The sequence below is a fragment of the Lysobacterales bacterium genome, from assembly GCA_014946745.1.
Taxonomy (GTDB): Bacteria; Pseudomonadota; Gammaproteobacteria; order Xanthomonadales; family Xanthomonadaceae; genus Aquimonas.
Window position 1 is genome coordinate 230687 of record JADCRD010000003.1, and the last position, 230686, is coordinate 461372.

The following is a 230686-nucleotide window of genomic DNA, read 5'->3' on the forward strand; positions in this document are numbered from 1 at the left end:
ACGCTGTGGGTGGCGCTGTGCATCGTCGCAGGCATCGGTCTTGGCGAACTGTTCCCGTCCGCGTTCGTGGCGCTGGCGGCGATGGAAGTGGAGCACGTCAACCTGCCGGTGGCCCTGCTGATCTGGCTGATGATCATCCCGATGCTCATGAAGATCGATTTCGCGCGTATGCGCGAGGTCGGCCAGCAGGCGCGGGCGATCGGCGTGACGCTCGCGGTGAACTGGCTGATCAAGCCCTTCACGATGGCGGCGCTCGGCGCTCTGTTCATCTACGGCCTGTTCGCGGATTGGCTGCCTGCCGATCAACACGACAGCTACGTCGCCGGGTTGATCCTGCTGGGCGCCGCGCCTTGCACCGCGATGGTGTTCGTATGGTCCAACCTCGTCGACGGCGAGCCCAACTTCACACTGAGCCAGGTCGCGCTCAACGACGCGGTGATGGTGTTCGCCTTCGCGCCCATCGTTGCCCTGCTGCTGGGCGTGTCGGCGATCAGCGTGCCCTGGGCGACCCTGCTGCTGTCGGTCGGCCTCTACATCCTGGTGCCCCTCGTCATCGCGCAAGCCTTGCGCGCCTGGCTGCTCGCGCGCGATGCCGAAGCCTTCGAGCGCGTGCTCGCGAAGCTCGGGCCCGCTTCCATGCTCGCCCTGCTGTTGACCCTGGTGCTCCTGTTCGGATTCCAGGGGCCGCAGATCCTCGCCCAGCCCCTGATCATCCTGCTGCTGGCGGTGCCGATCGTCATCCAGGCCTATCTGATTGCCGCGATTGCGCTCGGACTGAACCAATGGTTGAAGGTGCCGCACTGTGTGGCGGGTCCTTCCGCGCTGATCGGCACCAGCAACTTCTTCGAGCTGGCGGTGGCGGTAGCGATCAGCCTGTTCGGACTGAGCTCGGGCGCGGCGCTGGCCACGGTCGTCGGCGTGCTCGTCGAAGTGCCCGTGATGCTGTCGCTGGTCGCATGGATCCGTCGCCGCGCCCCGGCGGGCGTTTCCGCCTGAGCCAAAGCACAGCGGGCACGACTGCACCCGCGTGGTGCGCTATGGCCAAGTGCTGCACCATTTCTGTGCGGCGGGTGTTCGGAGCGACAGGAATATGCAGACGAATCAGTGCCTTGAAGCTCTGTCGCAGCTGGCACGATGATTGCTGCAACTGCAGCAGTCCCCACCACCCGCGGAGCGTTTCATGTCGTTCGAACAGGTTCAGAAGCTGGCCCAGGACAACGAGATCGAGTGGATCGATCTGCGATTCACCGACGTCCGCGGTGTCCAGCACCACGTCACCTTCCCGGCCCGCGTGCTCGAACCCAGCCTGTTCGAGGACGGCAAGATGTTCGACGGAAGCTCCATCGCGGGCTGGCGCGGCATCAACGAGTCCGACATGGTGCTGCTGCCGGACGCGAGCACGGCCTTCATCGATCCCTTCACCGCCGATCCGACCCTGGTGCTGATCTGCGACATTCTCGACCCCAAGACCATGCAGGGCTACACCCGCGACCCGCGCGGCGTGGCCAAGCGCGCCGAGGCCTATCTGAAGTCGACCGGCATCGCCGACACCGCGTTCTTCGGCCCCGAGCCCGAGTTCTTCATCTTCGATTCCGTCCGCTACAAGAACGAGATGAGCGGCGCCTCTTTCGAGGTCGACTCCGAAGAAGCGCCTTGGAACACCAACCGCAAGTACGAAGGCGGCAACAGCGGCCACCGTCCGACCGTCAAGGGCGGCTACTTCCCGGTGGCGCCGGTGGATTCGCTGCACGACATCCGCGCCGAGATGTGCCGCCTGCTGGAGCAGATCGGCATCGAGATCGAAGTGCACCACCATGAGGTGGCCGGCCCCGGTCAGTGTGAGATCGGCGCGAAGTTCAATACCCTCGTCAAGAAGGCCGACGAGCTGACGATGCTGAAGTACGTGGTCAAGAACGTTGCCCATCGCAACGGCAAGACCGCCACCTTCATGCCCAAGCCGATCGTCGGTGACAACGGCAGCGGCATGCACGTGCACCAGTCGCTGGCCAAGGGCGGCACCAACCTGTTCAGCGGCGACGGCTACGCCGGCCTCTCGCAGCTGGCGCTGTGGTACATCGGCGGCGTCTTCAAGCACGCGCGCGCCATCAACGCCTTCGCCAACTCCACCACCAACAGCTACAAGCGTCTGGTGCCGGGCTTCGAAGCGCCGGTGATGCTCGCCTACTCCGCCAGCAACCGTTCGGCCAGCTGCCGCATCCCCTTCGTCAGCAACCCTAAGGCGCGCCGCATCGAAATGCGCTTCCCCGACCCGATGAACTCGGGCTACCTGACCTTCACCGCGCTGATGATGGCGGGCATCGACGGCATCCTGAACAAGATCGACCCGGGCGCACCCAGCGACAAGGACCTCTACGACCTGCCGCCGGAAGAAGAGAAGAACTTCCCGACCGTCTGCCACAGCCTGGACCAGGCGCTGGATGCCCTCGACAAGGATCGCGAGTTCCTGAAGGCCGGTGGCGTCATGACCGACGACTTCATCGACGGCTACATCGCGCTGAAGATGCAGGAAGTGACCAAGTTCCGCGCCGCCACGCATCCGCTGGAATACCAGCTGTACTACAGCCTGTAACTGGCCGGACGCCAGCACCCTCATCGGAGACAAAGCACACGGGGCCTGCGCAAGCAGGCCCCGTGTGCTTTTGCACCTGAACGTGCTCCGCGCATCGCGTCCGAAAGATGAGCATCGGTTCCCGCGACATGACGATGGGGGGCTTTCAATACGCGCTGGCCGCCCGCCTCGATTGATCCGGTGCCTGCTCCGAGTTGCGGGCTTGGCGCGCAGGATTCCGCGGATGCGAATGGCTGCTGCCGGCTGCCAAGCTTGGACAGCGCCCAGTCAGCGCTTGCATCCTGCGACCAAAGACCGCCCATGCTTGCCGGTGTGCGCGCGTTTTCGGCGCGCGATCGATCGCGGGATCACCGAGCACCCTGGTCGCAGGCGCAGCCTGATCGGGGCGAGCGGCGCGATACCGAAGGAGCTCGAGGCGCGTCGGTATCGTCCTCCGCGACCCAGGCTCGGTCTTCCTGACTCAGGTCGGCACCCTCGGTGCGCGCTACTGCGTCAACCGCGCTCAGGCGCTGGCCAGCGCCGCCACCCCCAGACTGCGCGCGATCGACTTGGCGGCCTCGCGGCCTTCGTACACCGCCGTCACCACCAGATCCGCGCCGCGCACCATGTCGCCGCCGGCGAAGATCTTGGCGTTGGCGGTCTGGAAGGGCAGGGCGCCGCCTTCTGCCACGCGCACGCGGCCGTTGGTCTGCAGGCTGACGCCGTGCTTGCCCAGCCACTCGGGCGGGCTCGGCGTGAAGCCGAAGGCCACCATCACCTGATCGGCCGCCAGCTCGCGCTCGCTGCCCGCGATTTCCTCGAACTGGCGGCGACCCTTGGCATCGGGCGGGCCGAGACGCGTCTCAACCACCTGCACCGCGCGCACTCGATTCTCGTCGTCGCCAAGAATCGCCTTGGGCTGCAGGCGGAACAGGAAGTTGACGCCTTCCTCCTTGGCTTTGCCCACCTCGCGGCGACTGCCGGGCATGTCGTCCTCGTCGCGGCGGTAAACGCAGGAGACCGTCGCCGCGCCCTGGCGGATCGCCGTGCGGTTGCAGTCCATGGCGGTGTCGCCGCCGCCGAGCACGACGACGTGCTTGCCCCACAGGCGCGGCGGTTCGGGATCAATGCCCAGCGCATACCGGCCATTGCTGATCAGATAGGGCAGGGCGGGCACGACTCCGTCGAGGTCCAGCCCCGGCAGGCCGCCGTCGACGGCGGTGTAGGTGCCAAGGCCGAGGAAGACCGCGTCGAATTCATTCACCAGCTGATCGAAGCTGACATCGCGGCCGACGTCCACGCCCAGCCGGAACTCGATGCCCATGCCCTCCAGCACCTGCCGGCGGGTGCGCACGACTTCCTTGTCCAGCTTGAAGGGCGGGATGCCGAAGCTCAGCAGGCCGCCGATCTCGGGGTGGCGATCGAACACCACGGCGGCGATGCCCTGCCGCGCCAGCACGTCGGCGCAGGCGAGGCCCGCGGGGCCCGCACCAATCACGGCGACGCGCTTGCCTGAAGGCACCACGCCCGACAGATCCGGGCGCCAGCCCTGGGCGAGCGCGGTGTCGGTGATGTACTTCTCGATGCTGCCGATGGTGACCGCACCGAAGTCCTCATTCAGCGTGCAGGCGCCTTCGCAGAGGCGGTCCTGCGGGCAGACGCGGCCACAGATCTCGGGCAGCGGGTTGGTCGAGTGCGAAAGCTCGGCGGCCTCGAACAGCCGGCCCTCGCGGATCAGCTCCAGCCAGTTCGGAATGTAGTTGTGGACCGGACACTTCCACTCGCAATAGGGGTTGCCGCAGTCGAGGCAGCGCGCGGCCTGGTCGGCGGCGTCGCTGGCTTCGTACTGGCCGTAGATTTCGCGACCGTCGAGGATGCGCAGCTTGACCGGCACTTCGACCGGCATGCGCCGGCCCGAACTCAGGAAATGCATGGGATCGCGCTTCATCACGCCGCCCTCCGCAGTGCGTTGATGAGCGAATCGAGACCCGCCGCCTTGGGCTTGACCAGCCAGAAGCGCGGCAAAAAGCCGCGGAAGTCATCGAGGATTTCGCCCGCCAGCGTGCTGCCGGTGAGCACGCGGTGGCGCTCGATCAGGCCGCGCAGATGCTGCAAATGTGCCTCCAGACCTTCCAGGGTGATGCGGTTCAAGTCGATCAGCTCGTGGTTGTAGCGGTCGACGAAGCTGCGGTCGAGGTCGAGCACGTAGGCGAAGCCGCCGGTCATGCCCGCGCCGAAGTTCAGACCCGTGCTGCCCAGCACCGCGACGACGCCGCCGGTCATGTACTCGCAGCAGTGGTCGCCCGCGCCCTCCACCACCGCGGTGGCGCCGGAGTTGCGCACGGCGAAGCGCTGCCCTGCTGTTCCGGCCGCGAACAGATCGCCGCCGGTCGCGCCGTACAGGCAGGTGTTGCCTAGGATGGCCGACTTGCGCGCCACGTAGCGCGCATCGTCCGGCGGCCGCACCGTGATCAGGCCGCCGGCCATGCCCTTGCCGACGTAGTCGTTGGCCTCGCCGGTCAGGTGCAGCTCCAGGCCCCCCGCGTTGAAGGCGCCGAAGCTCTGGCCAACGCTGCCGGAGAGATCCAGTCGAACCGGTTTGGCCGCCATCGCGGTATTGCCGTGACGGCGCGCGATGATTCCCGACAGCGCGGTGCCGACCGAGCGATGCACGTTGCGCACCGGATAGCTGAAGCGGCCGCCCCGGCCCGCTTCGATGGCCGGGCCGACCTCGGCCAGGAGACGCGCGTGGAAGTCATCGGGCTCTTTGGTCGGACGCCCCGGCGCGCAGGCGGCCGCGGGCGGACTCGGCGGCGGCGCCAGGATCGGCCGCAGATCGATGCGCTGGCGGCGGGCGTCGACGTGCGCGCGTGGACGCAGCAGCTCGCTGCGGCCGGTCAGCTCCTTGAGCGTGCGGATGCCGAGCTGCGCCATGTAGCCGCGCAGCTCTTCGACCACGCCAATGAAGTAGGCCATCACCTGCTCCGGCATGCCCTTGAAGTGCTTGGCGCGCAGCACGTGGTGCTGGGTGGCCACGCCGGTGGCGCAGTTGTTCAAGTGACAGATGCGCAGGTACTTGCAGCCCAGCGCGATCATCGGTGCGGTGCCGAAGCCGAAGCTGTCGGCGCCCAGCAGCGCCGCCTTCAGCACATCGAGGCCGGTCTTCAGGCCGCCGTCGGTCTGCAGGATGATGCGATCGCGCAGCCCGTTCGCACGCAGCGCATGATGCGCTTCGGTCAGGCCCAGCTCCCAGGGGCCGCCGGCGTACTTGATCGAGGTCAGTGGGCTGGCGCCGGTACCGCCGTCGTAGCCGCTAACGGTGATCAGATCGGCGCCTGCCTTGGCCACGCCCGCGGCGATTGTGCCGACGCCGGCATGGCTGACCAGCTTCACCGACACCAGCGCGGTCGGGTTGATCTGCTTCAGGTCGTAGATCAGCTGCGCCAGGTCTTCGATCGAGTAGATGTCGTGGTGCGGCGGCGGGCTGATCAGGCCGATGCCCGGCTTGGCATAGCGCAGGCGCGCGATCAGATCGTTGACCTTGTGGCCGGGCAGCTGGCCGCCCTCGCCGGGCTTCGCACCCTGCGCCACCTTGATCTGCAGCACCTCGGCATTGACCAGGTACTCGGGGGTGACGCCGAAGCGGCCGGAGGCGACCTGCTTGATGCGCGAGGTTTTCTCGGTGCCGTAGCGGGCGGGGTCCTCGCCGCCCTCGCCCGAGTTGCTGCGCCCGCCCAGGCGGTTCATCGCGATCGCCAGCGCTTCATGCGCCTCTGGCGAAAGCGCGCCTAGGCTCATGCCGGCCGAGTCGAAGGACTTGAACATCGCCGAGGCCGGCTCGACCTCGTCCAGCGGAATCGGCGTGGCGTGCTCGAAATCGGGCTCCAGCAGATCGCGCAGCATGGAGGGCTCGCGATCGTTCACCAGCTTCGCGTACTTGAGCCAGTCCGCGTGCTCGCCGGTGAGCGTGGCGACCTGCAGGGCGCCGACCACGTCGGGATTGAACGCGTGGTACTCGCCGCCGTGGATGTACTTGAACAGGCCGCCGGCCTCCACGCCGAAGCCGGTGTTCCAGGCGCGCTCGGCCAGCTGCTGCTGGTCGGCTTCGATGTCGGCGAAGCCTGGGCCGCCCACGCGGCTGGGCGTGCCGGCGAAGCAGCGCTCCACCACCTCGTGGGCGAGGCCGACGATCTCGAACAGGGCGGCGCCGCGGTAGCTCGCCACCGTGCTGATGCCCATCTTCGAGAGGATCTTGAGCAGGCCGTTGCGGATGCCGCGGCGGTAGCTGCGGCCCAGCTCGCGGTGCTGGGCCAGACGCGATTGGGAATCGCCGCTGCGGGCGAGGTCGAAGATGGTCTGGTAGGCGAGGTAGGGGTAGACGGCCGTCGCGCCATAGCCGATCAGGCAGGCGAAGTGGTGCGGGTCGCGCGCGGTGGCGGTCTCAATCAGCAGGTTGCAGTCCGAGCGCAGGCCGCAGGCGACCAGGTGCTGATGCACCGCGCCCACCGCCAGCAGCGCATGGATGGGCAGATGCCCCTCGCGGATCGCGCGGTCGGACAGCACCACCAGCAGCTTGCCCTTGCGCACGGCGTCCTCGGCGATGCGGCAGCAGCGCGCCAGAGCGGCGTCGAGGCCCTCGGACTCGGCGTAGTTCAGATCGATGACGACCGAGCCGACGCCTTCCTCGCGCAGCGCGAGGATCTGCAGATACTTGCGCTGGCTGAGGATCGGCGAATTGATCATCACCTGCCGCGCGTAGGCCGGGTTCAGCTCGAACAGGTTGCTCTCGCGTGCGATCTGCGTGTGCAGGCTCATCACCAGCTTTTCGCGATAGCTGTCGATGGGCGGGTTGGTGACCTGGGCGAAAGCCTGCCGGAAGGCGTCGTAGAGCGAGCGCACGCGGGTCGACAGCAGCGGCAGCGGGGTGTCGTCGCCCATCGAGCCGATCGCTTCGGCCTCGGTTTCGGCCAGCACCTTGAGCACGGTATCGCGCTCCTCGGCCGAGAGATTGAACATCTTCTGGTGGCGCAGCAGCTCTTCGCGCGGCATCGGCTCGGCGGCAAGGCTGGGGTCGATCAGATCCGTTTCGAGATAGCGCACGCCCTGCTTCAGCCAGCGCTTGAAGGGCGCGCGCTCGCGGTTGATCTGGTCGATACGCGCGGTGTCGAGGAACTCGCCGCGGTGCAGGTCCACCGCCAGCATCTCGCCCGGCCCCAAGCGCCCCTTGGCGACGATGTCGCGGGCCGGCCAGTCGACCACGCCGGCCTCGGAGGCGACCACCAGCATGCGGTCCTTGGACAGCGCCCAGCGCGCCGGGCGCAGGCCGTTGCGATCGAGCGCGCAGGCGGCGTAGCGGCTGTCGGCGACGACGATGCCGGCCGGGCCGTCCCAGGGCTCCATGTGCAGGGCGAAGTATTCGTAGAAGGCGCGCAGGTCCGGGTCCATGCCGTCGACGTTCTGCCAGGCCGGCGGGATCAGAATCCGCATGGCCTGCAGCAGGTCCATGCCGCCGGTCAGCAGCACTTCCAGCATGTTGTCCAGGCTCGCCGAGTCCGAGCTGTCCTGGCTGACCAGCGGCTTGAACTCGCGGAAATCGACGAAGGGCGAGCGCATGCGCGCGCCGCGGGCGCGTGCCCAGAAGCGGTTGCCGCGGATGGTGTTGATCTCGCCGTTGTGGGCGAGGAAGCGGAAGGGCTGGGCCAGCGCCCAGCGCGGCATGGTGTTGGTGGAGAAGCGCTGGTGGAACACCACCGCCGAGCTGGCGAGACGCGGATGCGAGAGGTCGGGATAGAACTCGCGCAGACGCTCGGGCATCACCATGCCCTTGTAGCCGAGGCTGTGCTCGGCCAGGGTCACCACGTGGAAATCGCTGACATCGACCAGCGCCATCTCGGCGCGCCGGCGCGCCGTGTACAGCCCGCGCTGGAAACCGGCGGCGTCCTCGCCGCGATCGGCGTTGACGAATACCTGCTCGATCCGCGGCAGGCGTTCTCTGGCGAGCGGGCCTGCGGCCTGCGGGTTCACCGGCACCTGCCGCCAGCCGGCGATGCGCGAACCGACTTTCTCCAGCTGCGCCTGCAGCTCGGCGCGGCAGCGCGCGGCGAGCGTTTCGTCGATGGGCAGGAACACCAGACCCGCGGTGGCCAGCGGCGCCAGCGAGAAGCCGTGGTCTTCGGCCAACGCGCGGATGAAGGCCTCGGGACGGCGAATCAGCAGGCCGCAGCCGTCGCCGGATTCACCGTCCGCCGCTACGGCGCCACGGTGGGTCATGCGCGACAGCGCGCTCAGGCCGAGATCGACGATCTCGCGACTCGGCGCATCGTCGAGATGCGCGATCAGGCCGAAGCCGCAGCCGTCGTGTTCCAGCCGTGGGTCGAACAGACCCTGCGGCGCCTGATGCTCGATTCCGCTCATACGCTTGCTGCCCCCGGGGGATGGTGCTGGCGCGGTCCACGGCGCCCACCACGGGCCGCCGGACCCCCACACAATCACACCCTTGTGCGACGCGTCAAACTACCAAGGGGCATATTCCGGCCGGCCATGTGCGGGCGCTCGCGCCTCGCCTCGCCGGCACTGCACAGGCTGGCGTCAAGCGCGCTGCGGCAAGGCCTTCAACAGCTGCGCCACGGCCCTGCCGCGGTGGCTGATGCGGTGCTTGTGCGCGGGCTCGAGTTCGGCCGCGGCGAGGCCCGAGTCCGGGTCGAGGAAGACCGGGTCGTAGCCGAAGCCGCCGCTGCCGCGCGGGGCGTGCAGGATGTGGCCGTGCCAGCGGCCTTCGGCGATCAGTGGGGCGGGGTCGAGCGGATGGCGGATCAGCGCGATCACGCTGATGAAAAACGCGCTGCGTTGACTGTCGTCGCGGTCTGCCAGCTCAGCGAGCAGCTTGGCGATGTTGGCGGGGTGGTCGCCGTGCGCTCCGGCATAGCGCGCGGAGTACAGGCCGGGCGCGCCGCCGAGCGCATCGACGCAGAGGCCGGAATCGTCGGCCAGCGCGGGCAGGCCCGAGCGCTCGCTCGCATGCCGCGCTTTCAGCAGGGCGTTCTCGACAAAGCTGAGTCCCGTCTCTTCAGGGTCGGGGATGCCAAGCTCGCCCTGCGCGATCAGCTCTAAACCCTGCGGCGCGAGGATCTCGCGGAACTCGCGCAGCTTGCCGGCGTTGCCGCTGGCCAGAACGAGCCTGGGCATGGGCCTCAGGCCGCGTCGAGCGCAGCGCGCTGGAAGCCGATCAGGCCTTCGATGCCGACTGCCGCCAGATCGAGCAGGCCATCGAGCTCCGAGCGGCGGAAGGCATGGCCCTCGGCCGTGCCCTGCACTTCGATGAAGCCGCCGCCGTCGTTCATCACCACGTTCATGTCGGTATCGCAGTCGCTGTCCTCGGCGTAGTCGAGGTCCAGCACCGGCGCGCCGCGATAGACGCCGACAGAGACCGCGGCGATGGCACCGTGGATCGGGCTGCGCGTGATCTCGCCGCGCTTCTCCAGCCGGCGACAGGCCAGAGAGAGCGCGACATAGGCCCCGGTAATCGCCGCGCAGCGGGTGCCGCCATCGGCCTGAAGCACGTCGCAGTCCAGGGTGATGGTGCGCTCGCCCAGCGCCGCGCGATCAACGCAGGCGCGCAGGCTGCGGCCGATCAGGCGCTGGATCTCATGGGTGCGGCCGCCGATCCTTCCGGCGCTGGCTTCGCGCTGGGTGCGCTCCTTGGTGGCGCGCGGCAGCATCGAGTACTCGGCCGTGACCCAGCCTTCGCCCTTGCCGCGCAGGAAGCCCGGCACCCGGTTCTCGACCGTGGCGTTGCAGAGCACGCGGGTGTCGCCGACGCTGATCAGCACCGAGCCCTCGGCGTGCCGGGTGAAGCCGGTTTCGATGCGGATGTCGCGGAGGGCGTCGAAACGGCGGCCGGAGGGCCGGACAACATCGCTCATGGGGGCGGCTTCTTAACGGCGGCCGCGCAGTTTACCATCGCCCTCCCCGCGCCCCGGCGGCTGCCGCGGTGCCGATCCTTCCGCGAAGCGCGCGTCTCAGTCCGTGAGTCGCACCCCTTCGCCACGAACTCCAAGAGTTGCCCATGAGCGCACGCTCCGCCGCTTCGATCCGCAGCATGACGGCCTATGCCTCCGGCGAGCGCAGTACGGCGTTCGGCACGCTGGCCTGCGAGGTCCGTGCGGTCAATCACCGCTTTCTTGAGCCGGGCTTTCGCCTCTCGGAAGAGCTGCGCGGGCTGGAGCCGGCGCTGCGCGAGAAGCTATCCCAGCGCATCGCCCGCGGCAAGGTCGATGTCGGCTTCCGCCTGCGCGCCACCGCCAGCAGCGAGGGCCTCAAGCTCAACCCGCAGGTGCTGGACCAGCTGAGCGCACTGGCGCTGGAGATGTCCGGCCGTTTCCCCGGCTTCAAGGTCGAATTCACTGAGCTGCTGCGCCAGCCCGGCCTGATCGAGCAGGCGGAAGTGGATGCCGACGGCCTGCAGGCCGAATGCCTGTCGCTGATGGACGCGGTGCTCGATGACTTCGTCGCCGCGCGCGAACGTGAGGGTGCCGCTCTCGCCGCCGCCATGCGCGAGCGCCTGGATGGCATCGAGCGCATCGTCGCCGACGTGAAGACCGCGCTGCCCGAGATCCGCACCGCACTCCGCGCGCGTCTCGATGCGCGCATCGCCGATCTCAAGCAGCCGCTGGATCCGGGCCGGCTGGAACAGGAGCTGGTGCTGCAGCTGCAGAAGATCGACGTCGATGAAGAGCTTGACCGGCTCGGCGCGCACATCGCCGAGATGCGCCGCACGCTCGCCAGTCGCGAAGCCGTCGGTCGCCGCCTCGACTTCCTGCTGCAGGAGTTCAACCGCGAGGCGAACACGCTGGGCTCGAAGTCCATCGACGCGCGCTCCAGCGCGGCCTCGGTCGAGCTGAAGGTGCTGATCGAACAGTTGCGCGAACAGGTGCAGAACATCGAATGAGCGGCTCGCTATTCATCGTCGCGGCGCCGTCGGGCGCCGGCAAGTCCAGCCTGGTCAACGCCCTGCTCGAACGCGAGCCGGACATCCAGCTGTCGATCTCCTACACCTCGCGCGGCCCGCGCCCCGGCGAGACCGAAGGCGCGCACTACCACTTCGTCAGTCGCGAGACTTTCGAGGGCATGGTCGCCCGCGGCGAGTTCTTCGAGCACGCGGTGGTGCATGGCGACTTGAAGGGCACTGCCCGTCACACGGTCGAAGAGCCGCTGAAGCAGGGCCGCGATGTGCTGCTGGAGATCGACTACCAGGGCGCGCGCCAGGTGCGTTCGCTGGTGCCCGACTGCGTCAGCGTGTTCATCCTGCCGCCCTCGCGTGAGGAGCTGGAGCGACGCCTGCGCGGCCGCGCCCAGGACAGCGAAGAGACGATCCTCAAGCGGCTTGAGAACTCGCGCGAAGAGATCGCCCACTTGGACGACTTCGACTACTTGATCGTCAACGACCGCTTCGAGCGCGCGCTGGAAGACCTTTGCGCCATCGTCCGCGCCCACCGCCTGCGCCGCAGCGAGCAGGCGCGCCGGCAGGCCGGGCTGATCCGCGCGCTGCTGGCCTGAGCTTGCCTGCCGGCGCCCAGCAGGGCTATCCTTCCGCTCTTGTTTGAATTCCCGGAGCCGGTCCGCCATGGCCCGTATCACCGTTGAAGATTGCCTCGCCGTCGTGAACAACCGCTTTGAGCTGGTGGTGATGGCTTCGCGCCGCGCCCGTCAGCTGGCCAACGGTGCCGACAACCAGCTGGGCCTGCAGGACCCGGAAGACAAGCCGACGGTGCTGGCCCTGCGCGAAATCGCCGCCCGCCGCATCGACATCGCCACGATCGAGGCGGTGGAGAAGGCCGAGCGCGAGCGCGCCGAGCGTGAAGCCCTCGCCTGGGCGGCCGCTGAAGTCGACGACGACCTGTCCAAGGGCGGCGACGACCTCTAAGCCGACCCGGCACCGAAGTACCGCAACGGCCCCCGCGTGGGGCCGTTGGTGTTTTCGACAGTCGCGTTCGACGGGATCCACTCGCTCGGGGCGGCCGATGGGCGCGCATTCCAGCCCGAACCGGCCCCAAACGCTTGTTTCAGCGCGCTTGCCGCCGGGTCGGTCGCTGTTTAGGCTCGCGACATGCCCCCTTTTGCCCTAGCCAGCGCTGACGCGCCCTTCGATCCGTGTCCGGAGGCCATCGAGGCCCTCCTGGTCAAGCTGCGCCCCTACCTGCCGGCCGAGCAGATTCCCACCGTCAAGCACGCCTACCATGTGGGCGCCGTGGCCCACGATGGCCAGACCCGCAAGAGCGGCGAGCCCTACATCACCCATCCGCTGGCGGTGGCGGGCATCCTCGCCGAACTCGGCATGGACGTCGAAACGCTGTGCGCGGCGATCCTGCACGACGCGCTCGAGGACACCCAGCTCGGCCGTGAGGCGATCTCGGGCGAATTCGGCGAGGCCGTGGCCGAACTGGTCGACGGCGTCACCAAGCTCGACAAGCTGAGCTTTCGCGATCGCAACGAGGCGATGGCCGAGAGCTTCCGCAAGATGCTGCTGGCGATGGCCCGCGATCTGCGGGTGATCCTGATCAAGCTCGCCGACCGCCTGCACAACATGCGCACGATTGGCTCGATGTCGGCGGACTCGCGCCGGCGCATCGCTCGCGAGACGCTCGACATCTACGCGCCTATTGCCCAGCGTCTGGGCATGAACCGCATCAAGTCCGAGCTGCAGGATCTCGGCTTTCGTGCCATGCATCCGTGGCGGCACGCGGTGATCGCGCGGCGCATCGCGCAGCAGCCGGTGATGCGCCGAGAGGCGATGGCCACCATCGAGGGGGCGCTGTCGCAGAAGCTCAAGCAGGAAGGCCTGAAGCATCGACTGGTGAGCCGGGTGAAGACGCCGCACAGCGTCTACAGCAAGATGCGCAACGAGTTCAAACCGCGCGCCGGTGAAGTGCGCGCCAAGCGCTTCGAGCGGGTCATGGACGTGTTCGGCTTTCGCGTGGTGGTCGAGCAGACCATGCAGTGCTATCACGCGCTGGGCGCGGTGCATGCGCTGTACAAACCCGTGGAGGCGCGCTTCCGCGATTTCATTGCGATCCCAAAGGCCAACGGCTACCAGAGCCTGCACACGGTGCTGTTCAGCCCCTACGGCTCGCACGTCGAGGTGCAGATCCGCACCGAAGACATGGACCTGCTCGCTGAGCGCGGTATCGCCGCGCACTGGCTGTACAAGACGGACGCACCGCAGAGCAGCAACAACAACGCCCAGAACCGCGCCCGCGCCTGGCTCTCGGAGCTGCTGGAGTCGCAGCAGGACGCCGGCAGCTCGCTGGAGTTCCTGGAGAACGTCAAGGTCGATCTGTTCCCCGACGAGGTCTACATCTTCTCGCCCAAGGGCCGCATTTTCGCCCTGCCGCGCGGTGCCACCGTGCTCGATTTCGCCTATGCGGTGCATACCGACGTCGGCAACCGCGCGGTGGCCTCGCGCATCGACAAGAAGCTGGCCCCGCTGCGCACGCGCCTGACCAGCGGCCAGACCGTCGAAGTCATCACCGCGCCCTCGGCGGTGCCGAACCCGCAGTGGCTGGAGTTCGTGGTGTCCTCGCGGGCGCGCACGGCGATCCGCCACCACCTGAAACGCCTGCAGCACGAGGATGCGGTCGAGCTGGGTCACCGCATGCTCGAAGCCGCGCTCGACGCGATCGAAGCCTCACTGGAGCGCGTGCCGCCAGCGGTGCTCGATCACTACCTTGAGGACAGTCGCCTGCGCCGGCTGGAGGATCTGCTGGCTGACATCGCGCTCGGCAACCGCATGCCTCAGCAGGTGGCGCTGGCGCTCACCGAAGGCCGCCGCCCGGGCGAGCGGCGCACGACGCCGCGGCTGGAAAAGATCCACATCAGCGGTGCCGGCCACGGCCTGCTCAGCTTTGCCGCCTGCTGTCGACCGCTGCCGGGCGACGAGATCATGGGCTATCTGTCCTCGGGTAAGGGCGTGGTGGTGCACCGCATGGAGTGCCCCAATCTGCCTGAGCTGCAGAAAAGTCCGGAGCGCTGGGTGCCGGTCGACTGGGACCGCGAGGTCGAGGGTGATTTCCGCGCCGGCCTGCGCGTTGAAGTGCTCAACAAGCCCGGCGTGCTGGCGCAGGTTGCAGCGGCCATTGCCGACGCCGAATCGAACATCGACAACGTCGAGTACCAGGAGCGCGACCTGCGCATGGCGGTGATGCACTTCGGCATCGAGGTGAAGCACCGCAAGCACCTGGCCGATGTGATGCGGCGCGTGCGCAAGCTCGATGTGGTGCTGGGCATCCAGCGCCTGTAGCGCGCCCGCGTCCCAACCTCCACCCCTGAACTCTGCAACGCAAGGAGCGCCCATGCCCCGCACTGCTATCCACTCCGACAAAGCGCCCGCCGCCATCGGCCCCTACTCGCAGGCGGTGCGCTGCGGCAACCTCGTCTTCCTGTCGGGCCAGATCCCGCTGTCGGCCAATACCGGTGAACTGGTCTTGGGCGACATCGCTTTCCAGACCCGCCGCGTATTCGACAACCTGAAGGCCGTCTGCGAGGCCGCCGGCGGCTCGCTGGCCGATGTCGCGCGCATCGGTATCTATCTCACCGACCTCGGCCATTTCGCCACCGTCAACGCGGTGATGGCCGAGTACTTCGACGCGCCCTATCCGGCGCGCTCGACCATCGGCGTTTCGGCCCTGCCGCGCGGTGCGTCGGTCGAAGTCGATGCGGTGATGGTGCTCGGCTGAGCCCGGGCCTCCCGCTCAAGCCATGAACAGCCTCGCCGCGCGGCCGGGCATCGCGCACGCCGGTGAGGCGAGCGTGCGCGGCCTGCCGGGCGTCGGCCCGCAGGTCGCGCAGAAGCTCGCCGCCGCCGGCATCGAGCGCCTGCAGGACCTGTGGTTCTGGCTGCCGCGCAGCTACGAGGACCGCACCCGCGTCGCGCCGATCGCCAGCCTCGCCCACGGCGAGAAGGCCATGGTCGAGGGCCGCGTCGACGCGGTGGAGAAGGGTTTCCGTTTCCGTCCGCAGCTGAAGGTGGCGATCAGCGACGACAGCGGCGACACTCTCGTGCTGCGCTTCTTCCATTTCCACGCCGGCCAGGTGGCGCAGTTCAGCCAGGGCGCCTGGGTGCGCTGCTACGGCGAGGCGCGCAATGCCGGCCTGTCGATGGAGATGGTGCATCCCAGCTACCGGCGGATCGCCGAGTCCGAGCGCGGCGAGGTGTCGGAGCGGCTGGATCCGGTCTATTCGGCAGTCGAGGGCATCGGTCCGGCGCGCTTGGCCCAGCTGGTGCAGACCGCGATCGAGAAGCTGCCGCCGTCGGAAGAGTTCGAGCTGCTGCCGGCCCCGCTGCGCGCCGAGCTCAAGCTGCCGGACCTGGGCCGCGCCCTGCGCTTCGTGCATGCGCCTACAGTCGGCACCGATCTCGCCGCGCTCAGCGACGGTCGCCATCCGGCGCGGCGGCGGCTGGCGCTTGAGGAGCTGCTGGCGCATCACCTGAGCCTGCGGCGCCAGCGCGTCGACCTGCGGCAGCAGGGCGCGCCGCCGCTGCGTGCGAGCGGTCGCTTGGCCCGCGGCCTGCGCGCAAATCTGCCCTTCGCACTCACCGATGCGCAGGAGCGTGTGCTCGGCGAAGTGCTGCAGGATCTCGGCGCCAGCGAGCCCATGCTGCGCCTGGTGCAGGGCGACGTTGGCTCGGGCAAGACCGTGGTTGCGGCGATGGCGGCCCTGCATGCGGTCGAGGCCGGCGCCCAGGTCGCGCTGATGGCGCCCACCGAGCTGCTGGCCGAGCAGCACTTCAACAACTTCCGCAGCTGGCTCGAACCGCTGGACATCGAAGTCGTCTGGCTGGCCGGCAAGGTCAAGGGCCGCGCCCGCGCGGCCGCGCTCGCACGCATCGCTGCCGGCGCCGGCGTGGTCGTCGGTACGCACGCGTTGATGCAGGAGGGCGTGGCCTTCGCCGGTCTCGGGCTCGCCATCATCGACGAGCAGCACCGCTTCGGCGTGCACCAGCGCCTCGCCCTGCGCGACAAGGGTCTGGTCGGCAGCCGGATTCCGCATCAGCTGGTGATGACCGCAACGCCCATTCCGCGCACGCTGGCGATGACCGCTTACGCCGATCTCGATGTGTCGGTCATCGACGCCCTGCCGCCCGGGCGCACACCGGTGCAGACGGTGGCGCTGGGCGTGGAGCGCCGGCCCGAGCTGGTCGAGCGCATCCGCGCGGCCTGCGCCGAAGGGCGCCAGGTCTACTGGGTCTGCACCCTGATCGAGGACAGCGACGAGGTGCAGGCGCAGGCCGCGCAGACCACCTACGAGCAGCTGCTGGCGCAGCTGCCCGAGGTGCGGGTCGCACTGGTGCACGGGCGCATGAAGCCGGCCGAGAAGCAGACCGTGATGCAGGCCTTCAAGGCCGGCGCGCTGCAGCTGCTGGTGGCGACCACGGTGATCGAGGTCGGCGTCGATGTGCCGAACGCCAGCCTGATGGTCATCGAAAATGCCGAGCGCCTCGGCCTGGCGCAGCTGCATCAGCTGCGCGGCCGGGTCGGCCGTGGGGCGGCCAAGTCGAGCTGCGTGCTGCTGTACCAGTCGCCGCTGTCGCGGCTCGCGCGCGAGCGCCTCGACACCCTGCGCCAGACCAACGATGGCTTCGTCATCGCCGAGAAGGATCTCGAACTTCGTGGCCCCGGTGAACTGCTGGGCACGCGCCAGACCGGCCTGGTCGGTTTCCGCATCGCCGATCTCGGCCGTGACGCCGACCTGCTGCCTGCCGCGCAGCGCCTCGCCGACGCCTTGCTGGCCGAGAGCCCCGAGCGCGCCGATCGCGTCATCGCCCGCTGGATCGGCGCTGCCGTCCGCTACGCGGGGGCTTAGGGTGGGTCTTGACCCACCGGGCCTCGACGCTCGCCCCGGTCAGATCTGCGCCAGTCGCCAAGCAACGCCCATCGCCACCACCCCATCGCCGACGCCAACGACCTCAAACAGCACACAACGAGACTCAAGTGACCAAGAAACAGAAGCTCCTGATCGATACCGACCCCGGCGTGGATGACGCCCTCGCCCTGCTGATGGCCCTGCGCCATCCGCGCGCCGAGGTGGTGGGCATCACCGTCACCGCCGGCAACGTCGGCCTTGCCCACACCACCCGCAACGCCTTGACCCTGGTCGAGCGCTGCGGACTGGACGTGCCGGTATTCGTCGGCGCCGATCGCCCACTGGTGTGGCCATCCGTGGACGCGGCCTTTGTGCACGGCAGCGATGGCTTCGGTGATGCCGGCCTGCCCGCACCCGAGCGCAAGGCCGAGCGCGAGCACGCGGTGCAGGCCATCCTGCGTCTGTCGTGCGAGCATGCAGGAGAGCTGACCCTGGTCACGCTGGGTCCGCTGACCAATCTGGCGCTGGCGCTGCGTCTGGATCCTTCGCTGCCCGAACGGATTCCGCGACTGGTGGTGATGGGCGCAGCGGTGACCGGGTTGGGCAACATCACGGCCAGCGCCGAGTTCAACATCTACTTTGATCCCGAGGCCGCCAAGGTGGTGTTCGACGCCTGGCCGAGCTTCGAGCTGGTCGACTGGGAAGCGACCCTGGCGCACGCCCTGCCTGACGCCGAGTTCGGCCGCTGGCTCACCGAGGGCGGCGAGCTTGCGCGCTTCTACGACGCGATCTCGACGCAGACGCGTGCCTTCATCCGCCAGCACCATGCCGACACCTTCCACAGCGCCGACGCGCTGGCGATGGCGGTCGTGCTGGAGCCGTCGATTGGCGGTGAGATCCGCCGCCACCGCGTCGAGATCGAAGTCGCGCAGGGCCTCTATCGTGGCGCCACGCGCGTCGACTGGGACAGCCGCGACTCGCGCGGGCCGAACGCGGCGATCGTCGGTCGGATCGACGCGCCGCGTTTCCACGTCCTGCTGCGCATGGCCCTGGGGCTCGGCTGAGCGAGGGCGTGGAGTGCTGTCGCCGTGCGCTTCAGCGCGCGCGGGTGGCGGCCTCGGGTTCGTCTTCCGCGGCGGGCGGTCGGCGCGGCAGATCGCGCACGTTCAGGTCCATCTGCGGGAAGGCGATTTCGACCCCGTGGTGCTCCAGCAGCACGGCAATACGACCGTTGAGATCGTTCTGCGCCAGCAGGCGCTGATCGATGGCCGGCACGAACACGCGCAGCTCGAAGTCGAGCGAGCTGGGGCCGAAGGCCAGCAGCCAGGTACGCGCGGGTGGATCGCGGGTGACATACGGGCAGGCGTCAGCGGCCTGCATCAGCAGGGCATGCACCTTGTCGATGTCGCTGCCGTAGGACACGCCAACCTTGACGATCAGCCGCGTCATCTGGTCGGTGAGCGTCCAGTTGGTCAGGCGGTCGGTGATGAAGGCCTTGTTCGGGATCACCACTTCCTTGTTGTCGAAATCGAGGATGGTGGTGGCGCGGGTGCGGATGCGGGTGACCCGACCGGTGAACTCGCCGATGGTGATGATGTCGCCGACGCGGAACGGGCGCTCGAACAGCAGGATCAGGCCGGACACGAAGTTGGCGAAGATCTCCTGAAGGCCGAAGCCCAGACCGACGGTGAGCGCGGCCGCCATCCACTGCAGCTGCGACCAGCGCATGCCGAGGAAGCCGAGGCCAACGATCACGCCGAGAATGACAATCGCGTAGCGAGCCACGCTGGTGATCGCATAGCGCGTCGGCGCGTCAATCTGCACCCGCGTCAGCAGGCCGATTTCGAGCAGGCCGGGCAGATTGCGCGCGGCGATCACGGTGAGCATCAGCACGGCCGCGCCCAGCAGGGCAGCGCGCAGGCTCACCTGGCCGATGATGGTGCTGCCGTCGGCGGCCTTGTCGCTGAAGCTCCACAGCGCGATCTCATCGAGCCGCTGCAGCGCCGGCAGGATGTCGGCCCAGACCCAGAACAGCAGCAGCACGAGCGCCGATGCGCTGACCGCCCGCAGCAGCCGCTTGGTCTGCGCCGAGATGCTCTGGATGTCGAGACGGTCGGCATCGACCTCGGACTGCAGTTCGCCATCGCTGGCGCCCTCGGCCAGCTCTGCGGCGCGGCGCTCTTCCGCACGCTGCAGGGCGATCCTGCGCTCGCCGAGCAGGAACCAGCGGCCGAGCAGGCCGTGCAGGAGCGACACCAGCAGCAGGGCGCCACCGGTCTGCCACAGACAGAGCACCAGCACGCTGGCGGTGAAGACGTAGCCGGCGAGTGTCAGCGCAACGGTCAAGCCCAGCAGCGCCGGCAGACCGATGCGGAGCGCCTGCCGCAGGCGCACCGGCTCGATCACACCGCCGCGCGGGCTCCACAGCTGGCCTGGGGCGAGCAGCCGCAGGAACAGCAGAGCGCTGGCGATCGCGAACACGATCAGCAGGCTGCGTCCCGCGGTGTCGATCGCGAGGTCCTGACCGCGGACGAGCGCGAGCGTGCTGAGGTACTGCGCGGGCAGCAGGATCAGTGCAGCCCGCGGCACGATCCGCGCCAGAGATTCGCGGCGGGCGCGGGTCCAGCGGAAGTGGGCGTGCGCGAGCCCGTTGTCGATGACCAGCCAGCGCAGGAAGGTGAATAGCGCGATGCTGCCGGCGAGCGCCGACAGCGCGGTCCCGATGGAATGCGTATAGCGCCCAGGATCACCCGCAAGCTGCAGCAGGCGCCCACCCAGCCAAGCCAGGGTGGCCCAGGGCAGGGCTGCCAGCAGGGTCCAGCCCAGGGCCTGCCAGGTGTAGCGGTAGCTGTCTTCGCGGATCGTGCGGGTGGGCCGCGCCAGTTCGGGCAATTCCTGGCGTGCGCGCCGCTGCAGCATGAACAGTGCGATCACCAGCAGACCGCCGGCGAGCACGCTCCAGGGCCTCGCCAAGACGGCCTGCAGCGCGCGTGCGCTGCTCTCGGCCAGGCGCCCCGGCGCGAGCAGATCCACCCAGCCGGCAGGCTGCGCGCGCAGCCATTCGAGATCGACGCTGCGGTGGCTGGGAATCCAGAAAAGCTGGCGATCAAGCAGGGCCTTGAGCTGCATGCTGGCGGCAAGCTGACCGTCCAGCGCCACCTCGGCCTGCTCAATGCGCTCAAGCAGTCGGCGCAGGCTGGTCTCCAGGCGTCGCAGCAGCTCGGCCCGCATCTGCAGCAGCGCGTCCAGCCGCGCGCCTGCCTCGGCGTCGCGCGCGTCGGCGTCGGACAGCGCCTTGATGCGTTCACTGCGATGGGCCTCGTGCGCGCTTTCGGCATCGGCAAGATCGAAGAGCCGGAGCCGGATTTGCACGGCCTCTTCGCGCAGCGTGCTGACCTCCCGCTGCAGGCTCTGGGGCTGCGGCAGTCGCTGACGCTCGCGCAGCAGAACCGCACCCACGGCCTCGGTATCCGCGCCCAGTGCGAGCCGCGAGGCGGCGTCGCGCAGGGCGCGCTCGATGCGCTCACGTTCGTGCTGCACGCGCGAGGCGCCGATCCGCATCGCCGTCAGGCGCGCATTGGCAGCGCTGAACTCGCGGCCGAGTTCGAGATTTGCGGCGGCTTCCTCGCGCAGCGGGCCGGCGGCGTCGACAAGCGCGCTGGCGTCGGTCTCAAGCTGCTGAAGCAGCTGGGCAAGCTCCGATTCCGAGCGCTCGCCTAGGCGCGCCTGCACCACGCCGGCCAGCGCCTCGGCTTCGCCGAGCTGCTGGCGCAGCCGACGCAGCTTCAGGTCGAGCACATGTCGTCGCAACTCGGCCGTGCCCTCATCGACCTCCGCACGTTGGAGTTCCGCGCGCCGCAGCTGCAGCTCTGCCTGCTGACGCGCGCGCTCGACCTGTGACGTGATCTCCGCGTCCTGCGCGCCGGCCAGCTGTTGTTCGAGCGTGCCGATCGTCTCGCGAAGGCGCGCCAGCGAGCCGCCGTTGCCGGCATCCAGGGCATCCAGGCCAGCCGCGAGCGTCTGCTGTTCACGTCGCAGCGGCTCGATGCGCGCATCCAGCGTGCGCAGTTCCTCTTCAAGCGCTTCCGGCGTATCGAGCCTTTGCACGCGCGCACGCTCGGCCTCAAGCGCGCCCGCGTCGCTGCGCGCCAGCTCGCGCTCGACGCTGCGCGCCTCGGCTTCCGCGCGGGCTGCATCGGCTTCGATGCGTGCGGTATCGGCGAGCACCTGCACGGCACTCGCGCGGTCGCTCTGCGCCGCGTCGAGCTTTGCCGTCAGTTCGGCGCGCTGGGCTTCCTCAAGACTGGCCGCCGTGACGCGCTCACGCAGCGCGTCCAGCGCTGCAGCGTCGGCTTCAGCGGTCGCGGCTTGGCTGGATGTGTGACTGAAGGAGGCGCTCGCCAGCGCGGCGATCAGGAGGAAGTACAGGGAGACGCCGCGCATGGTCGGGATAAGGCTTGCAGGATCAGGGCGCGAACGTTACCATGCCGCTCTTGTCTCGCCGAATTCCGGGCCGATCCATGAAAGCCGACATCCACCCGAAGTACCAGCCGGTCGTGTTCCAGGACGTGTCCTGTGACTTCTCGTTCCTGACCCGCTCCACGCTGACCAGCAAGGAGACGATCAAATGGGAAGACGGCCAGGAGTATCCGCTGATCAAGGTGGAAATCTCCGCTGAATCCCACCCGTTCTACACGGGCAAGCAGAAGATCGTCGATACCGGCGGACGCATCGACAAGTTCCGTCGTCGCTACGCGCCGAAGTAATCCCCCCACAGGGTTTCGTCTTCAGGCCTGGCAGCCTCTCGGCTGCCGGGCCTGTTGCCGTTTCCGTCAGTGGCGTTTCGACTTCACCAAAGTTGGACTGACCGCTGAACGGCCGCGTGGCATACTCCGGCGCCTTCCAGGTGGCCCCCTCCGGACGCCCGACTGAAGCCCCGCTACCGGCATGACAGTCGCCCGGGCCCAGGTCTTGCTTCCCGGGCCGCCGGAAGCCGCGCGAGGGCGAAGAACCCTCCGCTCCGCGTACACGGCCTGGCGGCCGGGTGCGCCCCTCCCCAGAAAGCACGCAACAAGGAGTTAGCCGTGTCCGAGAGCCAGAGCCTCACGCTCACCGATTCCGCTGCCGGCAAGAGCGCCGAGTTCCCCCTGCTGCGCGGCACGCTCGGTGCCCCGTGCGTGGACATCGGCAAGCTGCCGAAGGAAACCGGCTACTTCACCTACGACCCGGGTTTTGTTGCCACCGCAAGCTGTCGCAGTGCGATCACCTACATCGACGGTGATCAGGGCGTGCTGCTGTACCGCGGCTACCCGATCGAGCAGCTGGCCAAGCATTCAAGCTTCCTTGAAGTCGCCTATCTGCTGATGCAGGGCGAACTGCCCAACGCTGCCGAGTTCAAGACGTTCGAGCATGAGGTCACGCATCACACGATGATGCACGAGGCCCTCAAGAACTTCCTCGGCGGCTTCCGCCACGACGCGCATCCGATGGCCATGCTGTGCGGAATGATCGGCTCGCTGGCGGCCTTCTACCACGACAGCCTCGACATGGAAGATCCGGCCCAGCGTCGTCTGGCCGCGATCCGCCTGATCGCCAAGGTGCCGACGATTGCCGCGGCCTGCTACCGCTACTCGATCGGCTGGCCGAACCGCTACCCGCGCAACAACCTCGAATACGTCAACCGCTTCCTGCACATGATGTTCGAGGTGCCCTCGGGCCCGCTGGAGCTGCCGCCGGTGGCCGCGAAGGCACTGGATCTGCTGTTCATTCTGCATGCCGACCACGAGCAGAACGCCTCGACCTCGACCGTGCGATTGGTCGGCTCGACCGGCGCCAACCCGTATGCCTGCGTGGCGGCCGGTATCGCTGCGCTGTGGGGCCCGGCACACGGTGGCGCCAACGAGGCGGTGCTGAAGATGCTGGAAGAGATTGGTCGCCCTGAGGACGTCGCCAAGGCGGTCGAGAAGGCCAAGGACAAGAACTCCGGCTTCCGCCTGATGGGCTTCGGCCATCGCGTCTACAAGAACTACGATCCGCGTGCCTCGATCATCCGCGAGATGACCCACAAGGTGCTGGCCGACCTCGGTGTTAACGATCCGCTGCTCGAAGTCGCGATGAAGCTGGAAGAGGCGGCGCTGAAGGACGACTACTTTGTCGCCCGCAAGCTCTATCCGAACGTGGACTTCTACTCGGGCCTGATCTACAAGGCGCTGAACATTCCGACCGAGATGTTCACGGTGATGTTCGCCATTGCCCGCACCGCCGGCTGGGTCAGCCACTGGCTGGAGCAGCAGAACGACCCGGAAGCCAAGATCGGCCGTCCGCGACAGATCTACACCGGAGCTGGCGTTCGCGACTACACGCCGATCGCCTCGCGCTGAGTTCCGCTTGCATGGAAACGAGAACGCCCGCCGCCCGGCGGGCGTTTGCGTTGGCGGCACGAGGAGGGCCGGCAACGGGAGCGGCTTGCCCGCCGCGGCGCAGGCCGCGAGGGCGCCGCCGGAGCGCCAGCGCCGTCTCTGCTTGAGCCGGTGTGTGTGAACGGGCTCGCCCGGTCGCTACGTCAGCCTTCCGCGTGAGCCAGCAGCTCGCGCAGCGTCGACAGTGAGCCCCGCTTCATGGGGCGGTCGTCGATGCGATCCAGAGGCGCCTGGCGCAGCGCGTCGTGTGGCAACACGGTCAGGTCGAAGGGCGTACCGTCGGCACTGAAGACGTACACCGGAAAGACCGCACTGCGCTCGCGATCAAGACGCAGCCTTCGGCTCTGCTGCTCGACCGGAATGCCGTGCTCCGCGAGGAAGTGAGCGACGCTCTCGGGCTCGTCGGTGTAGAGGTGGAGGCAGACCGCGGAATGCTGATCCGCCGAGCCATCGAGCACCGCACCGACAAGGCGGGGTTCGAAGCGCTCGAAAAAGCGCAGCGCTTCCAGCGCGGCCTCGCGCAGCGCGCGCAGCACCTGCGGCTGCGCTTCTGCGCGAAACAGCCGCTGGTACTCGCGCAGCGCCTCTTCGATCTCCGCGTTGCGGGGGAGGGCGTTCTCATCCAGCACGCCGAGCTTGGCGGCAGCGCGCAGCTTGGCAACGTGGAAATCGCGGATTCCGCCGTCGGCCATCAGACGCGCGGCCTCACGGGCCAATCGCTGGCGGGTTTCGCGAGTGCGGGTGCGGGCGTGCTCGGCGGCGTGTCGCATGGCGTTCCCCAGGGGCAGGCACGGAGACCCGAGCATAGCGGACCCGCATGACCGCCCCGCATGCCCGCGCGCGTCCGCGAGCCGCGCCTGCAACGCGCCTGCGCGGCAGACGCCATGGAGTCGAAAGCGCGAAGCGCGAGAGCGGTTTCCAGGCGAGTCGCGGGCCTGTCGTGGTCGTACAGGCCAAGAGTCGGCGGAAAACCCCACCACGAGGGCGCCTGCGCAGCCCGGGCGCCTTCTGCCGCGCAGCCTCCTGGGTGGGGCTTCAGAAAATGTCGAAGCTCTCGCGCGTGTCGAGCGCGCGCTGGTTCGACGGCTCAGTGCGCTGGAGGCGGGCGATGTCTTCGACCCGGATCAGTTCGGGCAGCGCACCGGGTGTGCCTGGCGGCACCAGCGCACCGGTGACGGGGTCGATGGTGACGGTGGCGATGCCGGACGGCAGCGGGAGCTGAGACTCCGGCACGCCTTCGAGAGCTCCGCGCATGTACTCGATCCAGATCGGCAGCGCAGCGCGCGCGCCGAACTCGCCGCGACCCAGTGAGGCGAAGTCATCCATCCCCACCCATGCGGCCACCGCCTGGCCGCCGCCCACGCCGACGAACCAGGCATCGCGGTGGTCGTTGGTGCTGCCGGTCTTGCCGCCTATGTCGCTGCGGTTCAGCACCAGCGCATTGCGGCCCGTGCCGCGGCGCACGACATCACGCAGCAGCGAATTGACGAGGTAGGCGGTGCGTGGATCGATCCGGCGCGGCGCGAGGACGACTCCGTCGGCCTCCGGGGCTTCTGAAGACCCGGCAGTCGCTGCGGCCGTTTCGTCAGCCGGCGCTGGCGTTTCGATGGCGGGCGCTGCGTGCGCGGGGCCAAGATCGAAGCCGGTATCGCTGCCGCTTGCGAGCTGCTCCTGCAGGCGCTCCGGGCACTCCCGGCAGGCGCGCGGGGGATTCGCCTGGAACACGACCTCGCCGTTGCGGTCTTCGATGCGTTCGACGAAGTAGGGATCCACCAGATAGCCGCCGTTCTCGAACAGCGTGTAGCCGCGGGCCATCGCCAAGGGCGGCACGGAGCTCGTGCCAAGCGCGAGCGAAAGGTTCTCAGGCAGGCTCTCGGCGCTGAAGCCGAAGCCCTGGATGTAGCGCCGCGCAAAGCTCGCGCCGATGGCATCGAGCAGACGCACGGACACCAGGTTGCGCGAGGTCACCATGGCCTCTCGCAGCCGCATGGGGCCGGCGAACGTGGCGTTGTCGTTCTGTGGTCGCCAGCTGGTGCCGTCGTGCTGACGGAACACCACCGGCGCATCCAGCACGATTGAACCGGGCCCATAGCCGCGCTCGAACGAGGCTGCATAGACGAAGGGCTTGAAGCTGGAGCCCGGTTGCCGCTGCGCCTGGGTGGCACGGTTGAACTTGTTTAGCGCAAAGCTGAAGCCCCCGGCCAGCGCGCGCACGGCGCCCGTCTCGGCGTCCACCGCAGCCAAGGCGGCCTGCGCCTTGGGCAGCTGCGAGAGCTGGTAGGCGCCTTCGGCATCGAGCTCCAGACGCACGATGTCGCCGGCTGCCAGCACGGTGTCCACAGCGCGCGGTGCGGGGCCACGCCGGTCCTCGTCAAGGAATGGCCGAGCCCACTCGACCTGCGCCAGGGCGAGTTCCACCAGCTGACCGTCGCGCAGAATCAGCTGCGCGCGCTCGGCGCTGCTCTCCAGCACCAAGCCGGCGACCAGTCCCGAAATGCTCGGGAAGTCCTTCAGGAGGCGCTGCAGCTGCTGCGGCGTGGCGTCCTCGGGAAGCTCGACCCGCGACTCGGCGCCTCGCCAGCCGTGCCGACGGTCATAGTCGAGCAGCGCCCGCCGCAGGCCGCGTGTGGCGGCGGACTGGCCGGCGCTGTGCAGGGTTGTGAACACGCGGTGGCCGTCGGACATGGCGTCAGCGCCGAAGCGTGCGATCGCGTCGACGCGCGCGATCTCTGCCACGTAGGGCGCTTCCAGCTCGATCGCTGGCTCGTTCGGGTGGGCCGTGTCGGGCGCGGCCTGTGCCTCGCTCAGCTCGGTCTCGCTGATGAAGCCGACCTCGTGCATGCGCTGCAGGATGTAGTCGCGCCGCACCCGCGCGCGTTCGGGGTTGGCCAGAGGGTTGCCGCTCGACGGAAACTTCGGGATGCCCGCCAGCATCGCGGCTTCATGCAGGGCCAGATCCTCCAGCGACTTGCCGTAGTAGAACTCTGCGGCCGCCGCGATGCCGTAGGCGCGGTTGCCGAAGAAACTCTTGTTCAAGTACAGCTCGAGGATCTCGTCCTTGCTGAGCTCGCGCTCCATCTTCAGGGCCAGGAAGATCTCGGTGAGCTTGCGGGTGTAGCTGTACTCCGGGCTCAGAAAGAACATCTTGGCGACCTGCTGGGTGATCGTGCTGCCCCCCGGAACGCGCTCCATGTCGCTGGTGGCCAGCAGCCAGACGGCGCGCGAGATGCCGCGCCAGTCGATACCGGGATGCTCGTAGAAGCGCGCGTCCTCGATCGCGATCACCGCCTGCTTGACGCGATCCGGAATGTCCGCGACCGCGACCGGCTTCCGCCGGGCCTCGCCGAACACGGCCATCAGCTTGCCGTCGGCGGAATAGACGGAAAGCGGCACCTGCATGCGCACCTCGCGCAGCACCTGCACGTCCGGCAAGGTCGGGGCGATCAGCCACCACGCCACGCCCAGGGCGCCAAGGCCGATGGCACCGAAAAGAAGCCCGGCCACGAGGGCCCAGCGCAACAGGCGACGGAAAAGGCGCATCCGCGGGATCCGGCTGATCGGGAAGGGGCGCCGAGTATACGGGCCGGCCGTGGTGCATCCCCGGAGGCTCCGCAGGGGTCGGAAGCCCCCTCCAGCAGCGGCGAATGCACGAAAACTTGACCGCGGTCGCGCTTGTTGGAGGCTGAACCACGGCTATCTGTTGCCAGACTGCAAATAATCGTTATTTAATGTAGTCGTGGAGTTATTGCCTGTAAGGGCTTGTGGGAAGGGGAGAAACCGTGGGGCTGTTCGCAAACAAGAAGGTGCCCTTGATCGGCGTGGACATCAGTTCCACGGCCGTCAAGCTGCTCCAGCTGAGCCAAAGCGGCGGTCGCTATCGCGTCGAGCACTACGCGGTGGAGCCGCTTCCTCCCAATGCCGTGGTCGAGAAGAACATCGTCGAGGTCGAGGCGGTGGGCGAAGCGATCAAGCGCGCCCTGAACCGCAGCGGCGCCAAAAGCCGCTTTGCGGCGGCTGCAGTCGCGGGCTCGGCGGTGATCACCAAGATCATCCCGATGCAGGCGGATCTGTCCGAGGACGAGCTCGAAGACCAGATCCAGGTCGAGGCCGGGCAGTACATCCCGTACCCGATCGAGGAAGTCAGTCTCGATTTCGAGGTGCTCGGGCCGGTCAAGGACAACCCTGAAATGGTTCAGGTGCTCCTGGCCGCCTCGCGCACCGAGAACGTCGAGGTGCGCACCGCAGCACTCGATCTTGGCGGACTCAGCGCCAAGGTGATCGACGTGGAAGCCTTCGTGATGGAGAACGCTTTCCGGCTGATCGCCGACCAGCTCTCGGTCACACGCGATGGCCTGGTCGCACTGGTCGATGTGGGCGCCACCATGACCACGCTCAACGTGCTGCGCAACCAGCGCAGCATCTACACGCGTGAACAGGTGTTCGGTGGCAAGCAGCTCACCGACGAGGTCATGCGTCGCTATGGGCTGTCGTATGAAGAGGCCGGACTCGCCAAGCGTCAGGGTGGGCTGCCGGAAAGCTACGAGATCGAGGTCTTGGAGCCGTTCAAGGAAGCGATGGTCCAGCAGGTCAGCCGCCTCCTCCAGTTCTTTTACGCTGGCAGCGAATTCAATCGAGTCGACCAGATCGTGCTGGCGGGCGGCTGCGCCTCGATCGCCGGGGTTGCCGAGATGGTCGAAGAGCAGCTCGGCGTCAGTACCGTCGTCGCCAACCCCTTGGCCAATATGTCTTTGGCCTCGAGGGTCCAGGCCCAGGCGCTGGCACAGGACGCGCCGTCGCTGATGATCGCCGCCGGGCTCGCGCTGAGGAGCTTCGACTAAATGGCCAAGATCAACCTACTGCCCTGGCGCGCCGAGCGCCGCAAGCAGCGCCAGAACGAGTTCTTCGGTCTGCTCGGTCTATGCGCGGGCCTCGCCGTGGCGGTCAGCTTCGGCGCGGTCACCTACTTCGACGGCCTCATCAGCAATCAGCAGCAGCGCAACGATTTCCTCACGAGGGAGATCACCGCGCTCAAAGCGAAGACCGCTGAGATCGAGATCCTGGAGAAGAAAAAGTCCGACCTTCTCGCCCGCAAGGCGGTGATCGAACAGCTCCAGGCCAACCGTTCGCAGATGGTCCATCTGTTCGACGACCTGGTGAGGACGATCCCCGATGGCGTGCGTCTCAGTTCGGTCAAGCAGGCCGGCGACCAGCTGACCCTTGAAGGCATGACTCAGTCGAACGCCCGCGTGTCGTCGTACATGCGCAACATCGAAGCCGCCGAGTGGCTGACCAGCGCCGATCTCGGCGTCATCGAGATCAAGGGCGACGACAAAGCCATGCCGTACTTCTTCCGCATGAACGCGACCGCTACCAAGCCGGTCGGCGAGGGCGAAGGCGAGGAAGGCGCTGAAGGCGACGCTGCCGAGGGCGCCGAAGAAGCGCCACAAGCCGCGCCAGGGGGACAGTCGTGAAGAACTTCGACCTGAACAATCTGGATTTCAACAACGCAGGAGCCTGGCCGCCGCCGGTCAAGGCGTTCTTCTGCGGCATCCTGGTGGTGGTGATCCTGTTTTTCGGCTGGTATCTGTTCGTCAGCGAACAGCAGGACCAGCTCGAGGTGCTGCGGCGAACCGAACTGACGCTGCGTCAGGATTTCGAGAACGAGCAGGCCAAGGCGGTCAACCTCGAACCGTTGAAGGAGCAGCTCGCCGAAATGGAGGCCATGCTCCAGCAGATGCTGCGCCAGCTCCCATCGCGAACGGAAATGCCGGACCTGATCGTCGATATCTCTCAGACCGCGCTGGCGTCCGGCATCACCAACGAGCTGTTCCAGCCCCAGCCTGAGATTCGCAAGGAGTTCTACGCGGAGAAGCCGATCTCGCTGCGGATGGTCGGCAGCTATCACCAGTTCGGTGATTTCGTGAGTGGCGTCGCCTCGCTGCCGCGCGTCGTGATCATGACGATGCATGACATCTCGCTCAAGCCGCGGGATGAGCAGGCGGGGCCTGCGGGCGGCCTGGTGCTTGAGGGCACGGTAAAGACGTACCGTTACCTCGACGAGGAGGAACAGGCCGAAGTCGCCCAGGCCCAGGCCCAAGCAGAACAAGGGGCCGCGCAATGAGAAGCCTGCCAACTATTCCACGCATCGCCGCACTGGTCCTCGCGGCGGGCATGCTTGCCGGTTGCGATCCAGGCATGCGCGACCTCGAGAACTACGTCGCTGATGTCAAGCAGCGCCCCGCTCCGCCGCTGGAGCCGCTGCCGGTCATGAAGCAGTTCGAGACCTTCGTCTATGCCGCGCAAGACCTGCGCGACCCGTTCTCCATGCCGCAGCGTCGAGACGATGAGTCGCGTAGTGACGGCCCGCGACCTGACCCCAATCGCCGCAAAGAGCTGTTGGAGGGCTTTCCCTTGGACGGGCTCGACATGGTCGGCTTGATCGGTGAAGGCGAAGCTCAGGTGGGTCTGGTGATGGACCCGCAGCGCGTCGTGCATCGCGTGCGTGTGGGCAACTACCTCGGGCAGAGCGATGGTCGCATCGTCGCGGTCCGTGAGGATGGCCTGGAACTGGTCGAACTCATTCCCGATGGCTCGGGTGGCTGGCTTGAACGCCCGGCGCGTCTCGCGCTCGACAACGAATAAGTAGTGGGGAATCGCATGAAGCGCACATCCAAGTCCAACACGAGCATCCTGCGGGGCCGCATGCTGAGGCTCACGGTGCTTGCCGCCCTTCTCGGAGCGGGCAATGCCGCGTTCGCTGCTGGCAGCCTGGAGAACATCAGTTTCTCCGCGGGTCCGGGCGGCCAGGTCGACATCACTCTCAGCTTGAGTGAGCCGCCTGCGGAGCTACCGGTGTTCACCACCGACGATCCGCCGCGGATCATCGTGGATCTTCCGGACACCCGGAACGCACTTGCACAGCGTCGAATCCCTGTCGGTATCGGCGCAACCAGCGCGATTTCGACAGCAGAAGCTGCAGGCCGGACCCGCGTGTCGATCGACCTGTTCCGCTCCAGTGCCTACGAGACCCGCACCGAGGGCAGCAAAGTCATTCTGAGCGTGGGTGGTGCCAGCACGGCCGCTCAGGAAGTGACCGCTTATGCGGCCGACCCTGCCAAGCGCACGCCTCCTGCCTCTGAGGTGTCGAACATCGACTTCCGCCGCACGCCCCAAGGGACAGGACGCGTCATCCTGACCCTTGCAGGAGACGGCGCTGCCTCAGAGATGCGCGTGGACGGCCAGCGCGTTCAGGTCGATCTGGCGGGAGTGTTCCTGCCCGAAAAGATGGCCGAGCGCCTTGATGTATCCGACTTCGCTACCCCAGTGGAGTCGGTGCAGCTCAGTCGCAGCGCAAGCGGCACCCGACTGGACATTGCGGTCAATGGTCGTTTCGAGCCTTTGGCTTACCAGACGGGGAACGAGTTCGTCGTCGAAATTGACCCCGTCGAGCCCGCCATTAGCGCCGACGGTGTAGTCGCGGAGGGTGCTGAGCCAGGCTACATTGGCCGGCCCGTTACGTTCACTTTCCAGGATATCCCCGTCCGCACCCTGCTGCAGCTGATCGCAGAAGAGTCGGGACTCAACATCGTCGCGGCCGACAGCGTCACTGGAAACATGACCCTGCGTCTGATCAATGTGCCTTGGGACCAGGCGCTTGACCTGATTCTTCGCGCCAAGTCGCTTGATAAGCGTCAGGATCGCAACGTGATTTGGGTAGCTCCTCAGGCTGAGATCGCGACCTACGAGAAGGCGGTGGCAGACGCTCGTATCGAACAGGAACTGCGCGCCGAACTCGTCAGCGAGTACATCGCGATCAACTACGGCAGCGCCGAGGAGATCGCCAAGCTTCTGACGGATGGCAGCAAAGGAAACACAAGCGCTGGGGAGCAGGGGGGCAGCTCTGAGCGCGGCTTCCTCTCCTCGAGAGGATCGGTGACCTTTGACCAGCGTACCAACACACTTTTGATCAATGACTTGCCGGACAAGATCGAAGAAGTCAAAGAGCTGATCGCGCTTCTCGACCGGCCGGTGGATCAGGTCCTGATTGAGGCACGAATCGTGATCGCTGACGAGAACTTCGCCCGCGAGCTTGGCGCGAAGTTCGGGGTCAGCGGAGCCCATCAGGACAGCAGTGATCGCGTGCTTGCCGTGTCCGGCACGCAAGCGGCTACCGGGGCGATGGTCAACCGTGCAATTCAGAACAGGCAGGCTGGGCGAGCGGGAATTGCTGGGATCGGTAATGCTCTGACGGATCCAAGCTCACGTTTGGGCGTGAACCTGCCAGTGGCGACGCCCGCAGGGTCGATCGGCTTTGCGATTCTCGGAGCGGACTATCTGTTGGATCTGGAACTCTCGGCCCTGCAGCAGGAACAGCGCGGCGAAGTGGTCTCAAGCCCGCGTGTCATCACCGCCAACCAGACTGAGGCGAACATCAAGCAGGGCGATGAGATCGCCTACATCACCATCACAGGTACCGGCGATGACGCTCAGGCTACGGTGCAGTTCAAAGAGGTCGTGCTGGAGCTGGTGGTGACTCCAACCATTACCCAGGATGGACGCGTCTATCTCAGCCTCAAGGTCAAGAAGGATGAAGTGACGGGCTTCAGTTCCAGCCCGCTCGGAGACGTTCCGCTCATCGCAAAGAGAGAAATCAACACTGCGGTGCTTGTCGACGATGGACAAACTGTCGTTGTCGGTGGTGTCTACGAATTCCAGAGTCGAGAGGATCTCCGGAAGGTGCCTTTCCTGGCTGACGTGCCCGTACTGGGCAACCTCTTCAAGAACAACCGTCGTCAGTCGTCGAAGGCGGAACTTCTGATCTTCGTGACGCCCAGGGTGCTTGCCGTGGCTGGAAAGCAGGACCCGTGAGCCACCTTTCATTCATTCGCGAGCGACAACCGGACCAGTCTAGTGGGAGAGTTTCAATGAATTTCAAAGTCGTAAAGGGGCTTGTAGTTGTCCTGCTTGCCTCGATCCTCTCCGCTTGCGGCGGCGGAGGGGGCGGGTCGGATGGAACGTTTACCCCGCCCAGTCAAGCGCGTATCAGCGCATCCAGCGCCAGCGCCTCCGTGCCTGCGGGTGGTACGCTTGCGGTGACGGTAAATGTCACGACAGCCAGTGGTGGTCCAATCGCGGATGGCACCCTTGTCAGCGCCTCTGCGAGCCCCAGCAACCTCGGCGGTGTGTTTGGCGTTGCCAACGGCCAGCCAGGGGCTGCAAGCACCGCATCTACAGTCGCCGGACGCGCCGAGTTCGTTTTCGTCGCCGGCAACCAGCAGGGCCCGGTCACGCTGAACTTCAGCACTCAGCCGGCAGGACAGGCAACCGCAGTGACGACGTCGTTGGCGCTGTCGGTGAGCGCCCCGTCCGCTACGGGAAACATCACTATTCAGGCTGTCACCAACCAGTTGCCTGTCAACCTGTTCGGTGTGCGCCCCTTCTTGGGGTCGCCCTACATCACCGAGTTGGTGATCACCGCTAGAAGCGCAAGCGGGCAGCCGATCAGCATCCCCCGCGGCAATGCGGGCGGGCTTGGGGTCAGCATCAATCCCGTCACGATCGCGGCGTTCTCTACTCTGGATGACCCCGAAACCACCGATCGCAACGAATTCGTCGTTCTGCTTGGACAGGGCCCCGTCAACATCGTTGCCGGTCGAGCCACCGTTTTTGTCCACTCCTTTACGACCGTTGGCGCCGCCGTCGTTACTGCGACCATCCAGGATCCGGACACCGGCCGCACGATGACGACAACGCAGACAATCAATGTCGTCTCGACTGCACCATCACTGCCGGCTACCGTCCAGCTCTTCCCTGGATTCTCGGGTCTGTACGCGCAGGGCTCGGGTGGCGCCTCTTCGGGTGTGTTCGAAGTCAACGTGAGCGACGGTATCGGGCAGCCGGTTCCGAACCCGGCTGTCGGCAACGCCGCCTTCAACAATGTGCGCGTCGAAGTGATCGGCGATGCACCCGCGGCGGCCAACGAGCGTGTCAACGGCGTGAACGCCGCTGGCCAGAATGTAAGCGGCCAGACCATCGCTGTGCGCACCACCAGCGGCAGTGCGACCTTCAACTTCGTGGCCGGAAGCCGAATCGGCCAGACCACCGTGCGGGTCACGGCCGATCGTGCCGACAACAACGTAGACAACGGCATCAGCGATCCTGTGGTGGCTGAGCGCACGGTCGTGATCTCCGATGGTCGACTCTTTGCGCTGCAGATCACGTCCCCGATTACCGATGCGATCTCCGCGAATCTCGTGGTGCCCACGCCTGAGGGCGGTCAGCGTCAGCTTGACGGCACCTACAGCCTGACCGTGAGTGCGCTGGCCACCGATCGCCAGGGCAATCCGGTCCTGCCCGGCACGCCTGTGGAGTTCGGTCTGGTCGACGCGCCGCTCGTGGGCTTCCCCGGCCAGGGTTCGGGGGCGTTCGCCATCAGCGGCGGTGACGGCAACCCACAGGAGAGTGGCTTCCTGTTCTCGGCCCCGGGCGCAGAGTTCCAGACCGCAGGCGGCGGTGCTGGACCGGGGGATACCCTGCTGGTGCTTGGGCAGTCGGTCCCCGGCAACCGCGATCTCGAGAGTGCGCGCACCGTCTCCCAGATCAACAGCCGCTCCAGCCTGAGCACGCTGCAGCGCTTCAACCCCAATGACGACACGGGCACCAGCGTCGATAGCGGCGATGTCTTGCCGTACATCATCGGCCGCGCGCAGCACGGCAACATCGTCGGCACGGGGTTCACTGACGCGAACGGCGTGGCGACGGTTCGGATGAACTATCCAGTCTCCCGGCTCGGCCAGAGCGTCGCGGTGTGGGCGCGCGGAACCGCGACGGCGCCCGGCGGATCAAGGCTGATCTCGGACATTGAGGGCTATGTCTATCCTGGAATCGCGAGGCTGAACATCATCGTCAGCCCGACGAGCATCCCGGGCAACACCACCGCAAGTGTCACCGTGTGCCTCAGAGACGACCTGAACTCGCCAATCCAGGGTGCCTTCGTGGACTTCAGCTTCTCTCTTGCCAGCGGTACGGGCACCATCGGCGGCCGCAGCAGCGGCCCCCTGCCCAGCCCGACGGGATCGAACGGCTGCGTGTTTGTGCCGGTCGTTACCAGCGGCATGAGTCAGGACGGGGACAACACCCTCACCTTCAGCCTGGGTGATGCCGAGCCGGTCGACGTCGAGATCAAAGTCGCGGCTGACTTGGTCTTGCAGGCCTTCCCGTCGGCGTTCATCGGCAACGGAAACTTCGAGGTGAACCTGCGCTTGATCGACGGTGCTGGAAATCCAGTGGCGGGTCGCGCAATTGCGGTCGCCTGTACGGCGGATGGCGACACGGCGACGGTCAGCGTGGTGCAGCCGCCGTCGGTGACCGATGCCTCGGGCGACAGCCGTGCCACGATCAGCGCGACGGACATGGATCAGCCCGGCGGCGGCGGTCAGGGTGAATGCGTCTTCAGCCTGGGCGGTGGCCAGCCGTCGGCGACGGTGCTGTTCCGCGGGCGCAACAGCTGCGCCGGCGGCGGTGGCTTCAGCCCGCCGCCACCCGCGAATGCCTGCAATACCGGCACGACCCAGAACCAAACGCTCACGCTCAATCTGTCGGGTGGCGCCGGAGGGACGGTTACCGGAACGGATGGCTTTACGTGCAGCGCCCCATCGGCGTCTCAGGTCGCGTGTGCGCGTCCGTTCCCGGCGAACACCGTGGTCTCACTGACCGTGACTCCCAACGGAGCAGCGCCACGCCCGGTTCCGCAGGTCAGCGGCGGTTGCCAGCTGTCGCCTCTGAACCAGACCCCAGGTACGACCTTCACCGTCAACACCAGCGCGCTGGCGGCGGCGACCACCTGCGCCATCACGTTCCAGTAAAGGCTGGAGCGGTCTAGAAGCACGCCGAAGGCCGCGCAAGCGGCCTTCGGTCGTTATGGAGCCCGATCTCCCAGGCAGTCATCAGGAAGAATTCGCCGCGGCTTGGGCGGCTCGGCCAGCGCGGTGTGGGGATGTTTCGGGCACGAAGGCCGCATTCAATCGATTCGTGACTCACTCGAAGGCATAGACTCCGAGGGGCGCGACAGCGAGCGGTGGCCCCTGGGCACTGACCCGATCCATGCGGCGACCTGTTCGACCCCGCAGCGTCGCGAATGTGTTTGGCGCATCTGACCCGTAGATCTGAGACTCTGTCCGTGGCCCAGCACCGCATCGAACTAGGCGCAGGAGACGTGCTGTTCCGCGAGGGGGATGCGCCGGATTGCGCCTATCTTGTCGAGGCGGGCGTCCTCAGCATCACCACCGGACCGGAGCAGCGCCGCCTTGCAGAGGTGCGTGCCGGTGAACTGCTTGGGGAAATGGCGGTGATCGATCGATCGCCGCGGACGGCGACGGCCACTGCGATGATGACCTGCGTGCTGGTCCCTATCACCCCCGAACAGATCGCCGAACGTCTGCTCAACACCGACCCGGTCGTGCGTGCCCTCCTCGAAGGCCAACTGCGCCGATATCGCGCGACGCTCGCCAGTCTGCAGGGACACGTCCAAGAGGAGACCGAGGCTGCGCAGGAACCGGCGGACGGGATCGGCAAGATTCGACTCGAGGCCGAACTCCGTGAAGCGCTGGCGAGCGGTGGGCTGGAAGTGCGCTTTCAGCCTCTGCTCGACATCTCGCGCGGCGAGATTGCGGGCTACGAAGCTCTGGTGCGCTGGAATCATGGCCAGCGGGGCCAGATCTCGCCCGCTGAATTCATTGCGCTCGCCGAGGAGACTTCGCTGATCGTTCCGGTGGGCGAGTACGTGCTTGAGGCCAGCCTTGACGCGCTGTGTCTGCTGGGCGAAAGCCGCGGCAAGCCCCCCTTCGTGGCGATCAACGTTTCCGCGCGTCAACTGGTCGAGGACGCGCTGCTGCCGCAGCTGCTGGAGCGCGTGGCGGCGCGCGGCCTCAAGCCGTCGCAGATCAAGATCGAGATTACCGAGAGTCGTCAGCTCGACTACACGCGCGTCGCGGCGATGATGCAGCAAGCCCGCGAAACCGGCGTGCGAGTCGCCCTGGATGACTTCGGCACCGGCTACTCGAACCTGCAGCACATGCATCTCTTGAGCTTCGATACGCTCAAGGTCGATCAGGCCTTCGCTCGCAGCATGCTTGAGAACCCGCGCGCGCGGCGCATCGTCGAGGCGATCGTCAGCATGGCCCACGGACTGGGGGCAGACGTGGTCGTCGAAGGCATCGAGACGGAAGACCAGCTGGCGGTCCTGCGAGAACTCGGATGCCGATACGCCCAGGGATGGCTGGTGGGGCGTCCACTGAGCCTTGAAGAACTCCTCGCCCAGCACGCCCAGCGCAACAGCTGAAAGGCACCACCGCGGGCTCGAGGCTTGCCAAGCGGCGTCGAATAGGCGCCGCGAACCCGACGATCCGCATAGGTCAGCGCCTGCGAGGCGCGCCATACTGCGCGCCTCGCCAAGCATCGACACGCACCGCGAACCTTTGCGCGCGTCGGTGGTCGTATGCCGCCGCCCTGAGACTCCCCAGCATGCACTCGATGGATTCCGCCTCCGCTGCCCTTGCACCCGACCCTTTGGCCTCCCGGTTCGCCGGCCTGCGCGACGCCTTGGCCGCCGAAGTGGTCGGCCAGCCCGAGTTGGTCGAACGCCTGTTGATCGCGCTCCTCGCCGATGGTCATCTCCTGGTCGAAGGCGCGCCGGGCCTCGCCAAGACCACGGCGATCAAGGCGCTGGCGGCGCGCATCGAGGCGGATTTCCACCGCGTGCAGTTCACGCCTGACCTCTTGCCGGCGGATCTGACCGGCACCGAGATCTACCGTCCGCAGGACGCGCGCTTCGAGTTCCAGCCCGGCCCACTGTTCCACAACCTGCTGCTCGCCGACGAGATCAACCGCGCGCCCGCCAAGGTCCAGTCGGCCCTGCTCGAAGCCATGGGCGAACGCCAGATCACCGTGGGTCGAATCACGTATCGCCTGCCAGATCTGTTTCTGGTGATGGCTACGCAGAACCCGATCGAGCAGGAGGGCACCTATCCTCTGCCGGAAGCCCAGCTCGACCGTTTCCTCATGCACGTCCGCATCGGCTATCCGAGAGCCGAAACCGAGGCGGAGATCCTGCGTCTCGCCCGCGAGCGCGCCCAGCGCGAACTCGATCCGAGTGGCGTCGTGACCCAAGCTCCGCGCGCCGCCAAGATCAGCGCCGAGGAAATCCGCGAGGCGCGCAGGCGCATTCTCGACCTGCATTTCGCGCCGAGGCTTGAGCGCTACCTTGTCGAGCTGGTGCTGGCGACCCGCGATGCGGCGCCCTATGGGGCTGAACTTAAGCGCCAGATCGCCTTCGGCGCCAGCCCGCGCGGCTCGATCGCACTGGAGCGCTGCGCGCGCGCGCACGCCTGGCTGGCGGGCCGTGACTTCGTCGCGCCTGAGGACATCCGCGCGGTAGTGCTGGATGTGCTGCGCCATCGCGTGCTGCTGAGCTTCGAGGCCGAGGCGGAAGGCGTCAACAGCGATGCCGTGGTGCGCGCGCTGCTGGAGCGAGTGCCGCTGCCCTGAGGCACGACGGTTCACAGCCCATGAGCAGTCCGGTCCATGCCGCAGTTCAGCCCGAGCTCGCCGAGCTGGTGGCCCTGCGCGCGCGCGCCGCGCAGCTGGCTGCGGGCGCGCGCAGGCGTTCGGCCGACCGTGCGGCGGGCACGCGCCACAGCCCCTTCCGCGGGCGCGGCATGGATTACGCGGAATCCCGTGCCTACGCCGCGGGCGACGATGTGCGCCATATCGACTGGCGGCTCACTGCGCGTGCGGGCGAACTGCACACCAAACTGTTCGCGGCCGAGCGCGAGCGCACCTCGGCCCTGCTGCTCGACACCTCGCTGGCGCTGCAGTTCGGCACGAGGGTCTGCTTCAAGTCGGTGCAGGCCGCGCGGCTGGGTGCGCTGTTCGCCTGGTTCGCGCAGTCGGAGGGCGATCGCGTCTGCGCCGCTGCGTTCGGACGACGCGCCGCCCAGCTGCCGGCACACGGCACCCAGCGCGGCGTGCTGCGCGTGCTGAAGGCGCTGTGCGAATGGTCACTGCCCGCGGCGACACCCGCCCTGCAGCCGCTCGCCAAGGCGGCCGATGCGCTCGACCGCACCCTGCGCGCCGGCGCGCATGTGCTGCTGCTGTTGGACGCATCGAGCCTCGACGAGGATGGCCTGCGCAGCCTGCTGCGCCTGCGCCGGCATCACGATGTGATCGCCGCCGTGCTGGTCGATCCGCTCGAGCGCGAGGCGCTGCCGCCGGGCCGCTACCGGGTGCAGACCGCCGTCGGCGAGCGCCTGCTGGAGGTGCCGCGCAGCGGTCGCCCGGACTGGCAGCTGGCCCTGCGTGAACGTCACGCCCTCACGCTTCAGGCTCTGCAGCGTGCAGGCGTCGGCGCGCGTCTGGTCAGCACCCGCGAGGATCCCGTGCCCGCACTGCGTGACCTGCTGCGCGGCGCGCCGCCGCGGGAGGACGCATGAGCCCGGGCCCCCAGCTGCGCGATATCCAGCTGCCGCCCGAGCCCGGCCTGTGGCCTTGGCCGCCTGGCATCTGGCTCGCGCTGCTGGCACTCCTGCTGCTGGCCACGTGGCTGATCCTGCGCGCGCGGCGCGCGGCACGGCGTCGTCGCGCGCTGCAGCGCTGGCGCAGCGCGATGCGCGCCATTCTTGAGAACGAAGCTGCGCCGGGCGTCGAGCGCGTGGCCGCTGCTTCCGAGCTGCTGCGTCGCGCCGTGCGGCAGCGCAATCCGGGCGCGGCGGCGCTGGAGGGCGCGCGCTGGCGAGCGCATCTCGCTGCGCTGGGTGCGCTGCCTGCGGAGGATCGCGGCCTCGATCTGCTGGTTCAAGGCCCTTGGCTGCCGCGCCTTGAAGATGCGGACGCCGAGCTCGCGCTCGACCGCGCGAACGAGCGTCTGCAGCGCCTGCTGGAGACCGTGTCGTGAGTGGCCTGCTGACCAGCCTGCAGGCGCTGGAGCTGGCGCGGCCCTGGGCGCTGTGGCTGTTGCCGCTGCCCGTGCTTGCCCTGCTGCTGCCCGCCGCGCGCGTGCAAATCGGCAGCGCGCTGCGCCTGCCTTTCGAACTGCCCGACGCGTCCGCCGCCAGCGCGCGCTCGCGCCTGTTCGCGCCGCGTCTGCTGCTGGCGCTGCCACTGTGGGGGCTGCTCTGCCTCGCCGCCGCTCAGCCGCAGCGCCTGGGCGAGATCGAAGCCCCGCCGAGCAGCGGTCGCGACCTGATGCTGGCGGTCGATGTCTCCGGCTCGATGGCCGCGGAAGACATGCAGATCGCCGGCCGGCGCGTCGATCGCCTCACCGCAGTCAAGCGGGTGCTCGGCGACTTCCTGGATCGCCGCGCCGGCGACCGCGTGGGCCTGATCCTGTTCGGCCAGAGCGCCTACCTGCTGACGCCGCTCACCTTCGATCGCGCGCACGTGCGCTACCAGCTGGAAACCAGCGTGATCGGCATGGCCGGGCGCGAGACCGCGATCGGCGATGCGATCGGGCTGGGCGTGAAGCGTCTGCGCGAGCGCGGCGAGGGCGAGCGTGTGCTGATTCTGCTGACCGATGGCGTGCACAACGCCGGCGCGCTGGACCCGGACCGCGCCACCCAGCTCGCCGTCGCCGAGAACGTGCGCGTGCACACCATCGGCATGGGCGGCGAGGGCGGTAGCGCCAGCGTGTTCGGCCTGCAGGTCGCCACGCCCGGCGCCGAGATTGACGAAGCCAGCCTGCGGCGCATCGCCGACAGCACCGGCGGCCGCTACTTCCGCGCCCGCGACACCCGCGAGCTGGCCGGCATTTACGCCGAGCTGGACCGCCTGGAGCCCGTCGAGCAGGAGGCCGAGCCGCTGCGGCCGCGGCACGAGCTGTTCCACTGGCCGCTGGGGCTGGCCCTGCTGCTGGGCCTCGCGCTCGTGCTTGCCGATAGCGGCCGTCGCCGCGAGGTGCTTCGATGAGCGCGCTGGGCCTCGACGACTTCCACTTCCTGCGGCCGCTGTGGCTGCTCGCCCTGTTTGCTCTGCCTCTGCTGCTGTGGCTCCGCCGGCGTGCGCAGGTCAGCGCGGATCCGTGGCGCGCCGTGGTCGATGCGCCGCTTCTGGCCGCGCAGTCCGCAGCGCGCGCACGCGCGCCGCGCCTGCCTGAAGCCCTGCTGCTGCTGGGTGTCGCGCTCGCCGTGCTGGCGCTCGCCGGGCCGGCCTGGCGCGAGCTGCCGCAGCCGCTGCTGAAGCGGCAGGCGCCGCTGATCGTGCTGCTCGATCTCTCGGCAAGCATGCGCGCGGCCGATCTCAAGCCAGATCGCTTGAGCCGCGCGCGGCTCAAGCTGGCCGAGCTGATCCGCCGCCGCAGCGATGGCCAGACGGCGCTGGTCGCTTTCGCTGGCGAGGCCTTCACCGTCGCGCCGCTGACCGATGACGCGACCACGCTCGATGGACTGCTCTCCGCGCTGGATCCGTCGATCCTGCCGGTGCCGGGCCAGCGCCCCGAGCGCGCGATCCGCATGGCCCAGCGCCTGTTCGCGGAAAGTGGCGCCCGCCGCGGCGACGCGCTGCTGCTGACCGATCGTGTCGGCACGGCCGCCATCGAGGCCGCGCGCGAAGTGGCAGCGCAGGGCCTGCGCGTGTCTGCGCTGGGCCTCGGTACACCGGAGGGCGCGCCGGTGGCGGTGGGCGGTGGCGGCTTCATGCGCGACGAGGCCGGCAACATCCGTCTGCCGCGACTGGACGAATCGAGCCTGCGCGCGCTGGTCGAAGCCGGGCAGGGCAGGTACACACGCTTCGCCGCCGACGGCAGCGACCTGCGCGCGCTGGGCTTCGACGACGCGGCCGACGCCGCTGAAGTCGAACAGGCTGAAAGCGCCGGCCGCGAATCGCGCGAGACCCTGCGCTACCAGGACGAAGGCCCGCTGCTGGCCCTGCTGCTGCTGCCACTGGCGGCACTCGCCGCGAGGCGCGGCTGGCTGCTGGTGCTGCCACTTCTGCTGCTGCCGCTGGCGCCGCTGCGCACGGCGCAGGCGCAACCCGCGACAGCGACGCCGTCGCCGCCTGCCGCGACCGCAGAAGCCGCCGAGGCCACTGCCGCGGAGTCGTCGCCCGGCGCGCTCGCGCAGTTCTGGAACGATCTGTGGACGAATCGCGATCGCCAGGCCTGGGACGCCCTGCAGGGCGATGCGCCACAGCGCGCGGCGGCACTGGCCGAGGACCCGGCCCTGCGCGGCAGCGCGGCCTACCGCGCCGGTGACATGGAATCCGCGCTCACCGACTTCGCCAGCGGCGATGACGCCCGCAGCCACTACAACCGCGGCAATGCGCTGGCCAAGCTGCAGCGCTACGAAGAGGCGCTGGCGGCGTACACGGCCGCACTCGAACGCGAGCCGCAGCATGCGGATGCGGCCGCCAACCGTCAGGCGATTGAAGACTGGCTCAAGCAGCAGGAGCAGCAGCAACAGCAACAGCAGCAGGGCCAGAACGGCGAGCAGGGTGAGCAGGGCAAGGACAGCCAAGACGGGCAATCCGGCGACTCCGGCGAGTCACCGTCTGAGGGTGAGCAGAAGCAAGACGCGGGCAGCGAGTCCGAGTCCGCCGAAGGCGAACCCCCGCCGTCCTCCGAGAGCCCGCAGAACGAAGCTGCCCACGGCGAACAGGAGGGCGAGTCCGGCGCGCAGCAGGCCGAAGCCGAGCGCGATGCGGCCGAGTCCGAGCAGGCGCAGCAGGACTACAACGAGGCCATGCAGCAGGCGCTGGAGCAGTCGCAGGAGCAGGATGCGCAGCCCCAGGCCGAGCCGCTGAGCGCAGAGGCCATGGCGGAAGCGGAAAAACAGCAAGCGCTGGAGCAGCTGATGCGGCGCGTTCCCGACGATCCCGGCGGCCTGTTGCGCCGCAAGTTCCTGCTCGAATACCAGCGCCGTCAGCGCGAGGGCGATTCCCCATGAACCTTCATTTGCGCCTGTGCTGCGCGCTGCTGCTGAGCCTGCTGTCGACGCTGTCGATGGCGCAGGGCACGCGCGCCTTCCTCGACCGTGAGGAGATCGTGCTGGGCGAGTCGGTCACTCTGAACATCGAGACCGATCAGCCCGGCGGCGGTGAACCCGATCTGTCCGCGCTGGGCAGCGATGTGCGCGTGCTCGGCAGCTCCAGCAGCACCCAGATCAGCGTGGTCAACGGCCAGCAGAGCATGCGCACGCTCTGGGGCGTGGTGCTGGAGCCGCTGTCGGCGGGCGTGATCGGCATTCCGGCGCTGGAGGTGCGCGGCCAGCGCACCGAACCGCTGCGGCTCTCCGTGCTGCCGGCCAGCGCGCGTCCTCGCGATGTCGATGCCGACGTGCTGCTCGAAGTCGAAGCCGCGCCCGAGAACCCCTACGTGCAGCAGCAGGTGATCTACACCGTGCGCCTGCTGTACGCCGTCACCCTGCTCGACGGCCAACTCGATGAGCCGCGCGCCGAAGGTGCCGACGTACGCCGACTGGGCGGCGATGCGACCTTCAGTCGTGACGTGGGCGGTCGCCGCTACAACGTGGTCGAGCGTCGCTACGCGCTGACCCCGCTGGCGTCCGGGGCCTTGACCATCGAGGCCCCGCGCTTCCGTGGTCGCGCGCTGGTCGGCCGCGCCAACCGCATGTTTGATCCTGGCACCCCGGTGAGCGCGGCGGGGGATCCGGTCACCCTGCAGGTGCGCCCGCGTCCGCCCAGCGCCGGCGAGCCTTGGCTGCCTGCAGAGTCGCTGGACTATGTCGCCCAGACCGGCGCGGCCGGTGCGCTCAAGGTCGGCGACCCGGTGACGCTTTCGCTGCGGCTGTCGGCGCGCGGGCTCTCCGCCGAGCAGCTGCCCGAGCTGGTGCTGCCGGCGATCGACGGCGCCGAGATCTATCCCGATCAGGAGGCCAGCCAAAGCCGGGAAGGGCCGCGCGGTATCGAAGGCGAGCGCATCCGCAGCTTCGCGGTGGTGCCCACCCGTGCCGGCACGCTGGAACTGCCGCGCTTGGTCATCCGCTGGTGGGATGTTGCCGCCGATGAGATGCGCGAGGCCGTGATTGAGGCGCAGCGCTTCGAGGTCGAGCCGGGGGCCGCCACTGCAAGCGGGCTTGCCCCGCGCGCGGACGCCGCCCCGGCCTTGACTGAGGACGGCGATGCGTCTGCCCAGCCCCCGGGTTCACCGGGCGTGCATCCCTACTGGCGGCTCGCCGCCCTGCTGCAGCTGCCCGTGCTGCTGGCCCTGCTGGCGTTGGCGTGGCGCGGCCGCCGGCCGCCGCTGCGTGTTTCGCCGACGCCGACGCCGACCCTGCCTCAAGCCGGCCCCGCGTTGGCCGAGGCCCTGCGGCGCGGCGATCTTGACGACATCGCCGCCGCCCTGCGCGCGGTCGCCCTCGCACGCGGCCTCAGCCCCGATCTCAGCGGCCTCGCTCAGGCGCTGAGCGATGCCGAGCAGCGCTCAGCGGTCGAAGCCCTGCAGCGCAGCCTGTATGCCGGCGCTGCCGGTGCTACTGCGCTCGACGGCTTGCGCAGCGCCTTCGCGCGCGCACCGTCCTTCCGTGGCGATGACGCTGCACAGGCCGCTGCCGACGTCCTGCCGCCGCTGTATCCGCCGCGTCACGGGGGCTGAAGCGCGCGCCGTCGAAGCCCGTGGATCGTTTCGCCCGGCTCGCCCTCACTCGCCCCGCTGTTGTACGGTTGCACGGCACTGGCGATCAGACGCGCACACCCGGCGCCCACGACGGCCTGATGTACCATCCGCCGGCCGTGCGAGGTGCTAAGGACAGCCCATCGCACGCGCAGCCGCGGCGCCGCCGCTGCGGCGGCTTGCCGGCAGCGCGCTGTGGGCTCTCCGCGCGCGCCTTTCCTGTTCAGTCCTTTGGGGGACGCCTGATGATCCAACGTATCGCGCTGGCCTTGCTGCTGGCTGTCAGTTTCCCTGCGCTCGCGCAGGACACCGCACCTCTGCAGGCCCAGGGCTTTGAGTCTTCCGAGGCCCCTGCCGCCGAAGCGGCGCCCGCGCCTGCCCAGGCGGAGGCGGTCGGCACGCCCGCGGCGGCGGCGGACGCGGCACCGCCGAGCCTGGACCAGCGCATCGAAGCCTTCATCCGCCCGATTGCCGATGATGTCTCCGGCTTCATCTTCCACGCGGTGCGGGTGGGCGGAACGGACGAAGCGCCGGTGATGTTCCCGCTAATCGTCGGCTGGCTGATCCTCGCCGGCGTGGTGTTCACGCTGTACTTCGGCTTCATCAACGTGCGCGGCTTCGCCCACGGCTTCCGCCTGCTGCGCGGCGACTACAGCAGCAAGCGCGACGCCGGCCCCGGCGAGGTCAGCCATTTCCAGGCCCTGACCTCGGCAGTCTCCGGCACGGTCGGCCTCGGCAACATCGCGGGCGTGGCTGTGGCGATCACCATCGGTGGCCCCGGTGCGACCTTCTGGATGGTGCTCGCTGGCCTGCTGGCGATGTCGACCAAGTTCGTCGAGTGCACGCTGGGCGTGAAGTACCGCCTGGAGAAGCCCGACGGCACCGTCTCGGGCGGCCCGATGTACTACCTCTCCCGCGGCATCGCCGAGAACTATCCGAGCCTGAAGTGGTTCGGCTGGAAGCTGGCGATCATCTTCGCGGTCTGCTCAATGCTGGGCGCGATCGGCGCCGGCGCCATGTTCCAGGCCAACCAGGCCTATGCACAGTTGCTCAACGTCACCGGCGGTGCCGAGGGCCCGCTGGCGGGCAATGGCCTGTGGTTCGGCCTCGTCTACGCCGCGCTGGCGGGCGCGGTGGTGATCGGCGGCATCACCCGCATAGGCAGCGTGACCTCGAAGCTGGTGCCCGGCATGGCGGCGCTCTACATCTTTGGCTGCGTGTTCGTCATTGCCGCCAACGCGGGCCAGCTGCCCGCGGCGATCGCTGCAATCTTCGAAGGCGCGTTCACCGGTGAAGGCGCGGTCGGCGGCATCATCGGCGCTCTGATCGTGGGTTTCCGACGCGCGGCCTTCTCCAACGAGGCGGGCCTCGGCTCCGCGGCGATCGCGCATTCGGCGGTCAAGACGCGTGATCCGGTGACCGAAGGCTTCGTCGCCCTGTGGGAGCCCTTCATCGACACCGTGGTGATCTGCACCATGACCGCGCTGGTGATCATCATCACCGGCCAGCACCTGGTCGAGGGCAGCGGCGACGGCGTGCAGCTCACCTCCAACGCCTTCGGCAGCGTGGTCAGCTGGTTCCCCTACGTGCTCACCTTCGCGGTGTTCCTGTTCGCCTTCTCCACCACCATCACCTGGGGCTACTACGGCGCCAAGGCCGCGGCCTTTCTCGCGCGCGAAAGCAAGGGCGTGCTGTACGGCTTCAAGTTCTTCTACCTGGTCGCCGCGGTGGTCGGCTGCACCCTGCAGCTGTCCAGCCTCGTCGACATCGCCGATGCCCTGCTGTTCATCATGGCCATCCCCAACCTCATCGGCGTGTACCTGCTGATGCCGGTGGTCAAGCGCGAACTGAATGCCTACTGGGCGCGGCTCAAGGCCGGAGAGCTGCGCAACTACCGCGAACAGCCGGAGACCTGAGCCATGAACAGCGCCCGCGGTCTCTCTCTGCACACCCAGATGGCCATCGGCTTCGCGGTGGGCATCACCGCAGGCGTGCTGGCCAATGCTTTCGCCGGCGATTCCAGCTGGCTGGACCCGGCGATCGACTACGTCACCAACCCGGTCGGCAAGATCTTCTTGAACTTGCTGTTCATGCTGGTGGTGCCGCTGGTGTTCTCGGCCCTGGTTCTGGGCGTGGTCGAGATCGGCGATCCGCGCTCGCTGGGGCGCATCGGCGGCCGCACCTTGATCTTCATCCTGGTGGTGACGGCGATCGCGGTCAGCATCGGGATGATCATCGTCAACCTTGTTCAGCCAGGCCAGGGATTGTCTCCCGAGTTGGCCGAGGAGCTGATCGCTGGCTCCGGCGAGCGCGCAGCCGACATTGCTACCAAGGGCGCTGCCGTATCGGGCATCGACCTTCTCATCAACATCGTGCCCCGCAACCCGATCGCGTCGGCGGTCAATGGTGATTTGATCGGTGTGATGTTCTTCGCCCTGATGTTCGGCATCGGCGCCACCGTGGTCGCCTCGGCCGGCACCCGCAGCTTCGTCGGTGCCGTGCAGGGTGTCTACGACATCTGCCTGAAGCTGATCGGCTGGATCATCCAGCTCGCGCCCTACGCCGTGGCATGCCTGCTGTTCAGCATCACCGCCAAGCTCGGCTTCGACGTGCTGGTGCAGCTGGCGCGCTATGTCGGCACCGTCGTGCTGGCGCTGGCGATCCACTTCTTCGTGGTGTTTCCGATCCTGGTGCGGGTGTTCGGCGGCATGTCGCCGCTGAAGTTCTTCAAGGGCGCGGAGCCGGCGCTGCTGACCGCATTCTCGACCAGCTCGTCGAGCGCGACCCTGCCGACCACGCTGGAATGCGCCGAGCACCGGCTGGGCGTACCGCGGCCCGTGGCCCGCTTCGTCTGCACGCTGGGCGCCACCGCCAACATGAACGGCACGGCGTTGTTCGAGGGCATCACCGTGCTCTTCCTAGCGCAGTTCTTTGGCGTCGAGCTGAGCTTCGTGCAGCAGATGAGCATTCTGGTGCTGTGCATCTTCGGTGCGATCGGCGCCGCCGGTGTGCCGGGCGGCTCACTGCCGGTGATTGCGATGATCCTCGCCATGTTCGGCATTCCGCCCGAAGGCATCGGCCTGATCCTCGGCGTCGACCGCTTCCTCGACATGTGCCGCACCACGGTCAATGTCGGCGGCGATCTGGTGGGATCGGTGGTGGTGGCGCGTACCGGCTTGCAGCCGCCGGACGCGGCGCCGCAGGACGACGGAGGCGCGGAGCGGCGGGATGTCTGAGGTGCGGCAGGACACCGACCTCACCGGCCTGCTGCAGGCCTGGCGCGGCGGCGACCGCGCCGCGCTCGACCAGCTGCTGCCGGAGGTCTACGACCTGCTGAAGCGGATGGCGGCCGGACGCGTCGGCAGCGTCGACCGCACGCCGACGCTGGAGCCCACCGCGCTGGTGCACGAGGCCGTGCTGCGCCTGCTCGGCCACAGTCCGGACTGGCAGAACCGCAGCCACTTTCTCGCCGTCGCCGCCCTGCAGATGCGCGCCGTGCTGGTCGATCATGCGCGCGCGCGCGTGGCCGCTAAGCGCGGCGGCGGGGCGGCGCTGGTGACCCTGCGCGCCGCCGAGTTCGAGGCCGCGGGCGACAGCGTCGAGATCGATCTGCTGGCCCTGGATCAGGCCCTGCGGCTGCTCGCCGACACCGATGCGCGCGCCGCGCGCGTCGTCGAGATGAGCTACTTCAGCGGCATGCAGCGCGAAGAGATCGCCGAGGTGCTGGCGGTGAGCCCGGCCACCGTCGACCGCGACCTGCGCTTCGCCCGCGCCTTCCTGAACCGTCAGCTCGGCGGCTGAGGCCCGCAACGCGCTCTGCCGGGCGCGACGCCCGGGATGGCCTGCCGCAGTGCAGCAGCCGCAGCCCGCACCATCGCGTATGTTCCTGCCTTCGATGAGGGGATCTCGCATGGCGACGCGCGGGGAGTCGGAGGTGCTGGTGATCGGCGGCGGCTTGGCCGGCATGGTCAGCGCGCTCGAGTGCCTGCGCGCCGGCCGCTCGGTGACGATCGTCGACCGCGATACCCCCGAGCGCTTCGGCGGGCTCGCGCGCTGGGCGTTCGGCGGCATGGCGCTGGTCGGCACGCCGCTGCAGGCGCGGATGAAGATCGGCGATACGCCCGAGATCGCCCTGCGCGACTGGCTGAGCTTTGGCGAGCTGGACCCCGCCGACACCGCGTCCCTGGCCTGGGCGAAGCGCTACGTCGAGCGCTCGCGGGCCGAGGTCTACGACTGGCTGCTGGGCGAGGGCCTGCGCTTCCTGCCGGCGGTCAACTGGGTCGAGCGTGGCCGTCACGGCGAGGGCAATTCCGTGCCGCGCTACCACATCGTCTGGGGCACGGCGCGCCAGCTGGTGCTGTGTCTGCACGCGGCGCTGCAACGCGCGGACAGCGGCGGCCGCCTGGGCCTCATGCATCGGCACCGCGTCACCGCGCTGGAGTCGCAGAACGGCCGCGTCTGCGGAGCGCTCGCGGTCGACGATCGCAGCGGCGCTGAAGTCCGGCTCAAGGCCGATGCGGTGGTGCTGGCGATGGGCGGCATCAACGGCAGCCATGCCGCCTGTCGCGCGCACTGGCCCAAGGAGCGTCCGCTGCCGGCGAGGATGCTCAACGGCGCGCACCCCGACGCGGATGGCCGCCTGCACACCGAGGTGGCCGAGGGCTTGGGAGGCCAGATCGTCAATGCCGGCGAGATGTGGAACTACGCCGGCGGTATCGCGCATCCGTTTCCGCATTTCGAAGGCCATGGGCTGTCGATCATTCCCTGCAAGTCGGCGCTGTGGCTGGACCACCGCGGCGAGCGCATCGGCCCGGAGCCGCTGGTCACCGGTTTCGACACCCACTGGCTGTGTCAGCGCGTGGCCGCGCAGGCCAAGCCCTGGACCTGGCAGCTGCTCAACCGCCGCATCGCGCTCAAAGAGTTCGCCATCTCCGGCGCCGAGCACAACCCGCGTATCCGCGACCGCCAGATGCTGCGCTTTCTGCTGGAGACTCTGTTCGGCAATGCGCGCCTGGTCGAGCAGATGCAGCGCGAGAGCGAGGACTTCCTGGTCGATGATTCGCTGCCAAGTCTCGCCGCCAAGATGAACGCGCTGACCTGCTCGCACGATATCGACGCCGCGCGACTCGGCGCTACGGTCGCTGCCTTCGATGCCCACTTCGCGCCCGGCCGCGACCCGGCCGACGACGCGCAGATCCGCCGCATCGAGCAGGCGCGGCAGTGGCGACCCGACCGCCTGCGCACCTGTGCGCCGGCACCGCTGTCGAAGCCCGGCGCGGGGCCGTGGATCGCGATCCGCCTGCAGCTGATCACCCGCAAGAGCCTGGGCGGCCTGCGCACCGACCTGCAGTCGCGGGTGCTGGGCGTCGACGAGGCGCCGATTCCCGGCCTGTACTGCGTCGGCGAGGCGGCCGGCTTCGGCGGCGGCGGCGCCCACGGCAAGCGCTCGCTGGAGGGCACCTTCCTCCCGGGCTGCATCCTCACCGCCCGCGCTGCGGCGCGGCATCTCACGAAGGGCTGAGGCGCATGTTCGGCCGCTATCCGGTCACCGCTGGCGACTACCGCGAGCGCGCGCGATCGCGCCTGCCGCGCTTCCTGTTCGACTACGTGGATGGCGGCGCCGGCGCGGAGCAGACCCTCGCCGCCAATGCCGAGGACTGGGCGCGCCTTACGCTGCGCCAGCGCGTGCTGGTCGATGTCGCGGGTGTCGAGACCACGAGCGAGCTGCTGGGCCAGCGCTGCGCCCTGCCGCTGGCGCTGGCGCCGGTGGGCTTCGCCGGCATGATGGCGCGTCGCGGCGAAGCCCAGGCGGCGCGCGCTGCGCGCTCCCTGCAGGTGCCCTTCACCCTGTCGACCGTGGGCATCTGCAGCTACGAGGAAGTGCTTGCCGCGAGCGGCGTGCCGCCCTGGTTCCAGCTCTACATGCTGCGCGACCGCGGGCTGGTCGCGGCCCTGCTCGATCAGGTCTGGGCCCAGGGCTGTCGCACGCTGGTGTTCACCATCGATCTGCCGGTGCTCGGCCCGCGCCATCGCGACCCGCGCCACGGCATCGGCCGGCCCGGCCTGCGACCGAAGCTGATCAAGCTGGCGCAGCTGCTGTCGCGGCCGCAGTGGCTGCGCGCCGTTGGCATCGGCGGCAAGCCGCACAGCTTCGGCAGCCTCGGCGCGCACGTGCCGGCCGCGAACGATTTCGAAACCTTCCGCCACTGGGTCGACGCGCAGTTCGATCCCACGGTCACCTGGAAGGACATCGCCTGGCTGCGCGCGCGCTGGCAGGGCCGGCTGGCGCTCAAGGGTCTGCTCGATGCCGACGACATCGCACCGGCGCTCGACACCGGCGCCGAGGCGCTGATCGTCTCCAACCACGGTGGCCGCCAGCTCGATGGCGCAGCGTCCACCGCGCGCAGGCTGCCCGCGCTGGCGAAGCAGGTGAACGGGCGCTGCGCGGTGCTGGTCGACGGCGGCATCCGCAGCGGCATCGACGTGTTCCGCGCGCTGGCGCGGGGCGCGGACGGCGTGCTGATCGGCCGGCCCTGGGTATGGGCGCTGGCCAGCGCCGGCGAGGCTGGCGTGCGTGCGCTGATCGAAGCCTGGCAGAACGAACTGCGCACCACCATGGCGCTCGCAGGGGTGACCCGCGTCGCCGACATCGGCCCGCAGCATCTCGAGCCCGGCTAGCCGCCAAGCGACCGCCGGGCACACTGCCTGACGCGATCGTGCTGTCGTTCCCGCTCACGCCGCCCACTGACTTTCCCCAGCCCCGGAACCCGCCATGCCCAACGGCGCCCAAGCCCTGATGAAGACCCTCGCCGATGCCGGCGTGAGCGTCTGCTTCACCAACCCCGGCACCAGCGAGATGCACTTCGTCGCCGCGCTCGACTCCGAGCCCCGCATGCGCGCGGTGCTGTGCCTGTTCGAGGGCGTGGCCACCGGCGCCGCCGACGGCTACGCGCGCATGGCTGGGCAACCCGCGGCGACCCTGCTGCACCTCGGCTGCGGCCTCGGCAACGGGCTGGCCAACCTGCACAACGCCCGCAAGGGCAGGGTGCCGGTGGTCAACATCGTCGGCGACCACGCCACCTATCACATGCCGCTCGACGCCCAGCTGCAGAGCGATATCGAAACCGTGGCGCGCAATGTCTCACCCGGCTTTGTGCGCACCTCGATGCGCACCGAGGACCTCAGCCGCGATGCGGTGGATGCGATCGTCGCCGCACGTCGCCTGCCGGAGCAGGTCGCCACCCTGATCCTGCCGGCGGATGTCAGCTGGGGCGAGGGCGGCGCGCCCTGTTCGCCGCCTGAACTTTCGCCGCCGCCCGCGGCCGCTGCGGATGCCGTCGCGAAGATCGCCGAGGTGATCCGCAGCGGCGGCAAGGTCGCCCTGCTGCTGGGCCGCCACGCCCTGCGCGAGCCCGCGCTGCTGGCGGCCGCGCGCATCGCAGCGCACAGCGGGGTCAAGCTGCTGGCCGAGGTGTTCCCGACGCGGCTTGAGCGCGGGGCGGGCCTGCCGCCGGTCGAGCGCATCGCCTATCTGGCCGAGCTGGCCGGCGTGCAGCTGGCCGAGTTCCAGCACCTGGTGCTGGTCGATGCCAAGGCGCCGGTGAGCTTTTTCGCCTATCCCGGCAAGCCCAGCGAGCTGGTGCCCGCGGGCTGCGCCGTGCATACGCTCAGTACGCCCGCAGAGGACGCTGCGGCGAGTCTCCAGGCGCTGGCGACAGCGCTGGGGGCAGGCGATGCGGCGCCCGTGCTGCAGCCCGCTGCGCGCCCCGGTCGGCCGCGCGGACGCCTCACCGCGGAGAAGGTCTGCAAGGCTGTGGGTCATCTGCTGCCCGAGCGTGCGATCGTGGTCGACGAGGCGATCACCTCGGGCCTGATGCTGCCGCTGATGACCGCCGGCGGCCCGCGCCACGACCTCATCACGCTGACCGGCGGCGCCATCGGCCAAGGCCTGCCGAACGCCATTGGTGCGGCGATCGCCTGCCCGGACCGGCCGGTGCTGGCGCTGATCGGCGACGGCACCGCGATGTATACGATCCAGGCCCTGTGGACGCTGGCGCGCGAGAACCTCGCCGTCACCGCGATCATCTTCAACAACGCCAGCTACTCCGTGCTCAACGTCGAGCTGGAACGCGTCGGCGCCGAACGCATCGGCGCCAAGGCGCGCGCGCAGCTCGATCTGAAAGGCCCGCGCCTCGACTTCTGCCGTCTCGCCCAGGGCATGGGCGTACACGCCGCCCGCGCCGACACCGCAGAAGACTTCTGCCGCGCGCTGGAATACGCGCTGAGCCATTCCGGTCCGCATCTCATCGAAGCCGTGGTGCCCGAAAGCCTGAGCGGTGTGAAGCGCAAGGCACTGCCTTGGGTGCTCAAGGCCCTGCCGAAACTGCCGGCGCCGCTGGCGCGGATGCTGAAGAAGAGGCTGGCGCCATAAGCCAGACGCGCCGCGCCGATGCCGCGCCTCGATCGGCGACTGCGCGCGCAAGCGCGCGCCGTCCTTGCCTCGCGGAGGGCCGGCTGCGGGTGCGCTGCTTTCCCACGAGCCCCGGACAGTCTGCGGCGCGATCCGGCCGTGTGGAGAAACCCGAACGCCGCCGCGAAGAATTCGAGCGGCGGCCACGGTAGCCGCAGGTTCCTCGCAGGCTGCCAAAGGCTGTCCGAGCCACTGCGTTCGCAATGGGCCTGACGAGCACCCTCTTGAACATTCCGGCGAAGAGCGTAGGCTTCCTCTCACGCCGCCGGACTGACCAGCGGTACCCACCCTGAGGGATCCTCATGGACTTTGACTACGTGGTCTTCATTGGCCGCTTTGAGCCGTTTCACAACGGCCACCTCGCCGTCGCCCGCCACGCCCTGCGTGTGCTCCGGGGCACTGCCGACGGCAGCACACGCCCAACCAGCACACCCGCGAGGCCCGGCAAGCTCATCCTGCTGATCGGCTCGGCCGACGCCCCGCGCACGCCACGCAACCCTTGGACTGCGGCCGAACGCCGGGTGATGGTGCAGGCCGCGCTGGAAGATGCCGCCGATCAGATCCTCGTGCGGCCGCTGCGCGACCACCTGTACAACGAGGCGCAGTGGATCGCCGCCGTACAGCGCACGGTGGCCGAGGCCATCCGCGCCGATGGCGGCCCGGCAGATGCCCGCATCGGTCTGATCGGTCAGCGCAAGGACGCCAGCAGCTACTACCTCGAAGAGTTCCCGCAGTGGCGGCTCATCGATGTCGCCCACACCGAAACCTTGTCGGCGACGGATCTTCGCCGTCATCTGTTCGAGACCGGCCCCGGCGACTACGGCAGCCTGATGCTTGTACGCGCCAACGTGCCCGAGCCGACCTTCGCGATGCTCGATGCCTTCCGCAAGCATGACCCGGCGCACGCCGAGCTGGTCGAGGAATACCGCTTCCTGCGCGACTACCGCGCGGCCTGGGACCAGGCACCGTATGCGCCGACCTTCGTCACCACCGACGCGGTGGTGGTGCATTCGGGCCACGTGCTGCTGATCCGCCGCCGCAGCGCGCCCGGCAAGGGTCTGTGGGCGCTGCCCGGCGGCTTCATCCGTCAGGACGAAACCCTGCTGGACGGCTGCCTGCGCGAGCTGCGCGAAGAGACCCGCCTCAAGCTGCCGGCGCCGGTGCTGCGCGGCTCGCTCAAGGGCAGCCATGTTTTCGACCACCCGGAGCGCTCGCTGCGCGGCCGCACGATCACCCATGCCTTCCACTTCGAGTTCCCGCAGGGCGAGCTGCCGGGCGTACGCGGCAGCGACGACGCCGACAAGGCGCGCTGGTTCCCGGTGGCCGAGGCGTTGGAGATGGGTCCGCGATTGTTCGAGGACCACCTGCACATCCTTGAGTACTTCATCGGCCGCGGGTGAGCGTGCCGCGCCGACCCGACCCCATAGGGTGGGTCTTGACCCACCGGAGCTCGACGCTTGCCTCGGTCCCTTCGAAGCACCTCGCGAAACCCGATCTCCGCGAACACATCGACGAACGCAGAGCCGGTGGGTCAAGACCCACCCTATGGAATCGCGAGTCATGGGATGGGTCTTGACCCACGCGAGCTCGACGCCACGCCGGAATCGCTCAACAGCCACGCATCATTTCCCCCACCGCCGGCGGACAGACCACCGGCTTACGACGCGAAGGAGTTTCACGTCATGAACATCCGCCACCCGTTCGACAATCTGATCCTCAACACCGACAGCTACAAGGCCAGCCATTGGCTGCAGTACCCGTCGGGCACCGACGCCAGCTTCTTCTACGTCGAAAGCCGCGGCGGCACGCATGAACACGTGCTGTTCTTCGGCCTGCAGGCGATCCTCAAGGCCTACTTCAGCACGCCGATCACCCATGCCGATGTCGATGAGGCGCGCGATGTCTTCGCCGCCCACGGCGAGCCCTTCAACGAAGCTGGCTGGCGGCGCATCGTCGATGTGCACGGCGGCCGTCTGCCGCTGCGCATCCGCGCCGTGCCTGAAGGTCATGTGGTGCCGATCCACCAGGCGCTGGTGACCATCGAGTCGACCGACCCGGAAGCCTTCTGGCTACCGAGCTACATGGAAACCCTGCTGCTGCGTCTGTGGTATCCGGTCACCGTCGCCACGATCAGCTGGCAGGCCAAGCAGACGATCCGCGACTACCTGCAGCGCACCAGCGACGACCCCGAAGGTCAGCTGCCCTTCAAGCTGCACGACTTCGGTGCGCGCGGCGTGTCGAGCACCGAGAGCGCGGGTCTCGGTGGACTCGCTCATCTGGTCAACTTCCTCGGCACCGACACCGTGTCGGCGCTGATGGCGGCGCGCGCCTGGTACGGCGCCGACATGGCCGGCTTCAGCATCCCCGCCGCCGAGCACAGCACCATCACCAGCTGGGGCCGCGAGCGCGAGGTCGACGCCTACCGCAACATGCTGAAGCAGTTCGCCAAGCCCGGCAGCCTCGTCGCCGTGGTCTCGGACAGCTACGACATCCACCGCGCGATCCGCGAACACTGGGGTCAGACCCTGCGCCAGGCGGTCATCGACAGCGGCGCCACGGTGGTGATCCGCCCCGACTCGGGCGACCCGGTCGAGATGGTGCTGAGCTGCCTGCAGGCGCTGGACGAGGCCTTCGGCCACACCGTCAACAGCAAGGGCTACAGAGTGCTGAACACGGTGCGGGTGATCCAGGGTGACGGCATCGACCCGGTCAGCCTGAAGCAGATCCTGCAGCGTTTCACCGACGCCGGCTACAGCGCCGACAACGTCGCTTTCGGCATGGGCGGCGGCCTCTTGCAGAAGCTCAACCGCGACACCCAGAAGTTCGCCCTCAAATGCTCGGCCGCGCGCATCGACGGTGAGTGGATCGACGTCTACAAGGACCCGATCACCGACCCCGGCAAGCAGTCGAAGCGCGGCCGTCTCACCCTGATTCGTCATGCCGAGTTCGGCAGCTGGAAGACCGTGCCGGTGCCGAACGAGATCGAGCGCATCGAAGACATGACCCTACCGGCCGGCTGGGCGCATGCGATGGAGACAGTGTGGGAGGACGGTGCGCTCACCCGCGAGTGGACGCTGGACGAGGTGCGGGCGCGGGCGGGGCGGGGGTTGTGAGGTCAAGATGCGGCGTCCTGAGGGTGGGCGCCGACAATGAAGTGACCAGGACGGGGCCCGCTCGACTGGGCGCGCGTGGAGCGGTTCAACACAGGAGGCCCAATCGATGACCCAACTCAGCCCACGCTTCAGCGCTGCCGTGGAGTACGCCCGCGTGGCCCACGCTGGCCAGACCCGCAAGGGCACAACCATTCCCTACCTGTATCACCTGTTGGGTGTGGCCAGCCTGGTGCTTGAACACGGCGGCGATGAGCACCAGGCCATCGCCGGACTGCTGCACGACGTGGTCGAAGACTGCGGCTCAGGCCACACCCAGCGGATTCGCGAGCAGTTCGGCGACGCGGTGGCGCGCATCGTTGCCGATTGCACCGACGGCAGCGCCGAGTCCAAGCAGTCGGCCGTGACGCCCGAAGCCCGGCGGGCGGATTGGCTGCAGCGCAAGCGCAGCTACCTCGCGCATCTCACGCAGGTGGACGCGTACTCCCTGCTGGTCAGTGGCTGCGACAAGCTGCACAACGCCCGCGCCATCCTTGCCGACATCGAGGGCGATGCGGGCCTGGCCGTGTTCGAGCGCTTTACGGGTGGCATGGACGGCAGCCTGGCCTACTACGCTTCGATTGCCGAGCTGCTGAGCGACAGAGCTGCACCGATGCATGCAGCCTTCGAGCGTGTGGTGGCTCGCATGCATGTGCTGGCTGGACAGGAGCGGCGAGGGCTGCCAATCCGTTGAACGCGCGCGCCGCTCGCGTGAGCGCATTCAGCGCGGCGCGACGGTCCGCCAGCGCGTCACCTCACTGCAGCGGCCGCAGCGCCACCAGCGCCAGGTCAATGGCGCGCTCATCGAACAGCCGGGCCTTGCGCTCGGCGTGGCCTCCGCAGGGAATCACGTAAGGAAGTCATCGCGAAGCGATGGCGCGCCTGGAGGGGTGAGCCGCCGCGCTTGCGCGCCACTGGCGCGCGCGGCGAGCGAACGCCCGTGCGCATGAGCGCGCGGGCCGGGAATCCTGGAAGGAAGTCATCGCGAAGCGATGGCGCGCCTGGAGGGATTCGAACCCCCGACCAATGGCTTCGGAAGCCACTACTCTATCCGGCTGAGCTACAGGCGCGTTGTGTGTCGCTGTTGTCCGCGGCGTGGCGAGCCTGCCGTCGCGGGGCGCGCAGGATACCACGCGCTTCGCGCTCGCTGCGCTGGCCAGTGCAGGCAGGCGCGTACAGCGAGAGACGCGTGCGCGCCCTAGACGCGGATGTCCAGCCCGCGACCGAGGCTCTCGCCAGCCAGGCTGAGTCGCAGGTTGCGGCCGCTCTTGAGATAGCTCAGCACGCTGCCCTCCACGGCTTCCGGCGCAGCACTGCCGCCGCCCCCGGGGCGTGTGGTGTCGGTGGTGCGCGCGGGTTCGGCCACGGCTTCGGCGCGGTTGCCGGCATAGCTGCGCAGGACGGCCTGCTGCTGGCTGGCGCGGCTGCCGTAGTCGGGGCGAGTGGAGAGCGCGAGGCTCGACACGTGGGGCGTCACCGTGGAAGACAGGGCTGAGCATGCCGGATTGCCGCGGCGCTGTCAGTCGGGAGACGCCGCACAGTTCGACCGACCGGCCATCCCCGCGGTCGCTCACCCGCAGCCTGGGGGCTGGACTGGGCGGGCGGATGGGGGCCGCTGTCTGTGCAGCGCCTGACAGGCACGAACCCTGCTGTTGCCCCGGCGGCAGCGGAGAGTTCTAGGCTACTGCCCGCTCTCGCGAACCGCGATCGCATCGATACCGCTGGTGGCCAGGGCCTGTTTGGCGGCTTCGGCCTCGCTGGGGCTGCTGTAGGGGCCGAGACGCACGCGGTGCCAGACGCCGCCGTTGATGGTGTCGGTCTGCACGCGGGCGAATTGGCCGATCAGGGCGAGGCGCGCCTTGAGCGCCTCGGCATCCGCTGCGTCGCGGAAGGCGCCGGCTTGCAGCTGATAGCGCTCGCTGGGCGCGCTTGCGGTCTGCTCCGTCGGCGGCTGGGCCTGCTGTTCCTGCTGCTGTTTGGCCGCAGCCTCGGCTTCAGCGCGCGCGCGTTCGGCCAGCTCGCGGTCGGACACTGCGGTCTCCTGCTCGCGCAGGATCGTGTAGAAATCGTAGCGCGGCTTCTTCGGCGCTTCCGCTGCCGGCAGGGCCACAGCCGGCTCGCTGCTGGCGGCAGGAGGCGTGGCTTCGGGGTTGGGCGTGGGGCCGCCGGGTTTGCCGCTGAAGCCTTCGCGGTACAGCACGAACACCGCAATCGCGAGGCCCAGCAGCACGCCGGCCAGCAGCCAGGCCCAGCCGGGCATGCGGTTGTCGTCACCGCGTCGCGCCTGCGATTTCGGCTTGCCGCGTCGGCCCGCCATTACATGCGCTCCGGTGCCGACACGCCGAGCAGGCGCAGGCCGTTGGCCAGCACCTGGCGCACTGCGATGCAGAGGCCCAGACGCGCCTGCCGCAGCTCTTCTTCGGGCACCAGGATGGCGACCGCGTTGTAGTAGCTGTGGAAGCTGGCGGCCAGCTCGCGCAGGTAGTTGGCGATGACCTGCGGGGCGCGGCCGAGTGCGGCGGCTTCGACCACCTCGGGGTAACGCATCAATTCACCCAGCAGCTCGTCCTCGCGCGGGTCGATCAGCTTGGCGCGGGCGGCGTCGCAGGCGGTGCGGTTGAAGCTCCAGTGCTTCTCGGCGGCCTGCCGCAGCAGGGCGTGCACGCGGGCGTGGGCGTACTGGATGTAGTACACCGGGTTTTCGTTGGACTGGCTCTTGGCGAGATCCAGATCGAAGTCGAGGTGCTGGTCGTTGCCGCGCATCACGTAGAAGAAGCGGGCGGCATCGGAGCCCACATCCTCGCGCAGTTCGGACAGGGTCACGAACTGGCCGGAACGCGTGCTCATCTGCACCTTCTCGCCGCCGCGGAACAGCACCGCGAACTGCACCAGCTGGATTTCGATCTTCGCGGGATCGAGCCCCAGGCCCTGCGCGGCGGCCTTGAGTCGCGCGATGTAGCCGTGGTGGTCGGCGCCGAAGATGTACAGAGCGCGCTCGAAGCCGCGCTCGAACTTGCTGAGCAGGTAGCCCAGGTCGGAGGCGAAATAGGTGGTGACGCCGTTCTCGCGGCGGACCACGCGGTCCTTGTCGTCGCCGAAGGCGGTGGCACGGAACCAGAGCGCGCCGTCCTGCTCATACAGATGGCCGGCCTTGTCGAGCGTCTCGATGGCGCGCTGCACGTAGCCGCCGGTCATCAGAGAGCGTTCGCTGAACCAGTTGTCGTGGACCACCCCGAACTCGACCAGATCCTCGCGGATCAGCTTGAGGCACCAGTGCAGGCCTTTGTCGAACAGCTTGCGGTAGTTCGCCTCGCTGCCGAGCAGCTGCTTGCAGCGCTCGATCAGGGCATCGATGTGGGCCTCTTTGTCGCCGCTCTGGCTCTCGTCGGCGGGAAGCTTGGCCTCGACCTCGGAGGCGCGGTGCCGGAAGCCATCGCCGACTTCGCTGCGCAGCTCGCGCGCGATGCCGACCACGTAGTCGCCCTTGTAGCCGTTGTCGGGGAAGCGCGGCTGCTCGCCGCACAGCTCCAGATAGCGCAGCCAGACGCTGACCGCAAGGATGTCCATCTGGCGGCCGGCGTCGTTGACGTAGTACTCCCGCTGCACGCTGTGGCCATAGGCTTCCAGCAGGCTGGCCACCGAGGCGCCATAGGCCGCGCCGCGGCCGTGGCCGACGTGCAGGGGGCCGTTCGGGTTGGCCGAGACGAATTCGACCGTCACTGACTCGCGCGAGTCTTCAGGCTGGCAGCCGTAGCGCTCGCCTTGCTCCAGCACGCGGCGCAGGGTGCCGATGCGGCAGGCCTGGTTCAGGCGGAAGTTGATGAAGCCAGGGCCCGCCACCTCGACGCCCTCGATGTGCTGCGACTTCGGCACCGTGCGAGCGATGGCCTCGGCCAGCTCGCGCGGCTTGCGGCCGGCCGCTTTCGACAGCAGCAGGGCGACGTTGCTGGCGTAGTCGCCGTGCTCGCGGTTCTTGCTGCGCTCGATGACGAAGTCGGGCTCGCTCTCGAAGGACAGCTCGCCGGCCCGCTTCATGTCGAGCAGGGCCTGCAGAACGAGTTCGCGCAAATGGTCTTTCACGGCGGCACACGGGGCGTAGAGCGGACCGCGCACTATAGCAGTTCGCATCCTGCTGCAAGCGCCGGGCGCGCCGGGGCAGGCCCGCCAAGTACCTGCAGCCAAAGGATTTCGCCCGTGCCGGTTGGGCTCGGTCGGGCGCAGGCGCCTAGGGCAACACTGATCGAATCCCTCCTGGCCTTGATCAGTGGTCGCGAGTCCGGCACATGTCCGGGCTCGTTCGGCCGCTACGCGGCGACGCCTTCGCTTCGCTCGGTCACGCTGGATCAGGCGCGTGCGTGCTCGATCCGCGGGCGCGCCCTCCATGGCGCGCGGCAAGGCTGAATTCTTCAGCGTTGCCTCAGGCGCCCACGCACAGCCCGGCGGCGGCCTCGAAGGCGCGCAGCACCTCGGCGCCGCTGGCGGCGCGCTGGAAGGCGCAGCCGGGGCGCGCGAGCTCGCTCACCAGCCCGCGCATGCAGACCGCGTTCTCGCGCTTGCCGGCACCCAGCCAGGACTCGCCCTCGGTCGACGCGAAGCGGTGCAGCTCTTCGAGATAGCGGGTCTGGGCGTGCAGGAGGAATTCGCGGCAGGGCTGGGCCGAGTTCGCCGCGCCCAGGCGACGACCGGCGCGCATCTCGCGTTCCTCGGCCAGTTCACGCGCGCTGCGCAGCAGCGAACCGAAGGGTTCGCCAACGTTAGCGGTATCGAGATCGGCGGCAATGCAGGCCAGATGCAGGCCACGCCGCGCGCAGGCCCGGGCGCCAAGTGCGGGATCGCGCAGCGTCAGCCACTGCGGCAGCCGCGGCGCCAAGGCGCCACCGCCGGCCACCAGCTCGGCGCTGTTCTCGGACCCCTCGGGATCGGGCTCGCTGGGTGCGGGGCGGGCATCGAAGGTGCTGCCGGCGATCATCAGCTCCAGCGCCTGGTACAGGTGCGGTTCGCGCTCCGCGCTGAAGCCGCAGACCGCGAGAATGCGGAAGGCCTCGGCGATGCTGGCGATTTCGTTGGCACCGACCGGCGCTTCGTGGTGGCCGTGCTCACGCTGGCGCAGATCATGGGTGGCGGCGAACAGCTCAAGCGCGAGCCAGTCCTCGTGGCCCAGCTCGGCAGCGGCCCGATGCGCGTACAGCGCGTCGATGCGCGGCAGCAGCACATCCAGCGCGTGGCCTTCGTTGTGGTAAGCGTGGAAATCGTCGCCAAAGCGGCCGTGGCGCAGACCGAGGCGGGCGACGCCCAAGGCGATGGCGGCTTCGATGCCTGCAATGCGGCCGTCGCCGGCCGGGCCGAAGCGTCGCGCCCACTCGGCGTGCCGACGGCGCAGGCGCGGCAGAAGTTCTGGCAGTTCGCGTTCGATCAGGGCAAACGCCGAGGCCGCGTCCGGCAGCTGCCGCTCGGTCTCGTCGACGGGATAGGCATCGCCCAGGTCCAGGATCATTGGCGCCGCGGCTGCAAAGTTCGGCCGGAGTATAGGCGCGAAAACGGCCGGAGCGCGTTGGCACTCCGGCCGTCAGGTTCGCCGCTGTCGGTGGGGCTCAGCCGCGTCGCGGCTCGTACACCGCGGCGTGGATGCAGGCCAGCAGGTTGGCGATCCAGCCGCCGAGGGTGAAGGTCACCAGCCACAGGATGCCGGCCAGCACCAACCAGAACAGGGCCCACAGCACCCGGCCCTGCACCAGCTGGCCCAGGCCCGGGATGAACAGGCTGCACAGCGCGGCGATGACATTGCCGCCGGATCCGCGTCCACTCATCGATCGCTCTCCTTGGTTTCGATGGGTCCGGCCGTCGAGCCTGTGAGACACCAGACGCTTCCCGGCCGGGCCCGCCCCGACGCAGCCGGCCCGCTTCGCGTGACCGGCCGCGTTCAGCGTGGGGCAGGCTTCAGTTGCCGACCGGCTTGTTCTTCAGGTGCTGGTCGAGGAAGGTCAGCATCGCGCCGTAGCCGCGGATCTGGTTGGCTTTCTTCGAGAAGCCGTGGCCCTCGTCCTCGAACAGCACGTATTCGACCGGCACGCCGTTCTTGCGCACGGCTTCAACGATGTCGTCGCTCTCGGCCTGGATCACCCGCGGGTCGTTGGCGCCCTGCAGCACCATCAGCGGCTTCTTGATCTTGTCGGCATGGAACAGGGGCGAGGTCTCGATCAGGAAGTCGCGCTGCGTGGTCGGGTTGCCGATCTCCTGGTAGAGCGCCTCGCGCGCACTTTCCCAGTAGGGCGGGATGCTCTCCAGCGTGCGCAGCCAGTTCGACACGCCGAAGATGTTGACGCCGACGTCGAACTCGTCCGGGTGGAAGGCAAGGGCCGCGAGCGTCATGTAGCCACCGTAGCTGCCGCCGGCGATGCCGATGCGCTCGGGGTCGACGTAGGGCAGGCTGGCCAGGTACTTCTTGGCCTCGATGCAGTCCCACAGCGGCTCGCGGCCGTGCTTGCCGTCGTCGGCGGTGAAGAAGGTCTTGCCGTAGCCCGAACTGCCGCGGTTGTTTATGCCCAGCACCACATAGCCGTGGTTGGCCAGGAACTGCAGCACCGCGCTGTAGGCGCGGGTGGTCTGGCCGCCGGGGCCGCCGTGCACCCAGACGATCGCCGGCGCGCGGTTCTCGGCCGTGGCCTGGTGCGGTTTCCACAGGATGTTTGGAATCTCCATCCCGTCGAAGCTCTTGAAGCGCACCACTTCGGTCTGCACCAGGTCTTCAGGCTGGATCTTCGGGTTCAGCGAAGTGGTGAGCCGCACCGGTTCGCTGGCCGCGAAGTCCAGCACGTAGAGGTCGCTGGGCTGGCGGTCGCCGTTGACGTAGAAGGCCATGCGGTCTTCGCTGCGGGCGATGGTGATGCCGCGGATCTCGCCCGAGGGCAGCTCGGGCAGGGCCTTGGCGGCGCCGGTGGCGGCGTCGTACAGCTCGACCTGGGTGCTGCCGTCGACGTTGACCGCAGTCACGCGGTACTTGCCGTCGTGGCTGAAGTAGCTGGCGACGATGTCCCAGTCGGCGGCCTGCACTTCCTCGTGCGTGCCGTCGGTGAGGCTCATGCGGCGCAGGCGCATGAACTCGGTGCCCTCATTGGTCGTGTAGTACAGCCAGCCCGAGTCGCGGCTGAAATCCTGGGCCGCGACCTGGGCGCGCTGGTCGGGGTTGGACACCTCGCGCATCTCGCCGCTGGCGACGTTGCGCACCCACAGCTGGTTCTCGCTGGTGGTGAGCGACTTCGACAGCGCCATCCAGCGCTGGTCGGGCGAGATGACGCCGGGCTCGTAGCCCTCGTCGTTCTGGAACAGCAGCTCGGCGCTGTAGTCCTTGGCCGAATAGCGGTAGACGTCGAAGAAGCGCGGGTCGCGGCCGTTGTGGATGACGAAGAAGCTCTCGCCATCGTGGCTGAAGCCGCCGAACTCGGCGCGCAGGTTCTCGCCCGGGGTGAGGTCGCGCTCGCTGCCGTCGGCCTCGATCACGTAAAGATGGTTGAGTTCGTTGCCGTCCTGGTCGCGGGTGATCAGGCGGCGGTCGTCCTTCGGGAAGAAGGCCACGCCATAGCTGTTGTCGGTGGTGCTCGTCGTGACGGCCTTCCACTCACCGCCGCCGACCGGCATCTCGTAGACGTTCCAGACGCCGCTGCGGTTGGACGAGAACAGGATGCGCGACTCGTCAGAAGAGAACGAGGCGCCGGCTACCGACACGGTGTCGACGAAATCCTCGATGCTGTACTGCTGGGTCGGTCGCGCGACGGCGGGCGCGGCGGCCGGCGCCGGGCTCGCGGCGGGTGCGCTGGCCGCGGGCGGCGCCTCGCGGCTGCCACAAGCGGCAAGCGCGAGCACGGCGGCGAGCGCCAGTGCGCTGCGTCCAACGAGCACGGCGGCGAGCGCCAGTGCGCTGCGTCCAAGCGTGGAGAACGACGTGGGGTTCTGCGTGGACCTTGGCATGGCGCGACTCCCTTCGACGGTGGGGGCCGCACTGTAGCAAGGCAGGACAGCGCATCCAGTGCCGGAAGCGGTACGGCTGCTAACGTAGTGCACCCGTCTGCTGCGACTGGCCATGAACCCGCGCCCTCCGAAACCTGCCCCGCGCCCGCTGCCGCCGCGTCCGGGCGAGCGTCCGCGACCCAAGCCGCCGGGCCCACCCGGCCGTGCGCCTGCGCCGGCAGCGCCCATCGAGCGCTACAGCAGCGCCTGGTGGCGCGAGCGCCTGCCGCATTGGTGGACGCTGGTGCGCGCGGATCGCCCGATCGGCTGGCTGCTGCTGCTGTGGCCGACCCTGTGGGGGCTGTGGCTGGCGGCCGAGGGCGTTCCGCCGCTGGGAACGCTGCTGATCTTTGCTGCGGGCGTCTGGCTGACGCGCTCGGCCGGCTGCGTGATCAACGACTACCACGATCGTTGGCTGGATGGTGCAGTCGCACGCACCCGCGAGCGGCCGATCGTCAGCGGCGCGGTGCCCCCGCGCGAGGCGCTGGGGGTGTTCGCGGTGCTGATGGCGGTGGCCTTCGTGCTCGTGCTGTTCACCAATGCGCTGACCATCGGGCTGGCGTGCATCGCTGCGGTACTGGCCGCGACCTACCCGCTGCTGAAGCGCTACACCTTCTTTCCGCAGGTCTATCTGGGCATCGCCTTCGGCTGGTCGATCCCGATGGGCTTTGCCGCAGTCACCGGCGAAGTGCCGCCGCTGGCCTGGCTGCTGTTCCTGGCCAATGTGCTGTGGAGCACCGCCTACGACACCTGGTACGCCATGGTCGACCGCGAGGACGATCGCCGCGTGGGCGCGAAGTCGACGGCGATTCTGCTCGGCGACGCGGACCTGATCGGCATCGGCGTGCTGCAGGCGAGCTTCCTGCTCACCCTGATGCTGGTGGGCCAGCGCGCCGAGTTGGGCCTGTACTGGAACCTCGGCCTCGCCGTGGCGGCGGCACTGATCGCCTGGCAGTTCTGGCAGGCCCGCAGCCGCGCGCGCGAGGCCTGCTTCAAGGCCTTTTTGCACAACAACTGGGTCGGCCTAGTGGTGTTCGCCGGCGCGGTCATCGATCTGGGGCTCGGCAAGTCCTAGCGTGGCCGCTTGGCGGGGCGACCGAGGCAAGGGTCCAGCGCCGGTGGGTCAAGACCCACCCTATGGGGTCACGGGTGTCTCAAGCGGTGGGTCAAGTCCCACCCCATCGGGTTCGAGGGTGTCGCGATTGGTGGTGCGAACCCAACCCGAGGGATAGGGGAACCATAGGGTGGGTCTTGACCCACCGTGGCGGTGATTCTTACCCCGGTCATCCCGTGTCGCATCGTCCTAGACGCCTTCGTGGACGCCTGATTGCCGGGGCGACCCGAGCACCCCGGTTCGGCTGCGCGGCGTGCCTTCGGCTTTGAAGCCCGGTTCGGCAACAGCCCGGGGCCGTGCGTGTGTTGGACCGAGGCGAGCGTCCAGCGCCGGTGGGTCAAGACCCACCCTATGGGTTCGCACGCTCTTCCATCGCGGGGCACGACCCACCCCGGGTGCCGTTGCGCACGCGGACGTTCGCGACGGTCAGCGCCTGCCGCCCAAGGGCGCCCGCGCCACCGCCAGCACCCGCACCTCGATCGCACCGGCGCGCCGGCAGGCGCGGCTGGCTTCGAGCATCGAGCTGCCGGTGGTGATCACGTCGTCGATCAGCAGCACCCGCTGGCCGCGCATTGCGGCGCTGGCGGCAAAGGCCCCGCGCAGGTTGCGCCGACGCGCGCGCGCATCCAGGCCGGTCTGCGGTGCGGTGGCGCGAACCCGCTGCAGCCAGTCCTGCCGCAGCGGCAGATCGAACGCGCGCGCCAGCGGCCGCGCCAGCTCCAGCGCCTGGTTGTAGCCGCGTTCGGCCAGCCGCGTTCGATGCAGGGGCAGCGGCACCAGGGCGTCGACGCCTGCGGTCAGCGCAGGCAGTCGCGGGTCTTCGAGCAGCAGATCCGCCAGCACGCGACCGGCCGCCAGATCGCGGGCGAACTTGAAGCGCGGCAGCCAGCGGTCGAGCGGATCGTCATACACGAAGGGCGCCAGCGCCGCGCTCGCCGGCGGCGGGCGCTTGAGGCAGCGCCCACAGGCCGGCGCCGGCTGCGCGATCGGCAGCGCGCAGCGCGGGCAGGCGCAGGCGTTGTGGGGCAGTGAATCGCGGCAGTCGGCGCAGAGGTCGCGGCTGTCTGCGCCCGGCGCCCCACAGTGCAGGCAGCGCGGCGGCAGCAGCAGCCGAGTCAAGGCCTGCAGCGGGCGACGCCAGCTCCATACGCCGGCGTTCACTGCAGAACGCCCGGAAGCGCCGAGTTGACAGGCACAGCAGGGGTTTCCAGACTTCCGCCTCTTTGTCCGCGCTGTCCGCGGGGAGTTTCACGCATGGCTTCCGCCCTCCGTCACGACTGGACCCGCGAAGAAGTGGTCGCGCTGTTCGCGCTGCCCTTCCACGAGCTTCTGTTCCGCGCTGCAACCGTCCACCGCGCGCATTTCAACCCGGATGAGGTGCAGATCTCCACTCTGCTGAGCGTCAAGACTGGCGGCTGTCCCGAGGACTGCAGCTACTGCCCGCAGGCCGCGCGCTATGCCACCGGCCTGAACGCGCACAAGCTGATGGAGCTCGACGCCGTGCTGGAGAAGGCGAAGGCCGCGAAGGCGGCCGGTGCGACCCGCTTCTGCATGGGCGCGGCCTGGCGCTCGCCGAAGGACCGCGATGTCGAGAAGGTCGCCGCCATGATCGAAGGCGTCAATGCGCTGGGCCTTGAGACCTGTGCCACGCTCGGCATGCTGACGCCCGAACAGGCCGAGCGCCTGAAGACCGCGGGGCTCGCCTACTACAACCACAACCTCGACACCGCGCCGGAGTTCTACGACAGCGTGATCCGCACCCGCGAGTACCAGGATCGCCTGGACACGCTGGAGCAGGTGCGCCGGGTCGGCATGAAGACCTGCTGCGGCGGCATCGTCGGCATGGGCGAGACCCGCGAGCACCGCGCCGGCCTGCTGCAGACCCTGGCCAACATGGCCGAACATCCGGACTCGGTGCCGATCAACCGTCTGGTGCAAGTGCCCGGCACGCCGCTGCACGGCACCGATCCCATCGACCCGCTGGAGTTCGTGCGCACGATTGCGGTGGCCCGCATCCTGATGCCGGCTTCGATGGTGCGCCTCTCGGCCGGCCGCGAAGACATGAGCGACGAGCTGCAGGCGCTGTGTTTCATGGCCGGCGCCAACTCGATCTTCTACGGCGAGAAGCTGCTCACCACCGGCAACCCGGACACGCAGAAAGACCAGGCCCTGTTCGCACGTCTGGGCTTGAAGCCGATGCCCGCGCCCGCCCACGGCGAGCACGTGCATGTCGATCTGAACGCCGTCGACTCGGCGGCCTGATCGCCATGGCCCGGCCGTCGCTACTCACCGCGCTGGCCGAGGCCCGCGGCGTGCGCGCCGCCCAGAAGCGCTCGCGCACCCGGCGCACGATCGAGCGCGCCGAGGGTACGCGGGTCTGGATCGACGGCCGCGAGCTGATCAACTTCTGCAGCAACGACTATCTGGGCTTGGCCCGCAGCCTCGACGCCACCGCCGCGCTGCAGGAATCGACTGCCTGGCACGGCGTTGGCAGCACGGCTTCGCACCTGGTCTGCGGCCACCACGCCGAGCATGCCGCGCTGGAGGCCGAGCTGGCGGCCTTCGTCGGCTATCCCAAAGCCCTGCTGTTCGGCTCCGGCTATCTGGCCAATCTCGCTGTGCTGCAGACCCTGCTGGGTCGCGATGACCTCTGCGTGCAGGACCGGCTCAACCATGCCTGCCTGCTGGATGGGGCCAAGCTCGCCGGCTGTGAACTGAAGCGCTACCCGCACGCCGATGCCGAAGCCGCCCTGCGCCAGCTGCGCTCGCGCCCCGAAGCGGCCGCCCTGCTGGCGACCGACGGCGTGTTCAGCATGGACGGCGATCTCGCCCCGCTGAAGGACCTGGCGCTCATCGCCCGCGCCGAGAACGCCCTGCTGTTCGTGGACGACGCCCACGGCCTCGGCGTGGTCGGCCCCGGCGGGCGCGGCTCGGTGGCCGCTGCCGGGCTCGGCGTGAAGCAGGTGCCCTTGCTGATGCTGACGCTCGGCAAAGCGCTGGGCAGCTACGGCGCGGCCGTCTGCGGTCCGGCTGAGGTGATCGATGCGCTCGCCGAAAGCGCGCGGCCCTATCTGTTCACCACGGCCCTGCCGCCCGCGGTTGCCGCCGCCACCCGCGCCAATCTGCGCGCGCTGCAGAACGAACCCTGGCGGCGCTACCACCTGGCGGCGCTGATCTCGCGCTTCAGCCGCGGCGCCCGCCGCCTGCGGCTGCCGATGATCGAATCCAGCACGCCCATCCAGCCGCTCCTGCTCGGCGACGAAGCGCGCGCCCTGCATGCCGCCCGGGAACTGGAAGCCCGCGGCCTCCTGGTCAGCGCGATCCGTCCGCCGACCGTGCCGGAGGGCAGCGCACGCCTGCGCATCACCCTGTCGGCGGCGCACAGCGATGCGGATGTGGATCTCCTGCTGGCGGCGCTGGCCGAGCTGGGATTGGAGAAGCGCGAACCGCAGACCGGGGATTCGGGATCGGCTGGTGCGCGCGGTGAACGTTTGGCCGAGGCTGCGCCGGAAGCCTGAGCTTCGGCCTGTGTGGCTCCGCGAGCCACCTGCAGGTTGCAGGTCCGCGCCTTGGACAGCCCCTCATCCGGCGCTGCGCGCCACCTTCTCCCGTGGGGAGAAGGGCAGCGGGCGTCGACCCTTTGCGCGATCGCGCGGACCATTCCCGCACGCCGGTGGTCGGCCTACTGGCGTCGCCCAGTCCAGAATCTGCGCCAATCTGAAACGCTCGATCCCGAATCCCGAATCCCGAATCCCGAATCCCGAATCCCGGCTCTCCATGCACATCGAACTACAGGGCCACGGCCCACCGCTCGTCCTCCTCCACGGCTGGGCCATGCACAGCGGCGTGTTCGCGCCGCTGATCGAGCGCCTGTCCGAACACCATGAACTGCACCTGGTCGATCTGCCCGGTCATGGCTACAGCACCGAGCGCGACGACCTCGATCTCGCCAATGCCGCCGCGCGCATCGCCCAGGTTGTGCCACCCGCGCCCTGGCTGGGCTGGTCCCTGGGCGGGCAGATCGCGCTGCAGGCGGCGATCGAGCAGCCGGGCCGCGTGCTGGGCCTGATCGCCATCGCCAGCTCGCCGCGCTTCGTGCGCGGACCGGATTGGCCGCAGGCGGTCTCGCCGGAAATCTTCGAGCAGTTCGCCGACGAGCTGGGGCGCGACTACCGCGGCACGCTGGAGCGTTTTCTGAGTCTGGAGGCGATCGGCAGCGAGCACGGTCGCGAGGTGCTGAAGATCCTGCGCGCCTGCGTGTTCGAACGCAGCGAGCCGGCGCAGGCCGCGCTGCTGCAGGGCCTGGCCATGCTCGGCCACGTCGACCTGCGCGAAGAGCTGCGCACGCTCGACGTGCCCAGCCTGTGGATCGCCGGCCGCCGCGATCGCCTGGTCCCGCCCGCCGCCATGCGTGCCGCCGCCGAGCTGCAGCCCGGCGCGCGCTACCTGTGCATCGAGGGCGCGGGGCATGCGCCCTTCGTCAGCCACACGGACGACTGCCTGAGAGCCATCCTCGAGTTTGTGGATGGGATGGCTTGATGTCCGAGCTGCTGCTCGCACGTCCTTGCACGGCATGTAGGTAGAGGCGTGAGCGCCGACCGGAGTGAGGAGCACCCTGTCTGATTTGACAGGTGGCTCTGTTCCTGAGGGGGGGCTAGGCTGCTGGCGCGGCCGAAGGCACGGCCGCGTTCGAGATAATCATGGAGATGTTCAGATGAAAAATTCACAGCATGGACTTTGTTTGGCGCTCTTGCTCGGGCTGTCTGCGCCGGCAGCGTTTGCGACGGATCAAGCCTTGGATGGCGCCACCGCGGCGGTCGAAGAGCGCGGTGAAATCAGGTTGATTGGAGGTCCGAAATCTGCCGCCTACCGGTACGTGCTTCCCTATACCGGCCCGAACACCCATATCGCTGAAGAAGTGTCGATCTCGGTAGCGTTTCCCAAAGGCGTCGAAATCGAGAGCATCGGTGCGGTGGTGCCGTCACGGCCGGTCGTCCACAGGCCCCGCGAGCAGACGCCGAAGAACTCTCCCATTCCGGGCGGTCCGGATCCGATTGGTTCCGGCATCAGTCTGGGCGACAGGACCAACACTCACATTCTTGGCCACTGCTTCGATGTCGGCCATAGGCCAATGCCTGGAAACATTCAGTATGAGTGGACCTGGCAGAATCGAGTCGACACCGACGGCGATAACAAGCCTGACAGTGATCCGGGCTGGGTGCTCACCGGCGTCAAAATAGAGTTCCCCGTGGTGAATTCCGAGATCTGCTGAGTCTCGGAACGCGTCACGCGAAACGGCATGACCTCGACCGCCTTCTGGGCGGTCGAGGTGTTTGATGAGTCGCGAAGCGGCTCTACTCCTCCACCCCCGCCGGCCCGCGCTCCGCATACGTCGGCGGCTTGCGCCACTGCGTGGCCTGTTCAAACGCATACGCATAGCCGATCAGCTTGGCCTCGCTGAACTTCGCGCCGAACAGGGTCAGGCCCACCGGCAGGCCGTGCACTTGGCCCATCGGCACGCTGATGCTGGGATAGCCCGAAATCGCCGCCATGCCCGAGCTGCCGCCGCTGGGGCTGTCACCGTTGACCCAGTCGACGCGCCAGGCCGGCCCGGTGCTGGGGCCGATCAGCGCATCGAGATCGTGTTCGGCCATCGCCGCATCGATGCCCTCCGGCCCCGCGAGTCGACGCGCGTCGTCGCGCGCGCGCAGGTAGGCGGGCGCCTGCGTGCCGCCGCTGGCTGCGGCCTGCTCCATCCACTGCTGGCCGAACCAGCGCAGCACCGTGTCGGCGCGCGCGCTGTTGAAGGCGATGACCTCGTCAATGGTCTTCACCGGCACGCCGCTGCGGGTGGCGAGGTAGGCGTTCAGATCGTCGCGGAACTCATGCACCAGCACGGTCAGCTCGTTGCCCGAAGCCTCGGCGCGGGTCGGCAGGCTCACCTGGTCGACGATCTCCGCACCGGCCGCGCGCAGGGCCTCGATGGCCGCCTCGAAGCGCGCGTCGACGCCGCGGTGGAACCCGGCCAGCTCGCGCACCACGCCGATGCGCGCGCCTTTCAGCGCGCCCGCATCCAGCGCCGCGAGGTAGTCGACGTCAGGCGCGCCGCTGTCCACCGTCGATGCATCACGCGGATCACTGCCCGCAATGGCCTGCAGCAGCAGGGCCGCATCGCGCACGCTGCGCGCCATCGGCCCGGCGGTGTCCTGGCTGCTGCTGATCGGCACGATGCCGGCGCGGCTGACGAGGCCGATGCTCGGCTTGATCCCGACAAGTCCATTGACCGAACTCGGACAGAGGATGCTGCCGTCGGTCTCGGTGCCGATCGTCGCTGCGGCCAGACTGGCTGCCGCTGCCGCGCCGCTGCCCGAGGACGAGCCGCAGGGCGAGCGCTCCAGCGCATACGGATTCTTCGTCTGCCCACCGCGGCTGCTCCAGCCGCTGCTGCTGCGGCGACCGCGGAAGTTGGCCCACTCGCTGAGGTTGGTCTTGCCGAGGATCACCGCGCCGGCCTCGCGCAGGCGCGCGGCGACGGTGGCGTCCTGCGCGGCGGGCTCGCCCACCAGGGCGATCGAGCCGGCCGAGGTCTGCATCGCGTCGCCGGTGTCGATGTTGTCCTTCAGCAGGATCGGTATCCCGTGCAGAGGCCCGCGCAGCGTGCCCGCAGCGCGTTCGGCGTCGAGTGCTTCGGCGATCTTCAGCGCGTCCGGGTTCAGTTCGATGACGGCGTTGATCCGCGGCCCCGCACGGTCGATGCGCTCGATGCGCTCAAGGTAGGCGCGCACCAGGTCCTGTGAACTGACCGTGCCGGCGGCCTGCGCTGCCGCCAGTTCCGCAAGGCTGCGTTCTTCCACGGCGAACTCGGCGCGCGCCGCGGCCGGCAGTGCAAGGCAAGCGATCCACAGCAGGCAGGTGAGCTTGGGCATGGCGGTGCTCCAACGGGGCCGGCGCAGTGTGCGCGCAGGCGCGCCGGCTGACGCGTGACGGAGGGCAGGGGCGCTGCGCCTGGCAACCCGGCGGGCTGTTTACGCAACGTTTACGCCATCGCACCGGTTTTGCCATCGAAGCGCTACGCCGGCTGCGCGGATGCTGGCGGCGCCAGATCGCGGCGCCACAGCGGAGACTTCGATGACGCTGAACCTTTGGGCTTTGAGTCCGGCGCCGTGCCTGCGCCCGGGCGCCCGGCTCACGATCAGGGGCAGGGCGCGGGCATGAGCGCGATCCTGCTCGTCTACGCGCTTGCGATTCTGTTCGCCCTGCCCTTGGGCTACTGGCTTTCGCGCGTGCTGCGCACCGCGCCCATGCCCGGCGATCGCGTCTTCGGCCTCATCGAAAAGCCGATCTACGCCGCGCTCGGGGTCGATCCAGCGCGCGGCATGCGCTGGCAGGGCTACGCCCGCGCCTTCGTGCTCAGCAACCTGGCGCTGGGCGCGCTGGTGCTGGCGATCCTTCTCCTGCAGCACCGTTTGCCGCTGAACCCGGACGGGGTCGGGCCGCTGTCCTGGGACCTCGCCCTGCACACGCTGGTGAGTTTCCTCACCAACACCAATCAGCAGCACTACGCGGGCCAGGCGCAGCTGTCGTACCTGTCGCAGCTGGCGGGCATCGTGACGCTGCAGGTGGTGACGCCGATGATGGGCCTCGCCATCGCCGCGGCCATGCTGCGCGGCTTGCTTGGCGGCCGCAACGCAGCCACCGCCAAGGAAGGTGACGCGCGCGACGTCGGCAACTACTACACCGACGTCGTGCGTGTGACGGTGCGGGCCTTCCTGCCGGTGGCGCTCGGCGTGTCGCTGCTGCTGACCTGGCAGGGCGTGCCCTCCACGTTCGCGGCTGCGGTCAAGGTCACGCCGATCGACGCCACCGCCGGTCGTGCGGATCAGGTGATTCCGCTCGGCCCGGTCGCGCCGATGGTGGCGGTCAAGCAGCTCGGCACCAACGGTGGCGGCTGGTATGGGCCGAATTCGGCGCTGCCGCTGGAGAACCCGACGCCGCTGTCGAACCTCGTGCAGACCGTGTCGATCCTGGTGTTCCCGATGGCCGCGGTGTTCATGATCGGCGGGCTCAGCGGGCGGCGGCGGCTGGCGCTCATGGCCTTCGGCAGCATGCTGCTGATGTCGGCAGGGCTGACCGGTCTGAGCGTCTGGGCCGAGCAGGCGCCCAACGCCGCGGCGGCGGGGCTGGCCGCGGCTGCACCGAACCTCGAGGGCAAGGAGCTGCGCTTCGGCAGCGAGGCCTCGGCGCTGTGGACGGCCGTGACCACGCAAACCTCGAACGGCTCGGTCAACGCCATGCACGATTCGCTCAACCCGCTGGCCGGCCTCGCCGCCATGGCAGGCATGCTAGTCAACTCGGTCTGGGGCGGCATCGGCTGCGGGCTGGTCAACTTCTTCGTCTACGTGCTGCTGGCGGTGTTCCTTTCCGGCCTGATGATCGGCCGCACGCCGGAGCTGTTCGGCCGCAAGCTTGAGGTGCGCGAGATGCGGCTCTTGTCGGTGCTGATCGTGCTGCAGCCCCTACTGGTGCTGGGCTTCACCGCGGTGACGCTGGCCGTGCCCGCGCTCAGCGGCCACAGCCACCCCGGCTCGCATGGCCTCTCGCAGGTGTTCTACGAGTACACCTCGGCGTTCGCCAACAACGGCTCCGGCTTCGAGGGCTTAAGCGACGCCACGCCCTGGTGGAACCTGAGCTGCGTCGTCCTGCTGCTGGCCGGTCGCTACGCCGGCTTGCTGATCCCGCTGGCGATTGCCGGTTCGCTCGCCACGAAGCGCGTCGCGCCCGCGAGTCCGGCATCGCTGGATATCGAGGGCCCGGTGTTCGCGGCCACCCTGCTCGCAGTCATCGTGCTGCTCACCCTGCTGTGCTTTCTGCCTGTGCTCGCGCTGGGCCCGATCGCCGAGCACCTGGCGCTGGGCGCCTGAGGACTTGCCATGACCACGGATGTGATCAAACGCGCCCGCCATCCGCTCGGCGCCGTGCCGCTGGGCGCGACCCTGCGGGATGCCTTCATCAAGCTCGATCCGCGCGTGCAGGCGCGCAACCCGGTGATGCTGGTGGTGCTGCTCGGCACCCTGCTGACCTTCGCCATCGCCCTGATCGGCGGTACCGATGACCCACGCTTCGGCTTCACCCTGGCGGTGGCGGCGATCCTGCTTGCCACCGTGCTGTTCGCCAACTTCGCCGAGTCGGTGGCCGAGGCCCGCGGACGCGGCCAGGCCGCCAGCCTGCGCGCCACGCGCAGCGAGCTGATCGCCCGCCGTGTGGTCGACGGCCGCGAGGAGCGCGTGCCGGCGACGGCCTTGAAGCGCGGCGAGCGGGTGCGGGTGTCGGCGGGCGAGTTGATCCCCGCCGATGGCGAGATCCTGGAAGGCCTCGCCAGCATCAACGAGGCCGCGGTCACCGGTGAGTCGGCGCCGGTGCTGCGCGAGGCGGGCACCGACAAGAGCAGCGTCATTGCCGGCACCAAGGTGCTCACCGATACGATTCTGGTCGAGGTCAGCGCCGATGCTGGCGACAGTTTTCTCGACCGCATGATCCGCCTGGTGGAGGGCGCGCAGCGGCAGAAGACACCCAACGAACAGGCGCTCGGGGTGCTGCTGTCGGCGATGACCGTGATCTTTCTGGTGGTCTGCCTGAGCCTGCCGCCGATGGCGCGCTTTCTCGGGTTCCAGCTCGACACCGTGATGCTGGTGGCGCTGCTGGTCTGCCTGATCCCGACCACGATTGGCGGCCTGCTGCCGGCCATCGGCATCGCCGGCATGGACCGCGCGCTGCGCGCCAACGTCATCGCCAAGAGCGGCAAGGCGGTGGAGCTGGCGGGCGATATCGACACCCTGCTGCTCGACAAGACCGGCACGATCACCCACGGCGACCGTCAGGCCACGGCTTTTCACCCGCTGTCCGGCATTGCCCCGGAGCGCCTCGCCCGCGCGGCCCAGATCGCGTCGCTGGCCGACCCGACGCCGGAGGGCAAGTCGATTGTTCGTCTCGCCGAGCGCGGCGTTGGCGCGGCCGCGCTCGGCGCCGACGCGCGCGTGGTCGAGTTCAGCGCCCGCCTGCGCATGTCCGGCGTCGATCGGCCCGGCCAGCCGCCGCTGCGCAAGGGCGCCAGCGATGCGATCGCGCGCTTCGTCAGCGAGCAGGGTGGCCGCGTGCCTGCGGGCCTGCAGGCGATCGTGGATCAGGTCGCGCGCGGTGGAGCGACGCCGCTGGTGGTCGCCGAAGGTGCCAGCGTGCTCGGCGTGATCGCCCTGTCCGACGTCATCAAGAGCGGCGTGCGCGAGCGCTTCGCCCGCCTGCGTGCGCTGGGCGTCCGCACGGTGATGATTACCGGCGACAACCCGCTGACCGCCGCTGCGATCGCGGCCCAGGCCGGCGTCGACGACTTCATGGCCGAGGCCACGCCCGAGGACAAGCTGGCGCGCATTCGCGCCGAGCAGGCGGGCGGCCGGCTGGTGGCGATGGTCGGCGACGGCACCAACGACGCGCCGGCGCTGGCGCAGGCCGATATCGGCCTGGCGATGAACGCCGGCACGCAGGCCGCCAAGGAGGCCGCCAACATGGTCGACCTCGACAGCGATCCCTCGAAGCTGCTCGACGTCGTCGAGATCGGCAAGCAGCTGCTGGTCACCCGCGGCGCGCTGACCACCTTCTCGCTGGCGAACGACGTCGCCAAGTACTTCGCCATCCTGCCGGCGGTGTTCGCGGCCGGTGTCCCCTCGCTGGCGGCCCTTGACCTGATGCACCTGTCGAGCCCGAGCAACGCCGTGCTGGCTGCACTCATCTTCAATGCCCTGATCATCCCGGCGCTGATTCCACTGGCGCTGCGCGGGGTCAAGGTGAGCGCCACCCGCGGCGATGCTCTGCTGGCGCGCAACCTGCTGGTGTTCGGGCTCGGCGGCGTGCTGGTGCCCTTTCCCGCCATCAAGCTCATCGACCTCGCGCTGGTCGCGAGCATCGGCGTGTAGTCGAAACGAATCCGGAGTCCCGAATGTCCGCTACCTGCGTCTCAGCGTCCCCTGACCTCGATACCCGCGGCGGCGGTTGGCGCCCCGCGATCGTGGGCGCCGCGCTGGCCGTGACGCTCTGCGGCCTCGCCTATCCGACCCTCGGCAGCGTGCTCGGCGCCGCCCTGTTTCCGGCCCAGGCCGCCGGCAGCCTGGTCTGGCGCGAGGGTGCGGCGGTGGGTTCGGCGCTGGTCGCGCAGCCTTTCGCCGACGCGCGCTATCTGCAGCCGCGGCCCTCGGCGGTGGGCTTCGACCCGCGCGCTGCGGCCGGCAGCAACCAGGCGCCGAGCCACCCGGCGCTGCGCCAGCGCATGCAGGCCGAGGCGCAGGCCGTGGCGGCGCGCGAGGGCATCGCGCTGGCCGAGGTGCCGGTCGAGCTGATCAGCGCCAGCGGCTCCGGCCTCGATCCGCATCTGTCGCCCGCCGCCGCCGAGCTGCAGGTGCCCCGCATCGCGCGGGCCCGCGGTCTCGATCCCGCCGCGGTGCGTGCGCTGATCGCGGCGCACACCGACGGGCCGTGGCTTGGCGTGTTCGGCGAGCCGCGGGTTAACGTGCTTGCCGTGAACCTCGCCCTCGACGACGCCACGCCGTGATGCCCGACGCCCGCAGCGCCCAAGCCGACGCCCTGCTCGGGGGCCTGCAGCGCGAGCGCCAGCGCGCCGCGCTGAAGGTGTTTCTTGGTGCCGCGCCGGGCGTCGGCAAGACCTACGCGATGCTGTCGGCCGCCCGCGAACTGATGCGTCGCGGTGTGGATGTGGTGGTGGGCGTGGTGGAAACCCACGGCCGCAGCGAAACCGCGGCCCTGATCGACGGCCTCGAGGTGCTGCCGCGGCGGCGTATCGAGTACCGCGAGCGCGTCATCGACGAGCTGGACCTCGATGCGCTGCTGGCGCGCCGGCCCGCCGTTGCGCTGATCGATGAACTCGCGCACAGCAATGCCCCGGGCAGCCGGCATCCGTTCCGCTACCAGGATGTGGCCGAGCTGCTCGATGCCGGCATCGACGTCTACACCACGGTCAACATCCAGCACCTCGAAAGCCTCAACGACATCGTCGAGCGCCTGACCGGCGTGCGCGTGCGCGAGACCGTCCCGGATGCCTTTCTCGACCGCGCCCGCGACATCGTGCTGGTTGACCTGCCGCCGCGCGAACTGGTCGAGCGCCTGCAGCAGGGCAAGGTCTATGCGCCTGAGCTGGCGGGCTCGGCGCTGCAGCGCTTCTTCACTCCATCGAACCTCACCGCGCTGCGTGAACTCGCGGTGCAGCAGGTGGCCGACCGGGTGGACGCCGATCTGCGCGAGACCCTGACCGCCGCGGGGCAGCAGGTGGTTCCGATCCGTCGCCGCCTGCTGGTCGCGATCGACGGCAGCGACAACAGCGAGTACCTGGTGCGCGTGTCGCGCAGAATCGCCGAGCGACGCGGCGCGCCCTGGACAGTGGCGTTTGTCGACAGCGGCGAGGTCAGCGCCGAGCGTCGGCGCGCCCTGGAATCGGTGTTCGCCCTGGCGCGTCGGCTCGGCGCCGAGACCGAGTGGCTGCGCGGCAGCGACGTCGCCCATGCGCTGCTCGACTACGCCAGCCAGCAGGCGGTCTCCGGTCTGGTGCTTGGCCGCACCCACGAACGTCCATTCGCGCGCATGGTCAACCGCACGCTCACCCAGCGGCTGCTGCAGCACGGCGCGCATCTGGAGCTGACCATCGTCGCCACCCCCGAACAGCGACGGCGGGCGCGGCGCAGCGCCGGGCGCTGGGCGATCTGGCGCTGGAGCGATCTGGCAGTGGCGCTGGTCGGCGTCGCCTGCGCCTTGGCGGTGGCCTGGGCCGTCGAGCAGCTGTCCGCGCTCAGCGATCTGTCCTCGATCTTCCTGGTGACCGTGCTGCTGGTGGCGGTGCGCACGCGCGGCAGCGTGGCTGCGCTGACCGCAGTGCTGTGCTTTCTCGGCTGGAACTTCCTGTTCACCGAGCCGCGCTACACCCTGCACGTGGTCGAAAGCAGCGACGTGGTCAACCTGCTGGTGTTCCTCGCCGCCGCCCTGCTGGTCGGGCGCCTGGCCAGCCGTCTGCGCCGGCAGGTCGTGCAGCTGCGCGAGGCCAATGCCAGCGTGCAGGCCCTGCGTGGGCTGGGCCGCCAGCTGGCGGCGGCCGCCGACGAGGAGTCGGTGCTGGCCGCGGCGCGGCGCGGGCTGACGCGGGTCGCCCCCGGCGAGGTCCGCCTGCTGCCGCGTCTTGGCGAACGCATCGAGGCCGCACCGGCGGCTGCCGACTTCACCGTGACCGATCGCGCGGCGGCCGACTGGTGCAGCGCGCACGGCCGACCGGCTGGGCGCGGCACCGATACCCTGCAGGCCTCGCCCTGGTGGTTCCTGCCGCTCAAGGCCGGCGAGCGCAGCCTTGGCGTTGCCGGCTTCCGCTTCGACCCCTCGGTGCCGGCCAAGGCCGAACAGGTGGCGCTGATCGAAGCGATGGTGGACGACATCGCCGAAGCGCTGGCGCGCGTGCGCATGGGCAGCGCGCTGGAGGCCGCGCGACTGAAGTCCGAGACCGAAACCCTGCGCGCCGCCCTGCTGTCCTCGGTGTCGCACGATCTGCGCTCGCCGCTGGCCTCGATCAACGGCTCGGCCGAAAGCCTGATGGCCTACGGCGACCGCATGCCCGGCGAAGACCGGCGCGCGCTGGAGGCCTCGATCCTCAGCGAGGGCCAGCGACTGGATCGCTACATCCAGAACCTGCTCGACATGACCCGCCTGGGCCACGGCGAACTCAAGATCGAGCGCGACTGGATCGCACCGGGCGACCTGCTGGGCGCGGCCGTGCGCCGGCTGCGCAAGCAGTATCCGGAGGTGCCGGTCAGCCTGCACGCGGCCGAGGAGCTGCCCCTGCTGCACGTGCATCCGGCGCTGCTGGAACAGGCAGTGTTCAACATCCTGGAGAACGCCGCGCGGTTTTCGCCTGCAGGCGAAGCGGTGGAGGTGTCGGCGCGGGTCATCGACAACGATGCCGAGCTGCGGCCGGCCCTGCGCATTGAAGTGCTCGATCGCGGCCCCGGCATTCCGGAAGACGAGCGCGCGCGCATCTTCGACATGTTCTATTCGGTCGCCCGCGGCGATCGCGGCAAGGGCGGCACCGGGCTGGGGCTGTCGATCTGCCAGGGCATGGTCGGCGCCCACGGTGGACGGGTCGAGGCCTTGCCCGGGCCTGCCGGGGTCGGCACCCTGATCGCGGTGACCCTGCCGATCGCAGCGCCTCCCGAACCGACCGAATGAGCGACGCCAAGCCCCGCATCCTGGTGATCGATGACGAACCGCAGATCCGGCGCTTGCTGGAGATCAGCCTGCGGGCCCAGGGCTATGCGGTCGAAGAGGCCAGCAGCGGAGCCGCAGGCCTGGCCGCGCTCGCCACCCACGGCGCGGACCTGGTGGTGCTCGACATCGGCCTGCCGGACCGCGAGGGACACGAGGTGCTGCGCGACATCCGCAGCTGGACCGAGGTGCCGGTGATCATGCTGTCGGTGCGCGCGTCGGAGAGCGAGAAGGTCAAGGCGCTGGATCTCGGCGCCAACGACTACGTCACCAAGCCCTTCGGCGTGCAGGAGCTGTCGGCGCGGGTGCGGGCGCTGCTGCGCACCCGGCCCGCCGCGACCGACGCGCCGGGCTTCGATGATGGTCACCTGCAGGTCGATGCGCTGCGGCGCACGGTGGCGCTGGATGGCGCTGCGCTCAAGCTCACGCCCAAGGAATGGGCCCTGCTGGTGCTGCTGCTGCGCCATCGCGGCAAAGTGCTGACCCAAGGCCAGCTGCTGCGCGAGCTGTGGGGGCCCGACCACGACGGCGACAGCCACTATCTGCGGGTGCTGGTCGGCAAGCTGCGGCGCAAGCTCGGCGATGATTCCGCCGCCCCGCGCTACATCGAGACCGAGCCCGGCGTGGGCCTGCGCTTCGGCGCCTGAGAGCGTGCGGCGCAATCGCTTGGCGCCCTGAACACTCGTCTGCCGGGCACACTCCGCGCTCAGCCTTCGCGAACCCCGCCCATGAAGAATGCCGCCCGCCTCCTGCTCGTGCTCGCACTCGCCGCCCTGTTCGCCTGGGCCTGGCGCAGCGGGCTGATCGCCGAACTCGACTTCGCCACGCTCAAGGCCCGGCAGGCGGAGCTGTCCACTTGGGTGGGCGCGCATTGGCTGCTGGCCTTCGCCGCCTTCTTCGGCGTCTACGTGCTGGTGACGGCCGCTTCGATCCCAGGCGCGGTGGTGCTGACGCTCGCCGCCGGGGCGCTGTTCGGGCTCGGCTGGGGCGTGCTGCTGGTGTCCTTTGCCAGCACGCTCGGCGCCTCGCTGGCTTTTCTGTCGGCGCGCTTCCTGTTCCGTGAGGCGATTGAAAAGCGCTTCGGCGAGCGTCTGCGCGGCATCGATGAGGGCGTGCGCCGCGAGGGCGGGTTCTACCTGTTCACCCTGCGCGTGGTGCCGCTGTTTCCCTTCTTCGTGGTCAACCTGGTCAGCGGCCTGACCTCGCTCAAGCTCTGGACCTACTACTGGGTCAGCCAGCTCGGCATGCTGCCTGCCACCGTGGTCTACGTGTACGCCGGCACCCAGCTCGCCAGCATCGAGTCACCCGGCGACATCGCCTCGCCCGGCCTGCTGCTGGCCTTCGTCGCGATTGGCCTGCTGCCGCTGCTGCTGAAAGGCGCGCTGGGCTGGCTGAAGGCGCGCCGCGTCTACGCCGGGTTCAAGCGCCCTCGCCGTTTCGACTACAACCTGGTCGCGATCGGCGCGGGCTCGGCAGGGCTGGTCACGACGTACATCGGTGCGGCGGTGAAGGCCAAGGTCGCGCTGATCGAGAAGCACCGCATGGGCGGCGACTGCCTGAACACCGGCTGCGTGCCCAGCAAGGCGCTGATCCGCAGCGCGCGCCTGCTGGCCGAGGCGCGCGACAGCGAGCAGCTCGGCATCCGCCGCCTGCGCGCCGAGTTCGACTTCGCCGAAGTGATGGAGCGCGTGCAGCGGGTGATCCAGAAGATCGAGCCGCACGACTCGGTGGAGCGCTACACCGGCCTGGGCGTCGAGGTGATCGAGGGCGAGGCCAAGCTGGTCAGCCCCTGGGAGGTCGAAGTCGGCGGCCGCCGCATCAGCGCGCGCTCGATCGTGATCGCCACCGGCGCGCGGCCGACGGTGCCGCCGATTCCGGGCCTGAACGATCTCGACTACCTCACCAGCGACACGCTGTGGGGGCTGCGCGAACTGCCGAAACGGCTGCTGGTGCTGGGCGGCGGGCCGATTGGCTGCGAGCTGGCGCAGAGCTTCGCGCGCTTCGGCGCGCAGGTGCGCATCGTCGAGATGGCCGAACGCCTGCTGCCGCGCGAGGACGCCGAGGCCGGCGCCGAGCTGGCGGCGCGGCTTGTGCGTGAGGGTGTCGAACTCGCGCTGGCCACGCGTGCGCTGCGCTTCGAGCGCCTGTCCGATGGCAGCGGACGCCTGCACGCGCAGGGCCCGCAGGGCGAGCAGAGCTTCGACTTCGACCGCGTGCTGCTGGCGCTGGGGCGCACACCGAACACGCAGGGCTTCGGGCTGCAGGAGCTGGGCGTCGAGCTCGGCCCGCGCGGCCATGTCGCGGTGGACGCGCTGATGCGCACAAACTTCCCGAACATCCTGGTCGCCGGCGATGTTGCCGGGCCCTACCAGTTCACCCACGTGGCCGCACACCAGGCCTGGTATGCCGCGGTCAACGGCCTGCTGGCGCCGTTCTGGAGCTACACCGTCGACTACCGGGTGATCCCCTGGGTCACCTTCACCGATCCGGAAGTCGCACGCGTGGGCCTGAGCGAAGACGAAGCCCGCGAGCGCGGCATCGAAGTCGAGGTCACCCGCTACGGCATCGACGATCTTGATCGTGCGATCGCCGACGGCAACGACCACGGCTTCGTCAAGGTGCTGACCGCACCGGGCAAGGATCGCATCCTCGGCGCGCTGATCGTCGGCGCGCATGCGGGTGAGCTGCTGCCGGAGTTCGTGCTGGCGATGAAGCACGGGATCGGTCTGAACAAACTGCTCGGCACCATCCACGTCTACCCGACCATGAGCGAGGCGAACAAATACGCGGCCGGCGTCTGGAAGCGCGCCAATGCCCCGCAGGCCGCCTTGCGCTGGGCCGAGCGCTTCTTCGCCTGGCGAAGATCATAGGGTGGGTCTTGACCCACGGTCGCTCGACCTTCGGCGGATCACCAGAGATCCCGCCGCAACGCATCGCTATCGCATAGGGTGGGTCTTGACCCACCAAAGCTAGACGCTTGCCGCATGCTTCTGCGCTTCCGGCGAAGTGGGTTGTCGCTCGAAAGCGGTGGGTCAAGACCCACCCTATGTGGGGGGCTTGACGCTTGGCGCATCCTCCTGCGCGTGCGGCGAAGTGGGTCATCGCTCGAAGGCGGTGGGTCAAGACCCACCCTATGCGTGGAGGGTCGCGATCGGCAACGAGGGTCGCGATCGCGCATCGACAGCGCCGATCTGCATCGACGCTCGCGGCCCGCGGTGCTTCACGCTCGTCGAATCTCCAAGGCGTTCGCCGCAACGCATCGCCATCGCATAGGGTGGGTCTTGACCCACCGTTGCTCGACGCTTGCCGCATCCTGCTGCGCGTGCAGCGAAGTGCGTCATCGCTCGAAAGCGGTGGGTCAAGACCCACCCTATGTGGGGGGCTTGACGCTTGCCGCATCCTGCTGCGCTTGCGGCGAAGTGGGTTGTCGCTCGAAAGCGGTGGGTCAAGACCCACCCTATGTGGGGGGCTTGACGCTTGCCGCATCCTGCTGCGCTTGCGGCGAAGTGCGTTGTCGCTCGAAAGCGGTGGGTCAAGACCCACCCTATGCGCGGAGGGCCGCGACAGGCACCGAGGGCGGTGATCCGCACCGACGAACACGGGTGGCGGCGCTTGACGCCGCGTCAAGCGCGGCGCTGGACGCTTTCAGGATTCCGGCAGCACCGGCCGCCGCCGACACTGCGCCTCGCGTCGAATCCATCGACGCGCAGCGCAGGCCGGCGCTCTCCGGCGCAAGGAATCGAAATGCAGCAGTGGATCGATGTCGAAGGCGACACGCATCGCCTGATCGTGGTCAGCTCGGAAGCGGTCTACGCTGAGGACTACAGCGCCGCCACCGTGCGCGCCCAGCTGCAGCGGCTGGAGGCCGGCGAGTCGCCCGCCCAGGTGTTCGGCAGCAAGGCCACCCATGTGGTGCTGCGCGCGGTCAAGCGCGTGCTGCAGAGCAGCGTCGACAGCGATATCGATTTCGAAATCGGCGAGGACAAAGAAGCCAAGACCGAATCGCTGACGATCGAGGACGCCGGCATCCGCGACGCGGTGTTCGGTGCAGTCGAGCAGGCCACCTACGGCCGTCTGCGCCGCTACGAGGACAGCTACAGCAAGCCGCGCGCGGCCTTCGCGTCGGCGCTGACGTTCAGCGTTCTGGCAATCGGCACGGCCATCGCCACCCAGGCGGCGGCGGCCATCCGCGCTGCCGAAGAGGTCGAGATCACCGGCCGCAAGAAGGGCCTGAAGCAGATGCTGGTGTGGGTGCTCGACACGCTCGGCCCTTGGGGCTGCAGCATCCTCGGCGGGCTGCTGTGCGCGTTCGCGCTGTTCGTGCTGATCCAGCGCGTGCAGGCGCCGCCCCATCTGCAGATCCTGCAGGCCAGGCCCTACACCCCGCAGCATGGCATCGTGACCGGCTTCAAATACGCGCTGCTGGCTGGGCTCTGGGTGCTGATGGGGCCAGGGTTGTTGGGTTGAGCGCTGGCAATCGAGAAGCGAGAAAAGAGAAACGAGAAACGAGAAACGAGAGTGGGGAATCGATGATCGCGTTCGCGGCTGGGGCGCCTCGGCCGCGTTGCCGCGTTGCCGCGAGCTTCGCTGATTCCTGGCAGTTGACTGCAGAGTCTCTATTCCCGACGGCCGGCATCAAGGCTACCTTTCCGACCCCCACGCCAGCGACCGCCCCGTCCATGCCGCCTTCCGAGTTTCCCCAGCTGCTCGCCCAGTACATGCGTCGTATCCGCGCGAGCGCGGCGGGGGTGGCGGCGGAGATCGGGCTCAGTCGCGAGGCGGTCAACAACTGGCGCAATGGCGATGCGCTGCCGGGGCGCAAGCACCGCGACCGGGTGCTGGCCTGCGCGCGCTACCTGCGCCTGAGCGAGGTCGAAACCAATCGGCTGCTGGCAGCGGCCAGCTTCGAGCCCGAGTTTCCGCAGGAGCGCCCGGGCGCGGTGCCGGCGCCGGCGGAAGCGCGCGTGGAGCCGCCTTCCGCGCAGGTCGTGCAGGTGTTCGACCGCCTGCAGGCGACCCGGCCCTATCCGATCCTGATGCTGCTCTGCCCCGCGCATCTCGGCCAGCCGCCGCAGCGCGAAGCCATGCTGGACGAAGCGGTGCGGCGCTACGGTAGCGGTCGCGTGCTGCATCTGCAGCCGCCTTTCAGCCTGAGCGCGGACGCGCCCGAGTACTTCGCCGCGCTGGCGGCGCAGTGCGGGCTTGAGGGCGTGGAGTCCGACTTCGCCTTCGAGGCCGCGCTGGACGCGCGGCTGCAGCGCGATGGCCAGCTGTTCTGTCTGGTCAGCCGCTTCGAGCAGGGCGATCCGGCCCTGCGCGAGCTGCTGGCCGGCATTCTGCGCAGCCTGAGCGAGATGCACAGCGGTCGCCTGCACCTGCTGATCTGCGGCGGGGCTGCACTCGCCGAGCTGAAGTACCTGGGCGGGGATCTGTCCCTGCTCAACATCGCCCACAGCGAGCGCTGGCCCGAGCCCGAGGCCGCTGCGTTCGCGCAGGCGCGCGGCCTCGACCTGGCCACCGCGCAGCAGGCGCTGGCGGTCAGCGGTGCGCATCCGCTGCTGCTGGAACAGGCCGTCGAAGCGCTGCGGCACGCGCCGCGGCCCGAGAGCGAGTCGCTTGAGCGCGAGCTGGCCGCCAGCGACCTGCTGTGGCCGGCCTTTCTGCCGCATCTGGCGGAACCCGCCGCGCGTGCGCGGTTGGCGCAGTGGCTGGTGGCGCCGCGACTGGGGCCGGCCCGGCCCTGGCTGCTGGACCCGCAGCTGCGCGCGCTGTACTGGGCCAACCTGCTGATCGAGCGCAGCGCTGACGACGGCCGCTGGCTGGAGTGGCGCTGTGAGGCCGTGCGCCGCGCCGGACGTGCCGCGCTGGCGGCGGCCGGCGAATGAAGGGATCGCGCCTGCGCTTCGCGCGGCCCGCCGCGTGGCGGCTTGTGCTTGTCGGCGTGCTGACCTGGCTGCTCGCCAGCGCGGTCTTTGCGCCCTGGCTCAATCCCTTCATGGGCCGTGACCTGCTGCGTCAGGCCGAGACCGGGTCAATGCTCGGCCTGGTGCGACTGCAGACCGGCGTCGCCCTGCAGGGGGCGGTCGACTACTACGCGCATGAGGGGCGCTGGCCGCAGCATCAGCAGGATGTCGTCCTGCAGATCAATCCGGGCATGTATACCTTCGACATGCCGCGGCCGCTGCAGCTGCGCCTGACCTACGGCAGGAGCTTCGAGCCCGACAGCGGCCTGCGCGACAGCGTGCTGCTGTTCGACTACGCGCCGGAAAGCGGGCGCTGGCACTGTCGCGCGGGCGACCCGCCGCCGCCGAACCAGTGGCTGCCCGCCGAGTGTCGCGCGCTGCCGAGCGGTCCGGGCCTGCTGCAATGGGCGCTGCTGCTGGCTGCCCTGACCTTGCTGGGCCTGCTGCTGTGGCTGCTGCTGTTCGACCCGCGCCTGCGCGCGCTGCAGCGTGCGCCGCGCCGACTGCGCCGGCAGCCTTTGTCCGACCTGCCTGCGCTCGACTGGCGCCTGCGGCTGCTGCTGCGCCGCCGCGGCGCGCTGGCCGCCGCCGAGATCCATCCGCAGGACTGGGCCGCGGCGCTGCGCTGGTTGCAGCATCCGGCCGCCGAGCGCGCGCTGCGCTTGGCCCACCGCATTGGTGCCGACAGCGTGCCGCTGACCGACTGGTCGCTGCCGGGCGATGCGTTCGAGTGGCGTCTGCCGCAGACCTTGCCGCTGGCGCTGGAGCGCGTGCTGGTCTATCTGCCGCCCGTGGGACTGCCCAGCCGCGAGCTGGTGCGCCGACTGCAGTCGCAGAGCACCGGCCAGGACGTGCTGCTGGTGCTGTCGGCCGAGCGTCGCGACGATGCCGCCCTGCTGGCCTGGGGCAGCGACCCCGGCCACCTCGGCGTGGCTGTGGATGCGTCGAGCCAGAGCGAATGGCTGCTGCACCCGCAGCCGGTCGAGGTGCTGCTGGCCCTGCTCGCCCGGCAGCTGCGCGTGACCCGTATCTCGCCCTACCAGACGCGCGGCGGCGTGACCCGTCCGGCGGGCTTCTTCGGCCGCAGCGAACTGCTGGCCCGCGTGCTGGGCCGCGAGCCCGGCAACTACCTGCTGGTCGGCGGTCGTCAGCTCGGCAAGACCAGTCTGATGAAGGCGATCGAGCGTCGCTTCGAGGGCCATCCGCAGGTCGCCTGCCACTATCTTTCGCTGCGCGATCATCGCCTGCTGCCGCGCCTGGCCCAGCTGGCGCGACAGCCGGTCGACGCCCCGCTGGATTCGGTGCTGCAGGCGCTCAAGCAGGCCAGCGGCGACCGCCGCCTGCTGCTGCTGCTGATCGACGAGTGCGATCTGTTCCTCCGCGAAGAGGCGCGCAGCGGCTATGCCCAGCTCGCCGCCCTGCGCGCGCAGAGCGAAGAAGGCCGCTGCCACTTTCTGCTGGCCGGCTTCTGGGACCTCTACGAAGCGGTGGCGCTCGATTTCGCTTCGCCGATCCGCAACTTCGGCGAGGTGATCCGGCTCGGCGCGCTGGAGCGCGAGGCCTGTCTTGAGCTGGCCGTACTGCCGATGCAGCGGCTCGGGCTGGGCTATGCCGAGCCGGGTCTGCCGGCGCGCATCGTCGACGCCTGCGGCCAGCGCGCCAACCTGGTCGCCATCGTCTGCCAGCAGCTGCTGGAGCAGCTGGGCCGCGGCGAGCGCAGCTTCAACGCCGCGGCCGTCGATGCCGCGCTCGCCGCCGATGCGGTGCAGGACGCGCTCGCCGGCTGGTCGCGCTTGAGCCCCGAGCCGCAGGCCTGCGCGCTTGATCGCGCCCTGGTCTACCGGATCGCGCGCAGCGCGCTGGCCGGCGGCGCGGGCCTGCGCATGGCCGAGTGGCTGGCCGAGCTCGATGCCGCCGGCGCGGTGGTCGAGCCCGAAGCGGTGCGCCGCAGCTTCGCCCGACTGCAGCTGGCCTATGTGCTGCTGCGCGAGCAGGCGGGGCCTGAAGAAGACAGTTCAAGCGCCGACCGATCCGCGCACGATCCCGGCAGCTACCGTTTCGCCGTACCGCTGCAGGCGCGCCAGTTCCAGGCCGATGAGGTCGACGCCCTGCTCAGCCGCGAGCTGCGCGCGCTGGCGTCATAGGGTGGGTCTTGACCCACCGGAGCGCTGATCGCACAGGCCCGCGCGCGAACGCAGGGGCGGGGGTGTTCGGGTCCGCTAGCGAATGCAGGGGCGGGGCGAGCGTTGAGGCCATGGTGGGTCAAGACCCACCCTATGCGGGTGGTGGGGCCATACGGTGGGTCAAGACCCACCCGATGCGGGTGGTGGGGCCATAGGAGGGTCTTCATCCGTGCTGCCTCAGGTTGTGCTACTCAGACCTCCCTTGCGCCTCCGTCCGGAACTCTGATGCCGATCCTCCTTGCTCGCTGGATCTCCAGCCTTTGGCATCCCCTGCTCTCGATCACGGTGTCGGTGCTGTGGGCGGCACTGCGCTCTGGCGACCTTGCGGCGGGGCGCAGCAGCCTCTTGGGCGCGCTGGCCTTGCTGGCCGTCGTGCTCGGCTTCCTGGTCTGGCAGACCCGCCGCGGCGGCTGGAGCCACATCGATGCCAGCCAGCCCAAGGAACGACGCAGCCTCAATCGCTTTCTGCTGATCGGCCTCGCCGTCGGCAGCGTCGCGGCAGGGCTTTCGGGTGCCCCGGAGTTGGCTTCGGCCCTGGGCGTCGTCGCTGCCTGCCTGGCCGTCGTCCTGGTCAGCGCGCGCTGGCTGAAGATTTCGCACCACTGCCTGTTCGCGGTGCTGCCCTTGGCCTGGCTGTGGCCCTCCGCACTGGCCACAGCGGTGTTCACGGCGATGGCCCTGCTGGTCGCGGCCTCACGTCTCCGCCTGCGCAGACACACCCGGGCGGAAGTGGCCTGCGGGCTCGTGCTGGGCGCGGTGGCGGCGCTCGTTCTGATTCTGGTTTCGCCCGCTCTGACGACGCTCAAGCCCTTGAGCTGAGCTGCGGTGCAGGCGCGTCGCGCAACCACGGTGCACGGCCTGCGCCACTGCCGGTAGCGGTCTCGACGTCTCGCTGGCGGGTCCTCAAGCTGCTGTTCAAGGCGGGCACTTGCCCGCTTGTGCTGCTCGCTGAACAGAGCTGCGCCAAGCGGCTCTTCGGTGTCAGCCTGCGATCTGGGGGTCATTGCCCTGCAATCTCGCGCAGGCAGGCTGCACAAAGCTTTGCGCCAGCCCGACCCCGATGACCGCCGACCCGCTTGTTCGCATCGTTCTCTCCTGTACGGCTGCCCGCGCAGCGTTCACACAGCGTGCTCGCACCCGCGCACTGCTGGCCGTGGTGCTCTCCCTGCTGTCAGCTTTGGCGCAGGCTCAGCCGCTGCGCATCCATGGTTCCAACACGGTCGGCGAGCGGCTCATGCCCGCTCTGGTCGAGGCGTGGCTGAGCGAGCAGGGCCACAGCGGTCTGCGGCGCGAGCCGCAGGCGCTGGACGAGCTGCTGATCCATGCCGGCGACGGCGTCAGCGTGCAGCTGCACTCGCACGGCAGCTCCACGGGATTTGCCGATCTCGCCGGCATGCGCGCCGATCTGGCGATGTCCTCGCGGCCGATCACCGAGGCCGAGCGCGCGCAGCTGGGCGAGGTGCGCGAGGTGGTGATCGCGCTCGATGGCCTCGCCGTCATCGTGCATCCCAGCAGTCCGCTGCGGCAGATCGAGCTGCGCGACCTGCGCCGGGTGTTCGCCGGCGAGTTCAGCGACTGGTCGCAGCTCGGCCGCAGCGCGGGCCGCATCGCCCTGCATGCGCGCGATGACCGCTCCGGCACCTACGACACCTTCCGCAGCCTGGTGCTGGGCAGCGCGCCGCTGTCGCTGCGGGCGCTGCGCTACGAAAGCACCGAGGCGCTCGCGGCCGCGGTGGCGCGCGATCCGAACGCGATCGGCTTTGTCGGCCTGGCGGGGGTGAAAGGGGTGCGTGCGCTGGCGGTGGCCGATGGCGCGCTGCCGCGCGAGCCCAGTGCGCGCGAAGTGGCGGTGGAAGACTACGCATTGGCGCGGCGGCTGTTTCTGTACGCGCCGGCGCGTGAGGACGGGCGTCTGGAGTCGCTGCTGGCCTTCGTGCTCTCGGATGCGGGTCAGCGCATCGTCGAGGGCACCGGCTTCGTCTCGCAGCGCGTGCAGGCGTTTGCGCCGGAGCTGGCCGCGGATGCGCCTGCCAACTATCGCCAGCTGGTGCAGGGCGCGCGCCGGCTCTCGCTCAATCTGCGTTTCGACGAAGGCAGCATCGCGCCCGACAGCAAGGCGCTGGCGGATCTTGAGCGCCTGGCCGAGTTCATGCGGCAGCCCGCGCAGCAGGGACGCTTCCTGCTGCTGGTCGGCTTCGCCGATGCCGGCGAAGTGACTCCGCTGCAGGCTGAGGTTCTGAGCAACGATCGCGCCGATCAAGTCGCCGATCGCATGGAGGCGCTCGGCCTGCGCCCGCGCAGCGTTCGCGGCCTCGGCGGCCAGCTGCTGCTCTCCGCCGACGACAGCCCGCGCGGCCGCGCGCGCAATCGGCGCGTGGAAGTGTGGTTGCGTTAGCAGGCTGTTGAAAAACAGCCTGCTGGCCCGGCCAGGGATGGCCGGGACGACGAAGCAGGCGCGTCAGCGATGGATGCGTCCTGAGGCGGTACGGACCTGCGCCGGACCGCCGACTTGGAAAACTCCCCGGAAGGGAGTTTTTCAACAAGCTGCCAGGGCAAGGCGTAAGAGTTCAGCGTTGTCGCGCGACAGGAGTGCGCGCTGGCGGCGGGCGTCTCCGCGATCAGGTCGCGGCGGTCGGCGATCGGCCGCAAGTGCCCGACAGGAACGGCCTGCCGCCTCGCGCTGCGGCGCGCGCACCCGTTCAGCGCGCGGTGTCCTCGGCGAAATCCGAGACGTGTTCGTCCACCGCCTTCCATTGGCCCGCCTCGCGGCGCAGCACCAGAGTGAGGTACTCGCCGCCGGTCTCGTCGCCCTTTGTCCAGTGGATCCGCCCGACGGCGACTGCGAGATCGCCGGCGACATGAATGCGTTCGAGCCGGGTCGACATGGCGGTGATCGCGGCATGGTCCATGGCCGCGAATTCAGCCAGCGCCGCGGCGCGATCCTTCACCGCGCCCTCGACCACCCCCCGATAGTCAGCGGCGAGCAGGGTCTCGACGGCCTGGGTGTCGCCCGTCTGGTAGGCGCGGTCGTAGGTGGCGACGAAGGCACGGATGGCGGTGTCGTCGTTGGCGTGAACGTTGACCCCGGCACACAGCAGGCCGGCGAACAGCAGCGGAATCCTCTTCATGCTGCGTCTCCTCGGTGGGTGCCGCGAGTGGCACCCTTGAGACAACGCAGGAACGCGCATCCCGGGATCACGAGGCGCCGGCTTCGCGCACCGCCCGCCAGTGTTCGACGCACTGATCGGCTTGCTGGGCAACCGCTGTGCTGACCCCGAGCGTGGCGAGAACCGCGGTGACGGGGTCCGTGCCGATGCGCCGCGGGATCGTCGAGACAGCCTGTGCTCCGCTGCTGCAGACGCATATCGATCCGTGACCGTTTGGCATCCACCCACACCCGGCCGCCGCGCGCTGCCCGGGCCTGCAGGAAATCATCGCCGATCGCGCGGCTCACCCCTCGCGGCCCGACTCCGGAAGCCCTGCAGGGCCAGTCCAGAAGGCGCTGGTCCGGACGCACTCGCGCTGGATCAAGCACGTGCGTGCTCGATCGGCGAGCGCCCTCGGTGGCGGGCGGCAGCGCTGAGCGCGCGAAAGAACCAGCCGCCCACTGCGGCCACCTCTGGACGTTCGTGCCTGCGGCGCGCGACGCGAGTTCTACGTTCATTTGATTCACCAAACTCGCTTGTCCTCGCGTAGTCCGCTTTGCCACGAACGCTCTGACTCGCCCTCGCTACGGTGTCCGGGTCATCCCACAGGTCTGGGAACGGGCGCTATCCGCGACTGCAGCGCAGCGGTCGAGGGCATTCCGCCCTTCGCAGGGGTGAAGAGCGGCCGCCGGACTGTTCGGCAACCGTCGCACGGAATCTCGACGTCGCGACAAGGTCGCTGCACACTCCCGTCCATCGCGCTGCGGGAGGGAATGCGGGTGGACGCCGAGATCACCGAGCTGCTGCGTCAGCACCACGCCGGCGACCGCGCCGCCTTCGATCGACTGCTGCCGCAGGTCTACGCCCAGCTGCGCCAGATCGCTCGCCGGCAGCTGCAGCGCTTCGGCGCCACGCCCACCCTGCAGGCCACGGAACTGGTGCAGGAGGCCTACCTGCAGCTGGTCGAGGAATCCGGCGTGGCCTGGCAGGACCGCGGCCACTTTTTCGCGGTCTGCGCGCGCGCGATGCGGCGGATCCTGGTCGATGCCGCGCGTCGCCGCGGCGCGCTGAAGCGCGGCGGCGATCAGCAGTTAGAGGAACTGTTGCCCGACAGTGGCTCGGTGGAGGCCATCAGCACCCATGTGCTGGCGCTCGACAGCGCGCTGGGCCAGCTGCAGCAGATCAACCCGCGGCTGGTTGCCCTGATCGAATGCCGCTACTTCGCCGGCATGAGCGAGCCCGAAGCCGCGCTCGCCCTGAACGTGCCCCTGCGCACCCTCCAGCGCGACTGGCTGCGGGCGCGGGTGTGGCTGCAGCGGGCGCTGGGATGAACGCCGAGGCGGGCTTCGAGGAGGACGATCGCGCGCGTCTGGATGCCAAGTTCGACGCCCTGCTGGCGCTGGACCCGCCGGCCCGCGCCGCAGCCCTGCAGGTGGAGCGTCAGCGCGATCCGCGCATGGCGGATGCGCTCGACGCGCTGCTCGCCGAAGCCGCTGCCCTGGGGTCCGACTCGTTCGCGCTGCCCCCTTCCTCGCAGCTGTGGCGGGTGCTGCTGGATGACGTCGCCGACGCCGAGCCGGATCCGCTGGGTGGGTCTCTGTCCGGCGAAGCCGCGTTGCAGCAGGTCGGCTGCTGGCGCCTGCTGCGCGAGCTGGGCCGCGGCGGCATGGGCAGCGTCCATCTGGGCGAGCGCCGCAGCCACGGTTTCGTCCAGCGCGCCGCGGTCAAGCGGCTGCATGCCGGCATCGACTCGCAGGAGTTCCTGCGCCGCTTCGAGCTTGAGCGGCGCATTCTCGCGGAACTCTCGCATCCCGGCATCGCCCGGCTGATCGACGGTGGCGAAGACGCGCAGGGCCGGCCTTACCTGGTCATGGACTACGTGGACGGGCAGGCGATCGACCGCCACTGCGACGCGGACCGACTCGGCATCGAGGCGCGGGTGGCGCTGTTCCTGCAGGCGCTGGAAGCGCTGGCGCACGCGCATCAGCAGGGCGTTCTGCACCGGGATATCAAGCCTTCCAACCTGATGGTGGACAGCGCAGGGCGGGTGCGTCTGCTCGACTTCGGCATCGCCAAGCCGCTGCAGGCAGCGGCTGCCAATGATCTGGCAACGGCGACCGGCCTGCGCCTGCTGACGCCGCAGTACGCCAGCCCGGAGCAGCTGCTTGGCCAGCCCATGGGTGTGGCGTCCGACCTGTATCAGCTCGGCCTGCTGCTGTACCAGCTGCTGTGCGGTTGCCCGGCCCAGCAGCCGGTGGATCCCAGCCCTGCCGCCCTGCAGCGCGCGGTCTGCGAGCAGCTGGCGCTGCCCCCCAGTCGACGCTTTCGGGAGGGCGAGGATGTACTGGCGCGGGCGCTGGCACGCGCGAGCAGCCCGCGCGCACTTGAGCGACGGCTGCGCGGCGATCTCGACCGGATAGTACTGATGTGCCTGCGCAAGGAGCCCTCGGCCCGCTACCCCGACGTGCCAACACTGGCCGAAGACCTGCGGCGCTGGCAGCACGGGCTGCCGGTGCTGGCGCGCGCACCCGGCCGGCTTTACCGCGCACGCCGCTTCCTGGCCCGGCATCCGATCGAGTCAAGCGCGCTGCTTCTGCTGGTTCTGCTGCTGATCGGATACGGAGTGCAGCTGCGCGATCAGGCCCGCGCGCTGGCGGCGGAGCGTGATGCGGCGGATGCCCAAGCGCTGCGCGCCGAGCGCGTCAAATCGATGTTGCTGCAGCTGTTCGCCCAGGCCGACCCCGAGCGCAGCGGGCTGGCCGATCTGAGTGTGCGTGAGGTGCTCGCGCAGGGCCTCGCGCCCCTGCAGGCCGAGCTGGAAGCTGACCCCGGACTCTCTTTCGACCTGCGCCTGACCGTGGCAGAAGCCCAGCTCAGTCTCGGGCTGCCGGACGAGGCCTGGGCCGAGATCGAACGGGCCGGCGTGGCGGTGCCGGAGAACGTGCGCAGCCCGACGCAGCGGCTCCTGTGGTGGCTGCTGGCCGGGCGTGCCCAGTACGAACTGGGCGCCTATGCGAAGGCGCGCACCTTGCTCGAACAGGCTGCCGCTGCCACCGGGGGCGACTCCGCACCCACGCTGCGCGCCTTGCAGTGGGAGGCACGCAAGGCTTTGGGATGGGTCGAACTGTCGGACGGGCGGATCGAGCATGCCGATGCGCAGTTCACTGCGCTGCTGACAGAGATCGAAGCGCAGTCCGCGCTGCCGTCTGAGGCGCAGGCCGACACCCGTCTGGCCCTGGCCGGGATACTCAACAGTCTGGGCGCGGCGCGCCGTGCCGGCGGTCAGCTCGATTCGGCCACGCAGCTGCTGCAGCGCTCCAACGCGCTTCACGCGGAGCTGCTGCCCGCCGGCCACCCGGAGCGTATCCACGTCATCAACAACCTGGCGGTGCTGTATCGCAGCCGCGGCGACGAAGCGGCCGCTGAAGCGCTGTACCGGCAGGTGCTCGAAGACAGTCGCCAAGGCCGCGGCAGCCTGCATCCCGGAACGGCAACGATAATGAACAATCTTGCCCGACTGCTGAAATCACAGGGCAAGCTGGACGAAGCGCTGGCGCTGCTGAAGCAGGCGCTGAAGATCCGCAGCGAGCGCTTGGGCGAAGCCCACCCCCTGGTGGCGATGACCCACAGCGACATCGGCTGGGTGCAGCACGACCGCGGTGAACTCGAAGCCGCGGACCAGCACTACCGGATCGCCCTCGATCTGTACCCCGCAGACCACGCCTGGCGCGCTGCCACCGTGTTCAACCTCGGCCGCGTGTTCGAGGCGCGCGGGCAGCTTGCGCAGGCCGAGCAGCATTACCGCGAGGCGCTGCACGACCAGCAGCGCCAGTACGGACCCGACCATGAGCGAGTCGGTATCGACCATCTGCATCTCGGCATCGTGATGCGCAAGCAGGGTCGGCTGCAGGAGGCCGCGCTGGAGCTCGACTCCGCTGCACGCGTCTTCGCTGCATCCCTGCCGGACACCCACGACCGGTTCGCACAGCTTTGGCTCGCCCAGGCCGATCTGGCCGAAGCGGACGGGCGCACCGCCGAAGCGCGGGACCTGCTGCAGCGCGCGTTGAGCCAGCGCGAGCGTCAGCTGGGGCCGGACGACGCCCGCACCGTGGCGGTGCGCATGCGACTGCGACCCTGAACCGATTCAGCCGCAGGCCGGATCGAGCTGGATCTGAACGCGCCCACGGTTGTTGCCCTCGTTCGATTCCTTGACGCTGTCGTCGCTGTCGAGCTCGACCTGGACCCAGCTGCTACCGCCGGACAGCTGCACGTTCAGCTCGAAGGTCCGGGTCTCACCGGGCTCCAGCGCCGGTTGCTGCAGCACGCCGAGCGTACGGCCTGGGTGGCCTGAGGACCGCGACGGGCGCTGGCGCAGCACATGTCGCGTCGCCGCGCTGTCCTGCTGGCTGTCATTGATCACGCCGATCTGAAGCGACAGCAGGCAAGTTCCGTTCACGACGGTCGCCGAGGGAATGTGCAGCTCACCGTCCCACGCACCCGTCTGCCCACCGAGGCGCAGCAGTGGCAGCAGCGCCAGGTCAGGCTTTGGGAACGACAGCTCCAGCGACTCGACGCGTTTGAGCTGGAGCTCGCCCTGACCGGGGCCTTCGGGGTCGGTGCAATTGGAGTAGGCCACGGTACCGCCCCCGGGGCGGGGGCAGTTCCTTGCCCCTGCAGCGGTCACCTCCGGCGTTGGCGTCGAGCTTGCCGTGCGCACGGCGGGCACGACCGGTGCAGCGCTCGGCACGGTCTGGGCGGGCGCCACGGCGCTTGCCGCCGTCAGGGCGACGCCGAGTGGGAGAGACAGGAAGCGGGCGACGATGCGCATGCTGAGGTCCTCGCAGTGGATTGGCTGGCGGCTTGGAGCACGAGCCCGGACCAGCGCCGGACACGCGCCGTCTGATCAAGGCCAGGATGAAGTTGAACAGACCTTCCCTAGTCGGATTCTCCCAGCCAAACCCGCCAGGCGGACAACTCGCTCGCTGTGTGGCGGGTTGCAAGTCTGCTCTGCGACCAAGGCCAGCGCTCGGCCCAGCTGCGCACGCGTCTGCGCGGCGATCGCGGTCTGATCGCAGCGATGTGCCCGCATAGGCCGCCGAAGCCGCGTTGAGTTCGCGGTCGAGGAGGCCCTGCAGCAGGCGCCGAGCCCATTCGAAGCGGCATCGCCGGCCGGGCGCGATCCCATCGCTCAGACCTGGATCGCGATCGAGGAACTGCTTCGGGTCGAGCGTGATGCAGGTGCGCCGCGGCTGGTGTTCATCGCAGGCAGGCAGCCGCAGCGGAGCGGCACCTGCCGACGCGATCCGCTTCGCAAGCAGCGCGCGAATCCAGCCACGGGTTCCCAACGTGCTCCAAAAGCGGCGATGGCAGTCGGGCAGAACACGAGATCGAAAAAAGTTGGCGGGGTTTTTCGGGCGTCTGCGACTACAGGCTCGGAGCAGGACGCAGCCGCTGGTGGCGTCCGCCTCCACCCCACTGTCTGCACACCAATGGAGCAGCCCATGAGTACCGACAAGAGTTTCGGCGTGCGTGCGCCGATCACCCCCGAACAGCAGGCCGAGTTCAATGCACCCGTCGCAGAAGCCTTCGGCTTGGAGAGCCTGGAGCCGCGTGAGCGCGCGGAGGCCGAAGCGCTGAGCCAGCGCATCGCCGCGGTTCTGATCAAGAGCCTGCTGCATCGGCTGGACCCGGCCGCAAACCCCATCAGCGATCCCACCAGCCTGGAGGGGCGACTGGCCGCTGCGGCCCTGGCCGTACCGCCGGCAGCCATCGCGCGTATGGCGCCGGGCCTGCGTGCGCTGGCACGCAGCCCACAGAAGCTGCGCCAGGCACTGGGCGGTGCCGATCTCAAGCTGCAGGACCTGAAACCGGCTGGCCTCGATCAACGCCTTGGCTTGAAGTTGAAGCCGACCACCCTGCCGCGGCTCACCATCAAGCCGCGCCAGGCGGCGCCGGGCACCCTGCGCGGCACGCCACGCAATGCAAACACGTTCACCCGCTGCCATCTGGTGCTGCGCGCCATTCACTGTGTGCGTGAGACCCAGCCGCCCGGCACCGACGAGATGATCTTCGGGGGCTTGCGTATCGGCTCAAGCGGCAATGTCTCGGTCATCAAGTCATTCGATGCGGGCGACTTCCGCACCGGGACCTATGCAAGCTACGGTGAGCTGTTTCTGGGCCAGTACAGTCTTCGCACCACTCCCGGCTACCCGAAACACCTGTACGCGATCTTCAAGCTGGTCGAATCCGACAGCAATGATGCCGAGGTCGCCCGCCAGCTCACCGACGCTCTGACCGCTCTGGCAGGCGCCATCATGAGCGCGATTGTGGGGCCTGCCGTGGGCGCAGCGATTGCCGGTGTCATCGGGGCAATCGGCAATGTGATCGCCAACATCCTCGATGAAGACGAGATGCGGCCCTACGGCATCCGACTGACCCTGAACAACCAGAGCCAGTTTGGCAGCGACGGCGTCGGCCCCAAGGTGCACACCGGCGATATCACCGGTCACGGTGGGCGCTACCGCATCGGCTATCGCTGGGTGCTGGGCGCTTAATCAGGCGCTGGACAACGCCCGCCGGCGGAGCCGACCCGGATGACTGAAACTACCCGCCGCCGCGATCGCGGCAGGCGGGTTGTTTCCGCATGCGCTTTCGTCCTGCGGCGCCACCGGCCGCTGCCCGCGCTGCAGCAGGATGCGCACGCATCATCATCAACGCCGACACCGGGGCGGTGATGAACAGAAACAGGGTGATCAGCAGTTCGCGCAGGCTGAAAGCCTCGCTCCAGAACAGGTGGAACAGCATCGAGGCGATCAGGATGCCGCCAACGCCCAGCGTGGTCGCCTTGGTCGGCCCGTGCAGCCGCTTCTCGAAGCTGCCGAGCTTGAACAGTCCGTAGCTGCCGACGATCGCGAAGAATCCGCCCGTCAGCAGCAGCGCGGCCATCAGGTACTCAAGAACGCTGTCGATGTTCATTCGATGATGTCCCTGCGCATCGCATAGCGCGACAGTGCCAAGGTGCCGACGAAGCCGAGCATGGCGATCACCAGCACGGCTTCGAAGTAGACGTCCGAGCGCAGCTGCATGCCAAGCAGAATGAGCAGCGCGATGGTGTTGACGGACATCACCACCACCAGAAACAGGCGCAGCGCCACCCACGGACGGCGGACACCGGCCGGGCCATGACGCAGACGCTGGGCGATCTGCGGCAGCAGCATGGCCTGCAGGGTCGCCAGCAACAGGTTTCCAGGTTCTAGGCTGCCGACCCGCAGCAGCCACGCCACGATCACGCACAGGCTGAGCAGCGGCGCGCGAAACAGGGTCTTCATCACGGGGCCTCCCGGCGGCGGGCCCCAGCGGCGTGGCGGAGCGCAGGCGCGGCGCGGCGGCATCGACCGCGCACCGGTAGTCGTGGGTGGAATGCACCTGCTGCGCGACCTGCGCCGGGTATTCGCCGCCGAGTTCAGCGACTGGTCGCAGCTTGGCCGCAGCGCGGGCCGCATCGCCCTGCATGCGCTCGCTGACGGCTCCGGCACCTACGACACCTTCCGCAGCCTCGTGCTGGGCCGCTCGCGCAACCGGCGCGTGGAGGTGTGGCTGCGTTAGGCCAACGCTCAAGAAATCAGCGTGGTCGCGCGCCATGGAGGGCGCGCCCGCGGAGCGAGCACGCAGGGGATTCCTCCCGCGTGAGTGAGTCCGGCGCGAGCGCGAACGAGCGATCCGCTTGCGCAGACGGCGATGAGGGACGCACCCTGCTGCATCCCCATCCCGACTCCCAGGTCTGCCAGTGCCCCCGCTGTCGCGTCGCCCTGAACGGCCCGCCCTGCTGCCCTGGGTGCAGCGACTCTGGCTGCACGCGGCGGCCCACTCGCCCGTGGCGGCCCGCGAGCTTTGCCTGCCGTCGGCCATGACGCGACTGGTGCTGCGCCTTGAGGGGCGGGCGATGCGCAGCTTCCGCGGCGTCGAGGACCGCCGCGGCGTTCCGCATGCGCGTCTGCAGTACGCCGGCCTGCGTCATCGAAGCCTGCTGCGCAGCGCGGCCGACAGCGGCGTGAGCGTCGGCGTGGATCTCAAGCCGGGCGCAAGTCTGGCCCTGTTCGGGCAGCCGGCGGATCGCCTTGCCGGCCGCCACCTCGATCTCCTGGATCTGCTGCCGGCCCGTCTGCGCAGCGGGCTCGCCGCGCTGCAGCGCATGCCGGCCGACGCAGCCCTGCTCGACCGACTGGAAGACCTGCTGCTTGCCTGCCTTGAGGGCCGCGACACCGCACTGCTCCAGTGCGAGCGCTGGGACGAAACGCTCGCGGCGCTGACCGTGGGCACCCCGGTACTGGTCTTGGCCGCGACTTCGGGTCTCAGCCATCGCGTCTGGCTGCAGCGCTTCCGCGCCGCGTTGGGCTGCACGCCGCGCGAGTGGCGCGAACTGGCCCGCTTCTCACGCGCACTGCCCGCCCTGCGCGAGCAGCCGCACAGGCCGCTGGCCGAGCTCGCGCTCGATCTGGGCTTCCACGATCAGGCACATCTGTCGCGCCAGTTCGCGGTGCATGCGGGCATCGGCCCGGCGCGCTACCGCCGCTGGGGCGGGCCGTGGATGCAGCATCTTCCGCTCGACTGAGCGCGTGCGCGAAAACTCCCCGCCGACTGCAACCGCCGCTGGACGCTCGTGGCGGCAGCGCGCTGCGCACGCGCAGACAGGCCCGCGCTACGGCGTCTGCATTCAGCACACGCTTCAAGACTGTCGCTTTCCCAGCCCGGGTCAAGTGGATACAAGACAGGGCGAGGCTGGCGAACGCAGACTTGGCGCGCTCCGCCCACGAGAGGCCCACATGCACCGTGAACTGTTCCCCTACCTGTGCGTCGCCGATACCTCGGCCGCGCTCGCCTTCTACGCTGAAGCCTTCGGCGCGGTCGAGAAGTTCCGTCTGGTCGAACCCTCGGGCCGCATCGGCCATGCCGAGACCTGCATCGGCGAGTTCACGCTGATGCTCTGCGATCCGTTTCCCGAAGTCGACATCCGGCCACCGGCCCAGCCCGGCCAGGCGGGCGTCACCCTGCATCTGCACGTCGACGATGCCGATGCCGTGGTGGCACGCGCGGTGGCCGCGGGTGCCCAACTGCAGCGCGCGGTCAGCGACGCCTTCTACGGCGAGCGCGGTGGCGCGGTGATCGACCCTTTCGGACATCGCTGGTTGATCGGCCACAGCATCGAAGACGTGAGCCCGGAAGAAATGCAGCGTCGCTACACCGCCCTGTTCCAGTAGCCCTTGCCCGCCTGTGCGCGCTCGCGTGCTGAAGCCTCAGCGGGCTCGCAGCTTGTTGAAGAACTCCCTTCCGGGGGTGTTTCAAGTCGGCGGTCCGGCGCGGGTCCGTACCGGCTCACGACACATCCATCGCTTACGCGCTTGCTTCGTCGTCCCGGCCATCCCTGGCCGGATCAGCAGGCTGTATCTCAACAGCCTGCCAGGCGCACCTCGATGCAGCCGGCGGCGAGCAGGGCCTCGGCGCTGGCGCTGTCGCTTGGACAGGGAGCGAGCCCTGTGGCGAACAGCCCGACCACCCGGTCGCGGCCGCCGCGCTTGGCCAGGTAGAGGGCGTGATCGGCGAGGTCTATCACCTGCTGCCAGTCCAGCCAGTCCGGGCGTTTCGGGTCGAGCGGCAGGCAGGCCAGACCGATCGAGCTGGTGCAGCGGCCCTGGCGGCCGCCGCCGAGCGCGAAGCGCGCCTCCCGGATGGCGACGCGCAGCGCTTCAGCGCGCGCCAGGGCATGCGCTTCGTCGCGCACGCCGAAACGCATCAGGAACTCTTCGCCGCCCCAGCGCACGGCGAGGTCATCGCTGCGGCAGTGCAGCCTCAGCAGGTCGGCGAACGCGACCAGCAGGGCGTCGCCGCCGGCGTGGCCGTAGGCATCGTTGACCTGCTTGAAGTGGTCGATGTCGAGCATCAGCACCACCTGGCGACTGGATTCGGTGTGGCGGCGTTCGTCGGCGCTGGCCTCCAGCCGCCGGCTGGCGTCGCGGCGGTTGCCAAGGCCGGTCAGCGGGTCGGTCAGGCTGACCCGTTCGATCTCGGCGTTGGCCGCACGCAGGGCGGCGTTGGCCGCCTCGAGTTCGGCGGTGCGCTGCTGCACGGTGGCTTCGAGCTCCTGCACGTGGCGCTCGATGCGGCGGCGCATCTCGTAGGTTTCGATGGCGCGTTCGACGGTCAGCAGCAGCTGGTCGCGGTCGTAGGGCTTGACCACAAACTTGTGGATGCCGGCGCGGTTGATCGCCTCGACCACGGCGCCGACGTCGACAAAGCCGGTGACGATAATGCGGATCGCCTCCGGCAGGCGCTGTCCGAGCTGGCTGCACAGCTCGACGCCGCTCATTCCGGGCATGCGCTGGTCGCTCAGGATCACGCTCGGCAGACGCTCGCGCGGCAGCGCGTCGAGCAGTGCCAGCGCGGCGGCGCCGCCGTCGGCTTCCAGCACGCGGTAGTGCGGGGACAGCAGAGCGCGCAGCACGCTCAGATTGCCGGGCTCGTCGTCGACCACCAGCACGCTGTGGCTGGGCTCGATGGATCGCTCCTCGGGCGGCAGACGTTCCTTCTTGAACACGCTCACGCGGTGCCCCCCTGGGCTGCGCGCTGCGGCAACGCGCGCTGGACGCGATCATGCGGCAGCCGCGGCCGTCCGCCAAGCGCGCCAGGGCTGACAATGTCGGCTAGCATCGGCGCGGTCGCCTTCGAGGGTTCGACGTGCCGTCCACGATCCTGCGTCGCTCCGCGCTCGCCTGGTTCTGCGCCTGCCTGCTGTGCCTGCTGCCGCTGCCGCTGCCGGCGGCGCTCGATCCTGTTGATCTGAGTTTCCGCAGGCTCGATCAGGAGTCCGGGCTGTCGCAGGGCAGCGTGCTGGCGCTGGCGCAGGATGCGCAGGGCTTCGTCTGGCTGGGCACCCAGGATGGGCTCAACCGTTTCGACGGTTTCGAGTTCCGCGTGTTTCGGCCCGACGCGGCAAGGCCGGGCAGCCTGTCGAACAACTGGGTGAGCGCACTCGCCGTGGATGCCGAGGGCGCGCTGTGGATCGGCACGCAGGCGGGTCTCAACCGGCTGCGTCCGGACGAGGAACGCTTCGAGGTTTTCCGCCAGCGGCCCGATGATCCGCGCAGCCTGGCCGGCGACAGCGTGCTGGCCCTGCACGTGGATGAGCGGGGGCGGCTGTGGATCGGCACCGATGCAGGCCTGTCCCTGCGCGGCGCCGACGGCGGCTTCGCCAGTTTCCGCCTGCCGGGTCAGCGGACCGATCAGCGCGTGCACGCCCTGCTGATGGTCGAGGGCGTGCTGTGGGTGGGCACGGTCGATGGCCTGTGGCGCTTCGACCCGGAAACGGCGCACTTCGCGCGGGCGCCGGCCGGTGCGGCCGATGGTCGCCCGGTCCACGCGCTGGCCGTGGATGCAAGACGGCGGCTGTGGGTGGGCGGCGAACAGCTGCCCCTGTCCCTGCTCGATCTCGCCACCGGCACCTGGCAGCAGGCGCCGCAGGCGCGCAGCGACGTGCGCAGCCTGCGGGTCGACCGTAGCGGCGCGGTCTGGGCTGGCGATGAGACGGGCCTGCAGGCCTATCGCGAGGACGCCAGCGGCCGCCTGCAGGTGCTGCGCCATGCGCATCAGCGGCACCAGCGCCACAGCCTGAGCCGTGGACGGGTGATGTCGCTGCTGGAGGACCGCGCCGGCACCCTCTGGATCGGCACCTGGGAAGGCGGCGCCAGCCGACTCAGCGCCTACAACAACCGCTTCCGCAGCTACGACCCGGACTCGATCGCGACCCGCGCGCTGCGTGCGCCCGGCATCGCTGCCCTGGTCGCCGAGGGCGATGCGCTGTGGCTGGGCGGGGCCGAGGCGCTGTACCGATTCCGCCCCGAGCTCGGCGAGCTGAGCGAGGTCGCGGCAGCGCCAGGCGGCTTCGTGTACTCGATGGATCTGCAGCCGGAGGGCCTGTGGTTGGCCAGTCGCGATGGCCTGCACGTGCTCGATCGCGAGGGGCGGCTGCAGCCTGCGCCGCTGCCGCCGGCGCTGCAGAGCGTGCGCTCACGGCGCTTTCTGGTCGACGGCGAACGTGTCTGGATCGCCGCCGACACGCGCGGCCTGTTCGTCGTCGATCGCCAGCGCGGCGCGGTGCTGGCCGAACACCCGCTGCCGGCCATCGTGACCTTCATCGAAGCGCTCGATGCCGACACGGTGGTGCTCGGCGCGCATGACGGCCTGTACTGGTTCGATCGTCGCAGCGGTGCGCTGCGTCACCGCCATCCGGTGATGACGCCACCCGGCCCGGGCCAGCTGCCGGCAGGGCCCTCGGCCCTGCTGCAGGCCAGCGACGGTCGCCTGTGGCTGGCCACCTACGGCGGCGGCCTGCTCGAACTGCAGCCGGGCGCCAACCGCGATCCCGCCCGGGTCGGCCTGCGCCCGGCGCTGGCGGCAACGGCGCTGGCGGCGGGCAGCCTGAACGCGCTGCTGGAGGACACCGAGGGCCGGCTGTGGATCAGCATCAATGGGGCGATCGCGCACTTCGATCCGGCCAGCGGCGAGCTGCGCCGTTACGACGCTGCCGACGGTGTACTGGGGCGCTACTGGATCGGCGCGCGCGCGCGCACCAGCCGCGGCGTGCTGGCGTTTGCCGGCCCTGACGGCCTGACGCTGTTCGACCCGGCCGATGTCGGCCGGGCACCGCCGCCGCCCGCACCGCTGCTGACCGCGCTCGAGCTCGACAACCGCCGCATCGAAGCGGCGTCGGACCGCGAATCGAGCGTACTGCCCAGGCCGCTGCATCGACTGGACGCGCTGGTGCTGCCGCCGGCACAGGCGCGCACGCTGAGCCTGCACTTCGCTGCACCCGAATACGTTGCGCCCGAGCAGCTGCAGTTCGGCTACCGGCTCGACGGCTTCGACGACGACTGGATCGAAGCCCCGCGCGGGCGCCGGATCGCCACCTACACCAACCTGCCGCACGGCGACTACGTGTTCCGCGTGCGCGTGCGCAACGCCGAGGGCACCGAAGCCGCCGCCGAGGCGCGCCTGCCGCTGCAGGTGCAGCCGTTCTGGTGGGACACCCTGGGCGCGCGCGTGCTGTTCGTGCTGCTTGCCATCGGGTTCGCCGCCGCTGTCGTCGGCCTGCGCATGCGTCAGCTGGAAGCGCAGCGCCAGCGTCTGCAGCGTGAGGTCGAGGCGCGCACGGCGGATCTCACCGCAGCGCTCGGCAAGCTCGCCCTGAGCGAGCGACTCGCCGCGGCTGGCCAACTCACGGCCGGGCTTGCGCATGAGCTGAACAATCCGGCGAACTATGTGCAGCTGGCCAGCCGCAATGCCGATGCAGCCCTGGCCGAGTTCTACCGCTTTCTGCAGGTGCTGGGCGGCGACGATCTGGAGCCCGAGGTGGCTGCGGCGATCGCCCGTCGGGTCGAGGCGCTGGCGGCGCAGCTCGCCACGGTCGCCGAGGGCAGCCACCGCATCAGCCACATCGTCCAGGCCCTGCGCGTTTTCTCGCGGCTTGACGAATCCGAGCGCAAGTTCGCGCCTGCCGATGAGCCGCTGCGCGCCGCCCTGCAGCTGATGGATGCACGCCTGCGCGGCGGCGGTATCGAGCTTGACGCCGACATCCCACCGCTGCCGCCGCTGCTCTGCCAGCCGGCGCGCTTGTCGCAGGCTTTTCTCTCGATCCTGGAGAACGCCGCGCTGGCGATCGAAGCGCAGCGCGAGCATGCGCCCGCCGGCTGGCAGGGACAGCTCAGGATTCGCGTGCGCGTGCTCACCGAGCGCTTCGAGTTCGCGCTCTGCGACAACGGCTGCGGGATCGCACCCGAGGTGCTGCCCCACCTCTTCGAGCCCTTCTTCACCACCCGTCCGGTCGGTCAGGGCAGCGGCCTTGGCCTGTCGGTGGCCTGGGGAATCGCCGCCGATCACGGCGGCCGCATCCGCGTGGAGTCCACGGCGGGCGAGGGTTCCTGCTTCACTCTGGAGCTGCCCCGTTGAGCGCCGCGCATCCGCCCTGGCTGTTGCCCGCCGCGCAGGCGGCCCTGTTGGCGCACGAGCTCGGCAACCCGCTGGGCATCGCTCGGCTGTCCACGCAAGACATCGAGACCGAGCTCAAGGCCTTCCACAGTGAGCTGCTGACGCTGGCAGGCGAGGATCTCGACCCGGCGGTGCGCGCCCACTTCGAGCAGCGCTTCAACAGCTTCGCCGAGCGCATCGACACGCTGGCTGCCGCGCAGCAGCGCATGGCCGGCCTGGTCGAAGAGCTGCGCGCCCAGGGCCAGGGCGCGGCGGCGGCGAGCGAGGCTTTCGACCTTGCCGAGCGCCTGCGCGCGGCGATCCGGTTGGCCTCGGCGCGCAGCGGGCGAATCATCGATGTCGGCGAAGAGTCGACCGCCGTCCAGCCCTGGCACGGGCCGCTCGCGGTGCTGGACCGGGTGCTGCTCAACCTGGCCATCAACGCGGTGCAGGCCATCGCGCGGCGCGCCGAGCAGGAGGGCGCAGGCTTTCGCGGTCGCCTGCGCAGCCGCTGTCTGCGTCACGGCGGGCAGCTGGTGGTCGAGATTGACGACAACGGCATCGGCATCGCGCCGCAGGACATCGATCGCGTGTTCGAGCGCGGCTTCAGCCGACGGCGCGAGGCGGGCGGCAGCGGGCTGGGGCTCGCCTACGTCCGCGAGGCCGTTCGTGCGCTCGGCGGCGACATCGGCGTGGCCTCGCTGCCGGGGCAGGGCACGCGCTTTCGTCTGTGGCTGCCCGCGCCGGTCGGCTGAGCCGGCCGAGTGCGCCGAGCGGTGGGTCAAGACCCACCCTATGGGGTAACGGGGGTGCATAGGGTGGGTCTTGACCCACCGGGCTGCCCACACATCGCTCCCGCGGGCGGGCCATACCTTGCCCACTGGACGGCTTACTCGCTGACGGTGGGCGCCCGCGGGCGGTCCGCGCGGCGCGCCAGGTGCGCGCGCATCATCATCAGCGCCGACACCGGTGCGGTGATGAACAGGAACAGCGTGATCAGCAGTTCGCGCAGGCTGAAAGCCTCGCTCCAGAACAGGTGGAACAGCATCGAGGCGATCAGGATGCCGCCAACGCCCAGCGTGGTCGCCTTGGTCGGCCCGTGCAGCCGCTTCTCGAAGCTGCCGAGCTTGAACAGTCCGTAGCTGCCGACGATCGCGAAGAATCCGCCCGTCAACAGCAGTGCGGCCATCAGGTACTCAAGAACGCTGTCGATGTTCATTCGATGATGTCCCTGCGCATCGCATAGCGCGACAGTGCCAAGGTGCCGACGAAGCCGAGCATGGCGATCACCAGCACGGCTTCGAAGTAGACGTCCGAGCGCAGCTGCATGCCGAGCAGCATCAGCAGCGCGATGGTGTTGATGTACATCGTGTCGATGGCGAGGATGCGGTCCTCGATCGACGGCCCGCGCAGGAGGCGCCAGCCCGAGAGGCACAGGGCCACGAGCAGCATGCCCATGACGATGCCGATCACGGTGTCGATCATTCGAAGATCTCCTTCAGCGGGGCCTCGTAGCGCTGCTTGATCTGGGCGATGGTGCCGGCCTCGTCGTCGAGGCTGAAGCAGTGCACCAGCAGGTAGCGGTTGTCGGCGCTGACCTCGGCGCTCAGCGTGCCCGGGGTCATGGTGATGATGCCGGCGAGCGTGGCGATGGCGTGCGGGTTGCGCACCTCCAGCGGCAGCCACAGGAAGCCCGGGTGGATGTTGGCCTCGCGCCCCAGGATCAGCTTGGCCACCTGGATGTTGGAGACCACGATGTCCCAGAGCACCACCAGCAACAGGCGCAGCGCCACCCACGGACGGCGGATACCGGCCGGGCCATGACGCAGACGCTGGGCGATCTGCGGCAGCAGCACGGCCTGGACGCTCGCCAGCAGCAGGTGCCCGGGTTCGACGCTGCCGACCAGCAGCAGCCACACCACGAACACGCACAGGCTCAGCAGCGGCGCGGGAAACAGCGTCTTCATCACGGGGCCTCCCCGGCAGCAGGCGCCAGCGGCGTGGCGGAGCGCAGGCGCGGCGCCGCGGCCTCGACCGCGCGCCGGTAGTCCTGGGTGGAATGCACCTGCTGCGCGGTCTCGCGGCTGTAGCGCAGCAGCGGGTTGGCGAACAGGCTCATGCCGATGCCGAGCGCAACCAGCGCGCCGACGGCGATCAGCTCGGCCCGGGCGGGACGCAGCGCGCCCGCCTCGGCCTCCGAGTCGTCGTCGTCGCGCACGCCGCCGCTCTTCCAGAACAGCTGGCTGCCGGCGCGCGCCATGGCGATCAGGCAGAGCAGGCTGCAGATCAGGATCAGCGGCCACAGCCAGGCCGCCTGGGCGTTCTCCATCGACGCCAGCAGGGTGAACTTGCCGACGAAGCCCGACAGCGGCGGCAGGCCGACCAGGCTCACCGCGATCAGCAGGTAGAGCGCGCCGAACAGGCCGCGGTGCGGCACCGGCACCAGCGCCTTCAAGCTGTCGCCGGCGCTGCCGCGGCGACGGCGGATCAGATCGGCGAGCAGGAACAGTGCAGCCGCGCCGAAGGTGCTGTGCACGAGGTAGTACAGACCCGGCCCGGTGCTGGCCGAAGCGTCGAGGCCCAGCACGATGAACAGCGTCGCCGCGGAGACCACCACCAGGTAGGCCGCGAGCCCGCGCAGGCTGCTGGCGGCGAGCGCGCCAAGGCTCGCGAGCACCAGTGCGATCGCGCCTGCCGGCAGCAGCCAGTCGGCCGCCCAGCCTGCGAGCGCACCGGCGTCTTCCCCGAACAGCAGCGTGTAGACGCGCAGGATCGCGTAGATGCCGAGCTTGGTCATGATTGCGAACAGCGCCGCCACCGGCGCCGGCGAGCGCGCGTAGGTCTGCGGCAGCCACAGGTACATCGGCAAGAGCGCCGCCTTGGCGCCGAACACCACCAGCAGGATGCCGCCGGCGGCCAGGATGAGGCCGTGGTTCTCGATCGGCGCGCGGCCGATGGCCTCGCCCATCTCGTGCATGTTGAGCACGCCGAGCAGGCCGTAGAACAGGCCGAGCGCGACCAGGAACAGGGTCGAGGCGGTGACGTTGAACACCACGTACTGGAAGCCCACGCGGATGCGCGGACCGCGCCCGCCCGAGAGCAGCAGGCCGTAGCTGGCAATCAGCAGCACCTCGAAGAACACGAACAGGTTGAACAGGTCGGCGGTGAGGAAGGCGCCGTTCAAGCCGGCCAGCTGGAACTGGAACAGGGCATGGAAGTGCAGGGCGCGACTGTCCCAGCCTGAGCTGGCGTAGAGCAGGGCGGCGCTGCCGAGCACGGTGGTGGTCGCCACCATCAGCGCCGACAGGCGGTCGAGTGCCAGGCTGATGCCGATCTGCGCCGGCCAGTCGCCGAGCAGGTAGACGCTGACCTCACCCGTGCTCGCGCTCTGCAGCAGCAGCCAGGCCACACCGAGCTGCAGCAGCATGGCGACCGCCGCCAGCGCGCGCTGCGCGGTGAGGCCAGCGCGCTCGATCAACAGCAGCAGGGCGCCGGCCAGCAGCGGCAGGACGATCGGCAGGATGGGCAGGTGGTTCATGCCTCACCTCCGTCGCGCTCAGCCGCGCCGGGCTCGCGGCCATCAACGTGGTCGCTGCCGCTGTCGCCGCGGTTGCGGATCGCCGCCACCGCCATTACCGCGGTCATCGCGAAGCTGATGACGATGGCGGTCAGCACCAGCGCCTGCGGCAGCGGGTCGGTGTGGTTGGCCAGTGTTGGTGCGAGGCCTTCGCGCAGGATCGGCGGCGCTCCGACCTTGAGCCGACCCATCGAGAAGATGAGCAGATTCACTGCGTAGGAGAACAGGGTGAGGCCGAGCAGCACATCGAAGGTGCGTGCACGCAGCAGCAGGTAGATCGCCGCTGCGGTGAGCACCCCGATGGCGCTGGCCAGCGCGAGTTCCATCATGCGCCTTCTCCTTCCGTGTGGATGGCGGGGTGGGCGGGCTGCTGCGCGCGCGGACGGCGCACGTGGCCCAGGCTGGCGAGGATCAACAGCGCGCCGCCGCAGACCGCGAGCAGCACGCCGGTGTCGAAGGCCATCGCCGAGGACAGCGCGAACGTGCCGACGACGGGCAGCTCGACATAGCCGTAGGCGCTGGTCAGGAAGGGGTAGCCGAAGACCCAGGCGGCGACGCCGGTGGCGGTGCCGATCAGCACGCCCCAGCCGATGGTCATGGCGTAGTCGAAGCCGATGCGCTGCTCGACGTAGCGGCTGCCCGAGAGGATGTACTGCAGCACCATCGGCGAGACCAGCACCAGGCCGGCGATGAAGCCACCGCCCGGCTCGTTGTGGCCGCGCAGGAACAGGTAGACCGCAGCCGCCACCGCCAGCGGCAGCAGCAGGCGCGCCAAGGTGTTCGGAATCGACAGACGCTCAGGCGCGCCGCGCTGCAGTTCATCCGGGGCGACCCAGGCGCGCCGCAGCAGGGCGTGCACCACCAGGCCGGCGATACCGAACACCGTGAGTTCGCCCAGGGTATCGAAACCGCGGATGTCCACCAGGATCACGTTGACCACATTGCTGCCGCCGCCTTCGGGCAGCGAGCGCGCGAGGATCTCGCCGGCCACGGTGTCGAACGGACGGGTGATGATCGCGTACACCAGGGCCGTGACGCCGGCGCCGCAGGCGACCGCGATGCCAAGGTCGCGCCAGCGCCGCAGGGCGCTGCGTTCGCCGGCGCCCTCGGAGGGCAGATAGTTCATCGCCAGCAGCAGAAGCACCACGCTGACCGTCTCCACCAGCAGCTGGGTCAGCGCGAGGTCCGGCGCCGACAGCATGACGAAGCTCAGCGACACCAGCAGGCCGCAGCCGCCCATCACGATCAGCGCGGCCAGACGCTGCCGGTGCAGCACCGGCACCGCGATGGTGGCGGCGATCAGCAGCGCCCACAGCACCCAGCCGAACAGCGGCATCGGCTGGCCCTCGCCGAAGCCGCCGATGCCGTGGCCCATCAGGAAGGGTGCAGCGGCCAGCAGCAGCGTCGACAGCAGCATCAGCAGCAGGTAGCGCTGCAGGCTGCCGTCTTCGAGCCGCTGGGTCACGCGCCGCGCCAGGCTGACCAGGCCGTTGATCTTGGCGTGGAAGACCGCGAAACCCAGCGAGCGCCGCACGTCGCGATGCAGGGCCACGAAGCGCCGCAGTCCAAAGTACAGCGCGATGCCGCCGCCCACCGCGATGGCGCTCATCAGCAGCGGCAGGTTGAAGCCGTGCCACACCGCGAGGTAGTAGTCCGGCACGTTGCCGTGGGTGGCGCCGCGCACCGCGGTTTCCAGCACCGGCCCGATCACCCAGGCCGGGGCGATGCCGACGGCCAGGCACAGCAGCACCAGCAGTTCGACCGGCACCCGCATCATCCGCGGCGGCTCGTGCGGTGTCTTGTTGAGCACTTCGGTGCTGCCGGTGAAGAAGCAGTCGTGCACGAAGCGCAGGCTGTAGGCCATGCTGAAAATGCCGGCCAGCACCGCGGCGATCGCCAGCACCCAGCCCATCACCTCGTGACCCTCGATCTGCAGGGTTTCAGCGAAGAACATCTCCTTCGACAGGAAACCGTTCAAGAACGGAATGCCGGCCATCGCCAGCGCCGCGATGATCGCCAGCGTGCTGGTGATCGGCATGGTCTTCAGCAGGCCGTGCAGCTTGCGAATGTCGCGGGTGCCGGTCTCGTGGTCGATGATGCCGGCGGCCATGAACAGCGAGGCCTTGAACACCGCGTGGTTGAGGATGTGGAACACGCCGGCGACAACGGCCAGTTCGGTGGGCAGGCCGAACAGCAGGGTGATCAGGCCCAGGTGCGACACCGTCGAATAGGCCAGCAGGCCTTTCAGGTCGTGCTGGAAGATCGCGAGGTAGGCACCGGTCAGCAGGGTCGCCGCGCCGAAGCCGCTGACCGTGTAGAACCACAGGTCGGTGCCGGCCAGCGCCGGATGCATGCGCGCCAGCAGGAACACGCCGGCCTTCACCATGGTGGCCGAGTGCAGGTAGGCCGAGACCGGCGTGGGGGCCGCCATCGCGTGCGGCAGCCAGAAATGGAAGGGGAACTGCGCCGACTTGGTCACCACGCCGCCGAGCACCAGCAGGGTCGCAACCGGATACAGCGCATGCGCACGGATCGCATCACCTGCATCCAGCACGGCGTCCAGCTCGTAGCTGCCGACGATGTGGCCGATCACCAGCACGCCCGCCAGCAGGGCCAGCCCGCCGGCGCCGGTGATGGCGAGCGCCATACGCGCGCCTTTGCGCGCGTCCTCGCGATGGCTCCAGAAGCCGATCAGCAGGAAGGAGCTGATCGAGGTGAGCTCCCAGAAGGTGGCGAGCAGCAGCAGGTTGCCGGCGATGACCATGCCGAGCATGGCTCCCATGAACAGCATCAGATACGCGAAGAAGCGCGGCGCGCTGTCCTTGGGCGACAGGTAGTAGTGCGCGTAGACCACGATCAGGAGGCCGATGCCGAGCACCAGCCCGGCAAACATCCAGGCCAGGCCATCGATGCGCAGCGACAGGTTCAGGCCAGCCTCGGCGATCCACGGCGTGAAGCTGCGGACGACCTCGCCCTCCATCACCTGCGGGGTGATCGAAGCGAGGATGGCGAGGCCAGTGAGCGGCGCCAGCGCAGCGATCGCGGCGGCCACGCTGCGCGGTGCCCGGTGGGCAAGCGCGATCAGCAGGGCGCACACGAAGGGCGCAGCGAGCAGGATCTCGAGCATGGTGCGATTCCGTATCGAGGGAGGCGTGCGCGCGACCTGATCACGCGATGATTTCACCGCTCAACCGCAAGGGTGAAGACCGCGCGCAGCGGGGCTAGTCTAGCCCATGGATGTGAAGAGTCCGCGGGATTTTCCCATCGATTCCGCGACTTGCGCTGGCAGCGCGCGGATAAGTACGTAGAGCCTGGATTGGGGATTGGGGATTGGGGATTGGGGATTCGCCGAAGCTTGGGCGCTGGCATGCGCTTCAGTACTGGTGTTGTCGATGGGTCTTGCGCACTGCGGCCGTGACCGTTGGCCGCGGGTTCCCAGTCCGCCGCGCCCTTCCCATCCCCAATCTCCAATCCCCGCTCTTCAGAGCACCACCCAGCACACCAGGGTGATGACCACCGCGCCCAGCACGTTCAGCGCAAAACCGTAGCGCAGCATGTCGCGTGCGGGTACGAGGCCGGTGCCGAACACGATGGCATTCGGTGCGGTGCCCACCGGCAGCATGAAGCTGCAGCTGACGGCGAGCACGGCAGGCGCCATCAACACGGCAGGGTCGAGACCCAGCCCGACCGCAGCGGCCGCCAGGATGGGCATCATCAGCACCGCCGTGGCGGTGTTGCTGGTGATTTCAGAGAGCATGGCGACGCTGATCGCGATCAGCGCGATCTGCAGCGGCAGCGGTAGAGCCAAGGCTCCGCTGAGCACGCCTGCGGCGGCGTCGGAGAGCCCCGACGTCTGGAACGCAGTCGCGATGGCGATGCCGCCGCCGAACAGGATCATCACGCCCCAGGGAATCCGTTCGGCGCTCTGCCAGTCCAGCAGCTGACCGCCTTTGCCGTCGGGCATCAGGGCCATGACGATCACGCCGAGCAGGGCCACGCTGGCGTCATTGGCGTTCGGCAGATCCCACCATTCGCGCCAGCCGCCGAAGGGCTCGGTGCGGGTGATCCAGGCCAGCGCCACCAGTCCGAAGACCAGCAGCACGCGCCGCTCGGCCGCTGTCCAGGCGCCCATCTCGGGCAGCATTGCGCTGGGCGAGCCCTGCAGCCCGCGCGCCAGCCACAGTGCCATCAGCGGCAGCATCAGCAGTACGGTTGGCAAGCCGAACGCCATCCAGTCGGAGAAGCCCAGCGGTGAGCCGGTGGTCTGGCTGTAGACCTGCATGAACACCAGATTCGGCGGCGAGCCCACCGGCGTGCCGAGCCCGCCAATGCTGGCGCCATAGCAGATCGACAGCAGCAGCGGTGCGGCCAGGCGTCGATCGGGATAGGTCTGCAGAATCGCCAGCGCCACCGGCACCAGCATCAGCGTGGTGGCAGTGTTCGACAGCCACATGCTGCACAGGCCGGAGGCAGCGGCGAAGCCGAACACCAGCGCACGACCGCCGCCACCGCCGAACGCGCGGACCATGCCGACCGCCAGCCGTCGATGCGCTCCGGCCTGCTCCAGTGCCTTCGACAGCATGGCGCCTCCCACCAGCAGCAGGATCAGTTCATTGCCATACGCTTCCGCCACCTCGCGTGGACTGAGCACGCCGGCCAGAGGCAGCAGCGCCAGCGGCAGCAGCGCCGTGATGGCATGCGGCGCGGCCTCCAGTACCCACCAGGCCGCGCACCAGGCCGTCACCGCCAGAGTGAAGCTGGCGCCGTTCGACAGCCCCAGGCTTGGCCCGAATCCCCAGGCCAGGGCGGCGAGCGCGGGGCCGCTGATCCAGCGGACAAGGGATGTCTGCATATCGGCCGTGTCGGTGAGGAGATCGGCGCGCACTGTAGCGGCTGCGGTGCGCGTGCGTGCCATGCTTGCGCGATGCAGACACAGAACCTTCCACTTCGCTGGCTGGTGTTTGGCGGCAGCGGCGCGGTCGGCCGCTTCCTGCTGCCGACGCTGCGCGAGGCGGGCGCAGAGGTGCTGGCGCTCAGTCGAGAAGCGCGGACGGCCGAGCACCCGTGCCTGCGCTGGGTCTGCGGCTCGTTGCAGCACGCGCCCGCACTCGAGGCGCTGCTGGCTGACGGCGAACCGGTGGACGTGCTGTGTTCGCTCGGTCCGCTGGATGCTTTCGCGGCCTGGCTTGAGCGGCATCCGCCTCGCGCAGGCGTGCGCGTGCTCGCGCTGTCGTCTTTGAGCGCCGAGTGGAAGCAGCAGTCGCCGAATCCCGCGGAACGTGCCCTCGCGGCCTCACTGCTGGCGAACGAGCAGCGCGTTCTCCGCGTGGCCGCAACGCACGGCGCCACGGCCACCCTGCTGCGCTGTGGATTGATCCACGGCGCTGGCATCGATCGCAGCCTGACGCCGCTGCTGCGCTTCGCTCGGCGCTGGCCCTTGCCGTGGCCGCGCGCCGCGCGCGGTCTGCGCCAGCCGGTGCACGCCGCTGATCTGGCGCGAGCGGTGTTCGCTGCATCCGAGCGATCTGCATTGGCGCAGCCGGTGCTGTCTTTGCCCGGCCCCGAGGCTGTTACCTTTCGTTGCATGTTGCAGCGCAGCTTGGATGTCGAAGGGCTGCGTGGGCGTGTGATACCGGTTCCCACGCCGGGGCTGCGCGGCCTGCTCGGCGTGCTCGCGCGTGGGCACGGACGCCTGGCGGCAGGTGCTGCGACGCTGCGCAGGCTGTACCTCGACCAACTGGGCCCGCAGGACGGCTGGGCGCTGCTCGGGATTTCCCTGGACTCACTGCGGCGCGTGGCCGCGCGCGAGACGCGTGATTCCAGTACCGAAGAGGTCAGGAATTGCCAGTCGTGATGCGGCTTCGCAGAGTTTGCTGCGCTGCCGCATAGCTGCGAGCCGTAGCCATACGCCGCAGCATTGCCTTCCTTAATCGCGGCTGGCTACAGTACCGAAGCCCCATCCCCCGATAACCAGAAAGGACACGAACATGCAGGCTCGATTGACCCTGGCATTGGCGCTGTCGGCCGCGCTGCTCGCAGGCTGCAGCGGCTCCTCCAACAGTCCACGCGCGGTGCCGGTAACGCCGGCGACCAACAACAACGGCACGCCGGTCGCAGGCATCATCACCGCTCGTTTCGATCCTGCTGCAGGCGTCGTACCGACGCCCAACAACCTGCTGCTGTCGGGCACCACCGACCTCACCCTCAACATCCCCGTGGCGGGTGGCGAGGGCTCGACCAACTTCGGCGACCCGCAGGTCGCGATCAACACCCTCGACGGCTGGAGCACCACGTCGCCCTGGTCGTTCTCGTTCAGCGACGCGCCCAATGCCGCCTCGGTGGTGCCAGGGCAGAGCGTGCGCCTGTTCGAAGTGGCGCTGACGGGCCCCGGTGGCGGCGTCACCCGCGTGGTGCGCGAGCTGACCCCGGGCGTCGATTTCGCGACTGCGCCGCAGGCGAGCGACAGCACTGGCCGCAGCTGGGCCATCGTGCCGCTGAAGCCGCTGAAGCAGCTGACTTCCTACATGGCTGTGCTGACGACCGGCATCCGCGACAGCCGCGGCAATGACAGCACGCCCTCGCAGACCTACTTCCTCACCAAGCGCACTGCGCCCCTGTGCGCTGCAGGCGCGAGCACCGATCCGCTGCTTCCGACCGCCACGGCCTGCGCACTCGAGCCGCTGCGTCAGCTGACCAACTCGCATCTCGCCGCCGCCGCTTCGGCCGGCGTCAATCGCGACTCCGTGGTGCTGAGCTGGGTTGCCACCACCCAGAGCATCACTCCTGTGCTGCAGGCGGTGCGCTCGGTCACCCAGCCGGGTGCGATCACCGTGGCGCCCTCGGGCCTCAACACCTCGATTGCCGGGCTGCCGCCGGTCGCCAACATCTTCATCGGCACCCTGCGCGTGCCCTACTACCTGTCGGCGCCGAGCCAGGCGAACCCGACGGCGCCGCTCAACACCTTCTGGCGCGCGGCCCCGGGTGCCTACGTGCCGCCGTTCAACCAGGCCGGCCTGAACCCGACCTCGCGCAACATCACCTTCGCTAATCCGATCCCGGTGGCGACCGGCAACGAAACGATCCCGGTGCTGATGACGGTGCCGAACGCCAACTCCGGCCGCACCAAGCCGGCGGCGGGCTGGCCGGTGGTGATTTTCCAGCACGGCATCACCCGCAATCGCAGCGACGCGCTGGCCATCTCGGCCACGCTGGCCGCGCAGGGCTTCGTGGTTGTGGCGATCGACCTGCCGCTGCATGGCCTGCCGGCCAACAACCCGCTGGCCATCGGCAACACGCCCTTCGGCGCGGTCGCCCGCGAGCGCACCTTCGGCGTCGACTACATCAACAACACCACGGGTGCGGCGGGCCCGGACGGCGTGGCGGATGATTCCGGCGCGCACATGATCAACCTGAGCTCGCTGCTGACCTCGCGCGACAATCTGCGCCAGGGCGTGGCCGATCTGTTCGTGCTGGCGCGCACCCTGCCGAACATCGACCTCGACGCCAACGGTGCGGGCGATCTTGACGCCTCGCGCGTCGCGTTCGTCGGCCAGTCGCTGGGTTCGATCGTGGGCACCTCGTTCCTCGCGCTGGAGTCGACCGTGAATGTGGGTCTGCTGTCGGTGCCGGGCGGTGGCATCGCGCGCATGCTCGAGGCCTCGCCGACCTTCGGCCCGCGCATCCGCGCCGGTCTGGCCGCCGGTGCCGGCCTGCAGCCGGGCACGCCCTCGTACGACCAGTTCTTCGGTGCGACCCAGCAGATCATCGACTCGGCTGATCCGGTCAACTACGGCTTCGCCTCCGCCACTGATGCCATCGTCCTGCACGAAGTGGTGGGCAACGGCAGCAACGTGCTGCCCGACCAGGTCATTCCGAACCGCGTGACCGGCGCGCCGCTGTCCGGCACCGAGCCATTGATCGCCGCGCTCGGCCTGCCCACCGTCACCGCCACCACCCAGGCCGCCACTGGCGTGCGCGGAGCGGTGCGCTTCACCGCCGGTGACCACGGCTCGCTGCTGAACCCGACCGCCTCCGCGGCCGCCACCGCCGAGATGCAGGGCCAGATGGCCAGCCTGATCGTCTCCGCCGGCCAGGCTGTGCAGGTCACCAACACCTCCGTCATCCGCACGCAGTAAGCGACCACCTCAAGGGACATCACCATGACCAAGATCCACACGCATGTCCGAGCGGGCCGTCCGATGCTGCTGCGCGCGCCGATGGCGCTCGCGGTAGGCGCCGCCCTGCTGGCAGGCTCCGCGCACGCGGCCGAGTTCAGCCGCGGCGACTTCACGATGAGCATCGACACCACGCTGACCTACGGCGCCTCCTCGCGCGTCGAAGAGCGCAACAACGCTCTTGTCGGCAAGATCAATCTCGACCCCACCCTGGGGGCCCGCGTCACTGCCCTGCAGCAGCAGAACCGCTGGGCGGAAGCGCAGGCGCTGGCCGCCTCCGCGCCCGGGCGTTTTTCGGTCAACTCCGACGACGGCAACCTGAAGTACGAAAAGGGCGACCTGATCTCGAACGCGCTCGGCATCACCTCCGAGATCAGCATGAACTGGACGAACTGGGGCGCCTTCGTGCGCGCCACCGGCTTCTACGATTTCGAGGCGATGAGTCGAGATGACATTTCCGACGCGGCCAAGGAGCGCATCGGCAAGCGCGCCCGCCTGCTCGACGCCTTCGTCTACCGCGATTTCATCATCGCCAACGATTTCACCGGCAACTTCCGCTTCGGTCGCCAGGTGGTGAGCTGGGGCGAAAGCACCTTCATCCAGGGCGGCATCAACGTCATCAACCCGGTCGACGTTTCGCGTCTGCGTGTGGCGGGCGCTGAGCTGAAGGAAGCCTTCCTGCCGGTGAACTCGATCTTCGCCTCGTTCAATCTGACCGAGAACCTCGCGCTGGAGACCCTGTACCTGCTGGAGTGGTCGGAAACCGAAGTCGAACCCTCGGGCACCTACTTCGCCAACAACGATTTCGGTCTGGTCGGCGGCGAGTTCGTGATGCTGAACTTCGGTCTGGTCGACGAGCCGGCCAACTTCAACGTCTGCCGCACCACGCCTGCCGCCGATCCGCGCTGCGGCGCCGCCTTCCCGCGCTCCGCCGATCGCGAAGCCCGCGACCTCGGCCAGTTCGGCGTGGCTTTGCGCTACTTCGCCTCCGAGCTCGGCGACACCGAGTTCGGCCTGTACTACCTGCGCTACCACAGCCGCCTGCCCTTCGTGTCGGGCACCTCGATCACCAATGCCAGCCCGACCTCCGGCCGCTACTTCATCGAGTACCCGGAGGACATCAACCTCTATGGTCTCAGCTGGAACACCAACATCGGCACCATCGCCTTCCAGGGCGAGCTCAGCTATCGCGACAACGCACCGCTGCAGATCGACGACGTCGAGGTGCTGTTCGCCGGCCTGTCGCCGCTGAACCCGCTGATCCAGGAGCCCTTCCTGCGCTTCCGCAGCCGCTTGGGCCAGTTCGGTCCGGGCCAGTACCTGAAAGGCTGGGAGCGCCATGAAGTCAGCCAGCTGCAGTTCACCCTGACCAAGGCCTTCGGCCCCGGCAATTTCCTCGGCGCGGATCAGATCGCCACGGTCGGCGAGTTCGGCGCCACCAAGGTGTGGGATCTGCCGGCGGTTGAGGTTCTGCCTTACCAGGGTGATGGCACCGACACCGGCTGCGGCCCGGATTGGATCAGCGGCGGTGGCCGCAATCCGCTCAACGCCTGCGGCGGTTTCGCGACCTCGTTCTCCTGGGGCTATCGCCTCGCGGCGCGCGCCGATTACAACAGCGTTGGCGGCAGCACCTGGAACGTCTCGCCGCGCATTGCTTTCAACCACGACGTCAACGGCACCACCCCCGGTGCCGGCGGCAACTTCGTGAAGGGCCGCAAGTCCTCCACGGTCGGCGTCGAGGGCAACTACCTCAACAAGTGGGTGCTGGACCTGTCGTACACCTCGTTCTGGGGCGGCGGCATCTACAACCTCACCAGCGACCGTGACTTCGTGGCGGTCTCCGCCAAGTACCTCTTCTGATCCCCGCCAGGAGGAATCGCACCATGCGCAAGTTCACCACCACCGCCCTGGCCCTCGCCGCGCTGACCTTCAGCACCGGCGCGCTGTCCGCGGTCAGCGCCGAGCAGGCAGCCCGTCTGGGCAAGGACCTCACCCCGATGGGCGCCGAGAAGGCCGGCAATGCGGCGGGCACCATCCCGGCCTGGGAGGGCGGCCTCACCACGCCGCCCGCCGGCTACAAGGTCGGCGATCACCATCCCGATCCGTTCGCCGCCGACCGCCCGCAGTTCAGCATCACCCCGGCGAACTACAAGGAGCACGCCGACAAGCTGAGCGTCGGCCAGCAGGCGATGTTCGAGCGCTATCCGACCTTCCGGATGGACATCTATCCGACCCGTCGTTCGGCGGCGTTCCCGCAGCGCACGTACGAGTTCAGCATCAAGAACGCGACCACCGCCCAGCTGGTGGCCAACGGTGACGGCGTCGAGAACGCGGCGGAAGGCATTCCCTTCCCGATCCCGCAGAACGGCCAGGAAGTCATCTGGAATCACAAGATGAAGTACAAGGGCGTCTCCAGCGCCCGTTGGGCCAACCAGGCGGCGGTCACGACCAGCGGCCAGTTCAACCTGGTGCGCATCCGCGAGGAGTTCCTGGGCCTGTACTACAAGCCGGGCAACACCATCGCCGACATCAACAACATCCTGCTGTACTTCTACCAGGTGGTCGAAAGCCCGGCCCGTCTGGCAGGCCAGGTGCTGCTGGTGCACGAAACCCTGAACCAGCAGGCACAGATCCGCCAGGCCTGGGTGTACAACCCCGGTCAGCGTCGCGTGCGTCGCGCGCCCAACGTGGCCTACGACAACCCCGGCACGGCCTCGGACGGCCTGCGCACCAATGACATGACCGACATGTTCAACGGCGCGCTCGACCGCTACGACTGGAAGCTGGTCGGCAAGAAGGAAATGTACGTGCCGTACAACTCCTACAAGGCCCACAGCGACCAGGTGAAGGTGGCCGACCTGATCCGTCCCAACCATCTGAACCCGGACTACCTGCGCTACGAGCTGCATCGCGTGTGGGTCGTCGAAGCGACGCTCAAGGAAGGTCAGCGCCACATCAATCCGCGTCGCACCTTCTATGTCGACGAGGACAGCTGGCAGATCCTGGTGCTCGACCACTACGACAGCCAGGGCGAGATCTGGCGCTACTCGGAAGCGCCCTCGGTGACGTACTACGAGGTGCCGGTGTTCTGGACCACCCTGGAGACCCACCACGACCTGAAGTCCGGCCGCTACATCGTCAGCGGTCTGGACAACGAGGACGACATGGTCGACTTCTCGCACCAGAGCACGCCCGACAGCTACTCGCCGCAGAACCTGCGCGCGCGCGGCGTCCGCTGACGTCGAGCCGTCAGGCTCCGCGGAGCGCAACACCTGCCAGCCGCGACCTCCAAGTCGCGGCTGGCTTTGTTTTGGGCTTCCGGATAGCGTGGGCACGAAGGCACCCGCCCTGCGGGACTGCCATCATCGAAGAAGGCATGTACGCCAGGCCCGGAGTGGCCTGGCGACGAATGGGAGGCAACGATGATCTTCAAGCTCGCGGCGGCGTCCGCAGGCATTGCGATGGCGCTCGCCGGCGGCAGCGCCGCGGCCGAGACGGCTGAGCCCGCCGCCCTCACCTCCGAACTCAGGCCGCTGGTTCTGAAACAGGGCCTGTTTCTCGACTTTGCGGAAGCCGCCAATCGCGCCATCGCCGTGGGCGAACGCGGCCATGTCGCGGTGTCCGAATCACGCAGCGACTGGCGCCAGGTGGAAGGCGTGCCGACCCGCGCGACTCTGACCGGCGTCGCTGCTGTCGGCGATCGCGCCTGGGCGGTGGGGCATGACGGCCTCATTCTCGCCAGCCAGGACGGCGGCTTGACCTGGACCATCCAGCGCGAAGACCGCTGGAAGCCGTTGCCCGAGGACGATCTCGATGCCGAGTTCGATCCCACCCAGGGCGCGCCCCTGCTCGATGTGATCGCGCTGGATGCGAACCATGTGATCGCGGTCGGCGCCTACAGCCTCATGCTGGTGACCCGCGACGGCGGTCAGACCTGGACCCAGGTCGACCCCAACGCGCAGCCGGCCACCGCCGCTGCGGAAGCCACCGACGAAGCCGCGCCGGGCGCGGAGACGGCCGAGGGCGAAGAGGCCGACTGGCTGCTCGATGAGGACTCGCTGATGCTCGACGAGGAGGAGGATCCTCACTTGAACGGCATCGCCCGCACGCCTGATGGGGCGCTGATGGTCGTCGCCGAGCGCGGTGCAGCCTTCCGTTCACTGGATGGTGGGGCCAGCTGGCAGCGACTCAGCCTGCCTTACGAGGGCTCGATGTTCGGCGTGCTCGCGCTGGGTGAGGGTCACCTTCTGGCCTATGGCCTGCGCGGCAATGTGCAGGAGACCACCGACATGGGCGACACCTGGGCCGAGCTCGACACAGGCACCGAACTCAGCCTGCAGGGTGGGACGGTGCTGGCGGACGGCAGCGTTCTGCTGGTCGGCTCGAACGGCGTGCTGCTGCACCGTGCTGCCGGGGCCAGCGTCTTCACCCAGGACTTCTACATCAACGAGCGCCAGGAAACCCCGGTGCTGTCCGCCGCTCTGCCCATCGGTGCCCGCGATGTTGTCGTCGCTGGCGAGAAAGGCCTCGGCCGCACCCAGCTGAAGTGAATCCCATGGCCCACGGATCCAGTTCCAACAACGATACCTTTCTGCACCGCACGGCCGAGCGCCTGGTCTTCGGCGCCCGCCCGCTGGTGCTCGTGCTGTTTGCTGTCGTCACGGTGGTGATGCTGTATTTCGCCAGCCAGCTCAGGGTCGACGCCGGGTTCAAGAAGCAGATCCCGCTCGATCACGAGTACATGCAGACCTTCCTCGAGTACGAGCAGAACTTTGGCGGTGCGAACCGCGTCCTGGTGGCGGTCATGGCCAAGGACGGCGACATGTTCGACCAGGAGTTCTTCCAACTGATGGAGAAGGTCACGGCGGACGTGATCGCCATCGACGAGACCGACGATGCGCGCGTGCGCTCGATCTTCACCCCGAACGTCCGCTTCGTCGAAGTGGTCGAGGATGGCTTCGCCGGTGGCAACGTCATCCCGCCGGAGTTCACGCCCAATCTGGAGGGTTGGACGGCGACGCCCGAGGATTTCGCCACCGTCCGCAGCAACATCGTCAAGGCCAGCATCGTCGGCCAGCTGGTGTCGCGTGATTTTTCGGGTGCGATGGTCTGGGCCGACCTGATTCCGGAAGACTCGGGCCAGCGCCTCGACTACCAGGCGGTCGCGGCGCAGTTCGAGGATATCCGCCAGAAATACGAGAACGAGAACTACACCGTCCACATCATCGGTTTCGCCAAGATGGTGGGCGACATCGCCGACGGCGCGCGTTCGGTCATCTACTTCTTCTTCCTGACCATCGCGATGACCTGGCTGCTGCTGTTCATCTACTCCAGCTCGGTCAAGCTGGCCACGCTCACCGTGTTCGCGGCGCTGATCTCGGTGGTGTGGATGTTGGGCGCGCTCCGACTGCTCGGGTTCGGCATCGATCCGATGAACATGCTGACGCCGTTCCTTATCTTCGCGATCGCGGTCAGTCACGGCGAACAGATGATCAACCGCTTCCGCGGCGAGATCTTCTTCGGCGGGCTTGAAGAGGGCAGCGTTGACGAGCTGCGCGCGCGCGCCAAGTACGCCGTGGGACCGCTCGAGGCCGCCAAGATCTCGTTCCGCATGCTGCTGGTGCCGGGCACGGTGGCGCTGGTCGCCGGCTGTATCGGCTTCGGCGCGATCATGGTGATCCCTATCGACATGGTCCGCGAGCTGGCGATCACGGCGACGATTGGCGTCGCTCTGACCATCCTGACCGACCTCGTTCTGCTGCCGGTGATGCTGAGCTACACGCGCCTGCGCAACCTTGAGAAGAAGCGCGAGTTCCGCCTGCGCCAGTTGACCAAGTTCGACCGCATCTGGGCCTTCCTCGCCAAGGGCAGCCGCCCGCTGCCTGCCTTCATCCTCGTGACCGTGGGCGTGGTCGGCTGGTACTTCGCCGAGCGCGAGGGCGACAAGGTGATGATCGGCGACGCCCAGGCCGGTGTCGCCGAGCTGTGGCCGGAAGCGCGCTACAACCAGGACGCCGAGATGATCTCCTCGCGTTTCGCCCTGGGCGTGGACATCCTCAACGTGATCGCCGAGGCGGGTCCGTCCGCCTGCACCACCAGCTATGCGGCGATGGAGCTGCTCGACCGCTTCAGCTGGCACATGCGCAACGTCGAGGGCGTGGAGCAGGTCATCAGCCTGCCGATGGCGGCGAAGATCGTTTACGCCGGCTACAACGAAGGCAATATCCGCTGGCGCACCTTGCCGCGCGATGGCGACTCGCTGCGTCTGTCGACGCAGAGCTTCGAAACCGACACCGGCCTGCTCAACTCCGACTGCAGCGCCATGTCGATCATGATGTTCCTCAGCGACCACAAGGCGACCACCATCGACCGTATCGTCGCTGCGGTGAAGGAGTTCCGCGAGGCCAACAACGCCTATCATCTCGACTTCCGCGCCCGTCACGAAGGGCTGCTGAAGGAGGCCGAGGCCCGCGGCGAGACCTACACCACCGACGAGGTCAATCTGCGCTTGGGCACCGGCAACATCGGCGTCATGGCGGCAATCAACGACACCGTGCGCGCGTCCGAGCACACCATCCTGTACCTGCTCTACGCCGCCGTGTTCGTCATGTGCCTGATCAGTTTCCGCAGCCTGGTCGCAGCCCTGTGCATCCTGCTGCCGCTGGTGCTGGTCACCGAACTGGGCCACACCCTCATGGTGGAGCTGGGCATCGGCATGAAGGTGAACACCCTGTGCGTGGTTGCACTCGGCGTCGGCATCGGCGTGGACTACGGCATCTACATCTATGCGCGCATGGCCGAAGCGCTGAAGCAGGGCCACGACCTCACGCACTCCTACTTCATTGCGCTGAAGACCACGGGCATCGCGATCTTCTACACCGCGCTGACGCTGGCGGCAGGCGTGGGTACCTGGGTGTTCTCTGAGCTGAAGTTCCAGGCCGACATGGGGCTGATGCTGACCTTCATGTTCATCATGAACATGATCGGCGCCGTGGTCCTGATCCCAGCCCTGCTGTTCTGGCTGTCCAAGCTCAGCCCGCGCTTCGCGCGCGCCTGAGGCGGGAGTCGAAGGCCCGGGTTCGTCCTGCCAGGACGAACCCGGGCCTTCTCCATTTTCGGCTCGACGGTTCTCGCGAGTGATGCACAAAAGCCCTGACTCGATGCGCTTCCATTCCGCGCCCTCGGCAGGGCGTCCAGGCTCCTCGGGATGCTCCGATGCATCGGAGCTTCCAGCGCGCCGGGCATGGCGCATCCGCGCATCGAGCACGTCAGTGCTGGATCCGGGGTGAGCTAGCGCAGCGAAGGCGTCGCCGCGCAGCGGCCGAACGAGTCCGGACCCGCGACGTCTGGACCACTGCCGGACGGCTAGATCATCCCTCTGGCCGCAAACGAGTAAGGCTCGCCTTCGCCCACGATGAAATGATCCAGCACGCGCACGTCGATCAAGGCGAGCGCGTCCTGCAGTCGGCGGGTGATCTGGCGGTCTGCCGCCGAAGGTTCAGCGACCCCGCTGGGATGGTTGTGGCCGAAGATCACGGCGGCGGCGTTGTGGGCGAGACAGCGCCGCACCACCTCGCGCGGATGCACTTCCGAACCGTCGATGGTGCCGCGGAAGAGCTCTTCGAAGGCCAGCATGCGGTGGCGGCTGTCGAGGAACATGCAGGCGAAGACCTCGTGTGGTGCACGCTGCAGGCGCTGGCGGAACAGCAGGCCAGCGCTGCGCTCGTCGCTGATGGCGGGGCCGCGCTGAAGCTGTGCACTCAAGCAGCGCGCGCCGAGCTCGTGCGCCGCCAGCAGCAGGGCGACCCGTGCCGGGCCCAGGCCACGTTCGCGCAGCAGGGCCTCCGAGCCCAGCGAAGCCAGCGCCGCGAGGCCGCCGTGGCGGGCGATCAGGCCCCGGGCGCAGCCCACGGCATCCTCGCCAGCGGTGCCCGAGCCCAGGAACAGGGCCAGCAGCTCGGCGTCGCCCAGGGCTTGAGCGCCGCGCTTCAACAGCTTCTCGCGGGGGCGCTCGGCCTCCGGCCAATGACGGATCGACATACGGGCGTGGTCCTGCAGCGAATCAGGCCAGCGTGCCGAGAGGAGGCCTGTTCCGCCTGCCGGAGAGCCCGGCCCTTTCGGGTAATCTATCGGCCGTTTTCGGGGTAGGACTTTTCCTGTGACCGCAGCTCCCTCCGCGCGGCGCATTCTTCTGGGCGTTTCTGGCGGCATCGCCGCCTACAAGTCGGCCGAGCTGGTGCGCTTGCTGCGTGCCGGCGGCGCCGAAGTGCAGGTGGTGATGACCGCCAGCGCCCGTCACTTCATCGGCCCCTTGACCCTGCAGGCGCTGTCGGGGAACCCGGTCCGCGATTCGCTCTGGGATGCCGCCGCCGAGGCCGCGATGGGGCACATCGAGCTGGCCCGCTGGGCCGATCTGATCCTGCTGGCGCCGGCGACCGCTGACCTGCTGGCGCGCCTGGCGCAGGGGCGGGCGGACGACCTGCTGACCACGCTCTGCCTTGCGTCGGACCGCCCGCTTTGGGCGGCGCCGGCGATGAACCGACTGATGTGGGCGCACGCCGCCACACAGGCGAACATCGGGCTGCTGCGCGCACGCGGTGTGTGCGTGCTGGGTCCCGGCGTGGGTGCGCAGGCCTGCGGCGAGACGGGCGAGGGGCGGATGCTGGAGCCCGCCGACATCGCTGCCGCGGCCTTGGCGGAATTGGCGCCGCGCGTGCCCGGTCTCTCGGGCCGGCGCTTTCTCATCAATGCCGGACCCACCTACGAGGACATCGATCCCGTGCGCTTCCTGGGCAACCGCAGTTCGGGAAAGATGGGGTTCGCCCTGGCCGAAGCGGCGGCGGCCTCAGGCGCCGAGGTCACTCTGATCGCGGGCCCGGTGGTGCTGCCCACGCCCCCTGGCGTGCAGCGCATCAACGTGCGCTCTGCGGCGCAGATGCGCGAGGCCGTGCTGCAGCGGCTTGAAGGCATGGACGTGTTCATCGCGGCGGCTGCGGTCGCAGACTATCGGCCGCGCGAGTGCGCCGAGCAGAAGATCAAGAAGTCGGCCGACACCTTCAACATCGACTGCGTGCGCAATCCGGACATCGTGGCCGAAGCCGCCGCGCGTCAGAATCGGCCGCTGGTGGTCGGCTTCGCTGCCGAAACCCGCGAGGTTGAAACCTATGCGCGGGACAAACTGGAACGAAAAGGGCTGGATCTGATCGCCGCCAACGATGTGGCCGCACCGGGTTTGGGCTTCGAGAGTGAGAGCAACGCGCTGACCGTGCTCTGGAAGGGCGGCCGCGCCCGCATCGAGACCGCGCCCAAGCCAGAAGTGGCCCGTCTTTTGCTGGAGATCATCGCGGAACGCCTCGGAGGCCAGCGATGAGTGCACCGGTGCCGGTGGCGCTGCGGGTTCTGGACCCGCGCTTGGGGCGCGAGTTTCCGCTGCCGGAGTACGCGACCGCCGGCGCTGCCGGGCTGGATCTGCGCGCCATGATCGAGGCGCCGCTCCGCCTGCAGCCGGGTGAGTCGATGCTGGTGCCTTCGGGCATTGCGATACATTTGAACGATCCGGGCCTGTGCGCTGTGGTGCTGCCGCGTTCGGGGCTGGGCCACAAGCAAGGCTTGGTGCTGGGCAATCTGGTGGGTCTGATCGACTCGGACTATCAGGGCCCGCTGATGATCAGCCTGTGGAACCGCAGCGCGCAGACGTGTGAGGTCGCCCCCGGGGATCGCGTCGCGCAGCTGGTGGTAATGCCAGTGCAGCGGGTGACGCTGCAGCGCGTCGAGGCCTTCGAGGCCAGCGCGCGCGGCGAGGGCGGCTTCGGGCATACCGGGGTTCGTTGAGACGTTGGAAGCCTGGGCGAAGACGCTCACGGGCGCAGGGGAAGAACGGGGCGATGACCAAGCGCAGGAAGAAGCAGAAGGAACCGATGCAGCTGCCGCCCGAGGTGCTGGCGCTGCGGCGGCCCGCCTATCTCGTGATCGCACTGCTGGCCCTGGTCGGCGGGCTTCTGATCATCTGGCAGGGCCTTGTTGCCTGGCAGAGCGATCGCGCCGGCCCACGCCTCGAGACGCTGCGCGCCAGCCTGGCCACCACCATCAGCGATGACATCGCCGCCCGCATCCGCCGCATCGAGCGCGCCGTCAACGATCCGTACCTGCGCGCGGACCTCGCCGCAGGCGCCCTCGAATCTGCCAAGGAGCGGGCGGTGCGGGTCTGGAATGACGCGCCGAGTCTCACCGCTTACAGCGCCAAGCTGGATGAGGTCTTCGAGCAGGACATCGCGGGTTTCGGCTACAGCCGCCTGCAGCTGTTGAATCGCGCCCGCGCCGGCAGCGTCCCGGTCGTCGGCCCGATCGGCCGCGGCAGCGATGTCGTGATGGGCATCGCCGCGCCCTCGATCGAAGACGGCCGGGTGCTGGGAGTGATCCTTGCCGAGTTCCCGGTGCAGTCCTACATCGACACCGTTCGCAACGCCGACCTGCCCGGCGGCTATCTCGACCTACGCACCGACGCTGGCATCCTGGTCAGCAGCGGAAACGCGAGCCTCGCCGCGGATGCCCACGGCGTGCCGATCGAGGACAGTGGACTGCTGATGGGCATCGCCGCGCCGCCCGTGGTGACCTTGATTCCCTACGACCCGAGCATGCAGATGGGTCTCGGCATGATCGCCATCCTGCTCGGCGTGCTGCTGGTCTGGCAGCTGCGCCGCGACCCCGCGTTTCACGCCGCCCCCGTTCGCGCTGACGAGCCGACCTTTGCGCAGACCCTGGCGCAGCAGCCCAAGGTCGAGTCGAAGCCGAGCCCCGCCGCCGCCTCTGCGACCGCGCCGAAGGGGCGCGCGAACGTCAACGTCGACCGCTCGATCTTTCGCGCCTACGACATTCGGGGCGTGGTCGGAAAAAGTCTGGATGAAGGCGTTGCGCGTCTGATCGGCCAGGCCGTCGGCAGCCTCATGGCCGAGCAGGGCTTGCGCGAGATCGTGGTGGGCCGGGACGGCCGTCTGTCGGGTCCCGTTCTGTCGGAAGCCCTGATCGAAGGCCTGCGCGCAGCCGGACGCGATGTCATCGACATCGGCATGGCGCCCACCCCGGTGGTGTATTTCGGCGCCTTCCAGCTCAATACCGGCTGCTGCATCGCGCTGACGGGCAGCCACAACCCGCCGGACTACAACGGCTTCAAGATCGTCGTCGGCGGTGAGACCCTGCACGGCGGGGCCATCCAGGATCTCTACGGGCGCATCGCCGAAGGCCGCCTCAACGACGGCGGCAACGGCGGTCTGCAGCAGTTCGACATCCTCGACGACTACGTCTCGCGAATCAGCGGCGATGTCCAGCTGGAACGCCGCCTGCGCGTCGTCGTCGACTGCGGCAACGGCGTCGCCGGCGTGATAGCGCCGGCGGTGCTGGAGGCAATCGGCTGCGAGGTCGAGCCGCTCTACTGCGATGTCGACGGGCACTTTCCCAATCACCATCCGGACCCGTCGGAGCCAGAGAACCTGCGTGACCTCACGATGATGGTCAAGCGGCTCGGGTTCGATCTGGGAATCGCATTCGACGGCGACGGCGACCGCCTGGGCGTGGTCAGCGCCGACGGCGAGAACATCTTCCCCGATCGCCTGCTGATGCTGTTCGCCCAGGACGTGCTGAGCCGTAACCCGGGCGCTGCGATCATCTATGACGTCAAGTGCACGGGGCACCTCGCCGGACACGTGCTGCGCAATGGCGGCAGCCCGATCATGTGGAAGACCGGCCACTCGCTGATCAAGGCCAAGATGCGCGAGACCGAGGCCGAGCTGGCCGGCGAGATGAGCGGCCATTTCTTCTTCCGCGAACGCTGGTTCGGCTTCGACGACGGCATCTACTCGGCAGCGCGTCTTCTTGAAATCCTCGCGGCGGATGGCCGCGAACCGGCCGAGGTGTTCGCCGAGTTGCCCAAGGGCGTTTCCACGCCCGAACTCAAGGTCAAGATGGAAGAGGGCGCGCACTACGCCTACATGGAGAGGTTCGCGCAGCGCGCGCGCTTCGAGGGCGCGAAGATCGCCACCATCGACGGCATCCGCGCCGACTGGACGGACGGGTGGGGCCTGGTGCGCTGTTCCAACACCACGCCCTGCCTTGTGCTGCGCTTCGATGCCGACAACGAGTCGGCGCTCGCACGCATCAAGGAGGCCTTCCGCGAACAGCTGCTGGCCGTGGATGCCGGGCTCAAGCTGCCGTTCTGATTTCGCGATCGCCCTCGAAGGGTGATGTCTTCGGGACGGGGCCGTCGCGTCCCAGGAATCCAGTGCCGCGGCCGCCGTGCGCCCAGCGACGTCAGGGCGGGCACGGGTTCGGGTTGGGAGTTCCGGGCCCCGGTAGCGCCAGTGCCCGGGCGCTTGTGTCCGTCGACACCTTTGTCGCGCGCCGTCGCGGCTGCGCGCGCGGATCTAGCACTTGCGTGTTGGGTCCAGCGGAAGCAAGTCCTGCGACGCCGGACTCGCGACCACGGATCCAATGCTGCCTGGACTTGATCCGTGTTGCCTTGCACTCGCGACGCCCTGTCGGGGCAACAGGCAGGCCGATCGCGTGCCTGCCTGAGCGCAGCGCTGGCCCGCTGGCCTCGACGTTGGGGCCTGTCAGCGTCTCCTCCAGGCGTTTCGACTTCGATCTTGCAGACACGCGCGCGCTGCTCCGAGGCCCAAAAAACCGGGGCCGGACGATGCACGTCCGGCCCCGGTAGTGGCGCAGCAGCGGTCGCGAGCCGAGGGTGGCGGTCCGGCCCGCATCCCCTTATCGCTGGGGCGTCGCCTCGAACCCGTTCTTGAAGACATCGGGCGCCACAGCGGGAGCCGCTGGCAGCAGGCACCAGCTGACCAGCTGTCCGGTGTCTTCGCCCGCGTTGTCCGAAACCCGCAGCGACCACTGGCCCGAAAGCTCCGTGCCGGCGAAGGCGGCCAGCGGAGTGGCCGGGGTGTACTCCGCGCCAGCGGTGTAGGCCGGGGTGCTCGCCGTGCAGTTGGTCTGCACGCTGAGCGGCGCGCCATCGGCAAGGATCACATCCATGTTGTCGCCACTGCACCGGCTCGCGCCGGGCCGATTCATCAGCTCCACCGTGGTCGTGCCCTTGCTCAGCCACACGCGCAGGTCGCCGATGTAGCTGTGGTCGATCTTCAGCCCCAGCCGCAGAGCGCCGAGTGCGCCAGTGTTGGTGACGTTGAGCAGCGAAGTCGCCCCCGTGGTGTTGCTGTCCGGAATGCTGAGCGCGGGCTCACTGCAGATCATGTTGCTGGTGGTGAAGCTGCGCACCGCCGAGGCATCGCCTGCGCCGCAGCGGTTGCTGGCCGCGACGCGCCAGTAGAACTGGGTGCTTGATGCCAGCGCTGTGGTGGGTCTGTAGCTGGTGCCTGCCTGGGTGACATCGACCAAGGGACTGGTGAACTGCGGATTGTTCGCGATCTGAACGCGATAGCCGGTGGCGCCGGGGATCGCATCCCAGCTCAGGTTCGGCCGCAGCGTTAGGTTCACCGCCGCGTCTGCGGGTGAGGCCAGACCCACAGCGACGGGGGGTTCTGCGTCCACCGCCACGCTGATCGTCCGGCTCTTGCTGGCAGCGGGAAAGCCCGGGCCGCTGGTGCTGGCGGTGATGTCAAAGCTGAGGCTGCCGGCCGGCAGCGTGCCCGTATTGGTAATCGACAGCACGCTGGCCGCTGCGGGATTGGTGGGCACCACAGGGTTGACCGAGAAGCTGCCGCTCAGGCCCGCCGGCAAGCCGGAGTGGCTGAGCGTGACCGGATCATTGAAGCCTACGAACGCCCTGGCGCCGATGCTCACGCTGAGGGGATCGCCCGCGCAGATGCCAGCCGCCTGGGCGTTGGCCTGGAGAACAAAGTCGGGCTCGAACACCCCCGTCAACTTGCCGGTCGCGGTCAGCGCGAAGGGCTGGGGACCCTGTGCGACCTGGATGCCGCGCACCCGCACGATGTAGCTGCCGGTGACGGGTGTGGGCAGCTCGATGCTGTGCACGTTGTTGCGATCGTCGTAGTTGACCGTTGTGGTATCGACGACCGGGTTGGGATTGGTCAGGCCGCCGTCGGCCGGCAGCTTCTGCGTCCAGACTTGACCGTCGGGGGCTTGTACCTCCAGACGCAGCTGGTTCACCCCGTGCGGATTGGCGTTCACGAGGGCCGGCGCGTCGTGCCAGGCCAATGTCACGATCAGCGGAGCGCCCGCTTCGACCGAGAGGGTCTCGCTGAAAACGGCGTTCGTCTCAAGGCCTGCGGTGTTGTCCTCCAGCCACAGCTGGCGTGTGTCGGCATCGAAGTAGAGGCTGTTGCCGAGATTGACGCGGCCCCAGCCTTGCGACTGGCTCGGCGCGCCGCCTGTCGTGCCGGTGCCGGTGATCTCCTGCGCACCGTTGATCATGATCGCCTTGATCAGCGCCGCGGACGGTGTCGGCAGCGCGTGGTCAGGGTTCTCGACGCCAGTTGGGTAGAAGCCGCGCTGCAGATACTCGCGCACAAGGGCTGACAGGCCGGCGGCGGTGGGCGTGGCCATGGAGGTTCCACTCATGGTGGTGGTGCCACACGCGGTCACGGACGCCGAAACGATGCTTCCCCCCTGCGCCGTCATGTCGGGTTTCACTCGACGGTCCACGGTCGGTCCGCGCGAGGAGAAGTTGGACATGCTGTTGCCCGATGCGCCTCGACTGTTGCTGCCGATCGAAAACACATTCTTGGCGTTGCCGGGCGAGCCGACATCGGCGCCGGGGCCGCAGCCCGTACTGCCGCCCAGCCCGCCGCTGTTGCCGGCTGCGACCAGCAGCGCGAGCTGCGGGTGCTGCCAGACGACGGCGTCAGCGTCGCGGGTGAAGCTGTCGTACTGCACCAGGCAGTTGGCGATGCACTGATTGTTCGCGTTGCGACAGCCGCCGCCCCAGGAGTTGCTGTGCGTCCGGGCCCCGTTCTGGTAGGCCACCTGCGCCGCGTGGAAAATGGTTCCACCGAGATCGTTCAGGTACTCAAGGCTGGGGCCCAACTCCTGGGACACCAGCTTGGCGCCGGGCGCGGTGCCGTCGAGGTCGGTCAGGCCGCCCGGGCTGCTGCGAGCGCTGCAGTCGACGGCGCCGGTGGCGGGATTGTTGCCGGCGATGCTGGCGAACACATGAGTGCCGTGACCGTCGCCGTCAGCGGGGCCACCGGAGGTGCTCCCACCCCATTTGTAGTGCGCACCGATCTTTCGATGGGCGAAGTTGGCAGCGACCGGCGAGCAGTTCGTGCCGGTGGCGCACACCGAGATGACCGGCTGGCCGAAGTTCGTGTCCGCGAAGGAACAGTGGCTGGCATGCAAGCCCGTGTCGGCAGCGCCGATGATCTGGCCGCAGCCGAACAGGCCGTTCTCAAAGGCAGGCATCGAGCCGGCAAGCGGCGTCTGTCTGCCGCTCTGATGCAGCCAACCGGCCTGGGAGTTCGACAGGCGCATGGGCCAGCGCAGGCTGATGGTGGCCACGTCGGGATTCTGGGCGAGCTGGGTCACGGCTTCAGCGAGGCTGCTGCGCTCGAAGCTGAACACCACGCGCTCGTGATCGAAGGCCTTTTCGGTGCGTTGATACTCCAAGCCCGGCGCAGCACGCAGGGCGCCGCGGCTGCGGCTGGCATCCACTCCGGGCTGCAGGGCCACGCTGAGCTGTTCGATGCCGGCCTCGCCCGAGATGGAGACGCCCTTGCCGCCATGGAGCGCCAGGGCGAGGTCATTGGCGAGGTTGACGTCGACCTTCCACACCGGCAGGTAGGGGCCGGTCCAGAGCACGCCCGGCTGCCCCTTCACCCGGCCCTCGGTGGCGGCGTCCATGCGCACGAGATACGCGTAGTGCGGCGCGTAGCCCAGGATCTGTACGCCCTGGGCTTCCAGCGCGCGGCGCTGCTCGGCGCGGATCGGCGCATCGAACTTGACGATGCGGAACGTTGAGTCCTGCTCGGCGCGGCCCAGCGGGCGCAGCGCCTCATGGGCGAGCTTCAGCTCACCTGTACACACATCGAGCGTGGCGGCATCGAACGACACCTGACAGCGTTTGCCGTCCTCGGCGGCAGCGCAGGTCAGCGGAAGCAGAAGCAGGCCTGGAATCCAGAAGCGCATCGTTTTTTCATCCCCGGCCGGACGGTGCCGGCCCCTTTGGTGTCGCGGTGGCGAGTCGTGCGAACTGCACGTGCAGGCGCCAAAGTCGCGACGCCGCACGCGGCAGGCGTTGCGAAACGCAAGGAGCGTTCGATCCGACGGAGGGCCCTGCGCTGGCGCGGGCGGGCGCGTTCTACGCGCCGCCGACCGGGCTCCCCCACGGACCCCGGCTGCGAGCGGTGAGAATAGCAGCGCTCGCTTTCACTGGCACTTCACGACAGGTTGCAGGAAGCGTGGTCCGGGAGACGTAGGCTGCGGGGGTGGGCCCACTGCGGGGGCCGTGCCACCCCCTGCTATCCTGCCCCGCCTTGAAGGCGGCCCCAGCGCCAGGACCGTAGCGCCCCATGCGTCTGCTCTACACGCTTGCCATGTATCTGCTGACGCCGCTGATCTTCTATCGGCTGCTGGCGCGCGGGCTGCGCATGCCGGGCTACTACGCCCGCTGGCGCGAACGCTTCGGTCACTTCAAGTCGCCGCGCTTCGAGCGCAGCATCTGGGTGCATGCCGTCTCGGTGGGTGAGGTCAATGCCGCGGCACCGCTGGTCGAAGCCCTGCGGCGCCGCTACGCCGACCTGCCTTTCGTGCTGACCACAGTGACGCCCACGGGCTCCGATCGGGTGCGTCAGCTCTGGGGAGACGACGTCTTCCACGTCTACTTGCCGTATGACCTGCCGGGCTCGGTGCGGCGTTTCCTCGACGCCACCCAGCCGCAGCTGGCGGTGGTGATGGAGACCGAGATCTGGCCGAACCTGTTCCTGTCCTGCGAGGCAGCCGACATCCCGGTGGTGGTGGCCAATGCGCGCCTGTCCGACAAGTCGCTGCGCGGCTACGGGCCGGTGCGGCCGATCATCCGCGCGGCCATCCGCAGCGCGCGCTTCGTCGCCGCGCAGTCGCAGCAGGACGCCGACCGCTTTCTCAGCCTGGGCGCGCGGCCGGACCGCCTGCGCGTCGTCGGCAACCTGAAGTTCGATCTGCAGGTGAAGCCGGAGCTGTTCACCGAGGCGACCGAAGCGCGCGCGCGCTGGGGGGCGCAGCGGCCCGTGTGGATCGCCGCCAGCACCCACGAGGGCGAGGAGCTGGCGATCATCGAAGCGCATTCGCGGCTGTTGAACCGCTTCCCGGATGCCCTGCTGCTGGTCGCGCCGCGGCATCCCGAGCGCTTCAAGCCGATGGTGCAGCTGTGCCGCAGCTATGGCTTCGCCACCCGCACCCGCAGTGAAGACGACGAGCCCAATCCGCAAAGCCAGTGTTTCGTCATCGACACCCTGGGCGAACTGGTCAATTTCATCGCCTGCGCCGATGTCGCCTTTGTGGCGGGCTCGCTGGAAGCGATCGGCGGCCACAACGTGCTGGAGCCCGCGGCGCTGGGCGTGCCGGTGGTGGTGGGCCCGCACACCTTCAACTTCGAAGAGGTCACCGACCTGCTGCTGGAGCAGGGCGCAGCGCTGCGCGTGGTCGATTCCGAAGACCTTTCGCGGGCACTGCAGACGCTGCTGGCCGATCCCGCTCGACGCGCGCAGATGGGCGAAGCCTGCAAGCGCACGGTCGGCCATGAGCGCGGTGCGGTCGAACGCACGCTCGATGTGATCGGCCGCGTGCTGCGCGGCGAAATCGAGCCGGGCGCTGACGCCAGCGACAGCCGTCCCGGCCTGCGCGGGCGCTGAGGCTTCGACCGCTTGTCGGCGCGCTCCTGCCTGCCGCGCCCGCAGCGCGACTAGAATGCCGCTGGCTCCTTCTGCCTGCGGTCCATGCTCGACTGGCTCACCCTCGACGCTCGAACCCTGCTGCAGGTCTCCCTGCTTCTGGTGCTGTTGAACGCCGCCGCGTTCGCACTGCTGCTGCCCAGCCTGGCGGATGAGCTCAAGCCCAGTGCACGCAGCTGGGGCTTGGGGATCGCGCTGCAGTGGCTGGGCGGCGCCGTGTTCGCTCACGAAGTCGAGCTGGCCGCCTACTTGCCGGCCTCGGCGCTGACCGCTTTTGCTCATCTCGCTGCCTTGGCGGGAATGAGCCTCTACGTGCATGCATTGCGACGCTTCAACGGGCTCGGCTTCCACTGGACGCAGGCGCTGCCCGGCCTTGTCTGCGGCCTCGCCATCGTGGCCGCCACGGCGCTCGACAGCGGGCTGGCGCCGCGCATTCTGTTCACCTCGCTGGGCCTCGCCGTGCTGCTGGTGATGGGCCTGCGCCTGCTCAGCACGGACACGCCGCTGGCCCCACGGGTCAGCCGCCGCGTGCTGCGCTTCGCGCTGGCAACGCTTGCGCTGGCCGTGACGGTGCGGGCCGTCCACGTGCTGATCGAGCCGCCGCAGGTGTCCGCGCTGGTCGACATCGGACGCGGCCCCTTGGTACTGCAGCTGCTGCTGATGTGCGCCCTGCCACTGGTGGGCACCAGCGCCTTCTTCGCGATGTGCTCGGAGCGCGTGCGCCTCGGCTGGGAGTCAGCCGCCTCCACCGATTTCCTGACCGGCCTGCCGAACCGGCGCAGCCTTGTCGAAGCCGCGCAGCAGGCGATCCGCCAGACGCGAGCGCGCGGCGGCAGGCTGACGCTGGCGATCCTCGATGTCGACCACTTCAAACGCTTGAACGACCGTTTCGGCCATGCCGCCGGTGATCTCGCCCTCAAGCATCTGGGCAGCCGTTTGCGAGCGCTCTGCGGCGAGCACGAGATGCCGGCGCGCGCGGGCGGCGAGGAGTTCTGCCTGCTGTCGCGCGACAGTGCACCCGAGGCAGTGGCGCAGCTGCTGACCGGTCTGCAGCGCAGCCTGCTCGATGCGCCGTTCGAATGGGAAGGTGAGCAGGTGGTGCTCAGCTTTTCCGCGGGCATAGCCGGGCTTGAGGCTGACGACGGTGGATTCGACAGTCTGCTCGGACGCGCCGACCAGGCGCTGTACGCCGCCAAGCAGCAGGGCCGTCAGCGTGTGGTGGTCGCACGGCCGGCGGGCCTGCAGGCGGCTGCACTGGCCTGGGATCCAGCATGAGCGCTCTGCCCGAACAGCCCGGCGATAGCGCCCTGCGCGACTGGCTGCGCGGTATGCGCCGTATCGCGGTGCTCGGCATCAAGACGGCAGCGGCCTCGGCGCAGCCGGCCTACTACGTTCCCGAGTCCCTGCAGCGGGCGGGCATCGACATCGTTCCTGTGCCGGTCTACTACCCGGAGGCCACCGAAATTCTCGGCGCACCGGTGTATCGGCGTCTGCAGGACGTTCCCGGTCGCCTCGATCTGGTCTGCGTGTTTCGTCGTCCACAGGACCTCGCCGCGCATCTCGACGACATCCTCGCCGCCCGGCCGCAGGGCGTCTGGCTGCAGTCGGGCATCCGCGACGACGCCTTCGCCGCGCAGCTGCGTGCCGCAGGCATCGATGTCGTGCAGGACCGCTGTCTGATGGTCGAGCACCGGCGCTTGATCGCTGTGGGCTAGCAGCTTGCTGAAAAACTCCCTTCCGGGGAGCTTTTCAAGTCGGCCGTCCGGCGCAGGTCCGTACCGCCTCACGACAAAGCCATCGCTTACGCGCTTGCTTCGTCGTGCCGGCCATTCCTGGCCGGGCCGGCAGGCTGTTCTTCAACAGCCTGCCAGGCGCCTGCGCAACAGAAGCCATCGAAGCGGAAGCGTGAAGCTCGTTGGCGCGTGACCACGCATCGCCTGCCCGAGCCGCGAGCGCGGTCCTCAGCCCAGGCGCCGCGTCCCCAACACCGCCCCGCGCTCGCGCATCGCTGCGAGCAGGGCGGCGGCCGGCGCGATCAGCGCGTCGGCCTCCAGGCCCCAGGCGACGGCCAAGCGCTGCACCAGGGCCAGGCCGGTGTCCGGCGCGCTGCGGATCTGCTCCAGCAAGGCAAAGCCGAGAGGATCGAGACGCGCGAACCTCACGCTGTGGTCGGCCGCGCGCTGCAGCAGCAGCAGGGTCGGTTCAGCGGGCGGGGCATCCGGCTGGTGCTCGGGACGCAGGCGGTCGACTGGCCACACATAGGCCAGCGGCCAGGCCTGCGGTGACAGCACCGGCACGCCCTGCATCAGGTCGCCCTGCGGGTCGATGCTTGCGGGGTCTTCGTTCGCATCGGACAGCGCGATGCCCAGCTCGGCCCACTCGTAGTGCGCCAGCTCAGGCAGGAAGGGCGGGTCGCCGCGGCCGGCCTCAGCGCGTGCCGACAGATACGCGATGAACTCCTGGCCCACTTCCGGAAACAGCGGCGTCTGCGCGCGGTGCTCGCGAATGAAATCGTCCATCAGCGCGTTCCAGAACGCTTCGCCGCGCAGGCGGCGGATCACCGGAAACTGGCTGCTGAGCAGCCCGGCCACGGTGTTGCGGATCAACTCGCGATAGACCTGCAGCCGGCGCGGTTCGATGCCCGGTGGCGGCGTTTGGTTGGCGGGATCGCGGATCCAGTGCGCCAACGCCAGTTGCTGCTGGCGCAGGGTCTCAGGCGCGGCGGGCATGGGCAGGCTCGGTGCGCTCGCGGTATGCATGCTGGATCGCCGCAATGCGGTCGACTTCGGTCAGCAGTTCATGCATCGGCGGGAAGTTGAAGTCGCGCTCCAGCAGGGTCGGCTTCAGCCCGCAGTGCGCATAGGCCGCGTCCAGCAGGGCCCAGACGGGATCGATCACGGCGGCGCCGTGGGTGTCGATGATCAGATCCGGCGCTTCGACGTAGTGGCCGGCCACATGCAGGCTCGCCACGCGTTCGGCCGGCAGCGCGTGCAGGAAGGCGAGCGCGTCGTAGCTGTGGTTGATGCTGTTGACGTGGATATTGTTCACGTCCAGCAGCAGATCGCAGTCGGCCTCATCCAGCACGGCGCGGAGGAAGTCGATCTCGGCCATGGCCTGATAGGGCGCCGCGTAGTAGCTGATGTTCTCGATCGCGATGCGCCGACCCAGCGCGTCCTGCACCTCACCGATGCGCGCGGCGACATGACGCACCGCTTCCTCGGTGAAGGGCAGCGGCAGCAGGTCGTAGAGCTGGCCCTCGTCGCTGCAGTAGCTCAGGTGCTCGCTGTACAGCGGGCAGCCCAGCGCATCGAGAAACGCGCGCAGACGCTTGAGGTAGCCCGTGTCGAAAGGCTCGGGCCCGCCCAGCGAGAGGCTGAGGCCATGGGCCGAGATCGGGAAGCGCTCGCGCAGCGCATCCAGGGCCTCGCGCCGCTTGCCGCCCACCCCGATCCAGTTGTCCGGCGCCAGCTCAAGAAAGCCGACGCGACCCGGCGGCAGGGCCAGAAGCTCGTCCAGCAGCGGGCGGCGCAGGCCCAAGCCGCATAGCGACAGCGCATCCATGGTGTGCCTTCGATCTCGGTGAAAACAGAACGTTACCGGCAGCGATCGCGGAGGCCCGCTGCCGACCGTGCGACGCGCACCCGCGGCGGGTGCGCGTCGCAGCAGTCTCTCAAGAGCCAGAAGCCTCGCCCCGACACTGCCGTGGCTGCATCACGAAGCCCGGCTGTTTGCAGGAGCGAGCTTGCTCGCGACCGGCAGGGTGTGTGCAAGGCGCAGGCTGCGGTCGCCTTCAAGCAGGCTCCTACAAACAACGCGAGCCGGTGAACACGCGCTTCTTCGAAAACACCTGGACCGCAGCGCGGGTCTGAGAAGCTCTCAGCTCAGGCCACGCGTGCGATCAGGCGGCGCCGCCGCACTTGCCCTCGCCGCACTTGCCTTCGCCGCAGCTGCCTTCCTTGTCCTTGTCGGCCTCTTCGCCCTCTTCAGCCTCGGTGGGCTCGCCGCCGCACTTGCCTTCACCGCACTTGCCCTCGCCGCAGGCGCCTTCCTTGTCTTCCTTCGGCTCGTCTTCCTTGTGGTCGTCGACGAGCTGGTAGCCCTGCTTGAGATCCTGCACCTGGAAGGCCTGGGCGACGGGAGCGGCGATCAGGCTGGCGGCAAACGCGGCGCCCAGGGCGAGACCAAGGTTCTTGCTGTTGCTGTTCATGCGTTCAATCCTCTGTGGCATGGGCCGGGGCCCGGATGGAATCCGCCCGGCGGGCGGTGCTGGACGCGACGCGCGAGGGTGCCCCCGGCGCGGCGCGTGATTCAAGTGGGACGCAAAGCTTCCGTGTGTCCTTGCCGCGAAGAGCGCGGAAGCCAGCGCTTGATTGCCCGCTCAGCGTACGAATCTGCCGTTGCCGAGTGCCGACGGCCGGTTCACGCTGCGGCCATCGCCATCAGTACGCCGCGGTCGTGGCAGAGACTGACCTTGAGCCCGCGCGCCATCGCCGTCGCGGGCGCCGCCGCCACCTGCATATCGGGCACGCCGCGATGCCGCGCCGGATCGAAGCGCGCCTGGCAGACGCCGATGACGTCCGCACCGACGCGGTAGCGGAGCATCACCGCGGGCACCGAGGCGATCGAACAGTGGCGCGCACCGATCAGCTGGGCGCCTGCAGGGAGCTCGAAGGGGATGTCCTGCAGCAGGAAACCGACCCCGGCAAACGCTTCGCGCAGCTCGCCCAAGGAGGCGGAGGCCACGTCCAGCGGTTTGTCGTACAGATGGTTGTAGGCGATCTCGTCGGCCAGGGTCTGCAGGTTGCTGGTGTCGCGGAAGGCGCTGAGGCCGAACAGACCCCAGTAGCCGACCGCACCCGCCGCCGTGACGCTGGCAGCCAGCGCGAGGAACCGGCGGCGCTCGGGCTGTGGTACACGCGGAGGCGTGCTGCCGACGCCCGAGGCTGAGGGCGCAGCGGCATCGAGCCGCGCGCGCAGGGCGTCCAGCTGCGCGATGTCCAGCCGCTGCTCCACGAACTGTTCGCGCAGCGCCTCGCGCAGTGGCTTCTTTGCTGAAGGGTTCATGCCATGCCTCCCGCCCGCGCGCCGTCGGCGTCGCCGGCAAACTTCTTGCGCAGTCGATGCATGCGCGCCAGCAGAGTGCCGCGCGGGGCACCGGTCTGCGCGCTGATCTCATCCACGGTGTAGCCCTCGACGGCCCACAGGAACAGTACCTCGCGTTCGGCGGCGGTGAAGTCGCCCCAGACCCGCTCCAGCCAGGCCCGCTCCAGCTGCACATCTTCCAGCGCACGCAGGTCGGCCGGGATCACCGCTTCAGCGTCTTCGATCGGGCTCCAGCGCATCTGCGAGGCGCGGCGCTGGTCGGCGAGAAAGGTGTTGCGCACGATGCGCAGGAAGTAGGCCAAGGGATTCTCGACGGCGGCGGTGGCTGCGCTCAGCCACTGGGTCACGGCCGTGTGCACCACGTCGTAGGCCTGCTCGCGCTCGCCGGTCAGGGCGATCGCGTAGCGGTAGGCGCGCTGGAAATCCTCGTCGCCCAGCCGGTTCATGAACGCCGCGTCCGTGTGTGTGAGCGAATGTGCGCAAGGGTCTGCATGGGTGGGGTCTCCCGCGGCGATCCGCGTTCGAAGGCCAAGGATGCGCCAGCGGGGCGCTTGATTGCATCCGCGCCGCGGTGCTGTGCAACGCGCTCGATCGCAAGGGCGATGCAATCAAGCGCGACGCGACCGCCTCTGCGGGCGCTTCACGCCCAGCTGACCGAGGACTCTCCGCATGACCCCAATCCACACGCTTCCCGGCGCCCTGCGCGCACGACTCGATGGCCTGGCGCCCTGGCTGGCGCCGCTCGGCCTGCGCCTGATCCTCGCCTACGAGTTCGGCGAGGCAGGGCTGGAAAAGCTGCGCGGCGAAAACTGGTTTACCGGCGTCCAGTCGAAGTTTCCGTTTCCCTTCAACCACGTCGATCCGGAGCTGAGCTGGTGGCTCGCCACCTGGGCCGAACTGGGCGCGGCCGCGCTGTTGGTGGCCGGCCTGTTCACCCGCTTCGCCGCCTACAGCCTGCTGGTGCTGAGCTTCGTCGCCACCGCCGCGGTGCACTGGCCGGCGGACTGGAGCTCACTGGCCCAGCTGTGGCAGGGCTATGCGATCCGCAACAGCGGCGCCGGCAACTTCAAGCTGCCGATGCTGTTCGCGCTGATGCTGCTGCCGCTGGTGCTGGGCGGCGGGGGTCGGTTGAGTGTCGATGCGCTGATCGCGCGCGCTCTGCCGGCAGCGGGTGCTGCGCGTGTGGACCGCGTCGCCTGGGCACTGGCCGGGCTCGGCCTGGGCCTGCCGATCGCCATGCTGTTTCCGACGCTGGGTCTGGGCCTGATGGCGCTGGGCGCGGTGCTGGCCGTGCTGGCGTGTGGCGGCTTCTGGCGTGAGCTGAGGCAGGGCTGATCCGCTCGGCGCTGTGGCGCGCAAGCGAGCGCGCACGCGGATCCGGCGCGCGCCTGATCCGCGTTGTCTTCAGTCATCGCCCACGCTGAGCCGCACCGCGCGCAGACGGGTGGGCGCCGGGGCGCCTGCGGCGGCAGCGCCGTTCGGCTCGGTCCAGGCCAGCACGGCGATCTGCCCGAGTGCGGCCAGACGCGGCACGCCGATGCCGCGGCCTGCCGGCAGGGCAGCCACATCGATGCGCTGGCGCTCGCTGAGTTCAGCATCGAACAGGCCCAGCCGCAGCACGCTCTCGCCCGGTGCGCCCGCGCCGAGCCAGCTCAGCAGCACGCCGCCGTCGAAGGCCTCGGCGTCGACGCGGCCGAGCACCGCGGGCCCTTGCTCGACGCGCATGGGCGTCGCCTCTGCCCCGAGCACGCGCAACCGCACCGCCATCTCACTTGCATTCGGCATGGTCGACCAGGCGGCGAACACGCGCGCATCGTGCTGGGCCAAGGCCGGCCCGTTGACCGGGCAGGCCTGGATCTTCCAGTTGTCGGCATGGACCAGGCCGCTCACCTGCCAGCCGCTGCGATCGCGCGTGGCCAGCGCAATGTCGCGGATCTCGTGCTCGCTGCGGTCGCGCCAGGCGGCGAGATGGCTGCCGTCGGGCCGGCGCAGCAGGGCGGTCCAGCAGCAGGAGCAGGTGCGCGCGTCGAGCTCCACGCCCTCACCGATCGCACCGCGGGCGTCGAGCACGGCAGCACGCAGGCTCATCGCGCCTTCGTGGGCGCCGTGGCCCTCCTGCAGATCGGTCTCGGCCGGGTGCGAGGCCGCGGCGTGGCGTCCGTCCAGCCAGATCAGGCGCATGCGGTCAGCACCGTCCGGCGCCATCGACACGAAGCCGTGCTCGCTCAGCGTGCCGTCGTCATGCGGGGTGATCGGCGCGGACCAGGTCGCACCTTCATCCTGCGAGTGGGCAACGCGGATGCCGTAGTGGTAGGTGCCCGCGCCCTCCTTCTGCAGCCAGAACGCCCACCAGCCGCCGTTGTCGGCGACCGCGATCTGCGGGTGGTCGGCCCAGTTGACGAACCAGTCGCAGCCGCGCGCGACTTCGCGGGTTTCGCCCAGTTCGCCGGCCATCGACAGCGTTGCGACCTGCAGGCGCGCGCAGCCTTCCGGCAGACGCTCCTGCCAGCTCAGCAGGAAGCGCTGCTTGGCAGCGTCGGCGACCACATGCGGGGTCAGCGCCGAGGCTTCGATCGGCAGCTCGATCGGCGTCAGCCGGGCGGGCTCGGCGAGGGCAAGCCCCGCGCCGAACACACTCAGAAACTGCGCTGCCAGGTGAGTTCGTACCACCGCGGTTCTCCCAGCATGAATTGGCCGGCGCCGTAGGGGCGCGTGGCGTAGACGCGATCGTCGAGATTGCGCAGGCGCAGGCTGAAGCGGCCCAGCGGCGCATCGTAGCGAAGCAGGGCATCGACCGTGGCATAGCCCGGCAGATACACCGTGTTGGTGGTGTTCGCCGCGCTTTCGCCGACGCCGCGCAGGCCGAGGCCCAGCTCGAGTGTCGGGCTTGCGCTGTAGAACGCCCACAGGGTTCCAATGCGCTCCGGCACGGCGACGGGATCGTTGCCGCGGCGCGAGATGGCAACGCCGCCGACCACCTCGTCGAAGCGTTCGAACTTCGCGTCCAGCAGGGCGGCGCTGGCCTCGACGCGCAGGCGCTCGCCCAGCGGCATCCGCAGGCTGGCCTCGACGCCGCGGGCGGCCTGCTCGCCGACCTGGATCAGCCGGTTCGGGTTCTCGGGATCGCGGCTCAGCAGGTTGGTGCGGGCGATGTCGTACAGCGCCAGCGTCCAGTCGACGCGCGCGCCGCTGTGCTTCACGCCCAGCTCGATCTGCTCGCTGTCGGTGAGGTCGAAGCTCGCGTTCGCCAGCCCCAGGGTGGTGATCTGCGCCGGCGCTTCGCTGGAGGTCGCGAGCGAGCCGTACAGCGTGGTCTGCTCGCTCGGGCTGAAGGTGAGACCGAGCCGATAGCTGCCGGCGCTGTAGCGCTTGTCGAAGCGCACACCGCTGACCACGTTGAGCGAGTCGACCTCGCTGCGGTCGTGTCGCAGGCCGGTGATCAGGCGCCAGCGCGGGGCGAGATCGAGCGCGCTCTCGACGAAGGCGGAGCGCTGCGCGATGTCGGTGGCGGTGCGCGGCTGGAAGGTGTCGAGGCTGGTATAGACGCCGCGCACCGGGTTCCGCAGATCGACCGTGTCGGTGTAGCGGAACGGGCTGTCGCTGCTGCGGTCGTGATCGTTGCGATCGACCTGCAGGCCGAACACCAGCTGATGCGCGCGGCCGAACAGCGTGTGCGACCAGGCGACATCGGCGACCGCACCGCGCAGGTTCTGGTCGTGGCTGACCTCCAGGTAGTCGCTGCGGCGGATCAGGCCGGTCGCCGGCTGCCAGGTGTTGACCTCGGCATTGCGGTAGTAGCGGTCCTCGGCGTTGCCGAACAGCACCAGCGAGGCGCGCAGGCCGTCGCTGGGCTGCCACTCGGCGCGCGCGCGCAGCCAGTCGACGTCCATTCGGACGGCGTCATCGATGACGTTGTAGTTGAGGTCGCGCAGGCTGGGATCGATGCGGCCATCGATCAGCGGCGTACCGAAATAGCCTTCGCCATCGTCGAGGAAATGCTCGAAAGCGAGGCTCAGGCGCAGGGAGTCGCTGACCGGCGCAGCCAGCTCGGCATTGATGTGGCGGAACTCGAAGCTGGTGTCGCGCGCATAGCCGAAGCTGCCGCGCTCGCCCGACTGCTGATGGCTGGCATCGAGCCGCCAGGCCAGCCCGCCGCCGGCCACGCTGCCGCCGCTGCCCAGCGCCGCTGTCGTCGTGCCGTAGCGGCCGTAGCCCAGATACACGTTCGAGCCCGCGCGGCCGTCGGCGCGCCGCGGCACCAGATTGATCGCACCGGCCACCGAGCCCTGGCCCGCGGTGAGCGCTGCCGGGCCGCGCAGCACTTCGACCTGCTGGTAGTTCAGGGTCAGTCGCGGCGTCACCTGCCAGCCCGGATAGCGCACGCCGTCGAACAGGATCGGCGAGTTGAACACGCCGGAGAAACCGCGCCCGCTGAGGTTGATCACGCCAAAGCTGTAGGCCGGCACCAGCCCGGGCGCCTGCTCCAGAGCCTCGTTGAAGCTGGCGTCGCTGCGCGCGCGCAGGCTGTCGGCGTCGATCACATCGGCCGAAATGGGCTGTTGAAGAAGCGGTACATCGAGGCGCGAGGCGGCCCGCGCGGCGCGCTTCAGCGGGGTGGGCGCTGCGCCCTTCACTTCGACCTCGTCGAGCTTGGCGGCCGACGCCAGCTCCATGCCGACGGCGGCCTGGGCGCTGGCGGTAGCGGACAGCGCGAGCGCCATCAGTACGGCGCAGGACAATGAACACAGCGGGGTCGAACGGGGCCGATGAAGCATCTGTTTGCACTCAGGCGACGCGGAGCCGCGTATTGTTCGGCTCCCCCGCGACGCTGCCCATGCGACCGAATGTCGCAGTCAGCGTGCGACACCCTGTTCCGCAGAGCGTTGACTTCCCAGGTGCAGCCTCGACTTTCCATCGTCATTCCGCTCGGCCCGGGTGAGATCGCCTGGCGCAGCCTGCTGAGCGATCTGCAGACTTTGCCGGTGGATGTGGAGCTGCTGCTGGTGGGCGTGGACGCCGCCCCCGCCGAGCTGGATGCGCGCGCGGGCGCCCTGGCGGGGCGTCTGCGCTGGCTGCGTGCGCCGCGCGGGCGCGCTGTCCAGCAGAACGCGGCCGCGGCCACGGCGCGCGGCGACTGGCTGTGCTTTCTGCACGCCGACTCGCGGCTCGATGCCGGCGCCGTACGCGCGCTGGCCGCGCTGGCCCAGCGCCCGGCCGCGCTCTACTACTTCGACCTCGGCTTTTTCGATGGCCCCGCGCTGCTGCGCTTGAACGCGTTCGGCGCCAACCTGCGCTCGCGACTGTTTGGCCTGCCCTTCGGCGATCAGGGCCTGAGCCTGCCGCGCTCGGACTTCCAGCGGCTCGGTGGCTTCGACGAGCGCCTGCCGCGCGCCGAGGATCACGCCCTGGTGTGGGCGGCGCATCGCGCGAAGCTGCCGGTGCGCGCCCTGGGCGCACGGGTGCGCACCAGCGGCCGTCGCTACGCCGAGTTCGGCTGGCTGCGCACCACCCTGCGCTTTCTCGCGCTCAGCTGGACGCAGGCGCGCGCCTTCTCGAAGGACGGGCGCGCATGAGCGTCGGCGCGCTGGCCGTCTTCGTGAAGACGCCCGGACTCTCGCCGGTGAAGACCCGGCTGGCGCGTGCGATCGGCAGCGCTGCGGCCGAGCGCCTGTACCTTGCCTGCGCCGACGCGGTCTCCGAGCTGCTGCAGCGCTTTGCCCGCGAGAGCGGCCTGCGCTGCTTCTTGGCCATCGCTGAAGACGACAGCCTGGCGCCGGCTTTCTGGGCCGCGCGCGGCGGGCTCGAGTGGATGCCGCAGGGCGAGGGCGGCCTCGGTGCGCGCATGGCCCGCGTGCACCACCGGCTGGTGCGCGAGCATGGCTTCGGCATTCTGATCGGCGCCGATCTGCCCCAGCTCAGGCGCGAGCACCTGCAGCGCGCCGCCGGCTGGCTGCGCGCGTCGCCGGCGCGACAGGTCATCGGCCCAGCGGAAGACGGCGGCTTCTGGCTCTACGGCGGCAATCGAACGGCCCCCGAAGTGCTCTGGGAAAGCGTGACCTACAGCCAGCCGCGCACCGGCAGCGAGTTCCGCGCGGCGCTGGCGAACTTTGGCGACTGGCTGGACCTGCCCGCGCTCTGCGATCTCGACACGCCGGAGGATCTGCAGTGCCTCGCCCAGGCGCTGCGTGTGCTGCCCGAGCCGCTGCCCGCGCAGCGGCGCGTGCTGGATGAAATCGAACGCCTGCTGGAGTCGACGCGTCATGCCTGAGTGGGCGCACGCGCTGGTGGCGAACGAGGGCCCTCTGCGGCTCGCTGCCTTTGCTGGCGTTCTCGCCCTGCTGCTGGTGCTGCAGTGGCTGCGGCCCCTGCGCGGCGACGGCCGCGGACAGCGCCGGCAGGCCACCAATCTGCTGCTGATCGCGCTCGACACCGTGCTGCTGCGGCTGGCCTTTCCCGTGCTCGCGGTGGGCCTGGCCCTGCAGCTGGAATCGCAGCATGTCGGCCTGCTGCCGCGGCTGGGCCTGCCGTTCTGGCTCGACTGCCTGCTGGCCGTAGTGCTGTTCGATCTCGCGATCTACTGGCAGCATCGGTGGATGCACGTCGTGCCGCTGCTGTGGCGCCTGCATCGCCTGCACCACAGTGACACCGGCTTCGACGTCACCACCGGGCTGCGCTTCCACCCGTTCGAGATGGCGCTGTCGCTGGTCTACAAGCTGGCCGTGCTCACCGCCCTCGGCGCGCCGGCGCTGGCGGTGCTGGTGTTCGAGCTGCTGCTGTCGGTGGGCGCGCTGTTCACCCATGCCGATTTCGCCCTGCCGCCCGCGCTGGACCGCCGCCTGCGCTGGCTGCTGGTGACGCCGTCCATGCACCGCATCCACCATTCGACCTGGCAGCCCGAAACCGACAGCAACTACGGCTTCCATCTGTCGCTGTGGGACCGCCTGTTCGGCAGCTACCGCGCGCAGCCGCGAGCGCCGGAGGCGAGCATGCCGATCGGCCTCGAGTACTTCCGTTCGACCCGCGAACAGACGCTTTACAGCCTGCTGCTGCAGCCCTTCCGGCCGCAGTCTTCTTCGGAGCACGAACCGCATGCGTGACACCTGGCCCCTGCTGCAGGCGGTTGCTTTCCCCGCCATCGAGCGCGCCGCGCTGAAGACGCTGCAGCTCAACCTTGGCTACCTCTGCAACATCAGCTGCACGCACTGCCATGTGAACGCCGGCCCGCGGCGCACCGAGCTGATGGACCTCGACACGATGCAGCTCGCACTGCGCGTGGCCGAGCGCTTTGGCGCCGACGCGCTGGACCTGACCGGCGGCTCGCCGGAGATGAACCCGCACTTCCGCTGGCTGGTGGACGCCGCCGTCGAACGCGGCCTGCAGGTGATGGATCGACTCAACCCGACGATCATCGAGGAGCCCGGCTACGAGTGGGTGGCCGACTACCTCGCCGCGCGCCGCGTCGAGATCGTCGCCAGCCTGCCCTGCTACAGCCAGGCCAATGTCGATGCGCAGCGCGGCAAGGGGGTGTTCGAGTCGAGCATCCGCGCGCTGCAGAAGCTCAACGCCCTGGGCTACGGCCAGCCCGGCAGCGGGCTGGAGCTGCAGCTGGTCTACAACCCCGGCGGTGCCTTCCTGCCGCCGGCGCAGGACAAGCTCGAAGCCGACTACAAGCGCCTGCTCGGCGACAACTTCGGCATCGTCTTCAATCATCTCTACGCCCTGGCCAACATGCCGATCCAGCGCTTCGGCAGCATGCTCGTCTCGAAGGGCCAGTTCGACAGCTACCTCGACACCCTGCGCGGCGCGCACCGCGACGAGAACCTGGCCGCGGTGATGTGCCGCAGCCTGCTCAGCGTCGACTACCGCGGCTACATCTACGACTGCGATTTCAACCAGATGCTCGACCTGCCGGCGGAGTCCGCAGGCGCAGGCCAGCCGCATCTGCGCGATCTGCTGGAAGGCGCTTTGCCGCGCAAGATCGCGGTGGCCGGCCACTGCTACGGCTGCACCGCGGGGCAGGGCTCGAGCTGCGGTGGCGCGTTGGCCTGATCGCCTCGGTTCAGGGCCTTCCCGACTTCGCCCAAGGTCGCGAGGCCCGATGCGCCGTCGCGGGCGTAGCATGCGCGGATGCACTCGACCGCCTCGACCGACAGCGCCGTCTGGACCCGTACCGCCCTGATCGCGGTGGCCAGCGCGGCGGCCATCGTCACCCTCAGCATGGGGGTGCGCCAGAGCTTCGGCCTGATGATGCAGCCGGTCGGCAGCGAGCTTGGCATCAGCCGCGAGGCCTTCGGGTTTGCGATCGCGCTGCAGAACCTGCTGTTCGGCCTGGTCCAGCCCTTTGTCGGCGCCGCGTCCGACCGCTTCGGCACGCGGCCCACGCTGATCGGCGGCAGCCTGCTCTACATCGCCGGGCTGATCCTCGCCGCCAGCGCCAGCGGCGCGCACAGCCTGGGCCTGGCGCTGGGCGTCATGGTCGGCATGGCGCTGTCGGCGACGACCTTTGTGGTGGTGCTGTCGGCGGTCGGCCGGGTGGTGCCCGAAGCGCAGCGCAGTCTTGCCTTCGGTCTGGTCACGGCCGGCGGATCGCTGGGCCAGTTCGCCGTGGTGCCGCTGGCGCAAGGCCTGGTCGGCGCTTTCGACTGGCGCATCGCGCTGTGGATCCTGAGCGCGCTGATCGCCTTCATCGCGCTGTTGGCTTTCGGCCTGCCGGGGCGCCTGCGCCGTGGCGCGATCGCGCCGGTGGTGGAAGGGCCGGAACTCGGCGAAGCCCTGCGCTGCGCCTCTCGGCACTCGCCCTACTGGCTGTTGAACGGCGGCTTCTTCGTCTGCGGTTTCCACGTGGCCTTCGTCGGTACGCACCTGCCGGCCTATCTGGTGGACGGCGGCCTGAGCCCCGCCATCGGCGCCTGGTCGCTGGCCCTGATCGGCCTGTTCAACATCGCCGGCAGCTGGCTGTTCGGCCTGTGGGGCGGGCGCCATTCGCGCACAGGTCTTCTGGCGGCCCTGTACTTCGCGCGCGGGCTGGCCCTGGTGATCTTTCTGTGGCTGCCGCTGACCTCGGTCTCGGCGCTGGTGTTCGCCGCCGTGTTCGGCTTCCTCTGGCTGGGCACGGTGCCGCTGACCAGCGGGGCGGTGGTCAGCATGTTCGGCCTGCGCCAGCTCTCGACCCTCTACGGCATCGTCTTCCTGAGCCATCAGGTCGGCGCCTTCTTCGGCGCCTGGTGGGCAGGCCGGCTGTTCGATGCCACCGGCAGCTACGACGCGATCTGGTGGACCTCGGTGGCCCTGGCCCTGCTCGCCGCGGCGCTCAGCGCCGCCACCCGGGAGCAGCGCGCGTGGCGGCCCGCATGAGCCCGCGTGCCCTCAAACGCTGGCTGCTGATGATCGCAGCCGCAGTGATGGCGGCTGCCGGCGCGCTGTGGGCGCGCTACGGCAGCGAGATCTTTCTGCAGGGGCTGGGGCCGCTGTTCTGCGCTTGATTCGCGCCTGCTGTTGGGCCGCGCTGCGCTTGGCCCAACCTACCTCAGCGCGGCGGGCGTGTCGCTTGGGACACGCGCAGCGCAGCCCCAGCTCGCCTTGACTGAGAGAGCCCGGGTCGCCTCGAGCCAGCGCTCGGACCCAGCGCCTGAGGCCGATCGCGACCGCTGCGTCCATCGTCGACGCCCCGCAACACGTCCGCGCTGCGGATCGCCGCTGCGCGCTTCACCTATCATGCGCAACACATCCACTTCCGATCGGCCGTCCGGCCCACGTCCATGCCCATTTTCGACAGCGTCACCGACCTGATCGGCAACACCCCGATCGTGCGCGCCAAGAACCTCGACACCGGCTGCTGCGAGCTGTTCTTCAAGCTTGAGGCCATGAACCCCGGCGGCTCGATCAAGGACCGGATCGGCCTGACCATGATCGAAGCCGCCGAGAAGGCCGGGAAGATCAAGCCTGGCGACACCCTGGTCGAAGGCACCGCCGGCAACACCGGCATTGGTCTCGCGCTGGTCGCCCAGCAGAAGGGCTACAAGCTGGTCCTGGTCGTGCCTGACAAGATGAGCCGCGAGAAGATCTTCAACCTGAAGGCCATGGGCGCCGAGGTGGTGCTGACGCGTTCGGATGTGGCCAAGGGCCATCCGCAGTACTACCAGGACCTCGCCGAGCAGATCGCGCGCGAAACCCCCGGCGCCTACTTCATCAACCAGTTCGGCAACCCCGACAACCCGCGCGCCCACGAAGAGGGCACCGGCCCCGAGATCTGGGCGCAGATGGAAGGGAAGATGGACGCCATCGTGTTCGGCGTCGGCTCCTCCGGCACGGTCACCGGCCTGTCGCGCTTTTTCAGGCGCGAGGCCCCAAACGTCGAGCTGATCCTGGCCGATCCGGTGGGTTCGATCCTCACCCAGTACATCAACGAGGGCACGCTCAGCACCAAGTCGGGCAGCTGGCTGGTCGAGGGCATCGGCGAGGATTTCCTGCCGCCGATCTCCGACTTTACCCACGTCAAGAAGGCCTACGCGGTCAGCGACCGCGACAGCTTCCACGCTGGCCGCGAGCTGCTCGCCAAAGAGGGCATTCTCGGCGGCTCGTCCACCGGCACGATCCTGGCCGCGGCGCTGCGCTACTGCCGCGAGCAGACCACGCCCAAGCGCGTGGTGATGTTCGTCTGCGACACCGGCAACAAGTACCTGTCGAAGATGTACAACGACTACTGGATGCTGGACAACGGCTTCTTGGAGCGCCCGCAGCACGGCGACCTGCGCGACCTGATCCTGCGCCCGTACGCGCAGCGCGACACGGTCGTCATCGGCCCGAAGGATGCGCTCACCGTGGCCTACCAGCGCATGAAGCTCTACGACGTCAGCCAGCTGCCGGTGATGGAAGACGAGCGCCTGGTCGGCATCGTCGACGAAAGCGACGTGCTGCTGCACGTGCACTCCGACGAAGCGCGCTTCCGCGACCCGGTGTCGACCGCGATGATCACCACCCTCGACAAGCTCGACGTGCGCGCGCCGGTCGAAACCCTGCTGCCGGTGTTCCAGCGCGGTCACGTCGCCATCGTCATGGACGGCGATCGTTTTCTCGGCCTGATCACCCGCATCGATCTGCTGAACTACCTGCGGCGCAGGGTGGCTTGATCGAGCGGGGATTGGGGGTGAGGCGGCCCGCTTGCGCGGCACTGCCGCGCGGGTCGCCGAACGCCCGAGCGCTGCGCGCGAGGGCCGGCCCGGAGGCAGGCGGCCCGCTTGCGCGGCACTGCCGCGCGGGTCGCCGAACGCCCGAGCGCTGCGCGCGAGGGCCGGGCCGGAGGCAGGCGGCCCGCTTGCGCGGCACTGCCGCGCGGGTCGCCGAACGCCCGAGCGCTGTGCGCGAGGGCCGGGCTGGAGGCAGGCGGCCCGCTTGCGCGGCACTGCCGCGCGGGTCGCCGAACGCCCGAGCGCTGTGCGCGAGGGCCGGGCTGGAGGCAGGCGGCCCGCTTGCGCGGCACTGCCGCGCGGGCCGCCGAACGCCCCAGCGCTGTGCGCGAGGGCCGGGCCGGGCGAGGATTCGGGATTTGGGATTCGCTATAGCTGGGCACCTCGCTACATCGGGCGTTTCGGACCCGCCCTGCGGCGGAGACGGGCCCCCCGCTCGGGTTCGATTGCTGACGCCGCCGGCGCCGAGACCCAGCGACGCAAACGCCAGAAGCCGAATCTGCGAATCCCGAATCCCGGACCCTGCGGCCTAAACCTCACCGCGGCCCCTCAGGCGTTCAAGTGATGCGCCTGTATCGACCTCGCCGCGCCCCGCTTTTGCAAATCCCCAATCCCCAATCCCAGCTCTCAAAGCCTGAACCTCGCCACGTTCTCCGCCAGCCGCGCGGCCTGTTCTTCCATGGCGCGGGCGGCGGCGGTGGCTTCTTCGACCAGCGCGGCGTTCTGCTGGGTGGTTTCGTCCATGTGGGTAACGGTGTTGCTCACCTGCTCGATGCCGGCCGTCTGTTCGGCTGAGGCCGCGCTGATCTCGCCCATGATGTCGGTGACGCGCTTCACCGAAGCGACGATCTCGGCCATGGTCGCACCGGCCGAGTCGACCAGCTGGCTGCCCGAGCCGACCTTCTGCACGGTCTCGGAGATGAGGCCCTTGATCTCGCGGGCAGCCGCGGCCGAGCGCTGCGCCAGCGTGCGGACTTCGCCTGCGACCACCGCGAAGCCGCGGCCCTGCTCGCCGGCGCGCGCGGCTTCGACCGCGGCGTTCAAGGCGAGGATATTGGTCTGGAAGGCGATGCCGTCGATGACGCCGATGATGTCTTCGATCTTGCGCGACTGCGCATTGATCTCGCCCATGGTGGTGACGACCTGACTCACCACGTGGCCGCCGCGTTCGGCGACATCGGCCGCACCGATCGACAGCTGATTCGCGCTGCGCGCATTCTCGGCATTCTGGCGAACGGTGGAGGTCAGCTCTTCCATGCTCGCTGCCGTCTCTTCAAGAGACGCCGCCTGCTGTTCGGTGCGCGATGAGAGATCGGCATTGCCTGAGGCGATCTCGCCAGCGGCTGAGTTGATCGCCCTGACCGCGCCCTGGATCTCGCCGACGATCTCGCGCAGGCTGTCCACCGTTGCGTTGGCATCGTTCTTGATGTCGCCGAACACGCCGACCATGTCGACGCTGATGCGGTTCGACAGGTCGCCGTGTGCCAGTCCAGACAGGACGCGCCGAATCTCGCGAATGCTGGACTCCACCTGATCCAACAGCGCGTTCAGGCTGGTGGAGACAAGCGCATAAAAGCCCGTCCGGCCCTCGGTACCCATGCGCTCGGTGAGGATGCCGCGTGCCGCGGCCTGAACCACTTCGGCGATCTCATGCTCGAAGCGGACATCCACAGTGCGGTCGTGCCACTCGACAACAAAACCGATCCGATTGCCCTGCTCGTCGTTCACCGGATTGACAAACAGTTCGAAGATCGCTGCGCCCAGCTGAATGCGCGTCTGGTGCTGGTCGCGGATGCTGTCCAGCCGAGCACGCACCCGCTGGACTTGGTTGCCGTGGAAGCGATGGATGCTCTTGCCAACAATGTCCTTGGGGTCAAACTCAGGAATCTGCTTGCGGATTTCGCCGGCCTGATCGCTGAGCATTCGCGTGACGCGAGGATTGGCGAAGACGATGGTGTGATCGTTGTCGGCGATCATCACGCCCACGCTGGCTTGATCGAGCGCGAGGCGCACCCGAAGATTCACGCGGGCGATGGCCTGATCCCGCTCGATGCGTCCCTTGATCTCGCCCGCCATCCGCGACATCGAGCGATTGAGCCGGCCGAGTTCATCTTCGCGGCTCACATCGATGCGCGCATCGAAGTTGCCGCCCGCCAGCTGCTCGATCGAGGCGACGGAACCTGCCAGCGGCGCGCCGACCAAGCGGCGCAACAGCAAGACGGTGGCGGCGACCACCACGATAGACATCACCAGCGCCACCCAGAACACGGTGGTGCCAACGCGGCGCGCACCGGCCAGCAGCTCTTCCATCGGCAGCTCGACGCCGAGCACGAAGCGACCTGAGGCTTCGCCAACTTGGATCGGAACATAGACCTGAGTGCTGTTGTCGTCGGCGATCTCAATGGTCTCATCTGCCTGGATGCGCGAGAGCAGATCCGCGGCATAGCTCGAAGCGAAGGGCTTGCCGATGGCTGCGGTGTCGGCATCCACCAGCACGGTGCCCTTCGCGGACAGCAGGCGCACGCGTCCGGTCTGGCCGATCCGCACCGCCTGCAGCCGCTGCTGCAGCGAGTCCAGCGCGATGTCTGCGCAGACCACGCCCACGAACTGACCGTCGCGCCGGATCGGCACCGCATACGTGGTCATCAGCACGTCCTTGCCGTCGACCGGGTACACGTAGGGTTCGAGCATTTCCTCGCGGCCGCTGGCTTTGGCCAGCAGGTAGTAGTCACCGTCGCCGGGCACGTCGTACTTCTCCAGCACGGTGCCTTCGACGCCGCTCGGCGTATGGAAGAAGTAGGGCACGTAACGGCCGCTGGAGTCGTGCAGCGCTGTGTCGACAAATTCGGCGTCGCGCTGATCGAAGGCGTTCGGCTCCCAGCCGGTGGCCATGCCCACGAACTGAGGGTGCGGGGCGAGCGCGCTGCGGACCAGGGCGTTAGCGCGCTCTCGATCGGGAGTTTCTCTCTGAGATTCTTCCAGCAGCTGCTGCGCAAGCGAGCGATTCAGCAGTGCGGCTTCTCCCAGCAGTTCGCCTACCGCGGTGGCTTCTGCGCGCGCGACGGCGCGCAGTTCAAGCAGGGTGGCCTCGCGCGCCACTTCGGCGGCGCGTTGATAGATCAGCAGGGCAGCGATGGCAAACCCGATCACGGTGAGCAGACCCACCACCAGCGCGGCCTTAGCGGCCACGCTCCAGCGACGGAAACTCGACATGCGTGCAGTCCTCGTAGACGAACTAGACGCGAATTTGCAACCGCTGTGCCAGTGCTGCGCAAAAACTGAAACCCCCGCCCTGCGGCGCGCCGTGTGGGGTGCTGGCGGATCGAAACAGACGCGCGCACTCCGGCGTGACCCGGAACTGATTGGCGTGGCCCCCAGCTCGTCCTTCCCAGCCGCTAGAGCCTGAACCTCGCCACGTTCTCCGCCAGCCGCGCGGCCTGATCTTCCATCGCTCGTGCGGCGGCGGTGGCTTCTTCGACCAGCGCGGCGTTCTGCTGGGTGGTTTCGTCCATGTGGGTGACGGTGTTGCTCACCTGCTCGATGCCGGCGGTCTGTTGGGCCGAGGCCGCACTGATCTCGCCCATCATGTCGGTGACGCGCTTCACCGAGGCAACGATCTCGGCCATGGTGGCGCCGGCGGAGTCGACCAGCTGGCTGCCCGAGCCGACCTTCTGCACGGTCTCGGAGATGAGGCCCTTGATCTCGCGGGCAGCCGCGGCCGAGCGCTGCGCCAGCGTGCGCACTTCGCCCGCGACCACCGCGAAGCCGCGGCCCTGCTCGCCGGCGCGCGCGGCTTCGACCGCGGCGTTCAAGGCGAGGATATTGGTCTGGAAAGCGATGCCGTCGATGACGCCGATGATGTCTTCGATCTTGCGCGACTGCGCGTTGATCTGGCCCATGGTGTCGACCACCTGACGCACGACCTGGCCACCGCGCTCGGCGACATCGCCGGCGCCGATGGCGAGCTGGTTGGCGGAGCGCGCGTTCTCGGCATTGCCGCGCACGGTGGAGGTGAGTTCCTCCATGCTCGCTGCGGTCTCTTCAAGAGACGCGGCCTGCTGCTCGGTGCGCGCCGACAGATCGGCATTGCCCGCGGCGATCTCGCTGGCCGCGGAGTTGATCGCGCCAACCGCGCCCTGGATCTCGCCGACGATTTCGCGCAGTCGCTGCACGGTGGCATTGGTGGCGTCCTGCAGTTCGGCGAAGCGTCCCTGCGATTGGCCTTCGATTCTGCGGGAGAGGTCGCCCTCCGCCACCGCGACCAGCACCCGACAGGTGCGGTCGAGGCCGTCATCGGCATTGGCCATCAGCTGGTTCAGCGCATCCACCATCTCGCGGAAGGCGAACTCGAAGCGCTGCGCATCGCCGCGCAGGCTGAACTCGCCGGCGGCAGCACCGCGCGACAGACGCAGGATCTCATCGCGGATGGCCAGCAGCTTTTCGCGCACGCCCTCGACCGCTTCGGTGATGCGTCGCTTCTCGCCCGGCAGCTCCGGCATGCGCGGCGTGAGATCACCGCGCGAGTAGCTCTGCACCACGCTGACGATCTTCTGGCTGGTGGCGATGTGCTCCTCGGCCAGGCTGTTGACGCCAATCGCCATCGCGCCGAACGCGCCGGGGTAGCGATCGGCATGCATGCGATGACTGAGTTCGCCCGCGGCGTGCAGTCGGCTCATCTCGGTCTGTTCGCTCATGAAGCCCTGCAGGGCGCCGCGCATCTGCAGCAGGGCGCCGTTGAGGCGTCCGATCTCGTCCTCGCGCGATGCATCGATGCGGGTGTCGAAGCGTCCTGCGGCCAGCTGCTCGACCGCAGCGACCGCCGCTGCCAGCGGGCTGCCCACCAGACGCCGCAGCAGCATCACCGTGGCCAGGATCACCACCGCCGACATCAGCAGTGCCACCCAGAACACGGTGACGCCGATGGCGCGTGCGCCGGCCAGAAGCTCGGTGGTGGGCAGCTCGGCGCCGAGCGCGTAGCGCCCGGCGAAGGCGCCGATCTGGATGGGGTAGTACACCTTCACGGTCGCGCCAGAGACATCCGCGCCGACCTCGAATGCGCGGCCGGCCGCCATCGCTTCGCGAAGCGCCGCGGCATAGTCCGAGGCGTAGGGCTTGCCCAGCATCGAGGCTTCGCGATCAGCCAACACGTTGCCTTCCGGGCTCAGCAGCCGAAGCCCACCGGCTTCGCCCACGCGGGCTTCGCCCAGACTCTGCTGCAGCTCGCTCAAGCGGAAGTCGACCGAGACCTGGCCGACGAAGGCGCCATCTCGCAGCACCGGGGTGACGAAGGTGGTCATCAGCACATCTTGGCCATCGACCGGATACACGTAGGGCTCGAGCATGATCTCGGCCCGCGCCGCTTTCGGCACCTGGTAGTAGGCCCCGTTGACCGGGTCCTCGTAGCCCGCGGACACCGCGCCTTCGATGCCGCGCGGCGTGTGGTACCAGTAGGGGACGTAGCGGCCGCTGGCGTCGTGCATGGCATCGGCGCTTGCGTACTCCGCGTCGCGACCGTCGAAGGCGTTCGGCTCCCACAGCGTGGCGATGCCGATGAACTGCCGGTGCGGTGCCAAGGCGGCCTTCAGCTGGGCGTCGGCTTCGGCGCGGTTGGCCGCGCCGCGCCGCGAGGCGTCGTCGAGTACCGAGGCCATGGCCCGGGTCACCATCGGCGCTTCGTTGAACAGCGCCGACACCCGCTGCGACTCGGCACGCGCGGTGGAATGCAGGTTCTGCAGGGCCGTGGTGCGGGCGACCTCGGCGGCGCGCTGGTAGATCAGCAGGCCGGTGACGACAAACCCGACGACGGTCAAGACCCCGATCAAGAGCGCAGCCTTCGCGGCCACGCTCCAACGACGGAAACTCGGCATGGGTGCAGCCCTCGTTGGTATCCAGAAACCAGGCTGCAACTGCCGTGCCGGTAGTGATCCAGCGCGGCTGCCGACGACGGCAGCGCGCGCGCTTGGGGCAGCGTGCGCGCGGCGCCAGCACGCGAGCGCTGGATCCAGCGCGAGAGCGTCAGACGACGTGCCGGACGTGCGCCCCCCGCTCCACGCACGCTGGACCGCACCCGCGTTGCGCTACTGGATCAGGTCCACCTGCCTCACCGCGGTAAAGCTCAGCAGGCCGAAGTGCCCGTAGGCGTAGGTGGTGCTGCTGTTCTCGCCCCAGATCGCGCTGGAGTGCGCGCCGCCCACCGTGCACACGCCGGTGCCGCAGACGATCTGGTCGGCATAGGACTTGATCGAATGCACGCGCTCGCCGAAGCGCGCGCCGTTCAAGCCGGTGAGGAAGGGGCTGCCCACCGACAGTCCCCAGGTGCCGCAGGTGCTGGTGGGCACGTTGAAGGGGTAGCTGCCGCAGGTCCACAGGCCGCGAAAGGCCCCGGCGATGCCAACGAAGCTCTGCACATAGGGTCGCAGGCCGTTCTGCTGAATGATCCGGCCGGCCAGCGTGCCGCCCATCGAGTGGGTGATCACGTCGACCTTGCCCGTACAGGAGCCGGCGATGGCGTTGACGAAGGCCGTGAGCACCGGGGCTTCTTCGCTGCCGCTGTGGTCGTTGCAGGCGGCGCAGCTCGCGCTGCCCCAGTTCGGGCGATGGATCTGCGCATCGACGTAGCCGCGTCGCTTGAGTTCGCTGACGGTGCTGGCCCAGTCATTGGGCGAGCCGGTATTGCCGTGGACCAGCACCACGGCATCGCGACAGGTCTGTGCGGCGGCCGGCAGCGCGCACAGGGCGAACACGGCCAGGGTGGCCGCGCGGATCAGAGTCTTCATGCTGTTCCCTCCCCAGGGTGATGGCGGGCGGCCGTGGGCGGCCGTCTCGCGCCTGACCCGATGTTGCGCCGGGCGGGGCAGTGGGCGCACTCGTACCAAAGGCCGAGGCCCGATGCGTTCGCGCCTGCTGCGGCCCTTACGGCTGCGGGCGCGATCGCGAGGGCAGGTCCGACCGCACCGCCTGCGTGGCACCCGCTTTGCACAACTCCCCCCGCAGCGCCGCCGGTTCCCGGTCGCGCCCGGCGTCAACGCGGAGGAGACATGCCTAAATCATTGATAAACCTGAGCCGTCTTCTGTTCGCCCTGTGGGCGGCAGCGGCAATGTTCTGGCGCTCTGCGCGCCGCGCCGACTTTCTGGCGCTGCTGCGTTCCGAGCGAACGACGCACGCGAGCGCCCTGAAGGTCGCGTGCGCGGCGGACGAACGTTTCGCCCTCCTTCGCGCCCTCGGCCTCGCCGGGGCGTCCGCGGTTCCCGCGCTCAGCCCAAGGCTGGCCGCGGTTCACCCCCGGGCTTTGCACCCCGGGTCATGGCGCGAGCGCGGCAGCGCTCGGCTCGCGCCCGCAGCACCACGGCCTTCGGGCTGTTTGACGCCACGCGCAGGCGTGGGATGGGTCATCCAGCCGGCTAGGCGGTGCCCGTAGCAGACGGGGCACCGCAGTCGGTGCCTGTAGTTCTTTCATCTCCCCACAAGAAAGAGACTTCACCATGACTGACACACATCCCACATCGCTGCGCGGGCTACCGCCGGCACGGAGCTGGGGCAGGAGGCTGGCCTCTTCGGCTTCAGCCGGCGCGCTGGCGCTGCTGATCTCCGGATTCGCCCTTGCCACGGACAACCCGTGGCGCGAACAAGCCGAGGCACGGCCCAAGGTCGCCGCGCCCAAGGGTTCGCCCGGCATCACGATGACCCTGACGGACGACAACGGCGGCTCGCTGCAGATCGGCGAGTCGGTGACTGTGACTGCCAACGTCCCCGGGTCGCTGGGTGGCGGTGACTTTGACCTCTGGGCCTGCCCAGACCAGAGCCTGCTGCCCAGGGCCAACGGGGCGAGCGGCACCTGCATTGGCCCGAACATCCAGAGCCAGACGGGTGACTCCACCACCTTCACGCTCGACAGCCGATACAACAGTGCCTGCAACTGGTTCATCGTCGTTCACGACTACCCCAGCGGTGGCCATTCCACCTGGGTCGGGCCTTTGCTTGGCATCAGCAACTGCGGCAACTCGCTGCCGGGCACGCCCGCGCCGCCCGCGGCGCCCTCGGTGGCGCCGGCGACCGCTCAAGTGACGGTGGCGTGGACGGCGCCTGCCGACGGCGGCTCTGCGATCACCGGCTACACCGTTCAGCAGTCGACGAATTCAGGCGGGTCGTGGTCCGATTCCGTGGGCGCCTGCGCGCCGGCGACGACGGAGTCTTCCACCGCGCTGTCCTGCGTGGCGAGCCCGCTGACCGGTGGAACGAACTATGTGTTCCGCGTCAGGGCCATCAATGCAACGGGGTCTGGCGCCTACAGCCCGGCGAGCGCGACGGCCACGCCGCCCGCGATCAGCCCGCCCGATGCCCCCACCGCCGCCACCGCCACCGCCGGCAACCAGTCGGCTGCTGTGAGCTGGACGGCGCCCGGGAATGATGGCGGTGCCGCGATCAGCGGCTACACCGTGACCGGCACGCCCTCGGGCAGCTGCACGGCGACAGCGCCGGCCACGACCTGCACCGTGAATGGTCTCTCGAACGATCTCAGCTACACCTTCACCGTGGTCGCCACCAACAGCGCTGGCGACAGCCCGGCCTCCGCTGCTTCGGCCTCGGTGTCGCCGCAGCGCGCGGCCAGCACCACGGCCATCACCGGCACCACGGCCTCGCTCAACAGCGGCACGCGTGCGCGCACCAATGAGTCCTTCTCCGTCAGCTTCACCGTGAGCAGCTCGGATGCCACCGGGGTCGCCAACGGCGGCACGGTGACCGTCGAAGCGCAGACCTCCGGCGGCACGGTGGTGGGCAGCTGCAGCGCGGCCACCACGGCAGGCGCGGGCAGCTGCAGCCTGAGCGGCCTGAAGCCGAGCGACAGCGTGGCCCGCCTGGTGGCATCGCTGGCGCAGACGCCGCGTCTGCTGGCCTCACAGTCCAGCCCGTTTGCGTTTGACGTCACCCGCAGCAACACCACCAGCACGCTGACCAGCAACAGCCCCAGCGTGTTTGGCCAGGACATCGTGCTGGACGCGACCTTCAGCGCCACCGCTCCGGGCGCCAACCCGGTCACCGGCACGGCGCGCTTCGTGCGCCAGCCCGGCAACGTCACCATCGTCGAAGTGCCGATCGTTCCTGGCACCGGCGGTGCGCCGAGCACGGCCAGCACCACGATCAGCACCGATCCGGCGGTGGCGGGCTCGCCCTACACCTACAACGTCGCGATTCTCGACAACACCGATTTCATCGGCAGCAATGGCAGCCGCCAGCACACCGTGAATCGCGCCAGCACGGCGGTCACCGTCACCTCGATCGCCCCGGCTGTGGGGCCCGACATCCAGGTCAACGAGACCGTGACGGTGAGCGCGTCGGTTGCGGCAGTCGCCCCGGGCGACGGTACGCCGGGCGGCACCGTGCAGGTGCGCGGCACCGGCGGTGACGCGGCATCGACCACCGGCTGCGACATCACGCTCTCGGCCGGTGCGGGCAGCTGCGACCTGAGCTTCAGCACCAAGGGCGGGGCGACGCTGGTCTTCAGCTACGTCGAAAGCGCCAACTTCGCTGCCAGCAGCAGCAATCAGGCTGTCACGGTGCTGGGTCTGCCGGTCACTCTGAGCCTGACGCCGCCGGCCTCGTCGCCGTACTTCGGCGACAGCTACGCGGTCAACTACAGCCTGACCGGTGGCGCCGGCAGCTTCGAGGGCGCGGTCAGCCTGTCGGCCGCCGGCCCCACGGCTGCCACTGCCACCTGCGTGAGCAACAGTGCGCCGGCCAACAACACCGGCGTCTGCACCTTCGCCGGCGGCCAGGACATTGGCAGCTACACGCTGTCCGGCGACTACGCCGGCGACACCCAGGATCTCGCGGCCAACGCCACCGGCGCGGTCACGATCCAGGCGGCGACGACCGAGCTGACCGTGAGCACCTCGCCGACCAGTTCGGCGGCCGGCCAGGACGTCACCCTCGCGGTCGAGCTGACCCGCACCAACGGCAGCGGCCCGCTCGATGGCCAGATCAACATCACCGCCAGCGGGCTGACCAATGGCGGCGTTGCGAGCAGCGGCTGCACGCTCAATCTGAGCACGCAGGCCTCGCCCTTCACCGGCGACTGCACGCGCGCGTTCACCCTGTTCGGCGACAACCAGGTGGTGACCGCGGTGTTCGTGCCGAGCAGCAGCAACTTCGCCGGCGACACCGTGACCACCACGCACGACGTCACCTCGGCCTTGACCACGCCGAATATCGGTGCGGTGACTCCGTTCGCGCCGCAGGTTGGCGATCAGATCAGCTTCCCCTTCAGCATCGACGGCTGCGTCGGCGACTGCGACGGTGACGTGCGGGTCAGCGTGGGCTTTGGTGCGCCGGTGGTCTTCACTGCGCCCGTGGCCTGCACCTTCAACCGCGTCACGGGCGAGGGTGACTGCACGGCGCCGGCCAGCAGCTTCCAGGCTTTTGGCGAATACACCCTGCAGCTGGAGTTCGTGCCGGACAACGCCAGCGTCAACGACGCGGCCTCGTCCGACAGCGTGCTGGCCAATGTCGCTCGCCGTGACACCTTCGTGAGCATCGGTGCGGCGGTGGATCCGGTGCAGGCGGGACTGCCGGCGACCTTCAACGTCACGGTGTCGAACGACGGCGGCGACTTCTTCGCGCCGGCCACGATTCCTGACGGCACGGCCCGTATCTGCAGCAGCGCGGACTGCGCCGGCGGCGATCTCTGCACCAGCCCGATCGTGCTCACCGGCACTGCGGGTGACACCACGGGCAGCTGCCAGATCACGTTCAACGACGTGACCACGCGCACCCTGCACTTCGTCTACGCCGGCAACACCCACTTCGCCGGCGCATCGGACTCGACCCCGTTCCAGACCACGCCGCGCGACACCACGCTGGCGATCACCCGCGTCAGCAGCTTCACCAGCGGCACCAGCCCGGCAGCGAACGCCTTGGTGGGTGAGCGCGTCACCGTGAGTTTCGATGTGGGCGGCGGTGCCGGCAACATCGACGGCAGCGTGACCGTGACCGCCACCGGCCCCGGTGCAATCACCGAGACCTGCGGCGCGATCACGGTGAATGCGCTGAACGGCGAAGGTGCCTGCACCTTCCGCGTGAGCGACGGCAATGGCCTGGAGCAGGCCGGAGCGTGGAGCTTCAGCGCCGCGTTCGCGCCGAGCGTGGGCAGCAACGAAGCCGCGTCCAGCACCGGTGCGGGTGCCGCCAGCATCAACATCCAGCAGGCGAGCACGCAGCTGGTGCTGAGCAGCAGCCCGGCGCCGAGCGTGTTCGGCCAGCCGTTCACGCTGATCGCGACGGTGACGGCAGTGGCACCGGCCGAGGGCTACCCGACCGGTGACGTCAACTTCTTCGATGGCGAGAGCAATGCCATCGGCGTGGTGACGCTGACTCCGACGGCGACCCCCGGCGTGTCAACGGCACAGATCGCTAACCTGACGCGCAACGTCCAGCTGCCCAACGGCTGGCGCTTCGTCGCGGCGACGATCACCAACCCGAACTTCGCCGGCGCCAATGATTTCGGCTACGACCACCTGGTCAATCGCGACAGCCAGACCATCGAGATCACCGCCCCGGCCTCGCTGCCCTTCGCCCCGAGCGGAAGCTTCAACGTCTCGGCCGTGGCCCTTGCCGACTTCACCGCGGCCGCGAGCGGCCAGCCGGTGACGATCAGCGTCGGTCCGGCGAGCGTGTGCACCGGCGGTGGCACCAGCACCGCAGGCAGCTCGATCTCGATCAGCATCGTCGCCGGTGGCACCTGCGAAGTCAGCGCCAGTGTCGCGCAGTCGCAGAACTATCTGGCGGCGACGGCCAGCGCGGACGTGGTGATCACGCCGATCGACCAGTTCATCACCTTCAACTCGCTGCCCATCCGTCCGGCAGGCTCAGCGCCGTTCACGGTGAGCGCCACCTCGGACAGCGGTCTGCCGGTGAGCTTCGCCTCGGGTACGCCCACCGTCTGTACGGTTTCCGGCAATACAGTGAGCTACGTGGCGCCGGGCGTCTGCGAGGTCGTTGCGAGCCAGGCCGGCAATTCGAGCTACAACCCGGCGGACGATGAGATCCGCGACTTCGTTTACATCGCCATCGAGATCGAGGGCGACGCGATCGACGGCACGGTGGACGAGAACTATTTCGTCAGCTTCAATGCCACCAGCGATGGCTCGGCCAACCTGCCGTACACCTACTCGTTCACCGGCGATACGGTGCCGGGCGTGACGCTGAACGCCGTCACAGGCGCGTTCTCGGGCATTCCGACCACTGCCGGCACCTACACCTTCACGATCACCGCGACCGACAGCTCGGTGGCCGGTCCGGATCGCGTCGGTGCGCCGTACTCCGGCAGCCGCGAGTACACCATCACGATCGCCAAGGCACCGCAGGCCATCACCGGCTTCGCGGCGGCACCGACCAGCCTGGTCTATCTGGGCACGCCGGCGACGCTGTCGGCCACCGGCGGCGACTCGGGCAATCCAGTGGTGTTCAGCTCGCTGACGCCAACGATCTGCTCGGTTGCCACCAATCAGGTCACGCCGCTGCTGGCGGGCACCTGCACCGTGGCCGCTGATCAGGCGGGCAACGACGACTACGAAGCGGCTCCGCAGGTCACGCTGAACATCACCGTCGCCAAGGCCGAGCAGGCCGCGCTGACGGCGGCGGCAGCGCCGACAACGGTCGCCTATCTGGAAACCAGTGCGCTGAGCGTCACCGGCGGCACCACCGGCGGCACCGTGACGTATGCGGTGACGGCCGGCCCGAGCTTCTGCTCGGTCAGCGGCAGCACCCTGACCGCGAGCGCTGCCGATGGCACCTGCACGGTGACCGCGACGATGGCGGGCGACGACAACTACCTGCCGGTGTCGGATACGGTCGACGTGAGCACCATCAAGGCGCAGCAGGCGGGCTTCACGGTCGATGCCGATCCTTCGACGATCGCCTTCAACGGCACCAGCGCACTGAGCACCACCGGCGGCAACGGCAGCGGTGCGGTGAGCTATGCGATCTCGGCGGAAAGCGTGGTCAGCGGCACCAACGTCTGCAGCCTGAGCGGCAGCACCATCACCGGCACCGGCATCGGCACCTGTGACGTCACCGCGACCAAGGCGGGCGACGCCAACTACGAGCCGTCAACGGACGTGGTGGTGATCACGGTCGACAAGGCCAACCAGACCCTGACCTTCGTCACGCCGGCGCCCGGCCCGCTGACCGTCGGCGGTCCGGTGGCCAATGTGCAGGCCAGCGCCAGCAGTGGTCTGACCGTGTCCTACGGTGTGGCCGCGGGCAGCACCACCATCTGCGACGTCAACTCCAGCAACGGTGGCCTGACCTTGTTCACCGCGGGTACCTGCGTGCTGACCGCCAACCAGGCCGGCAACCCGTTCTACAACGCCGCGCCCGAAGTCACCCAGTCGGTCATCATCGAGCAGGCCCAGCCGAGCATCAGCCTGGTCGGCAGCGGCTCGCCGACCAGCCCGGGCGATTCGGTGACCTTCACGGCGACGGTCAGCGCTGGCTTCAGCCCGACCGGTACGGTCACGTTCCGCAACAACGGCGTGAACATCGCCGGCTGCATCGCGGTGCCGCTCTCGGGCCTCACCGCCCAGTGCGTCACCACGGCGCTGCCGCAGGGCAGCCACCCGATCACCGCGGTCTACAACGGCGATCTGAACAACCTGACGGCGACCAGCAACACGGTCACCCAGGTGGTGCTGACCGGCACGACCATCACTCTGAGCGGTTCCAACCTGGCGGAGGCTCGCTTCGGCCAGGTGGTGAGCGTCGGCTTCACGGTGAGCGGTGGCGTGGCACCGAACGAAGGCCTGGTGACCGTGACGGCCAGCCGTCCGGGTTCGACCGTGACCTGTACGGCGGCAGCTGCGACCGGTTCGTGCAGCCTGAGCGGGCTGGTCACCACCGGCCCGGCGCTGCTGGACGGCTACACCGTCTCGGCGGCCTATGCGGGTGATGCCAACGACGGCTCGTCGAGCACAGCGGCTTCGCAGACGCTGAACGTGCTGCGCTCCAACACCAACACCCTGCTGACCATTGCTCCGGCCACCAGCTCGCCCTTCGGCCAGGGCTTCACCCTGACCGCGACGGTGACCGCAGTGGCGCCGGGCAGCGGTGTCCCGCCGGGCACTATCGTGTTCCTGCGCGATGGCGAGTCGATCGGTGAGGTGTCGCTGAGTGGCGCGGGCGTGGCGGTGTTCAACGTGCCTGCGGGTCTGCCGGTGGGCAACTACGTGTACCGCGCCGAGTACGCGCAGACCACGAACTACCTGCAGAGCTTCGAGAACCGCAACTACGCGATCACCGCCAAGGCCACCACGACGACGATCACCGGCAGCTCGGTGAACCCGTCGGCGCTCGGAGCCAGCGTGAGCTTCAGCTATGCGGTGGCCACCAGCCCGTCCGACACCACGCCGACCGGCACGGTGGCCCTGACCGCCAGCACGGGTGAAACCTGCTCGGCGAGCGTGGCCGCCGGCAGCTGTGCGTTGACCTTCAACACGGCCGGTGCGCGCACCGTGACCGCGGTCTACGGCGGCGACTCGGTGCATGCCACCAGCACCTCGGCGGCCTTCGCGCACAGCGTCGACCGCGGCACGCAGGCGGCGCTGATCGCCAGCGCGACGCCCAGCGCCATCCAGTTCGGCGGCACCAGCACGCTGGCGACCACGGGCGGTACGGGCACGGGTGCGGTGAGCTTCGCTGTGACCACCGGCGGCAGCGTCTGCTCGGTCAGCGGCAGCACCCTGACGGGCACCGGCGTGGGCACCTGTACGGTCACCGCGACGAAGGCGGGCGATGTCAACTACGAGCCGACCTCGGCCACCGTGGAAGTCACCGTCAGCCGCGCGCCGCAGGCCGCGCTGGTGGTCACCGCGACGCCGGACAGCATCGTGTTCCAGGGCACCAGCACGCTGGCGGCCACGGGCGGCACGGGCACCGGTGCGGTGAGCTTCGCCGTCACCGGCGGCACCGGCACCTGCAGCATCGCCGGTAGCACCCTGACCGGCACGGGCGTGGGCACCTGCGTGGTGACTGCGACCAAGTCGGGTGGCGACAACTACCTGGATCAGACCGGCACCGTCACGGTGACTGTTGCCCAGGCGCCGCAGACCATCACCTTCGGCGCCAACCCGGGCCCGCTGACCTTTGCCGGCACCTCGGGCAGCGTCTCGGCGACGGCCAGCAGCGGCCTGCCGGTCAGCTTCAGCACGGCCAGCGCGGGCATCTGCTCGGTGGACAGCGGCACCGGTGCCATCACCATCCTCGGCGCGGGCAACTGCGTCGTGGCCGCCAACCAGGCCGGCAACGCCAACTACCTGGCCGCACCGGAAGTGACCCAGACCGTGGTCATCAACAAGGCCCAGCAGGCCGCGTTGAGCGCAACCGCGACGCCGCAGACGATCGTCTTCCAGGGCACCAGCACGCTGGCGGCCACGGGTGGCAGCGGCACCGGCACCGAGATCACCTTCGCGGTGACCGGCGGCACGGGCACCTGCACGATCAGCGGCAGCACGCTGACCGGCACGGGCGTGGGCACCTGCGTGGTCACGGCCACCAAGGCCGGTGATGCGAACTACGAGCCGCAGACCGGCACGGTCACGGTGACCGTCAACCAGGCGCCGCAGACCATCACCTTCGGCGCCAACCCGGGCCCGCTGACCTTTGGCGGCGCCTCCGGCACGGTGTCGGCGACGGCCAGCAGCGGTCTGCCGGTGAGCTTCGGCACCAGCTCGCCGACGGTCTGCTCGGTCAACGCCAGCAGCGGTGCGATCACCGTGCTCACCGCGGGCAACTGCGTGGTCACGGGGAACCAGGCCGGCAACGCCAACTACCTGGCGGCGCCGCAGGTCACCCAGATCGTGGTGATCAACCCGGGCACCCAGGCGGCACTGGTCGTCACCGCGACGCCGAACCCGGTGATCGCTGGCCAGACCAGCGCGCTGTCGACCACGGGCGGCAGCGGCACCGGTGCGGTGACCTACGCGGTCACGGCCGGTGGCGCCAGCTGCACGGTCTCCGGCAGCACGCTGACGGCGGTCGCCCAGGGCTCGTGCACGGTCACGGCGACCAAGGCGGGCGATGGCAACTACCTGCCGCAGACCGGCACGGTGGTGGTCACCGTCAACCCGGCCACGGTGGATCTGTCGATCGTCAAGACCGGCCGCTACATCACCAATGGCGTGGTGTGGACGCTCAATGTCGGCAACACCGGCCCGGGCGTGGCGAACGGCGCGACGGTGATCGACAACCTGCCGACCTCGGTGACGGGTGCGACCTGGACCTGCACCGGCACGGCCGGCGGCACCTGCTCGGTGGCATCGGGCAGCGGCAGCATCAACACCAATGTGAATCTGCCGGTGGGAGGCGGCGCGGTGTTCACCATCACGGCAACCCTGGTGAACCCGAACGCCGCAACGGTGGTGAACACCGCCAGCGTGGTGGCGCCGATGGGCATCACCGACACCAACGCAGCCAACAACACCAGCACGCTCGACCTCACGGTCGCGCTGTTCGGTGATGGCTTCGAGGGCAGCGGCAGCGCCTTCGGCAGCTTCGAGGCCAAGGCCAGCCTGAGCACGCTGCAGATCGACGGCGCTGCCGTCGAGCAGCAGCTGCACGGGATCGAAGCGCGGGACGTGGGCGTGTACCAGATCGACGGCAGCGAACTGCGCGTGCAGGCTCGCGAGATCAACGGTCTGGTCGAAGTCCGCCTGATCCAGCGCGAGGCCAAGGGCCTGTGGAGCAGCACCCGCTGGATGGAACTGTGGCCGGGCGACAGCGTGCGCCTTGACTACAGCAAGGCCGGCAGCGCGCTGCAGACCCGACTGGCGGTGGGCATGTAAGCCCCATCGCACGCGGTAGCGACACTCGGACGGGCCCGCGCAAGCGGGCCCGTTCGTTTTGGCGCCTGTGCAGGGCGGCCCGAGGCGCACGCCGCCCGCAGCGTCCAGGGAGGCTCTGATTCGTCGGAGCTTCCGACGCGCTACGGATGTCGCGCACGCGGATCGGGCACGTCCGTGCTTGATCTGCGGTGTCCGAGCGCAGCGAAGGCGTCGCCGCACAGCGGCCGAACGCGTGCGGACCCGCGCCGGACGCGCGATGTCTGAACAAGGCCCGGACGGAGTTGTTCAGACCTTCCCCGGGCGCGCGGCTCGCCGGAGCGGTGCGTCGGCCAACCGGGGACGGGCCGATCCCGTATCCTTGCGCGGCCTTTCCCAGCCCGGAGCCTCACCCATGAAAATGGTCACCGCCATCATCAAGCCCTTCAAGCTCGACGACGTGCGCGAGGCGCTGTCCGAAGTGGGCGTGACCGGAGTGACAGTCACTGAGGTCAAGGGATTCGGCCGGCAGAAGGGCCACACCGAGCTGTACCGCGGCGCCGAGTACGTGGTCGACTTCCTGCCCAAGGTGCGGATCGAGGTGGCGGTCGCCGCCGACCGCGTGGATCAGGTGGTGGACGCCATCCGCAATGCCGCCAACACCGGCAAGATCGGCGACGGCAAGATCTTTGTGCACACCCTCGACCAGGTCATCCGCATCCGCACCGGCGAAGTCGGCCCGGACGCGCTCTGAGAGACGGGATTGGGGGTGAGCCGGCGCGCTTGCGCGGCACTGCCGCGCGCGCCGGCGAACGCCCGAGCGCTGCGCGCGAGGGCCGGGAAGGGAGTCGGGAGTCGAAGCGACTTGCATAGGGTCGGTTTTGACCCACCGATGCTCGCGCCCTTGCGGAAATGCGTGTGGTGCCGCGCTGGCAAGCCAGTCTCCGGAGCGTTCGGAATTCGGGCAGTGGCTTTGGCGGGCGTTGGGCTCTGGTGGGGCAAGACCCACCCAATGGGCTGAGGCGAGCGTCGGGCTCCGGTGGGTCAAGACCCACCCTATGGCGCATCGAGGTTCAGTGCGGCCTGTGCCATCGCCAGTGCTTCGTCGAAGCCGGCGGCGAGGCCCAGCAGATTGGGATGCCTGCCGAAATCCATCTGTCGCAGGATCTCGCGTGGCTGGCCGTGCAGGCCGGACAGGATCACCGCTGTGCCCATCTTCTGGCAGCGATCAAGAAAGGCTTCCAGCGCGGTGACGCCCGAAGCATCGATCAGCGGCACCTGGCGCAGGCGCAGGATGAACACCTTCGGCGGTTCGCGGATCGGATCCAGCACCTGATCCAGCCGGTTGGCGACGGCAAAGAACAGCGGCCCGGAGATCCGGAACATCTCCACCCCTGCCGGCAGGCGCTGACGCGCGTCGGGTTCGTCCTCGACAGCGGCATCGTCGAGCGCGCCGACGCTCACGCTGCTGCTCATGCGGTGCATGAATACGAAGGCCGCCAGCACCACGCCCACTTCGATGGCCACAGTCAGATCGAAGGCCACCGTCAGCGCGAAGGTGACCAGCAGCACCACGCGGTCGCCCAGCGGCGCGCGCAGCAGCTGCTTGAAGCGATGGATCTCGGCCATGTTCCAGGCCACCACCAGCAGCAGAGCGGCCAGCACCGACAACGGTACGTAGACCATCAGCGGCGACAGCACCAGCATGAAGGCCAGCAGGAAGCCGGCGTGCGCCATACCGGCAATCGGTGAGCGCGCGCCGGCGCGGATGTTGGTGGCGGTGCGCGCGAGTGCACCCGTGGCCGGCAGGCCGGCGACCAGGGCCGAGGCCGCATTCGCCACGCCTTGGGCGACGAGCTCGGCGTTGGAGCGATGGCGCTGGCCGGTCATGCCGTCGGCCACCACCGCCGACAGCAGGGACTCGACGCCCGCGAGAAAGGCGATGGTGAGCGCCGCCGGCAGCAGCTCGAAGGTGCGCTCGAAGGGAATGCTCGGAATCGCGAAGTCGGGCAGGGCGGCGGGCAGCTGACCGAAGGTGCTGCCGATGGTCGGCACCGGCAGGGCGAGCGCGGCCAGGCTGCCGGCGATCACCACGATCAGGAAGGCCGGCCAGTTGGGTCGATGGCGCTTGAGCAGGGCCAGAGCTATCAGCCCGCTGGCGCACAACGCCGCGGCGGCCGGCTGCCAGCTTGGCAGGTGCGTGAAGTAGGCGGCCCAGCGCTCGAAGAACTCGCCGGGCACCTGATCCATGCGCAGGCCAAGGGCATCCTTCACCTGGCTGGCGAAGATCGACACCGCGATGCCGGCGGTGAAGCCGGTGATCACCGGCTGCGGCATGTAGCGCAGCAGCACGCCCAGTCGCAGCAGTCCGGCCGCGATCAGGATCAGCCCGGCCAGCAGGGTGCAGAGGATCAGGCCCTCGTAGCCGAAGCGCTCGATGACGTTGAACACCACCGGGATGAAGGCCGCGGTGGGGCCGCCGATCTGCACCCGCGAGCCGCCCAGCGCGGAGATCAGAAAGCCGGCGACGATGGCGGTGTGCAGCCCACGCTCGGGCGTGGTGCCCGAGGCGATCGCCAGCGCCATCGCCAGCGGTAGAGCGACGATAGCGACCGTGAGCCCGGCCACCAGATCGGCGCGCAGGTCGCGCGCGCCGTAGCCGCGGGCGAGCGTGGTGTACAGCTGCGGAACAAAGCCCCGGAAGTCGCTGGCGAGACGCCGGGGCATGCGCCTACTCCTGGGCGATGTCGGGTAGGCCGCTGGTCAGCCACCACTGCTTCGCCTCGGCGTCCCAGCGCCACTGCTCGCGCACCAGGAAGGTCCGCTCGACCTGGGTGTGGCGGTTGATCAGGCGCACCTCGACCACCTGCCGGATCTCACCCTCGCCCGCAGGCTCCTTCGCCTTGACCAGATAGCCGGTGAACTGGACCTGGGCAAAGCGTTCCCATTCGAGCTGGCTCATCGGCTTCTCGACGCGCAGCTTGGGATCGATGAACTCGTAAGCGCGCTCGATGTCGCTAAAGCGGATCGCGCCGGCGTAGCTGAACAGGGCGGCATCGAGCTTGTTGTTGTCGCCGCCCTTGGTGGCGCAGGCGCCGAGCAGGGCCATCAAGGCGAGCGAGACGAGCAGGCGCGGCAGTCCGAAGCGTGGCATCGCGGGCGGTCCGAAACGGCAGAGGGCGCCTGATTCTGCGGCATCCGCAGGTATCGAAGCGAGTTGCACGAAGGTCAAACGGCTCCGGCGCGCGCATAGGCCGGGTCTTGACCCACCGAACCCGACGCGCAGCCCATAGGGTGGGTCTCGACCCACCGCACCCGACGCGCAGCGCATAGGGTGGGTCTCGACTCACCGAACCCGACGCGCAGCCCATAGGGTGGGTCTTGACCCACCGCACCCGACGCGCAGCCCATGGGGTGGGTCTTGACCCAGCGCACCCGAAGCGCGCGCGGTCGCTGGCCCAGCCGGACGTTGGCTTTGCTGGGTTAAGGCCCACCCAATAGGCGGTCTTGGGTGAGGCGCGGTGGGTCAAGCCCACCGCATGGGCACAATTCGTTACAGTGCGGGCATGACGCCCGAACTTGCCCACCACATCGCCCTCGACGCCCGTCTGGTCGATGCCGTGGGGGCGATCCGCCTGCTGCAGGCGGTGAGCTGGCCGGTGGCCGAGCAGGAGCGCTTCCTCGAAGGCTTTCGCCGCGGCCAGCCGCGCTTGCCGGAGCCGCGCTACCGCAGCCGCGATCTGTCGGCGGCCCGGGCTGAGCTTTCGGCCATCCGCGATGCCGCCGACCCGCAGCATCCGCTGGGCCAGTACCTGCAGCGCAGCGCCGAGAGCTGGCTGCATGCGGCCTGGCTGATCGAGGCGGCCGGCAGCGAGGCGGCGAGCTGGCATTCGATCCAGCTGTTCGGTCGCCCCGGCGATGCGCTGCCGGGCTCGACCTACACCAACATCGACGCCGCCCGGCACTTCATCGAGATCGCCGACGAGGTCAGCGGCACCTTGCCGCCGGAGGACAACGAGGCCATCTACAGCGCCGAAGCCATGGCCGCCGAGCTGCAGGCCGCGCTCGACGCCTTCTTCGTCGGCCATCGCGTGCGCGTCGAAGTCGACCCCGAGCTGATCGCCAAGGCCGCGGCCGGCCCGACCCGCATCCGCCTGCGCGGCGGCGCCACCTTCAGCGAGTACGACCTGCGCCAGCTGCTGGAGCACGAAGCCTTCGTGCATTCGCTGACCGCGCTGAACGGCCGCGAGCAGCCGCACCTGAAAAGCCTGTCGCGAAGCGCACCGCGCGTCACCGCGACGCAGGAGGGTCTGGCCACCTTCGCCGAGCTGATGACCGGCGCCATCGACCTGCCGCGGCTGAAGCGCCTGTCGCTGCGCATTCTCGCCATCGACAAGGCGCTGTCGGGGGCGGACTTCATCGACGTGTTCCGTTTCTTCCTCGACTCAGGCCAGAGCGAGACCGAAAGCTTTGCCTCGGCACAGCGGGTGTTCCGCGGCTGCCCGACCGCTGGCGGTGCGGCCTTCACCAAGGACGCGGTCTACCTGCACGGCATGCTCAGCGTGCATACCTTCTTCCGCTGGACGATCCGCCACCGCCGCCCGCGTCTCGCGCATCTGCTGTTCGCCGGCAAGATGGCCCTGCATGACGTGTTCACTCTCGAACCGCTGTTCGAACAGGGCGTGATCGCCGAGCCGCTCTACCTGCCGCCCTGGGCGCAGCGCGCCAATGGCCTCGCCGGCGTGCTGGCCTTCTCGCTGTTCGCCAACCGCATCCGCATCGACCGCGTCGAGGCCGAGGACCTGACCCTCGGGCTCTAGCCCGACTCCGCTGCGCGTAGGCGCTCGCGCAGCTCGACTGTGCGGCAGTAAGCAGTGCGTGCGGCGGCCCCGGTCTTGTGGCACATGCTCCGGCTTCACGCGCGGCCGCACTGTCGCCGCGTCGCGCGGTGAGTGATCGACACCCCGCGCGCCATCCCTCCACCCCTGCGCGGAGAGCGCCATGGATAGACGCGAATTCCTCACCTACACCGGGCTCGGTGCCGCGGGCCTGCTGCTGGCCCGTCCCGGCCGCCTGATCGCCGCCGAGGCGCTCACCGATGGCCGCATCGATCTCGCCATCAAGAAGGCCCTGGCCGACCGCGCGCTCACCGCTGCCACCGAAGCGGGCGCCAGCTACTGCGATATCCGCATCGGTCGCTATCTGAACCAGTTCATCGTCACCCGCGAGGACAAGGTACAGAACGTCGCCAGCACCGAATCGATCGGCGCCGGCATCCGCGTCATCGCCAACGGCACCTGGGGTTTCGCCGCCACCAGCACGCTCACCGCCGACGCCATCGTCGCCGCCACGCTTGAAGCGGTCGCCATCGCCAAGGCCAATTCGGTTGTGCAGAGCGAGCCGGTGCGGCTCGCCCCGGTCAAGGGCGTGGGCGAGGTCAGCTGGGCCACGCCGATCAAGAAGAACGCGATGGAAGTGCCGATCAAGGACAAGGTCGAGCTGCTGCTGTCGGCCAATGCGGCGGCCATGAAGGCGGGCGCCAACTTCGTCAACTCGACGCTGTTCCAGATCAACGAGCAGAAGTACTTCGCCTCCACTGACGGCAGCTACATCGACCAGGACGTGCACCGCCTGTGGGTGCCGCTGCAGGTCACCGCGGTCGACAAGAGCAGCGGCAAGTTCCGCAACCGCGCTGGCCTGTCGACGCCGGTCGGCATGGGCTACGAGTACCTCGACGGCGATGCCGCAGAGCGCATCGAGATGCCCGGCGGCGTGATTGGCTACCGCAACAGCTACAACCTCGTCGAGGACGCTGCTGCCGCTGCGCGCCACGCGGTCGAGAAGCTGAAAGCGCCGAGCGTCAAGCCCGGCAAGTACGACCTGGTGCTCGACCCGCAGCACCTCTGGCTGACCATCCACGAGTCGGTGGGCCACCCGCTGGAGCTCGACCGCGTGCTCGGCTACGAGGCCAACTTCGCCGGCACCAGCTTCGCCACGCTGGACAAGCGCGAGGCCAAGTTCCAGTACGGCAGCGACAAGGTCACCCTGTTCGCCGACAAGACCCAGGTCGGCAGCCTGGGGGCGGTGGGCTACGACGACGAGGGCGTGCCGACCAAGCGCTGGGATCTGGTCAAGGACGGCATCCTGGTCAACTACCAGGCGATCCGCGATCAGGCCCACATCATCGGCGAGAGCGAGTCGCACGGCTGCTGCTATGCGGATTCGTGGAACGCCGTGCAGTTCCAGCGCATGCCCAATGTGTCGCTGGCGCCGGGCAAGGACGAGCTGACGCCCGAGAAGATGATCGAGGGCGTGGAGAACGGCATCTACATCGTCGGCGCCGGCAGCTTCTCGATCGACCAGCAGCGCTACAACGCGCAGTTCGGCGGCCAGCTGTTCTACGAGATCAAGGACGGCAAGATCACCCAGATGCTCGAAGACGTGGCCTACCAGATCCGCACGCCGGAGTTCTGGAACGCCTGCGACGCGGTTTGCGACGAGCGCGACTACCGCTTGGGCGGCAGCTTCTTCGACGGCAAGGGCCAGCCCTCGCAGGTCTCGGCGGTATCGCATGGATCGAGCACCGCGCGCTTCCGCGGCATCAACGTCATCAACACCGCCCGCAACATCGGCTGAGGTCCAAGGAGGACACCATGAGCATGTTCACTGAAGCCGAAGCCAAGGCCATCCTCGACAAGGTCATCGCCCTGTCGAAGGCCGACGAGTGCATCGCCACCCTGACCGGCAACCGCGAGGGCAACATCCGCTTCGCCCGCAATTCGGTCTCGACTTCGGGCGTGGTCAACGAAGTCAATCTCGCCGTGCAGGTCGCCTTCGGCAAGCGCAGCGGCATCGCCACCACCAACAGCTTCGACGACACCTCGCTGGAGCGCGTCGTGCGTCGCGCCGAGGAGCTGGCCCAGCTGGCGCCGGAGAACCCCGAGTTCATGCCGGCGGTGGAGAAGCAGACCTACACCGCCACGCCGACCTATGTGCAGGCCACCGCCGACATCGACCCGGCCTACCGCGCCAAGGTGGCGCTGGATTCGATCAAGCCCTGCAAGGACGAGAACCTGGTCGCGGCCGGCTACCTCGCCGACAACACCGGCTTCATCGCCACGGCCAACAGCCGCGGCAACTTCGGCTACCAGCCGCTCAACAACCTCGATTACACCTGCACGGTGCGCACCGCCGACGAGACGGGCTCGGGCTGGGTCGCCACCAATCTCGCGGATGCCTCGAAGTTCGATGCCTCGAAAGACATCCAGACCGCGATCCGCAAGGCCAAGGGCTCGGTCGATGCCAAGGCGCTGGAGCCCGGCAAGTACACGGTGGTGCTCGAACCGGCCGCGGTCTCGGGCCTCTTGATGTTCATGCTGATGGGCTTCGACGCCCGCCAGGCCGACGAGGGCCGCAGCTTTCTGTCGAAGAAAGGCGGCGGCAACCGCCTCGGCGAGAAGGTGTTCGACGAGCGCGTGAATGCCTTCACTGATCCCGCCCACGCGGACGTGCCCGTGCTGCCCTGGGACATGGACGGCCTGCCGCGCGGCAAGCACGCCATCATCGAGAACGGCGTCGTCAAGCACCTGAACTATTCGCGCTTCTGGTCGCAGAAGCAGGGCGTTGACCCGCTCGCCATGCCCGGCAACATCATCATGACGGGCGGCGACAAGAGCACCGAGGACATGGTCAAGTCGACCAAGCGCGGCATCCTGGTGACCCGCACCTGGTACATCCGCCTGGTCGACCCGCAGACCGTGCTGCTGACCGGCCTGACCCGCGACGGCACCTTCTACATCGAAGACGGCGAGGTGAAGCACCCGATCAAGAATTTCCGCTTCAACGAGTCGCCGATCATCATGCTCAACAACATCGAAGAGCTGGGCAAACCCGAGCGCATCAACGCCGGCGCCGGTGTCGGCGGCGGCCCGGGCATCGCGATGATGGTGCCGGCGATGAAGGTGCGGGACTTCACCTTCACTTCGCTGTCGGATGCGGTGTGAGGCCGGTGGCGTGCGCGCGAGCCCATAGGGTGGGTCTCGACCCACCCTATGCTCCGCTTCGGCCTCAGTGTTCCGATCCCATAGGGTGGGTCTTGACCCACCGTGAACTCCGCTTCGGCCTCGGTGTTCCGAGCTCATAGGGTGGGTCTTGACCCACCATGAGCTCCACACTCGCCCCGGTCTTCTTTCGTCGCTTCGTCGTTCGAAGCGGAGAGCGAGAGCTTTCGGTCCGTCCTTCCGCGCTCCCAAAGCATGGCCATCCATGGCCATTCCCGCGTGCGGCCGGCCCGAGTCACTCACTTTGAGTGGCCAAAGAAAGGTAGTCCAAAGGAAGGCCACCCCTCGTCCGCGCCCTTCGCGCATCCCTGCGCTCCGGGTTCGCGAGTCTCGGCCGGTGTTCGTGGACAGGCCATCCCTGGCCTGTCACGAACATCGCCGGCCTCCCTGCCGGCGCCCCTGCGGGCGGATCGTCCGAGCCTCGCCGCTCCCCAGGGGCCCCGTGGAAGAGCGCGGGCTCCTGCCCGCAGAAGCGGAGTGCGCTTCGTGGATGGCGTGACGCGATGGAAACCATAGAGGTTGATGCAGGTATGCGCGGCGGATGGACTCGCTGCTACCCACGCGGACTAGCGCAAGGCGGGAGCAGGCGATCTTTTGCCCTAATGCCCGATTGCTGCGCCATGTGAGACGGCGCAAAGCAACAACAGTGGGTGCTCGGCAAGGTTCGTTTTGCGCGCTTCGCCCGGCCCTCTCCCCAACCCCCGCCTTCGCTTCGCTCGGGCTCTCGGGGTCATCGGCTGCCACCGGCAGCCGATAATCGACCCCGAGCCGCTCCGTGGGGAGAGGGGCTCAATCAAGAGCAGCACCCCCCGCACCACCGCAACCCCGCTCTTACGAATCCCGAATCCCGAATCCCCAATCCCAGCTCTCAAATGCTCCGCCGCCATTTCCTCAAGCTCAGCACCGCCACGCTCGCCGCTCTTGCCGCGACCCGCGCGCGCGCCTTCCAGCCGGTCGAAGGCGAGTACGACTTCTGGTTCACCCGGCTGATGTACGCCTCGGGCAACTGGGACGTGGACCAGCGCATGCCGTCGAACCTGATCACCTCGCTGATCGACTACACCGGCCTGCGCGTCGACCCGGTCGAGCGGGTCATCCCGCTGGCCGATCCGCGCATGCTGGAGGCGCCGTTCTGCTATCTGTCGGGCCACAAGCTGGTCGAGTTCGATCCCGATGAGCGGCGCAACTTCGAGGCCTACGTCCGGCGCGGAGGTTTCGTGTTCGTGGATGACTGCAACCACGACATCGACGGCCTGTTCGCGCGCAGCTTCGAGGCGGAGATGGCTTCGATCTTCGGCCCGCGCGCACTCGCGAAGCTGCCGAACACGCATCCGATCTACTCGAGCTTCTTCAAGTTCGAGGGCCCCCCGACCACGAGCTTCGAACTGAACGGCTGGGGCGATGATCTGGTGCACGACTATCTCAAGGGCATCGAGCACGAGGGTCGGCTTGGCGTGCTCTACAGCAACAAGGACTACGGCTGCGAGTGGGACTACGACTGGCGCAACAAGCGCTGGCTCGCGGAAGACAACACCCGCTTCGGGGTCAACATCGTGATGTACGCACTCAACGGATGAGCCATGAACGCAACTGCCCTCGATGAAGCCAGCCTCGCCGCACGCCTCGAACGCCTGAATGCGCTGAAGACCACCATCGCGCGCTCGGTGATCGGCCAGGCCGAGGTGGTCGAGCAATTGCTGATCGCGCTCTTGGCCGGCGGCCACTGCCTGCTCGAAGGCGTGCCGGGCCTGGGCAAGACCCTGCTGATCCGCAGCCTCGGCCAGGCGCTCAAACTCGACTTCCACCGCATCCAGTTCACGCCGGATCTGATGCCCAGCGACATCCTCGGCACCGAGGTGCTGGAGGAAGACCACGGCACCGGCAGGCGCGTGTTCAAGTTCCAGCCCGGGCCGGTGTTCACCCACCTGCTGCTGGCCGATGAGCTGAACCGCACGCCGCCCAAGACCCAGGCCGCCCTTCTCGAAGCGATGCAGGAGCGCACCGTCAGCACCGCCGGGCAGACCTTCGAATTGCCGAAGCCCTTCTTCGTGCTGGCCACGCAGAACCCGCTGGAGCAGGCCGGCACCTATCCGCTGCCGGAAGCCCAGCTCGACCGCTTCCTCCTCTACATCCGCGTCGACTATCCGAGCCTGGACGAGGAGATCGCGATTCTCGATCTGACCACCGGCCGCAGCGGCGAGACGCCGCCGGCGGTGATGGAAGCGAACGAACTCATCGAGCTGCAGGCGCTGACCCGCGAAGTGCATATCGCGCCCGAGCTGACCCGCTGGATCGCGCGCCTGGTGCGGGCAACGCGGCCCGGTACCGATGCGCCCGAGCGCGTCAATCAGGCCCTGCGCTTCGGCGCGGGTCCGCGCGCTGGGCAGTCGCTGGTGCTGGCGGCGAAAGCGCGCGCGCTGCTGCAGGGGCGCCTCGCCGTCACCCGCGAGGACATCCGCGCGCTCGCCAAGCCGGTGCTGCGCCATCGCCTGCTGCTGTCCTTCGCGGCCGAAGCCGAAGGCCGCAGCACCGATTGGGTGGTCGAGGGCGTGCTCGATGCGGTGGCGGTGTAGGCGCGAGCGCCCGCCATGTCGCCGTACCCCATAGGGTGGGTCTTGACCCACCGAAGCCTGAACTGCGCCAAGGCCAGCACGGCCGCTAAGCCGCGCCCAAGCGAACGGCAGCACGCGTTCCCCATAGGTTGGGTCTTGACCCACCGGCTCTTGACGCTTGCCGCGGCTGTCCCGGATGTCGTTCGCGGATTCCGTAGATCCATGCGTGCCGCCAGCGTCGCGCTTTGGTGGGTCAAGACTCACCCTATGCGAGCGCTTTGGGGTAAGGCGAGTGTTGAGCTCCGGTGGGTCAAGACCCACCCTATGGGAGCGCTCTGGGGTGAGGCGAGCGTCGTGCTTCGGTGGGTCAAGACCCACCCTGTGCGAGCGCTTTGGGCTGAGGCGAGCGTTGAGCTTCGGTGGGTCCAGACCCACCCTATGCGAAGCGATGCGCTTGCGCGGTTTGCCGCGCTTTGGGTGGGGGGGCGTGCGGCTTGCAAGGGCATTCGGAATCGCCGCAGCCCCATAGGGTGGGTCTTGACCCACCGGCTCTTGACGCTTGCCGCGGCCGCGCTGGACGCCGTTCGGGGATTCCGCAGACCCGTGCGTGCCGCCAGCGTCGTGCTTTGGTGGGTCAAGACCCACCCTATGGGAGCGCGTTGGAGAGAGGCGAGTGTTGAGCGCCGGTGGGTCAAGACCCACCCTATGGGCGCGCTTCGGGGCCCGCGCGCATGAACCTCGCAGGGACCGGCCTCGATCTGCCGCCAGAGCTGCGCGCGCGCTTGCGCGATCTGCGCCTGCGCACGCCACTGCAGGCGCCGATCGGGCCGCTCGGTCGTCAGCAAAGTCGCTCGCGTGGACAGGGCCTCGAATTCGCCCAGTACCGCGGCTATGTCGCCGGCGATGCGCCGCGCCAAGTCGACTGGAAGCTGTTCGCCCGCAGCGATCGCCTGTTCGTACGCGAGTCCGAGCGCGACGCGCCGCTCAGCGTGTATCTGGTGCTCGACTGCAGCCCCTCGATGGCGCAGGACGATCTCGCCAATCCCGGCTGGACGCGGCTGCATGCTGCGCGTCGGCTGGCCGCCTGCGTGCTTGATGTGGCGCTGCGCGAAGACGAGCTGTTCGGCCTGCTGGCTTTCGAAGCGCGCGCACCGCTGTGGGCGGCGGCGAACGGCGGTCGCGGCCAGCGCGATCGTCTGCTTTCCGCACTCGCGGGACTCGCGCCGACCCAAGCCTGGCCCGAGGCCCGCGCCCTCGACGCCTTCGCAGCGCGCATGCCGCCGGGCGCCCTGGTGCTGGTGCTCAGCGACGGCTTCGACAGCGCTGCGTCCGAGTTCGCCGCACGCCTCGCCGCCGCGCAGCGCAGCGTCGCCTTCCTCCGCATCCTTACCGCCGAGGAGCGCGAGTTCCCGCTGCAGGGCGCCCTGCATCTGGTCGATCCCGAATCGAGCGCGCTGCGCGAAGTCGACGGCGCGGCCGTGCGCGCGGGCTTTCTGCAGCGCTTCGGCGCCGCGCGTAGTGAGTTCATCGCGAACCTTCAGCAGCGCGGCGTGGCGTGCGTCGAGCACTGGCTGGACCGCTCGGAAGACGTCGCACTACGGGCGCTGTTCGGCCGCGGTGGGCGCATCGACAGCGGTGGCCGCGCATGAGCCTGCTGCTGCCCTCGGCCCTGTTCGCGCTGCTGGCGCTGGCCCTGCCCCTGCTGATCCATCTGCAGCGCCGCCGCGAGACCCCACCACCGCGCCTGTTCGCCGCACTCGCCTACATCGATCCGCAGGCGCGGCCGAAGCAGCGCCTGCGCCTGCGCGATCTCGTACTTCTGCTGCTGCGCCTGCTGTTGCTGGCGCTGCTGGCCTTCGTGCTGGCACAAGCGCTGCTGCACGGACGCGCCGGTGCGCCCTGGGTGCTGCTGTGGCCGGGGCTGGATCCGGCGCAGGTGGGCCCGGTACCTGATGGCACCGAACTGCGCTGGCTGGCACCAGGCTTTCCGCGGGTCGATGTCATGCCTGCGCCCGCTGCGGAGGCGCCCTTCAGCCTGCTGCGCCAGCTCGCCTTCGAGCGCCCGCGCGAACAGGCGATCGAGGTGCGTGTTCCGCGGGAGATCGAGGGCTGGGACGGTGTATGGCTGCAGCTGGGGCGTGAGATCACGTGGACGGTGCTGCCGGTGGCGTTGCCGGCGGTGCCTCGCGAGGCGCAGGTTTTGCGCGTCGCGGTGCAGACGATGGATGAGGTCGAGAACGAACAGCGCCAGGCGCTGGCGGCGCTGCGCGCCTACTTCGAGGGCTTGGCTGAGGGCACGCCGCTGCAGCTCGTCGAGGCGGAAGAGGCGCTGCCCGCGAACGGTGTCGATGCGCTGTGGGTGATCGCATCGACGAAGACGATCCCGCAGCAACACACAGGAGAGCCCGCACACGCACAATCGCCCGAACGCGCCGAGGACGACGAAGCGCGCCGCGAGGACAGCGCGCCCGGCGCGGATGTCGGGTCCGACGCCGTGGACGCCGCGCTAGCGGGTGAGGTTAACGGTAACCGGCGCGAGGGTGCGGCTCCGGTGGGTCAAGACCCACCCGATGGAATCGCGGCGGGCGCGCTGGAGTCGCTGTCGCCGGCCTGGCGGGTGTGGCTGCGCGAGGGCGGGCGTGTGTTGATCAGCGGCTCAGGCGAGCGCGCTGCGCACGCGCCCCGGCCCGGTCCCGAAGCCGACGCGGTGCTGGCCGCTCTCGATGTCCGCGCCCACATGATCTGGCGCGGCGAGCACGCGTCGCTACGCCGCGTGCTGATCGACGGCGCCGAGCTGCGCCTGCTCGACTGCCCGCTCGACACGCGCTGCCTGCCCGAGCTGCTGGCGCCGGACTTTCCGCGTCTGCTGCAAAGCTGGCTGGCGCCGGAGCCCTCTCCCGCATCGCGTATCGACGCACAGCTGATCGCGCCCAGCGCCGACGGACTGCCGCCGCAGCCAGCGGGCAGGCCGCTGCGCGATGCGCTGATCCTCGTACTGCTGCTTGTGCTGTTGGCCGAGCGCTGGCTGGCGGCGACGCGGAGGCCCGCATGAGCACGCCGATGTCAGCGTCGAAAGCGCGCGCGTTCGCGCCCAGCGCCACAGCGCAAGCCCTGCTGCGGCGCGTGCGGCGGCTGGGTCTGATCGAGGCCGCGCTGTGGGTGCTGCCGGCGTGGGCGCTGCTGCGTTTTGCGTCCGCGCCCTGGCCGGCGCTGTGGACCGATGTCGCGGCGCTGCTGGTGCTGCTCGCCATCGCCGGCCTGCGCACTCGCCAGCGCAGCACAACGTGGCTGGCGCAGCGGCTCAACCAGCGCCTGCCGAGCTTCGAGGACAGCGCCGGCCTGCTGTTCACGCCCGGAACGGGTGCGCTGGCCGCGCTGCAGCGGCAGCGCTTGGAACGGCGTCTGCCGCGCGTCACCTTGGCCGCGCTGGACCTGCGCGCACACTCGCCGTGGATGCTGCTGCCGATCCTGCTGGCCGCGGCCGTACTGCTGCTGCCCGCGCAGCGCATGCAGGGATCGACCTTGCCCGCTGCGCGCGAGGCAGCGGCCGCGGAAGCCGATGCGCCACTCGGCCCGCCGAGTCTTCAGTCCACCGAGGTGCGCATCAGGCCGCCGCGCTACACCGGCCTGACCGAGTCCACGCAGGCCGCGCTGGACATCGAAGCCGTGGCTGGCAGCCGCATCGACTGGGCGCTGGAGATCACGCCGGCTCCCAGCTCGGCAGCGCTGGTCTTCATCGACGGCCGCCGCATCGAACTGCAGCTCGCGGACACAGCATGGCGCGGCAGCGACACGCCTGAAGCCAGCAGCCGCTACCGCGTCGAGATCGACGGCGCGGTGCTCGGTCTCGACGACGCTGCCGCACGCCTTGAACTGAAGCCCGACCAGCCGCCGCAGATCCGCGTGCGCCGTCCCGGTCAGACCCTGAACATTGTCGAGTCCGCCGCTGCCATGGAACTCGACATCGAGGCCAGCGACGACTTCGGCCTGGGCGCGGCCGAGCTGCTGCTGACGCTGGCGAAAGGTGACGGCGAGCTGGTCGAGGTCAGCGAGCAGCGTCTCGCCCTGCGCGGCGAAGGCGATGCGCGCAGCCGCCGCTACCTGCGCCGACTCGATCTCGGAGCACTCGGCTTCGAGACCGGCAATGACCTGATCCTGCGCGTCGAGGTGCTGGACAGCCTGGGCCAGCGCGCGCGCAGCCCCAGCTACATCCTGCGCTGGCCCAAGCTGCGCGACACCGAGGGCGAGGGCGTCGAGGGCTTCGTGCAGCGCACCCTGCCGGCCTACTTCCGCAGCCAGCGCCAGATCATCATCGACACCGAGGCCCTGATCGCCGAACGCGCGGCGCTGGAGCGCGAGCGCCTGCTGGCGCGCAGCGACAGCATCGGCGTCGACCAGCGCCTGCTGCGCCTGCGCTACGGCGAGTTCCTCGGCGAGGACGTCGAGACCGAAGGCCCGCTGCTGCCCGAGGGTCACAGCTTAGACGACGGCCACGGTCACGCCGACCCGGCCAGCTTTGGCGACGCCGCCTCGCTGGTCCGCGCCTACGGCCACATGCACGATCAGGAGGAGGGCACCACGCTGTTCGACCCGGTGACCCGCGAGCGTCTGCGCTCGGCCCTGCGCGAGATGTGGCAGAGCGAGCTGCACCTGCGCATGGGCGATCCGGTGGCCGCGCTGCCCTACCAGTACCGGGCCTTGGACCTGATCAAGCAGATCCAGCAGGCCAGCCGCATCTACCTCGCCCGCGTCGGCCTGGAGCTGCCGCCGATCATGTTTTCGCGGCGGCTCACCGGCGATCGTTCGACGGCCGTACGTCCGGGCGATCCGCTGCGCGCGGCCGAGCGCGGCGATGCGGCGCTGGTGGGGGTGTTTTCGGCCCTGGCGGGCCGGGGATTCGGGATTGGGGATTCGGGATTGGTCGGGGGTGAGGCTCTTGCCGACGCGGCGCCGGCTCCCGACGTCCTCGCAGCGTTCGAGTCCTGGCTCACCGGGCAGCCGATTGAATCGACGCTGGACTTGCGCGAGCGCTTCGACCGCGTGCGCCGCGATCCGGACTGCGCGGACTGCCGTGCCGCGCTGGCATCGAGCCTGTGGCAGCGGATCGCGCCACCGCCGCAGGGACCACGTTCGCGCGCCGGGCTCGATGTCGCGGGCGAGGCCTGGCTGCGCGCGCTGGAGGACGCCCGATGAGTCTGCCGGCGAACTTCATGGCCTTCGCCCTGCTCGCCATCGGCCTGTTCGCCGCCGCGCGCCTGCTGTGGAAGCGGCCGCAGCGCTGGCCCTGGCGACTGCTGCTGCAGAGCCTTGCCCTGCTGCTGCTGTTCTTCGTGTTGAACCCACCGCCGCAGCCGCTGCCGCAGGCTGGCACGCTGACCGTGCTCGGCGCCGGCTGGCGCGACGCGCTCACCCATAGGGTGGGTCTTGACCCACCGGAGCTCGACACTCGCCCCGGTGCGAAGATCTTGGGCGTCGCCGCCGACGATTCCCGCGATCTCAACGCTGTCCCGGCAAAGTCCGGAGTCTCGGGAGGCAGCGGAGACATCGAATCAGCGCCCGCAGCGGAGGCGCGGCGCGATGTCGAGGCCACGGTGGGTCAAGACCCACCCGATGCGTCGAGCGCTGCCGCAGACGTGGCGGACCGGGGCCGTGCCGGTCGTGGGTCGAATGCGAACGCCGAGCTTGGACCGCCCACAGCCGTCATTGCGCTGCCTGAAGCGGAAGACCCGCTGCCGCCCGGCGTGCAGGGCGCGCCCGACCTCGCGACGGCGCTGCGCATGCGGCCGGAGTTCGCCGCACTGCGCCTGTTCGGGCGTGGCCTGTCGCTGCGCGATCTCGCGGTGGCGCGGGAGCGTGGGCTCGCGTTTTTCCCCGCACCGCTGCCGCGCGGATTCGTTGCGATCGAGCACCCGGAGGACGTGACGCTGGGCGCAGCGATCGACGTGACCGCGCACTGGAATGGAATGGCCCCGGCGCGCGTGCAGCTGCTCGACGCCGCGGGCGAGGCGCTGGCGGAACAGGTCTTCGATGCCGGGGAATCGTCGGCATCGTCCACCGCCTCGGGCGCATTGAACGCTACGGCGGCAGACACGCCCGCCGTCGACGCCGCAATCGAACAGGATGCGATGGCAGAGGCGTCCAGCGCTGCGGCTGTGGCCGACGCGGCGGCCGGGGCGAGCACAGCGAGCGTCGCTGTCACTACAGCCACCCAGCCCGCACCCGGAGACAGCACCTCGGGCAGCGCCCTTGCGCCCGCGCCAACGGATGCAGCGTCTTCCGTGCAAACCGCATCTGCGCTGGCGCCGATGCATTCCGGCGTCGTTCGCCTGCAGACGCTTGCGCGCGCGGCAGGTCCGCTGCCGCTGCGCCTGCGCGCCCTCGACGCCAAGGAGCAGACGCTCGACGAGTTCGCCTTGCGCCTAGACGTGACGCCGCCACGCGCCCTCAAGGCGCTGCTGCTGGCCGCAGCCCCGGGCCCCGAAACGCGCGCGCTGCGCCGCTGGGCGGTGGATGCCGGACTCGACTTCGACAGCCGAATCCAGTTCGCGCCTGGACTGGTGCAGGGCGGGCGCGCGCTGGCGCCGAGCGCGGAAGAGCTTGCCGCGCTCGATCTGCTGATCCTCGAAGAGCGCGCCTGGTCGGCGCTGGGCGCGGGCGGACGCGCCGCCGTCCTGGGCAACGTGGAGAACGGCCTCGGCCTGCTGCTGCGCCTCACGGCGCTGCCGAATCCGGGCCTGCTCGCCGAGCTGCGCGAGGCCGGCTTCGCGATCGAGCGCGTGCCCGGCGAGACCAGCGCACAGGCGCGTGTCGCCGAGGCGCCCACGCGTCTGCGGCAGCTGCCGATCCGCGTCAGCGCGGCGCAGTCGGTACCTGCCGTGCTGGCGGATTCGGGCGAGCCGCTGGCGCTGTGGCGCGCGCGCGGTCTGGGTCGCCTCGGTCTTCTGTGGCTGACCGACAGCTACCGCCTGCAGGCGGCGGGCCATGCCGAGGTCTACGGCGCGCTGTGGAGTGGGCTGACGACTGCACTCGCAAGGGCGCCTGCGGCGCCCCCGCCCGCGCCGATCCTCAGGCTTCCGCGCGGGCAGATGCAGGCTTGGCTCGGCGAGCGCATCGAGCTCTGCGGCCTGCGTGCGCCGCTGGCGCTGTCGGCCCCTGACGGAGCCCAGCTCACCCTGGCGGCTCCCGATGCGCAGGGCTGTGCTGTTGCCTTGCCGAGCACGCCGGGGCGCTACCGTCTGGGTACGGCTGAGGCGACGGCGCTGAGCTTCGAGGTGCGCGATCCAGCGCGGGAGGCCGCCCTGTACGCGGCCGATCTGCGCGCGCGCACGCATGCCGCGGTGTCCTCGCGAGCGGCGGGGGCGAACAACGCGGGTCCGGCCTACGCCCCCGGCGACTTCTGGCCGTGGCTGCTGGCCCTGCTCGCCGTGTTCGCCGCGCTGTGGTGGCTGGAGCGGCCGCGCTCGCCCTGAGCGATTTGGCGACAGACAGCGAGCCGGGTGGTCTTGCCCACGCCTGCTAGCGATCCCTCGCGCGCCCTCGACGAGCCGGAGCGCTCGCGCTCTTCGTAGACACTTTCTTTCAGGCCCAGCCCTTACTGCCCGCGCTTCGTGCCCACCTTGCGGGTCGCGAGCAAGCTCGCTCCTACAAACAGCTGGGCCTCGCGCCTACAAACAGCTGGGCTTCGCTCCTACAAGCAGCTTGGCTTCGCGGGACCACCCGCGGAGCACATGGGTTCTGCTTCTTGTTCTTTTGCTGCTGGCGTTTGTAGGAGCCTGCTTGCAGGCGACCGCAGCCCACGCTTCGTGCCCACCTTGCGGGTCGCGAGCAAGCTCGCTCCTACAAACAGCTGGGCCTCGCGCCTACAAACAGCTGGGCCTCGCGCCTACAAACAGCTGGGTTTCGCGGGACGACCCGCGGAGCGCATGGGGTTCTGCTTCTTGTTCTTATGCTGCTGGCGTTTGTAGGAGCCTGCTTGCAGGCGACCGCAGCCTGCAGCCTGCACCCACCGCCGGGTCACGAGCCGCCTGTGCGCATTCATTGTGCCGGACGCGGTGGCGCGGTCAGCTCGCGGACATCGAGGAAGCCATCGCCGTCGACATCCTGCAGATCGAAACGGGCGTCGATGCGCGCGTGGTGCTCGCGCAGCGTCAGCGCCTGTCCGCGGCGGAAGCTCGTGCCGGGCGGCAGCTCCTGCGGCTGCAGCACGCCGTCGCCGTTCACGTCCATCGCGCGGAAACCGCGGCCCATCCAGGCGCGGTATTCGGCCCGGCTGACCTTGCCGTCGCCATCGGAATCCACGCGCGCCAGCTGCTCGGCCGGCGCGTTCGGAAACGCGGCGGCGAGCGCGGGCATAGACAGCAGGGCAAGGCAGAGCGCGCGCATGTCCACAGGATAGCGGCGATGCCGTCCTTGGATCGGCCGCAGGGTCATCCGCGCTGCTTACACGCGCGCCGGCTGCAGGCGATAGCCCTTCAGTCTCTGCGCGAACTCCTGCAGTGCGGCATTGCCCGACTGCTCGGCATCCGCGCACCACTGGCGCAGGGCTTCTAGGGTGGCTTCCGAGCCTTGGCTGGTGCGCTCGAACACCGCGCGCAGGCGCCGGCGGTAGTCGTAGATCGCCGCCAGCTGCGGATGCTCGGCGATCCAGCTGTCGAGCTTCTGCTGCTGCTCGGGCTTGAGCCAGCGGCCGTGATCCTTCAGCGCGCGGCGCAGCCGGCCCGGCAGCGCCTTCAGGTTGGCCTGCGCGCCGGCCATGTCGGCCTTCAGATGCGGGGCGACAACGATGCGGAAGTAGTCGGTCATCACCTGGAAGCGATGCGCCAGCACCGCGCGGACGGTGTCGCTGTCGGGCATCTGGAGGTTCGGGCGGATGTCGAGCTTCGGCGCGACGCGCAGGATCTTCGCCAGGCCCAGCGCCGACAGCATGCGCAGCGCCACCCAGCCGATGTCGAACTCGAAGCGGCGCAGGGCGAAGCGCGCCGAACTCGGGAACGCGTGGTGATTGTTGTGCAGCTCCTCGCCCGCGATGATCAGGCCCCAGGGGCTGATATTGGTCGCGCGGTCGTCGGTCTCGAAGTTGCGATAGCCCCACCAGTGGCCGAGGCCGTTGATCACGCCCGCGGCCAGCACCGGAATCACCAGCATCTGCAGCGCCCAGACGGTGATGCCGATGACGCCGAACACGCCGATGTTGAGGAACAGCAGCAGGCTGGGGCCAAGGCCCGGAAAGCGCGAGTAGACATGGCGCTCGACCCAGTCGGTCGGCGTGCCGTGGCCGAACTGGGCGTGGATCGTGCGATCCTTGCGCGCGCTCTGGTACAGGGTGACGCCGTGGAACAGCACCTTGTTGATGCCCAGCACCTGCGGGCTGTGCGGGTCTTCGGCGGTTTCGCAGCGGGCGTGGTGCTTGCGATGGATGGCGACCCAGTCCTGGGTGACCATGGCGGTGGTGAACCACAGCCAGAAGCGCATCGGATGGCTGATCAGCGGGTGCAGGTCCACCGCGCGATGGGCCTGGCAGCGGTGCAGATAGATCGTCACCGACATCAGGGTGAAATGCGCCATCACGAGGAAGGCGCCCAGCACCAGCCACCATGCGTTGCCGAACAGGCCGCCCGTGGCCCAGCTGAAGAATGCGTTGTCCATGAAGCCCTGCGTTTCCGTGTCATGAGTGAACAGATGTTAGCAGCGTACCTCGACTCTTCCTTCACGACTGTCGGCACATCCCCGACCCATGCCTGAGCTGCCCGAAGTCGAAACCACCCGCCGCGGCATCGAGCCGCATCTCGTGCAGCGGCGCATCGCGCGGGCGGTGCTGCGCCGGCCCGACCTGCGCTGGCCGATCCCGGACGAGATCCGCGACGAGCTGCCCGGGCAGCGCATCGAGGCGGTCGAGCGTCGCGCGAAGTATCTGATCCTGCGCGCCGAGACCGGCGACGCCATCCTGCATCTGGGCATGTCCGGCAGCCTGCGCGTGCTGCCGGCGGGCGTGCCGGTGCGCGCGCATGACCACGTCGACCTCGAACTCGACGACGGCCAGCTGCTGCGCTTCAACGACCCGCGCCGTTTCGGTGCGCTGCTGTGGCAGGTGCGCGGGCAGACCCATCCGCTGCTGGCCGGGCTCGGACCCGAGCCGCTGTCGGCCGAATTCTCCGGTGAACACCTGTTCCGCCTGAGCCGCGGCCGCGCGGCACCGGTCAAGACCTTTCTGATGGACCAGGCCATCGTGGTCGGGGTCGGCAACATCTACGCCGCCGAGAGCCTGTTCCGCGCCGGCATCGACCCGCGCCGCGCGGCGGGCAAGGTGAGCCTCGCGCGCTACCAGGCGCTGGCCGAGGCGGTGCGCGAGATTCTCGCCTACGCGATCGTCCGCGGCGGTACGACCCTTCGCGATTTCCTCGCGCCCGATGGCGCACCCGGCTACTTCGAGCAGGAGCTGCTCGTGTACGGGCGCGAGGGCCAGGCCTGCAAGCTCTGCGGGACAACACTCAAGCACATGGCGCTGGGCCAGCGCGCCACGGTGTGGTGTCCGCGATGTCAGCGCTGAATCTCCGCCCGCCCGGTCGCCTGCCGGCCCTGCGGGCGCCCAGCCGCGGCCTTCGCCGATCGACGCCTCCCGCCGGCCTCGCCCCAATCCCCAGCCCTGCACCGAGCCCATGCTGCGAACCTTCGCCCTGATCGGACCCTTGGCGTTTCTGCTCACTGCGATCGCCGTCCAGGCCCTGCACCCGAGCTACGACTGGCGGCAGGCACCGCTCTCGTTCTACCTGTCCGGCCCGCACGGTGCGTGGCTGCAGTGGGCCTATGCCCTGTTGGCGGCTGCGATCTCGGCGCAGGCCTGGCTCAGCTGGCGGGCGGAACGCACCGGCCTGTGGAACACCGGCGCCCTGCTGTTGTTCCTCGGCGGATCGGTCGCGCTGGTCATCACCGCGGTGTATCCGGGCGGCTCGCCGGCCGCTGCGGTACCCGAGTTCGAACATCGTCTGCATCTGTGGAGCGCGCTGCTGGCGTTCGGGCTGACCGGGCTCGGCCTGCTGCTGCGTGGCGCCTTGGACTGGACGCGCGGCGAACGTCTGTTCCTGCCCTTGGCCGTGCTTGCCGTGGGCTGTCTGCTGCTGCATGTGGGGGTGCGCGAGCTGCCGCGGGGGGCGAGCCAGAAGCTCACGATCGCGCTGTACCTGCTGTGGCTGGCGCTGCACGATTGGCGGGCGCCGACGCGGTCATTCCGCCGCCGGCGCGGCTCCGTCTGACGTCGGCGCGGCGCGGGCGACGCACCCGTGCGCCGCCCGCGGATGCGGAGGGCCGCAGACGCTCGATCGGCGCCGGTCTTCGCCGGTCTCAAGAACTGCGTGAGCTGGGTCAAGACCGCGTTGACCGATCGCTCGCGCGGCCTGCAGCGGGCAGCGATCGGGCGGGGCGTCGAGTCGGCATTCGCGCATTCGCCTTGGCACCCACGCGGGCCCGTTCGGTCACCGCCGGGTTCGCAGCACCTTCAGGGCGACGGCGGAGGCAGGGGCGGCGCCCCGCGCAGCGCCTCCAGCAGCGCAGCGCGCGGCAGTTTGCCAGTGGCATTGCGGGGCAGGGCGTTGACCCGCTTCAGCGGTCGCGGCAGATAGACCGGGTCGACCACTTCGCGCAAGGCCGCGAGTACCGAGATTTCGTCGAGTTCCGGCGCCACCACCAGCGCGGCCACGCGCTGCACGGGGCCTGCCGTCTCGGGCAGAAACACCACGCCATCCTGCACGCCCGGAATGGCCAGCAGGCGACGGGTGAGCTCGCCCAGCGAGGCGCGCTTGCCGGCGATCTCCAGCAGGTCCGCGGCGCGCCCGGCCAAGCGGAAGCGGCCCTGCGGCAGCAGTTCGATCAGGTCCTGCAGCAGTACCGGTGCCGCCAGCCAGTCGGCGTCGATCTGCGCGCCATCGGGGCGCGGCTGGATCTCCACGCCGGCATAGGTCGTCCAGGCCTGTTCTCGCGCGGTCTGCCGATGCGCGATCACGCAGGTCTCGGTGCTGCCGTAGAACTCCAGCACGCGGCCGCCGCTGGCGGCTTCCGCCGCACGCGCCAGGTCAACCGGCAGCGGTGCCGTCGCGCTGACGATGGCTGCGATGGGCGGCAGCGCGAGGCCGGATTCGATCAGCGCGCGCAGATGCACCGGCGTGGTCACCAGCACGCGCGGCGCTTCCAGTTCAGTCAGGCCGCGCACGATGTCGGCGGGGAAGAAAGGACGCCCCGGATGGATCGGAAATCCGCCGAGCAGGGGCAGCAGCACCGAGGTCTCCATGCCGTACATGTGCTGCGCCGGCACGGTGGCGAGGATCTGCGCGCCTGAGCCCGCCACCTCGCGCAGCAGCTCGGCGTTGAGCTGGGTGCTTCGGCTGAAGCTGCCCCAGCGCTTGGGTTGGGCCTTGGGTGGACCCGAGCTGCCCGAGGTGAAGCCGATCACCGCCAGCGCCTCGGCCGGCAGCAGCAGCGGCTCGATGGGCCCGGTCCACTCGGCGAGAGCCGCCGGCAGCGTGGTGTAGCGCGGCGGCTGGCGCTCAAGCCCGCAGCCGTTCAAGCCGTCGTCGCCGACGCAGTGCGCGTCGGGATAGCGCTCCAGCATTTCCAGGATCACGCTGGGCGCGCGCGAGGGCGGCAGCAAGGTCGGCTGGCCGCGCATCAGCGCCGCCGCCAAAGTCAGCATGAAACGGTAGCGGTCCTCGCACAGATTGAGGCAGTGGCTGCCGGCCGGAAGCGTCTCGGCCAGCGCGCGCGCCTGACGCAGAAAGCGCTGCAGCGACACCGGTGCGGCCCCGTCGAGCGCAAACACGCGGTCGAGCGGCCCGCAGGCGAGCGGTACTAGGGCGGTGGCGAGGCTGGGATCGCTGGGAACGGCCGACATGCAGTGAAGAACGCGTTACGAGGCCGCCAAGGCTCCATGAAAACGCGGGGGGACTCAAGAGAGCCGGGATTGGGGGTGAGGCGACGCGTTTGCGCGGCATGCCGCGCGAGTGCCCGAACGCCCGAGCGCCCAGCGCGAGGGCCGGGAGGGGATTCGGGACTCGAAGCAGCAGGGGGACGGGGCCGCCGAATACCTCGCAGCTTGCCGTCATGAGCGGCGCGGGACTCCGATTCGACAGGCCCCAAACAACGACGGGCTGCGCAAGGCAGCCCGTCGAGCAAAACCCGGTGACCTGGTCAGGGCAGAGCGCGCCTTCGAATCCAGCGACGCTCTTGCGAATCCCGAATCCCGAATCCCGAATCCCAGCTACTTATCAGCAATCGAATACGCCGGCAGCTTCTTCGGCACCCGCACGTTCTTCAGGGTGACATAGCGCGGCAGGCCGTCCTTGCCGAAGGGCGGAAAGGCCTCGCCCTGGATGAGCGGGGCCAAGTACTTCCGGCAGGCCTCGGTGATGCCGTAGCCGTCGCGGCGGATGTAGCCCTTCGGCATCTTCTTCTCGTGGTTGGCGACCTTGGACAGCGGCGCCGGCTCGATCTTCCATCGATAGGGCGCATCGCTGAGGCGCTTGATGACCGGCATCACCGCGTTCTTGCCGGCCAGCGCGTACTCGACCGCGGCGCGGCCCACGGCCTGGGCCTGTTCCCAGTCGGTCTTGGACGCCAGGTGACGCGCCGAGCGCTGCAGGTAGTCGGGCACCGCCCAGTGGTACTTGTAGCCGAGCTTGTCCTTGACCAGGGCGGCGATGGTCGGGCCGACACCGCCGAGCTGGCTGTGGCCGAACGCGTCCTTGCCGCCGGCTTCCGCAACGAAGCGGCCGTCCGGATGGCTCAGGCCCTCGCTGACGACGACCGTGCAGTATCCGATCTTCTCGACCGTGGCCTTCACCTTGGCCAGGAACTTGGCTTCGTCGAAGGCGATTTCCGGGAACAGGATGATCTGCGGCGGATCGTTCTCCTCGCGCTGGGCAAGCCCGGCGGCGGCGGCGATCCAGCCGGCGTGGCGGCCCATCACCTCCATCACGAAAACCTTGGTCGAGCTCTCGGCCATCGAGATCACGTCGAGGCTGGCTTCCATCACCGACACCGCCGTGTACTTGGCCACCGAGCCGAAGCCCGGGCAGCAGTCGGTGACGGCGAGGTCGTTGTCGACGGTCTTCGGCACGCCGATGCAGGTCATCGGGTAGTCGAAGGTCTTGGCGATCTGCGACAGCTTGTGCGCGGTGTCCGCGCTGTCATTGCCGCCGTTGTAGAGGAAATAGCGGATGTCGTGCGCGCGGAACACGTCGATCAGGCGCTCGTACTGCGCGCGGTTTTCCTCCAGCCCCTTGAGCTTGAAGCGGCAGCTGCCAAAGGCGCCGCCGGGGGTGTGGGCGAGGTCGCGCAGGGCGGCCGCGGATTCCTTGCTGGTGTCGATCAGGTCCTCGCGCAGCGCGCCGATGATGCCGTTCTTGGCAGCCAGCACCTTGACCTTGTGCTTGCGCGCGGTTTCGATCACGGCAGCGGCGGTGGCATTGATGACTGACGTCACGCCACCGGACTGTGCGTACAGCAGTTTTCCCTGGCTCATGCGGGTGAGGGCTCCGACCAAAGTGTTGAATTGACTCTACCCGGGGCAGCGGTTACGTTGCCGGCGACCGCGCGAACCGGGGCCTGTAGGGCTCGCAAGTCTAGCCGCCCCGCCGACGCCGCGCCCAAGCTTTCCACCACTTCCGGATCTCCCATGCGACTCGTACTTCTCGGTGCGCCCGGCTCAGGCAAGGGCACACAGGCCACGCGGCTCAAAGAACAACTGAGCGTGCCGCACATCTCCACGGGCGACCTGCTGCGCGCTGCCGTGGCTGCCGGTACGCCGCTGGGCCTGCAGGCCAAGGCGGTGATGGAGCGCGGCGAGCTGGTCTCCGACGAGATCGTCCTCGGCATGCTGGAAGAGCGCTTCAGCAAGCCTGACATCGCCCGCGGCTTCATTCTCGATGGCTATCCGCGCAATCTGGCCCAGGCCAGCGCGCTGGACGCCCTGCTGCACCGTTTGAACCTGCCGGTCGACGTGGCGGTGCAGCTCGATGTCAGCACCGAGCTGCTGGTCCAGCGCATCGCTGGTCGCGCCCAGGCCGAGGGCCGCGCCGATGACACCCCCGAGGCGGTGACCAATCGCCTGCGCGTGTATTCGGACCAGACCGCGCCGGTCATCGACTACTACCGCGAGCGCGGCCGCCTGGTCTGCGTGTATGGCGTCGGCGCGATGGAGGAGGTCTCCGATCGCATCCTCGGCGCCATTCGCAGCGCCACGGCCGACGAAGCCTGATCGCCTCCGGCCCGAGGCCCGGGCGAATGGCCGACAGCCCCGTCGCGCCCCGCGCCGGGGTGCTGCCTTGGACGACGAGCACGTCAGCGTGAACTCCTTCCTCGCGCGTCTGCTTGCCCTGGTTCTGCTGCGCTGCGGGCCGCAGGACCTGCCCTTCGATGCCCGACTTCTGCTGCGCTTGCTCGCGGCATGGGTGCTGCTGCAGCTGTTCGTCCAGCATGTGTGGCTGGACAGCGGCGCGGGCGCTGGGCAACTGCCGCTGGTGCTCGGCTTCCTGCTGCTGCCGATCCACGTGCTGCTGATGCTGCGCGGGCGCCGCGAGCGCTTCGTGCAAACCGCGCTCGGCTTCGTGGGCGCCAGCCTGGTGATCGGCCTGGCCTCGCTACCGGCGATGCTGGTGCTCGACAGCATCGATCCGGCACGGGTGCAGAGTGAGGGCGTTACCGCGCTGCAGACGCTCGCGTTCTGGGCCGCACTGATCCTGACGGCATGGAAGCTCGCGGTCGATGCGCACCTCTGGCGGCACGCTCTCGATGTCGCGCCGCCGCTGGCGATCGCCACCAGCCTCACCCTGTTCCTCGCCGAGATCGCCGTGCTGGGGCGACTCGCCGGAGCCTCCGAATGAAACTGCACATCCTCGGCATCTGCGGCACCTTCATGGGCGGCGTCGCCGCGCTGGCGCGCGAACTCGGCCATGCCGTCGAAGGTTCGGACCAGAACGTCTATCCGCCGATGAGCACCCAGCTCGAAGCGCTCGGCATTGCGCTCGCCAGCGGTTACCGGCCCGAACATATCGGCGCCGACGTCGACCAGGTGGTGGTCGGCAATGCGCTCTCGCGCGGCAACCCGGCGGTGGAAGCGGTGCTCGACGCCGGCCGCGACTACCGCTCCGGCGCGCAGTGGCTGGCCGAGCGCGTGCTGCGCGGCCGCCGCGTGCTGGCGGTGGCCGGCACCCACGGCAAGACCACCACCAGCTCGCTGCTGGCCTACCTGCTCGACTGCGCCGGCGCCGAACCAGGCTTCCTGATCGGCGGCGTGCCAGAGAACTTCGGCGTGTCCGCGCGCATCGGCGGGAGCCCGGCCTTCGTGGTCGAGGCCGACGAATACGACACCGCCTTCTTCGACAAGCGCTCGAAGTTCGTCCACTACCGGCCCGAGATCGCGATCCTCAACAACCTCGAGTACGACCACGCCGACATCTTTCCCGACCTGGCCGCGATCCAGCGCCAGTTCCACCACCTGGTGCGCACCGTGCCCGGGCGCGGCCGGCTGATCGTCAACGCCGAGGACGCGGCACTCGCCGAGGTGCTGGCGATGGGCTGCTGGACGCCGGTGACGCGCTTCGGCATTGACGTCGCGGCCGACTGGCAGGCGCGCCTCTTGAAGCCCGAGGGCAGCGCCTTCGAGGTGGTGCAGGGCGGCGCGGTGATCGGTGAAGTGCACTGGGACCTGCTCGGCCGGCACAACGTGATGAACGCGCTGGCCGCGCTGGCTGCCGTCGACGCTTACGGACTCGACGTGCGCCCGCTGCTGCCCAAGCTCGCGGGTTTCGTTTCCGTGAAGCGCCGCCTGCAGAAGCTCGGCAGCCCGCACGGCATCAGCGTCTACGACGACTTCGCCCACCATCCGACGGCGATCCGCACCACCCTTGCCGGCCTGCGCGCCCAGGTCGGTGCGGCGCGCATCCTGGTCGCGATCGAACCGCGCAGCAACTCCATGCGCCTGGGCGCACATGCGGCCGAAATCGCGCCGTCGCTCACTGACGCCGACGCCGTGGTCTTCCTGCACCGGCCGGAGCTCGCCTGGGATGCGGCCGCCGTGGTCGGCGCCCTGCGCGGCGAAGGCCATACGGTGCCGACGGTCGATGCCCTGCTCGACCGGCTCGCCGCACTCGCGCAGCCGGGCGACCATGTGGTGTTCATGTCGAACGGCGGCTTCGAGGGCGCGCCGCGGCGGATGGTGGAGCGGCTGCAGGGCTGAAGCGAGCGGGCGGACTATTCGCTGCCGCTGACCAGCGTGCCCTTGTCCAGATGCACGGTGCGGCGAGCGTACTCGGCGGCCTTGGGGTCGTGGGTGACCATGATGATGGTCTTGCCGAATTCGCTGTTCAGCCGCTGCAACAGGCGCAGCACCTCGTCGGCGGTCTTGCGGTCGAGGTCGCCGGTGGGTTCGTCGCAGATCAACAGGCGCGGGTCCGAGACCAGGGCGCGAGCGATCGCCACGCGCTGCTGCTGGCCGCCGGAAAGCTCGTTCGGCTTGTGCCCGCCGCGGTCGGACAAACCGACCAGCTGCAGCGCGATGCGCGCGCGCTTGGCGCGTTCGCTGGCGCCGAAATCGGTCAGCAGCAGCGGCAGTTCGACGTTTTTCTGGGCCGACAGTACCGGCATCAGGTTGTAGCTCTGGAAGATGAAGCCGACCGTGCTGGCACGCCAGGCGGCCAGCTCGTCCGCGCTGTACTCCTCGATGCGCTCGCCGCCCACCTTGAGCACACCCGAGGTCGGCGAGTCGATGCCGCCGATGAGGTTGAGCAGGGTGGTCTTGCCGGAGCCCGAAGGGCCCATCAGGGCAACGAAATCGCCCTCAGCGATGTCCAGGTGGATGCCGTGCAGCACTTCCACGCGCTGGCTGCCGCGCACATAGGCCTTGGTGAGCTCGCGAATCTCGACCAGCGGGATGGAGGCGGCCACGGGCGTCAGCGGCTCGTTTTGCGGGCCACCCGGACGCCGTCCTGCAGCGTGTCCGGCGGCGATAGCACCACGGTCTCGCCACCCTGCAAGCCCGTCAGCACGCGACGCTCACCGTTGGCGGTGTCGCCCAGCTGCAGCTCAACGCGACGCACGCTGTCGTCCTCGGCCAGCACGAAAACGTGGCCGCGATCGCTAGCGCTGGCGCCTTCGGCACCCTCTTCAGGTGTTGCGAGCACTACGGCGCGCTCGGGCACGAGGGCACCGCTGGGCGGAGCCGCGTTCGGATCGGGGCGGGCTTCGAGGAAGCTCACCCGCACGCCCATGTCGGGCACGATGCGCGGGTCGCGGCTGTCCAGGGCGATGCGCACCTTGACCGTGGCCTTGCTGCGGTCAGCCGCCGGCACGATGGCGATGACGCTGCCGGGGATCTTCCAGTCGGGGTAGGCGTTCAACACGGCATCGACCGGCATGCCGGGCTGCACGCGGCCGATGTAGGCCTCGTTGACGTCGACGTTGACCTCCAGCGAGTCCATGTCGACCACGGTGCCGATGCCGGTGCGGGTGAAGCCGCCGCCGGCCGAGAGCGGCGACACCATTTCACCGGGCTGCGCGGCTTTGGCGATGATGACGCCGCTGAACGGCGCGCGCACTTCGGTATTGGCGAGATTCAACTCCGCCACCGCGACCTGCTCGGCGGCGACTTCGGCCGCACGCTGCAGCGAGCCGAGACGAGCGGCGCGGGCATCGCGATCGCTCTGCGCCTGTTCCAGCGCGGCGTCCGACGTGAGCTTGCGGTCGGCCAGCTCCTGTTGGCGCTTCAGGGAGCTTTCGGCCAGCGCCAGCAGCGAGCGCGCTTCGGCGAGCTGCGACTGGCTGGAGGCCAGCTGCGCGCGGGCCAGCTCCAGCTGCGCGGCGGCGTCGACCGGGTCGAGCCGGGCCATGAGTTCGCCTTCAGTCACGCGCTGACCTTCCTCGATCAGCACCTCCAGCACGCGGCCGGTCACTTTCGACGAAACCGTGGCAATGCGTCGCGCGGTGACGAAGCCCGAAGCGTCCAGCAGCGAGGTCGGTCCGGCTTCGGCGGCGCTGCGCGCGCTGCCGGTCTCGACCTCGATCGGACGCATCGCGCGCAGGGCGAAAAAGCCGATCGCGAGCACGATGAGCACCGGCAGCCAGATCGGAACTCGCCGCTTGCGCGCGGCGCGGCCCCCGGCGCCGCGCGGAATGCGCAGGGCTTCCAGCAGGGCATCGGAGCGTTGGGCGTCCTGGCTCATGGGGCGGGTCCGTTCGGGCAAGAGGTGTGGTGTCGCAGCCGGCAGTCTGGCGCATCCGGGGGGCGGCGCGCAGGCTGCGCCGAGCGCTGCCAAGCCGATGTGTTCAACGCCGGTAGCGCTGTTCCAGGAAAGCCCAGGCGGCGCGCAGGCCCTGCGCTTCGCCGCCCGCCGGGCGGCCGGGGCGATCGCTGTCGTTCCAGCTGTAGACGTCGACGTGGGTCCAGGCCTGCTCGGCGGCGACGAAGCGGTCGAGGTAGAGCGCGGCGGTGATGCAGCCGGCCATGCGCGAGGGCCCGGCATTCGCGAAGTCGGCGATGCCGGACTTCAGGTAGCTCATGTAGGGCCGCCACAGCGGCATGCGCCAGAGCGGATCGTTCTGCGCCTCACCGGCCGCGAGGTAATCGTTGGCGATATCGTCGCGGTTGGCGAACAGAGCGGGCAGGTCGGGCCCGAGCGCGATGCGCGCAGCGCCGGTGAGGGTGGCGAAGTCCATGATGAGGTCGGGCTTGGTCTCGCCCGCGTAGGTGAGGGCATCGCAGAGGATCACCCGGCCCTCGGCGTCGGTGTTGTCGATCTCCACCGACAGACCCGCGCGCGTCGCGATCACCTCGCCCGGCCGATAGGCATCGGCGCCCACTGCGTTTTCCACCGCGGGAATCAACAGCTGCAGCCGCACCGGCAGCTGCTGCGCCATCACCAGCTGGGCCAGCGCCAGCGCGTGCGCGGCACCGCCCATATCTTTCTTCATGTTGCGCATGCCGTCGGCGGGCTTCATGTCGAGGCCGCCGGTGTCAAAGCAGACGCCCTTGCCAACGATGGCCAGCCGCGGATGGCTGGGGTTGCCCCAGTTCAGTTCGATCAGGCGCGGCGCGCGGTGGCTGGCGCGGCCGACCGCATGGATGGCCGGGAAGCGCTCGCTGAGCAGGGCTTCGCCGACGATGCTGGTGAACTGCGCGCCCTGCGCCTGCGCCAGGGTGCGTGCGGCCTGCTCCAGCTGCTCCGGGCCCATGTGCTCGGTGGGCGTGTTGATCAGGTCACGGGTCAACAGGCTGGCGCGCAGCACGGCCGCCGCTTCGGCCAGGGCCGGGTCTTCTAGATCAACGGCCAGACGCGCGGCGCTGCGCGCCGGCTTGCGGTAGCGGCTGAACTGGTAGGCGCCCAGGCCCCAGCCGATCACGGCGGCGCCGCGCTCGATCTGCAGTCCGCGCGCGTCCAAGGCATAGGTGCCTTCCGGCAGAGTCAGCGGCAGGCCCGCCAGCGCCCAAGCGTCGTCGGTGCGAACCGCCCCCACGAGCACCCCAGCCAGCCCGCCGTTGGCCTCGGGCAGCGTGAGCTGGGTCCCGGGCAGTCCGCGGAAGCCCTGCGCCTGCGCCCAGCGCCGAGCGGCGTCGCCGAGCGTATCGAGCACGGCATCCAGGCTCGCCTCGGTGCAGAGGATCAGGGGGCAGGCGTGGGCGGCCTCGGCCGCAGAGGCAAAACCGTTCATGCAGACGTCCGCGAGAGGGAAGTGCGCAATGCTAGCAGGCGACATGGGAGCGGCTTGCCCTTGCAGCGTGTGACCTGTGCTCGCGGCGAGACGCTCACGCTTGCCCGGGCGGCGCGGGGCTCGTTCGGCCGCCGCGCGGCGACGCCCTCCAAGGCGCGCAGCGACGCCAGAGTCTCCGCCCTTGCTTCAGGCCGACTGCCCGGCCTGCAGGCGTCGACCCGCCTCGGCAAACCAGGTCTGCACGCGATTGAGGTGGGCCGGTCCGTAGTGCCTCAGGAACTGCGCCGTGCCGTGCTGCTGGCGGTCGCCGAGCGCCTGCAGACGCTCTTCGACGAAGGCCAGGGTGAGGGGAATCCGGCAGATGTCCTGGATGCAGTGCCGCCATTCCTCGTAGGTGTTGGGGATCATCGGAGACGCTCGATTGGAGTTAGAATCGCAACGTTATAACAACTTTGAGCGCCCTGCATGACAAGCATCGCCGCGGATCCTCGACTTCCCGTCACCGTCTTGTCCGGCTTTCTCGGCGCCGGCAAAACGACCCTGTTGAACCACGTGCTGCGCAACCGCGAGGGCAAGCGCGTGGCGGTGATCGTCAATGACATGAGCGAAGTCAACATTGACGCGCAGCTGGTCCGCGACGGTGGCGCCGAGCTGTCGCGCACCGAGGAAACCCTGGTCGAGTTCAGCAACGGCTGCATCTGCTGCACCCTGCGCGACGACTTGCGCGACGAGGTGCGCCGGATCGCTGCCGAGCAGCGCTTCGATCACCTGCTCATCGAATCCACCGGCATCGGTGAGCCCATGCCGGTGGCCGCGACGTTCGCAGTGCGCGACGAGGAGGGCTTCTCGCTGGCCGACGTGGCGCGGCTCGACACGATGGTGACCGTGGTCGATGCCGAGACTTTCGTGCGCGATTTCTGCTCCAGCGAGCGTCTGCGCGAGCGCGGCGAGATCGCCGGGCCGGATGACGAGCGCGGCCTGGTGAACCTGCTGGCCGATCAGGTCGAGTTCGCCGATGTGATCCTGCTGAACAAAGCCGACCGCGCAGGGGCAGCGGGCCTGCGCGAAGTCGAGCAGGTCGTGCGCGCACTCAATCGCGACGCCGAGATCATTGCCACCGAGCGCTCGCAGGTCGCACTCGACAAGGTGCTGGGCACTGGCCGCTTCGATTTCATCCGCGCCCAGCTGGCGCCGGGCTGGATGAAAGAGCTGCGCGGCGAACACACGCCGGAAACCGAGCAATACGGCATCACCAGCTTCGTCTACCGCGCACGCCGGCCCTTCCATCCGCAGCGCTTCCATCGGCTGATCACGCAGGGCCTGGGTGGGGTGATCCGCAGCAAGGGATTCTTCTGGCTGGCCTCGCGCATGGACTGGGTGGGTGAGCTGAGCACGGTGGGCGCCGCGACCCAACACCAGGCGGCCGGCTTCTGGTTCGCGGCCCGCGATCGGGTGGATGCGGGCCTCGTCGATACGCCCCTGCAGGCCGGCGCCAAGCACAGCGCACCCGCGCCGAGCGCGGACGACGTGCGCGATCCGAACGAACACGCCGCCATGCTGCGGTTGTGGGATCGCGAGTGGGGCGATCGCCGACAGGAGCTCGCCATCATTGGCATTGGTCTCGATGAACAGGCCGTGCGCGAGGATCTCGACGCCTGCCTGCTGACCCAGCGGGAAATGGCCCTGGGACCGCGCGCTTGGGCCGACTTCCCCGATCCGTTTCCGCGCTGGCAGCGCTAGGCCAAACTCCAGCATCGCGCTTTGGACCCCCGGCGCAGCGTCAGCCAGCACGGCGTGCGCAGGCCGTTCCAACCGAACCTCTACGCTTCACGCCAAACAGTCACGCTCGCGGTCTAGGCTGACCCAATGCCTCTCCGTCTTTGCCTGGTTGCCACACTTCGCTCTGCGCTGGCCGTTTTGCTGCTGAGCTGCGGCAGCGGAGCGGCCGCAGCCGATTCCGCGCGGTCGACCGCGATCGCCCCGGGCACCGAGCACGCGCTCGAACTCGAAGCGGTCGAGGTCATTGCCGAAGTCACCGGACCCGGCCTCTGGGCTCTGCGTCGGGACGGCCGTGTGGTCTGGGTGCTTGGCGTGCAGTCGCCCCTGCCCAAGCGTTTCCGCTGGGAGTCGCCCGAGCTGGATGCACGGCTGGCCGAGGCTAGCCTGCTGATCGCGCCGCCGGGCTTCGATCTGAAGGGCGTCAACCGCTTCAACGCGGTGTTTCTGCTGCCCAGCCTGATCCGCGCGCGCCGCGATCCGGAAGGCCTGACCTTGGCCGAGCGCGTGCCGCCCGAGCAGCATGAGCGCTGGCTGGCGCTCAAGCAGAAGTACTTTCCGCGCAAGCGCGGCACCGAGAAGTGGCGGCCGCTGATCGCCGCGCTCGAGCTCTATAGCGAAGCCATGGAAGACGTGGGCCTGAGCTATCGCCGTCAGGTCTGGGACGCGGTCGAACGCAAGGCGCGGCGGCAACGCATCGAGATCGCGCGGCCCGAACTGGTGATCGAGGCGGGTCGTCCGCGCGAGCTGATCCGCAGCTTCGCCGACAACACGCTGGATGATCTCGACTGCTTCGAACGCACGCTCGATCGGCTTGAGTCCGACCTTGTAGACATGGCCGAGCGCGCCGAGGCCTGGGCGGTCGGCGATGTCGCTGCGCTTCGCACGCTGCCGTTTCGTGATCAGGCACAGGCCTGCCGTGATGCTTTCCTCAAGGCCCAGTTTGCCGAAGACCGCGGACTCGACGAGATCCCTCAACGGCTGCGCGCGCTGTGGATCGAATCGGTTGAGTCGGCCCTGGCAGAGCACCGCAGCAGCGTCGCCGTTCTGGACATTGCCCTGCTGCTCGACCCTGAGCTCGGCATGTTCGAGGCTCTGCGCGCGCGCGGCATCGAGGTGGTGGAGCCCGACGCTGGCGACGCAGTGGACGAAGCGGCGTCGGCTGAACTTTCGGCAACCTTCCGCTGATTCGTCGCCGCGCTTAGCGGGGCGCTAACACGCGATACGACGCGCTGGACGTAGAGTGCGCCGCCTTCACTGACGCGAGCGTACTGCATGCCAAGCCCCATCGCCGTTTCCCGCACGCTGCTGTTGGGGGTCCTGTTTCTAGCCCTGAGGCCTGTCGCCGTGCAGGCCGAGTCCACCGAGGCGCCCGCGGCCGATGCGATGACGATGGAGACGGTTGAAGTCGTCGCCCGCGTCACGGGACCCGGCCTGTGGGAAGTGCGCCACGGCGAGAATGTGCTGTGGATTCTCGGCACGCAATCGCCACTGCCGCGCCGTTTCGAGTGGATCGCTGACGACGTCGACGCGCGCCTGGCCGAGTCCAGCCTGCTGATCGCGCCGCCAAGCGTGGCCTTGGGTTCCAACATCGGCCGTTTTCGCGCCTTGACCCTTCTGCCGAGCCTGCTGCGGGCACGCCGCAACCCGGACGAGCGGAGGTTGGAGGAGGTGGTGGGGCCGGAGCTGTACGCACGCTGGCAGCCGCTCAAGCAGCGCTATCTTGGCCGCGGTCGCAAGGTCGAAACGTGGCGGCCGCTGTTTGCGGCGATCAAGCTCTGGGAGGAGGCGATCGAAGACGCCGGTATGACTGGCTCCGGGCCGGTCTGGCGAGCCGTGTCGAAATCGGCCAAGAAGCTCGATCTGACGGTTGAGACGCCGCGGGTCGACGTCAAGATCGTCGATCCCAGGGAGACAATCCGCAGCTTCGCGCAGAGCCCGCTCGATGATCTCGAGTGCTTCGAGCGCACGCTCGATCGCTTGGAAAGCGATATCGACGCCATGCGCGAACGTGCCGAAGCCTGGGCGGTGGGTGATCTGGAGTCGCTGCGCGCTCTGCCCTTCAGCGATCAGAACCGCGCCTGCCAGGATGCCTTCCTGTCGGCCAGCGTTGGCGAAGAGAACCGCATTGCCGATGTGCAGGAGCGCTTGCGCGATGCTTGGCTCGCGACGGCCGAGAAGGCTTTGGGCGAACATCGCTCCAGCGTGGCGGTGCTGTCGATCGGCACGCTTCTCGACCCCGAAAGCGGGCTCATCCAGGGTTTGCGAGAGCGCGGCTATGTGGTGCGTGAGCCGGGCGAAGCCACGCAGCCGCAGCCGCAATCGGCGTCGCAGCCCCCGGTAGACGCCGCGACGCCGCACTGACCGCCGACCCGCGCGCTGCGCTCACTCGCCTTGCGCGACCGAGTAGCCACGCTGCTCGCCGAAGCGGTACAGGTTCTCGGTCTTGACCGGTTCCAAGCCGGCCTCCAGCAGCCGCGTGAGCAGGGCGGGGATCGCCCGCGCATCCTCGCCGCGGAAGCGCAGCCGCCAGTGGTCGCTGCACCAGGTGTCGGGATGGCCTTGCGGCCATACGCGCACGCCGCGGTTGGTGATCAGGCTGAGCTTGAAAGCGCCGGCCGCGGTCTGCGCCTGCTCGGCAAGGCGACTGGCCGAGCGACCCGCCTCGTTCCAGTGCAGGAACACATCGACGCCGTCGAAGGCTTTCTGCACAGCCGGCGCGGCAGCTTTGACGACAGGCGCGCGAGCCTCGCTGCGCGGGGTCGACTCGGGATAGCGCACAGGTGCGAGTAGCACCGGTTCGAGGCCAAGCCGCGCAATCACCGCGCGACCGAAGGCGCGGGTTCCGACGCGCTCGCGGCTCAGGCCCTCCTGCCACAGATCGGCGGTATGCACGCCGTCCTCCAGCGTGCGCAGCCAGGCGTTGTGCAGGATCTCGGCGCCGCGGCTGCGGCCGACGTGCTGCAGCAGCATCACTGCGGCCAGCATCAGACCGGACGGGTTGGCGATGTCCTTGCCGGCGATATCCGGGGCGGAGCCATGCACGGCCTCAAACATCGCCGCACGCAGGCCGAGGTTGGCCGAAGGCGCCAGCCCGATCGAGCCGGCGACTTCGGCAGCGACGTCGGAGAGGATGTCGCCGTACAGGTTGGGCGTCACCACCACGTCGTAGTCCTGCGGCCGGCTGGCCATGCGCGCGGTGCCGATATCGATGATCTGGTGCTGGCTGCGGATGTCGGGGTACTCGGCGGCGATCTCATCGAAGACCTGATGGAACAGGCCGTCGGTGAGCTTCATGATGTTGTCCTTGGTCATGCAGGTGACGCTGCGGCGGCCATTGCTGCGGGCGTACTCGAAGGCGTGACGGACGATGCGCTCGCAGCCCGGGCGGGTGATCAGCTTCAGGCACTGCACGACCTCGTCGGTCTGGCGGTGCTCGATGCCGGCGTAGGTGTCTTCCTCGTTCTCGCGCACGATGACCACGTCCATTCCCGGCTGCAGGCTGCGCACATAGGGCGCGTAAGACACACAGGGCCGAACGTTGGCGTAGAGTCCCAGCGTCTTGCGCAAGGTCACGTTGACGCTCTTGTAGCCGCCGCCCTGGGGCGTGGTGATCGGGCCTTTGAGCAGCACGCGGTGCTGGTCGATGGCTTCGAACACCTCGGGCCCGAGCCCGGAAGCGTGACCGGCGCGATAGGCCTCGAGGCCGACGGTGAGCGGCTGGAAGTTGAGCGAAGGATCGAGCGCGCGCAGTACCTCCAGCGTGGCGGCCATGATCTCGGGGCCGATGCCGTCGCCCTCGGCGACGGCGACGGTGAGTGGGGCGGTGGCGGGCGTGGCGGCGATGGCGCGGTCGAAGCGGGGCAGGGCAGACATTTCGGCACTCCAATACATGAAATACAGTTCATGAAAAAGGCTGCAGTGAAATCCGTGAAGGCCGCGTCGAAAGGCGTTCGGAAAACCCTGTCCAAGCCGGCGGGCAAACCGGCCAAGAGGCCGGCGCCCGCGCCGCAGAAGAACGCGAGCGATGTGACTGCCGGCCCAGGCTGGACGTTCCTCAGCAATCACACCCACGTGCTGGTCGCGCTGGCTGCCGAACCTGACCTCACCCTGCGCGATATCGCCCAACGGGTCGGCATCACCGAGCGCGGCGTGATCCGCATCGTCGAGGAGCTGGAGCAGGGCGGCGTGTTGAGTCGCGAGCGCGAGGGCCGGCGGAACCGCTACGCGCTGAACCTCGACGCTTCGCTGCGGCATCCGCTGGAGCAGCACTGCCGGATCGGCGAGCTGCTGGATCTGATCTTGCGCCGATAGCTCTTCCCGGATAGCCACGCGCGGTGTGCTGGATCGAAGGCCGCAAACGCAGAAGGCCCCGCACGGCGGGGCCTTCTGCTGTCAAATCTGAGGCCAGCGATCAGTCGCCGCGACGCGAGGCCTGCTTGCGCTCGTTCTCGGTGCGGTGCTTCTTGCGCAGGCGGATCGCCACCGGGGTGATCTCGACCAGCTCGTCGTCGTCGATGAACTCCAACGCCTGCTCCAGCGAGAACTTGATCGGCGGGATCAGGCCTTCGTCGTGGTCCTTGCCGGAGGCGCGGAAGTTGGTCAGCTGCTTGCCGCGCAGGGCATTGACGGTGAGGTCGTTGTCCTTCGAGTGGATGCCGACGATCTGACCTTCGTAGATCTCTTCACCCGGGTCCAGGAACAGACGACCGCGCTCCTGCATCGCGATCTGCGCGTAGGCCGGCGACGGCCCGGTGCCGTTCGAGATCAGCACGCCGTTCTGGCGCTGACCGATGGTGCCTTCGGCCTTGGGGCCGTAGTGGTCGAACACATGGAACAGCAGGCCGGTGCCGGCGGTAATCGTGCGGAATTCGGTCTGGAAGCCGATCAGCCCGCGCGCCGGGATCATGAAGTCCATGCGCACGCGGCCCTTGCCGTCGGGCTCCATGTTCTGCAGCAGCGCCTTGCGCTCGCCCAGACGCGACATCACGCCGCCCTGGTACTGCTCTTCGAGGTCGACCACCAGGCTTTCGATCGGCTCCATGATCTGGCCGTCGACGTCCTTCAGGATCACTTCCGGGCGCGACACCGCCAGCTCGTAGCCCTCGCGGCGCATGGTTTCGATCAGGATCGACAGGTGCAGCTCGCCGCGGCCGCTGACCTTGAATTTGTCCGCGTCCTCGGTGTCCTCGACTTTCAGCGCGACGTTGTGCTGGGTCTCGCGGATCAGACGGTCGCGCAGCTGGCGGCTGGTCAGGAACTTGCCGCCGGAGCGCTCTTTCACGCCAGCAAACGGCGAGTCGTTGACCTGGAAGGTCATGCTGATGGTCGGCTCATCAACGGTCAGCACCGGCAGCTGCTCGGCGTTGCCCTGCTCGCAGACGGTCTCGGAGATGCCAAGGCCTTCGATGCCCGAAATGGCGATGATGTCGCCGGCCTGTGCCTCTTTGACTTCGTGCCGCTGCAGGCCGTGGAAGCCCAGCACCTGCAGCACCTTGCCGTTGCGGGGTTTGCCGTCGCGGTCGATCACGGTGACCGGCATGTTGGTGCGGATCTTGCCGCGCTGGACGCGGCCGACGCCGATGATGCCGACGTAGCTGTTGTAGTCGAGGCTGGTGATGCGCATCTGGAACGGCCCGTCCATGTTGACCGGCGGCGGCGCCACGTGCTTGATGATGGCCTCGAACAGCGGGGTCATGTCGCCGCCGCGTACGTCTTCCGTCAGGCCAGCGTAGCCGTTCAAACCGGAGGCATAGACCACCGGGAAATCAAGCTGCTCGTCGGTCGCACCGAGGCGGTCGAACAGATCGAAGGTCTGGTTCAGCACCCAGTCCGGGCGCGCACCGGGGCGGTCGACCTTGTTGATCACCACGATCGGCCTGAAGCCCATCGCAAACGCCTTCTGGGTGACGAAGCGAGTCTGCGGCATGGGCCCGTCCATGGCGTCGACCAGGATCAGCACCGAGTCCACCATCGACAGCACGCGCTCGACCTCGCCGCCGAAGTCGGCATGGCCCGGGGTGTCGACGATGTTGATGCGGTACTCCTCGCCGGCCGGCGAAGTCCAGCGGATCGCCGTGTTCTTGGAGAGGATGGTGATGCCGCGCTCCTTCTCCAGATCGTTCGAGTCCATCACGCGCTCGGCGACTTTCTCGCGCTCGCCGAAGGTGCCGGACTGCTTGAGCAGCTGGTCGACGAGGGTGGTCTTGCCGTGGTCGACGTGAGCGACGATGGCGATGTTGCGCAGGTTCTGGATCATGGGGCACGGCCTAGAGCGAGCCACGCAAGCGTCGCGGATCGCGGATGGAAAGAAGTGTTCGGGCAGGTCTCGCGCACACGCTGCGGCTGGCACTCGGCCAGGGCAAGCGGTTAGGGGGGACAACGCGCGCTCGGAAGACGCATGTGACCTGCCGCCCGCGGCCAGTCATCACTGGCGCTTGACGCGGCGCGGCATTATACCGGCCCGCGCCTGACAAGCCAGTTGCAGCGGGGCGGGATGGCTTATCCTTGCGGGCTGTCATTCATCGGGAGGTCCCCATGTCCGAGCTCATCGCCCACTTCGCCACCGCCAAAGGCCCCATCCGCGTGAAGCTGCACGCCGAGGCCTGCCCGGTCACCGTCGCCAATTTCGTGAACCTCGTGCAGCGCGGGTTCTACAACGGCCTGAGCTTCCACCGGGTGATTGCTGACTTCATGATCCAGGGCGGCTGCCCGGAGGGCAGCGGTCGCGGCGGCCCCGGCTACCGCTTCGAGGACGAGTGCACGCCGAGCCTGCGCCACGAGCGCGGGGTGCTGTCGATGGCCAATGCCGGCCCCGGCACCAACGGCAGCCAGTTCTTCATCACCCACGTGCCCTGCGGCTGGCTGGACGGCAAGCACACCGTGTTCGGCAAGGTGATCGATGCCGCCGATCAGAAGGTGGTGGATGCCATTGCTGGCGGCGACCGCATCGAGAGCGTGAGTATCGAGGGCCATGCTGCGGCGGTGTTGGCCGCGCAGGCCAAGCGCGTGGCCGAGTGGAATGCCATCCTGGACGCCCGTCGCCCCTGAGCTGCGCGAGCGCTTCTGGTGCCACAGGCGAAGCCCCGGGTCGCGCAGTGCCCCGGGGCTTCGCTGCATATGAGTCCCGGAAATGCGCGGCGAACCGGCTTTCGCGCTGCAGCTAGCCGCGCGGCCTAGAGAGAGTCCATCAAACCGGGCGACGGACGCGCCGGAAGGCGCGGCACCAGAGGGGCGGGGAATGGTGGGTCGTGAAGGATTCGAACCTTCGACCTACGGATTAAAAGTCCGCAGCTCTACCACTGAGCTAACGACCCGGGGATTCCCAGTTCAGAACACGAAGACGGCCTGGGCGTGCGCCCTGGCGTCAATCCTGCGCGGCAAGGCCGGCGAAGGGCCGCGCAGTGTAGTCAGGGGGCGACGCGGGCACAAGTTTGCGCCGAGCGCCGTCGGCCCGCCATTCATCCAAGGTAGCGCGTGGGATCGGCGACGCCTGCGGCCTCGAAGCCGGCCGCACGCAGCCGGCAGGCGTCGCAGTGACCGCAGGCACGGCCTTCGGCGTCGGCGCGGTAGCAGGACACGGTCTCACTGAAGTCCACGCCAAGCTCGATCCCGCGGCGGACGATGTCGGCCTTGCTCAGGTCGATCAGCGGCGCATGCACGCGCAGGCGTCGGCCCTCCACGCCGGCCTTGGTGGCCAGATTGCCCAGGCGCTCGAAGGCAGCGATGAATTCCGGGCGGCAATCGGGATAACCGGAGTAGTCCACCGCATTGACCCCGCAGAAAATGTCCTGCGCGCCCAGCACCTCGGCCCAGCCGAGCGCCGCGCTCAGCATGATGGTGTTGCGCGCCGGCACATAGGTGATCGGGATGCCCTCGCCGCCGTGTTCCGGCACCTCGATGTCATCCGTCAGCGCCGATCCGCCGATGCTGCGCAGGTCGATGTTGACGACCTTGTGCGCGACGGCGCCCAGCGACTTCGCCAGTTTCGCGGCTGCGGCCAGCTCGGACGTGTGGCGTTGGCCATAAGCCACGCTCAGTGCGTAGACCTCATGGCCCGCGGCGCGGGCGATGGCCAGCACGGTGGCGGAGTCCATGCCGCCGGAGAGGAGCACTACGGCTCGTGCTGGATTCATGGACGTTCAGCTCCTGTCATCGGGGCGATCGCAGATCGGAAAATCAAGGAATGGCGCAGCCATTGCCGTGGGCAAGTGTTGACGCCCAGCGGTGCCGAGTACTGCTCGATGTCGTTGCGTGCGGTCGCGAGGGAGGGAGTGGGCGGCCGGAACCCGCCCCTTGCGAATCCCAAATCCCGAATCCCCAATCCCGCGCGCGCAAGCGCGCTCAGCGACCCTGCGCCTCCCCCCACAGCTGCTTGTGCAGCTGCATTTGGAAGCGGATCGGCAGCTTCTCGGCCAGCAACCACTCGGCCAGTTCGGCCGGCTGCACCTGGCCGAAGCTCGGCGAGACCAGCACTTCGCAGCGCTCGTGCAGGCGGTGCTCGCGGCTGGTCCGCATGGCCCAATCGAAGTCAGCGCGGTCGCAGACCACGAACTTGATCTGGTCGGAGGGCTGCAGGTGGTCGAGGTTCTCCCAGCGGTTCTTCGCCAGTTCGCCCGAACCGGGCGTCTTCAAGTCGATGACCCGCTGCACGCGCAGATCCACCGGTGCGATGTCGATCGCGCCCGAGGTTTCCAGAGAGACGCTGTAGCCGACATCGCACAGGCGTTCGAGCAGGGTGAGGCAGCGCTTCTGCGCCAGCGGCTCGCCGCCGGTCACGCAGACGTGGCGCGCGCCGTGGCGAGCCACTTCGACGAGGATGTTCTCGATGTCCCACCATTCACCGCCGTGGAAGGCATAGGCGGTATCGCAGTAGCCGCAGCGCAGGGGACAGCCGGTCAGTCGCACGAACACCGTGGGCCAGCCCACGCTGCGCGATTCTCCCTGCAGGGACAGGAAGATCTCGGTGAGGCGGAGGCGGTCGCTCTGGGCGATGGGATTCGGGATTGGGGATTCGGGATTCACAGCGCTGTCGCTCGCACGACTGGGTAGCGGATTCGTGGCTGGGCGTTCCGTGCTCATCGGGCCCCGAACGAAAGGGCCTCGGCGAGATGGGCGAAGCGCGCCCTAGAGCGATAGTGGAAGCGGGCGAATGCCTAATCCCGAACCCCAAGACCGCCGGCTCTACCGGCGGTCTTCCAGCCGCATCGCCCGCAGTCGGCCCTGGGCCAGACGTGCGACGGTGGTGTCGGGGTATTGCTGCATCACCCGGTTCAGCGTGGCCTCGGCCTCGTTCCACTGGCGCAGCTCGTACTGGCAGTAGCCCAGCTTGAGCAGACCGTCAGGCGCTTTGGTGCTGTTCGGAAACTTGCGTAGCAGGGTCTGGAAAGCTTCCAGCGCGATTTCGTAGTTCTGGGTGACGTAGTAGGACTCGCCCAGCCAGTACTGCGCATTGGGCGCGTACTCGCCGTCGGGATACTGCTGCAGAAAGCTGTTGAAGCGACGCGCGGCTTCAGCGTAGCGGCCTTCCTTCAGCTCGTCGAAAGCGGCGTCGTAGGTGCGTCGCTCGTCTTCGGGATTGCCGCGCACGCTTTCAATCGCGGCCGGCGCGGTGTCGCTGCCGCCCAGAGCGGCCGTGCCCACCAGACCTTCGACCGGGGCGCGCACTTCCGGCTCTTCGAACGTGGTGGTGTCGGTGGGCGGTGCGCTTGGCTGCGATGCATCGCTGTCGAGAGCGATCTCATCCACCGGCGCGAGCGAATCGGCGCCAGCGCCAGCCTCCGGTTCGGACCCGGGTGCCGCCGCGCCGCCGCCCTCAAGACGGCCGATACGGCTGTCGAGGTCGAGGTACTGGTCGCGGTTGCGCTTGCTCAGGGCTTCGATCTCGAAGGCCTGCTGTTCGACCAGGCCGCGCAGCGAAGCGATCTCCGCCTGCAGCTCGCTGATCTGGTTCAGAAGCTGGATATTGGCCTGGGCCTGGTCACCCCCGGCCTGCTGCTGCTCCAAACGCGCGACGCGGTCGGCCAGCGACAGACGGGAACCTTGGGCGGCCACCGGAGCGGCAACGGCGACCCAGAGGGTCGCCGTTGCCAGGCAGCCTGCGAGGAGGCTGTACGCGCGCATCAGCGGGCGGTGTAGACGATCTCGACGCGACGGTTCTGGCCCCAGCAACCCTCGGCGGAATCGGTGCAGGTCGGACGCTCTTCGCCGTAGCTGACGACGGTCAGCTGGCTGGCGGAACCGCCGTTCGATAGCAGGGCGCCATTGACGGCATTGCCGCGGCGCTCGCCCAGACCCATGTTGTACTCGCGCGAGCCGCGCTCGTCGGCGTGGCCTTCCAGGGTGATGCGGGCCGACGGACGGTCGGTCAGGTACTTGGCGTGGCAGGCCAGGATCGAAGCGAACTCGGACTTGATATCCGACTTGTCGAAGTCGAAGTAGACAACGCGCTTGACCAGGCAGGGGTCACGGTCGAGGTCTTCCGGGGTGTACTTGCCGTCGGTGGCCGGCTGCGTCTGGGTGGTGGTCGGAGCGGTGGTGGTCTCTTCCGGCTTGACAGTCTCCTTCTTGGAGCAGGCAGCCAGGGCGGCCACGGTCGCGGCGGCGATCAACAGGCGGGTCATCGTGTTCATTGGAGCAGGGTCCTTGGGGTTGCGATCGGATGCAGTCTTATGGGTGCAGCGGTAACGGTGAGCCCATCCTCGAGCGGGGAACTTCGAATCACACGCTTTCCAGCGCTTGGACCCGGAGTGCAGCGCCAGCGCCGATCTCGCGACCGAATCCGGGCTGCTCCCGCCGTCCTTAGGCCTTGCGGCTTACGGACCATGCCCCACGACGTCCTGTCGTGAGGGTGGCGCAGACCTTGACGGCCACGCCAGGGTGAAACGCACTGAGCGCGTGCTGCGATCAGCGCTGCCGATACGGCGACCAGGCGGGCTCCCGGACGTCACCATCGGCGAGAACAAGACGCTGACGCACCCGCGCATCAGCCGACACAGCGTAGAGAACGCCACGACGACCCTCGCGGGCGGCGTACAGCAGCATGCTTCCGTTCGGGGCAAAGCTCGGCGACTCGTCCAGATTGCCGACCGACACCAGATTCTGGACGCCGGGGTTGCCCACGGTGCGGTCCAAAACCGCAATACGATAAACATTTCCCTGACCCTGCGCCATCGCCAGCTTCTTGCCCTCACAGCAGATCGTGGGGCGGGCGTTGTATTCGCCAAGGAAAGTCACCCGGCGGGCCTCGCCGCCGGACGCCGGCAGCTCATAGATCTGGGGCTTGCCGGCACGGTCGGAGGTGAAGAAGATCGAGCTGCCGTCCGGCGCCCAGGTAGGCTCGGTGTCGATGCCCCAGTGCTGGGTCAGTTGCGTCAGCTGCTTGCTGCCGAGGTCCATCACGTAGATCTCGGGGTTCCCTGTGCGCGACAGGGTCAGCGCCAGTTTGCTGCCGTCGGGCGAGAAGCTGGGCGCGCCGTTGATGCCGCGGTAGCTGGCCACCAGCTCACGCTGGCCGGTGCCGATGTCCTGGATGTAGATCGAGGAATTGCCGCGTTCGAAGCTCACATAGGCGATGCGACGGCCGTCGGGGCTCCAGGCCGGCGATAGCAGCGGCTCGCGCGAGCGCACCACCGGCTGCGGATTGAAGCCGTCGGCGTCGGCGACCATCAGCGCGTACTGCATTTCGCGGCCCAGGCCCGTCGCGGTCACGTAGGCGATCCGCGTCCAGAAGGCGCCACGCACCCCCAGGACACGTTCGTAGATCTGGTCGGAGATCTGATGGGAGACGTCACGCAGGCTGCCGGAGCGGCCGATCATGGCGAGTCCCAGCATGCGCTCCTGCTTGGCGACGTCAAGCAGTTCGAACTCGACGCGGTAGCCGCCGTCGGTGCCGTCCAGCACCCGACCCACGACCAGGAAGTCTTGCTTCAACAGACGCCAGGTGGCGTAGTTGACGTCAGCCGAGCGGATCGGCTTCTCGATGACGTCCTGCTCGGAAAGCGCACGGAACGAGCCGCTGCGGTTGAGATTGGAGCGGATCACCGCGCCGATGTCGGTTTCGGGCGCTGCGCCCGCGCCCAGGTACTCGAAGGGCACGATGGCGATCGGCAGCGCCGCTGCATTGCCATCGACGATGTCGATCTCCAGCCGCTGCGCCTGCGCGGTGGACAGAGCCAACAGAGCGCAGGCGGCGATCAGCAGGGCAGCGATGCGGGGCAGCGTCGGGGTCATGTCGGGCCTGGAGTGCGATGGGCGCAGCCGCGGGCCAGCGGGCCTCGAAAGGCGACTGGAACCGAGGGTTAGCGTGAAGCGCGAACATTACACCAGGGGCCGCCGCGAAGCTGAACGGAGGCCCCCGTGCGGATGAGCTTCCGGCGCTGGGCCTTCAACCGTCGAAGCGGAACGTGAAGCGAACCTGGCGGGTGAACACCGACTGGAAGCCCTCGTAAGGCAGCGGATTCGCCTTCATCACCGCGGCTTCGATCGAACGGCGGGTCAGTTCGTCGGCGTTGCAGGGCGAAGCGACCGAAGCGCTGATCACCTCTCCGCCTGGAATCTGGACGATGTCGACCGTGCAGCGGATGCCGGCTTGGGCGGTTTCGGGGCGTAGCCAGTTGCGCTGCACGCTTTGCTGGATTGCGACTTGATACCGCCCCAGCAGGCTGTCATCGGTGCCGCGATTGCCCACCTCCGCCACGTTCTGCGTCGCCGGCTGTTCGCGATCCGAATTGCCCGGACGGTTCTGCGCGTTCTGCTGATTGCGCCTGTCTTCCAGCTGCTTCAGTCGCTCCTCTTCGATCCGGCGCTGGCGTTCAGCGGCCTCGCGCTGCTGGCGGATCTTGTCGAGCTCGGCTTGCTGCTCGCGCTGCTGCTGCTCGCGCAGGCGCTGCAGGCGCTGGGCTTCTTCCTGCGCCTGCTGCTCAAGCAGCACCTGCTCCTGGCGGCGCTTCTCGCGCTGTTCCTGCTCCAGCCGCTCGGCTTCGGCCAGCGCGTTGCGCGCGGCCCTTTCGGCATCTTCGGTATCAGGCGTGGGCACCGGCGCCTGCGGTGCGGCCTGCGGCGGGGCTTCGGCTGTCTGCGGGCTGGGCGAAGGCGTCGGCTGCGGTGCAGGCGCGATCTCGCGCTCGGCCTGGCGCGCGGGACGAGGCGGTGTCGGTGCGGACGGCTGCGCACCGCCCATCACCAGGGTCGCAGTGATCGGTTCGCCGCGGACCGACGGCGACTCTGGCGGCTTCTGCCACAGCATGCCGACGAACAGCAGGCCGAACAGGGCCAGATGCAGGCTGATCGCCAGCACCAGTGAGACCAGCTTGTCCTCGCGGGTTTCCATTGCGCGTCTGGCGGCCCTGTCAGTTCGCCTCGGGCTTGCTCATCAGCCCGACCTTGGTGACGCCGGCCTGCTGCAGCAGCACCATGCCCTGATAGACGGTGCCGTAGTCGGTGCGGCGGTCGCCTGCCACCATCACCTGCACTTCGGGGTTGTTGCGCACGAAGGCGCCGACCTTGGCGACCAGACTCTCCGCGTCGATCTCCTCGGCAGCGGCGCCCTGCAGGGTGAGGAAGAAGCGGCCGTCGGAGGAGACCTCGACGATGATCGGGTCCTTCTGCGTCTCGACCGGGCGCGCGTTCGACTCAGGCAGTTCGATTTCCACGCCCAGGTTCAACAGCGGCGCGGTGACCATGAAGATGATCAACAGCACGAGCATCACGTCGATGTAGGGGACGACGTTGATCTCGTTTTTCAGCTTGCGCTTGGTGCGCTTGCGCATGGCGATGGATGCTCCGGGGCCGCGCGATCAGTCGTCGACGTGGGCGTGACGCTGCAGGATGGTCGAGAACTCTTCGGCGAAGGTCTCGTAGCGCGTGTGGATGCGCTCGACGCGGGTGGCGTAGCGGTTGTAGGCCCACACCGCCGGGATCGCCGCGAACAGGCCCATGGCGGTGGCGATCAGGGCCTCGGCGATGCCGGGGGCGACCGTGGCGATGGTGGCCTCCTTGACGTCGGCCAGGCCGATGAAGCTGATCATGATGCCCCAGACCGTGCCGAACAGGCCGACGTAGGGGCTGATCGAGCCCACGTTGGCGAGGTACTCGAGGTTGTGCTCCAGCGAGTCCATCTCGCGCGACAGGGCCGTGCGCATGGCGCGCTGCGCGCCCTCGAGCTGGGTACGGTTGTCCATGCCCTTCTTCTGGCGCAGCCGCGCGAACTCGCGGAAGCCCGCCTCGAAGATCGCCGAAAGGCCACTGGCGCGCTCATCCTGGTTGCCCAGCTCGCGCATCAGCGCGCTCATGTCGGTGCCCGACCAGAAGCGCTCCTCAAAAGCGTCGGCCCCCTTGAAGGCGCGGTCGAGTACGCGCTTCTTCATGAGGATGATCACCCACGACGAAATCGAACCCAGCACGAGCAGCAGCATGACGAGCTGCACCGGCAGGCTGGCGTGCAGGATCAGATCCAGCACGTTGATGTTTTGCGAGATGGGCATGGTGGCGGTGTGCTCCGTAGCCTTCAGAACAGGGAATGGGTTTCTACGTCGGTGAACAGATCGTCGGGCAGTGGCTGCGGCCGGAAGCTGCTGGCCACCAGACACACCGCGCGCACTTCGGCGCGCAGCACCAGTTCGTCGCTGCGCCAGATGCCTTGCTCGAACACCAGGCTGGCGCCGCGCCGCGACTTCATCGAGGTGCGCACTGTGAGTTCATCGTCCAGCCGTGCCGCGCGCAGAAAATCGAGCTGCATCGCGCGGATCGCGAACAGCAGGTCGCGGTCCGTCGCGAGCGCCTGCTGGTGGATGCCCAGCGCGCGCAGCCATTCGCTGCGGCCGCGCTCCAGGAATCGAACGTAGCTGGCATGGTAGACCACCCCGCCAGCGTCGGTATCTTCCCAGTAAACCCGCACGGGCCAGCTGAATTCGCGTTGAATGTTTCCGCCGCTGGACGTCTGCATCAGTCGCCCGAGAACAGATCGGGCGGTGGGCCGCCCTGGGGTTTCAGGCCCAGCATCTTCCAGGTGCGGCTGGTGGCCATGCGGCCGCGCGCGGTGCGCACCAGATAGCCCTGCTGGATCAGATAGGGTTCGACCACGTCCTCGATGGTGCCGCGGTCTTCGCTGAGCGCGGCGGCCAGCGACTCCACGCCAACCGGGCCGCCGTCGAAGCTTTCGACAATCGTCTTCAGCAGGCGACGATCGAGATCGTCGAAGCCCTCGGCGTCGACCTTGACCATGGCCATGGCGGCCTGCGCGGCCTCCAGCGTGATCACGCCTTCGGCGCGCACCTGGGCGAAGTCGCGGGCGCGCCGCAACAGGCGGTTGGCGATGCGCGGGGTGCCGCGCGATCTGCGCGCGATCTCGGCGGCGCCTTCCGGCGCGCACTGGATGTTGAGGATGCGCGCCGAGCGCCGCACGATCGCGGTGAGCTCCTCCGGCGAGTAGAACTCCAGGCGCTGGACGATGCCGAAGCGGTCGCGCAGCGGACTGGTGAGCAGGCCCGCGCGCGTGGTCGCACCGATCAGGGTGAAGGGCGGCAGGTCGAGCTTGATCGAGCGCGCCGCCGGGCCCTCGCCGATCATGATGTCGATCTGGTAGTCCTCCATCGCCGGATAGAGGATTTCCTCGACCACCGGCGAGAGCCGATGGATCTCGTCGATGAACAGCACGTCGTGCGGCTGCAGATTGGTCAGCAGGGCCGCGAGGTCGCCGGCGCGTTCGATCACCGGCCCCGAGGTCTGCCGCAGATTCACGCCCAGCTCGTTGGCGATCACATGGCTGAGCGTGGTCTTGCCCAAGCCCGGCGGCCCGAAGATCAGCACGTGATCCATGGCTTCGCCGCGCTTCTTCGCCGCCTCGATGTAGATCTTCATCTGCTCCCGCACCGGCAGCTGCCCGAGATAGTCATCGAGCACGCGCGGCCGGATCGAAGCCTCAAGCCGGGCTTCGTCGAGGGATTCCTCGGGGGAGACGATTCTTTCGGTCACTTGGGGGCGGGGATTGGGGATTCGGGAGTGGGGATTCGCGGCCGGCGGGGTGCAGGCTGCTGGGGTCCCTTATGCAGCGCGGCAGTTTACGGGGTTGGGGGGAAGAGCGGAGCGTTCGGTCGGCGGGCCTCGCGGGCGCAGGCAGCAGCGCCGGGCTCCGCTTCGGAGTGTTCTCCCGCTGGGAGGAGGGCTCGCAGCCCAAAGTCACCGATCTGAGCCCCTCTCCCGCCGGGAGAGGGGTTGGGGTGAGGGGCAGGGCGGAGCGGTGCATCGCAGGGTCACGAACCTGAGCCCCTCTCCGCGTGGAGCGAAGCGGCCCGCTCGTGGGCTGCCGGCGGCAGCCCACGGGCCGATGAGCGCGAGCGACGCGAAGGACGGGGTTGGGGTGAGGGCTGGGTGTCCTCAACGGGTGCTTGGAGACGCCCATGAGGATGTCTGGCCCGTGGTGTGGAGCTTGTGCTCCGCCCGGACCCTCTCCCCAACCCCTCTCCCACCGGGAGAGGGGCGCAAACTCCAGTTCCGACCTCAATTCCAGGCCCCAGAACTGCTCAACTTCAGCCACTGCAGTCCGTAGCCTGCGATCTCACCCCGCGGCAGCGGCAGGTGCCCGAAAACGAATCCCCACTCCCACATCCCAGGCTCTCAAGTCCGCAGCGCGGACTTGAGAGCCTTGCGAATGATCGCCTCGGCTGTATCGCCTTCCTCGCGTGCCTTCTCGGCCATGCGCTGGGCTTCCACGCCCTTGTAGCCCAGCTGCTGCAGGGCCACGATCGCCTCGCTCAAGGGGTCAGCGGGTACTGCGGCACCCGGCGTCGGCACGAAGCTCAGGCCGCTGCCGCCCATGTTCGAGGCCTTGTCGCGCAGCTCGACCAGCATGCGCTCGGCGGTCTTCTTGCCGATGCCGGGAATGCGCGTGAGTGCGGTGACGTCGCCGGCTTGCAGCAGGCGCGCGAACTCGTCCACCGACACGCCCGAGAGCACGGCCAGCGCGATCTTGGCGCCGATGCCAGTGACCTTCTGCAGCTCGCGGAACAGCCGGCGCTCGCCGTCCTTCAGGAACCCGTAGAGCGAAACCGAGTCTTCCTTCTGCGCGTAGTGGGTGAACAGGCTGACCTCGCGGCCGACCTCGGGCAGGTCATAGAAGGTGCTCATCGGCGCCTCCAGCTCGTAGCCGACGCCGTGCACGTCGACCACGATCTGCGGAGGGGCCTTGTGGATCAGGGTGCCGCGCAAGCGACCGATCATCGTCTGCTGCCTCGACGTCGAATGAGTTGGGAAGCCGCCACGCCGGTGCGGGCGGCCAGGGTCCGGGTATGCGCGTGGGTGATCGCTACCGCCAGCGCGTCGGCGGCGTCGGCCTGCAGTTTGCCGTCGATGCCGAGCAGCACGCCGACCATGTGCTGCACCTGGGTCTTGTCGGCGGCACCGCGGCCGACCACGGCGCCCTTGATCTGCATGGGCGAGTACTCGTGCACGCCGATATCGCGCGCCACCACGGCGCAGATCGCCGCGCCTCTCGCCTGGCCCAGCTTCAGCGCCGAGTCCGGATTGCGCGACAGGAACACGCGCTCGATCGCGACCTCATGCGGGGCGAAGCGATCGATCAGCGACCACAGGCCGTCGAGAATCCCGCGCAGGCGCTTCGGGAACTCGTCCTCCAGTCCCACGTGAAGCGCCTCGTGATGCACATGCACGCAGCGGCCGGTGCTGTCGGCATCCACAATGCCGACGCCGGTGCGGACCGAGCCGGGGTCGATGCCGAGGATACGGGTGCTCACGCCGCGGCCTGCTCGGCCGCGCCGGGATTGGGGATTGGGGATTCGGGATTCGCAGCCTGCCCGCGTTTCGCGTTCTGGGCCCGAGGCGTGGTGCGCTCGGCCCGGGTGAGGAAGCGCGACTGCGGTGTGCGCGGCGGTGGTCGATGCATCTCCAATTTCGGAATCCTCGGCTTCATGCGGATGCGATTCTCACACGCCCGGCCGGCGCCTCGTGTCGCGGACGAACGCTTCGACCTGCGCGGGAATCCTCTATGCCGCGGGATGTTGCTTCGGGATCCGGCAATGGAAGACGGGATTCGGAATCGCGCGACGTCTCTGGATGGCGTGACGTGGTGTGGCAGGTGTCTGTGTTCGGCATTGAAGCGTCGCAGTGGTGTGATGCCTCGACGACAGCGACATGGGCCCGATGCGAGCCCCTCTCCCCTGGCGGGAGAGGGGTTGGGGAGAGGGGGCAAAGGCTCGCGTAGGCTCGCGTTTCCTGTTTCCCAGCGCTTTCATCGCTTGGGCTCGCCGTCTCGTCGGCGGCCACCGGCAACGCTGCCAGCGCCGCACGTCGCGCCTCAGAGGCGAAGGCAAGAACAGCCACTGGCAAACGCATGGTCCGACCGGAACGACGGTTTCGTGCTCAGCGGCCGAGCCACCTCGCCATTTCCTCCCGGCCGCGCGTAAACGCCGGCATGCGGTCAACGAGGACTCGCATGCACTCGCCGCCCCAGCCTTTCGCACTGGCATCGCTCGCTTCGGCCGCGCAGCGTGTGGCCTCGAAGCCCCGGAGATCAGCGTATGCCCACCCCACCACTTCACCGTCGCCGCCTCGCCGAAGGCCTCGAAGTCGCCGCGCTCGGCTTCGGCGCGATGGGCATGTCCGATTTCTATGGGCCGTCCGACCACGCCAGCAATCTCGCGGTGCTGCATCGGGTGCTGGATCTCGGCGTCAACTTCATCGACACCGCCGACATGTACGGCTGCGGCGCCAACGAGCGTCTGCTGTCCGACGTGCTGAAGACGCGCCGCGATGAGGTCGTGCTGGCGACCAAGTTCGGCAACGTGCGCGCGCCGGACGGCCGCGCGGTCGGCATCTGCGGGCGGCCCGAGTATGTGTACGTCGCCTGCGAGGCCAGCCTGGCGCGGCTTGGCGTCGACTGCATCGACCTCTACTACCAGCACCGCGTCGATCCCGACGTGCCGATCGAGGACACCGTCGGCGCCATGCAGCGTCTGGTCGAGGCCGGCAAGGTGCGGCATCTGGGCCTGTCCGAGGCCGGCGCCGAGACCCTGCGGCGCGCCTCCAAGGTGGCGAAGATCGCGGCCCTGCAGACCGAGTATTCGCTGTGGTCGCGCGATGTCGAAGCCGACGTGCTGCCGACCTGCCGTGAGCTGGGCATCGGCTTCGTGCCCTACAGTCCGCTGGGCCGCGGCTTTCTCACCGGCGCGATCGCCAGCGCCGAGCAGCTCGATGCCACGGATCGCCGCCGCGCACACCCGCGCTTCCGCGCCGACAACGCCGCGCGCAATCAGGCCCTGGTCGAGCAGGTGCGCGCCTGGGCGGGCGAGCTTGGCTGCACGCCGGCGCAACTGGCGCTCGCCTGGCTGCTGGCGCAGGGCGAGGACATCGTGCCGATTCCCGGCACGCGTTCGGTGGCGCGGCTGGAGGAGAACCTCGGCGCGCTGCAGGTCAGGCTGTCGCCTGCGTGGGTCGAGCGCATCCGCGGCGAGCTGGCCTCCATCGAGATCAGCGGTGGGCGCTACCCGCCTGAGGGGATGGCCCTGGTGAATCGTTGAGGACTTCTCAGACCCGCGTCGCGGTCGGGTGTTCCCGATGAAACGTGAACGCACCGCTTCGCGCTGTTCCTAGGAGCCTGCTTGCAGGCGACCGCAGCCTGCGCTCTGCGCACCCCCTGCGGGTCGCGAGCAAGCTCGCTCCTGCAAACAGCCGGGCTTCCTCGGGAAGCCGCGGCAAATGGCCTCCATCGCGTTGGGTGTGGGGCCAAAGCTCTTGTTTCTTGAGAGCGAAAGCGGAGCGAAGCGCTCATCCGGTCAAGCGGGGCGGTTGACGTCGGTGGACAGCGCGCACGCGAGGCATAGCCACGGCCGCACCGAGTCAGCGAGCTGCGCGCTCGAAACTCTCGATGAAACTATGCCGCCGACGCGCGCTCCAGCCAGTGCACTAGCTCATCGAGGCTGCGCACTTCGAGGTCGGGCTTTTCGGCGTGTTCCCAGGTCTCGTCGCGGCGGTTGATCCAGACCGCGTGCAGGCCGGCGCGGCGGGCGCCGAGCACGTCCATGTGCGGGTCGTCGCCGACGTGCAGCACCTGATGCGGCGCGAGGCCGAGGCGCGCGCAGGCGGCGTGGAAGATGCTCGGGTCCGGCTTGGCCGCGCCGTGCTCGCGCGCGCCCAGCGAAAACTGGAAATGCGCGGACAGGCCGATCCGATGGATGCAGGCGTTGCCATTGGTCAGCGCCGCCAGCGGCAGACGCGCTGACAGGCGCTGCAGCGCGGGCAGGCTGTCGACGTAGAGCTCGACGCGATTGCGCGCGGCGTAGAACACCTCGAAGGCTTCCTCAGCACGCGCCGGATCGTCACCGCCTTCGCTCAGCGCCATCCGCAGCGAAATCATCCGCTGCTCGCAGAAGTCGTGGGCGAGGTGCGGATGGTCTTCGTAGACCTGCGCCCGCAGCGCGCGCATGCGTTCGATCGGATAAGCGCGCGCAGTCGCCGGCGCGTGCCGCTGCAGCCAGGCGTGCAGCTCGCGTTCGGCCGCTTCGATGGCCGGCCAGACCGGCCACAGGGTGTCGTCGAGGTCGAGCGTGATGGCGCGGATGTCGTTCAAAACGGTCGAGCTTCGCGAAGGCCAAGGTGGGCATGGTAGTCCTCACGCCGTGCAGGCGGACGTGAGGACGCTGCGGCCGATCGATGGCGTGGCTGCCAACCCGCCGATACACGACGCGGTGCGCACCCGCATGGCGCCATAGGGTGGGTCTTGACCCACCGAAGCTTCGACGCATCGAAAGGCATTCCGTGGGCGTGATCACGCCCTCGTGGTTTGCGGCACGCGCGCTGAGGCGAGGCTTGGGCTCCGGTGGGTCAAGACCCACCCTATGCTCGCTCTGAGCCCCTCTCCCCTGGAGGGAGAGAGGTTGGAGAGAGGGGGTGTGGCTTGCGTCAGGCTCAGCCCCTCTCCCCCGACCCCTTTCCCACAAGGGGAGAGGGGAGGAAGAAGGTCTTGCGATGCCTCGCAGTGCTCGCGAGCCCTGCGATTCCCTATTCCCTATTCCCTATTCCCTATTCCCGCCCTTACTCCATTACCACCACCCCGCTGCGGCGCCCACGCACCACGCTGAGCGCGAGCTGCTGGGGGCGCATCTCGATCACCTCGCCGAAGGTGTCGAGGCTGTCGATGCGGAAGCGGTTGACGCCGGTGACGAGGTCGCCCGCGGCCAGACCGCTGCGCGCCGCGCGGCTGCCGTCGGCGACGCGCTCCACGCGGATGCCGGACACGCCCTGCTGGCGCGAACGCTGCGGCAGGGCGGTGAACTCGGCGCCGTCGAGGCGCGGATCGAGCGCGCTGCCCAGCAGCTGGCTCAGCTGCGGCTTCAGGCGCAGCTCGATGCGCTGGCTGCGGCCCTCGCGCAGGTATTCGAGGGTGATGGGCTCGCCCACCGGCAGCAGGCCCTCTTTGTTGTGCAGGGTCTGCGGGCTGTCGACCGGCTGCTGGGCAATAGCGGTGATCACATCGCCCGGCTGCAGTCCGGCCTCGGCGGCCGGCGAGCCCGGTCGCACGCGCGTCACCACCGCGCCGCGCGCGCCTTCCACATCCAGCATCGCCGCCAGCTGCGGGGTGATGGCCTGGGTCTCGATGCCCAGGCTGCCGCGCTGCACGCGGCCGGTGTCCAGCAGCTGGCGCATGATCTCGTTGGCCAGCTCGGCCGGAATCGCGAAGCCGATGCCGACGTTGCCGCCCGAGGGGCTGAAGATCGCGGTGTTGATGCCAACCAGCTCGCCGCGCAGGTTGACCAGGGCGCCGCCGGAGTTGCCGGGGTTGATGCTGGCGTCGGTCTGGATGAAGTTCTGGTAGGCCAAGCCCTGCAGGCCCGAGCGGCCCAGCGCCGAGACGATGCCCGAGGTTACCGTCTGGCCGAGGCCGAAGGGGTTGCCCACGGCCACCACGAAATCGCCCACGCGCAGCGCTTCGCCGCTGGCCAGCGGCAGCTCGGCGAGGTCCTCGGCGGGGATGCGCAGCACGCCGACGTCGGTGTCCGGGTCCGAGCCGACGAATTCGGCCGTCACCGTGCGGCCGTCGGCCAGGGTCACGCGGATGTCATCGGCGCCTTCGATCACATGGTTGTTGGTCAGCACCAGGCCCTCGCGGGCGTTGACGATCACGCCGGAACCCAGCGACTGCTGCACGCGCTCCTGCGGCACCATCGGCAGGCCGAAGAAGTGGCGGAAGAAGGGGTCTTCGGCCATCGGGTTGCGCACCCGCACCACGGTCTTGCTGTGGATGTTGACCACCGCTGGGGTGACGCGCTCCAGCATCGGCGCCAGCGAGGGCAGGGGCTGGCCCTCCACTACCGCCGGCAGGGCCGCATTCGCCGGACGCAGCACGTGCTGAGCGAGGGCGAACAGGCCGATCGCGGCCAAGGTCAGCAAAGCGCCGAAGGCGGCGCTGCGCAGGCGGACGGCGATCACGGCGGGGCGCGCGTGGGCGTGGGGCATGAGGTCTCTCCCTGGGGGCGGGGCAGTGTTCGAACGGGCGATGCAGACCGAAGGCGGCGGTACAGGTTCCGTCGCGAGGCGATCGGCGCGCTGGCCTGTTCGGTCGTGCGCAAGGTGGGGATGCCCTGCACCGCTTCAAACCCGCGCTCCGTGTGCCCTGCGCGCGACCTGGGAGGAGGCACCGCTGCGGTGGGTCAAGACCCACCCTATGGCGCGCGGAGATGCATGGCCTCGACCCTCGCCCCGGTTTTGACCCTTGCCGCGGCTTCGCCCTTCGCCCCGGTCGCGACCGGCATGGAAGCACCGCTCCGTTGGCTCAAGACCCGCCCGATGACCCCATGCTCTGCATGCGCCCTTCACGCCGCTGCCGGCGGTGGGCGAAGACGCGGCACCGCGCAATTCCCGATGCCGCAAGGGCTTCATAAAACGCGCGCTCGTTCAAGCGGTTTTCCACAGTTTTTTGCGTTGACACCCGTTTTTTCCGGGCGTAGCGTACGAGGCCGTTGTCCACTAGATCTTGTGGTCTCGCCCTATGCGAAACCCTACAGATTGGGGTTGCTGCCCAGGTCAGACACTACGCCAGCCCGGCGAAACACGGATCAGGCGGCCAGCACGCAGGCAGGCAGGGGCAGGGCGAACTCGGTAGCAAACCCAAGCGGTACAACGGGAGACCCGAAGCAGCAGGCACTGGCCGGGGGGCGGTGGTCGCTGCAACGGAAGAAGCGAGCCCCATGAAGGGCTCGACGCACAACAAGAACCCATCAGTCGAGGCGCAGGGCAGCCCGAAATCGCCCGGACCCCAGCACGTATCGCGACCGGCGCGCTCACAGCGCCCCCCTCCGATCGTGCCGGGCGCTGCGCGCGCAGCGCAGCCCAGGTCCGGTTCGACGAAAGCCCCGGTGCTGCGGCCACAAGAAAGAGGCGAAATTGGATGAGCAGCGTTCGGCTTGAAGCGGTACGTAACGAGGCCAAAGTAATCGAGCTCCAGCCTGCGTCCTGGGACATCTGGGACAAGAAGTACCGGCTCAAGACCAAGAAGGGCGAGCCCGTCGATGCCAGCATCGACGACACCTACAAGCGCGTCGCGCGGGCCCTGGCCGACGCCGAGCCCACCGTCGAAAAGCAGAAGTACTGGTACGAGCGCTTCCTGTGGGCGCTGCGCCGCGGTGCGATCCCCGCCGGCCGCATCACCTCCAACGCCGGGGCGCTGGAGCACAAGCCCGCCACCAGCACGATCAACTGCACCGTCTCGGGCACCATCCCCGACTCGATGGACGGCATCCTCGAGAAAGTCCACGAGGCCGGGCTGACGCTCAAGGCCGGCTGCGGTATCGGCTATGAGTTCAGCACCCTGCGCCCCAAGGGCGCCTTCGTTGCGGGTGCCGGCGCCTACACCTCGGGCCCGATGTCCTTCATGGATATCTACGACAAGATGTGCTTCACCGTCAGCAGCGCCGGCGGCCGCCGCGGCGCGCAGATGGGCACCTTCGACGTGTCCCACCCCGACGTGAAGGACTTCATCAAGGCCAAGCGCGAAGACGGCCGCCTGCGCCAGTTCAACCTGTCCCTGCTGATCACCGACGAGTTCATGCAGGCCGTGCAGGCGGATGCCGAGTGGCCGCTGGTGTTCCCGGTCAACAAGAAGGAAGCCGACGAGATCGACCTCGGCAATGCCGAGCAGGTGGTCTGGCGCGACTGGCCGGCCAGCAGCACCTACATCACCCGCGACGACGGCCTGGTGGCCTGCAAGATCTACGGCCACGTCCGCGCGCGGCACCTGTGGGACATGATCATGGTCTCGACGTACGACTACGCCGAGCCGGGCTTCATCCTGATCGACCGCGTCAACGAGATGAACAACAACTGGTGGTGCGAGAACATCCGCGCCACTAACCCCTGCGGCGAACAGCCGCTGCCGCCCTACGGCGCCTGCCTGCTCGGCTCGATCAACCTCACCACCTTCGTGCGCGACGCCTTCACCGACAAGGCGCGCTTCGACTGGGAGGAATACAAGGAAGTCGTGCGCGTGTTCACCCGCATGCTCGACAACGTCGTGGAGGTGAACGGCCTGCCGCTGCCGCAGCAGCGCGCCGAGATCCTGCGCAAGCGCCGCCACGGCATGGGCTTCCTCGGCCTCGGCAGCACCGTCACCATGCTGCGCATGCCCTACGGCGGCAAGGAGAGCTGCGAGTTCACCGAAGCCGTGGCCCGCGAAATGGCCGTGGCCGGCTGGGAAGTGGCCCTGTCGCTGGCCGAAGAGAAAGGCCCCGCGCCGATCATGGACGAGGACTTCAGCGTCAGCGCCGAGATGCTGCGCAAGCGCCCGGAAATGGCGAAGGACGGCTGGAAGATCGGCGACAGCATCAAGGGCCGCGAGCTGCACGCCAAGTACAGCCGCTACATGCAGAAGGTCGCGACGGTGGCGCCCGAGCTGGTGGCCAAGCTGGCCGAGAAAGGCGGCCGCTTCACCCACCACAGCTCGATCGCGCCCACCGGCACCATCAGCCTGTCGCTGGCCAACAACGCCAGCAACGGCATCGAGCCGAGCTTCGCCCACCACTACAGCCGCAACGTCATCCGCGAAGGCAAGAAGTCGAAGGAAAAGGTCGAGGTCTACAGCTACGAGCTGCTGGCCTACCGCAGCCTGGTCAACCCCGACGCCATGCCCTACGCGCAGGACGAGAAGGCCAAGCTGCCCGACTACTTCATCGCCGCCGACGACATCACGCCCAAGGCGCATGTCGACATCCAGGCCGCCGCGCAGATCTGGGTGGACAGCTCGATCAGCAAGACCGCGAACGTCCCCACGGACTACCCCTACGAGGACTTCAAGGACATTTACCGCTACGCCCACGAGAAAGGCCTGAAGGGCTGCACCACCTTCCGCTTCAACCCCGCCGCCTTCCAGGGCGTGCTGGTGAAGGAAGCCGACCTCGAAAACACCACCTACCGCTTCGAACTGGAAGACGGCAGCGTGGTCGAGGTGAAGGGCAACGAGCAGATTGAATACGACGGCGAGATGCACACCGCCGCCAACCTCTTCGACGCGCTCAAGGAGGGCTACTACGGCAAGTTCTGAGTGAGGCGCGAGCGCCGCGTGGCCCAACGTTCGCGCATCGGGTGGGCCCTGGCCCGCCCAGCCCGACGAAGCGCATCGGGTGGGCCCTGGCCCGCCCAGCCCGACAAAGCGTCGGGTGGGCCCCGGCCCACCGTGAGCTCGACACTCGCCCCGGTCATCCAACTTGCCGAAGCCCCAGCTTCAAACCCCTCTCCCCTCGGGAGAGGGGTAGGGGTGAGGGGCCGTTCGAAGCGAAAGCGCGCAGGATGCCGATGTCCCGCTCCGCCCAGCCCCTCTTCCGCGGGGAGAGGGGGGCAACCACAACACCCAGGGCTTGATCTTGAAGCCCGGCGCAGGCCACGGACCCGGCCTGCGGCGAAGGGCGCCCCCCTTCGCGCATGCCCGGCCTGTCTCGCCGGGCACGTGCAGCCACCGGCGCAGGACGCACCGGCGGCGGTCAATGTTCTCGATACCACTGCCCCACGCGGGGCAGGCCCGAAGCTAGAACGTCCCGAATCGACGTGAGGAGTGGCAGATGAGCAATGGCAATGGGGTAACCGCGACCCTGACCGAAGCGGTGGAAGCCGTCACTGAGAAGGCCCAGGAACTCGCCCAGGACGCCAAGGACGCCGTGGTCGCCGCCGAACAGGCCGTGGCCAAGCGCGCCGCCAAGGTGAAGAAGCAGGCCGAAGGCCAGTACAAGAAAGCCAAGAAGGCCGTCGACAAGAAAGTCGGCGAAGCCAAGAAGGCGGTCTCTGGCGCGGTGAAGTCGGCGAAGAAACAGGTGGCCGCCGCCAAGAAAGCCGTCGACAAGAAAGTCGGCGAAGCCAAGAAGGCCGTCTCCGGCGCAGTGAAGACCGCGAAGAAGAAGGTCGCCGCCGCCAAGAAGGCCGTAGCCAAGAAGACCGCCCCGGCGAAGAAGGCTGCTCCGGTCAAGAAGGCCGCCGCCAAGAAAGCCGCACCGGCGAAGAAGGCAGCGGCCAAGAAAGCCGCCCCTGCCAAGAAGGCCGCAGCGAAGAAAGTCGCCGCAGTGAAGAAGGCCGTCGCCAAGAAAGCCCCGGCGAAGAAAGCCCCCGCCAAGGCCGCAGCAAAGAAAGCCCCAGCGAAAAAAGCGGCCGCCAAGAAAGCCGCCCCTGCCAAGAAAGCCGCCCCCAAGAAAGCGGCGAAGTAACCCCGGAGGGAACACCCGCCGCCGCATGACCGGCGGCGGGTGAACCCCCACCGCCCAAACCCCAGGCGCACGCCGCCCAGGGCCGGCAGAACACCCAAGCCAAGGCGCGAAGCAGGCCCCCAGCCCGCTCCCGCGACAGGCAACGCATTGAACCCCTCTCCCCGTGGGGCGGGGCGGATCGCTCATCCACTGCCACTGGCAACGGATGACCCGACGAGCCCCAGCGAAGCGAAGGAAAGGGGTAGAGGTGAGGGGCCGCAAGCCCAGCACCCGAAAACCCGCGACACCCAAACTCCAAGCCCCTCTCCCACGGGAGAGGGGTTGGGGGAGGGGTAGCAACCCCAGCACCCCAAACCCGCGACACCCACGCTTCAACGCCCCTCTCCCCTAGCGGGAGAGGGGTTGGGGAGAGGGGGCCAACCCCCGCCTCACCCCAAAGAATCGCGACACCCAAGCTCCAAAGCCCCTCTCCCCACGGGAGAGGGGTTGGGGTGAGGGGCAGCAACCTCAGCACCCCCCAACCCGCAACACCCAAGCTTCAAAGCCCCTCTGCCCTAGCGGGAGAGGGGTTGGGGAGAGGGGTAGCAACCCCAGCACCCCCAACCCGCGACACCCAAGCTCCAAAGCCCCTCTCCCTGGAGGGAGAGGGGTTGGGGAGAGGGGGCAAACCCCACCTCACCCACCACCCCGCAACACCCAAGCTTCAAGCCCTCTCCCCGCGGAGGGAGAGGGTTGGGGAGAGGGGCAAACCCGCCTCACCCCCAGCCCAACCCGAACACCCAAACCAGCAGGCGCAAAAGCGCCGCCCCACACCCCGCGAAGGAGCCCCCCATGGCCGTCAAAATCACCAAAAAAATTCAAGGGCTACGCTGTCCTCAAGGCCCGAGACAAGGCCACCGCTCCGCCCCCCTGCCGCCGCCGCCGCGCCCGCCCCGGCCGAACCCCGTGCGCCAAAGCGCCGAAGTCAATCCAGATGCACGAGCAGATCGAGCGCCCCGAAGTGCTGGTCGGCTCCACCTACAAGATCAAATCGCCCCTCTTCGAGCACGCCCTGTACGTCACCATCAACGACATCGTGCTGAACCAGGGCACCGCCCACGAATCGCGCCGCCCCTTCGAGATCTTCATCAACTCGAAGAACATGGACCACTTCCAGTGGGTCGTGGCCATCACCCGCATCATGAGCGCCGTGTTCCGCAAGGGCGGCGACGTCACCTTCCTAGTCGAAGAGCTGAAAGCCGTGTTCGACCCCCGCGGCGGCTACTTCAAGGCCGGCGGCGTGTACATGCCCAGCATCGTTGCCGAGATCGGCGCCGTGGTCGAAGACCACCTGAAGACGATCGGCCTGATCGTCGACCCCGAGCTGGACGAACACCAGCGCGCCCTGATCGCCGAAAAGCGCGCCGCCTTTGAGGCCCAGTCAAAAAAAAACGCTGAGGTAAGCCCGGCAGTAGAGGGCGCGGCGAGTGGGGAAGCGAAGAGCGACGCCGCCACCTTCCCGCCCGGCGCGACCCTGTGCCACAAGTGCAACACCCAGGCGATGGTGGTGATGGACGGGTGTCAAACTTGTCTGAATTGTGGGTATTCGAAGTGTGGGTGAGGGATAACTAGTTGCGGCTGCCTTGTTGAGGGGCATCATGCTTTTGGATCAGCCAAGGTTGCACAGAGTTGAAATCGGTGAGCTAAAAAACATCAGGGGGCTCTCGCTGGATTTCAACGCAAGCGCGCTGACTGGAGTAATGGGAAGCAATCGGAGTGGAAAGACGACGGTTCTTCATGCGTTGGCTTGTGCCTTTGCGCCAGTTTCTGGCGGTGGGGACTACAGGTTCCCAATGTTCTTCAAGCCGAACTCGGACGCTCTCTGGAAGGACAGCAATTTCTCTATCGTTTACGGCGGGAGAGTTGGGTCGGAAACCTATAGCAACCTGCGTCAGGAGTATCGAAAAGACACTGACCGCTGGTCGCCAAGATATGGAAATCGCCCCAGTAGGTACGTGAAGTTGGTTGGAATCGCAGAGTCGGTCCCAGATGTGGAGTCTGTTGCCCTTAACTCCATGATTCACTACACAAAAAGCCCGCGAAAGGCGTCAGTTGACACTGAGGTTCTTAAGCGTGCTGGTGGCGTGCTGAACGAGGACTACAGTGATTACTTTGGGGTGGTTTACAGTTATCGAGCGCGAAACTCAATTGCGGTTCCTGCCCGGGGTGTAACCTACTCGGGGCTCTCAATGAGCTCGGGAGAGCAAAGAGTTTTCCGGATTCTTGAGGCGGTCTTTGCCGCGCCAAAGTACGGACTTGTCTTGGTTGATGAGATTGACCTGTTCTTGCATCAAGATGCGCTGCACCGCCTCTTCAAGGTGCTGACGGAGCACTGCGAAAAGAACAGTAAGCAGCTCATCTTTACGACGCACTTTCCACCTGTTGGGCGAATTTATGAAAATGTCGATATTCATTTTATTCATAGGGCCGCAAGTCGGACGCTGAGTTGGAGGGGGTATTCCCATGAGGCCTTGCGGCATATTACAGGCGCCCAAAGCAGGCCCATTTCAGTTTATGTTGAGGATGACGTCGGTGAGAGGATAGTCTCTGGTGTCGCGCAGGAACTGTCTATCCGAAAACATGTGAATATAGGCCGATTCGGCTCGGCCTCGAATGCTGCCGCCGTAGTTGCTGGAATTCATGCCTCGAATCCGAAGGACGAGAGTTTCTTGGCCGTTCTTGACGGAGATGTTTGTGCTAATGCGGAAAGTCGTAGAGCCAGACTGAAGGCTGTGTGGACAGGCGACACCCCGAAGCACATCGCGGATCGAAGGTGGCTTGCAAAACGGATCCGGACCTTCGCGCCACCGTTCGTAGGCGGCTCAAAGAGCCAACGCATGTGTCCAGAGCAAGCACTCCACAAGATGGTGAAAAATCTTGCAGCTGAAGCAGTTCCGTGCAACCTCGCTCCGATCTGCGATATTGCCTGCACGATCACCAACGTCTTGAATAGGCACGACTTTGTGGATCATATCGTGGACGTGACAGGGGATAACAGAGACGTAGTAATTGCTGCCGTAGTCGACCTCGCGCGACTTTCAGTAACCTGGGGACGGTATACGAGGGTCCTACGAACGTGGCTTTTAAGCCAAAAGCAAAAGCTGGGCCTTTGATGGAAGAGAAATGATGGATTTAAGTTGGAATGCAATCGCGGCGTCACTATCGAGTTTCCCGTGTAAATAGGTCTCTCAACACTCCTGCTGGAGAACCCAAGATCGGGACTATCTTTCCAGTCTTGACTTGGAAAACAGGGTCAGGTTCACTTTTCACGAGCTAGAAACTCAATCTGCCTCTTGTGTCTTGACTGGAGCCAAGGAGAACTTATTTGACGGACGCATTCTATTGGCTGCTTGGGCTGGCTTTTTTG

Annotated in this window: 166 protein-coding genes, 2 tRNA genes and 1 pseudogene (1 of these 169 only partly in view); 102 read left to right on the forward strand and 67 right to left on the reverse strand. The window is 68.7% G+C overall.

Translation table 11 applies throughout. From position 1 onward, the window contains the following. A protein-coding gene (gene arsB, locus H4O13_16865; GenBank protein ID MBE5317067.1) for an ACR3 family arsenite efflux transporter crosses the window boundary here: on the forward strand, positions 1-996 show its 3' portion. Its footprint begins 66 nt before the window's first position; 996 of the gene's 1062 nt are visible here — the last part of the coding sequence; the start codon falls outside the window, past its left edge; the stop codon is at positions 994-996. Positions 997-1180: 184 nt separating this feature from the next. Beyond that, complete coding sequence (glnA, locus tag H4O13_16870) at positions 1181-2590, forward strand: type I glutamate--ammonia ligase (protein MBE5317068.1); 1410 nt, start codon at positions 1181-1183, stop codon at positions 2588-2590. A gap of 502 nt (positions 2591-3092) precedes the next feature. Here glnA and H4O13_16875 read toward each other — a convergent pair. The 4 genes from H4O13_16875 to rph all read right to left on the reverse strand — a co-directional run bounded on the left by H4O13_16875 (position 3093) and on the right by rph (position 10491). After that, positions 3093-4517 (reverse strand): FAD-dependent oxidoreductase, encoded by a 1425-nt coding sequence (locus H4O13_16875; GenBank protein ID MBE5317069.1) that lies wholly within the window; start codon positions 4515-4517, stop codon positions 3093-3095. Further along, positions 4517-8983 carry a glutamate synthase large subunit gene (gene gltB / locus H4O13_16880; protein ID MBE5317070.1) on the reverse strand — a complete coding sequence of 1489 codons (4467 nt, stop codon included), beginning with the start codon at positions 8981-8983 and terminating at the stop codon, positions 4517-4519. Before gltB ends, H4O13_16875 begins: the two co-directional genes overlap by 1 nt. A gap of 174 nt (positions 8984-9157) precedes the next feature. Next, entirely contained in the window at positions 9158-9754 is a 597-nt protein-coding gene (rdgB, locus tag H4O13_16885) for an RdgB/HAM1 family non-canonical purine NTP pyrophosphatase (GenBank protein MBE5317071.1), read from the reverse strand. Between the two features lie 5 nt (positions 9755-9759). Further along, positions 9760-10491 (reverse strand): ribonuclease PH, encoded by a 732-nt coding sequence (gene rph, locus H4O13_16890; protein MBE5317072.1) that lies wholly within the window; start codon positions 10489-10491, stop codon positions 9760-9762. Between the two features lie 176 nt (positions 10492-10667). On the opposite strand from rph, the gene H4O13_16895 reads away from it, so the two are divergent. The 7 genes from H4O13_16895 to H4O13_16925 all read left to right on the forward strand — a co-directional run bounded on the left by H4O13_16895 (position 10668) and on the right by H4O13_16925 (position 18492). Then, positions 10668-11516: a YicC family protein gene (locus H4O13_16895; protein MBE5317073.1), complete on the forward strand. Its 849-nt coding sequence runs from the start codon at positions 10668-10670 to the stop codon at positions 11514-11516. Then, the gene (gene gmk, locus H4O13_16900) at positions 11513-12124 is read left to right on the forward strand and encodes a guanylate kinase (GenBank protein ID MBE5317074.1); all 612 of its coding nucleotides are present in this window, start codon (positions 11513-11515) and stop codon (positions 12122-12124) included. The genes H4O13_16895 and gmk overlap by 4 nt, the downstream gene beginning before the upstream one ends. Positions 12125-12191: 67 nt before the next feature. Continuing rightward, positions 12192-12491 (forward strand): DNA-directed RNA polymerase subunit omega, encoded by a 300-nt coding sequence (rpoZ, locus tag H4O13_16905; GenBank protein ID MBE5317075.1) that lies wholly within the window; start codon positions 12192-12194, stop codon positions 12489-12491. A 183-nt stretch (positions 12492-12674) separates the two neighbouring features. After that, positions 12675-14864, forward strand: coding sequence for a bifunctional (p)ppGpp synthetase/guanosine-3',5'-bis(diphosphate) 3'-pyrophosphohydrolase (locus H4O13_16910; GenBank protein MBE5317076.1), 2190 nt, complete (start codon positions 12675-12677; stop codon positions 14862-14864). Between the two features lie 52 nt (positions 14865-14916). Then, positions 14917-15300: a RidA family protein gene (locus tag H4O13_16915; GenBank protein MBE5317077.1), complete on the forward strand. Its 384-nt coding sequence runs from the start codon at positions 14917-14919 to the stop codon at positions 15298-15300. Positions 15301-15322: 22 nt separating this feature from the next. Next, positions 15323-17428 (forward strand): ATP-dependent DNA helicase RecG, encoded by a 2106-nt coding sequence (gene recG / locus H4O13_16920; protein MBE5317078.1) that lies wholly within the window; start codon positions 15323-15325, stop codon positions 17426-17428. A gap of 128 nt (positions 17429-17556) precedes the next feature. Beyond that, positions 17557-18492, forward strand: coding sequence for a nucleoside hydrolase (locus H4O13_16925; GenBank protein MBE5317079.1), 936 nt, complete (start codon positions 17557-17559; stop codon positions 18490-18492). 31 nt (positions 18493-18523) lie between these two features. Here the strand turns inward: H4O13_16925 and H4O13_16930 are convergent, their stop codons facing one another. After that, positions 18524-21871: a mechanosensitive ion channel gene (locus tag H4O13_16930; protein ID MBE5317080.1), complete on the reverse strand. Its 3348-nt coding sequence runs from the start codon at positions 21869-21871 to the stop codon at positions 18524-18526. A gap of 77 nt (positions 21872-21948) precedes the next feature. Here H4O13_16930 and H4O13_16935 point away from each other — a divergent pair, with 77 nt between their 5' ends. Further along, on the forward strand, positions 21949-22194 hold the full coding sequence (locus tag H4O13_16935; protein MBE5317081.1) for a type B 50S ribosomal protein L31: 246 nt from the start codon (positions 21949-21951) through the stop codon (positions 22192-22194). Between the two features lie 318 nt (positions 22195-22512). Further along, entirely contained in the window at positions 22513-23808 is a 1296-nt protein-coding gene (locus tag H4O13_16940; GenBank protein ID MBE5317082.1) for a citrate synthase, read from the forward strand. Between the two features lie 182 nt (positions 23809-23990). Here H4O13_16940 and H4O13_16945 read toward each other — a convergent pair whose 3' ends face one another. Then, positions 23991-24617, reverse strand: coding sequence for a hypothetical protein (locus tag H4O13_16945; protein MBE5317083.1), 627 nt, complete (start codon positions 24615-24617; stop codon positions 23991-23993). Between the two features lie 265 nt (positions 24618-24882). Then, positions 24883-27387, reverse strand: coding sequence for a PBP1A family penicillin-binding protein (locus tag H4O13_16950; protein MBE5317084.1), 2505 nt, complete (start codon positions 27385-27387; stop codon positions 24883-24885). A 239-nt stretch (positions 27388-27626) separates the two neighbouring features. On the opposite strand from H4O13_16950, the gene H4O13_16955 reads away from it, so the two are divergent. The 22 genes from H4O13_16955 to H4O13_17060 all read left to right on the forward strand — a co-directional run bounded on the left by H4O13_16955 (position 27627) and on the right by H4O13_17060 (position 56777). After that, a complete protein-coding gene (locus tag H4O13_16955) occupies positions 27627-28685 on the forward strand; it encodes a pilus assembly protein PilM (GenBank protein MBE5317085.1) in 1059 nt (352 codons plus the stop codon). Next, positions 28686-29318: a PilN domain-containing protein gene (locus H4O13_16960; GenBank protein ID MBE5317086.1), complete on the forward strand. Its 633-nt coding sequence runs from the start codon at positions 28686-28688 to the stop codon at positions 29316-29318. It begins immediately after the preceding gene. Beyond that, positions 29315-29968, forward strand: coding sequence for a type 4a pilus biogenesis protein PilO (gene pilO / locus H4O13_16965; GenBank protein MBE5317087.1), 654 nt, complete (start codon positions 29315-29317; stop codon positions 29966-29968). The genes H4O13_16960 and pilO overlap by 4 nt, the downstream gene beginning before the upstream one ends. Further along, a complete protein-coding gene (locus H4O13_16970; protein ID MBE5317088.1) occupies positions 29965-30489 on the forward strand; it encodes a pilus assembly protein PilP in 525 nt (174 codons plus the stop codon). The genes pilO and H4O13_16970 overlap by 4 nt, the downstream gene beginning before the upstream one ends. A 15-nt stretch (positions 30490-30504) precedes the next feature. Then, positions 30505-32715 carry a type IV pilus secretin PilQ gene (locus H4O13_16975; protein MBE5317089.1) on the forward strand — a complete coding sequence of 737 codons (2211 nt, stop codon included), beginning with the start codon at positions 30505-30507 and terminating at the stop codon, positions 32713-32715. A gap of 56 nt (positions 32716-32771) precedes the next feature. Continuing rightward, positions 32772-35711, forward strand: coding sequence for a hypothetical protein (locus tag H4O13_16980; protein ID MBE5317090.1), 2940 nt, complete (start codon positions 32772-32774; stop codon positions 35709-35711). 314 nt (positions 35712-36025) lie between these two features. Then, positions 36026-37186 (forward strand): EAL domain-containing protein, encoded by a 1161-nt coding sequence (locus tag H4O13_16985; GenBank protein ID MBE5317091.1) that lies wholly within the window; start codon positions 36026-36028, stop codon positions 37184-37186. Between the two features lie 182 nt (positions 37187-37368). Continuing rightward, a complete protein-coding gene (locus H4O13_16990) occupies positions 37369-38391 on the forward strand; it encodes a MoxR family ATPase (GenBank protein ID MBE5317092.1) in 1023 nt (340 codons plus the stop codon). A gap of 20 nt (positions 38392-38411) precedes the next feature. Next, positions 38412-39335: a DUF58 domain-containing protein gene (locus tag H4O13_16995; GenBank protein ID MBE5317093.1), complete on the forward strand. Its 924-nt coding sequence runs from the start codon at positions 38412-38414 to the stop codon at positions 39333-39335. Then, positions 39332-39796, forward strand: coding sequence for a DUF4381 domain-containing protein (locus H4O13_17000; protein ID MBE5317094.1), 465 nt, complete (start codon positions 39332-39334; stop codon positions 39794-39796). Before H4O13_16995 ends, H4O13_17000 begins: the two co-directional genes overlap by 4 nt. Next, complete coding sequence (locus H4O13_17005) at positions 39793-40806, forward strand: VWA domain-containing protein (GenBank protein ID MBE5317095.1); 1014 nt, start codon at positions 39793-39795, stop codon at positions 40804-40806. The genes H4O13_17000 and H4O13_17005 overlap by 4 nt, the downstream gene beginning before the upstream one ends. Further along, complete coding sequence (locus H4O13_17010; protein ID MBE5317096.1) at positions 40803-42779, forward strand: VWA domain-containing protein; 1977 nt, start codon at positions 40803-40805, stop codon at positions 42777-42779. Before H4O13_17005 ends, H4O13_17010 begins: the two co-directional genes overlap by 4 nt. After that, on the forward strand, positions 42776-44446 hold the full coding sequence (locus H4O13_17015) for a protein BatD (GenBank protein ID MBE5317097.1): 1671 nt from the start codon (positions 42776-42778) through the stop codon (positions 44444-44446). The genes H4O13_17010 and H4O13_17015 overlap by 4 nt, the downstream gene beginning before the upstream one ends. Positions 44447-44709: 263 nt before the next feature. Further along, on the forward strand, positions 44710-46380 hold the full coding sequence (locus H4O13_17020; protein ID MBE5317098.1) for an alanine:cation symporter family protein: 1671 nt from the start codon (positions 44710-44712) through the stop codon (positions 46378-46380). A gap of 39 nt (positions 46381-46419) precedes the next feature. Further along, a complete protein-coding gene (locus tag H4O13_17025) occupies positions 46420-47700 on the forward strand; it encodes a dicarboxylate/amino acid:cation symporter (GenBank protein ID MBE5317099.1) in 1281 nt (426 codons plus the stop codon). Then, complete coding sequence (locus H4O13_17030; protein MBE5317100.1) at positions 47693-48265, forward strand: sigma-70 family RNA polymerase sigma factor; 573 nt, start codon at positions 47693-47695, stop codon at positions 48263-48265. Before H4O13_17025 ends, H4O13_17030 begins: the two co-directional genes overlap by 8 nt. 109 nt (positions 48266-48374) lie before the next feature. Next, positions 48375-49985, forward strand: a complete 1611-nt coding sequence (locus H4O13_17035) for an FAD-binding protein (GenBank protein MBE5317101.1) — start codon at positions 48375-48377, stop codon at positions 49983-49985. A 5-nt stretch (positions 49986-49990) separates the two neighbouring features. After that, complete coding sequence (locus H4O13_17040) at positions 49991-51142, forward strand: L-lactate dehydrogenase (GenBank protein MBE5317102.1); 1152 nt, start codon at positions 49991-49993, stop codon at positions 51140-51142. A 94-nt stretch (positions 51143-51236) separates the two neighbouring features. Beyond that, positions 51237-52895, forward strand: coding sequence for an acetolactate synthase large subunit (locus tag H4O13_17045; GenBank protein ID MBE5317103.1), 1659 nt, complete (start codon positions 51237-51239; stop codon positions 52893-52895). A gap of 335 nt (positions 52896-53230) precedes the next feature. Next, positions 53231-54334 carry a bifunctional nicotinamide-nucleotide adenylyltransferase/Nudix hydroxylase gene (locus H4O13_17050; protein ID MBE5317104.1) on the forward strand — a complete coding sequence of 368 codons (1104 nt, stop codon included), beginning with the start codon at positions 53231-53233 and terminating at the stop codon, positions 54332-54334. A gap of 282 nt (positions 54335-54616) precedes the next feature. Further along, complete coding sequence (locus H4O13_17055; GenBank protein ID MBE5317105.1) at positions 54617-56047, forward strand: nicotinate phosphoribosyltransferase; 1431 nt, start codon at positions 54617-54619, stop codon at positions 56045-56047. A gap of 106 nt (positions 56048-56153) precedes the next feature. Then, complete coding sequence (locus H4O13_17060; protein ID MBE5317106.1) at positions 56154-56777, forward strand: HD domain-containing protein; 624 nt, start codon at positions 56154-56156, stop codon at positions 56775-56777. Positions 56778-57076: 299 nt separating this feature from the next. Here H4O13_17060 and H4O13_17065 read toward each other — a convergent pair. From H4O13_17065 to H4O13_17095, 7 genes are all read right to left on the reverse strand, one after another. Then, positions 57077-57153: transfer RNA gene (locus H4O13_17065), tRNA-Arg, on the reverse strand. A 128-nt stretch (positions 57154-57281) separates the two neighbouring features. Next, positions 57282-57548, reverse strand: coding sequence for a hypothetical protein (locus H4O13_17070; GenBank protein MBE5317107.1), 267 nt, complete (start codon positions 57546-57548; stop codon positions 57282-57284). Between the two features lie 216 nt (positions 57549-57764). Beyond that, the gene (locus H4O13_17075) at positions 57765-58400 is read right to left on the reverse strand and encodes an SPOR domain-containing protein (GenBank protein MBE5317108.1); all 636 of its coding nucleotides are present in this window, start codon (positions 58398-58400) and stop codon (positions 57765-57767) included. After that, positions 58400-60163, reverse strand: coding sequence for an arginine--tRNA ligase (locus tag H4O13_17080; GenBank protein MBE5317109.1), 1764 nt, complete (start codon positions 60161-60163; stop codon positions 58400-58402). Before H4O13_17080 ends, H4O13_17075 begins: the two co-directional genes overlap by 1 nt. Before the next feature lie 337 nt (positions 60164-60500). Then, entirely contained in the window at positions 60501-61577 is a 1077-nt protein-coding gene (locus H4O13_17085; protein MBE5317110.1) for a hypothetical protein, read from the reverse strand. A 97-nt stretch (positions 61578-61674) separates the two neighbouring features. Then, positions 61675-61890 (reverse strand): hypothetical protein, encoded by a 216-nt coding sequence (locus H4O13_17090; protein MBE5317111.1) that lies wholly within the window; start codon positions 61888-61890, stop codon positions 61675-61677. Positions 61891-62020: 130 nt separating this feature from the next. Continuing rightward, positions 62021-64048: a S9 family peptidase gene (locus H4O13_17095; protein MBE5317112.1), complete on the reverse strand. Its 2028-nt coding sequence runs from the start codon at positions 64046-64048 to the stop codon at positions 62021-62023. A gap of 112 nt (positions 64049-64160) precedes the next feature. Between H4O13_17095 and ubiA the strand changes: the two genes are divergently transcribed. Continuing rightward, the gene (gene ubiA / locus H4O13_17100; GenBank protein ID MBE5317113.1) at positions 64161-65162 is read left to right on the forward strand and encodes a 4-hydroxybenzoate octaprenyltransferase; all 1002 of its coding nucleotides are present in this window, start codon (positions 64161-64163) and stop codon (positions 65160-65162) included. A 465-nt stretch (positions 65163-65627) separates the two neighbouring features. Here the strand turns inward: ubiA and H4O13_17105 are convergent, their stop codons facing one another. Next, positions 65628-66362 carry a ComF family protein gene (locus H4O13_17105; GenBank protein ID MBE5317114.1) on the reverse strand — a complete coding sequence of 245 codons (735 nt, stop codon included), beginning with the start codon at positions 66360-66362 and terminating at the stop codon, positions 65628-65630. A gap of 93 nt (positions 66363-66455) precedes the next feature. Between H4O13_17105 and bioB the strand changes: the two genes are divergently transcribed. From bioB to H4O13_17125, 4 genes are all read left to right on the forward strand, one after another. Next, positions 66456-67463 carry a biotin synthase BioB gene (bioB, locus tag H4O13_17110; protein ID MBE5317115.1) on the forward strand — a complete coding sequence of 336 codons (1008 nt, stop codon included), beginning with the start codon at positions 66456-66458 and terminating at the stop codon, positions 67461-67463. A gap of 5 nt (positions 67464-67468) precedes the next feature. After that, positions 67469-68719, forward strand: a complete 1251-nt coding sequence (bioF, locus tag H4O13_17115) for an 8-amino-7-oxononanoate synthase (GenBank protein ID MBE5317116.1) — start codon at positions 67469-67471, stop codon at positions 68717-68719. A gap of 259 nt (positions 68720-68978) precedes the next feature. Next, the gene (bioH, locus tag H4O13_17120) at positions 68979-69740 is read left to right on the forward strand and encodes a pimeloyl-ACP methyl ester esterase BioH (GenBank protein MBE5317117.1); all 762 of its coding nucleotides are present in this window, start codon (positions 68979-68981) and stop codon (positions 69738-69740) included. 175 nt (positions 69741-69915) lie between these two features. After that, positions 69916-70473 (forward strand): hypothetical protein, encoded by a 558-nt coding sequence (locus H4O13_17125; protein MBE5317118.1) that lies wholly within the window; start codon positions 69916-69918, stop codon positions 70471-70473. An 82-nt stretch (positions 70474-70555) separates the two neighbouring features. On the opposite strand, the gene H4O13_17130 is transcribed toward H4O13_17125, so the two are convergent. After that, positions 70556-72127, reverse strand: coding sequence for an amidase (locus H4O13_17130; protein MBE5317119.1), 1572 nt, complete (start codon positions 72125-72127; stop codon positions 70556-70558). Positions 72128-72412: 285 nt separating this feature from the next. Here H4O13_17130 and kdpA point away from each other — a divergent pair, with 285 nt between their 5' ends. The 11 genes from kdpA (at position 72413) to H4O13_17185 (ending at position 90046) form a co-directional block, all read left to right on the forward strand. Beyond that, positions 72413-74122 (forward strand): potassium-transporting ATPase subunit KdpA, encoded by a 1710-nt coding sequence (gene kdpA, locus H4O13_17135; GenBank protein MBE5317120.1) that lies wholly within the window; start codon positions 72413-72415, stop codon positions 74120-74122. Between the two features lie 9 nt (positions 74123-74131). Further along, positions 74132-76168 carry a potassium-transporting ATPase subunit KdpB gene (gene kdpB / locus H4O13_17140; protein ID MBE5317121.1) on the forward strand — a complete coding sequence of 679 codons (2037 nt, stop codon included), beginning with the start codon at positions 74132-74134 and terminating at the stop codon, positions 76166-76168. Between the two features lie 23 nt (positions 76169-76191). After that, positions 76192-76800, forward strand: coding sequence for a potassium-transporting ATPase subunit KdpC (kdpC, locus tag H4O13_17145; GenBank protein ID MBE5317122.1), 609 nt, complete (start codon positions 76192-76194; stop codon positions 76798-76800). Then, positions 76800-79469, forward strand: a complete 2670-nt coding sequence (locus tag H4O13_17150) for a sensor histidine kinase KdpD (GenBank protein ID MBE5317123.1) — start codon at positions 76800-76802, stop codon at positions 79467-79469. Before kdpC ends, H4O13_17150 begins: the two co-directional genes overlap by 1 nt. Then, positions 79466-80152, forward strand: a complete 687-nt coding sequence (locus H4O13_17155) for a response regulator transcription factor (GenBank protein ID MBE5317124.1) — start codon at positions 79466-79468, stop codon at positions 80150-80152. Before H4O13_17150 ends, H4O13_17155 begins: the two co-directional genes overlap by 4 nt. Before the next feature lie 81 nt (positions 80153-80233). Further along, on the forward strand, positions 80234-82375 hold the full coding sequence (locus H4O13_17160) for an FAD-dependent oxidoreductase (GenBank protein MBE5317125.1): 2142 nt from the start codon (positions 80234-80236) through the stop codon (positions 82373-82375). 874 nt (positions 82376-83249) lie between these two features. After that, complete coding sequence (locus H4O13_17165; protein MBE5317126.1) at positions 83250-83972, forward strand: hypothetical protein; 723 nt, start codon at positions 83250-83252, stop codon at positions 83970-83972. 212 nt (positions 83973-84184) lie between these two features. Then, complete coding sequence (locus H4O13_17170) at positions 84185-85390, forward strand: hypothetical protein (protein MBE5317127.1); 1206 nt, start codon at positions 84185-84187, stop codon at positions 85388-85390. Then, on the forward strand, positions 85387-87612 hold the full coding sequence (locus H4O13_17175) for an ATP-binding protein (GenBank protein ID MBE5317128.1): 2226 nt from the start codon (positions 85387-85389) through the stop codon (positions 87610-87612). The genes H4O13_17170 and H4O13_17175 overlap by 4 nt, the downstream gene beginning before the upstream one ends. A gap of 264 nt (positions 87613-87876) precedes the next feature. Beyond that, positions 87877-88470, forward strand: a complete 594-nt coding sequence (locus H4O13_17180) for a hypothetical protein (GenBank protein ID MBE5317129.1) — start codon at positions 87877-87879, stop codon at positions 88468-88470. Between the two features lie 241 nt (positions 88471-88711). Beyond that, positions 88712-90046, forward strand: coding sequence for a substrate-binding domain-containing protein (locus H4O13_17185; GenBank protein MBE5317130.1), 1335 nt, complete (start codon positions 88712-88714; stop codon positions 90044-90046). A gap of 304 nt (positions 90047-90350) precedes the next feature. Here H4O13_17185 and H4O13_17190 read toward each other — a convergent pair whose 3' ends face one another. After that, the gene (locus tag H4O13_17190) at positions 90351-90779 is read right to left on the reverse strand and encodes a nuclear transport factor 2 family protein (protein ID MBE5317131.1); all 429 of its coding nucleotides are present in this window, start codon (positions 90777-90779) and stop codon (positions 90351-90353) included. Positions 90780-91570: 791 nt separating this feature from the next. Here H4O13_17190 and H4O13_17195 point away from each other — a divergent pair. Both H4O13_17195 and H4O13_17200 read left to right on the forward strand, forming a co-directional pair. Beyond that, on the forward strand, positions 91571-92128 hold the full coding sequence (locus H4O13_17195; GenBank protein MBE5317132.1) for a sigma-70 family RNA polymerase sigma factor: 558 nt from the start codon (positions 91571-91573) through the stop codon (positions 92126-92128). Beyond that, positions 92125-94935 (forward strand): tetratricopeptide repeat protein, encoded by a 2811-nt coding sequence (locus H4O13_17200; GenBank protein ID MBE5317133.1) that lies wholly within the window; start codon positions 92125-92127, stop codon positions 94933-94935. The genes H4O13_17195 and H4O13_17200 overlap by 4 nt, the downstream gene beginning before the upstream one ends. A gap of 6 nt (positions 94936-94941) precedes the next feature. On the opposite strand, the gene H4O13_17205 is transcribed toward H4O13_17200, so the two are convergent. Continuing rightward, positions 94942-95625: a hypothetical protein gene (locus H4O13_17205; GenBank protein MBE5317134.1), complete on the reverse strand. Its 684-nt coding sequence runs from the start codon at positions 95623-95625 to the stop codon at positions 94942-94944. A 673-nt stretch (positions 95626-96298) separates the two neighbouring features. Here H4O13_17205 and H4O13_17210 point away from each other — a divergent pair. Next, positions 96299-97351 (forward strand): hypothetical protein, encoded by a 1053-nt coding sequence (locus H4O13_17210; GenBank protein ID MBE5317135.1) that lies wholly within the window; start codon positions 96299-96301, stop codon positions 97349-97351. Positions 97352-97400: 49 nt separating this feature from the next. Here the strand turns inward: H4O13_17210 and H4O13_17215 are convergent, their stop codons facing one another. Next, on the reverse strand, positions 97401-97772 hold the full coding sequence (locus H4O13_17215) for a Na+/H+ antiporter subunit G (protein ID MBE5317136.1): 372 nt from the start codon (positions 97770-97772) through the stop codon (positions 97401-97403). After that, positions 97769-98014 (reverse strand): K+/H+ antiporter subunit F, encoded by a 246-nt coding sequence (locus H4O13_17220; protein MBE5317137.1) that lies wholly within the window; start codon positions 98012-98014, stop codon positions 97769-97771. The genes H4O13_17215 and H4O13_17220 overlap by 4 nt, the downstream gene beginning before the upstream one ends. A 202-nt stretch (positions 98015-98216) precedes the next feature. On the opposite strand from H4O13_17220, the gene H4O13_17225 reads away from it, so the two are divergent. The 3 genes from H4O13_17225 to H4O13_17235 all read left to right on the forward strand — a co-directional run bounded on the left by H4O13_17225 (position 98217) and on the right by H4O13_17235 (position 100054). After that, positions 98217-98402, forward strand: coding sequence for a hypothetical protein (locus H4O13_17225; GenBank protein MBE5317138.1), 186 nt, complete (start codon positions 98217-98219; stop codon positions 98400-98402). A 181-nt stretch (positions 98403-98583) separates the two neighbouring features. After that, positions 98584-99408, forward strand: coding sequence for an AraC family transcriptional regulator (locus tag H4O13_17230; GenBank protein MBE5317139.1), 825 nt, complete (start codon positions 98584-98586; stop codon positions 99406-99408). 211 nt (positions 99409-99619) lie between these two features. After that, positions 99620-100054, forward strand: a complete 435-nt coding sequence (locus tag H4O13_17235; protein ID MBE5317140.1) for a VOC family protein — start codon at positions 99620-99622, stop codon at positions 100052-100054. A 188-nt stretch (positions 100055-100242) separates the two neighbouring features. Here the strand turns inward: H4O13_17235 and H4O13_17240 are convergent, their stop codons facing one another. Beyond that, a complete protein-coding gene (locus H4O13_17240) occupies positions 100243-101394 on the reverse strand; it encodes a diguanylate cyclase (GenBank protein MBE5317141.1) in 1152 nt (383 codons plus the stop codon). A gap of 134 nt (positions 101395-101528) precedes the next feature. Here H4O13_17240 and H4O13_17245 point away from each other — a divergent pair, with 134 nt between their 5' ends. Continuing rightward, complete coding sequence (locus H4O13_17245) at positions 101529-104795, forward strand: hypothetical protein (GenBank protein MBE5317142.1); 3267 nt, start codon at positions 101529-101531, stop codon at positions 104793-104795. Continuing rightward, complete coding sequence (locus H4O13_17250) at positions 104792-105568, forward strand: HAMP domain-containing histidine kinase (GenBank protein ID MBE5317143.1); 777 nt, start codon at positions 104792-104794, stop codon at positions 105566-105568. Before H4O13_17245 ends, H4O13_17250 begins: the two co-directional genes overlap by 4 nt. A 134-nt stretch (positions 105569-105702) precedes the next feature. Here the strand turns inward: H4O13_17250 and H4O13_17255 are convergent, their stop codons facing one another. From H4O13_17255 to H4O13_17285, 7 genes are all read right to left on the reverse strand, one after another. After that, positions 105703-106032 (reverse strand): Na+/H+ antiporter subunit G, encoded by a 330-nt coding sequence (locus H4O13_17255; protein ID MBE5317144.1) that lies wholly within the window; start codon positions 106030-106032, stop codon positions 105703-105705. Next, positions 106029-106298: a K+/H+ antiporter subunit F gene (locus H4O13_17260; GenBank protein ID MBE5317145.1), complete on the reverse strand. Its 270-nt coding sequence runs from the start codon at positions 106296-106298 to the stop codon at positions 106029-106031. The genes H4O13_17255 and H4O13_17260 overlap by 4 nt, the downstream gene beginning before the upstream one ends. Beyond that, entirely contained in the window at positions 106295-106780 is a 486-nt protein-coding gene (locus H4O13_17265) for a Na+/H+ antiporter subunit E (protein MBE5317146.1), read from the reverse strand. Before H4O13_17265 ends, H4O13_17260 begins: the two co-directional genes overlap by 4 nt. Continuing rightward, positions 106780-108351, reverse strand: coding sequence for a monovalent cation/H+ antiporter subunit D (locus H4O13_17270; protein MBE5317147.1), 1572 nt, complete (start codon positions 108349-108351; stop codon positions 106780-106782). The genes H4O13_17265 and H4O13_17270 overlap by 1 nt, the downstream gene beginning before the upstream one ends. Next, on the reverse strand, positions 108348-108716 hold the full coding sequence (locus H4O13_17275) for a Na+/H+ antiporter subunit C (protein MBE5317148.1): 369 nt from the start codon (positions 108714-108716) through the stop codon (positions 108348-108350). Before H4O13_17275 ends, H4O13_17270 begins: the two co-directional genes overlap by 4 nt. Then, positions 108716-111517 (reverse strand): monovalent cation/H+ antiporter subunit A, encoded by a 2802-nt coding sequence (locus tag H4O13_17280; protein MBE5317149.1) that lies wholly within the window; start codon positions 111515-111517, stop codon positions 108716-108718. Before H4O13_17280 ends, H4O13_17275 begins: the two co-directional genes overlap by 1 nt. A gap of 354 nt (positions 111518-111871) precedes the next feature. Continuing rightward, the gene (locus H4O13_17285) at positions 111872-113242 is read right to left on the reverse strand and encodes an SLC13/DASS family transporter (GenBank protein ID MBE5317150.1); all 1371 of its coding nucleotides are present in this window, start codon (positions 113240-113242) and stop codon (positions 111872-111874) included. Positions 113243-113314: 72 nt separating this feature from the next. On the opposite strand from H4O13_17285, the gene H4O13_17290 reads away from it, so the two are divergent. The 6 genes from H4O13_17290 (at position 113315) to H4O13_17315 (ending at position 123621) form a co-directional block, all read left to right on the forward strand. Beyond that, positions 113315-114244 carry a hypothetical protein gene (locus H4O13_17290; protein ID MBE5317151.1) on the forward strand — a complete coding sequence of 310 codons (930 nt, stop codon included), beginning with the start codon at positions 113315-113317 and terminating at the stop codon, positions 114242-114244. A gap of 133 nt (positions 114245-114377) precedes the next feature. Beyond that, entirely contained in the window at positions 114378-116525 is a 2148-nt protein-coding gene (locus H4O13_17295) for a lipase (GenBank protein ID MBE5317152.1), read from the forward strand. A gap of 24 nt (positions 116526-116549) precedes the next feature. Next, positions 116550-118424 (forward strand): DUF1302 domain-containing protein, encoded by a 1875-nt coding sequence (locus H4O13_17300; protein MBE5317153.1) that lies wholly within the window; start codon positions 116550-116552, stop codon positions 118422-118424. A 23-nt stretch (positions 118425-118447) separates the two neighbouring features. Then, positions 118448-119803 carry a DUF1329 domain-containing protein gene (locus tag H4O13_17305; protein ID MBE5317154.1) on the forward strand — a complete coding sequence of 452 codons (1356 nt, stop codon included), beginning with the start codon at positions 118448-118450 and terminating at the stop codon, positions 119801-119803. A 183-nt stretch (positions 119804-119986) separates the two neighbouring features. Beyond that, positions 119987-121114 (forward strand): hypothetical protein, encoded by a 1128-nt coding sequence (locus H4O13_17310; GenBank protein ID MBE5317155.1) that lies wholly within the window; start codon positions 119987-119989, stop codon positions 121112-121114. 5 nt (positions 121115-121119) lie between these two features. Further along, positions 121120-123621, forward strand: coding sequence for an MMPL family transporter (locus H4O13_17315; GenBank protein ID MBE5317156.1), 2502 nt, complete (start codon positions 121120-121122; stop codon positions 123619-123621). Positions 123622-123929: 308 nt separating this feature from the next. Here H4O13_17315 and radC read toward each other — a convergent pair whose 3' ends face one another. Beyond that, positions 123930-124604 carry a DNA repair protein RadC gene (radC, locus tag H4O13_17320; GenBank protein ID MBE5317157.1) on the reverse strand — a complete coding sequence of 225 codons (675 nt, stop codon included), beginning with the start codon at positions 124602-124604 and terminating at the stop codon, positions 123930-123932. An 88-nt stretch (positions 124605-124692) separates the two neighbouring features. On the opposite strand from radC, the gene coaBC reads away from it, so the two are divergent. The 3 genes from coaBC (at position 124693) to H4O13_17335 (ending at position 128776) form a co-directional block, all read left to right on the forward strand. Continuing rightward, positions 124693-125934 carry a bifunctional phosphopantothenoylcysteine decarboxylase/phosphopantothenate--cysteine ligase CoaBC gene (coaBC, locus tag H4O13_17325; GenBank protein ID MBE5317158.1) on the forward strand — a complete coding sequence of 414 codons (1242 nt, stop codon included), beginning with the start codon at positions 124693-124695 and terminating at the stop codon, positions 125932-125934. After that, on the forward strand, positions 125931-126395 hold the full coding sequence (dut, locus tag H4O13_17330; GenBank protein MBE5317159.1) for a dUTP diphosphatase: 465 nt from the start codon (positions 125931-125933) through the stop codon (positions 126393-126395). Before coaBC ends, dut begins: the two co-directional genes overlap by 4 nt. Positions 126396-126481: 86 nt before the next feature. Next, complete coding sequence (locus H4O13_17335; GenBank protein MBE5317160.1) at positions 126482-128776, forward strand: phosphomannomutase/phosphoglucomutase; 2295 nt, start codon at positions 126482-126484, stop codon at positions 128774-128776. Between the two features lie 547 nt (positions 128777-129323). Here the strand turns inward: H4O13_17335 and H4O13_17340 are convergent. Continuing rightward, the gene (locus H4O13_17340) at positions 129324-132665 is read right to left on the reverse strand and encodes a S8 family serine peptidase (protein ID MBE5317161.1); all 3342 of its coding nucleotides are present in this window, start codon (positions 132663-132665) and stop codon (positions 129324-129326) included. Positions 132666-133048: 383 nt separating this feature from the next. Between H4O13_17340 and waaA the strand changes: the two genes are divergently transcribed. From waaA to H4O13_17355, 3 genes are all read left to right on the forward strand, one after another. Then, positions 133049-134368, forward strand: coding sequence for a lipid IV(A) 3-deoxy-D-manno-octulosonic acid transferase (gene waaA / locus H4O13_17345; GenBank protein ID MBE5317162.1), 1320 nt, complete (start codon positions 133049-133051; stop codon positions 134366-134368). Between the two features lie 84 nt (positions 134369-134452). Continuing rightward, entirely contained in the window at positions 134453-135682 is a 1230-nt protein-coding gene (locus H4O13_17350; protein ID MBE5317163.1) for a GGDEF domain-containing protein, read from the forward strand. After that, on the forward strand, positions 135679-136122 hold the full coding sequence (locus H4O13_17355; GenBank protein ID MBE5317164.1) for a CoA-binding protein: 444 nt from the start codon (positions 135679-135681) through the stop codon (positions 136120-136122). The genes H4O13_17350 and H4O13_17355 overlap by 4 nt, the downstream gene beginning before the upstream one ends. Positions 136123-136368: 246 nt before the next feature. Here the strand turns inward: H4O13_17355 and H4O13_17360 are convergent, their stop codons facing one another. The 5 genes from H4O13_17360 to H4O13_17380 all read right to left on the reverse strand — a co-directional run bounded on the left by H4O13_17360 (position 136369) and on the right by H4O13_17380 (position 139956). Next, a complete protein-coding gene (locus H4O13_17360) occupies positions 136369-137136 on the reverse strand; it encodes a putative DNA-binding domain-containing protein (protein ID MBE5317165.1) in 768 nt (255 codons plus the stop codon). Next, the gene (locus H4O13_17365; protein MBE5317166.1) at positions 137120-137968 is read right to left on the reverse strand and encodes a DUF692 domain-containing protein; all 849 of its coding nucleotides are present in this window, start codon (positions 137966-137968) and stop codon (positions 137120-137122) included. The genes H4O13_17360 and H4O13_17365 overlap by 17 nt, the downstream gene beginning before the upstream one ends. A 337-nt stretch (positions 137969-138305) precedes the next feature. Next, the gene (locus tag H4O13_17370; GenBank protein ID MBE5317167.1) at positions 138306-138614 is read right to left on the reverse strand and encodes a hypothetical protein; all 309 of its coding nucleotides are present in this window, start codon (positions 138612-138614) and stop codon (positions 138306-138308) included. 212 nt (positions 138615-138826) lie between these two features. Continuing rightward, positions 138827-139471, reverse strand: coding sequence for a hypothetical protein (locus H4O13_17375; protein ID MBE5317168.1), 645 nt, complete (start codon positions 139469-139471; stop codon positions 138827-138829). Beyond that, a complete protein-coding gene (locus H4O13_17380) occupies positions 139468-139956 on the reverse strand; it encodes a sigma-70 family RNA polymerase sigma factor (protein MBE5317169.1) in 489 nt (162 codons plus the stop codon). The genes H4O13_17375 and H4O13_17380 overlap by 4 nt, the downstream gene beginning before the upstream one ends. Before the next feature lie 223 nt (positions 139957-140179). On the opposite strand from H4O13_17380, the gene H4O13_17385 reads away from it, so the two are divergent. Continuing rightward, entirely contained in the window at positions 140180-140845 is a 666-nt protein-coding gene (locus tag H4O13_17385) for a DoxX family protein (protein ID MBE5317170.1), read from the forward strand. A gap of 69 nt (positions 140846-140914) precedes the next feature. On the opposite strand, the gene H4O13_17390 is transcribed toward H4O13_17385, so the two are convergent. Next, positions 140915-142180 (reverse strand): exo-alpha-sialidase, encoded by a 1266-nt coding sequence (locus tag H4O13_17390; protein ID MBE5317171.1) that lies wholly within the window; start codon positions 142178-142180, stop codon positions 140915-140917. Continuing rightward, on the reverse strand, positions 142147-144285 hold the full coding sequence (locus H4O13_17395) for a TonB-dependent receptor (GenBank protein ID MBE5317172.1): 2139 nt from the start codon (positions 144283-144285) through the stop codon (positions 142147-142149). The genes H4O13_17390 and H4O13_17395 overlap by 34 nt, the downstream gene beginning before the upstream one ends. Positions 144286-144354: 69 nt before the next feature. Between H4O13_17395 and H4O13_17400 the strand changes: the two genes are divergently transcribed. The 6 genes from H4O13_17400 to H4O13_17425 all read left to right on the forward strand — a co-directional run bounded on the left by H4O13_17400 (position 144355) and on the right by H4O13_17425 (position 150639). Beyond that, positions 144355-145083 carry a glycosyltransferase gene (locus H4O13_17400; GenBank protein MBE5317173.1) on the forward strand — a complete coding sequence of 243 codons (729 nt, stop codon included), beginning with the start codon at positions 144355-144357 and terminating at the stop codon, positions 145081-145083. Next, the gene (locus tag H4O13_17405; GenBank protein MBE5317174.1) at positions 145080-145778 is read left to right on the forward strand and encodes a glycosyltransferase; all 699 of its coding nucleotides are present in this window, start codon (positions 145080-145082) and stop codon (positions 145776-145778) included. Before H4O13_17400 ends, H4O13_17405 begins: the two co-directional genes overlap by 4 nt. A 13-nt stretch (positions 145779-145791) precedes the next feature. Then, positions 145792-146607, forward strand: a complete 816-nt coding sequence (locus H4O13_17410; GenBank protein MBE5317175.1) for a sterol desaturase family protein — start codon at positions 145792-145794, stop codon at positions 146605-146607. After that, positions 146600-147559 (forward strand): arsenosugar biosynthesis radical SAM protein ArsS, encoded by a 960-nt coding sequence (gene arsS / locus H4O13_17415; GenBank protein MBE5317176.1) that lies wholly within the window; start codon positions 146600-146602, stop codon positions 147557-147559. Before H4O13_17410 ends, arsS begins: the two co-directional genes overlap by 8 nt. A 78-nt stretch (positions 147560-147637) precedes the next feature. After that, positions 147638-148864 carry an MFS transporter gene (locus tag H4O13_17420; protein MBE5317177.1) on the forward strand — a complete coding sequence of 409 codons (1227 nt, stop codon included), beginning with the start codon at positions 147638-147640 and terminating at the stop codon, positions 148862-148864. A 404-nt stretch (positions 148865-149268) separates the two neighbouring features. Further along, on the forward strand, positions 149269-150639 hold the full coding sequence (locus H4O13_17425) for a pyridoxal-phosphate dependent enzyme (GenBank protein ID MBE5317178.1): 1371 nt from the start codon (positions 149269-149271) through the stop codon (positions 150637-150639). Between the two features lie 684 nt (positions 150640-151323). On the opposite strand, the gene H4O13_17430 is transcribed toward H4O13_17425, so the two are convergent. The 3 genes from H4O13_17430 to H4O13_17440 form a co-directional block, all read right to left on the reverse strand. Beyond that, positions 151324-153909 carry a PAS domain-containing protein gene (locus H4O13_17430; GenBank protein ID MBE5317179.1) on the reverse strand — a complete coding sequence of 862 codons (2586 nt, stop codon included), beginning with the start codon at positions 153907-153909 and terminating at the stop codon, positions 151324-151326. A gap of 182 nt (positions 153910-154091) precedes the next feature. After that, on the reverse strand, positions 154092-156563 hold the full coding sequence (locus H4O13_17435; GenBank protein ID MBE5317180.1) for a HAMP domain-containing protein: 2472 nt from the start codon (positions 156561-156563) through the stop codon (positions 154092-154094). A 210-nt stretch (positions 156564-156773) separates the two neighbouring features. Then, complete coding sequence (locus tag H4O13_17440) at positions 156774-157472, reverse strand: alpha/beta fold hydrolase (protein MBE5317181.1); 699 nt, start codon at positions 157470-157472, stop codon at positions 156774-156776. A gap of 706 nt (positions 157473-158178) precedes the next feature. On the opposite strand from H4O13_17440, the gene H4O13_17445 reads away from it, so the two are divergent. Further along, positions 158179-167529, forward strand: a complete 9351-nt coding sequence (locus H4O13_17445; protein ID MBE5317182.1) for an Ig-like domain repeat protein — start codon at positions 158179-158181, stop codon at positions 167527-167529. 391 nt (positions 167530-167920) lie between these two features. Further along, the gene (glnK, locus tag H4O13_17450; protein ID MBE5317183.1) at positions 167921-168259 is read left to right on the forward strand and encodes a P-II family nitrogen regulator; all 339 of its coding nucleotides are present in this window, start codon (positions 167921-167923) and stop codon (positions 168257-168259) included. Between the two features lie 302 nt (positions 168260-168561). Here glnK and H4O13_17455 read toward each other — a convergent pair whose 3' ends face one another. Together H4O13_17455 and H4O13_17460 are read right to left on the reverse strand one after the other, a co-directional pair. After that, a complete protein-coding gene (locus H4O13_17455) occupies positions 168562-170232 on the reverse strand; it encodes an STAS domain-containing protein (GenBank protein MBE5317184.1) in 1671 nt (556 codons plus the stop codon). Positions 170233-170236: 4 nt separating this feature from the next. Further along, the gene (locus tag H4O13_17460) at positions 170237-170659 is read right to left on the reverse strand and encodes a hypothetical protein (protein MBE5317185.1); all 423 of its coding nucleotides are present in this window, start codon (positions 170657-170659) and stop codon (positions 170237-170239) included. 412 nt (positions 170660-171071) lie between these two features. Here H4O13_17460 and H4O13_17465 point away from each other — a divergent pair, with 412 nt between their 5' ends. From H4O13_17465 to H4O13_17505, 9 genes are all read left to right on the forward strand, one after another. After that, positions 171072-172325 (forward strand): DUF1704 domain-containing protein, encoded by a 1254-nt coding sequence (locus H4O13_17465; protein ID MBE5317186.1) that lies wholly within the window; start codon positions 171072-171074, stop codon positions 172323-172325. 181 nt (positions 172326-172506) lie between these two features. Next, a complete protein-coding gene (locus H4O13_17470; GenBank protein ID MBE5317187.1) occupies positions 172507-174141 on the forward strand; it encodes a TldD/PmbA family protein in 1635 nt (544 codons plus the stop codon). A gap of 17 nt (positions 174142-174158) precedes the next feature. Beyond that, positions 174159-175508, forward strand: coding sequence for a TldD/PmbA family protein (locus tag H4O13_17475; protein ID MBE5317188.1), 1350 nt, complete (start codon positions 174159-174161; stop codon positions 175506-175508). A gap of 929 nt (positions 175509-176437) precedes the next feature. Then, positions 176438-177142 carry a DUF4159 domain-containing protein gene (locus tag H4O13_17480; protein ID MBE5317189.1) on the forward strand — a complete coding sequence of 235 codons (705 nt, stop codon included), beginning with the start codon at positions 176438-176440 and terminating at the stop codon, positions 177140-177142. Positions 177143-177145: 3 nt separating this feature from the next. Continuing rightward, positions 177146-178138: a MoxR family ATPase gene (locus H4O13_17485; protein MBE5317190.1), complete on the forward strand. Its 993-nt coding sequence runs from the start codon at positions 177146-177148 to the stop codon at positions 178136-178138. Positions 178139-178848: 710 nt separating this feature from the next. Further along, positions 178849-179766 (forward strand): DUF58 domain-containing protein, encoded by a 918-nt coding sequence (locus H4O13_17490; GenBank protein MBE5317191.1) that lies wholly within the window; start codon positions 178849-178851, stop codon positions 179764-179766. After that, positions 179763-181169: a BatA domain-containing protein gene (locus tag H4O13_17495; GenBank protein MBE5317192.1), complete on the forward strand. Its 1407-nt coding sequence runs from the start codon at positions 179763-179765 to the stop codon at positions 181167-181169. Before H4O13_17490 ends, H4O13_17495 begins: the two co-directional genes overlap by 4 nt. Continuing rightward, entirely contained in the window at positions 181166-183310 is a 2145-nt protein-coding gene (locus H4O13_17500; protein ID MBE5317193.1) for a hypothetical protein, read from the forward strand. The genes H4O13_17495 and H4O13_17500 overlap by 4 nt, the downstream gene beginning before the upstream one ends. After that, positions 183307-185586, forward strand: a complete 2280-nt coding sequence (locus H4O13_17505; GenBank protein ID MBE5317194.1) for a hypothetical protein — start codon at positions 183307-183309, stop codon at positions 185584-185586. The genes H4O13_17500 and H4O13_17505 overlap by 4 nt, the downstream gene beginning before the upstream one ends. Positions 185587-186151: 565 nt before the next feature. Here the strand turns inward: H4O13_17505 and H4O13_17510 are convergent. Both H4O13_17510 and H4O13_17515 read right to left on the reverse strand, forming a co-directional pair. Further along, positions 186152-186499, reverse strand: a complete 348-nt coding sequence (locus tag H4O13_17510) for a hypothetical protein (GenBank protein MBE5317195.1) — start codon at positions 186497-186499, stop codon at positions 186152-186154. A gap of 57 nt (positions 186500-186556) precedes the next feature. Continuing rightward, a complete protein-coding gene (locus H4O13_17515) occupies positions 186557-187762 on the reverse strand; it encodes a fatty acid desaturase (protein ID MBE5317196.1) in 1206 nt (401 codons plus the stop codon). Positions 187763-187850: 88 nt separating this feature from the next. On the opposite strand from H4O13_17515, the gene mutM reads away from it, so the two are divergent. Then, positions 187851-188663, forward strand: coding sequence for a bifunctional DNA-formamidopyrimidine glycosylase/DNA-(apurinic or apyrimidinic site) lyase (gene mutM / locus H4O13_17520; protein MBE5317197.1), 813 nt, complete (start codon positions 187851-187853; stop codon positions 188661-188663). 112 nt (positions 188664-188775) lie between these two features. Then, complete coding sequence (locus H4O13_17525) at positions 188776-189366, forward strand: DUF998 domain-containing protein (GenBank protein ID MBE5317198.1); 591 nt, start codon at positions 188776-188778, stop codon at positions 189364-189366. Positions 189367-189608: 242 nt separating this feature from the next. On the opposite strand, the gene H4O13_17530 is transcribed toward H4O13_17525, so the two are convergent. Both H4O13_17530 and H4O13_17535 read right to left on the reverse strand, forming a co-directional pair. Further along, positions 189609-190997 carry an acyl-CoA synthetase gene (locus tag H4O13_17530; GenBank protein ID MBE5317199.1) on the reverse strand — a complete coding sequence of 463 codons (1389 nt, stop codon included), beginning with the start codon at positions 190995-190997 and terminating at the stop codon, positions 189609-189611. Positions 190998-191363: 366 nt separating this feature from the next. Beyond that, on the reverse strand, positions 191364-192626 hold the full coding sequence (locus H4O13_17535) for a 6-phosphofructokinase (GenBank protein ID MBE5317200.1): 1263 nt from the start codon (positions 192624-192626) through the stop codon (positions 191364-191366). Between the two features lie 153 nt (positions 192627-192779). On the opposite strand from H4O13_17535, the gene H4O13_17540 reads away from it, so the two are divergent. The 3 genes from H4O13_17540 (at position 192780) to mpl (ending at position 195341) form a co-directional block, all read left to right on the forward strand. Then, entirely contained in the window at positions 192780-193361 is a 582-nt protein-coding gene (locus H4O13_17540; protein MBE5317201.1) for an adenylate kinase, read from the forward strand. 88 nt (positions 193362-193449) lie between these two features. Beyond that, complete coding sequence (locus tag H4O13_17545; protein ID MBE5317202.1) at positions 193450-193986, forward strand: hypothetical protein; 537 nt, start codon at positions 193450-193452, stop codon at positions 193984-193986. Beyond that, positions 193983-195341, forward strand: coding sequence for a UDP-N-acetylmuramate:L-alanyl-gamma-D-glutamyl-meso-diaminopimelate ligase (gene mpl, locus H4O13_17550; GenBank protein ID MBE5317203.1), 1359 nt, complete (start codon positions 193983-193985; stop codon positions 195339-195341). Before H4O13_17545 ends, mpl begins: the two co-directional genes overlap by 4 nt. A 14-nt stretch (positions 195342-195355) precedes the next feature. Here mpl and H4O13_17555 read toward each other — a convergent pair whose 3' ends face one another. The 4 genes from H4O13_17555 to H4O13_17570 form a co-directional block, all read right to left on the reverse strand. Further along, positions 195356-196036 carry an ABC transporter ATP-binding protein gene (locus H4O13_17555; protein MBE5317204.1) on the reverse strand — a complete coding sequence of 227 codons (681 nt, stop codon included), beginning with the start codon at positions 196034-196036 and terminating at the stop codon, positions 195356-195358. 17 nt (positions 196037-196053) lie between these two features. Beyond that, positions 196054-197322 carry an efflux RND transporter periplasmic adaptor subunit gene (locus H4O13_17560; protein MBE5317205.1) on the reverse strand — a complete coding sequence of 423 codons (1269 nt, stop codon included), beginning with the start codon at positions 197320-197322 and terminating at the stop codon, positions 196054-196056. 103 nt (positions 197323-197425) lie between these two features. Next, entirely contained in the window at positions 197426-198808 is a 1383-nt protein-coding gene (locus H4O13_17565) for a leucyl aminopeptidase family protein (GenBank protein MBE5317206.1), read from the reverse strand. 186 nt (positions 198809-198994) lie between these two features. Then, positions 198995-199216, reverse strand: a complete 222-nt coding sequence (locus H4O13_17570; protein ID MBE5317207.1) for a hypothetical protein — start codon at positions 199214-199216, stop codon at positions 198995-198997. A gap of 57 nt (positions 199217-199273) precedes the next feature. Between H4O13_17570 and H4O13_17575 the strand changes: the two genes are divergently transcribed. The 3 genes from H4O13_17575 to H4O13_17585 all read left to right on the forward strand — a co-directional run bounded on the left by H4O13_17575 (position 199274) and on the right by H4O13_17585 (position 202948). After that, on the forward strand, positions 199274-200548 hold the full coding sequence (locus H4O13_17575) for a GTP-binding protein (GenBank protein ID MBE5317208.1): 1275 nt from the start codon (positions 199274-199276) through the stop codon (positions 200546-200548). Positions 200549-200674: 126 nt separating this feature from the next. Further along, a complete protein-coding gene (locus H4O13_17580) occupies positions 200675-201772 on the forward strand; it encodes a TraB/GumN family protein (GenBank protein MBE5317209.1) in 1098 nt (365 codons plus the stop codon). An 87-nt stretch (positions 201773-201859) separates the two neighbouring features. Then, positions 201860-202948 carry a TraB/GumN family protein gene (locus tag H4O13_17585; GenBank protein ID MBE5317210.1) on the forward strand — a complete coding sequence of 363 codons (1089 nt, stop codon included), beginning with the start codon at positions 201860-201862 and terminating at the stop codon, positions 202946-202948. Between the two features lie 21 nt (positions 202949-202969). On the opposite strand, the gene H4O13_17590 is transcribed toward H4O13_17585, so the two are convergent. Further along, positions 202970-204460: an NADP-dependent isocitrate dehydrogenase gene (locus H4O13_17590; protein MBE5317211.1), complete on the reverse strand. Its 1491-nt coding sequence runs from the start codon at positions 204458-204460 to the stop codon at positions 202970-202972. A gap of 30 nt (positions 204461-204490) precedes the next feature. Between H4O13_17590 and H4O13_17595 the strand changes: the two genes are divergently transcribed. Continuing rightward, positions 204491-204898, forward strand: a complete 408-nt coding sequence (locus H4O13_17595; GenBank protein MBE5317212.1) for a winged helix-turn-helix transcriptional regulator — start codon at positions 204491-204493, stop codon at positions 204896-204898. 100 nt (positions 204899-204998) lie between these two features. On the opposite strand, the gene typA is transcribed toward H4O13_17595, so the two are convergent. Next, positions 204999-206843: a translational GTPase TypA gene (gene typA, locus H4O13_17600; GenBank protein MBE5317213.1), complete on the reverse strand. Its 1845-nt coding sequence runs from the start codon at positions 206841-206843 to the stop codon at positions 204999-205001. A gap of 278 nt (positions 206844-207121) precedes the next feature. On the opposite strand from typA, the gene H4O13_17605 reads away from it, so the two are divergent. Then, positions 207122-207634 carry a peptidylprolyl isomerase gene (locus H4O13_17605; protein ID MBE5317214.1) on the forward strand — a complete coding sequence of 171 codons (513 nt, stop codon included), beginning with the start codon at positions 207122-207124 and terminating at the stop codon, positions 207632-207634. 191 nt (positions 207635-207825) lie between these two features. On the opposite strand, the gene H4O13_17610 is transcribed toward H4O13_17605, so the two are convergent. The 13 genes from H4O13_17610 to ruvC form a co-directional block, all read right to left on the reverse strand. Then, positions 207826-207900, reverse strand: a tRNA-Lys gene (locus H4O13_17610). 144 nt (positions 207901-208044) lie between these two features. After that, entirely contained in the window at positions 208045-208719 is a 675-nt protein-coding gene (gene queC / locus H4O13_17615) for a 7-cyano-7-deazaguanine synthase QueC (GenBank protein ID MBE5317215.1), read from the reverse strand. Positions 208720-208927: 208 nt separating this feature from the next. Further along, entirely contained in the window at positions 208928-209665 is a 738-nt protein-coding gene (queE, locus tag H4O13_17620; GenBank protein ID MBE5317216.1) for a 7-carboxy-7-deazaguanine synthase QueE, read from the reverse strand. A 102-nt stretch (positions 209666-209767) separates the two neighbouring features. Next, the gene (ybgF, locus tag H4O13_17625; protein MBE5317217.1) at positions 209768-210706 is read right to left on the reverse strand and encodes a tol-pal system protein YbgF; all 939 of its coding nucleotides are present in this window, start codon (positions 210704-210706) and stop codon (positions 209768-209770) included. Then, positions 210706-211215: a peptidoglycan-associated lipoprotein Pal gene (pal, locus tag H4O13_17630; protein ID MBE5317218.1), complete on the reverse strand. Its 510-nt coding sequence runs from the start codon at positions 211213-211215 to the stop codon at positions 210706-210708. Before pal ends, ybgF begins: the two co-directional genes overlap by 1 nt. A gap of 274 nt (positions 211216-211489) precedes the next feature. Then, complete coding sequence (gene tolB / locus H4O13_17635) at positions 211490-212815, reverse strand: Tol-Pal system beta propeller repeat protein TolB (GenBank protein ID MBE5317219.1); 1326 nt, start codon at positions 212813-212815, stop codon at positions 211490-211492. A gap of 154 nt (positions 212816-212969) precedes the next feature. Then, positions 212970-213914: a cell envelope integrity protein TolA gene (gene tolA, locus H4O13_17640; protein MBE5317220.1), complete on the reverse strand. Its 945-nt coding sequence runs from the start codon at positions 213912-213914 to the stop codon at positions 212970-212972. 19 nt (positions 213915-213933) lie between these two features. Then, positions 213934-214353, reverse strand: coding sequence for a protein TolR (tolR, locus tag H4O13_17645; protein ID MBE5317221.1), 420 nt, complete (start codon positions 214351-214353; stop codon positions 213934-213936). A gap of 27 nt (positions 214354-214380) precedes the next feature. Further along, complete coding sequence (tolQ, locus tag H4O13_17650) at positions 214381-215067, reverse strand: protein TolQ (protein ID MBE5317222.1); 687 nt, start codon at positions 215065-215067, stop codon at positions 214381-214383. Between the two features lie 23 nt (positions 215068-215090). After that, positions 215091-215528, reverse strand: a complete 438-nt coding sequence (gene ybgC / locus H4O13_17655; protein MBE5317223.1) for a tol-pal system-associated acyl-CoA thioesterase — start codon at positions 215526-215528, stop codon at positions 215091-215093. Then, positions 215528-216556: a Holliday junction branch migration DNA helicase RuvB gene (gene ruvB / locus H4O13_17660; protein MBE5317224.1), complete on the reverse strand. Its 1029-nt coding sequence runs from the start codon at positions 216554-216556 to the stop codon at positions 215528-215530. Before ruvB ends, ybgC begins: the two co-directional genes overlap by 1 nt. A 642-nt stretch (positions 216557-217198) precedes the next feature. Then, positions 217199-217801, reverse strand: coding sequence for a Holliday junction branch migration protein RuvA (gene ruvA, locus H4O13_17665; protein ID MBE5317225.1), 603 nt, complete (start codon positions 217799-217801; stop codon positions 217199-217201). Continuing rightward, a complete protein-coding gene (gene ruvC, locus H4O13_17670; protein MBE5317226.1) occupies positions 217798-218334 on the reverse strand; it encodes a crossover junction endodeoxyribonuclease RuvC in 537 nt (178 codons plus the stop codon). The genes ruvA and ruvC overlap by 4 nt, the downstream gene beginning before the upstream one ends. Before the next feature lie 855 nt (positions 218335-219189). On the opposite strand from ruvC, the gene H4O13_17675 reads away from it, so the two are divergent. Further along, positions 219190-220116 carry an aldo/keto reductase gene (locus H4O13_17675; GenBank protein ID MBE5317227.1) on the forward strand — a complete coding sequence of 309 codons (927 nt, stop codon included), beginning with the start codon at positions 219190-219192 and terminating at the stop codon, positions 220114-220116. Between the two features lie 353 nt (positions 220117-220469). Here H4O13_17675 and H4O13_17680 read toward each other — a convergent pair whose 3' ends face one another. Then, positions 220470-221165, reverse strand: a complete 696-nt coding sequence (locus H4O13_17680) for an HAD family hydrolase (protein MBE5317228.1) — start codon at positions 221163-221165, stop codon at positions 220470-220472. Positions 221166-221629: 464 nt separating this feature from the next. Continuing rightward, entirely contained in the window at positions 221630-223051 is a 1422-nt protein-coding gene (locus H4O13_17685) for a Do family serine endopeptidase (GenBank protein MBE5317229.1), read from the reverse strand. 931 nt (positions 223052-223982) lie between these two features. On the opposite strand from H4O13_17685, the gene H4O13_17690 reads away from it, so the two are divergent. The 4 genes and pseudogenes from H4O13_17690 to H4O13_17705 all read left to right on the forward strand — a co-directional run bounded on the left by H4O13_17690 (position 223983) and on the right by H4O13_17705 (position 230432). Beyond that, complete coding sequence (locus H4O13_17690) at positions 223983-226130, forward strand: adenosylcobalamin-dependent ribonucleoside-diphosphate reductase (GenBank protein ID MBE5317230.1); 2148 nt, start codon at positions 223983-223985, stop codon at positions 226128-226130. 514 nt (positions 226131-226644) lie between these two features. Then, positions 226645-227280 (forward strand): hypothetical protein, encoded by a 636-nt coding sequence (locus tag H4O13_17695; GenBank protein MBE5317231.1) that lies wholly within the window; start codon positions 226645-226647, stop codon positions 227278-227280. 850 nt (positions 227281-228130) lie between these two features. Then, a pseudogene (locus tag H4O13_17700) lies at positions 228131-228880 on the forward strand (NrdJb). 37 nt (positions 228881-228917) lie between these two features. Further along, positions 228918-230432, forward strand: a complete 1515-nt coding sequence (locus tag H4O13_17705) for an AAA family ATPase (GenBank protein MBE5317232.1) — start codon at positions 228918-228920, stop codon at positions 230430-230432. The last annotated feature ends 254 nt before the right edge of the window (positions 230433-230686 follow it).

What these genes read in the sequence shown, in the direction of transcription:
- glnA (MBE5317068.1), top strand. Translation starts at nt 1,181, where the DNA reads ATGTCGTTCGAACAGGTTCAGAAGCTGGCCCAGGACAACGAGATCGAG.
- H4O13_16875 (MBE5317069.1), bottom strand. Translation starts at nt 4,517, where the DNA reads ATGAAGCGCGATCCCATGCATTTCCTGAGTTCGGGCCGGCGCATGCCG.
- gltB (MBE5317070.1), bottom strand. Translation starts at nt 8,983, where the DNA reads ATGAGCGGAATCGAGCATCAGGCGCCGCAGGGTCTGTTCGACCCACGG.
- rdgB (MBE5317071.1), bottom strand. Translation starts at nt 9,754, where the DNA reads ATGCCCAGGCTCGTTCTGGCCAGCGGCAACGCCGGCAAGCTGCGCGAG.
- rph (MBE5317072.1), bottom strand. Translation starts at nt 10,491, where the DNA reads ATGAGCGATGTTGTCCGGCCCTCCGGCCGCCGTTTCGACGCCCTCCGC.
- H4O13_16895 (MBE5317073.1), top strand. Translation starts at nt 10,668, where the DNA reads ATGACGGCCTATGCCTCCGGCGAGCGCAGTACGGCGTTCGGCACGCTG.
- gmk (MBE5317074.1), top strand. Translation starts at nt 11,513, where the DNA reads ATGAGCGGCTCGCTATTCATCGTCGCGGCGCCGTCGGGCGCCGGCAAG.
- rpoZ (MBE5317075.1), top strand. Translation starts at nt 12,192, where the DNA reads ATGGCCCGTATCACCGTTGAAGATTGCCTCGCCGTCGTGAACAACCGC.
- H4O13_16910 (MBE5317076.1), top strand. Translation starts at nt 12,675, where the DNA reads ATGCCCCCTTTTGCCCTAGCCAGCGCTGACGCGCCCTTCGATCCGTGT.
- H4O13_16915 (MBE5317077.1), top strand. Translation starts at nt 14,917, where the DNA reads ATGCCCCGCACTGCTATCCACTCCGACAAAGCGCCCGCCGCCATCGGC.
- recG (MBE5317078.1), top strand. Translation starts at nt 15,323, where the DNA reads ATGAACAGCCTCGCCGCGCGGCCGGGCATCGCGCACGCCGGTGAGGCG.
- H4O13_16930 (MBE5317080.1), bottom strand. Translation starts at nt 21,871, where the DNA reads ATGCGCGGCGTCTCCCTGTACTTCCTCCTGATCGCCGCGCTGGCGAGC.
- H4O13_16935 (MBE5317081.1), top strand. Translation starts at nt 21,949, where the DNA reads ATGAAAGCCGACATCCACCCGAAGTACCAGCCGGTCGTGTTCCAGGAC.
- H4O13_16945 (MBE5317083.1), bottom strand. Translation starts at nt 24,617, where the DNA reads ATGCGACACGCCGCCGAGCACGCCCGCACCCGCACTCGCGAAACCCGC.
- H4O13_16950 (MBE5317084.1), bottom strand. Translation starts at nt 27,387, where the DNA reads ATGCGCCTTTTCCGTCGCCTGTTGCGCTGGGCCCTCGTGGCCGGGCTT.
- H4O13_16960 (MBE5317086.1), top strand. Translation starts at nt 28,686, where the DNA reads ATGGCCAAGATCAACCTACTGCCCTGGCGCGCCGAGCGCCGCAAGCAG.
- H4O13_16970 (MBE5317088.1), top strand. Translation starts at nt 29,965, where the DNA reads ATGAGAAGCCTGCCAACTATTCCACGCATCGCCGCACTGGTCCTCGCG.
- H4O13_16975 (MBE5317089.1), top strand. Translation starts at nt 30,505, where the DNA reads ATGAAGCGCACATCCAAGTCCAACACGAGCATCCTGCGGGGCCGCATG.
- H4O13_16980 (MBE5317090.1), top strand. Translation starts at nt 32,772, where the DNA reads ATGAATTTCAAAGTCGTAAAGGGGCTTGTAGTTGTCCTGCTTGCCTCG.
- H4O13_16990 (MBE5317092.1), top strand. Translation starts at nt 37,369, where the DNA reads ATGCACTCGATGGATTCCGCCTCCGCTGCCCTTGCACCCGACCCTTTG.
- H4O13_16995 (MBE5317093.1), top strand. Translation starts at nt 38,412, where the DNA reads ATGAGCAGTCCGGTCCATGCCGCAGTTCAGCCCGAGCTCGCCGAGCTG.
- H4O13_17000 (MBE5317094.1), top strand. Translation starts at nt 39,332, where the DNA reads ATGAGCCCGGGCCCCCAGCTGCGCGATATCCAGCTGCCGCCCGAGCCC.
- H4O13_17010 (MBE5317096.1), top strand. Translation starts at nt 40,803, where the DNA reads ATGAGCGCGCTGGGCCTCGACGACTTCCACTTCCTGCGGCCGCTGTGG.
- H4O13_17015 (MBE5317097.1), top strand. Translation starts at nt 42,776, where the DNA reads ATGAACCTTCATTTGCGCCTGTGCTGCGCGCTGCTGCTGAGCCTGCTG.
- H4O13_17020 (MBE5317098.1), top strand. Translation starts at nt 44,710, where the DNA reads ATGATCCAACGTATCGCGCTGGCCTTGCTGCTGGCTGTCAGTTTCCCT.
- H4O13_17025 (MBE5317099.1), top strand. Translation starts at nt 46,420, where the DNA reads ATGGCCATCGGCTTCGCGGTGGGCATCACCGCAGGCGTGCTGGCCAAT.
- H4O13_17030 (MBE5317100.1), top strand. Translation starts at nt 47,693, where the DNA reads ATGTCTGAGGTGCGGCAGGACACCGACCTCACCGGCCTGCTGCAGGCC.
- H4O13_17035 (MBE5317101.1), top strand. Translation starts at nt 48,375, where the DNA reads ATGGCGACGCGCGGGGAGTCGGAGGTGCTGGTGATCGGCGGCGGCTTG.
- H4O13_17040 (MBE5317102.1), top strand. Translation starts at nt 49,991, where the DNA reads ATGTTCGGCCGCTATCCGGTCACCGCTGGCGACTACCGCGAGCGCGCG.
- H4O13_17045 (MBE5317103.1), top strand. Translation starts at nt 51,237, where the DNA reads ATGCCCAACGGCGCCCAAGCCCTGATGAAGACCCTCGCCGATGCCGGC.
- H4O13_17055 (MBE5317105.1), top strand. Translation starts at nt 54,617, where the DNA reads ATGAACATCCGCCACCCGTTCGACAATCTGATCCTCAACACCGACAGC.
- H4O13_17060 (MBE5317106.1), top strand. Translation starts at nt 56,154, where the DNA reads ATGACCCAACTCAGCCCACGCTTCAGCGCTGCCGTGGAGTACGCCCGC.
- H4O13_17075 (MBE5317108.1), bottom strand. Translation starts at nt 58,400, where the DNA reads ATGGCGGGCCGACGCGGCAAGCCGAAATCGCAGGCGCGACGCGGTGAC.
- H4O13_17085 (MBE5317110.1), bottom strand. Translation starts at nt 61,577, where the DNA reads ATGATCCTGGACCTGGGCGATGCCTATCCCGTCGACGAGACCGAGCGG.
- H4O13_17090 (MBE5317111.1), bottom strand. Translation starts at nt 61,890, where the DNA reads ATGAGTGGACGCGGATCCGGCGGCAATGTCATCGCCGCGCTGTGCAGC.
- H4O13_17095 (MBE5317112.1), bottom strand. Translation starts at nt 64,048, where the DNA reads ATGCCAAGGTCCACGCAGAACCCCACGTCGTTCTCCACGCTTGGACGC.
- ubiA (MBE5317113.1), top strand. Translation starts at nt 64,161, where the DNA reads ATGAACCCGCGCCCTCCGAAACCTGCCCCGCGCCCGCTGCCGCCGCGT.
- bioB (MBE5317115.1), top strand. Translation starts at nt 66,456, where the DNA reads ATGGCTTCCGCCCTCCGTCACGACTGGACCCGCGAAGAAGTGGTCGCG.
- bioF (MBE5317116.1), top strand. Translation starts at nt 67,469, where the DNA reads ATGGCCCGGCCGTCGCTACTCACCGCGCTGGCCGAGGCCCGCGGCGTG.
- bioH (MBE5317117.1), top strand. Translation starts at nt 68,979, where the DNA reads ATGCACATCGAACTACAGGGCCACGGCCCACCGCTCGTCCTCCTCCAC.
- H4O13_17125 (MBE5317118.1), top strand. Translation starts at nt 69,916, where the DNA reads ATGAAAAATTCACAGCATGGACTTTGTTTGGCGCTCTTGCTCGGGCTG.
- H4O13_17130 (MBE5317119.1), bottom strand. Translation starts at nt 72,127, where the DNA reads ATGCCCAAGCTCACCTGCCTGCTGTGGATCGCTTGCCTTGCACTGCCG.
- kdpA (MBE5317120.1), top strand. Translation starts at nt 72,413, where the DNA reads ATGAGCGCGATCCTGCTCGTCTACGCGCTTGCGATTCTGTTCGCCCTG.
- kdpB (MBE5317121.1), top strand. Translation starts at nt 74,132, where the DNA reads ATGACCACGGATGTGATCAAACGCGCCCGCCATCCGCTCGGCGCCGTG.
- kdpC (MBE5317122.1), top strand. Translation starts at nt 76,192, where the DNA reads ATGTCCGCTACCTGCGTCTCAGCGTCCCCTGACCTCGATACCCGCGGC.
- H4O13_17150 (MBE5317123.1), top strand. Translation starts at nt 76,800, where the DNA reads ATGCCCGACGCCCGCAGCGCCCAAGCCGACGCCCTGCTCGGGGGCCTG.
- H4O13_17155 (MBE5317124.1), top strand. Translation starts at nt 79,466, where the DNA reads ATGAGCGACGCCAAGCCCCGCATCCTGGTGATCGATGACGAACCGCAG.
- H4O13_17160 (MBE5317125.1), top strand. Translation starts at nt 80,234, where the DNA reads ATGAAGAATGCCGCCCGCCTCCTGCTCGTGCTCGCACTCGCCGCCCTG.
- H4O13_17165 (MBE5317126.1), top strand. Translation starts at nt 83,250, where the DNA reads ATGCAGCAGTGGATCGATGTCGAAGGCGACACGCATCGCCTGATCGTG.
- H4O13_17170 (MBE5317127.1), top strand. Translation starts at nt 84,185, where the DNA reads ATGCCGCCTTCCGAGTTTCCCCAGCTGCTCGCCCAGTACATGCGTCGT.
- H4O13_17175 (MBE5317128.1), top strand. Translation starts at nt 85,387, where the DNA reads ATGAAGGGATCGCGCCTGCGCTTCGCGCGGCCCGCCGCGTGGCGGCTT.
- H4O13_17180 (MBE5317129.1), top strand. Translation starts at nt 87,877, where the DNA reads ATGCCGATCCTCCTTGCTCGCTGGATCTCCAGCCTTTGGCATCCCCTG.
- H4O13_17185 (MBE5317130.1), top strand. Translation starts at nt 88,712, where the DNA reads ATGACCGCCGACCCGCTTGTTCGCATCGTTCTCTCCTGTACGGCTGCC.
- H4O13_17190 (MBE5317131.1), bottom strand. Translation starts at nt 90,779, where the DNA reads ATGAAGAGGATTCCGCTGCTGTTCGCCGGCCTGCTGTGTGCCGGGGTC.
- H4O13_17195 (MBE5317132.1), top strand. Translation starts at nt 91,571, where the DNA reads ATGCGGGTGGACGCCGAGATCACCGAGCTGCTGCGTCAGCACCACGCC.
- H4O13_17200 (MBE5317133.1), top strand. Translation starts at nt 92,125, where the DNA reads ATGAACGCCGAGGCGGGCTTCGAGGAGGACGATCGCGCGCGTCTGGAT.
- H4O13_17205 (MBE5317134.1), bottom strand. Translation starts at nt 95,625, where the DNA reads ATGCGCATCGTCGCCCGCTTCCTGTCTCTCCCACTCGGCGTCGCCCTG.
- H4O13_17210 (MBE5317135.1), top strand. Translation starts at nt 96,299, where the DNA reads ATGAGTACCGACAAGAGTTTCGGCGTGCGTGCGCCGATCACCCCCGAA.
- H4O13_17215 (MBE5317136.1), bottom strand. Translation starts at nt 97,772, where the DNA reads ATGAACATCGACAGCGTTCTTGAGTACCTGATGGCCGCGCTGCTGCTG.
- H4O13_17220 (MBE5317137.1), bottom strand. Translation starts at nt 98,014, where the DNA reads ATGCTGCTGCCGCAGATCGCCCAGCGTCTGCGTCATGGCCCGGCCGGT.
- H4O13_17225 (MBE5317138.1), top strand. Translation starts at nt 98,217, where the DNA reads ATGCACCTGCTGCGCGACCTGCGCCGGGTATTCGCCGCCGAGTTCAGC.
- H4O13_17235 (MBE5317140.1), top strand. Translation starts at nt 99,620, where the DNA reads ATGCACCGTGAACTGTTCCCCTACCTGTGCGTCGCCGATACCTCGGCC.
- H4O13_17255 (MBE5317144.1), bottom strand. Translation starts at nt 106,032, where the DNA reads ATGAACATCGACAGCGTTCTTGAGTACCTGATGGCCGCACTGCTGTTG.
- H4O13_17260 (MBE5317145.1), bottom strand. Translation starts at nt 106,298, where the DNA reads ATGATCGACACCGTGATCGGCATCGTCATGGGCATGCTGCTCGTGGCC.
- H4O13_17265 (MBE5317146.1), bottom strand. Translation starts at nt 106,780, where the DNA reads ATGAAGACGCTGTTTCCCGCGCCGCTGCTGAGCCTGTGCGTGTTCGTG.
- H4O13_17270 (MBE5317147.1), bottom strand. Translation starts at nt 108,351, where the DNA reads ATGAACCACCTGCCCATCCTGCCGATCGTCCTGCCGCTGCTGGCCGGC.
- H4O13_17275 (MBE5317148.1), bottom strand. Translation starts at nt 108,716, where the DNA reads ATGGAACTCGCGCTGGCCAGCGCCATCGGGGTGCTCACCGCAGCGGCG.
- H4O13_17280 (MBE5317149.1), bottom strand. Translation starts at nt 111,517, where the DNA reads ATGCTCGAGATCCTGCTCGCTGCGCCCTTCGTGTGCGCCCTGCTGATC.
- H4O13_17285 (MBE5317150.1), bottom strand. Translation starts at nt 113,242, where the DNA reads ATGCAGACATCCCTTGTCCGCTGGATCAGCGGCCCCGCGCTCGCCGCC.
- H4O13_17290 (MBE5317151.1), top strand. Translation starts at nt 113,315, where the DNA reads ATGCAGACACAGAACCTTCCACTTCGCTGGCTGGTGTTTGGCGGCAGC.
- H4O13_17295 (MBE5317152.1), top strand. Translation starts at nt 114,378, where the DNA reads ATGCAGGCTCGATTGACCCTGGCATTGGCGCTGTCGGCCGCGCTGCTC.
- H4O13_17300 (MBE5317153.1), top strand. Translation starts at nt 116,550, where the DNA reads ATGACCAAGATCCACACGCATGTCCGAGCGGGCCGTCCGATGCTGCTG.
- H4O13_17305 (MBE5317154.1), top strand. Translation starts at nt 118,448, where the DNA reads ATGCGCAAGTTCACCACCACCGCCCTGGCCCTCGCCGCGCTGACCTTC.
- H4O13_17310 (MBE5317155.1), top strand. Translation starts at nt 119,987, where the DNA reads ATGATCTTCAAGCTCGCGGCGGCGTCCGCAGGCATTGCGATGGCGCTC.
- H4O13_17315 (MBE5317156.1), top strand. Translation starts at nt 121,120, where the DNA reads ATGGCCCACGGATCCAGTTCCAACAACGATACCTTTCTGCACCGCACG.
- radC (MBE5317157.1), bottom strand. Translation starts at nt 124,604, where the DNA reads ATGTCGATCCGTCATTGGCCGGAGGCCGAGCGCCCCCGCGAGAAGCTG.
- dut (MBE5317159.1), top strand. Translation starts at nt 125,931, where the DNA reads ATGAGTGCACCGGTGCCGGTGGCGCTGCGGGTTCTGGACCCGCGCTTG.
- H4O13_17335 (MBE5317160.1), top strand. Translation starts at nt 126,482, where the DNA reads ATGCAGCTGCCGCCCGAGGTGCTGGCGCTGCGGCGGCCCGCCTATCTC.
- H4O13_17340 (MBE5317161.1), bottom strand. Translation starts at nt 132,665, where the DNA reads ATGCGCTTCTGGATTCCAGGCCTGCTTCTGCTTCCGCTGACCTGCGCT.
- waaA (MBE5317162.1), top strand. Translation starts at nt 133,049, where the DNA reads ATGCGTCTGCTCTACACGCTTGCCATGTATCTGCTGACGCCGCTGATC.
- H4O13_17350 (MBE5317163.1), top strand. Translation starts at nt 134,453, where the DNA reads ATGCTCGACTGGCTCACCCTCGACGCTCGAACCCTGCTGCAGGTCTCC.
- H4O13_17355 (MBE5317164.1), top strand. Translation starts at nt 135,679, where the DNA reads ATGAGCGCTCTGCCCGAACAGCCCGGCGATAGCGCCCTGCGCGACTGG.
- H4O13_17360 (MBE5317165.1), bottom strand. Translation starts at nt 137,136, where the DNA reads ATGCCCGCCGCGCCTGAGACCCTGCGCCAGCAGCAACTGGCGTTGGCG.
- H4O13_17365 (MBE5317166.1), bottom strand. Translation starts at nt 137,968, where the DNA reads ATGGATGCGCTGTCGCTATGCGGCTTGGGCCTGCGCCGCCCGCTGCTG.
- H4O13_17370 (MBE5317167.1), bottom strand. Translation starts at nt 138,614, where the DNA reads ATGAACAGCAACAGCAAGAACCTTGGTCTCGCCCTGGGCGCCGCGTTT.
- H4O13_17375 (MBE5317168.1), bottom strand. Translation starts at nt 139,471, where the DNA reads ATGAACCCTTCAGCAAAGAAGCCACTGCGCGAGGCGCTGCGCGAACAG.
- H4O13_17380 (MBE5317169.1), bottom strand. Translation starts at nt 139,956, where the DNA reads ATGAACCGGCTGGGCGACGAGGATTTCCAGCGCGCCTACCGCTACGCG.
- H4O13_17385 (MBE5317170.1), top strand. Translation starts at nt 140,180, where the DNA reads ATGACCCCAATCCACACGCTTCCCGGCGCCCTGCGCGCACGACTCGAT.
- H4O13_17395 (MBE5317172.1), bottom strand. Translation starts at nt 144,285, where the DNA reads ATGCTTCATCGGCCCCGTTCGACCCCGCTGTGTTCATTGTCCTGCGCC.
- H4O13_17400 (MBE5317173.1), top strand. Translation starts at nt 144,355, where the DNA reads ATGTCGCAGTCAGCGTGCGACACCCTGTTCCGCAGAGCGTTGACTTCC.
- H4O13_17405 (MBE5317174.1), top strand. Translation starts at nt 145,080, where the DNA reads ATGAGCGTCGGCGCGCTGGCCGTCTTCGTGAAGACGCCCGGACTCTCG.
- arsS (MBE5317176.1), top strand. Translation starts at nt 146,600, where the DNA reads ATGCGTGACACCTGGCCCCTGCTGCAGGCGGTTGCTTTCCCCGCCATC.
- H4O13_17420 (MBE5317177.1), top strand. Translation starts at nt 147,638, where the DNA reads ATGCACTCGACCGCCTCGACCGACAGCGCCGTCTGGACCCGTACCGCC.
- H4O13_17425 (MBE5317178.1), top strand. Translation starts at nt 149,269, where the DNA reads ATGCCCATTTTCGACAGCGTCACCGACCTGATCGGCAACACCCCGATC.
- H4O13_17430 (MBE5317179.1), bottom strand. Translation starts at nt 153,909, where the DNA reads ATGTCGAGTTTCCGTCGCTGGAGCGTGGCCGCTAAGGCCGCGCTGGTG.
- H4O13_17435 (MBE5317180.1), bottom strand. Translation starts at nt 156,563, where the DNA reads ATGCCGAGTTTCCGTCGTTGGAGCGTGGCCGCGAAGGCTGCGCTCTTG.
- H4O13_17440 (MBE5317181.1), bottom strand. Translation starts at nt 157,472, where the DNA reads ATGAAGACTCTGATCCGCGCGGCCACCCTGGCCGTGTTCGCCCTGTGC.
- H4O13_17445 (MBE5317182.1), top strand. Translation starts at nt 158,179, where the DNA reads ATGACTGACACACATCCCACATCGCTGCGCGGGCTACCGCCGGCACGG.
- glnK (MBE5317183.1), top strand. Translation starts at nt 167,921, where the DNA reads ATGAAAATGGTCACCGCCATCATCAAGCCCTTCAAGCTCGACGACGTG.
- H4O13_17455 (MBE5317184.1), bottom strand. Translation starts at nt 170,232, where the DNA reads ATGCCCCGGCGTCTCGCCAGCGACTTCCGGGGCTTTGTTCCGCAGCTG.
- H4O13_17460 (MBE5317185.1), bottom strand. Translation starts at nt 170,659, where the DNA reads ATGCCACGCTTCGGACTGCCGCGCCTGCTCGTCTCGCTCGCCTTGATG.
- H4O13_17465 (MBE5317186.1), top strand. Translation starts at nt 171,072, where the DNA reads ATGACGCCCGAACTTGCCCACCACATCGCCCTCGACGCCCGTCTGGTC.
- H4O13_17470 (MBE5317187.1), top strand. Translation starts at nt 172,507, where the DNA reads ATGGATAGACGCGAATTCCTCACCTACACCGGGCTCGGTGCCGCGGGC.
- H4O13_17475 (MBE5317188.1), top strand. Translation starts at nt 174,159, where the DNA reads ATGAGCATGTTCACTGAAGCCGAAGCCAAGGCCATCCTCGACAAGGTC.
- H4O13_17480 (MBE5317189.1), top strand. Translation starts at nt 176,438, where the DNA reads ATGCTCCGCCGCCATTTCCTCAAGCTCAGCACCGCCACGCTCGCCGCT.
- H4O13_17485 (MBE5317190.1), top strand. Translation starts at nt 177,146, where the DNA reads ATGAACGCAACTGCCCTCGATGAAGCCAGCCTCGCCGCACGCCTCGAA.
- H4O13_17490 (MBE5317191.1), top strand. Translation starts at nt 178,849, where the DNA reads ATGAACCTCGCAGGGACCGGCCTCGATCTGCCGCCAGAGCTGCGCGCG.
- H4O13_17495 (MBE5317192.1), top strand. Translation starts at nt 179,763, where the DNA reads ATGAGCCTGCTGCTGCCCTCGGCCCTGTTCGCGCTGCTGGCGCTGGCC.
- H4O13_17500 (MBE5317193.1), top strand. Translation starts at nt 181,166, where the DNA reads ATGAGCACGCCGATGTCAGCGTCGAAAGCGCGCGCGTTCGCGCCCAGC.
- H4O13_17505 (MBE5317194.1), top strand. Translation starts at nt 183,307, where the DNA reads ATGAGTCTGCCGGCGAACTTCATGGCCTTCGCCCTGCTCGCCATCGGC.
- H4O13_17510 (MBE5317195.1), bottom strand. Translation starts at nt 186,499, where the DNA reads ATGCGCGCGCTCTGCCTTGCCCTGCTGTCTATGCCCGCGCTCGCCGCC.
- H4O13_17515 (MBE5317196.1), bottom strand. Translation starts at nt 187,762, where the DNA reads ATGGACAACGCATTCTTCAGCTGGGCCACGGGCGGCCTGTTCGGCAAC.
- mutM (MBE5317197.1), top strand. Translation starts at nt 187,851, where the DNA reads ATGCCTGAGCTGCCCGAAGTCGAAACCACCCGCCGCGGCATCGAGCCG.
- H4O13_17530 (MBE5317199.1), bottom strand. Translation starts at nt 190,997, where the DNA reads ATGTCGGCCGTTCCCAGCGATCCCAGCCTCGCCACCGCCCTAGTACCG.
- H4O13_17535 (MBE5317200.1), bottom strand. Translation starts at nt 192,626, where the DNA reads ATGAGCCAGGGAAAACTGCTGTACGCACAGTCCGGTGGCGTGACGTCA.
- H4O13_17540 (MBE5317201.1), top strand. Translation starts at nt 192,780, where the DNA reads ATGCGACTCGTACTTCTCGGTGCGCCCGGCTCAGGCAAGGGCACACAG.
- mpl (MBE5317203.1), top strand. Translation starts at nt 193,983, where the DNA reads ATGAAACTGCACATCCTCGGCATCTGCGGCACCTTCATGGGCGGCGTC.
- H4O13_17560 (MBE5317205.1), bottom strand. Translation starts at nt 197,322, where the DNA reads ATGAGCCAGGACGCCCAACGCTCCGATGCCCTGCTGGAAGCCCTGCGC.
- H4O13_17565 (MBE5317206.1), bottom strand. Translation starts at nt 198,808, where the DNA reads ATGAACGGTTTTGCCTCTGCGGCCGAGGCCGCCCACGCCTGCCCCCTG.
- H4O13_17570 (MBE5317207.1), bottom strand. Translation starts at nt 199,216, where the DNA reads ATGATCCCCAACACCTACGAGGAATGGCGGCACTGCATCCAGGACATC.
- H4O13_17575 (MBE5317208.1), top strand. Translation starts at nt 199,274, where the DNA reads ATGACAAGCATCGCCGCGGATCCTCGACTTCCCGTCACCGTCTTGTCC.
- H4O13_17580 (MBE5317209.1), top strand. Translation starts at nt 200,675, where the DNA reads ATGCCTCTCCGTCTTTGCCTGGTTGCCACACTTCGCTCTGCGCTGGCC.
- H4O13_17585 (MBE5317210.1), top strand. Translation starts at nt 201,860, where the DNA reads ATGCCAAGCCCCATCGCCGTTTCCCGCACGCTGCTGTTGGGGGTCCTG.
- H4O13_17590 (MBE5317211.1), bottom strand. Translation starts at nt 204,460, where the DNA reads ATGTCTGCCCTGCCCCGCTTCGACCGCGCCATCGCCGCCACGCCCGCC.
- H4O13_17595 (MBE5317212.1), top strand. Translation starts at nt 204,491, where the DNA reads ATGAAAAAGGCTGCAGTGAAATCCGTGAAGGCCGCGTCGAAAGGCGTT.
- typA (MBE5317213.1), bottom strand. Translation starts at nt 206,843, where the DNA reads ATGATCCAGAACCTGCGCAACATCGCCATCGTCGCTCACGTCGACCAC.
- H4O13_17605 (MBE5317214.1), top strand. Translation starts at nt 207,122, where the DNA reads ATGTCCGAGCTCATCGCCCACTTCGCCACCGCCAAAGGCCCCATCCGC.
- queC (MBE5317215.1), bottom strand. Translation starts at nt 208,719, where the DNA reads ATGAATCCAGCACGAGCCGTAGTGCTCCTCTCCGGCGGCATGGACTCC.
- queE (MBE5317216.1), bottom strand. Translation starts at nt 209,665, where the DNA reads ATGAGCACGGAACGCCCAGCCACGAATCCGCTACCCAGTCGTGCGAGC.
- ybgF (MBE5317217.1), bottom strand. Translation starts at nt 210,706, where the DNA reads ATGCGCGCGTACAGCCTCCTCGCAGGCTGCCTGGCAACGGCGACCCTC.
- pal (MBE5317218.1), bottom strand. Translation starts at nt 211,215, where the DNA reads ATGAACACGATGACCCGCCTGTTGATCGCCGCCGCGACCGTGGCCGCC.
- tolB (MBE5317219.1), bottom strand. Translation starts at nt 212,815, where the DNA reads ATGACCCCGACGCTGCCCCGCATCGCTGCCCTGCTGATCGCCGCCTGC.
- tolA (MBE5317220.1), bottom strand. Translation starts at nt 213,914, where the DNA reads ATGGAAACCCGCGAGGACAAGCTGGTCTCACTGGTGCTGGCGATCAGC.
- tolR (MBE5317221.1), bottom strand. Translation starts at nt 214,353, where the DNA reads ATGCGCAAGCGCACCAAGCGCAAGCTGAAAAACGAGATCAACGTCGTC.
- tolQ (MBE5317222.1), bottom strand. Translation starts at nt 215,067, where the DNA reads ATGCCCATCTCGCAAAACATCAACGTGCTGGATCTGATCCTGCACGCC.
- ybgC (MBE5317223.1), bottom strand. Translation starts at nt 215,528, where the DNA reads ATGCAGACGTCCAGCGGCGGAAACATTCAACGCGAATTCAGCTGGCCC.
- ruvA (MBE5317225.1), bottom strand. Translation starts at nt 217,801, where the DNA reads ATGATCGGTCGCTTGCGCGGCACCCTGATCCACAAGGCCCCTCCGCAG.
- H4O13_17675 (MBE5317227.1), top strand. Translation starts at nt 219,190, where the DNA reads ATGGGCATGTCCGATTTCTATGGGCCGTCCGACCACGCCAGCAATCTC.
- H4O13_17685 (MBE5317229.1), bottom strand. Translation starts at nt 223,051, where the DNA reads ATGCCCCACGCCCACGCGCGCCCCGCCGTGATCGCCGTCCGCCTGCGC.
- H4O13_17690 (MBE5317230.1), top strand. Translation starts at nt 223,983, where the DNA reads ATGAGCAGCGTTCGGCTTGAAGCGGTACGTAACGAGGCCAAAGTAATC.
- H4O13_17695 (MBE5317231.1), top strand. Translation starts at nt 226,645, where the DNA reads ATGAGCAATGGCAATGGGGTAACCGCGACCCTGACCGAAGCGGTGGAA.
- H4O13_17705 (MBE5317232.1), top strand. Translation starts at nt 228,918, where the DNA reads ATGCTTTTGGATCAGCCAAGGTTGCACAGAGTTGAAATCGGTGAGCTA.